At 70.8% G+C, this 229,316-nt stretch carries 192 protein-coding genes, 1 tRNA gene, 1 other RNA gene and 2 pseudogenes (2 of these 196 running past the window's edge); 93 read left to right on the top strand and 103 right to left on the bottom strand.

All coding sequences use genetic code 11. The features are described 5' to 3' along the window. Positions 1–85, top strand: the 3' end of a protein-coding gene (locus JOF43_RS01905; protein ID WP_209898320.1) for a dihydroxyacetone kinase family protein. It extends 1,619 nt beyond the left edge of the window; only the last 85 of its 1,704 coding nucleotides appear in the window; its start codon lies off the left edge, out of view; its stop codon occupies positions 83–85. 270 nt (positions 86–355) lie between these two features. Further along, positions 356–826 (top strand): ribose-5-phosphate isomerase, encoded by a 471-nt coding sequence (locus tag JOF43_RS01900; RefSeq protein WP_209898317.1) that lies wholly within the window; start codon positions 356–358, stop codon positions 824–826. A gap of 100 nt (positions 827–926) precedes the next feature. Here JOF43_RS01900 and JOF43_RS01895 read toward each other — a convergent pair whose 3' ends face one another. The 4 genes from JOF43_RS01895 to JOF43_RS01880 are packed head-to-tail and all read right to left on the bottom strand — an operon-like array spanning position 927 to position 5,524. Next, positions 927–2,375, bottom strand: coding sequence for an MFS transporter (locus JOF43_RS01895; protein WP_209898314.1), 1,449 nt, complete (start codon positions 2,373–2,375; stop codon positions 927–929). Positions 2,376–2,425: 50 nt separating this feature from the next. Next, positions 2,426–2,917, bottom strand: a complete 492-nt coding sequence (locus JOF43_RS01890) for an NUDIX domain-containing protein (RefSeq protein WP_209898311.1) — start codon at positions 2,915–2,917, stop codon at positions 2,426–2,428. Between the two features lie 37 nt (positions 2,918–2,954). Continuing rightward, entirely contained in the window at positions 2,955–4,757 is a 1,803-nt protein-coding gene (locus JOF43_RS01885) for a 5-oxoprolinase subunit B/C family protein (protein WP_209898309.1), read from the bottom strand. After that, the gene (locus JOF43_RS01880) at positions 4,754–5,524 is read right to left on the bottom strand and encodes a LamB/YcsF family protein (protein ID WP_209898307.1); all 771 of its coding nucleotides are present in this window, start codon (positions 5,522–5,524) and stop codon (positions 4,754–4,756) included. Before JOF43_RS01880 ends, JOF43_RS01885 begins: the two co-directional genes overlap by 4 nt. A gap of 237 nt (positions 5,525–5,761) precedes the next feature. Here JOF43_RS01880 and JOF43_RS01875 point away from each other — a divergent pair, with 237 nt between their 5' ends. Both JOF43_RS01875 and JOF43_RS01870 read left to right on the top strand, forming a co-directional pair. Beyond that, positions 5,762–5,980, top strand: a complete 219-nt coding sequence (locus JOF43_RS01875) for a hypothetical protein (protein WP_209898304.1) — start codon at positions 5,762–5,764, stop codon at positions 5,978–5,980. Next, on the top strand, positions 5,977–7,128 hold the full coding sequence (locus JOF43_RS01870) for a ThiF family adenylyltransferase (protein ID WP_209898301.1): 1,152 nt from the start codon (positions 5,977–5,979) through the stop codon (positions 7,126–7,128). The genes JOF43_RS01875 and JOF43_RS01870 overlap by 4 nt, the downstream gene beginning before the upstream one ends. 120 nt (positions 7,129–7,248) lie before the next feature. Here the strand turns inward: JOF43_RS01870 and JOF43_RS01865 are convergent, their stop codons facing one another. The 4 genes from JOF43_RS01865 to JOF43_RS01850 form a co-directional block, all read right to left on the bottom strand. After that, a complete protein-coding gene (locus JOF43_RS01865) occupies positions 7,249–8,256 on the bottom strand; it encodes an NAD-dependent protein deacetylase (RefSeq protein ID WP_209898297.1) in 1,008 nt (335 codons plus the stop codon). 203 nt (positions 8,257–8,459) lie between these two features. Continuing rightward, complete coding sequence (locus tag JOF43_RS01860) at positions 8,460–9,086, bottom strand: DedA family protein (protein WP_209898294.1); 627 nt, start codon at positions 9,084–9,086, stop codon at positions 8,460–8,462. A gap of 99 nt (positions 9,087–9,185) precedes the next feature. Next, positions 9,186–11,309, bottom strand: coding sequence for a hypothetical protein (locus JOF43_RS01855; RefSeq protein ID WP_209898291.1), 2,124 nt, complete (start codon positions 11,307–11,309; stop codon positions 9,186–9,188). After that, the gene (locus tag JOF43_RS01850) at positions 11,306–12,598 is read right to left on the bottom strand and encodes an ABC transporter substrate-binding protein (protein ID WP_209898288.1); all 1,293 of its coding nucleotides are present in this window, start codon (positions 12,596–12,598) and stop codon (positions 11,306–11,308) included. Before JOF43_RS01850 ends, JOF43_RS01855 begins: the two co-directional genes overlap by 4 nt. Positions 12,599–13,106: 508 nt before the next feature. On the opposite strand from JOF43_RS01850, the gene JOF43_RS01845 reads away from it, so the two are divergent. From JOF43_RS01845 to JOF43_RS01790, 12 genes are all read left to right on the top strand, one after another. Next, a complete protein-coding gene (locus JOF43_RS01845) occupies positions 13,107–14,408 on the top strand; it encodes an ABC transporter substrate-binding protein (RefSeq protein WP_209898285.1) in 1,302 nt (433 codons plus the stop codon). Positions 14,409–14,497: 89 nt separating this feature from the next. Then, positions 14,498–15,436 carry a carbohydrate ABC transporter permease gene (locus JOF43_RS01840; protein WP_209898282.1) on the top strand — a complete coding sequence of 313 codons (939 nt, stop codon included), beginning with the start codon at positions 14,498–14,500 and terminating at the stop codon, positions 15,434–15,436. Next, positions 15,429–16,343 carry a carbohydrate ABC transporter permease gene (locus JOF43_RS01835; protein ID WP_209898279.1) on the top strand — a complete coding sequence of 305 codons (915 nt, stop codon included), beginning with the start codon at positions 15,429–15,431 and terminating at the stop codon, positions 16,341–16,343. The genes JOF43_RS01840 and JOF43_RS01835 overlap by 8 nt, the downstream gene beginning before the upstream one ends. A 154-nt stretch (positions 16,344–16,497) precedes the next feature. After that, the gene (locus JOF43_RS01830; RefSeq protein WP_209898276.1) at positions 16,498–17,961 is read left to right on the top strand and encodes a Gfo/Idh/MocA family protein; all 1,464 of its coding nucleotides are present in this window, start codon (positions 16,498–16,500) and stop codon (positions 17,959–17,961) included. Continuing rightward, the gene (locus JOF43_RS01825; protein WP_209898273.1) at positions 17,958–19,133 is read left to right on the top strand and encodes a Gfo/Idh/MocA family protein; all 1,176 of its coding nucleotides are present in this window, start codon (positions 17,958–17,960) and stop codon (positions 19,131–19,133) included. The genes JOF43_RS01830 and JOF43_RS01825 overlap by 4 nt, the downstream gene beginning before the upstream one ends. Positions 19,134–19,137: 4 nt before the next feature. After that, the gene (locus JOF43_RS01820; RefSeq protein ID WP_209898270.1) at positions 19,138–21,705 is read left to right on the top strand and encodes a glycosyl hydrolase; all 2,568 of its coding nucleotides are present in this window, start codon (positions 19,138–19,140) and stop codon (positions 21,703–21,705) included. 219 nt (positions 21,706–21,924) lie between these two features. After that, positions 21,925–23,043, top strand: a complete 1,119-nt coding sequence (locus tag JOF43_RS01815; RefSeq protein WP_209898267.1) for an ABC transporter permease — start codon at positions 21,925–21,927, stop codon at positions 23,041–23,043. After that, on the top strand, positions 23,040–23,969 hold the full coding sequence (locus JOF43_RS01810; protein WP_209898264.1) for an ABC transporter permease: 930 nt from the start codon (positions 23,040–23,042) through the stop codon (positions 23,967–23,969). The genes JOF43_RS01815 and JOF43_RS01810 overlap by 4 nt, the downstream gene beginning before the upstream one ends. Then, entirely contained in the window at positions 23,969–25,117 is a 1,149-nt protein-coding gene (locus JOF43_RS01805; protein ID WP_209898261.1) for an ABC transporter ATP-binding protein, read from the top strand. Before JOF43_RS01810 ends, JOF43_RS01805 begins: the two co-directional genes overlap by 1 nt. After that, positions 25,110–26,207: an ABC transporter ATP-binding protein gene (locus JOF43_RS01800; RefSeq protein WP_209898258.1), complete on the top strand. Its 1,098-nt coding sequence runs from the start codon at positions 25,110–25,112 to the stop codon at positions 26,205–26,207. Before JOF43_RS01805 ends, JOF43_RS01800 begins: the two co-directional genes overlap by 8 nt. Next, positions 26,204–26,455 carry a hypothetical protein gene (locus tag JOF43_RS01795; protein ID WP_209898255.1) on the top strand — a complete coding sequence of 84 codons (252 nt, stop codon included), beginning with the start codon at positions 26,204–26,206 and terminating at the stop codon, positions 26,453–26,455. The genes JOF43_RS01800 and JOF43_RS01795 overlap by 4 nt, the downstream gene beginning before the upstream one ends. Further along, positions 26,452–28,263, top strand: coding sequence for an ABC transporter substrate-binding protein (locus JOF43_RS01790; RefSeq protein ID WP_209898252.1), 1,812 nt, complete (start codon positions 26,452–26,454; stop codon positions 28,261–28,263). Before JOF43_RS01795 ends, JOF43_RS01790 begins: the two co-directional genes overlap by 4 nt. A gap of 178 nt (positions 28,264–28,441) precedes the next feature. Here the strand turns inward: JOF43_RS01790 and JOF43_RS01785 are convergent, their stop codons facing one another. The 3 genes from JOF43_RS01785 to JOF43_RS01775 form a co-directional block, all read right to left on the bottom strand. Then, the gene (locus tag JOF43_RS01785; protein WP_209898248.1) at positions 28,442–29,743 is read right to left on the bottom strand and encodes an ABC transporter substrate-binding protein; all 1,302 of its coding nucleotides are present in this window, start codon (positions 29,741–29,743) and stop codon (positions 28,442–28,444) included. 437 nt (positions 29,744–30,180) lie between these two features. Continuing rightward, positions 30,181–32,457 (bottom strand): family 78 glycoside hydrolase catalytic domain, encoded by a 2,277-nt coding sequence (locus JOF43_RS01780; protein ID WP_209898245.1) that lies wholly within the window; start codon positions 32,455–32,457, stop codon positions 30,181–30,183. 3 nt (positions 32,458–32,460) lie between these two features. After that, a complete protein-coding gene (locus JOF43_RS01775; protein WP_342592060.1) occupies positions 32,461–33,846 on the bottom strand; it encodes an MFS transporter in 1,386 nt (461 codons plus the stop codon). 374 nt (positions 33,847–34,220) lie between these two features. Between JOF43_RS01775 and JOF43_RS01770 the strand changes: the two genes are divergently transcribed. Both JOF43_RS01770 and JOF43_RS01765 read left to right on the top strand, forming a co-directional pair. After that, positions 34,221–35,513, top strand: a complete 1,293-nt coding sequence (locus JOF43_RS01770) for an ABC transporter substrate-binding protein (RefSeq protein ID WP_209898242.1) — start codon at positions 34,221–34,223, stop codon at positions 35,511–35,513. A gap of 105 nt (positions 35,514–35,618) precedes the next feature. Further along, on the top strand, positions 35,619–36,608 hold the full coding sequence (locus JOF43_RS01765) for a LacI family DNA-binding transcriptional regulator (RefSeq protein ID WP_245354168.1): 990 nt from the start codon (positions 35,619–35,621) through the stop codon (positions 36,606–36,608). 156 nt (positions 36,609–36,764) lie between these two features. On the opposite strand, the gene JOF43_RS01760 is transcribed toward JOF43_RS01765, so the two are convergent. From JOF43_RS01760 to rhaI, 9 genes are all read right to left on the bottom strand, one after another. Next, positions 36,765–37,922: a hydroxymethylglutaryl-CoA synthase gene (locus tag JOF43_RS01760; protein ID WP_209898236.1), complete on the bottom strand. Its 1,158-nt coding sequence runs from the start codon at positions 37,920–37,922 to the stop codon at positions 36,765–36,767. Then, entirely contained in the window at positions 37,919–38,980 is a 1,062-nt protein-coding gene (locus tag JOF43_RS01755; protein ID WP_209898233.1) for a hydroxymethylglutaryl-CoA reductase, read from the bottom strand. Before JOF43_RS01755 ends, JOF43_RS01760 begins: the two co-directional genes overlap by 4 nt. Beyond that, positions 38,977–40,116, bottom strand: a complete 1,140-nt coding sequence (fni, locus tag JOF43_RS01750) for a type 2 isopentenyl-diphosphate Delta-isomerase (protein ID WP_209898231.1) — start codon at positions 40,114–40,116, stop codon at positions 38,977–38,979. The genes JOF43_RS01755 and fni overlap by 4 nt, the downstream gene beginning before the upstream one ends. Next, entirely contained in the window at positions 40,109–41,206 is a 1,098-nt protein-coding gene (locus JOF43_RS01745) for a phosphomevalonate kinase (protein WP_209898228.1), read from the bottom strand. The genes fni and JOF43_RS01745 overlap by 8 nt, the downstream gene beginning before the upstream one ends. Then, positions 41,203–42,174: a diphosphomevalonate decarboxylase gene (gene mvaD / locus JOF43_RS01740; protein WP_209898224.1), complete on the bottom strand. Its 972-nt coding sequence runs from the start codon at positions 42,172–42,174 to the stop codon at positions 41,203–41,205. The genes JOF43_RS01745 and mvaD overlap by 4 nt, the downstream gene beginning before the upstream one ends. Continuing rightward, the gene (mvk, locus tag JOF43_RS01735; protein ID WP_209898221.1) at positions 42,171–43,136 is read right to left on the bottom strand and encodes a mevalonate kinase; all 966 of its coding nucleotides are present in this window, start codon (positions 43,134–43,136) and stop codon (positions 42,171–42,173) included. Before mvk ends, mvaD begins: the two co-directional genes overlap by 4 nt. Before the next feature lie 263 nt (positions 43,137–43,399). Further along, entirely contained in the window at positions 43,400–44,974 is a 1,575-nt protein-coding gene (locus tag JOF43_RS01730) for a rhamnulokinase (protein ID WP_209898219.1), read from the bottom strand. Further along, positions 44,971–47,022, bottom strand: coding sequence for a bifunctional aldolase/short-chain dehydrogenase (locus JOF43_RS01725; protein ID WP_245353987.1), 2,052 nt, complete (start codon positions 47,020–47,022; stop codon positions 44,971–44,973). Before JOF43_RS01725 ends, JOF43_RS01730 begins: the two co-directional genes overlap by 4 nt. Before the next feature lie 2 nt (positions 47,023–47,024). Next, entirely contained in the window at positions 47,025–48,203 is a 1,179-nt protein-coding gene (gene rhaI, locus JOF43_RS01720; RefSeq protein WP_209898212.1) for an L-rhamnose isomerase, read from the bottom strand. 469 nt (positions 48,204–48,672) lie between these two features. On the opposite strand from rhaI, the gene JOF43_RS01715 reads away from it, so the two are divergent. The 4 genes from JOF43_RS01715 (at position 48,673) to JOF43_RS01700 (ending at position 53,162) form a co-directional block, all read left to right on the top strand. Next, complete coding sequence (locus tag JOF43_RS01715; RefSeq protein ID WP_342592059.1) at positions 48,673–49,086, top strand: L-rhamnose mutarotase; 414 nt, start codon at positions 48,673–48,675, stop codon at positions 49,084–49,086. Between the two features lie 140 nt (positions 49,087–49,226). Next, positions 49,227–50,552: an MFS transporter gene (locus JOF43_RS01710; protein WP_209898207.1), complete on the top strand. Its 1,326-nt coding sequence runs from the start codon at positions 49,227–49,229 to the stop codon at positions 50,550–50,552. Positions 50,553–50,709: 157 nt separating this feature from the next. Next, positions 50,710–51,708, top strand: coding sequence for an alpha/beta hydrolase (locus JOF43_RS01705; protein WP_209898205.1), 999 nt, complete (start codon positions 50,710–50,712; stop codon positions 51,706–51,708). A gap of 5 nt (positions 51,709–51,713) precedes the next feature. Beyond that, complete coding sequence (locus JOF43_RS01700) at positions 51,714–53,162, top strand: BNR-4 repeat-containing protein (protein WP_209898203.1); 1,449 nt, start codon at positions 51,714–51,716, stop codon at positions 53,160–53,162. Positions 53,163–53,296: 134 nt separating this feature from the next. On the opposite strand, the gene JOF43_RS01695 is transcribed toward JOF43_RS01700, so the two are convergent. The 4 genes from JOF43_RS01695 to JOF43_RS01680 are packed head-to-tail and all read right to left on the bottom strand — an operon-like array spanning position 53,297 to position 57,134. Continuing rightward, positions 53,297–53,959, bottom strand: coding sequence for a hypothetical protein (locus tag JOF43_RS01695; protein ID WP_209898201.1), 663 nt, complete (start codon positions 53,957–53,959; stop codon positions 53,297–53,299). Continuing rightward, complete coding sequence (locus JOF43_RS01690; RefSeq protein WP_209898199.1) at positions 53,956–54,885, bottom strand: carbohydrate ABC transporter permease; 930 nt, start codon at positions 54,883–54,885, stop codon at positions 53,956–53,958. The genes JOF43_RS01695 and JOF43_RS01690 overlap by 4 nt, the downstream gene beginning before the upstream one ends. Beyond that, complete coding sequence (locus JOF43_RS01685; protein ID WP_209898197.1) at positions 54,875–55,825, bottom strand: carbohydrate ABC transporter permease; 951 nt, start codon at positions 55,823–55,825, stop codon at positions 54,875–54,877. Before JOF43_RS01685 ends, JOF43_RS01690 begins: the two co-directional genes overlap by 11 nt. A gap of 4 nt (positions 55,826–55,829) precedes the next feature. Continuing rightward, a complete protein-coding gene (locus tag JOF43_RS01680) occupies positions 55,830–57,134 on the bottom strand; it encodes an extracellular solute-binding protein (RefSeq protein WP_209898195.1) in 1,305 nt (434 codons plus the stop codon). Between the two features lie 319 nt (positions 57,135–57,453). Between JOF43_RS01680 and JOF43_RS01675 the strand changes: the two genes are divergently transcribed. Further along, a complete protein-coding gene (locus JOF43_RS01675) occupies positions 57,454–58,227 on the top strand; it encodes a sugar phosphate isomerase/epimerase family protein (protein ID WP_209898193.1) in 774 nt (257 codons plus the stop codon). A 76-nt stretch (positions 58,228–58,303) separates the two neighbouring features. Here JOF43_RS01675 and araA read toward each other — a convergent pair whose 3' ends face one another. The 5 genes from araA to JOF43_RS01650 form a co-directional block, all read right to left on the bottom strand. Continuing rightward, positions 58,304–59,812 (bottom strand): L-arabinose isomerase, encoded by a 1,509-nt coding sequence (araA, locus tag JOF43_RS01670; RefSeq protein ID WP_209898191.1) that lies wholly within the window; start codon positions 59,810–59,812, stop codon positions 58,304–58,306. A gap of 30 nt (positions 59,813–59,842) precedes the next feature. Next, a complete protein-coding gene (locus JOF43_RS01665; RefSeq protein ID WP_209898189.1) occupies positions 59,843–60,607 on the bottom strand; it encodes an L-ribulose-5-phosphate 4-epimerase in 765 nt (254 codons plus the stop codon). 60 nt (positions 60,608–60,667) lie between these two features. Next, positions 60,668–62,098, bottom strand: coding sequence for a sugar porter family MFS transporter (locus JOF43_RS01660; protein ID WP_209898187.1), 1,431 nt, complete (start codon positions 62,096–62,098; stop codon positions 60,668–60,670). A gap of 634 nt (positions 62,099–62,732) precedes the next feature. Continuing rightward, a complete protein-coding gene (locus tag JOF43_RS01655; protein WP_209898185.1) occupies positions 62,733–64,373 on the bottom strand; it encodes a xylulokinase in 1,641 nt (546 codons plus the stop codon). Between the two features lie 295 nt (positions 64,374–64,668). Further along, complete coding sequence (locus JOF43_RS01650; RefSeq protein ID WP_245353985.1) at positions 64,669–65,694, bottom strand: LacI family DNA-binding transcriptional regulator; 1,026 nt, start codon at positions 65,692–65,694, stop codon at positions 64,669–64,671. A gap of 338 nt (positions 65,695–66,032) precedes the next feature. Between JOF43_RS01650 and chvE the strand changes: the two genes are divergently transcribed. The 8 genes and pseudogenes from chvE to JOF43_RS01610 all read left to right on the top strand — a co-directional run bounded on the left by chvE (position 66,033) and on the right by JOF43_RS01610 (position 75,279). Continuing rightward, on the top strand, positions 66,033–67,184 hold the full coding sequence (gene chvE / locus JOF43_RS01645) for a multiple monosaccharide ABC transporter substrate-binding protein (protein WP_209898183.1): 1,152 nt from the start codon (positions 66,033–66,035) through the stop codon (positions 67,182–67,184). Between the two features lie 73 nt (positions 67,185–67,257). Continuing rightward, on the top strand, positions 67,258–68,799 hold the full coding sequence (gene mmsA / locus JOF43_RS01640) for a multiple monosaccharide ABC transporter ATP-binding protein (protein WP_209898181.1): 1,542 nt from the start codon (positions 67,258–67,260) through the stop codon (positions 68,797–68,799). A gap of 9 nt (positions 68,800–68,808) precedes the next feature. Next, complete coding sequence (mmsB, locus tag JOF43_RS01635) at positions 68,809–69,990, top strand: multiple monosaccharide ABC transporter permease (protein ID WP_209898179.1); 1,182 nt, start codon at positions 68,809–68,811, stop codon at positions 69,988–69,990. A 190-nt stretch (positions 69,991–70,180) separates the two neighbouring features. Next, a pseudogene (locus tag JOF43_RS01630) lies at positions 70,181–70,894 on the top strand (carbohydrate ABC transporter permease); the annotation flags it as partial. 254 nt (positions 70,895–71,148) lie between these two features. Next, entirely contained in the window at positions 71,149–72,402 is a 1,254-nt protein-coding gene (locus JOF43_RS01625) for an extracellular solute-binding protein (protein WP_209898177.1), read from the top strand. Continuing rightward, complete coding sequence (locus JOF43_RS01620; protein ID WP_342592058.1) at positions 72,399–73,433, top strand: carbohydrate ABC transporter permease; 1,035 nt, start codon at positions 72,399–72,401, stop codon at positions 73,431–73,433. The genes JOF43_RS01625 and JOF43_RS01620 overlap by 4 nt, the downstream gene beginning before the upstream one ends. Continuing rightward, positions 73,430–74,284 (top strand): carbohydrate ABC transporter permease, encoded by an 855-nt coding sequence (locus JOF43_RS01615; RefSeq protein WP_209898175.1) that lies wholly within the window; start codon positions 73,430–73,432, stop codon positions 74,282–74,284. Before JOF43_RS01620 ends, JOF43_RS01615 begins: the two co-directional genes overlap by 4 nt. A gap of 38 nt (positions 74,285–74,322) precedes the next feature. Next, entirely contained in the window at positions 74,323–75,279 is a 957-nt protein-coding gene (locus JOF43_RS01610) for a glycoside hydrolase family 43 protein (protein ID WP_209898173.1), read from the top strand. A gap of 81 nt (positions 75,280–75,360) precedes the next feature. Here JOF43_RS01610 and JOF43_RS01605 read toward each other — a convergent pair whose 3' ends face one another. From JOF43_RS01605 to JOF43_RS01595, 3 genes are all read right to left on the bottom strand, one after another. Continuing rightward, a complete protein-coding gene (locus JOF43_RS01605; protein ID WP_209898171.1) occupies positions 75,361–75,924 on the bottom strand; it encodes a dihydrofolate reductase in 564 nt (187 codons plus the stop codon). A 155-nt stretch (positions 75,925–76,079) separates the two neighbouring features. Beyond that, positions 76,080–76,883, bottom strand: coding sequence for a thymidylate synthase (locus JOF43_RS01600; RefSeq protein WP_209898169.1), 804 nt, complete (start codon positions 76,881–76,883; stop codon positions 76,080–76,082). Continuing rightward, positions 76,880–77,998 carry a LacI family DNA-binding transcriptional regulator gene (locus JOF43_RS01595; protein ID WP_209898167.1) on the bottom strand — a complete coding sequence of 373 codons (1,119 nt, stop codon included), beginning with the start codon at positions 77,996–77,998 and terminating at the stop codon, positions 76,880–76,882. The genes JOF43_RS01600 and JOF43_RS01595 overlap by 4 nt, the downstream gene beginning before the upstream one ends. A gap of 331 nt (positions 77,999–78,329) precedes the next feature. Here JOF43_RS01595 and arfA point away from each other — a divergent pair, with 331 nt between their 5' ends. Both arfA and JOF43_RS01585 read left to right on the top strand, forming a co-directional pair. Then, positions 78,330–79,847 carry an arabinosylfuranosidase ArfA gene (gene arfA, locus JOF43_RS01590; protein ID WP_209898166.1) on the top strand — a complete coding sequence of 506 codons (1,518 nt, stop codon included), beginning with the start codon at positions 78,330–78,332 and terminating at the stop codon, positions 79,845–79,847. Positions 79,848–79,960: 113 nt separating this feature from the next. Then, a pseudogene (locus JOF43_RS01585) lies at positions 79,961–81,554 on the top strand (alpha-N-arabinofuranosidase). Positions 81,555–81,662: 108 nt separating this feature from the next. On the opposite strand, the gene JOF43_RS01580 reads toward JOF43_RS01585, so the two are convergent. Beyond that, complete coding sequence (locus JOF43_RS01580) at positions 81,663–82,040, bottom strand: MerR family transcriptional regulator (RefSeq protein WP_209898163.1); 378 nt, start codon at positions 82,038–82,040, stop codon at positions 81,663–81,665. Between the two features lie 53 nt (positions 82,041–82,093). Between JOF43_RS01580 and JOF43_RS01575 the strand changes: the two genes are divergently transcribed. From JOF43_RS01575 to JOF43_RS01560, 4 genes are all read left to right on the top strand, one after another. Next, positions 82,094–82,999, top strand: a complete 906-nt coding sequence (locus JOF43_RS01575; RefSeq protein WP_209898161.1) for an alpha/beta fold hydrolase — start codon at positions 82,094–82,096, stop codon at positions 82,997–82,999. Between the two features lie 94 nt (positions 83,000–83,093). After that, on the top strand, positions 83,094–83,438 hold the full coding sequence (locus JOF43_RS01570; protein WP_209898159.1) for an ArsR/SmtB family transcription factor: 345 nt from the start codon (positions 83,094–83,096) through the stop codon (positions 83,436–83,438). Further along, positions 83,435–83,962 carry an SRPBCC domain-containing protein gene (locus JOF43_RS01565; protein WP_209898157.1) on the top strand — a complete coding sequence of 176 codons (528 nt, stop codon included), beginning with the start codon at positions 83,435–83,437 and terminating at the stop codon, positions 83,960–83,962. Before JOF43_RS01570 ends, JOF43_RS01565 begins: the two co-directional genes overlap by 4 nt. Continuing rightward, a complete protein-coding gene (locus JOF43_RS01560) occupies positions 83,962–84,555 on the top strand; it encodes a maleylpyruvate isomerase family mycothiol-dependent enzyme (RefSeq protein WP_209898155.1) in 594 nt (197 codons plus the stop codon). Before JOF43_RS01565 ends, JOF43_RS01560 begins: the two co-directional genes overlap by 1 nt. Positions 84,556–84,704: 149 nt before the next feature. On the opposite strand, the gene JOF43_RS01555 is transcribed toward JOF43_RS01560, so the two are convergent. Further along, positions 84,705–86,177: an MFS transporter gene (locus JOF43_RS01555; protein WP_209898153.1), complete on the bottom strand. Its 1,473-nt coding sequence runs from the start codon at positions 86,175–86,177 to the stop codon at positions 84,705–84,707. 117 nt (positions 86,178–86,294) lie between these two features. Between JOF43_RS01555 and JOF43_RS01550 the strand changes: the two genes are divergently transcribed. Then, positions 86,295–86,774, top strand: a complete 480-nt coding sequence (locus JOF43_RS01550) for a MarR family winged helix-turn-helix transcriptional regulator (RefSeq protein WP_209898151.1) — start codon at positions 86,295–86,297, stop codon at positions 86,772–86,774. Between the two features lie 51 nt (positions 86,775–86,825). Continuing rightward, the gene (locus JOF43_RS01545) at positions 86,826–88,097 is read left to right on the top strand and encodes a cytochrome P450 (protein WP_209898149.1); all 1,272 of its coding nucleotides are present in this window, start codon (positions 86,826–86,828) and stop codon (positions 88,095–88,097) included. An 87-nt stretch (positions 88,098–88,184) separates the two neighbouring features. Here JOF43_RS01545 and JOF43_RS01540 read toward each other — a convergent pair whose 3' ends face one another. Then, entirely contained in the window at positions 88,185–89,096 is a 912-nt protein-coding gene (locus JOF43_RS01540) for an SMP-30/gluconolactonase/LRE family protein (protein ID WP_209898147.1), read from the bottom strand. Continuing rightward, positions 89,093–90,970, bottom strand: coding sequence for a flavin-containing monooxygenase (locus tag JOF43_RS01535; RefSeq protein ID WP_245353982.1), 1,878 nt, complete (start codon positions 90,968–90,970; stop codon positions 89,093–89,095). Before JOF43_RS01535 ends, JOF43_RS01540 begins: the two co-directional genes overlap by 4 nt. Positions 90,971–91,043: 73 nt before the next feature. Between JOF43_RS01535 and JOF43_RS01530 the strand changes: the two genes are divergently transcribed. From JOF43_RS01530 to JOF43_RS01520, 3 genes are all read left to right on the top strand, one after another. Next, positions 91,044–91,619 (top strand): TetR/AcrR family transcriptional regulator, encoded by a 576-nt coding sequence (locus JOF43_RS01530; protein WP_209898145.1) that lies wholly within the window; start codon positions 91,044–91,046, stop codon positions 91,617–91,619. A gap of 170 nt (positions 91,620–91,789) precedes the next feature. Beyond that, a complete protein-coding gene (locus tag JOF43_RS01525; protein WP_209898143.1) occupies positions 91,790–92,638 on the top strand; it encodes a sugar phosphate isomerase/epimerase family protein in 849 nt (282 codons plus the stop codon). A 239-nt stretch (positions 92,639–92,877) separates the two neighbouring features. Further along, positions 92,878–93,813, top strand: a complete 936-nt coding sequence (locus JOF43_RS01520; protein ID WP_209898142.1) for a dienelactone hydrolase family protein — start codon at positions 92,878–92,880, stop codon at positions 93,811–93,813. 57 nt (positions 93,814–93,870) lie between these two features. Here JOF43_RS01520 and JOF43_RS01515 read toward each other — a convergent pair whose 3' ends face one another. Then, on the bottom strand, positions 93,871–94,695 hold the full coding sequence (locus JOF43_RS01515; RefSeq protein ID WP_209898139.1) for an ABC transporter ATP-binding protein: 825 nt from the start codon (positions 94,693–94,695) through the stop codon (positions 93,871–93,873). Between the two features lie 105 nt (positions 94,696–94,800). Then, positions 94,801–96,150 (bottom strand): IS256 family transposase, encoded by a 1,350-nt coding sequence (locus tag JOF43_RS01510; protein WP_209898137.1) that lies wholly within the window; start codon positions 96,148–96,150, stop codon positions 94,801–94,803. A 331-nt stretch (positions 96,151–96,481) separates the two neighbouring features. Here JOF43_RS01510 and JOF43_RS01505 point away from each other — a divergent pair, with 331 nt between their 5' ends. Then, positions 96,482–98,167 (top strand): ribonuclease J, encoded by a 1,686-nt coding sequence (locus JOF43_RS01505; RefSeq protein ID WP_209898136.1) that lies wholly within the window; start codon positions 96,482–96,484, stop codon positions 98,165–98,167. Between the two features lie 144 nt (positions 98,168–98,311). On the opposite strand, the gene JOF43_RS01500 is transcribed toward JOF43_RS01505, so the two are convergent. The 4 genes from JOF43_RS01500 to JOF43_RS01485 form a co-directional block, all read right to left on the bottom strand. Then, complete coding sequence (locus JOF43_RS01500; RefSeq protein WP_209898134.1) at positions 98,312–99,283, bottom strand: glycoside hydrolase family 113 protein; 972 nt, start codon at positions 99,281–99,283, stop codon at positions 98,312–98,314. 73 nt (positions 99,284–99,356) lie between these two features. Then, entirely contained in the window at positions 99,357–99,932 is a 576-nt protein-coding gene (locus tag JOF43_RS01495; RefSeq protein ID WP_245353981.1) for a hypothetical protein, read from the bottom strand. Between the two features lie 181 nt (positions 99,933–100,113). Continuing rightward, on the bottom strand, positions 100,114–100,731 hold the full coding sequence (locus JOF43_RS01490) for a hypothetical protein (protein ID WP_209898130.1): 618 nt from the start codon (positions 100,729–100,731) through the stop codon (positions 100,114–100,116). 123 nt (positions 100,732–100,854) lie between these two features. After that, positions 100,855–101,931 carry an aldo/keto reductase gene (locus JOF43_RS01485; protein WP_209898128.1) on the bottom strand — a complete coding sequence of 359 codons (1,077 nt, stop codon included), beginning with the start codon at positions 101,929–101,931 and terminating at the stop codon, positions 100,855–100,857. Between the two features lie 736 nt (positions 101,932–102,667). On the opposite strand from JOF43_RS01485, the gene JOF43_RS01480 reads away from it, so the two are divergent. Beyond that, complete coding sequence (locus JOF43_RS01480) at positions 102,668–104,233, top strand: ICP22 family protein (RefSeq protein ID WP_209898126.1); 1,566 nt, start codon at positions 102,668–102,670, stop codon at positions 104,231–104,233. Between the two features lie 140 nt (positions 104,234–104,373). On the opposite strand, the gene JOF43_RS01475 is transcribed toward JOF43_RS01480, so the two are convergent. Beyond that, positions 104,374–105,066, bottom strand: coding sequence for a CPBP family intramembrane glutamic endopeptidase (locus JOF43_RS01475; protein WP_209898124.1), 693 nt, complete (start codon positions 105,064–105,066; stop codon positions 104,374–104,376). Positions 105,067–105,346: 280 nt separating this feature from the next. On the opposite strand from JOF43_RS01475, the gene JOF43_RS01470 reads away from it, so the two are divergent. Beyond that, on the top strand, positions 105,347–106,243 hold the full coding sequence (locus JOF43_RS01470) for an arginase family protein (protein ID WP_209898122.1): 897 nt from the start codon (positions 105,347–105,349) through the stop codon (positions 106,241–106,243). 41 nt (positions 106,244–106,284) lie between these two features. Beyond that, positions 106,285–106,623, top strand: a complete 339-nt coding sequence (locus JOF43_RS01465) for a cupin domain-containing protein (protein ID WP_209898121.1) — start codon at positions 106,285–106,287, stop codon at positions 106,621–106,623. 66 nt (positions 106,624–106,689) lie between these two features. On the opposite strand, the gene JOF43_RS01460 is transcribed toward JOF43_RS01465, so the two are convergent. From JOF43_RS01460 to JOF43_RS01435, 6 genes are all read right to left on the bottom strand, one after another. Beyond that, a complete protein-coding gene (locus JOF43_RS01460) occupies positions 106,690–107,055 on the bottom strand; it encodes a cupin domain-containing protein (RefSeq protein WP_209898119.1) in 366 nt (121 codons plus the stop codon). Positions 107,056–107,119: 64 nt separating this feature from the next. Next, positions 107,120–107,974, bottom strand: coding sequence for an EamA family transporter (locus JOF43_RS01455; protein ID WP_209898117.1), 855 nt, complete (start codon positions 107,972–107,974; stop codon positions 107,120–107,122). A gap of 3 nt (positions 107,975–107,977) precedes the next feature. Continuing rightward, the gene (locus tag JOF43_RS01450; protein ID WP_209898115.1) at positions 107,978–108,520 is read right to left on the bottom strand and encodes a MarR family winged helix-turn-helix transcriptional regulator; all 543 of its coding nucleotides are present in this window, start codon (positions 108,518–108,520) and stop codon (positions 107,978–107,980) included. Between the two features lie 99 nt (positions 108,521–108,619). Continuing rightward, a complete protein-coding gene (locus JOF43_RS01445) occupies positions 108,620–109,444 on the bottom strand; it encodes an endonuclease/exonuclease/phosphatase family protein (protein ID WP_209898113.1) in 825 nt (274 codons plus the stop codon). Beyond that, complete coding sequence (gene rraA / locus JOF43_RS01440) at positions 109,441–109,914, bottom strand: ribonuclease E activity regulator RraA (protein WP_209898111.1); 474 nt, start codon at positions 109,912–109,914, stop codon at positions 109,441–109,443. The genes JOF43_RS01445 and rraA overlap by 4 nt, the downstream gene beginning before the upstream one ends. 119 nt (positions 109,915–110,033) lie before the next feature. Further along, on the bottom strand, positions 110,034–111,500 hold the full coding sequence (locus JOF43_RS01435) for a hypothetical protein (RefSeq protein ID WP_209898109.1): 1,467 nt from the start codon (positions 111,498–111,500) through the stop codon (positions 110,034–110,036). Between the two features lie 322 nt (positions 111,501–111,822). On the opposite strand from JOF43_RS01435, the gene JOF43_RS01430 reads away from it, so the two are divergent. Continuing rightward, on the top strand, positions 111,823–112,398 hold the full coding sequence (locus JOF43_RS01430) for a DinB family protein (RefSeq protein WP_209898107.1): 576 nt from the start codon (positions 111,823–111,825) through the stop codon (positions 112,396–112,398). A gap of 77 nt (positions 112,399–112,475) precedes the next feature. Here the strand turns inward: JOF43_RS01430 and JOF43_RS01425 are convergent, their stop codons facing one another. The 3 genes from JOF43_RS01425 to JOF43_RS01415 all read right to left on the bottom strand — a co-directional run bounded on the left by JOF43_RS01425 (position 112,476) and on the right by JOF43_RS01415 (position 115,762). After that, on the bottom strand, positions 112,476–113,351 hold the full coding sequence (locus JOF43_RS01425; RefSeq protein ID WP_209898105.1) for a phosphotransferase family protein: 876 nt from the start codon (positions 113,349–113,351) through the stop codon (positions 112,476–112,478). Between the two features lie 130 nt (positions 113,352–113,481). Continuing rightward, positions 113,482–114,837 carry a PepSY-associated TM helix domain-containing protein gene (locus tag JOF43_RS01420; RefSeq protein ID WP_281065039.1) on the bottom strand — a complete coding sequence of 452 codons (1,356 nt, stop codon included), beginning with the start codon at positions 114,835–114,837 and terminating at the stop codon, positions 113,482–113,484. 340 nt (positions 114,838–115,177) lie between these two features. Continuing rightward, complete coding sequence (locus tag JOF43_RS01415; protein ID WP_209898103.1) at positions 115,178–115,762, bottom strand: hypothetical protein; 585 nt, start codon at positions 115,760–115,762, stop codon at positions 115,178–115,180. Between the two features lie 254 nt (positions 115,763–116,016). Between JOF43_RS01415 and JOF43_RS01410 the strand changes: the two genes are divergently transcribed. Both JOF43_RS01410 and JOF43_RS01405 read left to right on the top strand, forming a co-directional pair. Beyond that, entirely contained in the window at positions 116,017–116,532 is a 516-nt protein-coding gene (locus tag JOF43_RS01410; protein WP_209898102.1) for a GNAT family N-acetyltransferase, read from the top strand. Positions 116,533–116,643: 111 nt separating this feature from the next. Continuing rightward, positions 116,644–117,081, top strand: a complete 438-nt coding sequence (locus JOF43_RS01405) for a glutaredoxin family protein (protein ID WP_209898100.1) — start codon at positions 116,644–116,646, stop codon at positions 117,079–117,081. A gap of 51 nt (positions 117,082–117,132) precedes the next feature. On the opposite strand, the gene JOF43_RS01400 is transcribed toward JOF43_RS01405, so the two are convergent. Both JOF43_RS01400 and JOF43_RS01395 read right to left on the bottom strand, forming a co-directional pair. Then, entirely contained in the window at positions 117,133–117,300 is a 168-nt protein-coding gene (locus JOF43_RS01400; RefSeq protein ID WP_209898098.1) for a hypothetical protein, read from the bottom strand. A gap of 135 nt (positions 117,301–117,435) precedes the next feature. Then, on the bottom strand, positions 117,436–119,661 hold the full coding sequence (locus JOF43_RS01395) for a glycosyl hydrolase family 95 catalytic domain-containing protein (RefSeq protein ID WP_209898096.1): 2,226 nt from the start codon (positions 119,659–119,661) through the stop codon (positions 117,436–117,438). Between the two features lie 436 nt (positions 119,662–120,097). Here JOF43_RS01395 and JOF43_RS01390 point away from each other — a divergent pair, with 436 nt between their 5' ends. The 3 genes from JOF43_RS01390 to JOF43_RS01380 are packed head-to-tail and all read left to right on the top strand — an operon-like array spanning position 120,098 to position 123,413. Further along, positions 120,098–121,270: a Gfo/Idh/MocA family protein gene (locus JOF43_RS01390; RefSeq protein WP_209898095.1), complete on the top strand. Its 1,173-nt coding sequence runs from the start codon at positions 120,098–120,100 to the stop codon at positions 121,268–121,270. 5 nt (positions 121,271–121,275) lie between these two features. Continuing rightward, positions 121,276–122,550, top strand: coding sequence for a DUF993 family protein (locus JOF43_RS01385; RefSeq protein WP_209903002.1), 1,275 nt, complete (start codon positions 121,276–121,278; stop codon positions 122,548–122,550). Further along, positions 122,547–123,413, top strand: coding sequence for a sugar phosphate isomerase/epimerase family protein (locus tag JOF43_RS01380; protein ID WP_209898092.1), 867 nt, complete (start codon positions 122,547–122,549; stop codon positions 123,411–123,413). Before JOF43_RS01385 ends, JOF43_RS01380 begins: the two co-directional genes overlap by 4 nt. 159 nt (positions 123,414–123,572) lie before the next feature. Here the strand turns inward: JOF43_RS01380 and JOF43_RS01375 are convergent, their stop codons facing one another. From JOF43_RS01375 to JOF43_RS01355, 5 genes are all read right to left on the bottom strand, one after another. Continuing rightward, entirely contained in the window at positions 123,573–124,706 is a 1,134-nt protein-coding gene (locus tag JOF43_RS01375; RefSeq protein ID WP_209898090.1) for a LacI family DNA-binding transcriptional regulator, read from the bottom strand. Positions 124,707–124,857: 151 nt separating this feature from the next. Then, the gene (locus tag JOF43_RS01370; RefSeq protein ID WP_209898089.1) at positions 124,858–125,850 is read right to left on the bottom strand and encodes a hydroxyacid dehydrogenase; all 993 of its coding nucleotides are present in this window, start codon (positions 125,848–125,850) and stop codon (positions 124,858–124,860) included. Beyond that, a complete protein-coding gene (locus tag JOF43_RS01365) occupies positions 125,847–126,629 on the bottom strand; it encodes a sugar phosphate isomerase/epimerase family protein (protein WP_209898087.1) in 783 nt (260 codons plus the stop codon). Before JOF43_RS01365 ends, JOF43_RS01370 begins: the two co-directional genes overlap by 4 nt. A gap of 173 nt (positions 126,630–126,802) precedes the next feature. Then, the gene (locus JOF43_RS01360; protein ID WP_209898085.1) at positions 126,803–127,498 is read right to left on the bottom strand and encodes a CE1759 family FMN reductase; all 696 of its coding nucleotides are present in this window, start codon (positions 127,496–127,498) and stop codon (positions 126,803–126,805) included. 153 nt (positions 127,499–127,651) lie between these two features. Next, entirely contained in the window at positions 127,652–128,809 is a 1,158-nt protein-coding gene (locus JOF43_RS01355) for an LLM class flavin-dependent oxidoreductase (RefSeq protein ID WP_209898083.1), read from the bottom strand. 369 nt (positions 128,810–129,178) lie between these two features. Between JOF43_RS01355 and JOF43_RS01350 the strand changes: the two genes are divergently transcribed. After that, positions 129,179–131,260, top strand: a complete 2,082-nt coding sequence (locus JOF43_RS01350) for a S9 family peptidase (protein WP_209898081.1) — start codon at positions 129,179–129,181, stop codon at positions 131,258–131,260. Between the two features lie 21 nt (positions 131,261–131,281). On the opposite strand, the gene JOF43_RS01345 is transcribed toward JOF43_RS01350, so the two are convergent. The 3 genes from JOF43_RS01345 to JOF43_RS01335 form a co-directional block, all read right to left on the bottom strand. Further along, the gene (locus JOF43_RS01345) at positions 131,282–132,346 is read right to left on the bottom strand and encodes a hypothetical protein (RefSeq protein WP_209898079.1); all 1,065 of its coding nucleotides are present in this window, start codon (positions 132,344–132,346) and stop codon (positions 131,282–131,284) included. Positions 132,347–132,445: 99 nt separating this feature from the next. Further along, complete coding sequence (locus tag JOF43_RS01340; protein WP_209898077.1) at positions 132,446–132,967, bottom strand: OsmC family protein; 522 nt, start codon at positions 132,965–132,967, stop codon at positions 132,446–132,448. A 144-nt stretch (positions 132,968–133,111) separates the two neighbouring features. Continuing rightward, on the bottom strand, positions 133,112–134,233 hold the full coding sequence (locus tag JOF43_RS01335) for a hypothetical protein (RefSeq protein WP_209898073.1): 1,122 nt from the start codon (positions 134,231–134,233) through the stop codon (positions 133,112–133,114). A 120-nt stretch (positions 134,234–134,353) separates the two neighbouring features. Between JOF43_RS01335 and JOF43_RS01330 the strand changes: the two genes are divergently transcribed. Next, positions 134,354–135,406 (top strand): Rv2578c family radical SAM protein, encoded by a 1,053-nt coding sequence (locus JOF43_RS01330; RefSeq protein WP_209898071.1) that lies wholly within the window; start codon positions 134,354–134,356, stop codon positions 135,404–135,406. Between the two features lie 174 nt (positions 135,407–135,580). On the opposite strand, the gene JOF43_RS01325 is transcribed toward JOF43_RS01330, so the two are convergent. From JOF43_RS01325 to JOF43_RS01295, 7 genes are all read right to left on the bottom strand, one after another. After that, positions 135,581–135,665: transfer RNA gene (locus JOF43_RS01325), tRNA-Ser, on the bottom strand. Between the two features lie 207 nt (positions 135,666–135,872). Then, positions 135,873–136,403, bottom strand: a complete 531-nt coding sequence (locus tag JOF43_RS01320; protein WP_209898069.1) for a flavin reductase family protein — start codon at positions 136,401–136,403, stop codon at positions 135,873–135,875. Positions 136,404–136,611: 208 nt separating this feature from the next. Further along, the gene (gene tyrS / locus JOF43_RS01315) at positions 136,612–137,955 is read right to left on the bottom strand and encodes a tyrosine--tRNA ligase (RefSeq protein ID WP_209898068.1); all 1,344 of its coding nucleotides are present in this window, start codon (positions 137,953–137,955) and stop codon (positions 136,612–136,614) included. Positions 137,956–138,476: 521 nt separating this feature from the next. Beyond that, positions 138,477–138,584, bottom strand: a complete 108-nt coding sequence (locus tag JOF43_RS01310; RefSeq protein ID WP_209898066.1) for a methionine/alanine import family NSS transporter small subunit — start codon at positions 138,582–138,584, stop codon at positions 138,477–138,479. Between the two features lie 122 nt (positions 138,585–138,706). Continuing rightward, on the bottom strand, positions 138,707–140,347 hold the full coding sequence (locus tag JOF43_RS01305; protein WP_209898064.1) for a sodium-dependent transporter: 1,641 nt from the start codon (positions 140,345–140,347) through the stop codon (positions 138,707–138,709). A 382-nt stretch (positions 140,348–140,729) separates the two neighbouring features. Then, positions 140,730–142,313, bottom strand: a complete 1,584-nt coding sequence (locus JOF43_RS01300; RefSeq protein WP_209898062.1) for a PTS ascorbate transporter subunit IIC — start codon at positions 142,311–142,313, stop codon at positions 140,730–140,732. A gap of 42 nt (positions 142,314–142,355) precedes the next feature. Then, on the bottom strand, positions 142,356–143,249 hold the full coding sequence (locus JOF43_RS01295) for a PTS sugar transporter subunit IIAB (protein ID WP_209898060.1): 894 nt from the start codon (positions 143,247–143,249) through the stop codon (positions 142,356–142,358). Between the two features lie 165 nt (positions 143,250–143,414). Between JOF43_RS01295 and JOF43_RS01290 the strand changes: the two genes are divergently transcribed. The 7 genes from JOF43_RS01290 (at position 143,415) to JOF43_RS01260 (ending at position 150,807) form a co-directional block, all read left to right on the top strand. Then, on the top strand, positions 143,415–144,782 hold the full coding sequence (locus JOF43_RS01290) for a M20 family metallopeptidase (protein WP_209898058.1): 1,368 nt from the start codon (positions 143,415–143,417) through the stop codon (positions 144,780–144,782). A gap of 123 nt (positions 144,783–144,905) precedes the next feature. Beyond that, positions 144,906–146,492, top strand: coding sequence for an AbgT family transporter (locus JOF43_RS01285; protein WP_209898056.1), 1,587 nt, complete (start codon positions 144,906–144,908; stop codon positions 146,490–146,492). A gap of 69 nt (positions 146,493–146,561) precedes the next feature. Beyond that, a complete protein-coding gene (locus tag JOF43_RS01280) occupies positions 146,562–147,695 on the top strand; it encodes a hypothetical protein (RefSeq protein ID WP_209898054.1) in 1,134 nt (377 codons plus the stop codon). Beyond that, positions 147,692–149,152 (top strand): sensor histidine kinase, encoded by a 1,461-nt coding sequence (locus JOF43_RS01275; protein ID WP_209898053.1) that lies wholly within the window; start codon positions 147,692–147,694, stop codon positions 149,150–149,152. Before JOF43_RS01280 ends, JOF43_RS01275 begins: the two co-directional genes overlap by 4 nt. Further along, positions 149,149–149,817, top strand: a complete 669-nt coding sequence (locus JOF43_RS01270; protein ID WP_209898051.1) for a response regulator transcription factor — start codon at positions 149,149–149,151, stop codon at positions 149,815–149,817. Before JOF43_RS01275 ends, JOF43_RS01270 begins: the two co-directional genes overlap by 4 nt. Positions 149,818–150,021: 204 nt before the next feature. After that, positions 150,022–150,570, top strand: a complete 549-nt coding sequence (locus tag JOF43_RS01265; protein ID WP_209898049.1) for a pyridoxine/pyridoxamine 5'-phosphate oxidase — start codon at positions 150,022–150,024, stop codon at positions 150,568–150,570. Between the two features lie 9 nt (positions 150,571–150,579). Beyond that, a complete protein-coding gene (locus tag JOF43_RS01260) occupies positions 150,580–150,807 on the top strand; it encodes a hypothetical protein (protein WP_209898047.1) in 228 nt (75 codons plus the stop codon). A 66-nt stretch (positions 150,808–150,873) separates the two neighbouring features. On the opposite strand, the gene JOF43_RS01255 is transcribed toward JOF43_RS01260, so the two are convergent. Together JOF43_RS01255 and JOF43_RS01250 are read right to left on the bottom strand one after the other, a co-directional pair. After that, positions 150,874–151,509 carry a hypothetical protein gene (locus JOF43_RS01255; protein WP_209898045.1) on the bottom strand — a complete coding sequence of 212 codons (636 nt, stop codon included), beginning with the start codon at positions 151,507–151,509 and terminating at the stop codon, positions 150,874–150,876. A gap of 193 nt (positions 151,510–151,702) precedes the next feature. Continuing rightward, entirely contained in the window at positions 151,703–152,248 is a 546-nt protein-coding gene (locus JOF43_RS01250) for a GNAT family N-acetyltransferase (RefSeq protein WP_209898042.1), read from the bottom strand. 74 nt (positions 152,249–152,322) lie between these two features. Here JOF43_RS01250 and JOF43_RS01245 point away from each other — a divergent pair, with 74 nt between their 5' ends. Both JOF43_RS01245 and JOF43_RS01240 read left to right on the top strand, forming a co-directional pair. Beyond that, on the top strand, positions 152,323–152,826 hold the full coding sequence (locus tag JOF43_RS01245; RefSeq protein WP_209898041.1) for a CidA/LrgA family protein: 504 nt from the start codon (positions 152,323–152,325) through the stop codon (positions 152,824–152,826). Continuing rightward, positions 152,823–153,521 (top strand): LrgB family protein, encoded by a 699-nt coding sequence (locus JOF43_RS01240; RefSeq protein ID WP_209898039.1) that lies wholly within the window; start codon positions 152,823–152,825, stop codon positions 153,519–153,521. The genes JOF43_RS01245 and JOF43_RS01240 overlap by 4 nt, the downstream gene beginning before the upstream one ends. Before the next feature lie 189 nt (positions 153,522–153,710). Here JOF43_RS01240 and JOF43_RS01235 read toward each other — a convergent pair whose 3' ends face one another. Further along, a complete protein-coding gene (locus tag JOF43_RS01235; RefSeq protein WP_209898037.1) occupies positions 153,711–154,103 on the bottom strand; it encodes an ArsR/SmtB family transcription factor in 393 nt (130 codons plus the stop codon). Positions 154,104–154,234: 131 nt separating this feature from the next. Here JOF43_RS01235 and arsB point away from each other — a divergent pair, with 131 nt between their 5' ends. Together arsB and JOF43_RS01225 are read left to right on the top strand one after the other, a co-directional pair. Then, positions 154,235–155,299: an ACR3 family arsenite efflux transporter gene (gene arsB / locus JOF43_RS01230; protein ID WP_209903000.1), complete on the top strand. Its 1,065-nt coding sequence runs from the start codon at positions 154,235–154,237 to the stop codon at positions 155,297–155,299. After that, positions 155,296–155,748 carry an arsenate-mycothiol transferase ArsC gene (locus JOF43_RS01225; protein ID WP_281065003.1) on the top strand — a complete coding sequence of 151 codons (453 nt, stop codon included), beginning with the start codon at positions 155,296–155,298 and terminating at the stop codon, positions 155,746–155,748. The genes arsB and JOF43_RS01225 overlap by 4 nt, the downstream gene beginning before the upstream one ends. Before the next feature lie 125 nt (positions 155,749–155,873). Here the strand turns inward: JOF43_RS01225 and JOF43_RS01220 are convergent, their stop codons facing one another. The 6 genes from JOF43_RS01220 to JOF43_RS01195 form a co-directional block, all read right to left on the bottom strand. Beyond that, positions 155,874–157,091: an alcohol dehydrogenase catalytic domain-containing protein gene (locus tag JOF43_RS01220; protein ID WP_209898036.1), complete on the bottom strand. Its 1,218-nt coding sequence runs from the start codon at positions 157,089–157,091 to the stop codon at positions 155,874–155,876. After that, complete coding sequence (locus JOF43_RS01215; protein ID WP_209898034.1) at positions 157,088–157,801, bottom strand: phosphonatase-like hydrolase; 714 nt, start codon at positions 157,799–157,801, stop codon at positions 157,088–157,090. Before JOF43_RS01215 ends, JOF43_RS01220 begins: the two co-directional genes overlap by 4 nt. Positions 157,802–157,852: 51 nt before the next feature. Continuing rightward, positions 157,853–159,544 (bottom strand): PhnE/PtxC family ABC transporter permease, encoded by a 1,692-nt coding sequence (locus JOF43_RS01210; RefSeq protein WP_209898032.1) that lies wholly within the window; start codon positions 159,542–159,544, stop codon positions 157,853–157,855. Continuing rightward, complete coding sequence (gene phnC / locus JOF43_RS01205; protein ID WP_209898031.1) at positions 159,541–160,401, bottom strand: phosphonate ABC transporter ATP-binding protein; 861 nt, start codon at positions 160,399–160,401, stop codon at positions 159,541–159,543. Before phnC ends, JOF43_RS01210 begins: the two co-directional genes overlap by 4 nt. Before the next feature lie 27 nt (positions 160,402–160,428). Further along, complete coding sequence (locus tag JOF43_RS01200; RefSeq protein ID WP_209898029.1) at positions 160,429–161,394, bottom strand: phosphate/phosphite/phosphonate ABC transporter substrate-binding protein; 966 nt, start codon at positions 161,392–161,394, stop codon at positions 160,429–160,431. Between the two features lie 179 nt (positions 161,395–161,573). Then, positions 161,574–162,713 (bottom strand): TIGR03364 family FAD-dependent oxidoreductase, encoded by a 1,140-nt coding sequence (locus JOF43_RS01195; protein WP_245353980.1) that lies wholly within the window; start codon positions 162,711–162,713, stop codon positions 161,574–161,576. Between the two features lie 205 nt (positions 162,714–162,918). On the opposite strand from JOF43_RS01195, the gene JOF43_RS01190 reads away from it, so the two are divergent. The 4 genes from JOF43_RS01190 (at position 162,919) to JOF43_RS01175 (ending at position 169,292) form a co-directional block, all read left to right on the top strand. Continuing rightward, on the top strand, positions 162,919–163,677 hold the full coding sequence (locus tag JOF43_RS01190; RefSeq protein WP_209898027.1) for a GntR family transcriptional regulator: 759 nt from the start codon (positions 162,919–162,921) through the stop codon (positions 163,675–163,677). Between the two features lie 379 nt (positions 163,678–164,056). Next, a complete protein-coding gene (locus JOF43_RS01185) occupies positions 164,057–165,820 on the top strand; it encodes an ABC transporter ATP-binding protein (RefSeq protein ID WP_209898025.1) in 1,764 nt (587 codons plus the stop codon). Continuing rightward, positions 165,817–167,910 (top strand): ABC transporter ATP-binding protein, encoded by a 2,094-nt coding sequence (locus tag JOF43_RS01180; RefSeq protein ID WP_209898023.1) that lies wholly within the window; start codon positions 165,817–165,819, stop codon positions 167,908–167,910. The genes JOF43_RS01185 and JOF43_RS01180 overlap by 4 nt, the downstream gene beginning before the upstream one ends. Before the next feature lie 236 nt (positions 167,911–168,146). After that, entirely contained in the window at positions 168,147–169,292 is a 1,146-nt protein-coding gene (locus JOF43_RS01175) for an FAD-dependent monooxygenase (protein ID WP_209898021.1), read from the top strand. A 39-nt stretch (positions 169,293–169,331) separates the two neighbouring features. On the opposite strand, the gene JOF43_RS01170 is transcribed toward JOF43_RS01175, so the two are convergent. The 3 genes from JOF43_RS01170 to JOF43_RS01160 all read right to left on the bottom strand — a co-directional run bounded on the left by JOF43_RS01170 (position 169,332) and on the right by JOF43_RS01160 (position 171,769). Further along, positions 169,332–170,234 carry a helix-turn-helix domain-containing protein gene (locus JOF43_RS01170; protein ID WP_209898019.1) on the bottom strand — a complete coding sequence of 301 codons (903 nt, stop codon included), beginning with the start codon at positions 170,232–170,234 and terminating at the stop codon, positions 169,332–169,334. A 7-nt stretch (positions 170,235–170,241) separates the two neighbouring features. Continuing rightward, on the bottom strand, positions 170,242–171,018 hold the full coding sequence (locus JOF43_RS01165; protein WP_209898018.1) for a phytanoyl-CoA dioxygenase family protein: 777 nt from the start codon (positions 171,016–171,018) through the stop codon (positions 170,242–170,244). A 163-nt stretch (positions 171,019–171,181) separates the two neighbouring features. Beyond that, positions 171,182–171,769 carry a DUF4188 domain-containing protein gene (locus JOF43_RS01160; RefSeq protein ID WP_245353979.1) on the bottom strand — a complete coding sequence of 196 codons (588 nt, stop codon included), beginning with the start codon at positions 171,767–171,769 and terminating at the stop codon, positions 171,182–171,184. A 158-nt stretch (positions 171,770–171,927) separates the two neighbouring features. Here JOF43_RS01160 and JOF43_RS01155 point away from each other — a divergent pair, with 158 nt between their 5' ends. Next, a complete protein-coding gene (locus JOF43_RS01155) occupies positions 171,928–172,593 on the top strand; it encodes a MerR family transcriptional regulator (RefSeq protein ID WP_209898017.1) in 666 nt (221 codons plus the stop codon). 4 nt (positions 172,594–172,597) lie between these two features. On the opposite strand, the gene JOF43_RS23245 is transcribed toward JOF43_RS01155, so the two are convergent. Then, the gene (locus JOF43_RS23245; protein ID WP_377784657.1) at positions 172,598–173,302 is read right to left on the bottom strand and encodes a DUF779 domain-containing protein; all 705 of its coding nucleotides are present in this window, start codon (positions 173,300–173,302) and stop codon (positions 172,598–172,600) included. 142 nt (positions 173,303–173,444) lie between these two features. Here JOF43_RS23245 and JOF43_RS01145 point away from each other — a divergent pair, with 142 nt between their 5' ends. Beyond that, on the top strand, positions 173,445–174,449 hold the full coding sequence (locus JOF43_RS01145; protein ID WP_209898016.1) for an aldo/keto reductase family protein: 1,005 nt from the start codon (positions 173,445–173,447) through the stop codon (positions 174,447–174,449). Positions 174,450–174,550: 101 nt separating this feature from the next. Here JOF43_RS01145 and JOF43_RS01140 read toward each other — a convergent pair whose 3' ends face one another. Further along, positions 174,551–176,110, bottom strand: coding sequence for an alanine/glycine:cation symporter family protein (locus tag JOF43_RS01140; protein ID WP_209898015.1), 1,560 nt, complete (start codon positions 176,108–176,110; stop codon positions 174,551–174,553). A gap of 319 nt (positions 176,111–176,429) precedes the next feature. Between JOF43_RS01140 and ffs the strand changes: the two genes are divergently transcribed. The 3 genes from ffs (at position 176,430) to JOF43_RS01125 (ending at position 178,956) form a co-directional block, all read left to right on the top strand. Next, positions 176,430–176,526: signal recognition particle sRNA small type (gene ffs, locus JOF43_RS01135), an RNA gene on the top strand. Between the two features lie 129 nt (positions 176,527–176,655). Next, a complete protein-coding gene (locus JOF43_RS01130; RefSeq protein ID WP_209898014.1) occupies positions 176,656–177,540 on the top strand; it encodes a CPBP family glutamic-type intramembrane protease in 885 nt (294 codons plus the stop codon). Between the two features lie 36 nt (positions 177,541–177,576). Then, a complete protein-coding gene (locus JOF43_RS01125; RefSeq protein WP_209898013.1) occupies positions 177,577–178,956 on the top strand; it encodes a TIGR01777 family oxidoreductase in 1,380 nt (459 codons plus the stop codon). A gap of 19 nt (positions 178,957–178,975) precedes the next feature. Here JOF43_RS01125 and JOF43_RS01120 read toward each other — a convergent pair whose 3' ends face one another. From JOF43_RS01120 to JOF43_RS01110, 3 genes are all read right to left on the bottom strand, one after another. Then, on the bottom strand, positions 178,976–180,283 hold the full coding sequence (locus tag JOF43_RS01120; RefSeq protein ID WP_209898012.1) for an MFS transporter: 1,308 nt from the start codon (positions 180,281–180,283) through the stop codon (positions 178,976–178,978). Between the two features lie 393 nt (positions 180,284–180,676). Beyond that, complete coding sequence (locus tag JOF43_RS01115; RefSeq protein ID WP_342592057.1) at positions 180,677–182,164, bottom strand: dicarboxylate/amino acid:cation symporter; 1,488 nt, start codon at positions 182,162–182,164, stop codon at positions 180,677–180,679. A gap of 188 nt (positions 182,165–182,352) precedes the next feature. Beyond that, positions 182,353–182,763 carry a VOC family protein gene (locus JOF43_RS01110; protein ID WP_209898011.1) on the bottom strand — a complete coding sequence of 137 codons (411 nt, stop codon included), beginning with the start codon at positions 182,761–182,763 and terminating at the stop codon, positions 182,353–182,355. Between the two features lie 145 nt (positions 182,764–182,908). On the opposite strand from JOF43_RS01110, the gene JOF43_RS01105 reads away from it, so the two are divergent. Both JOF43_RS01105 and JOF43_RS01100 read left to right on the top strand, forming a co-directional pair. Next, the gene (locus JOF43_RS01105) at positions 182,909–184,261 is read left to right on the top strand and encodes an AI-2E family transporter (protein ID WP_209898010.1); all 1,353 of its coding nucleotides are present in this window, start codon (positions 182,909–182,911) and stop codon (positions 184,259–184,261) included. A gap of 94 nt (positions 184,262–184,355) precedes the next feature. After that, the gene (locus JOF43_RS01100; RefSeq protein WP_209898009.1) at positions 184,356–188,057 is read left to right on the top strand and encodes a DNA polymerase III subunit gamma and tau; all 3,702 of its coding nucleotides are present in this window, start codon (positions 184,356–184,358) and stop codon (positions 188,055–188,057) included. Positions 188,058–188,105: 48 nt separating this feature from the next. Here the strand turns inward: JOF43_RS01100 and JOF43_RS01095 are convergent, their stop codons facing one another. Both JOF43_RS01095 and JOF43_RS01090 read right to left on the bottom strand, forming a co-directional pair. Then, complete coding sequence (locus tag JOF43_RS01095) at positions 188,106–188,738, bottom strand: transcriptional regulator (RefSeq protein WP_209898008.1); 633 nt, start codon at positions 188,736–188,738, stop codon at positions 188,106–188,108. Further along, complete coding sequence (locus tag JOF43_RS01090; RefSeq protein ID WP_245353978.1) at positions 188,735–189,208, bottom strand: DNA-binding protein; 474 nt, start codon at positions 189,206–189,208, stop codon at positions 188,735–188,737. The genes JOF43_RS01095 and JOF43_RS01090 overlap by 4 nt, the downstream gene beginning before the upstream one ends. 55 nt (positions 189,209–189,263) lie before the next feature. Here JOF43_RS01090 and JOF43_RS01085 point away from each other — a divergent pair, with 55 nt between their 5' ends. Continuing rightward, entirely contained in the window at positions 189,264–190,535 is a 1,272-nt protein-coding gene (locus tag JOF43_RS01085; RefSeq protein WP_209898007.1) for a PEP/pyruvate-binding domain-containing protein, read from the top strand. Next, positions 190,532–191,152 (top strand): histidine phosphatase family protein, encoded by a 621-nt coding sequence (locus tag JOF43_RS01080; RefSeq protein ID WP_209898006.1) that lies wholly within the window; start codon positions 190,532–190,534, stop codon positions 191,150–191,152. Before JOF43_RS01085 ends, JOF43_RS01080 begins: the two co-directional genes overlap by 4 nt. 100 nt (positions 191,153–191,252) lie before the next feature. Here the strand turns inward: JOF43_RS01080 and JOF43_RS01075 are convergent, their stop codons facing one another. Together JOF43_RS01075 and JOF43_RS01070 are read right to left on the bottom strand one after the other, a co-directional pair. Then, entirely contained in the window at positions 191,253–191,774 is a 522-nt protein-coding gene (locus tag JOF43_RS01075; protein WP_342592056.1) for a GyrI-like domain-containing protein, read from the bottom strand. Positions 191,775–191,915: 141 nt separating this feature from the next. Then, a complete protein-coding gene (locus tag JOF43_RS01070; RefSeq protein ID WP_209898004.1) occupies positions 191,916–193,247 on the bottom strand; it encodes a glycoside hydrolase family 125 protein in 1,332 nt (443 codons plus the stop codon). A gap of 268 nt (positions 193,248–193,515) precedes the next feature. On the opposite strand from JOF43_RS01070, the gene recR reads away from it, so the two are divergent. Next, on the top strand, positions 193,516–194,109 hold the full coding sequence (recR, locus tag JOF43_RS01065; RefSeq protein WP_209898003.1) for a recombination mediator RecR: 594 nt from the start codon (positions 193,516–193,518) through the stop codon (positions 194,107–194,109). A gap of 27 nt (positions 194,110–194,136) precedes the next feature. Next, the gene (locus JOF43_RS01060) at positions 194,137–195,849 is read left to right on the top strand and encodes a hypothetical protein (RefSeq protein WP_209898002.1); all 1,713 of its coding nucleotides are present in this window, start codon (positions 194,137–194,139) and stop codon (positions 195,847–195,849) included. Between the two features lie 48 nt (positions 195,850–195,897). Here JOF43_RS01060 and JOF43_RS01055 read toward each other — a convergent pair whose 3' ends face one another. The 5 genes from JOF43_RS01055 to JOF43_RS01035 form a co-directional block, all read right to left on the bottom strand. Next, the gene (locus JOF43_RS01055) at positions 195,898–196,986 is read right to left on the bottom strand and encodes an ABC transporter permease (protein ID WP_209898001.1); all 1,089 of its coding nucleotides are present in this window, start codon (positions 196,984–196,986) and stop codon (positions 195,898–195,900) included. Continuing rightward, positions 196,986–198,161, bottom strand: a complete 1,176-nt coding sequence (locus JOF43_RS01050) for an ABC transporter ATP-binding protein (protein WP_209897999.1) — start codon at positions 198,159–198,161, stop codon at positions 196,986–196,988. Before JOF43_RS01050 ends, JOF43_RS01055 begins: the two co-directional genes overlap by 1 nt. Before the next feature lie 240 nt (positions 198,162–198,401). After that, positions 198,402–199,733, bottom strand: a complete 1,332-nt coding sequence (locus tag JOF43_RS01045) for an ABC transporter substrate-binding protein (protein WP_209897998.1) — start codon at positions 199,731–199,733, stop codon at positions 198,402–198,404. 388 nt (positions 199,734–200,121) lie between these two features. Further along, positions 200,122–201,132, bottom strand: coding sequence for a carbohydrate ABC transporter permease (locus JOF43_RS01040; protein ID WP_377783567.1), 1,011 nt, complete (start codon positions 201,130–201,132; stop codon positions 200,122–200,124). A gap of 13 nt (positions 201,133–201,145) precedes the next feature. After that, positions 201,146–202,009: a carbohydrate ABC transporter permease gene (locus JOF43_RS01035; protein WP_209897995.1), complete on the bottom strand. Its 864-nt coding sequence runs from the start codon at positions 202,007–202,009 to the stop codon at positions 201,146–201,148. 369 nt (positions 202,010–202,378) lie between these two features. Between JOF43_RS01035 and JOF43_RS01030 the strand changes: the two genes are divergently transcribed. After that, positions 202,379–204,643 carry an NAD(+) synthase gene (locus JOF43_RS01030; protein WP_209897994.1) on the top strand — a complete coding sequence of 755 codons (2,265 nt, stop codon included), beginning with the start codon at positions 202,379–202,381 and terminating at the stop codon, positions 204,641–204,643. Positions 204,644–204,826: 183 nt separating this feature from the next. Here JOF43_RS01030 and JOF43_RS01025 read toward each other — a convergent pair whose 3' ends face one another. The 3 genes from JOF43_RS01025 to JOF43_RS01015 are packed head-to-tail and all read right to left on the bottom strand — an operon-like array spanning position 204,827 to position 208,178. Next, positions 204,827–205,711 carry a carbohydrate ABC transporter permease gene (locus JOF43_RS01025; protein WP_209897992.1) on the bottom strand — a complete coding sequence of 295 codons (885 nt, stop codon included), beginning with the start codon at positions 205,709–205,711 and terminating at the stop codon, positions 204,827–204,829. A 49-nt stretch (positions 205,712–205,760) separates the two neighbouring features. Beyond that, the gene (locus JOF43_RS01020) at positions 205,761–206,744 is read right to left on the bottom strand and encodes a carbohydrate ABC transporter permease (protein WP_209897990.1); all 984 of its coding nucleotides are present in this window, start codon (positions 206,742–206,744) and stop codon (positions 205,761–205,763) included. 3 nt (positions 206,745–206,747) lie between these two features. Continuing rightward, positions 206,748–208,178: an ABC transporter substrate-binding protein gene (locus JOF43_RS01015; protein ID WP_209897988.1), complete on the bottom strand. Its 1,431-nt coding sequence runs from the start codon at positions 208,176–208,178 to the stop codon at positions 206,748–206,750. 588 nt (positions 208,179–208,766) lie between these two features. On the opposite strand from JOF43_RS01015, the gene JOF43_RS01010 reads away from it, so the two are divergent. Together JOF43_RS01010 and JOF43_RS01005 are read left to right on the top strand one after the other, a co-directional pair. Further along, complete coding sequence (locus tag JOF43_RS01010; protein ID WP_342592055.1) at positions 208,767–209,666, top strand: sugar-binding transcriptional regulator; 900 nt, start codon at positions 208,767–208,769, stop codon at positions 209,664–209,666. Between the two features lie 138 nt (positions 209,667–209,804). Beyond that, the gene (locus JOF43_RS01005) at positions 209,805–211,388 is read left to right on the top strand and encodes a mannitol dehydrogenase family protein (RefSeq protein ID WP_209897986.1); all 1,584 of its coding nucleotides are present in this window, start codon (positions 209,805–209,807) and stop codon (positions 211,386–211,388) included. Between the two features lie 218 nt (positions 211,389–211,606). Here JOF43_RS01005 and JOF43_RS01000 read toward each other — a convergent pair whose 3' ends face one another. Further along, positions 211,607–212,707, bottom strand: coding sequence for an endonuclease domain-containing protein (locus tag JOF43_RS01000; RefSeq protein WP_209897984.1), 1,101 nt, complete (start codon positions 212,705–212,707; stop codon positions 211,607–211,609). 451 nt (positions 212,708–213,158) lie between these two features. Here JOF43_RS01000 and JOF43_RS00995 point away from each other — a divergent pair, with 451 nt between their 5' ends. From JOF43_RS00995 to JOF43_RS23105, 6 genes are all read left to right on the top strand, one after another. After that, positions 213,159–214,526: an aspartate kinase gene (locus JOF43_RS00995; protein ID WP_209897982.1), complete on the top strand. Its 1,368-nt coding sequence runs from the start codon at positions 213,159–213,161 to the stop codon at positions 214,524–214,526. After that, positions 214,523–215,641 carry an aspartate-semialdehyde dehydrogenase gene (locus tag JOF43_RS00990; RefSeq protein ID WP_209897980.1) on the top strand — a complete coding sequence of 373 codons (1,119 nt, stop codon included), beginning with the start codon at positions 214,523–214,525 and terminating at the stop codon, positions 215,639–215,641. Before JOF43_RS00995 ends, JOF43_RS00990 begins: the two co-directional genes overlap by 4 nt. Then, positions 215,638–216,567 (top strand): TetR/AcrR family transcriptional regulator, encoded by a 930-nt coding sequence (locus JOF43_RS00985; RefSeq protein ID WP_209897978.1) that lies wholly within the window; start codon positions 215,638–215,640, stop codon positions 216,565–216,567. Before JOF43_RS00990 ends, JOF43_RS00985 begins: the two co-directional genes overlap by 4 nt. Before the next feature lie 15 nt (positions 216,568–216,582). Then, a complete protein-coding gene (locus JOF43_RS00980; RefSeq protein WP_209897975.1) occupies positions 216,583–217,500 on the top strand; it encodes a PRC-barrel domain-containing protein in 918 nt (305 codons plus the stop codon). Further along, positions 217,497–218,786 carry a glycosyltransferase family 4 protein gene (locus JOF43_RS00975; protein WP_209897973.1) on the top strand — a complete coding sequence of 430 codons (1,290 nt, stop codon included), beginning with the start codon at positions 217,497–217,499 and terminating at the stop codon, positions 218,784–218,786. The genes JOF43_RS00980 and JOF43_RS00975 overlap by 4 nt, the downstream gene beginning before the upstream one ends. Before the next feature lie 137 nt (positions 218,787–218,923). Further along, on the top strand, positions 218,924–220,969 hold the full coding sequence (locus JOF43_RS23105) for an acyltransferase family protein (protein ID WP_209897972.1): 2,046 nt from the start codon (positions 218,924–218,926) through the stop codon (positions 220,967–220,969). Between the two features lie 123 nt (positions 220,970–221,092). On the opposite strand, the gene JOF43_RS00965 is transcribed toward JOF43_RS23105, so the two are convergent. The 4 genes from JOF43_RS00965 to JOF43_RS00950 are packed head-to-tail and all read right to left on the bottom strand — an operon-like array spanning position 221,093 to position 226,244. After that, positions 221,093–221,968, bottom strand: a complete 876-nt coding sequence (locus JOF43_RS00965; protein WP_209897970.1) for a carbohydrate ABC transporter permease — start codon at positions 221,966–221,968, stop codon at positions 221,093–221,095. Further along, complete coding sequence (locus tag JOF43_RS00960; protein ID WP_245353976.1) at positions 221,968–222,945, bottom strand: carbohydrate ABC transporter permease; 978 nt, start codon at positions 222,943–222,945, stop codon at positions 221,968–221,970. The genes JOF43_RS00965 and JOF43_RS00960 overlap by 1 nt, the downstream gene beginning before the upstream one ends. Before the next feature lie 9 nt (positions 222,946–222,954). Further along, on the bottom strand, positions 222,955–224,301 hold the full coding sequence (locus JOF43_RS00955; protein WP_209897968.1) for an extracellular solute-binding protein: 1,347 nt from the start codon (positions 224,299–224,301) through the stop codon (positions 222,955–222,957). Further along, positions 224,277–226,244: a glycoside hydrolase family 127 protein gene (locus JOF43_RS00950; protein WP_209897966.1), complete on the bottom strand. Its 1,968-nt coding sequence runs from the start codon at positions 226,242–226,244 to the stop codon at positions 224,277–224,279. The genes JOF43_RS00955 and JOF43_RS00950 overlap by 25 nt, the downstream gene beginning before the upstream one ends. A gap of 130 nt (positions 226,245–226,374) precedes the next feature. Here JOF43_RS00950 and JOF43_RS00945 point away from each other — a divergent pair, with 130 nt between their 5' ends. The 4 genes from JOF43_RS00945 to JOF43_RS00930 all read left to right on the top strand — a co-directional run. After that, on the top strand, positions 226,375–227,370 hold the full coding sequence (locus JOF43_RS00945; RefSeq protein WP_342592054.1) for a LacI family DNA-binding transcriptional regulator: 996 nt from the start codon (positions 226,375–226,377) through the stop codon (positions 227,368–227,370). 96 nt (positions 227,371–227,466) lie between these two features. After that, entirely contained in the window at positions 227,467–228,162 is a 696-nt protein-coding gene (locus JOF43_RS00940; protein ID WP_209897964.1) for a M15 family metallopeptidase, read from the top strand. 49 nt (positions 228,163–228,211) lie between these two features. Next, positions 228,212–228,949 carry a response regulator transcription factor gene (locus JOF43_RS00935; protein ID WP_209897962.1) on the top strand — a complete coding sequence of 246 codons (738 nt, stop codon included), beginning with the start codon at positions 228,212–228,214 and terminating at the stop codon, positions 228,947–228,949. Continuing rightward, on the top strand, positions 228,942–229,316 hold the 5' portion of the coding sequence (locus JOF43_RS00930; RefSeq protein WP_209897960.1) for a sensor histidine kinase. The gene runs 714 nt beyond the window's last position; only the first 375 of its 1,089 coding nucleotides appear in the window; the start codon lies at positions 228,942–228,944; the stop codon falls past the right edge of the window. Before JOF43_RS00935 ends, JOF43_RS00930 begins: the two co-directional genes overlap by 8 nt.

Raw genomic sequence — 229,316 nt, 5'->3', positions numbered from 1 at the left:
CGACAAGTCCGTGGGCACGCCCGACCCGGGGGCGATCTCCTTCTCGAAGATCGTCACCCTGCTCGGCCGGCAGCTGTCCGCCTGAAGGACGAGGAGGTGGCCGCGGGGCCCGGTCCTCCAGGCTCGGCCTCCGAGCGCCGTCGAACGGACGGCACCGATCGGTCGGGGAGCCGCGCCGCCGGAACAGTTCGCCGTCCTGCGGCGTTGTACTGGGGGTGGGCAGGGAGCGAGACGACCGCGTCCGCGGGAGCCTCGGCCGGCCCGTTCGACGCCCCGACCTCGTACCGCGTACCACCTCGTCCCTCGACCTCACACCTCACCTCTCGACCTCATACCTCACCACGAAGGAGCAGACATGGGCTGGAAGATCGTCACCGGATCGGACAACGCCGGATTCGGACACAAGAGCGCGCTGAAGGAACTGCTGGAGTCCGACTCCCGCGTCGACGAGGTCATCGACGTCGGCGTGACCGGCCGCGAGGACGGCACCTACTACCCGAACGTGGCCGTCGAGGCCGCGGAGAAGATCGCCGCCGGCGACGCGGACCGCGCACTGCTGATCTGCGGCACCGGCCTGGGCGTCGCGATCGCGGCCAACAAGGTCTCCGGGGTCCGCGCCGTGACCGCGGACGACCTCTACTCCGTGCAGCGCTCCGTGCTCTCCAACAACGCGCAGGTGCTGTGCATGGGCGAGCGCGTGGTCGGCCTCGAGCTGGCCAAGGAGCTCGTGAAGGTGTGGCTCGACCTCGAGTTCGACCCGAACTCCTCCTCGGCCGACAAGGTCGATGCGATCTGCGCCTACGACGGGTCGCTCGACAAGTCCTGATCGACGTACTGCGAGCGGCCCCACCGGCTGCGGTGGGACGTGAACCTGCCGCCGCCTGCGTCGCCGGAGTCCGCCCGACCCGCACGCCTGGCCCGCCCGCCTACTCCGCCAGGGCGCGGCCGCGCTGCTCGGGGAGGGTGAAGGCGGCCGCTGCGGCGAGGGCGAAGGCGATCGCGAAAGCCCCGAAGGCCAGCGCCTGGCCACCTGTGGCCACCAGGATCGGCACCAGGAACGGCGCGAGCATGGAGGCGAGGCGACCGAAGGCGGCGGCCGCACCGGTGCCGGTGCCGCGCACCGCGGTCGGATACAGCTCGGGCCCGATCGCGTACAGGGCGCCCCAGGCGCCGAGGTTGAAGAAGCTCAGCAGGCAGCCGGCGGCCAGGATCATGGTCTCGCTGTCGGCCAGGCCGTACCCGGTGGCGGCGAGCGCGGACCCGCCCAGGAAGAGGGTCAGGGTCCAGCGGCGGCCCAGGATCTCGATCAGCCACGCCGCGGTGGCGTAGCCGGGGATCTGCGCGAGCGTGATGATCAGCGTGAAGGCGAAGGACTGGGTGAGAGTGAACCCGCGGTCCACCAGCAACGTCGGGATCCAGATGAAGGCCCCGTAATAGGCCAGGTTGATGCAGAACCACACGGCCCACAGCCCCAGGGTCCGCCGGCGCAACGCCCGCGACCAGATGCCGCCGTCGGTCCGCACGTCGTCCGCTGCGGGCACCGTCCCGACGGCAGCGGGGTCGACGGGAGCCGAGGCGTCGGAGGCGGGCCCCGCGGACTCGCTGCCGGTGGCCGCGGTTCCTGCGAACTCACCGCCCGGGACGGTCACGCCCGCGCTGAGCTCGAAGTCGCGCACCACCGTCTCGGCCTGCTGATGTCGGCCGGCCCGTTCGAGATACCGCACGGACTCCGGCATCCCCAGCCGGATGACCAGCGAGTACGCGGCGGGGACGAGGCCGACGGCGAGTGCCCAGCGCCAGCCCGTCGGCCCCGAGGCGGCGACGAAGGTGCCGATCACCGCGGCGAGGATCCAGCCCAGCGCCCAGAACGCCTCGAGCCAGACGATCACGCGTCCGCGGATCCGGGCGGGGGCGAACTCGCTCATGAGGGTGGAGGCCACCGGCAGCTCCGCCCCCAGGCCGAGCCCCACCACGAACCGCAGCACGATCAGCGCCCCCACGCCCATGGCCAGCGCCGAGGCGCCCGTGGCCAGGCCGTACACCAGCAGGGTGAGGGCGAAGACGCTGCGGCGACCGATCCGGTCGGCCAGCAGCCCGCCCACGCTCGCACCGATCGCCATGCCCGCGAAGCCGGCCGAGGCGATCAGCGACCCGTCACCCTTCGAGATGCCCCAGTGCACGCTGAGCGCGGCGATGACGAAGGAGATCAGTCCGACGTCCATGGCATCCAGCGCCCACCCGATGCCCGAGGCGCCCAGCAGCTTCCCGTGCTTGCGGGTGAACGGCAGGCGGTCGAGGCGCTGGGACCGGGTCAGCGTGTGCGCGGTGGTGGTCGATGAGTCGGGGGACCCAGCAGGCGAGGCGGTGGGGTTCATGGTCAGCTCCGGAGGGGTGGGGACGTCCGCGGGGGCATCCTGGCGCGTGCTCAGCGGCGGGCGTGGGCGGTGAGGTCAGGCTCCGCCTCGCCGCGCAGCACCGCGAGCGCGCGCCGAGCCCGTGCACCGCCCCACGGGGAGAGGATCTCGGCGTCGGCCTCGTCGATCAGTGCCCAGCCGTCCAGCTCCGCGGCCTGCGGGACGATCCGCGCCTCGAGCTCGGCGCGCGGGATCATCCCGGCGTCGAACACGAAGTGCACGCCCATCGGGGCGCTGCGCACCGCGCTGGAGGGCATCCAGTCGATCGCCAGCAGGCGCCCGATCTCGAGGTCGAGCCCGAGCTCCTCGGCGACCTCCCGCTGTGCGCACTGCCGGGGATCCTCCCCGGGGTCGACCCCGCCTCCGGGAAGCAGCCAGTGGTCGCGATAGTTCGGGTCCTCGACCACGAAGCGACCCTGCTCATCACGCAGGATGACCGCGCTGGAGCTGATCACCGTAGGCAGGGTCGCGAAGTAGACAGGGTCCGGCAGCAGTCGGGGCATGCACCCATCGTGGCACCTCGGCGCGGACCCGACGGGGTCAGTCCGAGGATCCGTCGACCAGGTCGAACCGGACCGTCGACCCGGGGGCGGCCTGCGCGAGCAGGTCGAGGCTCGGGTGGGCGACGACACCGATGACGGGATACCCGCCGGTGGTGGGGTGGTCGGAGCCGAACACCACGGGCAGGCCCGACGGCGGGACCTGGATCGCGCCGGGCACCATCGCCTCACTGGGCAGCGCCCCGGCACCCTCGGGCACAGGCAGGGCAGGCCCGTCCAGACGCACCCCGACCCGGTCGGAATCCGAGCGCACCGTCCAGTCCGCGCCGAGCAGGGCCTCCATCGCGGCCCGGCCCAGCAGCTGGTCGCGCGGGCCGGCGTGGACGGGGATCTCGAGCGGTGCCGGTGCAGACGCGTCGCCCTCGTCCTCCTCGGGCGGGTCGTCGTGGACCGGGGCATAGGTCGCGGGGACGGCGTCCAAGCCGTGCTCCTCGCCCACCAGCAGCACGTCCCCGGCTCGCAGCGGCGCCGGGCCCAGGCCCGACAGGGTGTCGCGGGACAGCGATCCGAGCACGGGGGCGTCGGACGATCCCTCCGCCTCCGGGGAACCGCCGGGAGTCTCCGTCCCGTCGTCCCGCGGGCTGCGTCGCACCCCGCGGATCCCGCCGCGCACCGCGAGGACCAACCGCAGACCCCGGACGGCCGGACCCAGCTCGAGCTCGTCGCCGGGGTCGAGCGCGAGCGGCACCTCGCGCCCGTGCCCGGCCGGCACGGCGATCTCGGCGGTCTCCGGGTCGGAGCGCTGCACCGTGAGCGGGGCCTCCGCCCCGGACACGGCCACGACGGTGGGGGCGAGAGCGCGCAGGCGCAGCGGCCCGACCAGCGCTTCGAGCGCCGCGGCGTGGGTGGGATTGCCGACGGCGAGATCGGCACGCACCAGGGCTCCGCGGTCGGCGGCGCCCGACGGGCTCACGCCGATCGCGCCGTGGCCGGGTCGCCCGCCGTCCTGCAGCAGGAGGAGCGGCCCGGGGGAGAGGACCTCGAGCGCAGCCGTGGTGCGGGCGGTGGAGACGGCGGCCTGCCGCCGGCGCCGGGCGAGGCGTTCGGAGACGGCGCCGGCCTCGCGTCGCGCCCGGGCCAGGGCACTGGAGCTGCTGGAGAGCCGGGCGGAGGGCCGCTGGGCCGTGAAGCGCACGCGGGTGCCTGGCCCCAGCAGCGCCGGCGGGGTGTGGGTGACGTCGAACAGCTCTGCCTCGGTGCGGCCGATCAGCTGCCAGCCGCCCGGGGAGGAGCGCGGGTAGATGCCGCAGTAGCGGGAGGCGAGGCCGACGGCGCCGGCCGGGACCGCGGTGCGCGGTTCGGCGCGGCGTGGCACGTCCCACGGAGGAGCCTCCGGAGCCGCCTCATCGCCCTCGGCGACGAGATAGGGGAAGCCCGGGGCGAAACCCCCGAAGGCCACGGTCCAGAGGGCACCGGTGTGGGCCGTGATCAGGGCGTCCGTGCTCAGTCCGAGCAGCTCGGCCGCCTCGGTGAGGTCCTCGCCGTCGTAGGTCACCGCGAGGGTCTCCTCACCTGCGCCGGCCGGTTCCGCAGCGGTCACGGGCAGGTTCCGCAGCAGGTCGGCGAGCTCGGCGAGGTCGCGGGGAGCGTTGCCGGCCAGCAGCAGGGTGCGCTCGGCAGGGACCAGGTCGACCAGGTGGGGGAGGGCCAGCGCGCGGACCGCTGTCGCGGCGGCGAGCACGGAGGAGGTGTCGGGGTACTCCGCCACCAGGGCGGACTCCCCGGCGCGATGGATCCGCAGCGGCGGCGGCAGCTGATTCTCGGGCTCGGGAGCGCCGGTCACAGCGCCGCCTCCAGCCGCACGCCTGCCGCCTGCAGGCCGGAGCGGACGGCACGGGCGAGGTCGACCGCTCCCGGAGTGTCCCCGTGCAGGCACAGCGTCCGGGCCGGCAGATCCACCCAGGTCCCGTCGGTCGCGCGCACCCGCTGCTCGGTCGCGATCGAGAGCGCCTGGGCGGTCACTGCCTCGGGGTCGGTGAGCACGGCGCCGGGACGGGTGCGCGGGGTGAGGGTGCCGTCGGGGAGGTAGGCGCGATCGGCGAATCCTTCGAGCACGACGTCGATCCCGGCCTCGCGCGCCCGGTCGACGACGACGGCGCCCGGCGCAGCGACCAGAGACAGCTGCCCGCCGAGCTCGCGCAGGGCCCGCACCACCGCGCCGGCCTGCCCCTCGTGACGGGCCAGGGCGTTGTAGAGGGCGCCGTGCGGCTTGACGCCGCGCACCGTCGTGCCCTCCGCGGCGGCCATCGCCTGCAGCCCCCCGACCTGCACGATCACCAGGTCGGTGAGGTCGGCGGGCGCGATGTCGAGGAAGCGCCGTCCGAATCCGCTCAGGTCCGGATACGCGACGTGCGCAGTGAGCGCGACGTCCCGGGCGGCGGCTTCCCGGGCCGCGGCCCGCATCGTGCCACCGTCCCCGGCGTGACCCCCGCAGGCGACGTTCGCGGTGGTCACCATCTCGAGCATCGCCGCATCGTCGCCCATCGACCAGTCGCCGAAGCCCTCCCCGAGGTCGGCATTGAGATCGAGGACGGGAGCAGCGGTGGTCATCGGGATCGACTCCTTCGCGGTCGGCGGTGCCTCCCCATTGTCCGCCATGGAGCGCGTCCCGCACTCGCCGTGCTCCGTCGCCGCTTCTCGCGGGTCCCCCGCGCCCGAAACCGTCGGACTGCATTCCGGCTCCTCGCGGGCCCTCCGCGCGCCCGATACTGTCGGATCATGACCCCGCGCCCCGCTGCAAGGACCCCGTCGCCGGCCCGCGACGGAGCTTCCGGGAGCTCGCCCCGCGTGACTGCCGTCTCGGCCGCGGGCGAGGTCCTCGATCTCCCAGCCGGCCTCGGCTCCCGGGACCTGCATGCCCCGTCAGTCGGCTCCCCGGCCGATGTCTCCGGCGCCGGCAAGGTGCTGCGCCGCGCCGAGGAGGTGCGTGCGCTCGCCGTGGAGGTCGTCGCACTCCCCGCCGCGACCTCCGCGGGCGGCCAGGGGGACGAGGGGGCAGCGTCGTGACCCTCCCCCCGCTGGTCGATCCCGGCCCCGAGCTGACGCCCGCCCAGATCGACCGCTACCGCCGCCAGATCACTCTCGCCGCGATCGGCACGCTCGGCCAGCGACGGCTCGGCGCCGCCCGCGTGCTCGTCGTCGGCGCCGGAGGATTGGGCACCCCCGCGCTGCAGTACCTCGCGGGGGCCGGCATCGGCACCCTCGGCATCGTCGACGACGACGTCGTGGACCTCTCGAACCTGCACCGCCAGGTCATCCACGGCACCGACGTGCTGGGGGCGCCGAAGGTCGACTCCGCTGCCGCCGCTGTGCGCCACCTGAACCCCGAGGTCATGGTCGAAACCCACCGCGTGCGACTGACCGCCGAGAACGTCGTCGACCTCGTGCGCGGCTACGACCTGGTGCTCGACGGGGCGGACAATTTCACGACCCGCTACCTCGTGGCCGACGCCAGCGAGATCACCGGCGTGCCCGTCGTGTGGGGCGCCATCCTGCGCCACCACGGCCAGGTCAGCGTGTTCTGGCCGGGTCGCGGCGCCCACTACCGCGACGTGTTCCCCGAGCCCCCGGCTCCGGGCGAGGCGCCGTCCTGCGCCGAGGCCGGCGTGCTGGGGACCCTGCCCGGTGTGCTCGGCACGATCATGGCCTCCCAGGTGATCCAGGTGGTCACCGGCACCGGTGAACCCCTCGTCGGCACCCTCGCGCTGTGGGACGAGGCCACCAGCTCGACCCGTTCGCTGCGGATCGAACGCGACCCCGAGCGGGCGCCGGCGACGAAGGTCGAGGTGCCGGCCGCCGCGGATCCCTCCGGTCGCGTGGGCGGACCGACGGCCGACGAGACCGTGGACGTGCCCGCCCTGCGTCACCTGCTGCCCACGGGCGTCACGCTGATCGACGTGCGCGAGCCATGGGAGACCGCGGCCGGCACCATCGACGGCGCGCTGACCATCCCGCTCGGCGAGGTCCTCGCCCGCGGCGCCGAGGTGCTGCCCGGCGGGGTCGGCGGCGGCGAGGTGGTCCTGTACTGCCAGGGCGGAGTGCGCTCTGCGCAGGCGCTGGAGCATCTGCGCCCGGCGTGGAGCGGTCGCGAGGGCCACCTGCGCCATCTCGCCGGCGGCTACGCCGCGTGGGTCACGGCCCCGCCGGAGGGGTGAGAAAGTCCGAGGGGCGCCCGGGGCGGCACCGGACCGGCCGGCTCGTCCTTTCGTCACCCGCTGAGGCGGCCCGCTGTCCCGGGGCGCCAGGTCCGTCGATCCGGTGGGGTGAGGCCGCGTTCAGTTCTCCGCGGGCACCCACGCCGCCAGCACGTCCTCGAGGCGCCCGTGCAGGCGCAGCGTGGCGTCGGGGTCGGCGCGGGTGGGCCCGTCGTTGAGGATCACCACCGGTGTGCGCCGCCGTCCCGCTGCCCGCACGAACCGCAGCCCGGACTGCACGGTCAGGCTCGAGCCGAGCACCAGCAGCACCTCCGCGCCCTCGACGGCGGCGTAGGCGCTGGCCACGACCTCGCGCCGGGCGGACTCCCCGAAGAACACCACGTCGGGCTTGAGGATCCCCCCGCACAGCGGGCACGGCGGATACCGGAAGGAGCTGGTGCGGTCCACCTCGGCGTCCCCGTCGGGTGCTTGGGCGGCGTCGGCGGCGAGATCCGGCAACCGGGCGGCGAGCTCGGGGTTCATGGCGAGCATCCGGGAATGCAGGGCGGCGCGGGAGGAGAGGGCGTCGCAGCGCTGGCAGCGCACCCGGTCGAGACGGCCGTGCAGGTCGATCACCGGTGCGGACCCGGCGGCCTGGTGCAGCCCGTCGACGTTCTGGGTGATCACCGCGGTGGTGGAGAAGGTGGACTCGCCGAGGGCCGCCAGCAGGCGGTGGGCGCGGCCGGGACGGGCCCGGTGGAACTGCTCCCAGCCGACGGTGGAGCGCGCCCAATAGCGGCGCCGGGCCAGGTCATGGCCCATGAACTCCTGGTAGGTCATGGGGGAGCGGGGCACGGCGTCGCGCCCGCGGTAGTCCGGCAGGCCCGACCCCGTGGACATGCCCGCACCGGTCAGGACCGCCACCCGGCGACCGGCCAGCAGCTCGAGGGCGTCGGCGACCTCGTCCTGCGGACTGCGGCGCCCGTACTCGGCACCGAGCATCGGGCCCCAGGCCGTCATCCGCGGGCCGCCGCGGGTCGGGCCCGGTCCGTCCAGCGGTGCCGTGGTGGCCGTGGAGAACCAGCGGCCGACGTCGGCCGCCACGTCTGCGCGTGCCGGTTCCGAGCCAGGCTGCACCTCGCTGCTCATTCCTCGAGCGTAGGCGCTGCGGGCCGCGTCCCGGTGCGCTGGCCGCTCGGCCCTTCGCGAACCGACCGTGCCATGGGGGCCGTGCCGTGCATCGTGCGTCCGGTGCAGTGTGTGTCGCGCCGTACCCCACCGATGCCGTGCGCCGGGCCCCCACTTCGACCTGCGCCGCCGGTCCCGGTTCCCGGCTCGTGGCGGCGGGGAGCTCACCGGTCGCCCGTCGCCGCGCGCGACCGTCGAGCGCGCAGGCGCCGGGTCACGAACCCGATCGCGGCGAGGACCCCCAGAGCCGCGACCAGCAGGGAGTAGATCCGCACGAAGCCCTCGAGCAGCTCCCCGCCGGAGAGCCCGAACCAGTAGCCGGCGATCACGAACACCGCATTCCAGATCCCCGAGCCCAGCCCCGTGGCCAGGGCGAACAGGCCTACGGGCATCCTCTCGATGCCGGCTGGGATCGAGATGAAGGTGCGCACCATGGGGACGAAGCGGGCGATCGCGACCGCCGGGAACCCGTAGCGCGCGAAGAATCCCAGCGCCGCGTCGACGTCCTCCTGCTCCAGCAGCGGGATCCGGCGGATGAGCGCGCGAGTGCGGTGGAGCCCGAGAGCGCGGCCGACGGTGTACACCCCGAGCCCGCCGAGCACGGACCCGGCCGTGGTCCACAGGATCGGGACCAGCACATGCTGCCCGTTCTCCGCCGCGGAGACTCCCGCGAAGGGCAGCAGGATTTCCCCGGGGACCGGCGGGAAGAGTGCTTCGGCGGCGATCACCAGCAGAGTGCCGGGACCGCCGAGGAGCTCCATCAGCGCAATGGCCCACTCGGTGACGTCCACGCCTGCCTCCGTCCGCGAGCTCCGCCGGTGCAGGGCACGCTAGCCAGGCGGGGTGGCGCGAAGGTGAACGAGACGTGGCGACCGGGCCTGCCCGACTGCTCAGTCGTCCCGGATCGGCGCCGGCAGCGGCAGGATCCCCTCGAACCGGGCATCCCACCGCGCGGGCAGCCCCGGCGTGCTCGGGCCCTCGTCCCAGCCTGCTGCCATCAGCGCGAGGGTGGTGAGAGTGCCGCCGTTCGCCGGCAGGTAGGCGGGCAGGCCAGGGCGCTGCGGGAAGTGCCCCGCGCCGTCGCAGCGGTTCTTGACCGTCGGCAGCAGCAGGGCGTCCACCGCCGTCTCGGGTCGCTGGAGGCGGGCCGCCGTCATGGCCAGCGCCGGGTAGTCCCAACCCCAGGTCGACTCCCAGTCCCAGTCGGCGAGCGCGTCCTCGAGCGCCCGTCCGGCAGCGTCGTGCGGGACCGTCCCGGTCGGGGGCACCATCCCGTATGCGAGCAGGTGCGAAGGGTGGTCCGAACGGTCCATGCCGGGCCCTGCCCGGAAGGTCGTCAGCTCCCCGTCGCCGGTCAGCGGCGGGTGGAGCCGGCGGGCGATCGCGGTGAGCTCGCCGGCGCCGCGGGCTCCGCGTCGAGCGCGCCAGCGGTCGGCCACGCGCAGGGCCCAGGCGACGTACGCGAGCTCGAAGGACGCATCCTGCAGCCGGGCACGGTCGGCGACGTGCCGCTCCTGGGCACCTATCAGCGGTGGGCCGAGGCCGAAGCCGTCTCCGTCGGGCCGCAGCAGGTCGACCAGGCACAGGGCGCTCTGCTCCACGATCTCGACCAGCGCCGGATCGGAGACCGCGGTGGGGTCCGCCCGTCGCAGCAGCTCCGCCAGATGGATCGGATGGGGCTGCTGCCACAGCAGGAACGGTCCGATGTCGCTCGGGGACTCGCACAGGTCGGGGCCGATCTGCTTGGGCCAGCGAGCGCCGCGGCAGCCCTGCCGGCGTGCCGTCTCCCGCGCCACCGGCAGCGCGGCCGCGTAGAAGCCCAGGCTGCGGCGCAGTGACGCGGCGTCACCCCACAGGGCGAAGTGCGCGGCGTGCCACCAGTGCATCTCGAGGTGGAACTTCCCGCGCCACGAGTTCGCCAGCAGTCCCGTCTCCGCCGGTGGCAGCACTCCGGCGGCGTGCACCCGCTGGATGTACCGCGAGAGCACGGCCCGGCGTTCGAGCTCCGCCGCCCGCGGGTCCGCGGCCCGGGACAGGTCGAGCACGCCGGTGCTCTCCCAGTGCTCGGACCAGAAGCGGGACGAGCGCTCTCGCAGGCCCGCCCCCGTCAGCGGGGCACCGCGCCGTGGCGGGGCGCCGGCCCCCGGCAGGCCCTCGCCCGGCGGGAGGGAGAGCGCCGGGGCCTCAACGGGCACGAGCTCCAGGACGACATCGAGAGGTCCCGGTGCGGTGCCCTCGGGCCTCCGCCCATCGGCCGCATCGGTCCTCGCGGGCCGCAGACGCACCTCGTGCTGGGCCGCCGGCTCCATGGCGGCACCGCGGACGAGGAGGTCGTAGGCCAGGTCATCGAGGTGCCGGTGGATCCGGTCTCCGTCGCAGCACGTGGAATGGGCGTCCGGCTCCCGCCAGCTCGCCGCGCGGTCCCAGGCCGTGGTGCCGTAGGGGAAGGTCAGGGCGAGATCCAGGTCGGGGGCGTCGACGGTGATCGCGATCGCGGCCCGCTCCGGATCCGCGGCCGTGGTCACCGTGCAGGGCCGCCCCCGGTAGCGGAAGGTGGAGCGGATCGTGCCGCTGCACAGCTCCAGGTGCTGCGTCGCCCCGGTGATCTCCGCGGCCGTCGGGGTGGCCCCGGTGCGCCGATCCACGAGCGCGAAGCGCAGGAGAGACACCTTGTGCGGGTTCTCCCGGAACCATGCCGCCCCCGGCCCGGGGTCCTCCGTCCCGCCGGGCAGGTCCATGTACCACGCCTCCCCGCGGGGCGAGGAGTACGGATGCAGCAGGGATTCCCACGACTGCGGCGCCTCGGTCGGCATCGTGTGCCAGCCCCACTCCGCGAGCGTGTTGATCCGGGTCTCCTCGCTGCCGGGGCCGGCGAAGGTCTGGGTGCCGGTGCGGTCCACACCGGCCGCGAAGCTCCCGTTGCCGACGGAGAGGATCGCGTCGTCCGCCGCGGTCAGGTGGGGATCATGGCGGGAGACGACAGCGAGCCGGTCCAGCGGGGTGCGGCCGTTCATCCGGTGACGGCGGCGACGGCGTCGTCGTGCCAGGCCCGGGCCGCCTCCTGGGCGGTCGCGTCCCCGAACAGCACCGCGTTCTGGTGGCGCGGGGTGATCTCCTCGACCGCGGTGGAGCCGGCCGGTCCGATCCAGGTGGGCTTGAGCTCCATCTCGCCGAGCGCCGAGATGTACTCGACCTCTCTGCGGGCCGGGTCCGTCAGCTCGGGAAGGATCGCCTGGCGCACCGCCTCGATCGCGGGGACCCCCCGATCGGTGAGGAACAGCTGGGCCGCCTCCGGGTCACTGACCAGGAAGTCCACGAAGGTCGCGGCGGTCTCGGGCGCCGACGTCCGCGCGGAGATCGTGTAGAACTGCGAGGACTGCAGCCACACGCCGCTCTCGAGCGATTCGCCGGGAACCTTCACCACCTCGAGGTCCGCCCCGGAGGCGTCCGACAGGGTCGTCAGCGAGCTGGACCAGGTGAGCATGAAGGCGGCGAGGCCGCGGCCGACGAGGGTCCGTTCGGGGCCGACGTCGGCGAGCTCGACGAGCTGGTCGGCGTCGGGGGAGGCCCCGGAGTCCACGAGCAGCTTCGAGAACTCGAAAAAGGACTGCACGGTCTCCGCATCGACCCCGATCGTCCCGTCCTGCGTATAGAGGATCTGCCCGTGCTGGCGGGCCCACAGGTCGAGCGAGTCGTGGGTGAACACCTTCCCGGACCCGAAGGTCCCCTCCGGGGAGTTGTCGCTGACCGCGGTGGCGGCCTCGGCGAAGTCCTCCCAGGTCCAGGTCTCGGGGTCCGGGAGCTCGACCCCGGCGGCCTCCAGCACCGCACGGTTGACGATCATGCCCGGGGCGTTGATCCCGGTGGTCACGGCGACCTGCATGCCGTCGACCTGCCCGTTGCTGCGCGCCACCTCGTCCATCTCCGACAGGTCCAGGACGTCCTCGACCGTGCCCAGGTCCAGCAGCACGTCGCGGGCCGCGTACTCGGCGGGATAGGCGCCGCCCATGGTGATGACGTCGGGCTCGTCCCCGGCGGCGACGGAGGTGGCCAGCTTGTCGAAGTACCCGGAGATGTCCGCCGGCTCGCCGCTGATCTCCACCTCGGCATTCTTCCGCGTGAACAGGTCGATCGCGGCACGGGTGGTCTCGGCCCGCTCCGGATTGCCCCACCAGGAGAAGCGCAGGGTGCCATCGCCCTCCTCCCCGCCGGAATCGCGCGAGGCATTGGGGCCGCACGCGGCGAGGGCAGGGAGTGTTCCAGCGGCGGCGAACAGGGTGAGAGTGCGTCGGCGGGTGATCATCGTCGATCCTTCCGGTGGCCTCACCGTCGCGGATGGGCGACGGCCGACTGGCGCACAAAGCTGAGTCGTTTCAGGATTAGTTTCCGTGGCACACTAACCCCGGCGCAGCAGTGCGCACAAGGGTGTTCAGGCACTCCGACGACGGCCCTCAGGCACGCCTGGAGCGGGCCGCACACCACGACGTTGCTCTGCAACGTTGCATAACCGGGGTGGAGCGTGACGCACGTGTGATGGCGATGGGTTGACAGGAGGCTCGCCAAGCGCTTTCCTGAGGGGCATCGTCTTGCGGTCGACGCCGGTCGCGGACGACGGGCACCACAGTTTCCGGTACCCGGAATGAAACCTTTCATCGTGTGGGCGGCGAGCGGGGCCACCCGTTCCGCACCGCTCAGGGCGGATCCGCCGTCCAGGGCTGCCCCGGCGGCCCGCACACCTCCCGGGGTGACCACCGAGGTCGCCCCCGATTATCACCTCGCTCCCGCTGCACCCCTGGATCAAAGGAGATCTGATGTTCACTCGACGCAAGGCGCTCGCTCTCGGACTCGCAGCCCCCGGGCTCGCCGGACTCGCGGCCTGCGGCCCGAACACCGCCGGCGGCTCCGGTGGCTCCGGTGAGGAAGGAGCCGGCTCGCTCCGGCTCGCGTGGTGGGGCAATCCCACCCGTGACGAGAACACCAAGAACGTGGCCGAGGCCTACAAGGAGGTCGAGCCCGAGGTCACCATCAGCCTCGAGCCGGGCGAGTGGAGCGGCTACTGGGACAAGCTCGCCACCCAGACAGCCGGCGGCGACTTCCCCGACATCGTGCAGATGGACGAGAAGTACCTCGCCGAGTACGCCGAGCGCGGCGCCCTGCTCGACCTGGCCGAGGCCGGCCTGGACACCGCGGACTTCGCGCCCGGCTCGGTCGAGGTGGGCGAGCTGCCCGACGTCGGACTCGCCGCCATCAACGCCGGGCTCAATGCCTTCGCGTTCCTCATCAACCCCGTGGTGTTCGAGGAGGCCGGGGTCGAGATCCCCGACGACTCCACCTGGACCTGGGAGGAGCTCCTCGACACCGCCGTGACCATCACGGAGGCCACCGGGAAGGGCACCTACGGCATGACTCAGATGGGCATGATCCAGGGGCTGTTCCAGGTCTACGTGCGCCAGTCCGGACAGGACCAGTACAAGGACGGCGCCGCCGGCTTCGATGCGGCGACCGCGACCGCGTGGTTCGAGCTGGCCAAGAAGATCCAGGACTCCGGGGCCGGGCCGGGCGCGAGCGTATCGGTCGAGGACTCCTCACGCTCCATGGACCAATCGCTGTTCGCCACCGGGAAGGTCGCCATGACCGTGGCCTGGTCGAACCAGGTGGTGGCCCATGACGTCCTCGTCCCCGAGGGTGTGGTGGTGCTGCGCCCGCCGTCGATGACCGGCTCCGCCGCGGACGTCCAACTCTGGTACAAGGCGTCGATGTACTGGGCGGTCTCCTCCCAGACGGCGAACCCCGACGACGCCGTGGCGTTCGTCGACTACCTCGTGAACTCGCCGGATGCCGGCAAGATCCTCTCGGTCGAGCGCGGGGTGCCGGGCAACCTCACGGTCCGCGAGGCGATCGTGCCCGATCTCGACGAGGCCGACACCAAGGCCGTCGACTACCTCGAGTCGATCGAGGAGGAGCTCGGTCATGCCCCCGAGATCACGCCGCAGGGCGGAGGCCAGTTCGAGGACATGCTGACCCGCGCCACGGAGGAGATGCTCTTCGGCGAGCTCACTCCGGCCGAGGCCGGCCAGCGCTTGCTGGACGACCTGGCCTCGGCCCTGGGCTGAGGCGTATCCGTGCCGCGTCGCGGTGCTGCGACGGGGAGCGATCCCCCTCGGGCCCGCGTCGTGCATCCATCGAAGAAGGGAGCAAGCCTATGAGTGCGGTGGGAGAACTCACCGAACTGGTGTCGAACCGCAAGAAGGGCGGTGTGAAGGAGAGACATCCTGACAACAAGGCAGGGCTGGCGTTCATGCTGCCCTGGCTGCTGGGGTTTCTCGGTATCACGCTGATCCCGATGATCGCGTCGTTCGCGCTGGCGTTCACCGATTACAGCCTGCTGGCTCCGCCGGAGTTCACGGGACTGGCGAACATCAAGGAGATGATCGGTGACTCCCGATTGCACAACTCGTTGGTGGTCACCTTCATCTACGTGTTCGTCGGGACCCCGCTGCAGCTGATCATGGCGCTGCTGCTGGCGGTGGTGCTGAACCAGGGCATCAAAGGGCTGTCGTTCTACCGTTCGGTGTTCTACCTGCCCTCGCTGCTGGGCGGTTCGGTGGCGATCGCGATCCTGTGGCGCCAGATGTTCGGTGCCAACGGTCTGATCAACCAGGTCGGGGGGATGCTCGGGTTCGAGAACCTGCCCGGGTGGGTGTCCAATCCCGATACCGCGTTGGGCACGATCATCCTGCTGCACGTGTGGACGTTCGGCTCGCCGATGATCATCTTCCTGGCGGGTCTGCGGCAGATCCCGGAGATGTACTACGAGGCCGCCAGCGTGGACGGCGCCTCGAAGGTCGCGCAGTTCTTCCGGATCACGATTCCGCTGCTCACGCCGATCATCTTCTTCAACGTGGTGCTGCAGGTCATCAACGCCTTCCAGTCGTTCACGCAGGCGTTCGTGGTCTCTGGCGGCACGGGTGGCCCGTCGGACTCGACGATGTTCTACACGCTGTACCTGTACCAGAAGGGTTTCACCCAGTTCGACATGGGATACGCCTCCGCGATGGCGTGGCTGCTGCTGATCATCGTCGGCATCTTCACCGCCATCAACTTCTTCGTCTCCAAGTTCTGGGTGTTCTACGATGACTGATCTGCAGAGCCGACCGAACCCTGCCGCGGCCACCGGTGGCGCGGGCGCCGATGCCGGCGTGCCGGTGCATCACCGCCCCAAGCGCCTCGTGCGTCGCACCGTGCGACACGTGGTGATGATCATCGCGTCGATCGTGATGATCTATCCGCTGCTGTGGATGGTGGTCTCCTCGTTGCGTCCGAACGACGAGATCTTCCGCAATCCCAGCCTGTTCCCGATCAGCTTCGACTTCTCGAACTACGCCCGGGGGTGGGAGTCGCTCGCGCAACCCTTCTCCCATTACCTGATCAACTCGACCCTGCTGGTGCTGGGCTGCGTGATCGGCAACCTGGTCGCGTGCTCGCTGACGGCGTACGCGTTCGCGCGGCTGAAGTTCTGGGGCCGCAACGTCGCGTTCGCGATCATGCTGCTGACGCTGATGCTGCCGATCCACGTGGTGATCGTGCCGCAGTACATCATCTTCAGCCAGACCGGCTGGGTGAACACGATGCTCCCGCTGATCCTGCCGAAGTTCCTGGCCACGGACGCGTTCTTCGTGTTCCTCATGGTCCAGTTCATCCGTGGCATCCCCAAGGAGCTGGATGAGGCGGCCCGTATCGACGGCTGTGGCCACTTCCGGATCTTCTTCCAGGTGATCCTGCCGCTCATGCTGCCGGCGCTGGCGACCACCACGATCTTCACCTTCATGTGGATGTGGAACGACTTCTTCGGCTCGCTGATCTACCTGACCACTCCGGAGAACTTCACGGTGCCGCTGGCGCTGAAGTCCTTCCTGGACACACAGGGGTCCTCGGACTGGGGCGCGATGTTCGCGATGTCCGTGGTCTCGCTGGTCCCGCTGTTCCTGGTGTTCCTGTTCGGCCAGCGGTTCCTCATCAAGGGCTTCGCCACCACGGGCATCAAGTAGCCCCTCGTCACGGCCCGTCGTTCTCGGCGGCAGGCGGTGCGGAGTCCGTGGTCCCCGCGCCGCCGCCGCTGAGCGTCGGGCTCCCGCTGTGCTCACCGTCCCCCCACTGTGTCCCTTCACTGCTCAGTCCGTCCCGTCCTCATCCAGGAGAGTCATGCCTACCCGCTATGCCCTGATCGGTTCCGGCCATCGTGCCCAGATGTATCTCGACGCGATCGCGGGGCCTCATGCCGATGTCGCCGAGCTGGTGGCGCTGCTGGATGTGAACCCGGCTCGCCGCGAGTTCCACCGCGACCGCATGGCGGCCTTCGCCGAGGTGGTGCTGGCAGGGCCGGAGCAGCTCGAGGACGTCATCCGTGACCAGCGCGTGGACCGGGTCATCGTCACCAGCGTGGACCGCCTCCACGCCGAGCACGTGGTGCGGTCGCTGGAGGCGGGGGCGGACGTGATCGTCGAGAAGCCGCTGACGATCGATGCGCCGTCGGCCCGTGCGATCCAGGACGCGATCGACCGCACCGGTCGGAGGGTGGTGGTGACCTTCAACTACCGTTACAGCCCCCGCAACACCGCGCTGAAGCAGGTCATCGCCTCCGGCGAGATCGGCGAGGTGGTCTCGGTGAACTTCGAGTGGGTGCTGGACACCCAGCACGGCGCGGACTACTTCCGCCGCTGGCACCGCGACAAGACCAACAGCGGCGGACTGTTCATCCACAAGGCCGCCCATCACTTCGACCTCGTGAACTGGTGGATCGCCGACACCCCCGTACGGGTCTACGCCCGGGGCGGACTGCGCTTCTACGGCCAGGACAACGCGAACGCCCGCGGCCAGGCACCCCTGCCCGAGCGCGGCACCCACGACGGCCCGCACGATCCCTTCGAGCTGGACCTCCGCTCGGACGAGCGGCTCGAGGCGCTCTACCTGCAGGCGGAGCAGCACGACGGCTACCGGCGCGACCGCTCCGTGTTCGAGGACGGCATCACCACCGAGGACAACCTCACCGCGATCGTCGACTACTCCGGCGGCCCCGTCCTGACCTATGCCCTCAACGCCCACAGCCCGTGGGAGGGATACCGGGTCGCGGTCAACGGCACTCGTGGCCGCGCCGAGCTCGAGGTGATCGAGCGGGCCGAGGTCATCGCGAAGGACGAGGACGGCGCGCCCTCCTCCTCGCATGTGGACCCCAGCGCCGTGGCCGTGGCCACGGCCGATGCCGGGATCCGGGAGCGCGGTGAGCACCTGGTGGTCCAGAAGCACTTCGAGCCCGCCCGTGAGGTGGAGATCCCCGAAGGGGTGGGAGGCCACGGCGGCGGCGACGCGCTGCTGCTGCGCGACGTGTTCGTCGGCCCCGTCCAGGACGAGCTGGGCCGCCCCTCCGACCACCGCGACGGACTGCGCGCCGTCGCCGTGGGCATCTGCGGCAACGAATCCCTCAGCACCGGAGCACCCGTCGACGTCACCACCTTCCTCGGCCTGGACCTCGCGCGCGCGGAATGCGAGGACGCGGGAGCCCCGAGCACCTCGAGCACCTCCCGCTCCGCCCCCGCCGCCGAGCACGGCGACACTGAGCACGGCGACGACGAGCCCGCCGGCGCGGAGCGGTCCGGGGCCGCCCGGTGACCGGGGAGCCCACGCGGATCGCGCTGATCGGGACCCGCGGCTTCGGCGCGGTGCACCTGCGGGGCCTCGAGCGTCTCGAGGCCGCCGGCACCGCCCGTCTGGTCGGCGTGGTCGACGTGGCCGAGCCGCCCGCGGGGCTCGCGGAGATCCACCATCGCAGCCTCGGCGACCTGCTGGCCACGGTGCCGGCCGAGGACCGCCCCGAGATCGTCGTGATCGCCACCCCGATCGACACCCACGTGCCCCTGACCGCCGAGACCCTGGCCGCCGGGCTCGACGTCCATCTCGAGAAGCCACCGGTGCCGGCACTGACCGACCACGACGCCCTGCTCGAGGCCGCCCGGACCGCCGGACGCGCGGTGCAGGTCGGCTTCCAGGCCCGCGGCGGCGCCGGCGTGGACGTGCTGCGCGAGGAGGTCGCCGCCGGGGTCTTCGGCGAGGACGTCACGGTGCGGGCCTACGGGGCCTGGCGTCGGGACCGCGCCTACTACCGGCGCTCGCCCTGGGCGGGCAGGCGCCTGTTGAACGGCCGCCGGGTGGCCGACGGGGTCGCCACCAACCCGCTCGCCCATGCCGTGCACGCCGCCCTGGTCATCGCCGGCATCCAGGAGGTCTCCGACGTCGGCGCGGTCACCACCGAGCTGCGACGTGCCCACGACATCGAGGCCGACGACACCACCTTCCTGCGGATCGACCCGGCAGGGGAGGGGCCCTCGGTGCTCTGCGCCCTGACCACCACCGCGCCCGAGCAGTCCTCGCCCTGGATCGAGGTCACCGGGTCGGCCGGGAGTCACCGCCTGCACTACACGGACGACGTCTCCGTGCGCACGGGTCCCGACGGCACCACGACCGAGCTCTCCCACCAGCGCCGTGACCTGATGGGGAACCTCATCGCCCATGTGCGCGACCGCGAGGTCGAGCTGCTGACGCCGCTGGGGAGCACCGGGGCCTTCAGCGCCGTCCTCGAGGCGATCCAGTCCGCACCCGACCCGACCCCGATCACCGGGGACGCGGTGCACTGGCACGGCGAGGGCGAGGCCGCCCATCCGGTGGTCGAGGACATCGAGCAGGTCCTCGCGGCCGCCCTGGAGCGCGGCCGGCCCTTCAGCGAGCTCGGCGTGAGCTGGGCCCACCCCGAGGCGGTCCGCACCTGGACCCCGACGGAGGCCTGACCCGATGACGGCGAACAGCACGGGCACCGCGAGCGTCGCCTCGGCCCGCGAAGCATTCCTCCGGCCCGACCCCTCGGCGCGCCCGATGATGCGCTGGTGGTGGTTCGGGCCCGACGTCGAGTCCGCCGAGATCGACCGCGAGCTGCGCGCCATGGCAGATGCGGGCCTCGGCGGCGCCGAGGTCGCCTTCGTGTACCCGTTGGCCGAGGGAGCCGACGAGTTCCTCTCCGCGCGCATGCTCAGCCCTCTGCGCCATGCCGCCGAGACCGCGCGCGACCTGGGCCTCCGATTCGACGTCACGCTGGGCAGCGGCTGGTCCTACGGCGGCTCCCACATCGGCCCCGAGCACGCCTCGAGGTCCCTGCACTGGGAGCGTCGTGACATTTCGCCTGCGGCTCTCGAGGTGCCCGTGACCACGCCCTGGCCGGGGGACGAGCTGGTCGCCGCCTACCTCGGTGACGGATCCCCGCCCTCCGGATGGGCCCACCTCCCGACGGAGGGCGGGACGCTGCGCATACCCGCCGGCCGCGGTCCCCGCACCGTGCTGCTGGCCTGGTCCCGCGTGACCGGACAGCAGGTCAAGCGGGCCTCGGCGGGCGCCGAGGGTCCGGTGCTGGACCACCTCTCGGCCGAAGCCACCCGTCACCACCTCGAGGTCGTCGGCGAGAGCCTGCTCGAAGCGGTCCCCGCGGACCTGCTGGGATCGGTCTTCTGCGACAGCCTCGAGGTGTACGGCGCGAACTGGACGCCGCGGTTCGCCGAGGAGTTCGCCTGCCGTCGCGGCTACGACGTGCTGCCGCTGCTGTACCGCCTGCGCGTCGACGAACCGGGTTCCGCGCGGCTGCGGCAGGACGTCGGCCGCACCCTCACCGAACTGGTCGAGGAGAACTTCGTGGCCGTGTGCCGGCAGTGGGCCCACGAGCACGGGGTCGCCCTGCGGATCCAGGCCTACGGTGAGCCGCCCGTCACGCTCAGCTCCCAGCGTCTCGCGGACCTCATCGAGGGGGAGGGCTGGGGCTGGAACGGCCTGCCGCAGACGCGCTGGGCCTCCTCCGCCGCCCAGCTGCACGGCCGCGAGGTGGTCTCCAGCGAGATCTGGACCTGGGTGCACTCCCCGTCGTTCCGCGCCACGCCGTTGGACCTCAAGGGGGAGGCGCACGAACACCTGCTGCTGGGCATCACGCACTTCGTGGGCCACGGCTGGCCCTACTCGCCGCCGGACGCCCCGGGCCTGGGCTGGATGTTCTACGCCGCCGGGGCGCTCGATGACCGCAACCCCTGGTGGCCCGCGATGCCGGAGCTGAGCGCCTATCTCACGCGCCTGTGCTGGCTGCTGCGGCACGGCGAACCGGTGGCCGAGGTGAAGCTCTACCTCCCCAGCGCCGACGTCCGCGCCGAGCACGGTGAAGGATTCGACCTGTGGCGCGCCTGCCGCGACCGCATCGGCCCCGAGATCCCCGCCGCGATCCGCCGCGCCGGCCACGACCTCCAGCTGGTCGACGACGATGCGCTCGCCGTCCTGGCCCCGCAGGAGGCGCCCGTCGTGGTGCTCCCCCTCGTCACCGAACTGCCGGAGCCCGCCCGGGCATGGTGCGACGCGGTGCGCGAGGCCGGGGGCACGGTGATCTCCCTGGACTCGCCGGCGTATCGAGGGACGGTCGCCGCGGACGCCGAGACGTTCCCGGCAGTGCTCGCCGATGCCCGTCGGCCCGATGCCGCCCTGGAGGGCGACGACGGGGAGGTCGGAGTGATCCATCGCCGCCTGGCCGACGGTGACCTGTACTTCATGGCCAACACCGGGGCCGAGCAGCGCACCTTCCGGCTCACGCCCCGATCAGGTGGCGGCACCGTCGAGCAGTGGGACCCGCGAAGCGGGGAGATCGCACCCGCGGCACGGGACGGCGAGGCCCTGGTCCTCACGCTGCACCCGTACGAGGCGAGCGTCCTGGTCGCCACGGATCCGGCATCCCACGAGGAACCGGCCCCGGTCCGCGAGGAGCGCCTCCTCGGCACTCGGCGGCTCGAGGGGCCCTGGCACTTCGCGGCCGGGCCCGCGTCGCCGCAGCGGGTGTCCGTCCCGGTCTCCCTCCCGCACCGGTGGGAGGCCGAGCTGAGTGAGCCCTGCGACGAGGGCACCTACGAGACCGTTGTCGACCTCGGCCCGGACCCGCTCACCCCCGGAGAGCGATTCGTCCTCGATCTCGGCCCGGGCCGGCCCCTGGCGCGCTCGCCCCACGACCCCAAGAGCTATCGCGCGCTCCTGGCCCCGCCGGTGCGGGAGATCGCGGTGGTCACGGTGGACGGCCGGGATGCGGGCGTGATCTGGGACGCCCCGCACCGGATCGATCTCACCGACGCGCTGCACCCCGGGGCGAACACGATCCGCCTGCTCGTGCGCACCACCGCCGCGGAGCAGGTGGCCGCCGACCCGCATCTCGGCGACATGGTGGCCGCGGCCCATCGGGCCTACGGCCGACGCTTCGATCTCCAGGACCTCGACCTCGCGCTGGACCAGGTCGAGTCGGGACTCCACGCCGTCCCGGTGCTCCATCGCTTCCGCCACAGCGGATGATCGCCACCTGACCAGCATGTTCTCCGTTCCCGCTGTGCCCGGTCGAGCCCTGGAGCGGTGCCGCAGGTCGCCGTGAACCTGTCCGGACAGGAGCGCGATCGTGAGTGTTCGGACCGGGTTCCGCGCAGATTTGCTCGAATTGTGACCCGCGTTTCGATGTGCAGGCGGTCACATCGTCGCTAGAGTTTCGCCGAGCACCGTCGCTTGTCGAGGAGAGCAATGACCGCTGACGTTCCGACCTCTGCGGCTCCGCCGGAGTCCGCGGCCCCACCGGGGACCGCCGCACCGCGACGCCCTGCGGCGTCCCTCGGGCACAGGATCTACCACTCCTTCATCCTGCGTCGACTCCTGCGGTCGGTGTTCGTGGTCTGGGTGGTCGCCTCCGGTGTGTTCCTCATGGTGCGGCTGCTGCCGGGGAACCCGGTCGACGTCTACATCAACCAGCAGATCGCCCTGTACGGCAAGAGCTACGAGCAGGCCGCGGCCGAGGCCAGCAACTTCTTCCGCTTCGACCCCTCCACACCGATCTGGCGGCAGTACCTCGACTACCTCGGCGGACTGCTCCGCGGCGACATGGGGAGCTCGATCGCGACGCCCGGGGTCACGGTGATGGACAAGATCGCCCAGTACCTCCCGTGGACGCTCTACAGCGTCGGGATCGCGCTGCTGATCTCCATCACCGTCGGCCTGATCCTCGGGATGATCATGGCCTACCGCCGCGGCGGGATCATCGACCACGCGGTCTCGATCATCGGCAGCGGATTCCACGCGATCCCCAACTACCTGCTGGCGATCCTCATCGTGGTGGTCGGTGCCGTGCAGCTCCAGATCATCGACTACACCCGGATGCGCGGCAACGTCTCGCCGGGTGTGGACGCCGAGTTCTCCCTGCGCTTCCTCTCCGACATCGGGTACCACGCGACGCTGCCGATCATCACCTACGTCCTGACCACCGTGGGCACCTGGGCGCTGATCATGAAGGCCTCCACCACGCAGGTGCTCGGCGAGGACTACGTGACCGTCGCGAAGGCGCGAGGCCTCAAGGAGAGCCGCATCCAGGCCCATTACGTCGGCCGCAACGCCCTGCTGCCGCTGATCGCCCAGATCGCCACCCAGGCCGGATTCATCGTCGGCGGCGCCATCTTCGTCGAGCAGACGTTCTCCTACGAGGGAATCGGCCTGCTGCTGTTCGAGTCGATCAACACCCGCGACTACCCCACGATCCAGGGGGTGCTGCTGGTGGTGACCATCACCGTCGTGCTCGCGAACCTCGCGGCCGACTTGATCAATGCCGCGCTCGATCCCCGGATCCGGCTCGGCGAGGGAGGTGCCTCATGAGCGCCGACGCGCCGCCCGTCCCCACCACCGCGGCCGCGACGGTCCCCCCGCCCGCGACCGGCAAGGCCGCCGGGACCAGCCCGCTGCGCCGCCTGCTGAACGAGCTGACTCGCAGCACGTCCGGATTCCTGGGCCTGTGCCTGGTGGTCGCGATCCTGCTGTTGTCCCTGGTCGGCCCGCTCGTGGTCGGCACCGAGGTCCCCGGCGATGCGAGCCGGGCCTGGGAGGCCCCCAGCGCCCAGCATTGGCTGGGCCTCGAGGGCACCGGCAAGGACACCCTCCACCTGCTGGTGATCGGTGGCCGGACCGTGCTGATGGTCGGATTCCTCGCGGCCGCCATCACCACGGTGATCGCAGTGGCCATCGGCTCCCTCGCCGGCTACTTCGGCGGCCGTTTCGACGCCGCGATGCTCCAGCTGACCGACATCGTCATGACGGTCCCGCAGATCGTGCTGCTGGCCGTGGTCGGTGCCTTCTACAGCCTCGACTCACCCATGCTGCTGGGCGTCATCATCGGCGTGCTGACCTGGCCGGTGCTGATGCGCTCGATCCGTGCCCAGGTGCTCTCGCTCAAGGAGCGCGAGTTCGTCGAGGCGGCGCAGTTGCTCGACGTCGGCTGGGTGCGCGTCGTCTTCGGCGAGATCGTCCCCAACATGGCCAGCTACATCCTGATCAACTTCATCATCGCCGTCACCAACGCGATCTACGCGATGGTCGGCCTGTACCTGCTGGGCCTGGCCCCGCAGAAGGGCACCAACTGGGGAATCATGATCAACGACGCGTGGACGAAGGGCGCGATGTTCAACCCCGACGCGGTGGCCTACATCGTCGCCCCGGTCACGATGATCGTGCTGCTCCAGCTGGGCCTGATCCTCCTGACCCGCACCCTCGAAGAGATCCTCAACCCCCGACTGAGGGACCGCTGATGCCCGCGATGACGCCCGACCCCGCCTCGCCCGTGACCACGACGACGGACCCCACGGCGCCCGGACCGACCACGCCCGACCCCGCGGCGCCGGATCCCACCGGGCCCGCCGCCGACTCTCCCGTGCTGTCCGCGCGCGACCTCCAGGTCGCCTACCGCACCGGCAAGAACACGTCGGTGCGCGCGCTGCGCGGGGTGAGCTTCGACCTCTACCCCGAGTCCTCCCTCGCCCTGGTCGGAGAGTCCGGCTGCGGCAAGACCACCCTCGGGCTCGCACTGCTGCGCCTGCTGCCCACCCTCGGGGAGATCACCGGCGGCTCGGTGACCTTCACCGGCGAGGACGGCCGCGCCCGGGACGTGACCGCGATGACGCAGAACCAGCTGCGGCGATGGCGCTGGTCCGAGGCGGCCATGGTGTTCCAGGGCGCCCAGAACGCCTTCAATCCCGTGCTCACGATCGGCCAGCAGATGGCCGAGACGCTGAGCGACCACGCGCAGGGCCGGCCGGGCCGGCGCGAGATCCTCGAGCGCTCCGCCGAGGCCCTGCGCTCGGTGCGGCTCGAACCCCGACGGGTGCTGGGCAGCTTCCCCCACGAGCTCTCCGGGGGGATGAAGCAGAGGGCGCTGATCGCGACCGCCCTGCTGCTGCGCCCCCGGCTGCTGGTGCTGGACGAGCCCACGACGGCGCTGGACATCCTCACCCAGCGCACCGTGATCGACCTGCTCGCGGAGCTGCGCGCCGAGTTCCACTTCGCGATGATCTTCATCTCGCACGACCTCGCGCTGGCCGCAGAGCTCGCCGACCGGGTGATCACCATGTACGCCGGGACGGTCATCGAGACCGGTTCGACGCAGGACATCTTCTCCGCCCCGAAGCACCCGTACACCTCCAAGCTCATCAACGCGGTGCCGCCGGTGAGCGGCGACCTGCCGGAGCTGGCCTCCATCCCCGGCGCCCCGCCGTCCCTGGCGACCCTGCCCCCCGGCTGCGCCTTCGCCCCTCGCTGCGAGCTCGCCACCGACGAGTGCCTGCAGGCCGAGCCCGAGCTGATCACGCTCACCGAACGGCCCGCGGACATGACCCACGCCGCGGCCTGCATCCACCACGACCAGGTCCACCACGAACGGAAGGTGATCGCGCGTGCCTGAGACCGCCCCCGATCCCGCGCCCCGAGCCGCCACGGACGCCCCTGTCGGCTCCCCGTCGGCCGCCGCCCCGCTGATCGAGCTCGACCACGCCTCCCAGGTCTTCCACGTCAAGGGCAAGGACCTCCCGGCGGTCTCGGACGTCTCGCTGAGCGTGGGAGAGGGAGAGGTGCTGTGCCTGGTCGGCGAGTCCGGCAGCGGGAAGACCACCACCGCGCGCCTGGCCGCCGGGCTCGCCTCCCCGAGCTCCGGCAGCGTCCGGTTCGAGGGAAAGGACCTGGCCGAGATGACGCGGGCGGAGCGGCACGAGTACCGGCGTTCCGTGCAGTACATCCACCAGGACCCCTACGCCTCGCTGAACCCGATCCGCTCCGTGCACAGCACCCTGTCGATCCCGCTGCGCCGCCACGGGCTCGCCCGCAGCGCCTCCGAGGTCGACGAGCGGGTCGACGAGCTGCTCACCACGGTCGACCTCACCCCGCCGGAGAGCTACCGCGCGAAGTTCCCCCACCAGCTCTCGGGCGGCCAGCGCCAGCGCATCTCCGTGGCGAGGGGCCTGACCCTCTCGCCGCGACTGCTGATCGCCGACGAGTCGACCTCGATGCTCGACGTCTCCATCCGGGTGAGCCTGCTGAACATGCTCACCCGACTGCGCACCGAGGAAGGCGTCGGCTTCATCTACATCACCCACGACCTCGCGCTGGCGAAGTACTTCGCCTGGGCGGGCCGCACCGCGGTGATGTACCTCGGCAAGATCGTCGAGGTCGGGCCCACGCCGCAGGTGATCAACACTCCCCAGCACCCCTACACCAAGGCGCTGCTGGAGGCGGTGCCCGAGCCGGACCCGGAGCGGGCCCGGCAGAAGAAGGCCGGGGGTGGGCTGCTCAGCGCCGACATCCCCAGCCTCTCCGACCTCCCCAGCGGCTGCTCCTTCCACCCGCGGTGCCCGCTGGCCGAGGACCGCTGCCGCGAACGCATCCCGGTGCTGCAGTCCTCGCCCGCCGCCCCGCCCCAGGACGTCGCCTGCATGGTCGTCACCGACCCGCAGCCCGCCGCCGCCGGGACCGGCGATCCAGGAGGTGCGCGACCGTGATCGACACCGCCACGCGCGCACTGCTGTCCCTGGGCTGCTTCGTGGGGGTCGGTGCCGCCCTCATGCTCCCTCTGACGGAGGCCGGCACCGGGGAACGGATCGTGAGCATCCTCGCGCTCCTGCTCGGACTCGGCATCGTCGTCGGCTCCGTCCTCGCACGACGACTCAGCTCCCGACGCCGGCATCGCGACGAGGCGATCGCCGATCTCACCGACGACCCGGTCGTCACAACCAAGGAGAATCCATGAGCACCACCTGGAGTCGACGCGACATCCTGAAGGCGGTCGGCCTGACCACGGCCGCAGGAGCAGGTGTCGCCGCCTGTTCGCCCGCCACCCCCGAGGGCGGCGGAGGCGGAGGGGGCAGCACCGCCTTCCACGGCGCCTGGCCCTTCATGCCGCCGCCCGAGGGGCACTTCAACTTCGCCGGCCTCCCCTATGCGGGCGTGCCGACCAGCATCATCGGTGACGGCCTCTACCGTGACCTGCTGGTCCCGCCGGCGGCCCTGTGGCTCTGGGCGGAGGAGAAGTGGGAGTACCTGCTCGCGGAGTCGCACGAGCTGGACGCCGAGGGCGGCACCCTCACCCTGACGGTCAAGCCGGGGCTGACGTGGTCCGACGGCTCGGATGTCACCTCCCAGGACTTTCTGACCACCTTCTACCTGCAGTTCATCCAGCGCTCCCCGGCCTGGGACTTCATCACCAGCCTGGAGGCGCCCGACGAGACGACCGTCGTGGTCGGTTTCGAGGACCCGCCCGCGGTGCTCGAGCGCTACGTGCTCAAGAGCAACATCATCTCCACCGCCCAGTACGGGGAGTGGGCCGATCGCGCCAAGGCCATCGTCGATGCCGGCGGCTCGATGGACGAGGGCGACGGCGAGGAGCTGGGCACCGAGTTCCAGACCTTCAAGCCCGAGAACGTCATCGTCTCGGGGCCCTACGACTTCGACTACGACACCATCACCAACACCGAGCTGACGCTGGTGCGCAACGAGTCCGGCTACGGGGCCGACAAGGTCACCTTCGACACCGTCGTGCTGTACGCCGGGGAGACGACCGAGGTCACCTCGCTCGTGCAGTCCGCCGACGTCGACTACGCGACCCACGGCTTCGCCCCGGCCTCGGAGGAGCCCTTCGAGGCCGCCGGCTACACGATCCTGCGACCGCCGGTGTACTCCGGGCCCGCGCTGTACCTGAACCAGGACCAGTTCCCGGAGTTCGCCGACGTCCGCACCCGGAAGGCCTTCGCCTACCTCATCGACCGGGAGATCAACGGGCAGATCGCCCTGGCCGACTCCGGCAAGGCCGTGGTCAACATGGTCGGTTTCTCCGACAACTTCGTCGACAAGTGGCTGACCGACGAGGTCAAGGGCAAGATCGACACCTACGAGCAGGACCTGGAGAAGGCGACGCAGCTGCTGCAGGAGGCGGGCTGGACCAAGGAGGGCGAGGTCTGGAAGACGCCGGAGGGCACGGAGGCCTCCTACGAGATCCAGTTCCCGGCGACCTTCGCGGACTGGTCGGCCTCGGGCAAGAACATCGCCGAGCAGCTCTCGGAGTTCGGCATCCCGGTGACCGCGCGCGGGCTCGACGACAAGCAGGCGCCGATCGACATCGACAAGGGCAACTTCCAGATGGCGATCGAGGCCTGGGGCTCCTCGGCACATCCCCACCCGCACTTCTCCTTCGTGCAGGACCTGTTCGTGCACAACATCCCGATCGCCAAGAACCAGGGCGGCAAGGGCTACGCCTTTCCGCTGCAGAACGTGGAGACCTCCGCCGGGACGGTCGACCTCGAGAAGCTGGTGACCCGCTCCGGGCAGGGTCTGGACGTCGAGGAGCAGACGAAGAACGTCTCCGTCGCGGCGCTGGCGTTCAACGAGCTGCTGCCGATCATCCCGATCTTCGAGCGGTACGGGAACAACCCTGCGCTCGAGGGGGAGCGGGTCCAGGGCTTCCCGGAGCCGGGGGACCCGATCCTGGAGAACGCGCCGTATGCCGACAACTTCGTGGTGCTGAAGATGTTCCGCGGGGAGATCACGCCCGTCGAGGAGTGAGGTGGGCTCCCGACATCTCCCCCGATCGGAGTGGGGTCATGGGCCGCTGGCTTCCGCACAGGGAGGTCAGCGGCTCATGACTGTCGAATGACCACATGGTCCTCGGCGAGCGTCATCTGGCCCACGGTCGGCCGCGCGCGGGGACCTGGGATGAGGGCCGCACCGGACCGCGTGCGCCTCAGCGCTCGGGCTGCATCCCGGTGAGGACCTCGAGCATCTCGTCGGCGACGTCGGAGGTCGAGCGCTTCTCGAACAGGGACTCCTCCGCGAGCCGCGTGTACTGGTCCCCGAAGCCGACGCCGCTGGCGGGGGTCACCACCGGCGGCTTGACGACCTCCTCCTGCATCTCCTGGGCGAAGTCGAGCGAGATCAGCGCGTTCTCGGTCAGCAGCGGGCGCACCGCCTCCTGGATCGCCGGGAACGCCGGGATGCCGCGCTCGATCTTGAGCACCTCGGCCGCTCCCTCGTCGTTGAGCAGGAAATTCGTCAGCTCCGCCGCGGCCGTGGGATCGGCCGCCGTCGCGCTGAGCGACCAGTACATCGACGCCTTGTTCACCATCTTCGACTCGCCGCTGGTGCGCGCCGGCATGCGCAGCAGCTGCAGCGGGTCTCCGGTGGAGTCCTGGAAGGTGAGGATCTGGGAGCTCGGGACCTGCTGGAAGACGCAGCCCCGGGTGGCGAACAGGCCCTGCTCGAGGCTGGCCGAGGAATTCTCGATCTGCGCCCCGGCCTCTAGGGCGGCACCGGAGGAGGCGAGCTCGCGGCAGAACTCCAGCAGCGACACGATGGTCTCCTTGGTGACCAGCTCCTCGTCCTCACGGGGGAAGAGCTGCTGGTCGCCGGACTGCCGTGCCCAGGCGGCGAGGTCTCCGGCACCCAGACCGAAGCCGCTGGTCCCCAGGACGCCGTTGCCCGAGGACTTCCCCCACTCGGAGAGCTCCTGGCACAGGGTGTGGAAGTCGTCCCAGGTCCAGGTGGTGTCGTCGGGCAGGTCGATCCCGGCTTCCTCGAGCAGCGCGGGGTTCATGCCGGTCGCGTAGAGGTTGAAGCCGTTCGGAGCACCCACCAGGGTGCCGTCGGACAGTCGCCCCGTCTCCAGGATCGCCTCGTCCATCTGGGAGAGGTCGAGGACATCGGAGACTGTCTCGAGATCCAGCAGCGAGCCCTCGGAGCCGTAGGAATCGATGTAGGCCTCGTCCATCTGGATGATGTCCGGGGCGCTGCCGCCGGCGGTCTGGGTCGCGAGCTTGTCCCAGTAGCCGGACCATTCGCTGTACTCGGGGGAGACCTCCTGGTCAGGGTGGTCCGTGGTGTACATGTCGAGGACCTCTTGGGTGATTCCCGCGCGGAGGTCGCCGCCCCACCAGTAGACCCGCAGCGTGCCGTCCGCCGCTCCTCCCGCGTTGGGGCCGCAGGAGGCCAGGGCGGGGGCGGCCCCGGCGGCAGCCAGGAGGGCGAAGGCGGATCGACGAGAGAGCAAGGGTTCTCCTGTGCGGGTCGGAGGGGTGGAGTCAGGACGGTGACGTCGCGGTCAGCCGGTCGGGCCGTCGAGTGGTGGTCATGGCGACGAGGCGATGATGACGATGCGGTGGAGCGGAGCGGATCCTGACAGGAACCGGCGTGGGGCACGGCAGGTGACTCCGATCGATACTCACGTGAGAATTTTTCGGTCCAGCGGGCCGCCCGTCATGGCCGGCGTCACCAGTGTCGTCGTGGCGCCCCGTCAGGTCAACCGCTTTCCAGCGCGCGTCGGCGCCGCGCCGGGGATTCGTGCATCCGCCGAGAAGGACGAGTGCGGACGTCCCACGGGACGGACGTGTATGCGCCGGGGCAGGGGCAGGCCCTCCCACCTCGCGCATGCGGGCGCCCCGGGGATCGGCCCCCGGGGCGCCCGCACGATCGCGGCGGCGAGGTTTCTCAGAAGGTGTGCGTCCCGGGGCCGACGGGGCGGGTCGTGCCATCGGGCAGCACGAGGTCGGCCTCGGCTCCGTCGGGGATCGTGGCCCGCCCGTGCAGCCCGTCGGCCGCCTGCTCCCAGGACACCTCGATGCGGCCTGCCGCGGAGTCGTAGGCGCCCTTCGCCCAGTCGATGCCGGGGCCCGGGGTGGGCTGGATGCGGATCCGGCGATAGCCGGGCTCGGCGGGACGGATCCCGAGGACGACCTGGTAGATCCAGTCGGCGACGGCCCCCAGGGCGTAGTGGTTGAAGCTCGTCATCTCGCCGGGGTTGATGGAGCCGTCCGGCAGCATCGAGTCCCAGCGCTCCCAGATGGTGGTCGCGCCCATGGAGACGGGGTAGAGCCAGGAGGGGCAGCCCTCCTCGAGCAGCAGCCGGTAGGCGTCCTCGACGTGGCCGGTCTCCGACAGCGCCCAGGTCACGAACGGAGTGCCCGCGAAACCGGTGGAGACTCGGTAGCCGGCCTCGCGCACCACCTCCGCGAGGCGCTCGGCGGACAACGGCCGGGTGGACTCCTCGAGCAGATCGAAGGAGATGGCCAGCGCGTACACGGTCGCGCAGTCGGAGAGGACGCGGCCGTCGTCGCTCACATAGGCCTCGGTGAAGGCGCTCAGCGTGCGATCGGCGAGGTCCTGCCAGCGGGACGCGTCCGCCTCCTCGCCGATCAGCCGTGCGGTCTCGGCGGCGAAACGGGCCGAGCGGATGAGGCAGGCGGTGGCGACCACGCCCTTGTCGGCCTTCGCCGCCGCGGGGTCGTGCGGGGAGGCATCCGGGTCGAGCCAGTCGGCGAACTGGAAGCCGGTGTCCCACAGGCCGCTGGGGGACAGGGCCCGTTCCACGGACTCCAGATGCAGCACCATGCCGGGGTAGTGCCGGCGGAGGCGCTCGAGATCGCCGTAGGCGTGCCACAGGGCCTCCGCGACCCACACCACGGCGTCGCCCCAGATGGCGGTGGGGACCTCCTGCTCCTCCTCGGCGAAGGGATCGTCGCCGTTCTTGCGCAGCTTGAGGATGTCCGGCACCACGAAGGGCACGAAGCTCAGCGGCGGCAGGCTCGCCTCGGCGTGCACGTCCAGCAGCCAGTTGTGCAGGAAGTCGGAGACGTCGAACTGGTAGGCGGCGGTCGCGGCGTAGGCCGCGATGTCACCGGTCCAGCCCAGGCGCTCGTCGCGCTGGGGGCAGTCGGTCGGCACCGCCAGGAAGTTGCCCCGCTGGGACCAGACCGAATTGCTCACCAGCTGGTTCACCCCGGGGTGCGAGGACTCGAACCAGCCGGTGCGGCGGACGTCGGAGTGCACCACGACAGCCTCGATGTCGTCGGCCGTGAGCGTGCCGGGCCAACCGCTGATCTCCGCGTAACGGAAGCCGTGGAAGGTGAAGGTGGGCTCGAAGGTCTCCCCGGCATCGTGACCGGCGAGGATCACGTGGTCGGTGGCCTTCGCCGAGCGCAGCGGGCGGGTGCCGAGCTCCTCGTGCTCCAGCACCTCCGCGTGGCGCAGGGTGATCTCGGCGCCGGCGGGTCCGGTGACGGTGAAGCGCAGCCAGCCCACCAGGTTCTGTCCGAAGTCCAGCAGAGTCGCCCCCGAGGGGGACGTCCAGATCTGCTCGGGGTGGCGCGTCTCGTGGCGGGTGATCAGCGGTGAGGCCTGCTCGATCAGCCTGGTGCGGTCGATCTCGGTGACCTGGACCGGGCGGGGGTCGCCGGCGCCGAGACGGCGGTCCTCGTGCTGGCCGTCGTAGATCGTCGCGAAGGTGATCGGGGAATCGGTGGCGGTCCAGGACTCATCCGTCGCGATCGACTGGGTGGAGCCGTCCTGGTAGGTGATGTCCAGTGTGGCGAGGAGGGAGTTCTCGTCCCCGTAGTTGGCTTCGGCGTCGGTGAAGCCGAAGTCGCCGTTGAACCAGCCGCGCCCCAGCACCACGGAGAGCTCGACGTCCTCGGTGCCGGAGCGCACGTGCTCGGTGACGTCGAAGCGCTGGACCTGGAGGCGGGACTCGTAGACGGTCCACCCGGGGTTCAGGACGGATTCTGTGGCGGGAGCGCCGTTGACGCTCGCGCCGTAGACGCCGTGCGCCGTGGCGACCAGCTCGGCATGGGCGACGGTGCGGGGGCCCTGCTCGAGGGTGACCCGGGTGGCGAGCACGGGGGCTCTCCCGTCGGTGCCGACGGCGGTGATCGCCTGAGCGGTGCGCAGCGCCTCGGCGGCGGTGGTGGTCGTGGTGTCGGTGGTGGTCATGGCTCACCTCTCGGTCGGGGCGTACTGGGTGCTGGGAGCGGACATGGGCGGTGTGACGGGTGGTTCCTGCGTGGTCCAGGTGCTGTCGGCGCGGAGTCCGCCGCCCGACAGCGCGGCCTGGGCGTCGGCCAGGTTCTTCTCCTCGATGTCGAAGGTGCTGAATCGGGAGTTGCGGAACCCGAGCCAGCCTGCGGTGACGCCGATGAGCACGACGGCGGTGAGGGAGCCGTAGAGCAGCTTCGGTGTGGTTGCGAGGGCCGGGGTCACCAGGGCGACGCCGGCGGCGACGACCCGGGCGACGGCGATGATGCTGCCCTGCACGGACGAGCGCAGCAGCGTCGGGAACGACTCCTGGCTCCAGACCTTCATGATGGCCTCGAAGGCGAAGGCGCCGCCCAGGCCGTTGAGCACCTGCATCGCCAGCCAGACGGGGATGGAGAAGCCGAGGAGCACGGGCAGGAGGTAGGAGACCACCAGGCAGATCGCCCCGAACACGAAGTAGTGCATGCGCAGGCGGCCATCGACGATGCGCATGAACCACAGTCCCCACAGCATGCCCAGCGGCATGCCGAAGATCCCGATGAGCGAGTTGACCTGGACCGAGAGACCGACCACGTTGACGGCGATGTAGGTCCCGAACTGTCCGCCGGTGTTCGCGCCGATATTGGTCAGGGTGTAGAAGACCAGCAGGGCGAGGAAGGGGATCAGGAAGATCTTCTTCCCGAGGACGTCCTTGATCCCGGTGCGTTGCGCGCGCACCGTGTCGACCCCGGAGGCACGCTCCGTATGCGCCTCGGACCAGGTGGTGGACTCCGGGATGGTCACTCGCAGGACGAGCACGGCCAGGGCGACGATGCCGACGTGCCCGAACAGGATCTGACCGCCGAGCTGGCCCAGGCCCCCGATGATCGCCGACAGCGCGTTGGTCGCGAGGATGCCGCCGAACCAGAAGATCTGCGAGAAGCCCAGCAGCTTGCCGCGGTTGGTGCTGCTCGCCGCCTCGGAGATCGTCGAGAGGGAGACGGGAAGGTCGGCACCGCTGCCGAGGCCGAGGAGGACGGTCCCTGCGAAGAGCCCCGCGAAGCCGGGGGCCAGCACCAGGAGCATGCAGCCGATGACGACCATCGCCATCGTGACGATGAAGACCTTCCGGCGGCCGAAGCGGTCACCGAGCCGGCCTCCGGTGAGCGCCCCGATGGCGATGCTCAGCGTCAGGGCGGCGGAGAGGATGCCGATCTGCCCGCCGGTCACTCCGAGGGTCTGCTGATAGAGGACGAGAGCCGTCCCGGAGCTGACGATCGCCGCGGCATCGATGTAGGAGGCCATGCCGCAGACGATCGCCACCCACCACGGACTGGGCGGCGCCTTGTGGGCTGTTCGTGGTCGCACACTGTTCTCCTTCGAACCGAGGTCGGCCTCCGTGGCGCGGAGCTCCTGAGATCCGCGCACTTGCTGAAACGACTCAACGGGGCCGGCGCCAGCGTAGCGACTCTTGAAACGACTCACAACCCGGGTGCCGAGATCGCCTCCGGGGCTCGACCCCCAGTTCGGCGGCCAGTTCGCACGGAAAGCGCTTGCGAACCGAATGATGTCGCTCCGTGCCCCACCATCGGTGCAATCGCTGCAGTGGGGTCTCGAGCGTGTGCTCCGTCGGACGGGAAAGCCTTTACACGTTTCAAGAACCCTGCCTACACTCTCGGCACCCCCGGGTCGAGGCTCGCCAGCCCGCGATGCGGGAACCCACGATCGAAGGAGATCGGCCGATGCCCACCCGTCGCACAGCGCTCGCCCTGCCGGCGGCCCTCGCCGCCCTGACGTCCCTGGCCGCCTGCGGGCCGAACTCCCCGGGCGGCGCCGGGGGCGGGGACCCGGACTCGATGCGGTTCGCCTGGTGGGGGAACCCCGAGCGCGACAAGCTCACGCGAGCGGCTCTGGAGGCGTACCAGGAGGTCGCCCCCGATCTCACCATCTCCGCGGAGCCCGGGGACTGGAGCGGCTACTGGGACAAGCTCGCCACCCAGGTGGCCGGCGGCGAGGCCCCCGACGTGATCCAGATGGACGAGGGGTACCTCGCCGAGTACGCCAGCCGGGAGATCCTCCTGGACCTGGCGACCTCCGAGGTCGACACCTCCGCCTTCGAGCAGGCGGCGCTGGACGCCGGTCGGGTCGAGGACGGCCTGTTCGCCCTCAACGCCGGGATCAACGCCCCCGTCCTCCTCGCCAACCCCGAGGTCTTCGAGACGGCGGGGGTCGACCTGCCCGACGACACCACCTGGACCTGGGAGGACCTGGTCGACATCGCCACCAGGCTCTCGCAGAGCACCCCGGAGGGCACCTACGGGGTCCAGCAGTTCGGCACCGGCGGGGGTCCGCCGCTGACGGTTTTCCTGCGTCAGCTCGGCGCCGAGCGGTTCGGCACCGACGGGGTCGGGTACTCCGCCGAGCAGCTCCAGCAGTGGATGGAGTTCGCGCTGCTGCTGCAGGACAGCGGCGCCGCGCCGCCCACCGCGGTCGCGGTCGAGGAGACCGGTCAGTCCCTCGACCAGTCGCTGTTCGCCGTCGGCCGGTGCGGCCTGCAGTCCCAGTGGTCCAACCAGGTCGTCACCTTGGACGCCTCGCTCGGCGGTGCGTCCGTGGTGCTGCGGATGCCCTCGATGACGGGCAGCGCTGCCGATGCGGAGCTCTGGTACAAGGCCTCGATGTACTTCTCGGTCGCCGCGACCTCTCCGCGCCAGGAGGAGGCGGTGGCCTTCGTCGACTGGCTCGTCAACAGCCCCGAGGCGGGGATGATCCTGCTCGCCGAGCGCGGCGTGCCCGCGAACCTCGACGTGCGCGAGGCCATCGTCCCCGAGCTCACCGACTCCGATCTCAAGGCCGTGGACTTCATCGAGGCGATCGCGGGCGAGCTGGGCGACCCGCCGCCGATCACCCCGCCCGGCGGCGGCGCCGTGGACGATGCCCTGGCCCGCCATGTGGAGGACGTCCTGTTCGGGCGCATGGATCCCGCAGCCGCGAGCGCGTCCGTGATCGAGAAGGCACCGGGTCTGCTCGGCTGAGCCCTGCGCGATATGGTCCAGTCAGCATGGTCCCGGGGCGCGTCCTCGGGGCGGAGGGTTCGATCCGAGGAGCGTGGGGGAGTGGGCGGAGCCCGGCTGGTGAGCATGAAGGACGTCGCGCGGCAGGCGAACGTCTCGGTGGGCACGGTCTCCAACGTCCTGAACCGCCCGGACATCGTCTCCGGCGACCGCCGGGTGCGGGTCGAGGCGGCGATCGCCGAGCTCGGCTACGTGCGCAACGATGCCGCCCGCCAGCTCAAGCTCGGCCATTCCCGCACCGTCGGCGCGATCGTCCTGGACTCCGGGAACCCGTTCTACGCCCAGCTCGTCGGCGGCATCGAGGCGGCGGCGGAGGCCTCCTCGCTCGCGGTCATCGCGGGCAGCACCGGCAACCGGGAGCAGCGCGAACGCCTCTACCTCTCCCTGTTCGAGGAGCAGCGGGTGCGGGGCATCCTGCTGGCCTCCGCCGGCGGCACCGACGACCTCGTCGAGGGCATCCGCCGCCGCGGCACCCCCGTCGTGCTCGCCGAGAGCGCCCGGGACGCCACCGGTGGCTCCTCCGTGAGCGTCGACGACATCGCGGGCGGCGAGATCGCGGTGCGGCACCTCGCCGCCCAGGGCCGACGCCGCCTCGGGGTGGTCGCGGCCCGTCAGGACCTGCGGCAGGTCGCCGACCGCCTGCACGGGGCCCGTCGGGCCGCGGCCGGCGTCGGCGTCGAGATCGAGGTGCTCGAGGCCGAGGACCTCACCGTGCTGGCCGGGCGCACCGCCGGTGAGGCCGTGGTGGCGCGAACGCGCGCCGAGCGGCCCGACGCCGTGTTCTGCGTGAACGACCTGCTCGCCGTCGGGGTGCTGCAGGCCTTCGCCTTCCGCCACCAGATCGCGGTGCCCGAGGAGATCGCGCTCGTGGGCTACGACGACATCGCCTTCGCCCGTTCCACCGTGGTGCCGTTGACCTCGGTGGCGCAGCCCGCCGACCTGATGGGCCGCACCGCGCTCGCCCTGCTCGAGGAGGAGATCGCCCGCCGTGATGCCGCGCCTCGACACGTGAGCTTCACGCCGACCCTCATCGAGCGGGAGTCGACGACGGGCTGAGCGCGCTCGTGCGGGATCGCCGCCGGCATCGGGGGCGCCCGGCTCCTCCGGGGCCACCGCGGAGTCCTGCACCGCTCGCTCCCACTGGTGGACGTGGACCACTCAGGAGCCGACAGCAACTCTCCGCGGCGAGGGGCGTGCTGCGGGAGCAGAGGCTCAGGCCTGCCTGACCTCGTACTGCCGGGCCTGCCGGCGGATGCCGGTGAACCGGAACGGGCCCTGCGTCACGCGGGGCGTCTCCCAGTCGGTGTCGCTGGGATGTTCGGCCGAATGCAGCTCGCGGTACTCCGCCAGGGTCAGTGGGACGCGGCCGTCCAGCTCCGCCTCGACCGCGTCACGCCGCCGCAGCGACTGATAGCCCGGCTGGACGATGCCGGTGAAGAACTCCCCGACCGCCCCGGAGCCGTAGCTGAACAGGCCGATGCGCTTGCCCGCCAGGGTGTCGTCGTGGTCCAGCAGCGAGGCGAGCCCCGAGTACAGGGAAGCGGTGTAGGTGTTGCCGAGCTCGCGGTTGTAGGGGAAGGTCTCCTCCTGCAGGCTGTCCTTGAGGTCCGCCCCGGTGTGCTGGGCCAGTCCCTTGAGCGCCTTGCGGGCCATCTTCGTGAACGGCTGATGGAAGCAGAAGCGGTCGATCTCCGCGACCTCCACACCGCCGCGGGCGGCGAAGTCGTCCCACGCCGTGGTCAGCGCACCGAGGTAGGCGGTCAGCGACAGCCGCCCGTCGACGACGGCGGTGGTGGAGTCGTTGGGGCGCCAGAAGTCGTCGACGTCCCGCGCGGCCACGCCGGAGACCGGCTCGATCGCCAGCAGCGCAGGATCTGCGGTGACCAGCATCGCCACCGCGCCGGCGCCCTGGGTGGGTTCCCCGGGGGAGTCGAGCTCGTAGCGGGCCACGTCGCTGGCGATGACCAGCACGCGCTCTCCGGGGTTCCGCGCGACGATGCCGAGGGCGGACTGCAGCGCCGCGGTGGCCGCATAGCAGGCCTGCTTGAACTCGACCACGCGCATGGTGCGGGGCAGGCCCAGCAGCTCGTGGACGAACAGCCCCGCCGACTTCGACTGGTCCACACCCGACTCGGTGGCGAACAGGACCGTGCGGATCCCCTCGGTGCCGTGGCGCTCGAGCAGGGGCAGCGCGGCGGCAGCCCCCATGGTCACGATGTCCTCGTCGGCGGCCGGGACGCTCATGCGGTCCTGCCCCAGTCCGACGCGGAACTTCGCGGGGTCGACGCCGCCTGCCTCGGCGAGCTCGGCGAGGTCGATGACGTGGTGCGCCGTCGAGACCGTGAGGTCATGGATACCGATCGACGTCATGCGTCACCCTTTGCGGTTCGTCGTTCCATGGCGACGTGCGCCGCCATCAGCTCTCCTGGATTGGTCTGCGCCGCCAGCAGCGACAGCTCGCCGCACAGCACGGTCGCTGCGATGATCGCCGCCAGCCGGTTCGCGTTCTCCCCGTCGGCGCGCTCCTCGCGGCACCCCAGTCGCCGCAGCGCCTCCTCGACGGCCGGGAGGTTCTTGCCGTTGCCCACGGTGCCGACGATCAGGTGCGGCAGCGAGCAGGAGAAGTACAACCCCTCCTCACGCTCCTCGGCGAAGGTGATGCCCTGGGAGCCCTCGACGATGTTCGCCGCGTCCTGGCCGGTGGCGAGGTACATCGCCAGCAGCATGTTCGCGTAGTGCGCATTGGCCGAGCGCAGCGACCCGGCGACGGTTCCGCCGACGAGGTTCTTGCGCACCACCAGGTCGACGACCTGCTTCGCGGTGGTGCGCAGGGTCTTTGCGACCACCTCGTGCGGGATCAGGATGTCGGCGACGACGCGGCGGCCCCGTCCCAGGTCGCCATTGACGGCGCTGGGCTTCTTGTCGGTGCAGTAATTGCCGGAGATCGACCCGTACTCGAGCCCCAGGTCCCAGGACAGGATGGTCTCCATGAGGGCCTCGGCGGCCTTGGTGACCATGTTGTGCCCGGAGGCATCCCCAGTGGACAGCGCGAAGCGCACGAACAGCAGGTTGCCGACGATCTCGGTGTGCAGGTCCAGCAGGCGGGCGAAGCGGCTGGTGGCCTCGACGGTCGCGCTCAGCTGCTCCTGGCGCTCGTGCAGGACCTGGTCGGCGGAGTGCGCGACGGCGGCGTCGGGGGCGACGAACAGGCTGGAGCGCGCCATGCGGGCATCGATCAGGGTGGCGCTGATGCCACCCTCGACGAGACGGGAGACCTTGGCGCCGCGCCCCACGGAGGGCCACAGCGGGCTCTCGTAGGTCGCCAGCGGTACGTCGATCTCGCCGCTGGCGGCGTTGCCGCTGAGGCGTATCGGGCCGACCCAGCGGGTGGGCACCGGGGTGTCGTAGGAAGCGGTGCGTTCGCTCATGTCCTGGTCCTGGGTCGCGACGGCGGGGCCGCCTGGGTGGTCGGGTCGGTGACCGGCTCGGTGTCCGGGCGATCACGGCGGGCGTAGCCGGCGGCGTCGAGGCCGGTGAGCTCACAGAACTCCCGCACCCGTCCGCGCAGCAGCAGGTCGGTGCGGGTGAGGGCGGCGGGATCGTCGGCACCGAACAGGGCCAGCAGCTCCGTCAGCTGCGACAGCCATCCGCGGATCACGGCGGTGGCCTCCTCGGCGTCGCCCGAGTAGGCAGGCTTCAGGAAGGCCCCGGCGACGCCGGCGGCCCGCGCGCCGAGGGCGAGCGCCTTGACCACGTCGAGCGGGGTGCGCACACCGCCGGAGGCCAGCAGCGTCGGGGAGGGGTCCGGGGCGTCCAGCAGGCTGCACACGGCCGACTGGCCGTGCCCCGCCAGGAAGGAGTAGTCCTCTCCGGGACGGCGCGCGTCCTCGATGCGCGCGAAGTCGGTGCCGCCGACTCCGCTGACGTCGGCGAGCTGCACGCCCATGTCGTGCAGTCGGGTCAGGGTGCGGCGGCTGAGTCCGAAGCCGACCTCCTTGACCAGCACCGGGACGGGGGCAGCGGCGACCACGGCCTCCAGTGCCCGGGGCCAGCTGGAGAAGTCGCGCGTGCCCTCGGGCATCACGGTCTCCTGGACGGCGTTGAGGTGGACCTGGAGGGCGTCGGCCTCGAGCAGGCCCACGGCGCGGCGGGCCTCCTCGGCGCTGCGCCCGATGCCGAGGTTGGCCATCACGAAGCCGTCGGGGTTCTCCTCGCGGATCACCCGGAAGCCGGGTGCGGTGGACGGGTCGTCGAGCGCGATCCCCACCGAGCCCGAGGCCATCGGGATGCCGGTCTCGCGGGCGGCGATCGCCAGGGCGCGGTTGACGCGCGCGGTGCGGTCGGTGCCGCCGGTCATGCCGTTGATGTAGACCGGTGCGCGCCAGGTCCACTCCAGGACCTCCACGTCCAGGCGCACCCGATCGGCGTCGAGGCCGTCCAGCGCGTGGTGGAGGATCTGGACGTCATCGAAGTCGGTGCGGGCCACGGGGGCGGTCTGCTGATCGTGGGCCAGGCGCAGATGATCGTCCTTGCGGCGCCCGCTGGGGCTCGCGGACTCAGTCATCGCCGTTCTCCTCCGGCCGCTGCACCGACATGTCCAGGCGCCGGATGTCGTGGGTCTCCCACGCCGACAGCAGCGTCTCCAGCGGGGCGTCGGTGGGGGCCAGGACGATGCCGCAGTCCCCGCCGCCGGCGCCGGAGGGCTTGGCGGCGGTGCCGTGCTGCTCGGCCAGATCGCACAGCAGACGCAGTTCGTCGGTCTCGATGTGGATCCCGCTGGTCTCGCCGAGGCGCTGGAGCAGGCGGCGGGCCCGTCCGATGACCTCGAGGGCGCGGGGGCCGTCGTCGGCCAGAAGGCTCTCGACCAGGGCGTCGACGCACTCGCGGCTCTCGTCGACGAAGCTCTCGTAGGGGCTGGCCGTGCGCCCGCTGGGCGGTCGCACGCCGCCGACCAGGCGCTCGGTGGAGGCGGGCGATCCGGTCCAACCGACCAGCAGCTCCAGCGAGGTCGGATCGGGCAGCCGGTCCACGCGGTGCGGGGACCAGCCGGGGGAGGTGAGGGCCTTCGTCACGCCGTGACGCTCGAGGCTCTCGCGCAGGGTGACGCGGTCGGGTGCGGTGTACCGGATCCAGCCGCCGTAGGTGGAGGCGGCCACGTCCCCGCCGGAGGCGTTGGGGGCGACCGTGATGGTCGAGAGCAGGGCGAGGCGGAACCGCTCGGTGCGGGTCAGCCCCATCCCGTAGAACTGGTCGAGGGCCTGCACCACGGCGACGGTGACGGCGGCGGAGGAGCCGAGGCCGAACTTGCGTCCCGAGGAGTCGTCGAGATCGGACTCGATGTGCAGGTCGAAGTAGTGGGCGGGCAGTCCCCGCTCGTCGCGCAGCCGCTCCATCAGCGTGATCGCGCTGACCACGTAGTCGTAGGGCTGATGCTCCAGGACGATGCTCACGGGGTGCTCGGGGCCCTCCGCGCGGGTCCACACCACCGGCGCCTGTCCGTACTCGCGCGAATGGACGCGTCCGACGTCGTCGCTGGGGGTGAGGCGGACCGTCAGGAAGCGGTCGACCGTGATGAGCACGGCAGGCTCCCCTGGCTCGACGACGGCGTACTCCCCGGCGATGAAGAGCTTGCCCGGCGCGCGGGTGACGATCATGCGCAGTCCTCCTCGGTGATGAGCTGGGCGCCGGGGCCGGCGCCGACGATGCTGATCTCGCCGTGGCCGGCGAGGTGTCGGGACACGGCCCGGGCGTCCTCGGGGCGGCTGATCACGACGACGTTGGGGCCGGCGTCGGCCGTCGCGTAGGCCTCCACCCCGTCGGCGCGTAGCTGCTCGACCGCGTCGAACACGGCGAGGGACGCGGAGCGCAGGTAGCGGATCGGCGGATCGCTGGCCTGGATCGCGGCGTGCATGCGCAGCGCGTTGGACTCGGTGATCTCCCCGACGCGGGTGAAGTCGCCCGCTCGGCAGGCCGCGGCCATCTCCTCGAGGCTGCGGGCGGTCGAATCGACCCAGGCGGTGTAGTACGGCGAGGTGCGCGCGGTGCGCCGCATCGCCTCACGGCTCGAGATCTTCTTCTGGCCGGGGTCGACGGTCACGATGATCATGCTCATCGCCGGTCCCTCGAGCGGTTCGGCGAAGGAGGAGGCGTCGTCGTCCCCGGCGTGCCAGATCGCCAGGCCGTCCACCAGGGAGCGGGTCGCCGAGCCGGAGCCGCGCCGGGCGAGCCGGCTCAGCTCCTCGCGGTCGAGGTCCAGGTCGTAGGCTGCGGCGGAGGCGACCGCGAGCGCGGCGAAACCCGAGGCGGAGGAGGCCAGCCCCGCTCCGGTGGGGGCCTCGTTGTGGGAGCGGACGACGGCGCGGGCGGTGGAGCCGGCGCGGGAGCGGACCAGGTCGAGGAAACGGGTGACGCGCTCGGCCTGTCCCGCGTCGGCCTCGGCACCGTTCAGCGCGAAGCGGTCCCCGGCGGCGGACGGCTCGAGGGAGACCGTGGTGGTGGTCGCGTAGGCGTCCAGCGTGAGCGAGAGGCTGCCGGCGGCGGGCAGCATGAGCTCCTCGTCCCGCTTCCCCCAGTACTTCACGAGCGCGATGTTGGGGTGGGCGCGTGCCGTCGCCGTGGTCATGCCGTCTCTCCGATCACCGTGGTCCACACCTGTGCTGCTCCGGCCTCCTCGAGCGCGCGGGAGAGCGGCCCGGCCTCGGCCACGGACGGGGCGAGCGCGATGACGCACCCACCCTGACCGCCGCCGGTGAGCTTGGCGCCGGGGGAGCCGGCGGCATGCGCCGCCTGTACGAGGGTATCCAGCTCGGGGCTGCTCACGCCGAGCCGGACCAGCAGCTCCTGGGCGCTGCGCAGGCGAAGGCCCAGCTCCGCGTGGTCCCCGGCGGCCAGGTCAGTGACGGATCCCTCGGCGAGCTCGCCGAGCCGGGCGATCGCGGTGTCGACCATGGCCGGGTCGCGATCGCGCAGGGCCCGGACCGAGGCGACGGCCCTCGAGGTCGCTCCCGGCTGTCCGGTGTCGGCGATGACGAGGGTGACGGCGGAGCCGACGGGGAGCGGCTGGAAGGCGCCCCTCTCGAAGCGGATCGGGGTCTCGGCGACGACCGTGCGGGCATCGATGCCGCTCGGGGTGCCGTGGGCGGCGCGCTCGGCCTCCTGGATGAGCTCGTGCTCCTCGGCCACCTCGAGCGTGATGCCGGCGGCGTCCGCGACCGCACGCACGATCGCGGCGGCGATGGCGGCGCTGGAGCCGAGACCGCGCGCGATCGGCAGGGCGGACTCGGTGACCAGCTCGAATCCTTCGGTGCGGGCGCCGACCCGAGCCGCCGCGGCCCGCCAGGCGGCCTGGACGGGGGCGAGGCGCGAGGGGGCGTCGGAGGAGGGGCCCTGGTAGAGGGAGCTGCTGATCAGGGAGCCGGCCGTCGGGCGCAGGGTCGCCGTCGAGGTGAGGTTGCTGACCGGAACGGCGATGGCGGGGGCGCCGTAGACGACGGAGTGCTCCCCCAGCAGGATCGCCTTCGCGTGAGCGCGCCCGGTGCCGAGGACGGCAGGGGCGTGCACCGGGGCGGGGGGTTGTGAGGTCAATCGAGCTCGTGAACCTGTCTCGTGAGTACGTCACCTGCAAAACGTCGCGGCCCAAAGTATCTGCGCCATGACCAGCATGGGACATGAATGTGCTTGGAGCGATACCTCTCGGGTGATCCTCACGGGACTCTCACGATTTGTGCACCTGGGCGTGGTGGGCGCCTCCGGGGATCTCGTGGGGGGATGCTGTAGCGATCGGGACCACGGCGCCTTCCGGGCCCCTTTCTGCGGGGCCCCGCCTTCGGGTTCCGGCGTCCCGGCCCCTAGGCCGGAGACGGCTGGAAGGTCTCCAGCTCCACGCTGGCGCGCACCAGCTCGCGGATCGAGCTGCGGCCGGCGGGGACGGCACCGAGCGCCGCGGCCTGCAGCGCGAGGTTGCCCAGCGCCGTCGCCTCCATGGGCCCGGCCACGACCTCGAGTCCCAGCGCATCCGCCGTGAGCTGGTTGAGCAGGGCGTTCTGGCTGCCGCCGCCGACGACGTACAGGCGCTCGGGTCGCGCCACGCCCGCGAGGCGGCAGGCGGTGGCCAGCTCCTCCCGATAGGTCTGGGCCAGGGACTCGAGGAGGCAGCGCACCACTTCGGCGGGGGTGGTGAGGACGGGATCCGGCGTGCTCGGTCGCGCGCCCGTCGGTCGCGCCGCGGCGATCACGCGGTCCGCCATCCGCCCCGGGGCCAGGAACTGCGGATCGGTGGGGTCGATGAGCGCGCGCGCCGGGGGCCCGGTGGCGGCCTCGGCCAGCAGTCCCTCGAGGTCCACGTCGAGCCCTTCGTCCTGCCACTGCCGGATCGACTCGCTGACCAGCCACATCCCCGCGACGTTCTTGAGGAACCGCACGGTCCCGTCGATGCCGCCCTCATGGGTGAACCCGGCCTCGAGGGCCTCGGTGGTGGGGGCCGACGGGGGCAGCTCGAGGCCGATCAGCGACCAGGTTCCCGAGGAGATGTAGGCCACCGGGCCGTCGCCGTGAGCGGGCACGGCGAGCACGGCGGAGGCGGTGTCGTGGGAGCCGACGGCGATCACGGGCACGTCCCCGATCCCGAGCTTCCCGGCCAGTGCCGGCCGCACGGTGCCCAGCACCTCGCCGGGGGCGATGAAGGGTGCCAGCAGGTCCCGGTCCACGCCCGCGGCCGCCAGCAGCTCCTCCGCCCAGCCGTCGCCGCCCACGCGCAGCATCCCGGTGCTGGAGGCGTTGGTCAGCTCCGTGCGGCGCTGTCCGGTCAGCAGATGACCGATCGCATCGGGGAGCATCAACAGCGTCGACCCCGCGGGCAGACCGGCCACGCGGTCGTCGGTGAGCAGCTGGTAGAGCGTGTTGAAGGGCTGCTGGGCGATGCCGGTCAGGGCGTACTGCCGCTGCCGGGAGACCTGCTGGGCGAACGTCTCGGCGACCCCGTCGGTGCGGTGGTCACGATAAGCGATCACCTCGCCGCGACGAGTGCCGCTGCCCGGGTCAGGGAAGCCGTCGGCGTCGCGCTCGTCGGGACCGACGAGGGCGTAGTCCACCGCCCAGGAATCCACCCCGATCGCGGAGAGTCCTCCGAGTCCCCGCCCCACGGCCAGGTCGTGGGCCGCGCGGAGTCCTCGGCGGATCTCGGTCCAGAGGGCGTCGAGATCCCAGCACAGGTGTCCGTCGACCCGTACCAGGTGGTTGTCGAAACGGTGCGCAGGGACCAGCTCGATCCGTCCCTCGACGACGACACCGAGCATGACGCGGCCCGAGGTCGCCCCGAGGTCGACGGCCGCGAGCGCACAGGGCCCGGCGCGCCCCGACGCGGCCGGGCCGACCTCAGCAGGGCCGCGACCAGATGGGCCGTGGGGGTGCTGCGGGCCGCTCATCGCAGGAACGCGGCCGCGACCCCGGCATCGACGGGGATGTGCAGACCGGTGGTGTGCGAGAGGTCCCCGGCGGTCAGGGCGAACACGGCGTTCGCGACGTTCGCCGGCAGCACCTCGCGCCGCAGCAAGGTGCGCTGGGCGTAGAACTCGCCGAGCTTGTCCTCCTCGACCCCGTACACCTTCGCGCGCGAGGCGCCCCAGCCGCCGGCGAAGATGCCGGAGCCGCGCACCACGCCGTCGGGATTGATGCCGTTGACGCGGATCTGGTGGCTGCCGAGCTCTGCGGCGAGCAATCGCACCTGGTGCGCCTGATCGGCCTTGGTCGCGGAGTAGGCGATGTTGTTGGGGCCGGCGAACACCGAGTTCTTCGAGGAGATGTAGATGATGTCCCCGCCCATGGCCTGGTCGATCATCACCCGCGAGGTCTCTCGGGAGATGAGGAAGGAGCCTCGGGCCATGACGTCGTGCTGGAGGTCCCAGTCCTTCGCGGTGGTCTCCAGCAGCGGCTTGGACAGCGAGAGCCCCGCGTTGTTCACGATCAGGTCGAGACCGCCGAAGGCGAGCACCGCGTCGGCCACGGCCGCCACGACGGCGTCCTCGTCGGAGACGTCGGCGTGCAGTGCGACCGCCATGTCCGGGCCGCCGAGCTCCTCGGCGACCGTCTCGGCGCCGGCCAGGTTCAGATCCGCGATGACGACGCAGGCGCCCTCGGCGACGAGGCGCTCGGCGGTCGCCTTGCCGATCCCGGAGCCGCCGCCGGTCACCAGCGCCACGCGGGTCGCGAGCGGCTTGGGCTTCGGCTTGCGCTGCAGCTTCGCCTCCTCGAGAGCCCAGTACTCGATGCGGAACTTCTCGGACTCCTCGATGGGGGCATAGGTCGAGATCGCCTCGGCGCCCCGCATCACGTTGATGGCGTTGAGATAGAACTCGCCGGCCACCCGGGCGGTCTGCTTGTCCGCCCCGAAGGAGAACATGCCGACCCCGGGGACCAGCACGATCGCCGGATCCGCGCCGCGCATCGCGGGGGAGTCCGCGTCGGCGTGACGCTCGTAGTAGGCGGTGTAGTCGGAGCGATAGGTCTCGTGCAGCTCCTTGAGCCGGGCCACCGAGTCCTCGACCGACGCATCGGAGGGCAGATCCAGCACGAGGGGCTTCACCTTCGTGCGCAGGAAGTGGTCGGGGCAGGAGGTGCCGAGCTCGGCGAGCTGCGCGAGCTTCCGGCCGGCGAGGAACTCATGGACGGCCTCGGTGTCCGTCCAGTGGCCGACCATCGAGGAGTCGGTCGAGGCGAGCCCGCGGATCACCGGGAACAGGGCGGACGCCTTCGCCCGTCGCTCGGCCTCCGCCAGCGCCTCGCGGGAGGTGTCGTGCGCGCCGAAGGGTTCGTCCGTTCCGGTGCGCTCGATGAAGGCGGTCGCCTCGGCGATGATCCGCAGCGAGTTCTCCTGCGCCTCCTGGGAGCTCTCGCCCCAGGCGGTGATCCCGTGACCACCGAGGACGCAGCCGATGGCCTGCGGGTTCTCCCGCTTGATGGCCGCTATGTCGAGCCCCAGCTGGAAGCCGGGCCGACGCCACGGCACCCACACCACGGCCTCGCCGAAGCACTCGCGGGTCAGACGCTCGCCCTCGGCCGCCGTGGCCAGCGCGATCCCGGCATCGGGGTGCAGGTGATCCACGTGCGCGGAGTCCACCAGGGCGTGCATGGCGGTGTCGATCGAGGGGGCGGCGCCGCCCGTGCCGTGCAGGCAGTAGTCGAAGGCCGCGACCATCTCGTCCTCGCGCTCCACGCCCGGATACACGGACTCCAGGGCGCGCACGCGGTCCAGACGGAGCACCGCGAGGCCCTTCTCGGTGAGGGTGCCGAGGTCGCCGCCGGATCCCTTGACCCACAGCAGCTCGGTCACCTCGCCCGTGACCGGGTCCGTGTCGGTCCCCTTGGCGGACGTGTTCCCGCCGGCGTAGTTGGTGTTTCGCGGGTCCGCGCCGAAGGTGTTGGAGCGGGCCAGCAGGTCGGCGATCGTGCCGGTCGCGGTGGTCTTCTCGGTCATGCTCAGGCTCCCCATCCCATCTGGTTGCCGCCCACGCGGTCTGCGGCGACCTTCTGCTCGTAGCCTGAGGCGCGAAACGCGGCGAACGGATCGGCCGGCAGCCCCTGCTCCTCGCGGAAGGCGGCCAGGGCTGGGCGCACATCGGTCCAGAAGGCGTCCATCAGGATCGTGTTGGCCTCGAGCACGTCGTGGCGCTCCTGCGCATCGGCTAGGGCGGCACGGTCCACCAGCAGTGCCTTCGCGAGGGTCTCCTGCACGTTCAGCACCGAGCGGATCTGGCCCTGGATCTTCGACTCCAGGTTGTGGCACTGGTCGAGCATGAAGTTCACGCCCGAGGCCGGGCGGTGCGCCTCCTGCTGGGTGATCTCGAACAGGATCCGGAACAGCTGGAAGGGGTCGGCCGCCCCGACGATCAGGTCATCGTCGGCGTAGTTGCGGGAGTTGAAGTCGAAGGCGCCGAGCCGGTCCTGGCGCAGCAGCTGGGCGACGATGAACTCGATGTTCGTGCCAGGGGCGTGGTGGCCGGTGTCCAGCACCACCTGGGCCTGCTCGCCGAGAGCCAGGCAGTGCAGCAGGCTCGTACCCCAGTCCGGGACGTCCGTGTGGTAGAACGCCGGCTCGAAGAACTTGTACTCGAGCACCAGGCGCTCGCCCTCGCCCAGGCCGCCGTAGATCTCCCGCAGCGACTCCGCCAGGCGGTCCTGGCGGGCACGGATCGAGTCCTGGCCCGCGTAGTTGGTGCCGTCGGCCAGCCAGATCTTCATCTCCGTCGAGCCGGTCGCGCGCATGACGTCGAGGCATTCGAGGTGGTGGTCGATCGCCCGGCGACGCACCGCGTGGTCGCCGTGGGTGAGGGAGCCGAACTTGTACTCGTCGTCCTGGAAGGTGTTCGAGTTGATCATGCCGAGCGTCATGCCCTGCTCGGTGGCGAACTCGCGCAGCGCCCCGAAGTCCTCGACCCTGTCCCAGGGGTAGTGCAGCGAGACGCGAGGGGCCGAGCCGGTGAAGGCGTGGGTCTGCGCGGCGTCGGCGATCTTCTCGTACGGATCGCGCGGGGTGCCCGGGGTGCCGAACACCTTGAAGCGGGTGCCGGAGTTGCCGTAGCCCCAGCTGGGGACCTCGATCGTGAAGTCGGCGAGGTCGCGGGCGACCTCGGCGGGGAGAGCGGAGGGGGTGGGCATGGTGGGGCTCCTTCGGGACCGGGTCTCGCCGCCCGTCGTGTCCTCGCCACTGACGGTGCGATCGCCGCAGCGGGCTGCAGGGCGAGACTCCTGCTTGAAACGACTCAACAGCAACCGTAGCACGAGGTCGGCACCCGGTCGACGGTCGCGGAGTCGGTCGGCGGCTCGTCGGGAGCGCCTGTCGATCCGTGACCATCGGGCGGGCCCGTCGGGGGCGCCCTCGAAGCGCGTCGCTCTCGATACGTGTCACCTCCGGAGTGTTTCGGGGGAATGGGCGTGGCGATTCCGACGTGTCATGCGGGCGGGGCCCTGGCGCAGGCACACCGCCCGCATGATCTGCCTGCGCGAAGGCCGGACTGCCGCCCCCCGCGGTTGAAACGACTCATGCTCGCGCGTACCATTCCGGCGACCCCGACACACGATGTCGCGCGACCCACGGCCGCGCGTCCAGCCCCGATCAGGAGTCCCAGTGAGTGCACCGCAGCACGCAGGTGGGGACGAGGAACCCGTCGGGCCCGTCCCCGGACCCGAGGGCGATCTCGACCGTCTGCTCGCCACCTCGTCCGCCCGCAGCCCGCACCGCTGCTGCTTCCTCCTCCACGTGCGCCCCGAGAAGCTCGACGACTACGTGCGGGCCCACCAGGACGTGTGGGAGGAGATGCGCGAGGCGCTCAGCGCGTCAGGCTGGCGCAACTACTCGCTGTTCCTGCGCCCCGAGGACGGGATGGTGGTGGGCTACTTCGAAGCGGACGACGTCGACGCCGCCCAGGAGGCGATCGGCCGCGCCGCGATCAGTCCCCGCTGGGAAGCGGCCATGGCGGAGTACTTCGCGCCCGACGGCGAGGAGAAGCAGGTGCTGCCGCAGTACTTCCACCTGGCCTGACTCGGGCCCCCACTGCGCGTGACCACCACCGGCCGCCACCCACCGGGCCCGATCCCCGCCAGGTGCCAGGCCTGGCACCTGCCACCCGCCCGGCCCACTCCGCCCCTCGTCCACCACTCCGCCCGCTCGAAGGAGAGCCCATGACCTACCGGTCCCGCGAGACGACGCTGCCCACCGGACCCCGCCCCGGGTCCGTGCGCGGCTGGAAGGCCACCATCGCGGTGGCGATGTCGAACTACATCGAGGCCGGCTCGATCATCGCGCTGGCCACCAGCCTGACCCTGTGGCAGGAGTATTTCGGCTTCTCGAACTGGATGGTGGGGCTGGTCGCCGCCGTCTCCGCGAACGCCTTCGGTGCCGCCGTCGGCGCGATGATCGGCGGCCCGCTCGGGGATCGCTACGGTCGCAAGTTCATCTACACCTACGACCTCATCCTCTACATGGTCGGCACCCTCCTGGTGGTCTTCGCCGCGCAGGCCTGGATGCTCCTGCTCGGGGTCGTCCTCACCGGTATCGCCGTCGGCGCCGGAGTGCCCGTGGCCTGGACGTACATCGCCGAACAGGCCCCGCACGGCAAACGCGCCCGCCACGTGGGCACCGCCCAGCTGGCCTGGTCGCTGGGCCCTGCCGTCGTCTTCGCCATCGCCACCGCCCTGGTGCCGCTGGGCCTGCTCGGCACCCGGATCGTCTTCGCCCACCTGTTCGTCATCGCCTTCATCACCTGGTGGGTGCGCCGCGGACTGGCCGAATCGAGCATCTGGACCGAGCAGAAGAAGGCCCGCGAGGCTGCCGCCGCACAGGGCACCCCGGTCCGGCACCGAGGGCTGCGCGAGCTGCTGTCCCACCCGCGCAACGTCAAGGCGCTGCTGTTCCTCATCGGCGTCTACGCACTGTGGAACACCGTCGCGGGCCAGATGGGCATCTTCATGCCCCGCGTCTACCAGACCGCCGGGGTGGAGAGCGCAGCCGGCCAGAACCTGCTGCAGGTGCTGCTGTGGACCATGACCGTGATCGCCACCTACTTCGGTTTCATGCTGCTGGGGGACAAGCTCGACCGCCGACTGCTCTACGGCATCGGCGCCGTGCTCGGGATCCTGGCCTGGGTGCTGCTGGTGTTCGCCCACGTCACCACGCCGCTGCTGATCCTCTTCGCGGTGACCTGGGGCGTCGCGGCCGGCATCGGCGCGCAGGCCTTCTACGCCCTGTGGACCGCGGAGATGTTCGCGACCCCGTATCGGGCCAGCGCCCAGGGCGTGGTGTTCTTCGTGGCCCGCATCGCCGTGGGCGTGCTGAGCTACTTCTTCCCCACCCTGCTCGCGGCCGAGGGCGTGCCCGTCGTCGGTGGGCTCATGATCGCCCTGTTGGTGGGTGCGGCGCTGATCGGCGTGCTCGGCGCGCCCGACACCCGCGGGAAGAGCCTCGAGCAGATCGAGGTCGAGCGCTACGGGGAGCGGGTCGGCTCATGACATCGTGGCACCGGGCGCCCGACGGGCCCCTGCCCGCGCCTCCCCCGGTCGCGGCCGCCGTCGATCCTCCGCCGGCGATCTGCCGTCGTTCCCGGTCGGCCCGCGCTCCCGCCTCGCCCGTCCCCGGCCCCGACACCTGCACCGAACGGAGCCCCGCATGACCACGGATCCCTGCGAGATGGAGCAGCGCCTGCGCGAGCTCGGCCGGGCCACCACCTGGCAGGAGGCCGGCCCCGCGGCCGAGGAGGCCTGGAACGCCCCCTACGGCCCGGCCGAGGATTGGGACCTGCGGATCGATGAGGCCGAGGCGCCCGGTCCGCACGGCCCGATCCCCCTGCGCGTGTACACCCCGACGACACCGACGGTGCCCGTCGAATCCCCCCGCCCTGCGCTGGTGTGGTGCCACGGCGGGTCCTTCCAGCACGGGGATCTCGACATGCCCGAGGGTGACCGCACCGCGCGCGGCGTCGCGGGTCGGTCCGGGGCCGTCGTGGTCTCGGTCGACTACCGCCTGTGCGACGAGCCGTCCGGCGGCGCCCCGGCGCGACGTTTTCCCGGCCCGGTGCTCGACGTGCGCGCCCCGATCCCGCGCCTGGACGTCCACGCTGCCGTGCGATGGGTCCGTGAGCAGGCCGCGACGTGGGGGATCGACTCCGCGCGGATCGCCCTCGGCGGTGCGAGCGCCGGCGGGAACCTCGCCGCGTCGGCCTCCCTCCAGCTCGCCCAGGAGGGCGCCGCCCCCGCCGCCTCGCTGCTGCTGTACCCGGTGTGCCATCCGCTGAACCCGCAGGCCACCGCCGAGGAGGCCGTGGCGCTCGCCGAGCTTCCCGCCATGCTGCGCTTCTCGCCGCAGAAGATGCGGGTGATGGCGGAGAACTACCTCGGACGGCCCCTCGAGGAGGCGACCGCCCACGACTTCCCCGGCGTGGGCAGCGCCGAGCAGCTGGCCTCACTGCCGCGCACCTACCTCGAGGCCGACGAGTACGACGACCTGCGCTGCAGCGCCCGCGGCTACGCCGAGCAGCTGCGCGAGGCAGGCGTCGACGTCGAGTACGAGGTGCGTCGGGGCGTCACCCACGGTCACCTCAACAAGGTCGGCCTGAGCCAGGCGGCCGCGACCATGGACCGCATGGCCTCGATCCTCGAGGAGCTCTGAAGGTCGTGGTCGATCCTCGAACAGCCGTCGTGAACAGCAACGGCGGATGGTGCTGGTTCCAGGACGAGCGCGCGCTCGTGGACCCCGGCTCCCGGCGTCTGCTGCTGGGCTCGGTCGCCTCCGTGGCCGGAGCGGAGGGCGACCGCCGCGGCGGCGACGTCGACCTCACCATCGTGGACCTCGACCACCTCGGCGAGGACCCCACGGGGCAGGGCGTGGACCCCACGCGGCCCGGCGCCGCCCCCGCTGCCACGTCCGGCGCTGCCACCGGGCCCGGCGTCGACCCCGCGGCCCGCACGGTCACCCTGCACCCCGGGCTCGAATCCGATGACCACGACAATCCCGCCCTGTGGCATCGCGACGACGGCCGCTGGCTCGCCGTCTACAGCCGCCACAAGAGCGATGACCGCACGCGCTGGCGCGTCAGCGAGGTCGGGGACCCGACCCGCTGGGGGCCCGAGTCCACCGTCGACTGGCGCGGACTGTTCGACTCCCCCGAGCAGGCACGGGAGCTGGGCGGCGGCCGCGGCGTCACCTACCAGAACCTGCACCGTCTCGACGGGGTGCTGCACTGCTTCGTGCGCGCGATCAACGACGACCCCTGCTACCTGGTCTCGCACGACGACGGCGACACCTGGACCTTCGGGGGGCGGCTGCTCACCCGCGAGAAGATCGGGTACGTCAACGGGTACGCCCGCTACGCCTCCGGCAACCGGTTCGGGACCGATGACCGCCTCGACCTGATCATCACCGAGCACCACCCGCGGGACTACGGCACCTCGATCTGGCACGGCTACCTCGCAGACGGCCACCTGCATCGCAGCGACGGGACGACGGTGGGGGAGCTGGGGCGCTCCCTCGTCGAACAGGCGCCCCGCGCCGAGGATCTCACCTGCGTGTTCGGCCACGGGTCCACCTGGGACGGGGCGGTGATGACCCACGCCTGGACCACGGACCTGCGGCGATTCCCGGACGGCACCGTGGTGGCGCTGCTGACCGCGAGAGCCGACGACACCCTGGGCACGAAGACGGACCGGTCCGTCCTGGACCCGATCGACCACCGCTTCTTCCGCGCCGTGCTGCCCGCGGGCGCGGAGCAGTGGGACGTGCATCAGCTCGCCGTCGCCGGCCCGCAGCTGCTTCCGCACGAGGAGGACTACACGGGGCTGGGCACACTCGACCCGGAGGACCCCGACGCGCTCTGGCTCTCCACGGTGCTCGACCCGCGCGACGGCACGGCCCTGCCCCGCCACGAGATCTTCCATGCGCGCACCGAGGACGACGGTCTCAGCTGGACCTGGGCCCCCGTGACCGAGGACTCCGAGGTGGGCAACTACCGACCGATCGCGGTCCCCGGGGCGCATGACCTCTCGGTCCTGACCTGGTACCGCGGGGCGATGAGCTCCTCGCAGGACTACGACGCCGAAGTCGTGGTGCGCGTCGCGCGACGCTGACCAGGGGAGATCTCAGGCATCGTCTCCGGCCACGTCGCCGTCCTCGGCGTCGCCGGTGACTTCGGGGCACTCGCCGTCCTCGCCGTCCTCGTCGACCCGGCCGTCCGCGCCGTGGTCGGGCCCGCCGCCACCTCTCAGGTGGTGGCGGGATCGTCGGCCGTCAGTTCGCCCCACAGCCGACCGAGAATCCACGGCGGCACGCTGAACCCGACGGCGATGGTCAGCGGGGCGAGCAGCCACAGCGGTGACAGCACCACGATCAGTGCGGGCGCCGCGAGGGCGGAGAGGGGGCGCTGCACGACCAGGGCCAGGGCGCGCAGCATGATGGTGGTGCGTTCGGCGTGCTGATCCCGCGCGGCGGCCAGGACATACGCGCTGAGCAGCGCGACCATCGCCCAGACCACAGGGAGCATCACCCCCACCAGGAACACCCGCGTCGGAGCCTCCATCCGGGGCAGCACCAGAGCGTTGGCCCCGATCCCGCCGAGCACCAGCAGCAGCATCACGGACACCGGGGCGTCGCGCAGGAGGGTGCGGCGCACGTGCCGGAGCGTGCTGGTGAAGGCCTCGTCCTCGTACTGTGCGAGGTCCCCGGTGGTGCGGGTGGCCCCGGCCAGGGCCGGGACGATGCCGATCACGGTGAGCATCGCGACCATCGCCGCCCAGTTCGCGGCGAGGAACGCCGCCGGCTTCGCCAGCAGCCGGACCATGCCGCGGGCTTTCAGGGGGTCGCCCCGGCCGACCCCCCGCTCGGCGCGGGAGACCGCGTCGGCGGCCACAGGAGTTCGCGAGGTCATTTGATCCCCGAGGCCGCGAAGCCCTGCACGAAATACCGCTGGAAGATCAGGAACAGCACGATCATCGGGACGGCCGCCATGGTGGTGCCGGCCATCAGCAGGTGCCACTCCGTGGAGGCCTCCTGCCGGAACGAGGAGATCCCGACCTGGATCACGCGCAGGTTGTCCGAGGTGGTCACCAGCAGCGGCCACAGGAAGTTGTTCCACCCGGCCTCGAAGCTGAGCAGCGCCACCGTCAGCAGGCCCGGCTTGATGAGCGGAGTGATGATGCGGGTGTAGATCCCGAACTCGCTGACCCCGTCCAGGCGCGCCGCCTCGATCAGCTCCGAGGGCGTGGACACGTAGAACTGGCGGAACAGGAACACCATGAACGGGGAGATCGCACCGGGGACGATCAGCGCCCACCAGGTGTCGATCCACCCGGTGCCACCGGCGCCGAGGAGCGAGTTTCCTCCGAACAGCGGCATGTGGCGCACCATGAGGAACACCGGGATGACGGTCGCGTAGAACGGGATCATGATGCAGGCGACCATCCATCCGAAGATCGCCGGTGCCAGGCGGAACCGCAGCTTCGCGAGGGCATAGCCGCAGGCCGATCCGAAGGCCACGTTCAGCAGCGCCGCCGCCGTGGCGAGGATCAGCGAGTTGCGTGCATAGATCGCGAAGGGAGCCCGGGTCAGCGCGTCCGTGTAGTTCTCCAGCCGAAGATCCTGCGGCAGCAGGGGCATCGGCACCTTCGCGAGCTCGGTGGGATCACGGATCGAGGACAGAGCCATCCACAGGAACGGCGTGGCCATGATCAGCGAGGAGACGACCAGGAAGACCATGATCGCGGTCGACGCCGTACGCTTCTGCGAGCGCAGGCTCTTCTCCCGGGAGCCGCCCCGGGCGGGGGGAGCGGTCGTGGGGCGGGTCTCAGTCGCCATCGGTGCCTCCGACGATCCGGCGGGACAGGAATGCGAAGACGATCAGGATGAGCAGCAGGATGACGGACTGCGCATTGGCGAGGCCGACGCGGAACTCCTGGAACGCCGTCTGGTAGATGCGGTAGGTGACCACGGAGGTCGAGTTCGCGGGACCGCCCTCGGTGAGGATGTAGATGAGGTCGAAGGTCTGGAAGTTCGCGATCAGCGAGGTGATCAGGATGAAGAAGGTGGCGGGCCGCAGCATCGGGACGGTGATGCGGAAGAACTTCTGGACGAAGTTCGCGCCGTCCAGGTCCGCCGCCTCGTAGAGCTGGCCGTCCAGGCCTTGGAGGGCGGCCAGGTAGATCAGCATCTTCAATCCGATGCCCTGCCAGATCGTCACCAGGATGACCGCGCCGAGCGCGAGGTCCGGATCGGTCAGGAAGGGGAGGGGGCCGATTCCGAGCGTCCCGAGCACGATGTTCATCAGCCCGTTCTGGGACGGGTTGTAGATCCACAGCCAGATCATGGCGACGGCGACGGTCGCCGTGATGTGGGGCAGGAACACCATCACCCGGAAGATGCCCTGGCCGGGCACGGAGCGGTTGAGCAGCACGGCGAACACGAGGGCGAGGAACATCGAGATCGGGATCCCGATGGCCGCGATGATCACGTTGTGCAGGACGGAGCGCCAGAAGAGCTCGTCGGTGAAGATCGTCGCGTAGTTCTGGAGCCCGATGAACTGAGCGGGATGGATGATGTCGTAGGCCGTGAAGCTCAGGATGATGGCCACGAGGATCGGTGCCCCGATCCAGAGCAGCGTGTGCAGCGTGGCGGGGGCGGCGAGAAGGAGACCCCAGCGACGCTCGGCGGTCCGGACGGAGCGCCGGCGGGAGGTGGGACGACGGCGGGTCGGGCCTTCGTCCGCGGGGGTCTCGGTGCGAGCGGTGGCGGTGGTCATGGGCTCAGAGCCTGCTGATGGCGTCGTCGCACAGGGACTTCATGTCCTCGAGCGTCTCGGTGACCGTGGAGCGCTTGGTCAGACAGCTCTCGACGATGCCGTCGAGGTTGGTGCGGACCTCCATGTACGCGGCTGATCCGCCCTCGGCGGCCCCCGCGTAGGGGAGGTTCTCCAGCGCGAAGCTCGTGAGCAGATTGCGGGCGAGCATCGGGTTCTCGGGGATCTCCGGAGTGGGCGGGACCTTGCCGGTCGCGGCGTTCGCGATACCGAGGATCTCCGGCTCGAGCATGTGTTTCATGAAGGCACCCGCTGCATCCTTGTTCTCGGAGAGGCTGGATATGGACAGGAAGGTCCCGCCCTGGAACATCACCGGATCCCCGCCGGCGCCGCTGGGCATGAGGAACATCCCGACGGCGCCCTCCTCGCAGAGCTCGGGGGTCATGGTCTTCCAGGTCGGCCAGTTGCCCGTGGCGACCAGGGACATCGCCGCCTTGTCCCGCTGGAACGGGGAGGGCTGGCCCTCCGCGGCGCGGAGGTTGTAATTGATCCCGCCCGAGGACATGAGGTCGAGCATCCACTGCAGGGCGAGGCGGCCGGGCTCTTCGTGCAGCCGCGGCGCCAGGCCGTCCTCGCTGAACATCCGGCCTCCGAAGGCATAGAGCAGGAAGACGAAGGCCTGGCGAGCGCTGCCGGCGCTGCCGGAAAGGTAGTCCAACCCGACGACGTCGTCGCCCGTGAGCTCCTCGGCGACCTGGGCGAGCTCGTCGAGGGTCGTCGGCGGCTCGGTGATGCCGCGCTCGGCGAAGCGATCGGGGTGGTACCCGATGAATCGCAGGTCCAGCGCCTGGGGCAGCGAGTAGTACTTCCCTTCGAACTGCGTGGAGCTGAGCACGCTCTCGTCGAAGCCGAGGCTCTCGATGAAGTCGGCGGGGATCTCGGCGAAGATGCCCTTCTCCGCGAAGGGCTGCGTCCAGCCGACGCCGGTCATGATCAGGTCGGCGATGATGCCGCCGGCGATCCCGGTCGAGATCTTCTCGTTGAGCTTGTTCCAGTCGACCTGGTCCACGGAGACGGAGATGTCGGTCCGCTCGACGAACGGAGCGATGACCTCCTCGTCCAGCACCAGGCGGTCGTCGCCGATGAAGTCCGGAGTGAGCAGGCCGATCTCGCCGGACAGCGTGGCGGGATCGGCGTCGAGATCGACCGACTCGGAGGGGTCGACGGCGCCGCCGGAGCCGCAGGCGGAGGCCCCGATGCCGACGGCCCCGGCGCCGGAGGCGGTGAGCAGGGTGCGACGGGAGAGGGTCATGTCGGGGACTCCTGAACTGATCGCGGGTGATCGGGCGCGGTGGCGCAGGCGTCGCGGCCGTGGAACGAGCGGTGCGTCCCCGAGGCCGGGCGTCGTGCTCCACTGCACGACTCCTCCGGTCGGGAGGGATGATTCAGTGCGTCGAGCCTGGGGCGGCCTCGACGCGATGGATAGCGGTTGCCCGATGTTGCCACGGCGGGTGCAAGATGTCGAGGCGCGACACGGAAACTTCTGGGCACGAGCTCTTGAAACGACCCAATGTAGGGTGGGTCACGGACGTACCGCAGTCGCGGACCCGCCCCCGAGGAGAAGAGCCGTCGTGCCCTACGGAGTCATCGCCCCCATCGATCAGCAGGAGACGGCCCTCGCCGCCGGAGCCGACTATCTGGAGTCCACGATCGTCGGCGTGCTCGTCGACGCGGAGGACGACGGCCGCTGGCGGCCCGTCCACGCCGCCCCCGCCCATCGGGTCCCGTCCTTCGCGATCCTGGTGCCCGGGACCCTCAGGGTCTCCGACCCCTCGGTGCCGATCCGCGAGGTCAGCTCGTATCTCGAGGTCGCGCTCGACGCGATCGCCGCCGTCGCGGAGCCGGGGGCGAAGATCGTCTTCGGCAGCGGCGCGGCGCGGACGATCGGCCCGGAGATCCCGGTGGCCGAGGGCTCGGCGCGATTCGCCGAGGTGCTCGTGATCGCGCGGGACGCGGCGTGGGCCCGGGACCTCGAGATCGTGCTCGAACCGCTGAACGCGGGCGAGAGCGACCTCATCCACTCCGTGCAGGAAGCGGCCGGGTTCCTCGATGCTCACGACATCCAGGGCGTGCGGATCGTCGCGGATCTCTACCACGTCCAGCTCGAGGGAGAATCCTTCGACGTCCTCGAGCGCCTCGCCGGCCGGATCGGCCACGTGCACGTGGCCGATTCGGGTCGCATCCCGCCCGGCCAGGGGGACTGGCCCCTCTCCGACTTCCTCGCGGCGCTGCGCCGCGGCGGCTACCGCGAGGGCGTGACCATCGAATGCAGCTGGAAGGATCTGGCGGCAGAACTCCCGGCCGCGCTCGCCGCCGTGCGGGAGGCGGACCCCGGCGCGGCCTGATCCGGGGTCCGCGCCGAGCCGACCACAGCCGCCCGCCCGGCAGCGCTGGCCAGGACGGGCGGTATCCCGCGGAGGCTCAGAAGCCCTGGCCGAGGCGGTAGAACACCTGATTCGTGCGCAGCTCCTGGGCGAAGGCGCGCACCGTCGTCTCCTCGTCGATCACCGCGAGCTCGAGGTCGCCGATCTGGGCCAGGTCCTGCCAGGTCTCCAGGTCCACGGCATTGCTCATCACCGTGTGGTGGGCGGCGCCGGCCGTCAGCCAGCACTCGGCGGAGGTCGCGAAATCGGGAGCGGGCTCCCAGACGGCGCAGGCCACCGGCAGCTTCGGCAGGTCCTGGTCGGGCTCGACGACCTCGACCACGTTGGCGATGAGCCGGAATCGCTCGCGCATGTCGCTCATGGCCACCACGACGGCGGGGCCCGCGTCGGCCGAGAACTTCAGGCGCACCGGGTCCTCGCGGTCGCCGATCCCCAACGGATGGATCTCCAGCGTCGGCTTCGCGGTGGTCAGCGAGGGGGAGACCTCGAGCATGTGGGCGCCCAGGATCTTCTCCTGGCCGGGGGTGAGCTCGTAGGTGTAGTCCTCCATCAGAGAGGCCCCGCCGGGCAGGCCGTAACCCATCACCGCGGCGACCCGCACCAGGATCGCCGTCTTCCAGTCACCCTCGGCGCCGAAGCCGTAGCCGTCGGCCATGAGTCGCTGGACCGCCAGACCCGGCAGCTGGCGCAGCCCGCCGAGGTCCTCGAAGTTCGTGGTGAACGCGCCGAAGCCGCCCTCGTCGAGGAAGCTGCGCAGGCCGAGCTCCTGGCGGGCGCCGTAACGCAGCGACTCGTGGCGCTCACCGCCGGTGCGGAGCTCCTCGGCGACCTCGTAGGTCCCCTCGTACTCCGCGACCAGCGCGTCGATCGCGCTCTCCTCGACGGCGTCGACGACCTCGACCAGGTCGTTCACGCCCCAGGTGTTCACGGACACGCCCAGGCGCAGCTCGGCCTCGGTCTTGTCGCCCTCGGTGACGGCCACGCCCCGCATGTTGTCGCCGAAGCGGGCGAGCTTCAGCGAGTGCATCTCGGCCCAGCCGGTGGCGGCCCGCGCCCAGCGCCCCACCTTGGCCTGCACGCCCGGATCGCTCGCGTGGCCGACCACGGTCTTGCGGTTCACGCCGAGGCGGGTAGCGATGTATCCGAACTCGCGGTCGCCGTGCGCGGCCTGGTTGAGGTTCATGAAGTCCATGTCGATCGTGGACCAGGGCAGCTCGACGTTGGCCTGCGTGTGCAGGTGCAGCAGCGGCGTGGCGAGGGCGTCCAGGCCCTGGATCCACATCTTCGCGGGGGAGAAGGTGTGCATCCAGGCGATGACGCCCACGCAGGCGGGATTCGCATTGGCGGCCAGGGCGGTCTCGCGGATCGCGTCGCGGTCGGTGAGCACCGGCTTCCAGAGGATCCTCACGGGGATGTCGGAGGCGGCGTCGAGGGCGTCGGCGATGGTGCGGGACTGCTCGGCGACCTGGTCGAGCGTCTCGGGGCCGTACAGTCCCTGGCTGCCGGTCAGGAACCAGATCTCGCGGGTCTCGAAGGGGTTGCGCATGGTGGGGTCCTCGTCTCTCGAATCGGTGGGTCAGCGGGCGTCGGTGCCCGGTTCGGGGGTGTCGGCGGCCTTCTCGTGCTGGCCGTAGACGTTCTGGTAGCGGTCGTACAGGGAATCGACGAGCTCCTGCGGGATCGGCAGGGGTTCGCCGAGCTGGCGGGAGACGTGCACCGTGCGGGCGACCTCCTCGCACATCACCGCCGCCTTCACGGCGTCGCGGGCGTCCTTGCCGATGGTGAAGGGGCCGTGGTTCTGCATCAGCACCGCGCGGGAGCGGGACCCGCGCAGGGTCTCGACGATGCCGCGGCCGATGGAGTCGTCACCGATGACCGCGAAGGGGCCGACGGGGATCGGCCCGCCGAACTCATCGCCCATCATCGTCAGCACGCAGGGGATCTCCTCACCGCGGGCCGCCCACGCGGTCGCGTAGGTCGAGTGCGTGTGCACCACCCCGCCCACCTCCTCCAGATGCGCGTACACATAGGCGTGGGCGGCGGTGTCCGAGGAGGGGACCAGGGAGGCGGGGGTGCCGTCGGCGATCTTCTGCCCGTCCAGGGTGCACACCACCATGTTCTGGGCCGACAGCTCGTCGTAGGAGACCCCGGAGGGCTTGATGACCAGCAGGCCCGGCACCTCCGAGCCCTCCGGCAGGCGCACTCGCTCGGAGACGTTCCCGGCGGTCCACACCACCAGCTGGTTGCGGGGCAGCTCGGCGTGCAGGGCGGCGACGCGTTCGCGGGCGGCGGCGACGGCCGCCTGCACCTCGGCGGGCAGTTCGGCAAGGACGAGGGTCATGATTCTCCTGGGGTCGACGGGACGGTCAGCGGATCACGGGCGGTGGCGGGTCGGGGGTGCTCAGCGGGACAGGGAGTGCTGCGAGGGATCGGACGGAGCGGCATCGGTGCCGAGCTCGAGGCCCGCGCGTCGGGCGCCCTCGGACTCGATGTCCTCGAGGGAGCGTCCCCGCGTCTCCGGGACGCAGGTGCGCACGAAGAGCACGCCCAGCAGGCAGATGATGCCGAAGGTCGCGAACACGACCGGCTGCGGCATCGAGGCCGTCATGATCGGGAACAGCAGGCCGACGAGGAACGAGCCGATCCAGTTGAAGGAGGACGCCGTTCCGGCGGCCCGGCCGCGGATCACCAGCGGGAACACCTCGCCGACGATCACCCAGGTCAGCGGCGCCCAGGTGAAGGAGTAGAACGCCACGTACATGCTCAGGAACAGCACGATGAGCATGGGGCTGGCCGAGGGCATCAGCGAGTTGATCAGCGCCGGCATGAGGAAGGACAGCCCCATCACCACTCCGCCGACGGTCAGCAGCGTGCGTCGGCGGAAGCGGTCGGCGATCACCAGGAAGACCAGCGAGCCGAGCACGAGGATGACGCCCTGGACGATCGGCCACAGCAATGCGGAGTCGGCGGTGGAGCCGCTGGCGTCGGCGACGATCAGGGGGATGTAGTAGAAGATCGCATTCGCGCCCTGGAACTGCTGGAAGGCGGCGACGCCGACGCCGGCGATCACGAGGTATCGGTAGCGGGAGTGCAGCAGCGAGGCCCAGGTGGTCCGGCCGGCGGCGCGCTCCTCGATCTCCGCGGCCGCGCTGATCTGGGCGATCTCGCCCTCGACGTCGCCGGCGGGGCGGATGATGTCGAGCACCCGTCGGGCCTCGTCGAGACGACCGCCGCGGATCAGGAAGCGAGGGGACTCCGGCAGGCGCAGCACCCCGAGGAACAGGATGATGGCGGGCACGGCGGCCAGCGCCAGCATGGAGCGCCAGGCCCAGGTGGTGGGCAGGTGCTGCAGGAACCACGCCATGACGTAGGACAGCAGCATTCCGGAGACGATCATGGTCTGGTTCAGGCCCGAGAGCCGGCCGCGCAGCCGCGCCGGGGCCATCTCCGCCATGTAGGCGGGCACGAGCGCGGAGGCGGCACCGACGGCGAGGCCGAGGAACACGCGCATCGCGATCATGTAGGCGAGGCCGCTGTGCGGGGTGATGCCGAGCGCGATGGAGCCGAGCGCGAAGATCGCCGCGGCCAGAAGGATCGCGCGACGTCGACCCACCCGGTCGGAGAGCTGACCGGACAGGGCTCCGCCGAAGATCGCACCCAGCATGAGCGAGGAGGTGATCCAGCCGACCGCGGCGGCGTCGTCACCGATGTTCCAGTCGAGCATCAGGAACGGAAGGGCACCGGTCATCACGCCGATGTCATATCCGAAGAGAATTCCTCCGAAGGCGCCGAAGAAATAGATGAAACCCGGTGAGAGCTTCTTGTCAGGCACTGCCACTCCTTTGGGACTGGAGAGGGATTGTTCTCTCCGGCCGTGGTGATCTCCGCGCGCCGGGGCGCCGGCAGATCGTGATTCCGCGCCAGGGGGATCGTGCGACCTCCGTCGCGACCTCCAGGTCCGCGTCGACGAGTCCTGCCTCGATGGCAACGTTCACATTACTGGTGGCAGCAGCGGTACGCAAGGCCAGACGAGGCCCCTGACCTGCGGGGGAAGAAGTTTTGCTCGAACGGTTCCAGCCACGGTCGCCCGAGGGTAGGATGTGCGGGTGGAGGGCCCTGGTGGAGCGGTCCCCGAGGCGCCGGCGCGCAAGGTTCTCGAGCCGCAGACTCGAGGATGCCGTCGCCGACGAAGGGCGGAAAATGAAGGTGCGAGAAATGAAGTTCGGATCTGCGCATATGTGGGAGGTGAGCGACACGCTGCGACGCATTTCGGCAGTGCGTGACGCTCGCGTTTCTCATGTGCGGGTGGAGCGGAGGGATTCCGTGCTCCGCAGGTACAGTCGCGGCCGGGCCGGGTCCCAGGAGCGCAGCTCCGAAGGCTCAGCTCCCGACGGACCCGGTCCCGCTGGCCGAGCCCGTGCCGCCGAGTCCGGGCCGCCTGGCCCGTCGGCCTGGCGCAGAACGGCTCAGCCCAGCACTTCCCCGGCGAGGCGCTCGACCTGCAGGCCGGCCCGGTAGCCCTCCAGCCACGTCGCATGCCCTGACATCCCGGCCTCCTCGGGCTGCAGCGTGGTCAGCTTCTGGGAGGCGAAGACCTGCCGGGCGAGGTACTCGCTGAGCGAGACCGTGCTCTCGTCGCCGCTCGCACCGGAGGCGTACGCGGCCAGCAGCGCCATGCCCCAGGCGCCGCCCTCGCCGGCGGACTCGCCGACGGCGACGGGGGTGGCGAGAGCGTCGGCCAGCACCTGCTGGGCCACGCCCTTCGTGCGGAAGATGCCGCCATGGGCGTACATCACGTCGAGCTGGACGCCCTCGTCCTTCAGCAGGGCTTCCATGCCCACAGCGAGCGCCCCGAAGGCGCCGTAGAGCTGGGAGCGCATGAAGTTCTCGAGCGTGAAGCGGGCCTCCTGCTCGCGCACCAGCAGTGGACGGCCCGAGGGCACGCCCGTCTGATGCTCTCCGGAGACGTAGTTGTAGCTCAGCACACCGCCGGCGTCGGACTCGCCCTCCGCGCCCGCGCCGAACAGGGCGCCGTAGAGCTCCTCCGCGTCGACGGGCCGTCCGATGAGCTCGGCGAAGCGGGAGAAGAGGCCCAGCCAGGCGTCCAGGTCGGTGGTGCAGTTGTTGGTGTGGATCATCGCCACCGGGTCCCCGGACGGCGTGGTGACCAGATCGATCTCCTCGCGCGGCCCGGACAGCGGCCCCTCCAGGACCACCATCGCGAAGGCACTGGTGCCTGCCGAGACGTTGCCGGTGCGCGGGTCCACCGCCTGGGTGGCGACCATGCCGGTGCCGGCGTCGCCCTCCGGGGGCGCGGCCACGGCGCCGGGTCGCAGGGCGCCGGTGGGGTCGAGCAGCGCGGCCCCCTCGGCCGTCAGGGAGCCGGCGTCCTGGCCGGCGACCAGCACCTCGGGCAGGATCTCCGCCAGGGACCACGGGAGGTCGGCGGCCTCGTCGAGCGCGGCGAAGCGTGCCAGGAGCGTGGGGTCGTAGGCGTCGCCCTCGGGAGCGATCGGGAACATGCCGCTGGCATCGCCCACTCCGAGCACCCGGCGCCCCGTCAGGCGCCGGTGGACGTAGCCGGACAGGGTGGTCAGGAAGTCGATCCGGCCCACGTGCTCCTCGCCGCCCAGGATCGCGTGCAGCAGGTGGGAGACGCTCCAGCGCAGCGGGATGTTGAGGCCGAAGGTGCGGCTGAGCAGGGCGGCGGCATCGGCCGTGTAGGTGTTGCGCCAGGTGCGGAAGGGCGTCAGCTGCTCGCCGTCGGCGTCGAGGGCGAGATAGCCGTGCATCATCGCGGAGATGCCGATGCTGGCCAGCTGCGTGAGCTCCACGTGGTGGCGCTCGCGCACGTCGCGCACGAGGTCGGCGTAGCAGTCGCGGATCCCGTCCCACGCCGCTTCGAGCGAGTAGGTCCAGTTGTCCTCGGCGAACTCGTTCTCCCAGGCGTGCGAGCCGGTCCCGAGCACCGCGCCGGCGTCGTCGACGAGGGCCGCCTTGATCCGGGTCGAGCCCAGCTCGAGGCCGAGGTGCGCGCGTCCGTCCCGCAGAAAGGCGGCGACATCGGGGCTGGTGTGGTCTGCTGAAGACACGGCATCGTGCGTCATGGGTCCATGAGACCAGCCCGATCAGATGATGTCAACGTTCACATTGCCGTGGCCCGACGATCGGGCCGCGCATAGCCGTGGACCCCTGGGTTGGTGCCGCGCATTGCCGCGCCAGGACCGATGTCTCGCGCAGGATCGGTCCTGAGGTGGCAATGCCCGGCGGGAGGGGGTGGCGGGCGGAGCTCCGCTGCGCCCGCCCGCACCGTCGAGGTCGGCCACCGAGGGTGCCGAGGGTGCTGAGGGAGCCGAGAGTGCCGAAGGTGCCGAGGGGCCGGCGGTCCTGGCGCGGACGCAGTCAGTGCGTCCGCTCGGGCCGGGTGGAGCGGCGCGCGACCAGGCGCGGCGGCAGGGTGTGCGGGGTGTCGGAGGGGACCTCGCGCCCCTCGAGCAGGCACAGCAGGCGCTCGAGGGCCAGGCGACCCAGCTCGGCGAAGGGCTGCGAGACCGTGGTCAGTGACGGGATCAGGAACTCCGCGCCGACGGTGTTGTCGAAGCCGGCCACGGCGACGTCCTCGGGCACCCGCAGGCCATGGGCGTCCAGGGCGTGCAGCACCCCGATCGCCATCATGTCGTTCGCCGCGAAGATCGCTTCCGGCAGCGTACCCTCGGCCACCAGGGCGTTCGTCAGCTCGTAGCCGGTCCGCGGGGTCCAGTCACCCGGGCCTGCGACGGTGGCCTCGAGGCCGAGGCCCCCGGCAGCCTGCCGGAAGCCGTCCAGGCGTGCGCGGGCATCGAACCAGTCCTGCGGCCCGCACAGGTGGACGATCGAGCGGGCTCCGGTGCGCACGAGGTGTTCGACGATCTGCCGGGCCCCGAGCTGCTGGTCCACGCCCACCACCTCGACGCCGGGCACCTTCGGAGCCTGCGCCGAGACGGCGATGACCGGGGTGGAGCGGGCGGCGGTCGCGACCGCCGGCACCATCCCCTCGTGCGCCGCGACCACGAGGATCCCGTCGGCCCCGGAGCCCAGGAGCTCCGAGCCGATCTCCCGGGCGCCGTCCTCGTGTGCGTCGACCGTGGTCAGCAGCACGGAGTAGCCGGCCTCGCGGGCGGCGGACTCGATCGCGGTGGTCGTCTCCGCCGGGCCGAACAGCGAAGAGCCGTCGGTGAGCATGCCGATCAGCGAGGAACGGGTGGTCTTCAGGGCGCGGGCCGCCCGGTTGCGGGTGTACCCGAGCGCGGCGATCGCCTCGAGCACGCGCTCGCGGGTCGCCGGACGGACGATCTGCGGTTCGTTCAGGACGCGGGAGACGGTCTGGTACGAGACGCCGGCACGCGCGGCCACATCGGCCATGGAGGGCCGGCGTATCGGGGCGTCCATGCCTGCTCCTTCCGAGGGCGTGACCGATGCAACCGTTTTACAGCAGGTCGCACGGCAGTTCCGAAGTGACCAGTGGTAAGTCGTTGCCAACTTGTGACCCTCGCGCCCAGCGATTCCGTTGACACCTGCGTGAATGTGAACGTTAGCATTCGAGGCGTTCCACGCCACAGGCGGCGTGCGGACCACCGGGCACGGGTCCATCCCCGGCCCGGCCATCCCCGCCGACGCACCGTCGGCACCCCCGGACGGCGCAGGTGCCGCCCGCGAGGCCGGTGCGGGACGCAGGACCGGACGCTCCTGTTCCGGGCGGCAGATGGCGATGTCGAGGAGGAGACACCATGCACAACCGGAGAAGCTTCTTGCTGGGGACGTCGGCCGCGGCGGCCGCCCTCGGCCTGGCGGCATGCGGCGGCGAAGGGGCCGGTTCCACCGGTCCGGACACCGAGGCGGAACCCAGCGATCAGACCGTCGGCGTCGCGATGCCGACGGAGACCTACGAGCGGTGGGTCGCCGACGGTGCCAACATCAAGAAGGGGCTGGAGGACAAGGGCTACAAGGTCGACATGCAGTACGCCCAGGACGACATCCCCACCCAGCAGCAGCAGATCGACCAGATGATCAACAGCGGCGTGTCCGCCCTGCTGATCGCCTCGATCGACGGGGCGTCCCTCTCGGCGCAGCTCGACAACGCCGCTTCCCAGGGCATTCCGGTGATCGCCTACGACCGTCTGCTCACCGACAGCGAGAACGTCGACTTCTACGTCACCTTCGACAATTACAAGGTGGGCGTCAACCAGGCCAACGCCCTGCTGTACGGGCTCGGTCTGCTGGATGCGGAGTTCGAGCCGGCCGACGACGCCCCCGAGAATCCGCTGAACGTGGAGCTGTTCGCCGGGTCACTGGACGACAACAACGCGCACCTGTTCTGGAAGGGCGCGCTCGAGACCCTTCAGCCCTACTTCGACGAGGGCACCCTCGTGGTTCCCTCGAAACAGGTGGACATCGAGCAGGCCGCCACGCAGCGCTGGGAGCAGGAGACTGCCCAGAAGCGGATGGAGAACCTGCTGACCACGCACTACAACGGCGGCGAGGAGCTCGCCGGGGTGCTGGCCCCTGCGGATCCTCTCTCCCGCGGCATCATCAACGCGATGCAGAACGCGGGCCTCGGTCCCACCCTCGAGGAGGGGCTGCCGGTGGTCACCGGCCAGGACGCCGAGATCGCCTCGATCAAGCTGATCGCCGACGGCATCCAGTCCTCGACGATCTTCAAGGACACCCGCGACCTCGCCGAGCAGGCCATCGTCTCCGCGGAGTCGATCCTCAAGGGCGAGGAGCCCGAGGCCAACGACACCGAGACCTACGACAACGGCGTGAAGGTCGTGCCGTCCTACCTCCTCGAGGTGACGATGGTCCTCGAGGGGAACTACGAGAAGATCCTCGTCGAATCCGGGTACTACACCGAGGAGCAGGTCGAGTCCGGGCAGCTCTGAGCCGTCCCGTATCCGACGAGGTCCCGGCGGCGCCACCGCGCGCGCCGGGACCTCCTGCCCGAAGGAGGGCCTCTTGACCGATCACATCCTCGAGATGCGGTCCATCACCAAACGGTTCCCCGGCGTCACGGCCCTCAAGGACGTGTCCTTGACGGTCGACGAGGGGGCGATCCACGCCATCTGCGGCGAGAACGGTGCCGGCAAGTCCACGCTCATGAAGGTGCTCTCCGGCGTCGAGCCGGCCGGCTCCTACGAGGGCGAGATCCACTTCCGCGGCCGTCCGGTCAGCTTCTCGACCATCAACGACTCCGAGGCCGAGGGCATCGTGATCATCCACCAGGAGCTCGCCCTGGTGCCCCACCTCTCCATCGCCGAGAACATCTTCCTCGGCAACGAGCAGGCCCGCGGCGGCGTGATCAGCTGGCACGAGACCAACGCCCGGGCCGCCGAGCTGCTGGAGCGCGTGGGCCTGCAGGAGAAGCCCGTGACACCCGTCGGGCAGCTGGGCGTGGGCAAGCAGCAGCTGGTCGAGATCGCCAAGGCGCTGTCGAAGAACGTGACGCTGCTGATCCTCGACGAGCCCACCGCGGCGCTGAACGACGACGACTCCGAGCATCTCCTCGGCCTCATCCGCGGTCTGCGCGACGAGGGCGTCACCAGCATCATCATTTCCCACAAGCTGGGGGAGATCGCCTCCGTCGCCGACGCCACCACCGTCATCCGCGACGGTTCGACCATCGAGACCCTCGACATGGACGTGCCCCCGGACCAGCGTCCCGGTCTCGTCCCACGCGTCATCAAGGGGATGGTCGGCCGCGACATCGACAACCTCTACCCGGAGCGTCACGCCGAGATCGGCGAGGAGATCCTCCGGATCGAGGACTGGCACGTCGGCCACCCCACCCAGGCCGGTCGCACCGTGGTCGACGGGGCGGCGCTGAACGTCCGTGCCGGCGAGGTGGTCGGCATCGCGGGGCTGATGGGCGCCGGACGCACCGAGCTGGCCATGAGTGTCTTCGGGGAGTCCTACGGCCAGGACATCTCCGGCTCCGCCTACATCCACGGCCGGCCGGTCCGGCTGCGCACGGTCGCCGACGCCATCGACGCCGGCATCGCCTACGTCTCCGAGGACCGCAAGCGGTTCGGGCTCAACCTGATCCAGGACATCCGCACCAACGTCACCGCCGCCGCGTTGAAGAAGGTCACCACCGGAGCCTGGATCAACGGCAACGAGGAGATCGCGGTCGCCGAGCGCTACCGCTCCTCGCTGAACATCAAGACCCCCACGGTCATGGCGCAGGTCGGCAAGCTCTCCGGCGGCAACCAGCAGAAGGTGGTGCTCAGCAAGTGGCTGTTCACCGAACCGGAACTGCTGATCCTGGACGAGCCCACCCGCGGCGTCGACGTCGGTGCCAAGTTCGAGATCTACTCGATCATCAACGAGCTCGCCGAGGCGGGCAAGGCCATCATCGTCATCTCCTCGGAGCTGCCCGAGGTGATGGGGCTGGCCGATCGCATCTACACACTGTCCGCGGGGCGGATCACCGGTGAGGTGACCTCGCAGGACGCCACGCAGGAGCGCCTCATGGAGCTCATGACCATGGAGAGGGAGTGAGCGCGCCTCATGGCCGGAACTTCTGACATCAAGGAACTGCTGACGCGCAATCTGCGTCAGAGCGGCATCTACATCGCCTTCGTGTTCATCGTCGTACTGTTCACGATCCTCACGGGCGGCGCCCTGCTGAGTCCGGGCAACCTGACCAACCTGGTGCTGCAGTACTCCTACATCCTGATCCTCGCGATCGGCATGGTGCTGATCATCGTGGCCGGGCACATCGACCTGTCGGTGGGTTCGGTGGTCGCCCTGACCGGCGGCGTCGCTGCGGTCGTGGTCATCGGCCACGGCCTGCCCTGGTGGGTGGGCGTGCTGGCCGCGCTCGGCACCGGTGTGCTGGTGGGGCTGTGGCAGGGCTTCTGGGTCGCCTATGTCGGCATCCCCGCCTTCATCGTGACCCTCGCGGGCATGCTCATCTTCCGCGGCATGACCCTGCAGGTCCTGGGCAGCGTCTCCCTCTCGCCGTTCCCGCCGGAGTACCAGTACATCTCCGGCGGCTTCCTCAACGGGCTGATGGGCGGATACGGCTTCGACGCCTTCACCCTGTTCCTGGCGGCGGCACTGGTGGTCGTCTTCGCGATCCAGCAGTACCGCAGCCGCCTCGCGAAGCTGAGGTACAAGCAACCGGTCGAGTCGTACTTCCTGTTCTGGCTGAAGAACGCCCTCGTGGCCGTGGTGGTCATGGCCTTCGCCTGGCAGCTCGCGCACTCCCGCGGGCTGCCGGTGGTGCTGATCCTGCTGGCCGCTCTGATCCTCATCTACGGCTTCATCAGCCAGCGCACCATCTTCGGCCGGCACATCTACGCCATGGGCGGGAATCTCCAGGCCGCGGAGCTGTCAGGCGTGAAGACACGACGCGTGAACATGTGGCTGTTCGTGAACATGGGCCTGCTCTCCGCGGTCGCGGGCATCGTCTACTCGGCGCGGTCCAACAGCGCCCAGCCGGGGGCGGGCAACATGTTCGAGCTCGACGCGATCGCGGCCGCCTTCATCGGCGGCGCAGCGGTGACCGGCGGCATCGGCAAGGTGCAAGGCGCGATCATCGGCGGCCTGATCATGGCGGTCATGTCCAACGGCATGCAGATCATGGGCATCGACCAGTCCACGCAGTCGGTGGTGCGCGGCGTCGTGCTGCTGGTGGCCGTCGCCTTCGACGTCTGGAACAAGAAGCGCTCGACGAGCGGCTCCTGAGCGAGCTGCGGCCGGGTGGGCGCCTCGCCATGGCGCCCCGCGCACCCCGGGAAGGGTGCACGGGGCGCCAATGGTGTTCGTGCAGGTCACGCCCGCTCCGCGACCCTCGCGACGTGCCGTGCGCGGTCGTTGTGCCACAACCTACAACGATGTAAAGTGGGCCCTGTGATGCAGGGCACGCGCCGCATCGGCCGCCGGGCCGCCGATCACGCTCGTGCCCGAGGACGGCTTCACGATCCAGGCGTACGTCAACGTGCTCACAGAAGGCCTCGTGCCGCGCTGGGCGTGGAACAGCTTCCTCACCTCGGCGGCGGTCACCCTGATCACGGTGACGATCTCGGCGTTGGCAGGGTACGCGCTCTCGCGGCTCAGGTTCGTGGGCCGCCAGATGGTCATCGTCCTGATCATCGCCTCGATCATGATCCCCGCCCAGATCCTCATCGTGCCGCTGTTCCAGCTGATGCTGTCGCTGAACCTGGTGGACACGTACTGGGGCATCATCCTGCCGCAGGTGGTCGCGGCCCCGATGGTGTTCATCCTCAAGAAGTTCTTCGACCAGATCCCCTTCGAGCTCGAGGAGGCCGCGCTGATGGACGGCGCGAGCCGGTTCCGCATCTTCCGGAGCATCGTGCTGCCGTTGTCCCGGCCGATCCTCGGGGCGGTCGCGATCTTCGTGTTCATCGGCGCCTGGAACAACTTCCTGTGGCCCTTCATCGTCATCAACGACTCGAGCCTCATGACGCTGCCGACGGGTCTGCAGACGGTGATGAGCGCCTACGGCATCCAGTACGCCCAGCAGATGGCCCAGGCCGTACTGGCGGCCCTGCCCCTGATCGTGGTGTTCATGTTCTTCCAGCGCCAGATCATCAAGAGCGTCGCCACCACCGGCATCACCGGGACCTGATCAGTTCCTCGCGCCAGGAGGCGCCCCGCTGTCGGCGGCCACGCCGGTGCCTGTCGTTGCCGACGTGCATTCCGCGGCGTCCGTCGCCGCCGACGCGCACTGCGTGGAGTCCGTCGGCCCGGCCGTTCAGTGGCAGAGCCTCCGAGCCCTCCGGCCAAACGATGCACAGCCGTGACGGTCGCCACGAATTCCCACGTTAGACTCGCGGGTGCAGCGCAATGCCGCGCTGCAGCGGCGCATCGAAGGAGATCACCATGTCCGCACGGAAGCAGTTCTCACGACGCACGGCTCTCGGTCTCGGCGGGATGACCCTCGCCGGTGCCGGGCTCACCGCCTGCGGTGGCAACACCGGCGGCCTCACCGACTCCGGAGGCGGGGGAGAGACCCTCTCGCAGTGGTACCACCAGTACGGGGAGGACGGCACCAAGGAGGCGGCCACCGAGTACGCCGCGGCCTACGAGGACGCCACGGTGAAGGTCAACTGGGTCACCGGCGACTACGCGGCGCGTCTGTCCACGGCACTGCTGTCCGGCGGGGGAGTGGACGTCTTCGAGAACAACACGATCAACGTGGACCAGGCCGAGCAGGGCCGTTACGTCGAGCTCACCGACATCGTCGATCCGGTCAAGGACCAGTTCAACGAGGCTGCCCTGGGGCCGGTGACCATCGGCGAGAAGATCTGGGGCATTCCGATGATCCTGGATCCGCAGCACTTCTACTACCGCAAGAGCCTGTTCGAGAAGGCCGGCATCGAGCCCCCGGAGACCTTCGACGACCTCGTCGCCGCGGCCACCGAGCTGACCACGCCCGACCAGAAGGGGTTGTTCCTCGGCAACAACTTCGACGCCAGCTGCTGGGCGATGGTCTGGGCCGCCGGCGGCACCCCGTTGAACGACGCCCGCGACGCCGTCGCCTACAACACCCCCGGGTACGTCGAGGGGCTCGGCGCGATCCAGCAGATGATCGCCGACGAGGTGCTGCTGACCGGCGCCCCGTCGGACTGGGCGGATCCCGCGGCCTTCGGGGCCGGGCTCTCCGCCATCACCTGGGGCGGCTGCTGGGCGCTGCCCGTCCTCGAGAGCTCCCTCGACGACATCGGCGTCTTCTCGCACCCCGCCGTCGGCGCCGACGGCCGCCAGGTCGCCTTCATGGGCACCTGGAACCAGCAGGTCGGCGGCAACAGTCAGAAGACCGACGCGGCCAAGGCGTTCGCGAAGTGGCTCTGGGTCGACCAGACCGAGCACCAGACCGACTGGGCGCTGAACTACGGCTTCCACATCCCGCCGCTGACCGCCGTGGCGGACGAGGCCGAGGCGCTCAAGGACGGCAACGGACTCGAGATCGCCACCATGGCCAAGGAGATGGGCGTGACCGGTCCGCCGGAGTGGACCGGTGAGATCAGCACCCCGCACGCGGACGCGATCAGCAACGTGCTCAAGAACGGCGCCGATCCGGCGGAGGAGCTCGCGGCGGCCGAGAAGGCCAGCAACCGGGCGATCGGGTCGTGAGCGCGCCGACCCGCGCGCGCACCGGCGCCGACGCGGACACGGCGACGGAGCGCAGCGGCCCCACCAGGATCAAGGGCAACGCCCTGGCGTTCTGGCTGTTCTTCACCCCGTTCCTGGTGGGACTGTGCATCTTCACGATCCTGCCGCTGCTGTGGGGCGGGACGCTCAGCCTGTTCGAGGCACGCGGCACGGTGCTGCCCACGAAGTTCGTCGGCCTGGACAACTTCACCAACTTCCTCGTCGATACCGCGTTCCTGCAGTCCCTGCGCACCTTCATCATCTTCGCGCTGTTCATCGTCCCGGTGACGATGGCCTCGTCGCTAGGGCTCGCGGTGCTGGTCAACGGCCTGCCCCGCTTCCAGACCTTCTACCGCTCCGTCTTCTTCCTGCCCACGGCGTGCAGTTACGTCGTCGCCTGCGTCGTCTGGAGGTTGTCGCTGTTCAACGGCCTCGAGTCGGGAGTCGTCAACACCCTGCTCGGGATGGTCGGGGTCGACTCCATCGCGAGCTGGCTGTCGTCCTCTCCGTACTGGTGGATCGTGCTGGTGTCGGTGCGGCTGTGGCTGCAGGTCGGGTTCTACATGCTGCTGTTCCTGGCGGGCCTGCAGGCGATCCCGACCCAGATGTACGAGGCGGCCGCGGTCGACGGGCTGAATCCCGGCGGCTTCCGCATGTTCCGCATGATCACCCTGCCGCAGCTGCGCACCACCTCCGCGGCCGTGCTGCTGCTCCAGCTCATCGCCGCTTTCCAGGCCTTCGACGAGTTCTACAACCTCACCGGGAACAATCCCGAGACCAGACCCCCGCTGGTCTACCTCTACAACATCGCCCTCGGCCCCCAGCAGGACTTCGGCACCGGCTCGGCCGGCGCCCTGGTGCTGACCGCCATCATGGTCATCGCCGGGCTCCTGCAGACCTACCTGATGGGCTTCGGGTCCAACGACGACAACCCGCGCCGAGGGCCCTTCCGGTTCCTGCGCGCGAAGACGCGTCGGCCCGCATCGGCCGGCGGACAGGAGACGCAGCGATGACCGCCCAGCTCAACATCGTCGGCCAGAACCGCGGCAGCGTCTCCCTGGTGGTGCGCTACGTGGTCGCCTCGGCCCTGGCACTGGTGTTCCTGGTGCCGTTCTACGCGATGATCAAGACGGCCCTGTCCACCAATGACGAGATCTACTCGCAGGAGTTCGTCTTCTGGCCCAGCGACCCGCAGTGGGCGCGGATCCCGCAGCTGCTGACGGATCCGAAGTTCCTCGAGGCGCTGCAGAACTCCGCGATCATGGCGGTCGTGTCGACCTCGCTGTCGATCCTCATCGCCTCATTGGCCGGCTACGCGCTGGTGAGGATCCCGAGCCGGGCCGCGAAGCCGATGTTCATCCTGGTGATCGTGGTGCTGCTGGTGCCGGCCCCGACGGCGTTCGTGCCGAACTTCATCATCGTCGCCTCGCTCGGCTGGATCGGCACCCTGCAGGGCCTGATCGTCCCCGGGCTGTTCAGCGCCTTCAACGTGTTCCTGTTCCGGCAGTTCTACGTGAACTTCCCGCGGGAGATCGAGGAGGCCGCCTACCTCGACGGGGCAGGGTTCTTCCGCACCTTCTTCCGGATCGTCTTCCCCAACACCCTGCCTTTCGCCTCGGCGCTGACGGTGCTGGGACTGATCGGCTCCTGGAACGCGTTCCTGTGGCCGCTGGTGGTCGCGGGCGACGGGCAGAACGCGATGACGGTGCAGATCTACCTTTCCTCCTTCCTGACCGCCCAGACCTTCGACTACGGCGGCTTGTTCATGGCGGCCACCATCAGCCTGATCCCGGTGCTGCTGGTGTTCTTCGTGCTGCAGCGCTACCTGGTGGCCGGCATCTCGGCGACGGGCCTGAAGGGATGAGCGGGGCCGGGGGAGCGGCTGACGGGCAGGCGGTGGGCGTGGCAGACGGAGGGGCCGGGCGCCTCGCCGAGAGCGGGGATGCGGGGCGGCCGGAGCCCTCCTGGTCGGTCCCGCTCGCGGATCCGGACGTGGTCCGCACGCCCGACGGGTGGATCGCCTACGGGACCGGGCCGGTCCGGGAGGGTCTCGCCGTGCCCGCAGCGGTCTCCGAGGATCTCGTGACCTGGCACGGGATCGGGAACGTGCTGGAGGCGCTGGCGCCGGAGGCCGGGGACTCCTACTGGGCCCCGGAGGTGTGCGAACGCGAGGGCGCATGGTGGATGTACTACTCCGTCGGCCATGGGGACCGCGGCCACCTGGTCCGGGTGGCCCGGGCCGCGACGCCCGAGGGACCCTTCCGTGACCAGTCGGTGGTGCTGACGCCCGAGGAGCTGTTCGCGATCGATGCCTCCCCGTGCCGTCTCGGCGACGGGAGCTGGTGGTTGTTTTTTGCCCGCGACGTGCTCGAGCACGAGCGACCGGGCACGCATCTGGCGGCGGCGCCGCTGCTGACGCCGACGACACTGGGTCCGACGGTGCCGGTGCTCGCGCCCTACGACGACTGGCAGATCTTCCAGCGGGAGCGCGAGATGTACGGGCGGAGGTTCACCTGGCACACCCTCGAGGGGCCTCACGTGGTGGTGCGCGACGGGCTCCTGCTGCTGACCTTCTCCGGCGGGTCGTGGCAGGGCACCGGCTACCGCACGGCTTGGATGCACGCCGCCTCGCCGACGGGTCCGTGGACCGTGCCGGAGGCGGGGGAGGACGTGCTGCTGCGCAGCGATGCGGAGTTCATCGGGCCGGGCCACGACTCCTGCACCACCGGGCCCGACGGGCAGGACGTGATCGCCTTCCACGCCTGGGACGAGGCGCGCACGGGCCGGTACATGCACCTGCGTGAGCTCGAGGTGGATACCGCGGTCCCGCGTCTGCGCGTGGGCGGCACCCTGTCGTGACCGGCGCTGCCGGCGCTGCTGAGGCCAGGTGAGTCCGCCGGTGCGGCGGGGCAGATGGCGACGTGGGGGCCGCCGGCGCGCTCAGCGTGAGTAGGTGAGGATCCGGTAGCGCAGGCCCGTGCGGGAGGTGTGCCACGGGGAGTCGGCGGTCGACGGGTCGGGGTCCGTGGACGCCGCCGGGAAGTCCGCCGGGATCGGGGGCGCAGTGGTGTCCCCGTCGATCTCGAGGTCGATCTCCGTGACCACGAGGAGATCGGCACGGTCCATCGCCTCGCGGTACACGCGGCCACCGCCGATGACCCAGATCGTGGAGGTGCTTGCGGGCTCGGCCTGATCCCCGAGCTCGGCGCGGTCCGCGGATCCGGCTCGAGCGGCGAGGTCACTGCCGGCCAGGTCGAGAGCCTCCTCGATGGTGCGGGCGCGCACGGCCCCCTCGTCGGCGAAGGCGTCGTCCCGGGTGATGACGATGTTCGTGCGGCCCGGCAGGGGTCGGTACTTCGGCGGGAAGGACTCCCAGGTGCGTCGGCCCATCACCACCGGCGAGCCCTTCGTGGTGCGGGAGAAGTGCTTGAGGTCCTCGGGCAGATGCCAGGGCATCGCGCCGCTCGCCCCGATCACGCCGTCGCGGGCCTGCGCCCAGATCATGCCGAGCCGCGGTGCGCGTGCCCCGATGCGCTGCCGGTGCCGGCCCGGGGAGACGGGACCTGGCGAGCTGGGACCTGGTGAGCCGGGGCTTGGCGCCTCGGGGCCCGGCGCGCCCGGTTCGGTCCGGGCCGGCTCGGTGGGGTGCTCGGCCGCCATCAGACGGCGACCGGGGCCTTGATGCCCTTGTGGTGCTGGTAGTCGAGGATCTCGAAGTCCTCGAGCTCGTAACCCAGGATCGAGTCGGGACGACGGGCGATGCGCAGCCTCGGGTACTCGTACGGCTCGCGGGAGAGCTGCCGTGTCACCTGCTCGTGGTGGTTGTCGTAGATGTGGCAGTCGCCGCCGGTCCACACGAAGTCCCCGACTTCGAGGTCGGTCTGCTGGGCGACCATGTGGGTGAGCAGCGCGTAGCTGGCGATGTTGAACGGCACCCCCAGGAACAGGTCGGCGCTGCGCTGGTACAGCTGGCAGGAGAGCTTCCCGTCGTGCACCTCGAACTGGAACAGCGCGTGGCAGGGTGCCAACGCCATCTTCGGGATGTCGGCCGGGTTCCAGGCCGTGACGATCAGGCGCCGTGAGTCCGGATTGGCGCGGATCTGCTCGACGACGTCGGTGATCTGGTCGATGACCCCGCCGTCGGGCGTGGGCCACGAGCGCCACTGCGCGCCGTAGACCGGGCCGAGGTCGCCGTCGGCGTCGGCCCATTCGTCCCAGATCGTCACGTCCCGCTCCTGCAGCCAGCGCACGTTGGTGTCCCCGCGCAGGAACCACAGCAGCTCGAGGATGATCGAGCGGGTGTGCACCCGCTTGGTGGTGATCAGCGGGAATCCCGCGCCGAGGTCGTAGCGGATCTGCTTGCCGAACAGGCTGCGGGTGCCGGTGCCGGTGCGGTCGCCCTTGGCGTGCCCGGTCTCCATGACCTCGCGCAGCAGGTCCTCGTACGGGGTCGGGACGGTCATCGGGGCAGCTCCTCGAGGTCAGTGGATGTCGTAGTGGCAGGGGACGAGGTGGCGCCGGCGGGGGCCGTGGACTCGCGGACCACCAGCGCGTACGGGGTGTCCAGGACCCGGGGCGGCCCGTCGTGCCCCTGGATGCGTTCGGTCAGCAGGTCCAGGGCGGTCGCGGCGAGCGTGTGCTTGTCCGGCGAGATGGTCGACAGCGGCGGGGAGGCGAAAGGGGCGTCGGGGGTGTCGTCGTAGCCGATCACGGCGACGTCCTCGGGAACCCGCCGGCCCAGCCGGCGCAGCTGCGCGAGCACGCCGATGGCGAGGTCGTCGTTGCCGCAGACGATCCCGTCCACCTCGGGGTGCCGTGCCATCAGCGCCTGGGCGCCGGTGAACCCGTCATGGCGGTGCCAGTCGTCGACCGCCTGCACGACGGCGACGTCGGGGTCGAGGCCGTGCTCGGTCAGCGCGGCGGCGTAGCCGTCCCGGCGCAGGGAGCCGGAGCTGTGGGGCTGCAGGCCGTGCCGGGTGGCGATGGCGCCGAGGAAGGCGATGCGGCGCCGACCGCACTCGAGCAGGTGGGCGGTCGCATCGAAGGCGGCGGCCACATTGTCGATGCGTACGTAGTCGCTGCCCTGGGGGAGCTCCTCGGGCAGGTGCTCACCGATGAAGACCGTGGGCTGGGTGGTGCGCTCCATCCGCGCGAACACCTCCTCCTCGATCAGCAGCGGATTGAAGATCACGCCGTCGCCGACCAGACGATTGAAGCCCTCGAGCACGGTGCGCTCGGCCTCGCGACCGCCGGAGGTCGAGTGCAGCACGACGGTCTGGCCGCGCAGTTGCGCCTCGTCGATGAACTCCTGGGCCAGGTCCGAGAAGTAGGAGAAGGTCAGCGCCGGCACCGCCAGAGTGATCATCTTGCTCGCGCCCGTGCGCAGCTGCTGTGCTGCGACCTGCGGACGGTAGCCGACCTGCAGGATCGCCTCCCGCACCTTCTCCCGGGTGGCGTCGCGCACGTGCGGGTAGTCGTTGACCACGTTGGAGACCGTCTTGATCGAGACCCCTGCGAGCTCGGCGACGTCGCGCAGCGACGGAGGGCGCTGGCGACCGGTCGCGGAGTTCAGGGACATGGGGACGATTCTTGCACTCGTGGGCGCGCTCGGGTGCGGCGGGTGGGCGATGTCGTGGCGGAGCCGGGCGCGGTCGCGGGGCCGGCTCCCGTGTACCAGCAGAGGCGGGACGGGAGCGGCGCGCTGAGGCGACGCGTCGCGTGCGCCGCCGGCGTCCCGGTTCTGTCGTCCGCCCCGCCGTCGTCGCCGGCTGCTCCCGCCGACTTCGTCGGACGTCGCCCGTTGACGCGGTGGCGAGGCTGTGGAAAGCTGGTTTGCAACGTTGTAGAGCTGGTCCTCGCATGGCCGCGACCGGGCCGGTGCCCCACCTTCGAGAAGGATGCCGACACCGATGTCTTCGCACGTCACTCTTGCCCTGAACCCCGCCTTCCGCGTCGCCCCGGTGCGCCGCCGCACCTTCGGCGCCTTCGTCGAGCACCTCGGCCGCTGCGTCTACACCGGAATCCACGAGCCCGGCCATCCCTCGGCCGACGAGGACGGCTTCCGCACCGACGTGCTCGCGCTGACCCGCGAGCTCGGTGTGAGCTCCGTGCGCTACCCCGGAGGCAACTTCGTCTCCGGCTACCGGTGGGAGGACGGCATCGGCCCCGCCGAGGAGCGCCCGGCACGCCATGACCTCGCCTGGCACTCCACCGACCCCAACACCGTGGGCCTGGACGAGTTCATGGCCTGGGTCTCCAAGGCGGGCGTCGAGCCGATGTACGCCGTCAACCTCGGCACCCGCGGCATCGAGGAGGCGCTCGACGTCCTCCAGTACGCCAACGCCCCGGAGGGCATCGCGCTGTCCGACGAACGCGCCGCCAATGGTCACGCCGCGCCCTACGGCATCTCGATGTGGTGCCTGGGCAACGAGATGGACGGCCCGTGGCAGACCGGCCACAAGACGCCCGAGGAGTACGCGCGCCTGGCCACCGAGACCGCCCGCGCGATGCGCCAGGAGGATCCCGACCTCGAGCTCATCGCCTGCGGCTCCTCGAACTCCTCGATGGAGACCTTCGGTGAGTGGGAGAGCACGGTGCTGACCGAGGCCTACGACCACGTCGACATGATCTCCGCCCACGCCTACTACTCCGAGAAGGACGGCGACCAGGCCTCCTTCCTCGCCTCGGCCGACGACATGGACTACTTCATCGACTCCGTGGTCGCCACCGCGGACCACGTGCGCGCGAAGCTGGGTCGCGACAAGCGCATCATGGTCAGCTTCGACGAGTGGAACATCTGGTACCAGCACCGCGCCGAGTCCCGCCCACCGAGCGGCGACGACTGGCCCGTCGCGCCCGTGCTGCTCGAGGACACCTACAGCGCCATGGACGCCGTGGTGTTCGGCAATCTGCTGATCTCCCTGCTGCGCCACAGCGACCGGGTCGCCTCCGCCTCCCTCGCCCAGCTGGTCAACGTCATCGCCCCGATCATGACTGCGCCCGGCGGAGCCGCGTGGAAGCAGACCACCTTCCACCCCTTCGCGCTGACCTCCCGTCATGCCGCGGGCGAGGTGCTCGACGTGCGTCTCCAGGCGCCGCGCTTCGAGAACGCCCGCTTCGGGACCAGCGCCGCGGCCGATGCCGTGGCCACCTGGGACGAGGAGGCCGGGGACCTCACCGTCTTCGTCGTCAACCGCGGGGCCGATGCGCCGCTCGCCCTGGATGCGGACCTGGCGGCCTTCGGCGACCTCGAGCTGGTCGAGGCGCTCACTCTGCATCACGAGGATCCCTACGCCGCGAACACCCAGGACGCACCCGAGACCGTGACTCCCGCGATCAACGACTCGGTCGCGCTCACCGACGGCCATCTGGCGGGCGACCTGCCCGCGATCTCCTGGACCATGGTCCGACTCGCGCGCCGCGCCTGACCCCCGACGCGGTCCGGCCGGGTGAGCGCGCCCCGGCCGGGCCGACCCTCACCACTCGCCCCGCTCGCTCGTAGGAGAGCCCCGTGACCTCGTCCTCGCTCACCCGCTCGCTCGTGACCTCCCTCGCCACCGCGTCGACCGGCTCCACCCGCCGCACGGCGGGCGGGCCTGCCAGCGTGGTCGTCGACCTCGACCTGCCCGGCCCCACCATCAGCCGCCACCTCTACGGCCACTTCGCCGAGCACCTGGGCCGCTGCATCTACGGCGGCTTCTTCGTGGGCGAGGACTCCGAGATCCCGAACACCCGGGGCATCCGCCACGACGTGGTCGAGGCGCTGCGCGCCCTGCGCATCCCGAACCTGCGCTGGCCCGGAGGCTGCTTCGCCGACGAGTACCACTGGAAGGACGGCATCGGCCCCCGCGAGGACCGCCCGCGGATGGTCAACTCCCATTGGGGCGACGTCGTGGAGGACAATTCCTTCGGCACCCACGAGTTCATGGATCTGGTCGAGCTGCTGGGGACCGACGCCTACGTCAACGGCAACGTCGGCTCCGGCACGGTCGCCGAGATGAGCGAGTGGATCGAGTACCTCACCCGCGCCGACGACTCCCCGATGGCATCCCTGCGCCGCGGCAACGGCCGCGACGAGCCGTGGAAGGTGCCGTTCTTCGGCATCGGGAACGAGTCCTGGGGCTGTGGCGGGAACATGCGCGCCGAGGACTACGCGGCGCTGGCCCGCCAGCCAGTACTCCACCTTCGTGCGCGACCAGGGCGGAGACCCGGGGAACACCGTCACCCGCATCGCCGCCGGCGCCAACGTCGACGACTACGCCTGGACCGAGTCGCTCATGCGCGCCGCCACCCATCTCGATGCGCGCGAGGGGAAGCCCGGCCCCTACCAGGCGATCTCCCTGCACAACTACACGATGACCGGCCCCTGGGCGAACAAGGGCAGCGCCACCGAGTTCTCCGCCGAGGAGTGGTACCTGACCCTCGCCCGCGCCGCCCGCACCGAGGAGCTGGTGGCTCGGCACTCCACGGTCATGGACCATTACGACCCGTACAAGAAGGTCGGCCTGGTGCTGGATGAATGGGGCAGCTGGTGGGACGTCGAGCCCGGCACGAACCCCGGGTTCCTGTACCAGCAGAACACGGTGCGCGACGCCCTGGTGGCCGGCATCCACTTCGACGGATTCCACCGCCATGCCGACCGATTGATCATGGCCAACATCGCCCAGACCGTGAACGTCCTGCAGGCGATGATCCTCACCGATCCCGACTCCGGCGCTCTCGTGCTCACCCCGACCTATCACGTGTTCGCCATGAACGCCGGACACCAGGACGCCGCGGCGCTCGCCACCCACGTGATGCTCCCCGAGGAGCCGGCCGAGGTCGACGGTCGGGCGCTGCCGCTGGTCTCGGCCTCCGCCTCGGTGCGCAGCGAGGAGGGCACCGCGCTGATCTCGCTGTCGAACCTCGATGCCGACGCCCCGCGCACCCTCGTGCTGGACCTGCGGGGGCGTGCGGTCACCGGGCACCGGGCCACCGTGCTGACCGGAGCCTCCACCGCCGCGCACAACACCCCGGAGGATCCTCGGGCCGTCGCGCCGGCCGCGCTCGAGGACGTCCGCTCGCACGATCGGGGTCTCGAGATCACGCTGCCGCCGCACGCCGTGGCGACCGTGGAGCTGCAGCTGGGGGAGTGAAGCGGTCGCCCCCTCGGGCACTGCGACGCCGAGCGCCGAAGGGCGCGTGTCTCCGGAGTGGTCGCCACGGCTGGTCGTCACAGGGGCCGGGCACCCGGGGGATCGATGTCAGGCAGGCGGTCCCGGATCGCCGTAGAGACTGCACTCCGGGCAGCGGGTCAGCAGGTCGTGCCGACAGTCGATGACGTGAGCGAGGAACCGCTCGGCGTCCTCGAGGCGCTCCCGCTGCGCTCGCAGATGTTCACGCTGCCGGGTGATGACCTCGGTGCGGCCCGATTCGTCGCGGTGGAGGACGAGCCGGATCTCCGCGAGACTCATCCCGACCTCCTGGCACGCACGCAGCACCCGCAGACGGTGGAGATGCTCGTCCGAGTAGTCGCGATGGCCTGCCGCCGTGCGCTCGGGCGAGACCGCGCCGATGTCGTCCCAGTGGCGCAGCACGTGCTCGGCCACCCCGATCTCACGGGCAGCGTCGGCGATCCTCATGGCCCCATCCTGCCATTGCCCTCAGGTCGACCTGAAGGCCTAGCGTGCCGGGCATGTCGAGACCTGAGCCCGCCTCCACGACGTGTCTGCCCGACCCTGTGCCCGTCGCGCTCGACGGCGTCGAGATCGCGACCTACACACTGGCTCCGGCACGTGCCGAACCGCGCGGTGACGTGGTGCTCTGTCACGGCACTCCATGGTCCGCTCAGGTGTGGGACCCGGTCGCGACGGCATTGAGCGAGGGATATCGGGTGCATTTGTGGGACATGCCCGGCTACGGGCTCTCCGCGAAGGGCGCCGACGTCCCGGTCGATCTCGCGTCGCAGAGCGGGCGGCTGGCTCGTCTGCTCGAACACTGGGATCTGGAGCGGCCGCACGTCCTGGCCCACGACATCGGGGGCGCCGTCGCCCTCGGTGCCCATCTGCTCCACGGGCGCGAGTTCGCCTCGCTGATGCTGTGGGACGTGGTGACCCTCGATCCCTGGGGCTCACCCTTCTTCCGTCTCGTCGCCGAGCACGCCGACGTCTTCTCCGCCCTGCCACCTGCGCTCCATGCCGCGCTGGCCAGGGAGTACATCACCGGGGCCGCCCACCGCGAGCTCAGCACGGACCAGCTCGAGGTGCTGGTCGCGCCCTGGATCGCGGGGGAGGGGCAGTCCGCCTTCTACGCCCAGATCGCGGCGCTGACCCCCGAGCACACCCGTCCCCTCGTGAGCATGCTGGGCACGGTGCGCTGCGCGACCGCGATCGGATGGGGCGAGCAGGACCCGTGGATCCCCGTCGAACAGGCGGCTCAGCTGCGGGAACGTCTTCCAGGCGATCCGCCGGTCACGGTCTTGGCTGCGACCGGCCACCTCGCGCCGCTCGAGTCCCCGACGGAGGTGTCCGAGGCGGTCGAGGACTGGCTCGAGGCATCCCGGGGTGCATGGGCAGGCGAAGGGCGGGACCCTCGAGGGTAGGGGTGCTCGACACGTGTATTCAACCCAGGGGTTGACGACGCTGTGGAGGCGGCGTAGCGTCCTGATATCAACCAATCAGTTGAGAAAGGGAGGGATGAACGACGACACCCTGTCGAGAGCCTTCGCGGCCCTCGCCGACCCGACGCGGCGGGACCTCGTCTCCCGTCTCACCCTCGGTGACGCCACCGTCGGCGAGCTCGCCGCTCCGTACGACATGTCGCTGCAGGCCGTGAGCAAGCACCTCACGGTCCTCGAGTCCGCCGGCCTGGTCACCCGCCGGCGCGACGCCCAACGCCGCCCCGTCCACCTCGACGCCGAGGTGCTGGGGGAGCTGACCCACTGGATCGACCGACATCGCCGCGCCGCCGAGCAGCGCCTGAGCCGCCTCGACGCTCTGCTGCAGGGCAGCGCCCCCACCGCTTCGGAGGAGAAGCCATGAGCACCGCCGACCACCAGAGAACCGCCGCCATCGACGCCGACCCCGAACTCCCGCAGATCCGCGTCACGCGCGACTTCCGCGCCGCTCCCGCGCAGATCCTGCGGGCTCACACCGATCCCCAGCTCTACCTTCAGTGGGTCGGGCCGAAGAGCCTGGACACGCGCATCGGCCATTGGGATGCCCGCACCGGCGGCTCCTGGGCCTTCACCAACATCGACCGCGAGACGGGGGAGGAGTACTCCTTCCACGGCAGCTTCCACGACGTCACCGAGGAGCGGGTCGTCCAGACCTTCACCTTCGACGGCTGGCCCGAGGGAGTCTCCTTGGAGACCATGCGCCTCGAGGACCTCGGCGACGGCTGGACGCGCATGCACAGCACCTCGATGTTCGACTCCTTCGAAAGTCGCGGCCAGATGCTCGAGAGCGGCATGGAGATCGGGATCCAGGAGGGTTACGAGAAGCTCGACGCCCTGCTCGAGGCCGGAGCGGTCCCGGAGACGTCGGCCGGCAGCGAGGGCTCCTGATGTCGACGCCCTTGCCCGAACTCCCACCGGCGCAGAAGCATCGGGTGATCGCTCGCGGCTTCACGCGCACGGTGCACGGCGTGACCGACTGGGACGCCCCCACCCCGGTGGTGGAGTGGCGAGCACGCGACGTGGTCGGCCACCTGGCCACCTGGCTGCCCGCGCTCATCCACGGCGGCTCGACGTTCCGCTTCGCGGAGGGCCCGAGTATCGAGGAGGATCCGGTCGGTGCCTGGACCCAGCTGAGCACCCAGGTCCAGGACCTGCTCGAGGACCCGGCCGCCGCCGAGTACCTCCATTCCAACCCCCACACCGGGCAGGATCGGCCCGTCCCCGAGGTCGTCGACTCCGTGTACACCGCGGACGTCTTCTTCCATACCTGGGACCTCGCCCGCTCCTCCGGCCAGGACGACACCCTCGATCCGGACCTCGTCCACGACGCCTTCACCGGCATGAGCGCCGCGGAGGAGCAGCTGCGGCCCAGCGGCCAGTTCGGGCAGCAGCAGCCCGTCCCCGACGTCGCGACCGAGCAGGAGGAGCTGTTCGCCTTCCTCGGCCGCGACCCGCGCTGGACGCCGACGCGGCCTGCATGAGGGCTTGCCGATTACTGGCGCTTTGGCGAGCGCTGTGGCGATATGGACAGTGCGCTCGCTGACGCGCCAGTAACCGGCGTCCGCGTCGAGGATGCCCGGCACCTGGCCCGGGCGTCGACGATGCCCGGCACCCGGCCCGGACAGGTATCTCAGGGCAGCGCCGGCTCCTCGGCGGCCTCGAGCTCTACGGCGGCCTCTCCCGGGCTCTCCTCGGCGGATCGGCGGCGAATGCACAACGTGACCGCCGCGGCTCCGAGGCCCGCGACCGCGCCGAGGGCGAAGCACACCTTGAACGCGGCCACCGTCGGCAGAGAGGTGTCGCCCATCGTGGTCGTGATCGAGGTGAGCACGATCGCCATCACGGCGCCCGCGACGGTGGTGCCCATGGAGCGCATCAGCGCGTTCACGCCCACCCCTGCTCCGGCTTCCGAGGCGGGGGAGTTCTCCATGATCAGCGTGGGCATGGCCGCGTAGGCGATGCCCACGCCCGCGGAGGAGACGCAGGCGGCGAGCATCAGCTGCCACGGGGCGTCGGTGAGGAAGAAGGCGACCAGGTAGCCGCAGGCCATCACGACCATGCCGGTGGCCAGCGTGGTGCGGCCACCCAGGCGGGTCAGCATGCGGCTCGAGATCGGGGTGAAGACCATCATCATCAGCCCGGCCGGAGCCATCCACAGGCCGGCCTGCAGCACGGTCTGCCCGAGCCCGTACCCGGTCGCGCCCGGGGCCTGCAGGAGCTGGGGCACGACGATCGACTGCGCCATCATGCCGAAGCCGGCCAGGGGGGCGGCGATGTTCGTCAGCAGCACCGGCCGGCGGGCGGTGGTGCGCAGATCGACCAGCGGGTTCTCGTGCCCGATCTCGAAACGTCCCCACAGCAGCAGCACCACGAGGCCGCCGAGGATCGTCCCGAGCGTCGCGGGGCTGGCCCAGCCCCAGTCGGAGCCCTTCGAGATGCCGACCAACAGAGCGACGATGCCGACGGACATGCCGATCGCGCCGATCACGTCGAGCTTCCCCGAGCCGGTGGCCGGGCGATGCGGCAGGACGGCGAGCGTGGCGACCACCATGATCACCGCGAGCACGGTGGCCAGCCAGAACAGGGCGTGCCAGTCGTAGGACTGCGCGACCCAGGCGGCGATCGGCAGGCCGAGGGCGCCGCCCACGCCGAGCGTGGCACTGATGCCGGCGACCGCCGTGTTGCGCAGATGCGGCGGCATCACCTCGCGCACGAAGCTGATGGCCACCGGGATGTACCCCATGGCCAGGCCCTGCAGTACGCGGCCGAGGAGGACCGGCGCCAGGGAGTCGCCCAGCGCGCAGATCAGGGAGCCGAGCAGCAGCAGGAGCGCCGAGGCGACCAGCACGGGCTTGCGGCCCTTGAGGTCGGCGAGCTTGCCGGTGAGCGGCATCGCGACGCCGCCGGCCAGAAGGGTCGCGGTGACCACCCAGGCGGCGTTGGAGGCCGAGGTTCCGAGCATCTCGGGCAGCTGAGGCTGGATCGGGATCACGAGCGACTGCATGAGCGCTGCGCACAAGCTGGAGAAGCCGGCGACGATCAGGATGAGGGCAGGGTGGCGGGCGCTGCCGCGGGCCGTCGCGGCGTCGGAATCTCTGGTCATCAGCACTCTCTGGAGCGAGCGGAACGAGCGTTAGGATGTGTAAGGTACACACCGCTTCGATATGCAGATTACATAGCCCCGGCCGAGGCCACAACCCGGTGAGACGGAGAGAACGAGATGGACGAACGCACCACCCTCGAGGGCACGCTCCCGAATACTCGGGGCAGGCGCTTGGCCGGGATGTTCTGGATGCTGGACAGGCACCGGCGCGACCACGAGCAGGCCATGTCGCTCGGGACCGCGGATCTTCGCATCCTCTGGCTGTTCTCCGACAACACGCCGCGCACCCTCAAGGAGGTCGCGCACGAGCTCGGCCTCGAGCAGTCCACCGTCAACCGCCAGGTCAACGCCGCGGTCGCCGAAGGGCTGCTGGGAAGGACCCGGGAGCCCGGCGACTCCGCGTACCGCTTCGCACGCACCGCTGCCGGGCGCGACGCCTTCGAGGCGGATCTCGCGATCTCCCTGGGCGGTTACGAAGTCGCTCTGGAGGCGATGGGCGAGGAGGACGCGTCGACGTTCCTCCGGCTGATGGACCGCTACCTGGGCGCTTACGGCGCTGCCGTCCCGGAGACCAGGGGGAAGGTTCCTCACGGGTGAGAAGACCCCTCACCGCACGATGACCGCTCACTGCACGATGAAGGAGACACGATGACCCAGATCGCCACGGCTCGCACCGACGAGCACTCGCCGCAGGACTTCCCCATGCCCCGTGACGGGCGCTGCCCGTTCGACCCGCCCCCGACCGGCCGTGCCCTCCAGGAGGAGGGGCCCCTGACCCGGGTGCGCCTCGCCGACGGCAGCACACCCTGGTTCGTCACCCGGTACGCCGAAGGTCGCAAGCTCCTCCTGGACCCGCGGCTGAGCTCGAACGCCGCCCGTCCCGGATATCCCCACCCCTCGGCGAGCGCCGCGCGCGCCGTCGCCGCGGACGCCGAGGCCGAGGAGGACGGCAGCACGCAGAACGCCGGGATCGGCTTCATCCTGATGGACGACCCGGAGCACGCACGGCTGCGCCGCATGGTCACCGCCCCGTTCGCGGTCAAGCGCATGCAGGCCATGCGGCCGACGGTCCAGCAGATCGCCGATGACCTCCTGGACAAGATGCTCGCGAAGGAGGGGCCCGTCGACCTCGTCGAGGAGTTCGCCCTCCCGCTGCCGTCGCTCGTGATCTGCCTGCTGCTCGGCGTGCCCTACACGAAGCACGACTTCTTCCAGATGAACTCCAAGCTGATCGTGCACCGTGATTCGACCCCCGAGCAGCGTCACGCCGCGATGACGGCGCTGGGCCAGTACATGGGGGAGCTGCTCGCCGAGAAGATGCAGCACCCGGAGGAGGACATCTTCTCCGACCTCGGCCGGCGCGTGCACGAGGGGGAGATCGGGATCCCCGATGCGGTGCAGATGGGCATCCTGCTGCTGGTCGCCGGTCACGAGACCACCGCGAACATGATCGCGCTGGGGATCACGGCGCTGCTCGAGAACCCCGAGGAGGTGGACCGGCTGCGCGAGGAGCCCGACCCGGCCCTGGTGGCCTCGGCGGTCGAGGAGCTCATGCGCTACCTGACCATCACGCACGACGGCCGCAAGCGCGTGGCCACCGAGGACATCGAGATCGCCGGGGTCACCATCCGGGCGGGCGAGGGAGTCATCGTGGCCACGGATCTGGGCAACCGCGATGCCGAGGTCTTCGAGGACCCTGACACCCTCGACCTGGGCCGGAACCCCCGCAACCATGTCGGCTTCGGCTTCGGGATCCACCAGTGCCTGGGGCAGAACCTCGCGCGCATGGAGCTCCAGGTCGTCTACCCGACCGTGCTGGCGCGGGTCCCCACTCTGCGTCTCGCGGCGGACGTGGCGGACCTTCCGTTCAAACATGACGCCACGATCTACGGCCTCCACCGCCTCCCCGTCACCTGGTGACGCGGAGATCGATCGACCTCGCGGAGTGACCCCGGCCCGGCGCGGACCGTCGAGGAGTGAGTGACGGGCTGCCGGGACGCGGGCCCCTCAGCCCCCGTTGGACTGACGCGTCCCCTCGGCCAGCGCGTCGAACCGGTAGATGAATCCGCCGGCGGGCCCGCTGACCGTCACGAAGGCCTTCTGGGTTCCGGGTCGGATGGCAAGGTTCGTCGCGGACTCGAGGCCCTCGTGCTCGGCGGGGATGTCGATGGTCGCCCTGTGCGTGCCGTCCGGGCCGTAGACCAGGATCCGTGGGATCCCGTGCGAGGCCTGGTAGATGTTCCCGTCGGCATCGATCGCGTTGGAGTCGGCCTGGGAGGGCCCGCCGTCGACGTGGATCGCGGTGTGCCCCGTGGTGACCGCGATGCGGTCCTGATTCAGGAGGAGGCGGTCGATGCGGTTCGCGTCGAGCTGGCTGATCCAGAGTGCGCCATCACGATCGAGGGAGATCCCGTTGGGGTTCGGCTGGTTGTCGGCCAGGACGGTCGCCGCCGAGGTCTCCGCGTCGATCCGCACCACGCGCCCGGTCGGGGCGGCGTCGGGATAGACGGTCGGCGAGGAATCGGAGACGAACATGTTTCCCGCCTCGTCGAACGCGAGGTCATCCGGGTGCATGGCACGGCCCTCGACCTCTCCGGAGAAGACGGTCCGGGCGTCCTCGCCCTCCGCGGTGACGCTGATGATCTGCCCCGACGCGTAATCGGTCAGGTAGAGGCGGCCATCCTGGGGGCCCCACTGCGCGGAGGTGAAGGCACCGTTCCCCTCGGTGACCAGAGGAGTGATCTCCTCGGTGTCGAGGTCGATCCGCATCACTTTCGGCGCGCCGGCAGGTGCGGTGACGTCGACGAGATGCAGCCGTCCCTGACCGTCGAACGTCGGCCCCTCGAGCAGAGTCATGCCGGTGGCCTCGTGCGGCGAGGTGACCTGCAGGACCCGCTGCGCCGTCTGGTGCTGCCTCATGCGGCACCCTGCCCGACGAAGTCTGATCGCGCGACCTCGTGGTCCGAGGGGCTCCCGCCCGTGCCTATCACGAGCACCTCGTCCATGCTGTCCTCGCGCCAGTCGGCGAGCAGCTGGTGGAAGGCCACCGGGCCGGGGGCGTAGGACGTCGAGGCCCCTGTGCGGGTGCCCTCCCCGTTGTAGTAGCCGGGCGTGCATTCGGCGAGGAACTCGCTGTTGTCGACGGCGACGTCCTGGAGCGTGTCGCACCATCGCTGCTCGGCCTCCCGGGTGGGCTCGACGTACCGGGCACCCCTCTCGCGGGCCGCGGAGACCATGGCGGAGATGTGCTGGGCCTGTTCGGTGAGGATGTGCACGAAGTTCACGGAGTTGGCGTTCTGCAGCGATCCCAGGTGGAACAGGTTCGGGAAGCCGTGGGAGGTGAAGCCGTGCAGGGTGCGGGGGCCGCGGGACCAGGCCTCCAGCAGCGCGATGCCGTCACGGCCGTGCGCAGGGAGCGTGCCGGAGACGACTCCGGAGACTCCGGTCTCGAACCCTGTCGCGAAGATGACGCAGTCCACCTCGTACTCGTCGGACCCGACGACCACCGCGTTCTGCGTCATCCGGGTGACGCCGCCATGATCGGCGGTGTCGACGAGGGTGACGTTGTCGCGGTTGAAGGCCTGGAGGTACAGGTCGCTGAACCCGGGGCGCTTGCACATGTAGCGGTACCAGGGCATGAGCGCCTCGGCCGTGGCCGGGTCCTCGACGACGTCTCCGACCCGGGAGCGGATGCGGTTCATGACGGCGAAGTCCGCGATCTCGTCGCGGCGCTCGCGCTCGGCGGGATCGAGCGAGGTGTCGAGCCTGCCGGTGATCATCTTGCGCTGCAGTGCGGGGGTGGCGGTCCAGCCGTCCTGGACCAGATCCTCCTCGACCTCCTCGCCGGACAGGATCGCCAGGAAGTTCTCCATCAGCTCACGCTGCCAGCCCGGCTGCAGCGAGGCGGCCCATTCCGGGTCGGTGGGTCGGTTGTCGCGCACGTCGACGGAGGAGGGAGTGCGCTGGAAGACGTACAGCTGCGCCGCGTCGGCCGCGATCTCGGGGATCGCCTGCAGCCCGGTCGCGCCGGTGCCGACGACGGCCACCCGTTTGTCGGCCAGACCCGTCATGCCTCCCTCGGCGTCCCCGCCCGTGTAGCCGTAGTCCCAGCGGCTGGTGTGGAAGGTGTGGCCCTGGAACTCCTCGATGCCGGGGATGCCCGGCAGCTTCGGCTGCGAGAGCGTGCCGGAGGAGACGACGACGTAGCGTGCGTGCATCTCGTCCCCGCGATCGGTGCGCACCAGCCAGTGCGCCTGCTCCTCGTCCCAGCGCAGCTCGGTGGCGCGGGTGTGGAACGCGGTGTCGCGGTAGAGGTCGTACTGCTCGGCGATCCGCACGGCGTGGCGACGGATCTCCTCTCCCGGTGCATACCGCCACTGGGGCATGTATCCGGTCTCCTCCAGCAGGGGCATGTAGAGGTAGGACTCGATGTCGCAGTGGATGCCGGGGTAGCGGTTCCAGTACCAGGTGCCGCCGACGTCTCCGGCTTCGTCCATCAGTCGCACGGAGGCCACCCCCGCGTCCCGCAGCTTCGCGGCGGTGAGCAGGCCGCCGAAGCCCGCACCGATCACGAGCACCTCGACGGTGTCCGTCCGAGGGGCGCGCTCGCCCCACGGCGTGTAGGGGTCTTTCGCGCAGTAGCCGAACTCGCCGTGTGTCCGGCGGTACTGGGCGGTGCCGTCGGGGCGGATCCGGCGATCTCGCTCCTGTCGGTACTTCTCGCGCAGCGCGTCGGGATCGAATCCGAGATCGAGGTCGTCCGTCGTCGTGTTCGTCAAGATCGGGCCTTTCATGGGGTCGAGGCAAAAACGTACATCTATGTACGTTTCGGTGGCAAGCCGCCCTCGGCTTGGTACGGTCCCTCCCATGGAGCAGACACCTGTTCGCCGCGACGTGGCGCGCAATCGCGAGCGACTGCTCGCCGCCGCCCGCACCGTCGTGGCGAAGCGCGGGCCGGATGTGCCGCTGGACGAGATCGCCCGTGCCGCGGGCGTCAGCCGCACCACGCTGCACCGCCACTTCGTCGACCGCGAGGCGCTGGCCGCCGAGGTCCTGCGGGAGAACGTGGAGGAGATCGAATCCCGCGCGCAGCACCTCGCGGAGCAGCCCGACGGGGCCGAGCAGCTGTTCCACCGCGTCCTGGACGTCCAGATCGACTCACCCTGGCTGGCGCACATGGTGGCCAGAAATCAGGGCCGTGAGCTCGGGCAGCTCGCCGAGCGCACGCGATCCGCCTTCGAACCGCTGGTCGCCCGGGCGTGCGAGGCCGGAGTCGCCCGCGCGGGGACGACGGCCGAGGACGTCCTGCTCGCGATGCCGATGATGCTGGCCTCGCTCGCGGTGGACCGCCACTCCGGCGGCGCGAACGACGTCGCGCGTGCCCGGGTCATCCTCCACCGCGGACTGTTCACGACCGAGCCGCCGGACCGCGCCCCCTCCTGACCGACGGATCAGCGGCTCGTCGGGGTCGCCGGGGCGCAGGAGACGCCCCGGGCCGCCAGGGGCCGCAGGCGTCGCGGCCGGGGAGCACCGTTCGGGGCGCGGTCATCCCAGCACGTGGACATCGTGCCCGAGGTCACCACGTGGGAACAGATCGCGCCTAGGCTGAGCGGATGTTCTCGAACCTGTCGGCCGGCGCTCTCGGCCTCCCCCTGGTCCACACCACCGCCATCGACCTCGCCGCGGCGCACGGCTTCGGCGGTGTCGACCCCGACCCGGAGTACTTCCGCTCCTTGGGCAGCACCGGCGCGGTTGCCGAGCACGCCGCCGAAGTGCGCGAGCGCGGTCTCGAATGGGGCATGGCCGGCCTGCCCGTGCCGCTGGACGCCCCCGCCGCACGGTTCCGCGAGGCCCTCGTGGACCTGCCGGCGGCGCTCGAGCTGCTGCAGGCCGCCGGCGTCACCCGGGTGGGCACCTGGATCCGGCCCATGCACGACTCGCTCGACCACCGCCAGAACTGGCGGCTGCACGCCGGCCGGCTCTCCCTGGTCGCCGAGCTGCTGGCCGATGCCGGCCTGCGCCTGGGCCTGGAGTACATCGGACCCAAGACCTTCTGGTCCACCGAACGCTTCCCTTTCATCCACGGCCTGCGCGAGGCGCGCGAGCTGATCGCCGATTCCGGGGCCACCAACGTCGGCCTCATCCTGGACAGCTACCACTGGTACACCGCCGGGGAGAGCGCCGAGGATCTCGCAGGCCTGACCGACGCAGACATCGTCTCCGTCGACATCAACGACGCCCGTGACGACCGCGAGCGTGACGAGCAGCAGGACCTCGACCGCCGCCTGCCCTACGCCACCGGGGTCATCGACCTCGCCGGCTTCATGGCTGCCGTACACACCGCCGGGTACACCGGCCCCGTGAAGGTCGAGCCGTTCATGAAGGAACTCGCCGAGCAGCCCGTCGACGAGGTCCTCGCCGACATCTCCGCGCGCCTGGACCGCGCCGTCGCGGGGGAGTGACGGCCAGCCGGTTCCGTGACGTGCGTGTGCCGTCACGCGCTGATCGGGCCGAGAGCTGATCGACGTAGTGCGAGCTGGTGGGCCATAGGTGATCAGGGTGGCGGGGGCTGACGGGATACGCCTCCGTGGGAGTACGACGTCGAGTACTGGCGCGTGAGCGTGCGCTGTGGCTATATGGGCAGAGCTCATGCCAGAGCGCCAGTACGCGACCATTTCCAGGTTCGTCGTCGAGGAGACCCATGGCAACCGTGTCGCACGATCCCGCCCGTCGCCGGCAGCACCTGCGCGCCCTGCTGGGACTCGAGTCGCGGTTCGCCGGGGACACGGGCCTCGCCAGGCTCGAAAACCTGCTGCCCGCGGCCGGGGGCGACCCCGTGGAGGTCGAGGTCCTCACGTCTGACGGGGAGGGGATCCCCGCGTTCCTGCTGCGCCCGGCCCCGGAGCGTTCGACAGGCGCGGCAGCGGTGCTGATCGCGGGGCACGGCCGGGGCATCGACGACCTGGTGGCCGCCGATCCCGTCGATGAGTACCACGACGGTCTCGCCCACAAGCTGGCGCGCGCCGGGTTCACCGTGCTGTGCCCGGAGATGATCAGCTTCGGCAGGCGCCGCTTCCCGCAGCCCGAGGGCACGTCGCCGGAGGAGCCGGCGGAGAACACCTGCGGCATCGACGCTGCCCGCCATCTTCTGCACGGGCAGCCCGTCATGGGTCACCGGGTGGCCGACGCCCTCGACGCGGCCCAGGCCCTGCGCGGTGTTCCCGGCGTCGATCCGCATCGGGTCGCTGTCGCGGGAGGCTCTGGCGGCGGTGCCGTCTCGCTGCTGGCCGCCGCAGTGGATCCCTCGATCACGGCCGCTCTGGTCGCCACCTACTTCTGCAGCTTCGAGGCGAGCCTCTGCTCGATCCGGCACTGCCCCTGCAACATCATCCCCGGGCTGCTGCCGGATCTCGAGATGGCTGACATCGCGGCGCTCATCGCCCCGCGTCCGCTCATCCTCGAGGCGGGGGAGCGGGACCATATCTTCCCGATCGAGGCGACCCGGGCCGCGTTCGCCCGGCTCGCCCCCGCCTGGGAGAGCCGCGATGCGCTCCCTCCCGAGCTCGTCGTCACCGACGGCGGCCATGCCTTCCGCGCCGAACGCTCGCTCGAGGCGCTGCGGGAGCGGATGGCCTGATCCGCACCGTCGGCCGCCGCGGTCACGGGCCGGTGTGGGCACGGTGGACCTACCCGTTCACAGCACCGCGGCGAGCGACCCCCGGCGTGCCCGTGTCCGGGCGTACCAGCGTCCGTCGTCGTGGCCGACGGCGATCGGATGCTCGAACGCCTCGGATACGGCGTCGGAGGTCAGCACGTCGTCGATCGGCCCGGAGGCCCGGACGGTGCCGTCGCGCAGCAGCAGCGCGTGCGTCGTCGTCGGCGGGATCTCCTCGAGGTGGTGCGTCACCAGCAGCGTGGTCAGTGCGGGGTCGTGACCCGGCAGGGTCTCCAGGGTCTCCAGCAGCTGCTCGCGGGCGGCGACGTCCAGGCCGGTGGACGGCTCATCCAGCAGGAGCAGAGGCGGCGAGGTGATCAGCGCGCGGGCGACGAGGGTGCGGCCGCGCTCGCCCTGCGAGAGGGTCGGCCACAGCGCGTCGGCCTTCCCCGAGAGTCCGAAGGTCTCCAGGAGCTCGTGTGCCCGGGCGATCTCGCCGGCGGGGGGTTCCCAGCGCATCATCCGCTCGACGCTGCCGGTCAGGCCCGTGAGTATGACGTCCTCGATGCTCAGCGCCGAGTGCAGGGGATGACGCGGGTCCACGTGCCCGATGCGCTCTCGCAGTGCGCGCAGCTCGACCCGTCCCAGACGCTGCCCCAGCACGTCGACGGTGCCGCTGGTGGGGTGCGTGGTGCCGCCCGCCAGGTTGAGGATGGTGCTCTTCCCCGCACCGTTGGCGCCGAGCATGACCCAGTGCTCGCCTCGGCCGATGCTGAAGGAGACCCCCGGGAGGATGGTCTTCCCGCTGCGTCGGTAGGTGACGTCGGTGAAGTCCAGGACGGAGGGGGCTGGGGTGAGAGGCATGGGGTTCCTTCGCGGGCTGAGAGCGGACTCCACGATCTGCCCGGGGAGCGCTGAACGGCGACGCGGTCCCGCGGGCCTGTCAATTTGTTTGTGTAAGCGGGGTGGTCACAGGTAGGGGTTGATTCGGTCGGGGTAGGCCGCGGCGAGTTGGGCGAGGGCTTGATTCCAGTTCGTGACGATCTGGCCCTCGACGAGTCGGCCCTGGGCTTTGCGCTGGCCGGCGGGCTTGCCGTGGTCCCGAGCGCGTTCGGCAGCGCGTTTGTCTTCGATGTTGCAGATCGCTAGCCAGAGCAGCTTCACCGCCGCGTCCGTGGAGGGGAAGTGGCCGCGGTTCTTGGTCACCTTCCGTAGTTGGAAGTTCAGCGACTCGATGCTGTTGGTCGTGTAGATGACCTTGCGGAGCATCGGCGGGAACTGCAGGAACGGAATGAACCGCTCCCACGAGTTTGCCCAGGTCGCAGCGGTTGAGGGGTACTTCTGTCCGAGGTCGGAGGCTTCGAACTCGGCCAGCGCCTGCCGGGCGACGTCCTCGCTGGGCGCGGTGTAGATCGGCTTGAGCGCAGCGGCGACTTTCTTGCGGTCCTGGTAGGCGACGAACCGCATCGAGGCTCGGATCAGGTGGACCACGCAGGTTTGGACCATCGAGTCCGGCCAGGTCGCCTCGATCGCCTCGGGGAGGCCTTTCAGCCCGTCGCAGCACACGATCAGCACGTCCCTCACGCCCCGGTTGGCGAGGTCCGCGCAGACGTGGGCCCAGAACGCCGATCCCTCGGTGTCCTGGACCCAGATCCCCAGCACGTGCTTGATCCCCTCGAGATCCACTCCGACGGCGATGTAGGCGGCGCGGTTGATCACCTGGTTGTTCTCCCGGATCTTGATCCGGATCGCGTCGAGGTAGATCACCGGATAGAACTCCTCCAACGGCCGTGACTGCCAGGCCAGGACCTCCTCGCTGACGGCATCGGTGATGTTGCTGATCGTCTCGTGAGACAGGTCCGTGCCGATCGTGGAGGCAAGGTGGTGCTGGATATCGCGGATCGTCATCCCACCCGCGTAGAGGCTGATGATCATGTCATCGAGCCCACCGAGGCGCCGCTGGCCCGTGGGGACCAGGCGCGGGATGAACGACCCGCCCCGGTCGCGGGGGATGTCCAACTCGATCGGCCCGACCTCGGAGGCGACCGTCTTCGGTGTCTTCCCATTGCGCGAGTTGGCGTGCTCCGACGCCCGCGCGGAGCCCTTCTCATAACCCAGATGGCTGGTCAGCTCTGCCTGGAGGCCCCGCTCGAGCGCGGCCTTGACCAGTGCTGGCACGAATCCACCGTCACCAGTGAGTTCGACATTTCCGTCATCGATCTGCTCGAACAGGGCATCGAGCTGTCCCGAGGCCTTCAGCTGCTCGACCAGGTCCTGGCCCGAGGGCTCGTCACTCGGCTGCTGCTTCTCATCGGTCATGGTCATGATTCTTACCGTTCCTCTCGGTACGGCTTACACAGACCATCTGACACGCCCGGTCCCGCCGATCGAGACGGCCCGGCCGGCGGCGGGAGCGCTGTCTCGACCACGGCCTCCGGCGCATACGCCGGTCACCCCCGGTGGCCGACGGGGTGGGATCCGTCATGCCGATGGGCGGATCCGAGGTGGTGAGTGTGTCCTATGCGGCATGCCGACGGTTCTGCGCGCGTCACTGCCGTAACGTCACAGTAGTGATTGCGCCTGCGTCCAGGACGACGCGCGCGATTCTCCGAGCCTTGATCCCTGTCCCTACTGCGAATGCGAGAGATCTATGCCCACGGGCACACGCAAGCTCACTGCGCCCCCGCGCCTGCCCAAGCGCGCGATGCGAATCACCCCGCTGGGAGGCCTCGGCGAGGTCGGCCGCAACATGACTGTCTTCGAGTTCGGCGGCAAGCTGCTCATCGTCGACTGCGGCGTCCTCTTCCCCGAGGAGCACCAGCCCGGCATCGACGTGATCCTGCCGGACTTCACCTCGATCCGGGACCGCCTCGACGACATCGAGGCCATCGTCCTGACCCACGGTCACGAGGACCACATCGGCGGCGTGCCGTACCTGCTCAAGGAGCGGGCGGACATCCCCCTCATCGGCTCCGAGCTGACTCTGGCCTTCATCACGGCCAAGCTCAAGGAGCACCGCATCACCCCGAAGACCATCCAGGTCGAGGCCGGGGACCACCGGACCGTCAGCACCTTCGACCTCGAGTTCGTCGCGGTGAACCACTCCATCCCCGACAGCCTCGCCGTGGCGATCCGGACGAAGGCCGGCACCGTGCTGCACACCGGCGACTTCAAGATGGACCAGTTCCCCCTGGACGGACGAATCACCGACCTGCGTGCCTTCGCCCGTCTCGGTGAGGCGGGCGTGGACCTGTTCCTCACCGACTCCACGAATGCCGAGGTGCCGGGGTTCACGATCTCTGAACGGGATCTCACCCCCGCCATCGACCAGGTGTTCACCACCTCGCCACGCCGGATCATTGTCTCGAGCTTCGCCAGCCATGTGCACCGCATCCAGCAGGTGCTCGACGCCGCTCACGCCAACGGGCGCAAGGTCGCCTTCGTCGGTCGCTCGATGGTGCGCAACATGGCGATCGCCCGGGACCTGGGATACCTGAACATCCCCAAGGGACTCGTGGTCGATTTCCGCAAGATCCAGTCGATGCCGGACCACAAGATCACGCTGGTCTGCACCGGATCCCAGGGCGAGCCCATGGCGGCGCTCGCGCGCATGGCCAACGGTGACCACCAGATCCAGGTGGGCGAGGGTGACACCGTGCTGATGGCGAGCTCCCTCATCCCGGGCAACGAGAACGCCATCTACGGGATCATCAACAAGCTCACCGATCTCGGCGCGAACATCGTCCACAAGGGCAACGCCAAGGTGCACGTCTCCGGTCACGCCAGCGCCGGTGAGCTCGTCTACTGCTACAACATCGTGCGCCCCCGCAACGTGATGCCGGTGCACGGCGAGTCCAAGCATCTCCACGCCAACGCCGAGCTCGCCCGCCGCACCGGGGTGCCCGAGGACCGCGTGGTCGTGACGCAGGACGGCGCCACCGTCGACCTCCTCGACGGCCGCGCCCGCGTCTCGGGGAAGGTTCCGGCGGGTCTGGTCTATGTCGATGGGCAGACCATCGGCACCGCCACCGAGGACACCCTCGCCGAGCGTCGGCTCCTCAGTGGTGGCGGCGTCGTCACCGTGGTGGCACTGATCGACCCGGACACCAATCAGCCGACGGAGCCGCTGGAGTTCCTCACCAAGGGCTTCGTCCACGACGACCGCACTTTCGAGGGTGCCTCGACGGAGGTGACCAAGGCGCTCAAGCGGGCGAAGCAGGAGAAGATCGACGACATCGCCGTGCTCGAGGAGATCATCGTCGAGGCCGTGGGCAGCTACCTGCGACGCACTTACCGTCGCGAGCCCGCCGTGATGGCCGTCGTCGTCGATTCCTGAGCGCCGGGCCCCTTAGCGCCCATCGCGTGCCGAACGGCCGTCTGATCGACCAGATACCTGGTCGATCAGGCGGTCGTTCCGCTGTCTGCAGGTCCCCGTCGCCTCGCGGCGAGGAACGCGGACCGCGCCTCAGTCAGCGGCATCTCATTCAGCGGCACCGAGGGCGCGGCGGTACCGATCTGCCACGACGTGGAACGCCTGCTTCCGGTGGAGCATGTCGCCCTCGGTGACGACCAGGGCGAACCCCGCCTTGTCGAGATCCTGTGCGGGATCGTCGTGGCGAGGGAAATCAGGCATGGCGTAGGTGAAGACGAAGCCTCCGTGCACCCCTGCGCCGTCGTACAGATCGAGCAGCTCGGACAGATAACGGGCCTGGACGGCTTCGTCGCGCGGGTGATCACCGCGGATGCGAGGCGGCTCCGAGAACCAGTTGACGATCTGGAACGAGCCCGCGCCGCGATCCTGCGCCCCGGTGAAGGCGCCGCAGCCGAACTCGGTGACGACGAACGGCCGGCCGTGGTCCCTGACCAGCGCGGCCACGCGCGCCGGATAGTCGGCATGGTTCCCGGCCGCCCGGTACAGACTGACGCCGACCAGGTCGAACAGCGACCAGTCCACGTTCTCCCACGACGCGGCGGAATACGTCACAGGCCCCGCGAAGTGCGCTCGAGCGGTCGCTGCGGCGCGCTCGAGCATCCGCGGCAGGCGGGCGTCGATACGGCGTCGCAGGAGACGGTGCGCCTTAAGGATGAGTGCGAGGCGGAGGAAGGACCGGGGCGCGGGGACGATCCCGGAGACGGAATGGGAGAACTCGCTGCCCACCACCAGCACCACCTGGTCCGGGTGCTCGGCTCTCATCCGCTGCGCATCCTGCGCGACCGCGGCGAGCTGGTCCAGCATTCCGGTGAGGTCCAGGTCGGTGGCATCCGGGCGGAGATGGACGCTCAGCCCGCGGCGCAGGGTATGACCTGCCGCCTCGAGGAGTTGATCCCGGTCGCGACCGATGATCATCACGGCATTGCAGAACAGCTCGTCGGCGATCACGTCCACGTCGCGGCGCAGCAGCGCGCTGTCCACGTCATCGACGAGATAGGAGACGCCACGTACGGCCAGCACGGCAACTTTCCTGACGGTGGAAGGGACAGGACCGAGAGGGACGACGGAATGACCCGGTGGCTGACGGCGAGAGCTACTGGGCCATGGAATCCAGCCAGCTGTACCGCAGCCGGGTGGCGCGTTCGACGCTCGCGGTCGCGGCGGCCAGGCCGATCAGGACGTTCCCCCACCACGGAAAGTTGATCGGGGAGGTGAACCTGCCGAACCGTTCCGCGATCGGCGGGATCTCGGTGAGGTACTCGAGGATCTGAGGGACTCCCAGCAGTACCGCGAGCAGGATCACGAGCAGGGACAGCAGCCCGAGCAACCGACCGCGGGCGGGATGCTCCTGATCCAGCCGTGCCCGTCGGCCCTCCGCCGAGTGAGAATCCGGCAGGAGCTGGCGCTCGGGCCCGTTCTCCGGCACGTAGTGGCACCGTCTCAGGCCGAATGCCGAGGGCTTCACCTCGATGACGCCGCCCTCGACCGGGAAGGCGGCAGGGAAGGTCGAGACGGAGTGATGACGGCCGTCGACGTAGAGATGAGCCTTGCCGTTGCCGTCCTCGGTGGCGATCCGCTGCCAGTAGGGGACGTCGATCGCGTAGACCCGCCGATCGCCTTCACTCTCGGTGGCGTCCAGGGGGAGGTAGAACAACGCTCGCGACAGCATCTGCCACCACCGGAAAGGCTTCAGGGGGCGACCGTTCCCGGGTTTGATCCGCTGGGCAGCGCGCTGTCGACGGCGTTTCTCGAACACGGGAGGGGCCTCCGGGGCGTGGTGAGCGGGGTTCGCTGACAGTATCCACGTCTCCGTGCGCACGACGGGGGATCGGTGGCAACCGTCTCCGGGTTCATCCCACGACCAGGAGGGGCGTGAGATACCTGAGGGAGAAGGCCTCGTAGACCGCGCCGACGACGAACAGCGCCAGGGCGGGCAGAGCGAGCCGGCCGATGAGCTGCAGTCCGCGCACGTATCCCCGCCGGTGGGTGGGGGCCTCGACCGTCGCCGGCCGGAGCCACGACCTGCCGAGGAGGAAGGCGCCGAGCAGCAGCAGCACATAGGCCTGGTACTCGATCACGATGGTGAGCGAGTGCGGGATCAGCGTCATCGCGGCGGCGTGGTTCACCGGCGCGAGCGTGATGCCGGTCTCTACGGCGAAGTACGCGAAGACCGCGATGCCGAGGAAGGGCACGATCAGCGAGGGCAGCAGGATCGAGGCCAGGGCGATCCTGGCGATGTTGACCGCGAAGATGGTCGCCGCGAACAGCCACGGCTGGGCGAGCAGGGAGACGACCAGGTCGGTCTCCCCGCTGGCGCCCATCGACCCCGTCAGCGCCGCGTTGAGATCAGGGAACAGCAGGCCCAGCGCCATGCCGAGCAGGAGGAGCCCGTAGGCCATGGCGGTGAGGGCGAGATAGGCGCGCAGGTCGGCGCGGATGATCTGGAGGGGGGTGCGAAGTACTCGCATGAGATGTGCTCCGAGGTCCGGGGTGCGCCGTCCGTCCACGGCGAGTACTCCGCATACAAAACTATGTGCTGGGCACAGGGTCAAGGCTCGGGTGGTCGAGAGCGCGCCTCCTGCCCGCGCCGGTCAGCCTCCTCGCTGTGCATCCAGGGCGTGCTGGTGCTCCGCGTAGAACTCGGTCTCGGCCGGTTCGGGACGGTCCTGGCCGTTGAGCAGACGGTGCCACAGGGGGTAGTAGGCCGGCTGCTGCGAGGCCAGGGTGATCCGGTCGCGGGCCTCCTGGGGCAGGGTGAGATCAGCGGCGGCGAGATCCTGCTGGAGGTGCTCGAAGGAGCGGGCAGCGATCACCGTGCCGTCCACCCCCGGGCGGTCGAGGATCCAGGAGATGACCACCTGAGGGATCGTCCATCCCAGGTCCCCCGCGATCTCGTCGAACAGCTCGATGAGATCGTAGGCGCGCTCCCAGTCCGTCACGTGGGGCTCCGGCCAGTCGGTGCCCTGCCTCGTGTCCGACGGGGTCTGCGTGCCGCGGCGCACCTTGCCGTTCAGCAGCCCTTCGCCCAGTGGGCTCCACCCGAACGTGGCCACGCCGAGATCACGAGCGGCAGGGATGATCTCGTACTCGATCTCCCGCGCCTCGGGCGTGTAGTAGACCTGCTGCGCGACCGGGGCCTCGAGGCCTGCCTGCCGTGCCTCGTAGACGGTCTTGGTCAGCTGCCAGGCGCTGTAGTTCGACACTCCCCAGTAGCGCACCTTGCCGGCGCGGATCAGGTCGGTGACGGTCGCGATGGTCTCGAGGATCGGGGTCTGGCCGTCCCACTGGTGCAGGTACAGCAGGTCGAGGTGGTCAGTGCCGAGCCGCTGCAGGCTGTCCTCGACCGCGCGGGTCAGGTGGTACCGGCTGGCGCCGGAATCGTTGGGGCCGTCCCCGACCGATGTGCGGGCCTTCGACGTGAGAATGACGTCGTCGCGCCGCTTTCCCAGCGCTTTTCCCAGCACCCGCTCGGAATCACCGGCCGAGTAGATGTTCGCGGTGTCGAGGAAGTTCACTCCGTGGGAGATGGCTTCATCGAGCTGGCGTCGGGCGTCGTCCACGGAAAGTCCGGCAATCTTCTCGAAACCTCCTCCGGCACCGAAGGGAATCGTTCCCAGCGCCAGACGGGAGACGTAGAGGCCGGAGTGGCCAAGGCGGATGTAATCCATGAGAAGCGCTCCTCTCGCGGCGGAAGATCGTCGTCCCGAGCGGAACGCGCCGCGTTTCCCTGACGGTACGTCAGCCTCTCGATCACGAGAAGAGGCGCCCGGTCATCGCGTCGCTGCCTGAACACGAGCTGTTCGCTGCGTCGCACCCGCGGAGCGCGGCCCGTGGTCGGAACTGCTCGTCCGGGCGTTCGAGCGGGGCGAGGGGTGACTCGCATCGTCCGCGGCCGCCCGGGAGCCCGTCGGTGCCGACATCTCGTGGCTCGACCGCGCGAGGCGGTCACAGCGCGCCGATATCTATGCAGGAGACGGGTGCTTTCGGTGGAGGCTGCCCCGCTCGGTCACCCTCCGCAACGCCCCGACGTCCACCCCGGGCGCTCGCGAGAATCGATCCGGGGCGCGGGCGGCAGATCCCGTCTCGAACGGCACTTGACCTGTGTGCTTCGCGTCACGTAGGTTCAGAGAATCGTCAGGTTACCTGCAGGTTTTGTTCAGTTGTCCAGGACGGGCGCTGGCACACCTGGATCACTCTCCTGGCGTTATCCGAACTCTACGGAAGGTTGGAGAGATGTCAATCAAACTCGGGCGAAAGTGGTGGGCGAAGATAGCGGTCGCCGGGGCTGCTGCGGCCGTCGCTCTGGGGAGCGCGCCGCTCGCGTATGCCGAAGGCGAGGACTCCGGCGGTCACGGAGGTCACGGGGAAGGGGGCGGTGACGCATGTACGTTCTTCCTGGATCACATGTGGGCCAACGAAGACGGCATTCCGCTGATCGGGACCCCCTCTCATTTCAATGAGTTCCACACCGATCCCGCCTACGAGAATCTGGTCCTCTCGCTGGCCAGCGGTGCCATCGGCAACTCCGAGATGCCGGTCATCGACATCTACGGCGGCCCTCTGGGATGGATCCCGGTCTTCAACCCCTCTCACGTGAAGGGCCACGGGACCGACTACGTCACCCTGCTGACCTCCTGCGGCGGCGTCGGCATCCCCCTGAACACCAACGACCTGACCAATCTGGACGTCGAGTCCGTCCAGGAACTCGCGAATCTCTCCGATCTCATCGTCCCGGGCCTGCCCTCGCCGGAGACGCTGACGGACCCCACGTACCTCTGGAAGACGACGGATGCGACCGAGATCCTGGAGCGGGTCGATCCTGAGACCCTGCTCAACGTCGGGGACTACACCGCCTTCGCAGGCGATCACCTCGACACCTGGCGCTTGCTGTGGGAGACCGCGCTGAGCGACGTGACCAGCGGTAATCCCACGGGTGTCCTGGACGTCGTGAAGGTCACGGACAACATCAACACCCTCGAGTCGCTCTCCGGGCCTCTCGGTGGCGACATCGGGTCCGATCTCCTCAGCCCGGACGCCGTCAGCGGTCTCCTCAGCGAGGAGGGCACCTCCGGCCTCCTTGGCGAGGAAGGCGTCGGCGGTCTCCTCGGCGGCGTCACCTCAGGTGGTGCCGGCGGCGACGAAGGCACGCCGGGTGATGACAGCACTGGTGGTGACGAGGGCACGCCGGGTGACGACAGCACTGGTGGCGACGACAGCACTGGTGGCGACGACAGCACCGGTGGTGACGAGGGCACGCCGGGCGACGACAGCACTGGTGGCGACGACAGCACTGGTGGTGACGAGGGCACGCCGGGCGACGACAGCACTGGTGGCGACGACAGCACTGGTGGTGACGAGGGCACGCCGGGTGATGACAGCACTGGTGGTGACGAGGGCACGCCGGGCGACGACAGCACTGGTGGCGACGACAGCACTGGTGGTGACGAGGGCACGCCGGGTGATGACAGCACCGGTGGCGACGACAGCACCGGTGGCGACGACAGCACTGGTGACGAAGGCACTTCCGGCGACGCCGGCCTTGGTGGTCTTCTCGGCGGTGACGCCGTCGGCGGCCTTCTCGGTGGTGACGCCATCGGCGGTCTCCTCGGTGGCGGTGCTTCCGGCGGTTCCGGCGAAGGCAGCTCCTCGGAGTCGATGCAGTACTCCGCGATCACGCCGGAGACTGAGGACTCGACGGGCGCGGCACAGTGCCAGGGCTCGCTCAACGGCAACGTGTTCTCGGTGACCTGCGTCTACGCGGACATGGCTGCTGAGGTCACGTCGGTGACGCTGAACACCGGCGACGACGAGATCGCGCTGGAGGCCAACGGCGGGACGAGCGGCGGCGCCGCCGGCTCCGTCGAACTGACGGAGGAGCAGATCGAGGCGCTCAACAACGGTGAGTTCACGCTGGACGTGACCACCGCTGAGTCCGACTCGACCATCAGCACGGCCGTCGAGCCCTGCTGATCAGCGCAGTACCCCCGTCGATGTCATCGTGACATCACGGATGAGGGGTGGGGCCGCAACTCGCGGCCTCACCCCTCATCGCTGTCCCAGGGCGCTGGCCAGTAGCGGCGCATTCTCCCGTCCCGGCGCCGAGGGACCGGCTACTCGAGAAAGGTCGCGATGACCAACGGAGCGAGAAGCGCCAACGTGTTGTTGACGCCATGGAGGATCACGCCGGGCCATACCGAGCCCGACCAATGGAACAGGAGTGCGGCGAGCACGCCGACGACGAACGCGACGGGCAGCACCGGGTTGATCCCGTGGGCGAGGGCGAAGACGGCCGCACTGGCGGGAACGGCGAGCCAGGGTGTGAGGCGGGACAGCAGGGTGTTGGCCACGACGCCGCGGAAGAAGATCTCCTCGCCCAGCGGCGTGATGAGCGAACCCGCGATGAGGCTCAGCACCAGGAAGACGAACCCGCCTTGCGCGGCAGCCTGGTAGGACGTCTGGATGTTCTGCGTGTCGTGCGTCGTGACCATGTAGAGCAGCGCGGCGACCATCCCGAGCAGATAGGCGGCCACACCGAAACCGGCGCCCAGCCAGAGATGGCGGGCCTTCGCGCGTCGGACCCCGAATGCTGCGAGGTCGCGGACCCGGATCAGGTAGGCGACCGCGAAGGCGACGAGGCCCATCGCTCCGGAGACGAAGAGCCCGACGACTCCGCTGACGGCTTCGTCCTGGACCAGGGGCAGCAGGAGGAAGACCAGACCGAATGCTGCGAGGTAGGTGGCGGCGCCGGCCAAGACCTCTGGCCAGCCGGGACGTGCCGGTCGGTGGGTGCTCTGCGTGGCCATGAGAGGCCTCCTTCTGCTGATGACGGGAGACGTGGCGATCGCCGGGTGTGGACGGCGAGACCACGAGCCGAGGAGTCGGAACCTGGCAGGCTCGGTGTTCACTGCGTCCAGGGGGCCGATGCTCCCGAGTCCGTGTCCAGCCGTTCCCGGGGTGTCTGGTCGGTATCCAGACTCTCGGACCGGGAAGGATGCCGGTAGTGGACGCAGTCACCGGGCCGCATGACTTCTGTCAGATGCGCCCTCGTGGCCGGTGCGGGGCCCGATGCGTACGATCGCCGTCATGACGGTGCTTCACGTGCTCGGCGTCCCCAGCAGCGCCGCCAGTTACGCGCCCGGTCAGGAGCAGGCGCCGCGAGCGCTGCGCGAGGCCGGGTTGCTCGACGCTCTGACGGCTTCGGGATGGCAGGTCGAGGACGCCGGGGATCTCACGATGCAGGTGTGGAGCCCCGACCGCGCCCGCCCCTTCGCGCAGAACCTCACCGCGGTGGCCTCCTCGGTGCGCGAGCTCGCGGCCCGAGTCGCCTCGCTGACCTCGAGCGGCGAGCGTCTGCTGGTGCTCGGTGGGAACTGCACCGTCGCACTCGGCATGTGCGCCGGACTTCGCGACAGCGGTCTCGAGCCCCACCTCGTGTACATCGACCGACACTTCGATCTGAACACCCCTGAAAGCACGCGCGAGGGCGCACTGGACTGGATGGGCGTCGCGCACGGGCTGGCCGTGGAAGGCTCCGCCGACGAACTCCTCGACGCTCTGGGGCCCCGGCCGCTGCTGGTCCCTGGCCAGGTCTCGTTCCTCGGTGTCGAAGTGGACGGTGCCACGGGCTTCGAACGAGAGCAGGCCGACCGCCTGCACCTGCCGGTCGTGCCTCTCCATGACCTCGTCGCCGCACCGCGTGACAGTGCGCGCACCGCGCGGAGCGCCCTGCCCGACGAGCCGTTCGCGGTGCACCTGGACGTCGACGTGCTCGACTTCATCGACGCTCCTCTCGCCGAGAACGTCAACGGACGCAACAGCGGTCCCACCGTCGACCAGCTCGGCGAGGCACTGGGGACCCTCTGGCAGGACCCGGGATGCCGCGCGCTGTCGATCGGAGAACTCAACCCGGTCCACGCGCGAGCCGACCCGGCCGCGCTGCCACGTTTCATCGACACGCTGGCCGACGCGCTGGCGACGTGACCGGACCGGCTGCATGATCACGATGACCTAGCCTCGTGGTCATGTCCTACCGGATCGTGCACTCAGACGACGTGGAAGAAGGGCGTGGTCCTCACCCCGCCGGGAGCCCGTTCGACAAGCGGATCAGTGAACGTCTCGGCCTGGCGGCTTTCGAGATGTACAAGGTCCAGCTCCCACCGGGCGCCGCGACCGAGCCCCACGATCACGTCTGCGACGGGGTCGAAGATGCCTATGCGATAGTCCGCGGCAGCGGCTGGCTGGTCGTCGACGGGACAGAGGTCCCTCTGCGGGAGGGCCATTTCGTCGCCGTCTCCACGCAGAGCGTCCGGTTCGTCCGGGCGGGGGACGACGGCTGCGATCTCCTCGCCGTGTGTGCCTGACCGCGATCGAGGGTGCCTCTGAGCGGTGCGGAGCCGGTGCGGTGCTGCGTCGGCGCCGCGGCGCGATCAGGTCAGTTCGCGCAGCGTCGAGGTCATGTCGCCACCCGCGTCACCCGTGTTGACCGTTCCCTGCGGCTCGAGCAGAAGGGCATGGACCTCGCCGTCCGCCTTCGGGCAGTGCTCGACACCGCGGGGCACGACGAAGACGTCGTCTGGCTCGAGGACGACGTCACGATCTCGAAGCTGAATGGTCAGCTCGCCGTCCAGCACCATGAAGAGCTCATCGGTGTCCGGGTGCGTGTGCCAGACGAACTCGCCGCGGAGTTTCACCACCTTGACGTCGTAGTCGTTGATGCTCGCGAGCCGGTGCGGCTGCCAGTGCTCGGTGATGGCCGACAGCGCAGTGCGCACGTTCCGGATGTCATCGCTCATGTCCGCACTGTACGACCCGAACATGCCTGATACGGCGGGAATCCGTCCCTCGCGCGGGCACACCTCATGCCACGGCGATGAGCACCGTCGCGGTCAGCGCTGCAAGCAGACCGAGAGCCTGAGACCGTCGGAGATGCTCGTGGAGGAACGCGAGCCCGACCACCACGGGGACGACCGGATAGAGGGACGAGAGCACGACGGCGACCGTGACGAACTCCGTGCGAAGCGCGTAGAGGTAAGCGGCCAGCGCCGCCGCGGCCAGCACGCCGGCGCCGATGCTGAGCGCGATGACGGACGGCGTGGCGGCCGCGGCGTCACGCGACGGGGCGCGGCGCAGGAGCAGCACGGCCACCCCCAAGATCACCGCGATCGCCGCGGCGCGACCGCTGAGGATCGGCCATAGACCCGAGGAGGCCTCCGCCTGCGCGAGACAGAGGTATTGGAGGGCGATGCCGCAGCTCGCGGCGAGGCCGTCGAAGACCGCTGAGCGGGAGGCAGCGTCCGACCCGTCGGTCGCCCTGCTGATGAACCACAGCGCCGGGGCGGCGATGAGGATGCCCACCCAGGTCAGCCAGGGCGGCCGTTCGCCGAGGAGGGCCACGCTGACGAGGACCGGCAGTGCGACGCCGCCCACGGCGCTGAGAGGCACCACGACGGTCATCGCGCCTCGGCTGAGCCCGTGGAAGAGGAACGCCATGGCGAGCCCGGTCCCGATGCCGGAGCCCGCTCCCCAGGCCAGATCCGCACCTCGCGCCGGCGGGGTCGGGCTAACGACCATGATCAGCGCGGTGGCGCACAGCGCGCCCACCTGCCCGAGCAGGGCGACGTGCACGAAGGAGATGCGCCGTGACGCGAGGCCACCGATCACATCGGAGACTCCGTAGCTCAGCGCGGAGGCCAGTGCCAGGGCGATGCCCATGTGCTACCCGCCCTCACCGCGTTCTGCCTGCCCCACCGGGCAGGGAGCTGAGCGCAGGCAACGGTCCCGGTCGCACAGGCGGCAGATGCGCTGGCCCTGTCCCACCTCGGCGTGGACCTGCCTCAGGATCTTCTCCAGCAGCCCGGCCAGCACCTGCTGGTCGCTCTCCTCGAGATGCGAGAGGGCGTGGACCAGCGGATCGTTGCGGTCATCGAGCACCCGATGTGCGAGCTGATGCCCCTGCGTGGTGGGATGCACCCTCCTGCGCCGCTGAGTGGCCGTGCCGTGCCGCCGCTCCACGAGGCCATGGGCTTCCAGGGCGTCGACCATCCGCGCGGCAGCGGGTTGGCTCAGCCCTACCCGTCGGCCGAGCTCGCTCACGCTCAGCCCCGGATCTGCATGCAGGGTGACCAGCGCTGCGGCGCTGCTCGTGCTCAGCCCGCGCTCCCGAGTCGCCTCACGCAGAAAGCGATCGGTGAGAGCCAAGGAGGTCGCGCCGAGAAGGTTGGCCGTGCGCTCCACGTCGTGCATACCGCAGTATTTCATGCAGAGTGCATGATGCAAGGGGTGTGAGGGGCCTTCGGCAGGCGGCTGCGTACCGAACGCCGCGAGGCCGGACGCCGAGCGGGCGTCGTCGCACGACGCTCAGTGCTCGATGCTCCCGGTGTCCGCGGCCGGCTCGTAGTCCACCACGAGACCGTAGTGGTCGCTGACGGTCGTGGGGCCCGTGTCGAAGGCTCGCCGGCACGAAAGGGCGATCAAGGACGGGCCGCTGGGTGTGCAGCGGACGAGGACGTGATCGATGCTGCGGAACGGCCAGTCCGGATCCACCTGGTACGGATTCGCGGGGGTGTACGTCTCCCTCGCTGTGCCGCCGTGGACGGCTTCGGCCGCGCAGCGATAGCAGACGCTGGTGTCCTCGATGACGTGCCGCCCGGTCCAGAAGCGCATGCTGTCGGAGGTGCGCTCCGCGTCCATGTCCCCGGCCACGACCACATGGCCGGGCCGATCGAGACGGAGACGCTCGAGAGCGCGGGCGACGGTCACGGCCTGGAGCCGGCGTTCGCGCTCATGGTCCAGCTGGTAGTCGGGGAAGTGGTTGGCGACCCAGATCCTGCCGAGCGGTGCGGGGGCGAGGATCTCCGTGATCAGGCAGATGCAGGCGAAGTCGGACGTGCGATCGGTGACGTCGAGATCGACCTCCACCACCTCCCCGATCGGCCATCTGCTGGCCGTGGTGATGCCCTGCCCGTCCGGGGCGCCGTGCCGGCCCGTCTCGCGCTGCGTCTGCTGGGCCAGGTGATAGCCGCTCCCGAGGATCTGCGCCGCTTGATCGACCTGCGCGGTCAGCACGGTCTCCTGCAGCGTGATGACGTCGGCTTCGAGCCGCGCGAACTCGGCACGCATCGTCTTCTGCCGATCGGCCGACGGGCCTCGGGTGCCCCAGGTGTTCAGGGTCGCGATCCTCATCGTGCTCGGCGCCCGAGGAGGATCCCGTCCTCATCAGCGAACAGACGTCGCCCGGGATGGAAGGTGGCACTACCGAACTCGACGGGTTCGTCCACGATCCCCTGGCCCGTCTTCGTCGACTTCCGAGGAGTGGAGCCGAGTGCTTTGATCCCGAGCGGAAGAGAGCGGAGCACTGCGACGTCGCGCACGGCCCCGTGGATGACCACCCCGGCCCAGCCGTTGTCCGCGGCGATCTTCGCGATCATGTCGCCCATGAGCGCCCGCCGCAGGGACCCGGCCCCGTCCACCACGAGCACCGCGCCGTCTCCCGGCTCGGAGACCGTCGCCTTGAGCAGCGAGTTGTCCTCGAAGCACTTCACGGTGCGGATCATGCCGGAGAAGGCGAGGGTGCCGCCGAGATCGCGGAACTGGAGGGCGACGGACTGCAGGTCCTCGCCGTGCTCGTCGTACAGGTCGGCCGTGGCGGTCATGGATTCTCCTTCGTCGGGGGTCGTGGCCATCATGGCGGCTCGCGGTGGTTTCCGGGACCTGGGATCAGGTCGTCCGGAACTCTGCGACCTGCGCGTCGGTCAGCAGCACGGAGCAGCCCTCACTGGTAGGAGACGAACCAGGGGCGCGGCTCGACTTCGTAGGTCTGCTCCGGGGCGAAGGTCGGGGTGTCCTCGTCGTAGAAGTTCTTCCACGCCATGAAGATCCCCTCCGGCAGGTCCTTCTGCAGGGCGTTCCAGGTCTCCAGCTTCGAGTCCGGGGTGCCGTGGCCGTCGGCGTGCACCGTGAGCGCGAGCTCCGGACGGGAGGTGTCGAGGTTCTGGCGGTCGGTGATCATCGAGCTGCTGAACTGGTGGAGGATCAGGGCCTTCTGGGGGAGGCCGTGGTCCGAGGTGAGATCGGCCAGCCACCGGGAGGTCTCGTTGACCTCCTCGGCCGAGACCGAGCCGATCTGCTCGAGATGTTTCTGGCCGGGCTCCAGCCGCCATTCCGCATCGAGCGCCAGCCCGACGTGGGGTTCGGCGAGCAGGTCCTCGTACCGCTTCGCCTGGGTGAGGAAGTCCGTGCTGCCGGGCTGCAGGTCGAGCACGACGTAGACGCCGGCGTCCCCGGCCGCGTCGACCCATTCGCGCAGCATCTCGGGATCGAGCTCGCTGGAGTAGTCGCCGTCGGCACCCGGCTGCGAGGAGGCGAGGGTCGTGATGATCTCGAAGGCGGGCACGACCGGCTCGTCGGTGAGCCCGGAGTAGTCCTCGGCCAGTTGCGTGACGCGATCGATCGACTCCTGGACCCCTTGCTCCCCGAGGATCCCGAGGGACGGGATGCCGGGGGAGCCGTAGGCGGCGATCATGCGCCGACCGGGGAAGACGCTCGTGCCGCCGCCCGGGAGCTCGGGGGCGGTGAGGGTGATCTGCAGGGTGGACGCCCACTTCTCGGCCGGGCCGAAGGACTCGCCGACGGCGAGGACGCCTGATGACGGGTCCCCCCCGATCGCGTCCTTCGCCTCTGCCACGGCGTCGCTGCTGCGGCCGGGGTCGCCGCCGGGCATCTCGGTGACGGCGCCGCCGGCCGCCTCGACCTCGGCACGAGCGACGGCCTGTGCGGGATCGTCCAGCTCCGGGTCGACGAACAGCGAGACGGGGGCGGGCTCCCGGTCCCCACCCGCCTCGGGCAGGTCGGCCTCCGAGTCCGCGGGGTCGATCTCCTCGACGTCGAGACCGTCCGCGAGTGAGGAGACGTCCGTGCCCTCTGCCGTCACGACGGTTTTGGTGCCCAGTCGCTCGAGCTCGGCGGCGACCTCCTGATCGGTGCCGATCAGCAGGGGGAGCCCGGAGCGGGAGCTGACCTCGGCGAGCGCATCGACGGAGTCCTCGGTGGCGACCACCGCCCCGTCGGCCGATTCGAAGAGCGCGGCACTCAAAGCGATCGCGGTCCGTGAGGGGTCCTTGCCGGCCAGCACGGTCGAGGCAGGGGCCTCGTCGGCGACCTGCACGTCGAACCGGTCCGGCCCGAAGATGCAGGCGCCGGTGGTCGCCACCAGCGCCACCGCCGCCGCTGCCGAGGCCACCTTCCGGAACCCTGTGGATCCTCCCCGTCGCCCTGCGTTCACTGCGCCACCCCACCTTTCCTCCGCTGCCGTCTCCACCGCCCCGGCCCCCGGAAGGTCGCTGTCGCACCCGCAGGAAGCGAGGACACGACCCTTGCCTGCCCACGAAACCGATGGCGTGACGCCTTCAACGTAACTGTTCCCCGCCGCTGCCGGAGGGACCGGCGCCACTACGATGGTGTCGTGGCTCGCCGGCAGAGTCGTTCCTCGCGGGTCCGGTGGTGGGACGTACGTCTGAGAGGTTCGGACTTCCGCGGTCGGAGCGGGTCACTACGATCGCTGTATGGGCCACGATCTCCAGGACGAGCTGCACCGGAAACTCATCCATGCGCGCGCGAATGTTCTCGACAATCTGGAGGGGCTCGACGAGTACGACCTCCGACGACCACTCACCCCGACCGGTACCAACCTGCTCGGCCTCGTGAAGCACCTGGCCGGCCTCGAGTACGGCTACCTCGGGGACTGCCTCGGGCGGCCTGCGGGAGTGAGCATCAGCTGGCAGGAGGACAGGTCGATCTGGGACGGGGCAGACATGTGGGCCATCCCCGGGGAGTCCCGCGAGTACATCGTGGCCCTGTACCGGCGTGCGTGCGCCCACGCCAATGCGACTCTCGCGGAACTCGACCTCGACAGTCCCGGCCACGTGCCCTGGTGGAAAGAGCCCGACACCACGCTCGGGGCGCTCCTGATCAGGATGGTCGCCGAGACGTCGCAGCACGCCGGCCACGCCGACATCGTGCGCGAGCTGATCGACGGGCGCGCGGGCAACCTCCAGAACGAGCTCGGCGATGATCCCGAGTTCTGGGACCGCTTCACCGGGAGGATCCGGGACGCGGCGGAGGAGTTCCGCCGCTCCTAAACGTCCTCGCCTCGCGGCCCGACCTCGCGGAGCGCTTCCGGCCCGACGTCGGGATCGGGCCGGGATCACCCTCAGGCTCAGGTCGGATCGTGCGTCCGCTCGAGCAGACGGTGCGCGAGGTCCAGCACCTGCGACTCCATGGACGTGCCGACCGACCAGCTGAGGTACCTCACGGCGTACACCCCGACGTAGGCGGCCAGCGCCTCGGGGGGCATGCGCTCCGAGGCGGCGGTCCACAGACGGCGTCTCGGACCGGCGGCGGCCTTCTCCCAGATCTCGAGGTCGAAGATCGCGCCGACCAGGTCGATGCCTGCATCGCCGATCCTGGCTCGTTCCCAGTCGACCACGCCCACGACGCGCCCTTCGTGCAGGAGCACGTTCTCGGGCGCGAAGTCGCCATGCACGATGTCGGCGGTCCGCAGGCTGCCTGCCGCGCAGGCGTCGAGTCGACGTCGCGCCTCCTCGAGGACTCGCGCGGCGGCCGGTGCGGCGAGCAGCGCCTGGGGATCGATGTCGAAGGACGCATCGCCACGGGCCAGCATGCGGCGCAGCTCGTCGTGCCATCCCGGATTCGGGTGCGGCGCCGCATCACGCTCCGCATCGACGATCTGGACCAGGCCGTCCATCGCCTCGGGCCCCAGCTGATCGGACCAGGCCCCGGGGAGGTGCTCGTACAGGGCGTATCCGACTCCACCGACCTCCCCGCGCTCGAGAACCCTCGGCACGGCGACGCCCCGTGTCCGCATCGTGTCCGCGAGCTCCAGGGAGGTATCGAGCCGGGCCCTGTCCTCCTCGGATGCCGGCCACGCCTTCAGGACCTGGCGCGATCCGTCGAGCGCGATCAAGGACGTCCCTCCGACTCCGTGGTCGAACCGATGGACGAGTTCGGCGCCTCGGTGAGCGCTCAACGACTCGAGCACGTGACGAACAGGGTCGGCGCTCTCGGTGTCCATGCCGCGACCCTATGCGCCGGGGCAGTCGTCCGTCTGTCGGACGGGACCTCGGGGACCATGGCGAGGAACCGTGGTCGTGCTCGCAGCCCCGATCACCGGTGCGCCGGGTGATCGACGGCTGCCGGAGGAGTCAGTGCGGTGAGCGGTCCGTTCTTCGGGCCTGCACCATCAAGTCCACGACGAGGAATCCGATGAGGCCGAAGCCGACCATCGGCAGGAACAGGCCGATGGCGAGCGCGACGAGGGCCACCAGCCCGATGCCCCACCAGGGGGCGGCCTGGAGCGCACCGCGGGCCGGTGGCTTCCCTACGCGGGCCGTCCCGCCCCGAGTGGGGCGTCGCTGCCACCACATGCGGTAGCCCAGCACGACCATCGCCGCGATCGCGAGGGCCACGAGAGCCACCGCGATCTGGTTGACCAGGCCGAACATGGTGCCCATGTGGATGTCGACCCCCCAGCGGGCGAGCTTCGCCATCAGCCCGAAGTCCTCGAAGTCCACGCGGTCCACGATCTCCATGTCGCCCATGTCGATCGCGACCGAATCCACCATGGTGGGATAGCTGCGCTGGATCTCCTGGACCACCCAGGCAGTGTCCTCGGAGGTCGGCGGGAGGATCTCCACGTTGGTGCTGTCGATGTTCTCCGCCTGGCCCATCTCGAGCGCATGGTCGAACATCGCCGGGTCGGCAGTGCCTGGCTCTGCTGAGGGGTGGCCGCTCTCACCGCCTCCGTGGCCGGCGTGGCCCGCATGCTCGTCCGGGACGGCCGTCTCCTCGCCGAGCTGGGTCGTCACCGCGGGCGTGGTCCAGCCGAGGGCGGCACGGAGGTCGGTGACGTGGGTCCCGGCATGCTGGGACCAGGTGATGCCGGTGGCGGAGAGGAAGAGCATGCCCAGGGCCAGCACGATCCCGCCGGAGGCGTGCCAGGACAGGGTGCCGCGCCTGGTGCTGACGTCACGGCGGGGCAGGAGAGCCTCGCGCCGGCTGCGCGAGGTCACGGCGCGCGCGACCCAGAGCCCGATGCCGGCGAGCGCGACCACCGCCATCCAGGAGGCGGCGAACTCGCTGTAGTTGCGCCCGAAGTCTCCGAGATGCAAGCCGCGATGGAGCTGGTCGATCCAGGTGCGCACGGGCAGCGCACCGCTGGTGCCGTAGGTCGTGAGGTCGCCACGCACCTCGGCGGTCGCCGGGTCGACGAAGATCGCCCGGGTCTCGCTCTCGCCGAGATCGGTCCCGGAGTACATGACGCGGGTGGTCTCACCGGGTTCGGGGGCGGGACGTACCGCCACCAGGGTTTCCTCCTGGCCGACGTAGTCGGTCGCCGCAGAGACCTGGTCGGCCAGCGGCAGGGCCTCGCCGCTGATCGGAGCGGTGAGCTCGTCGGAGTAGATCATGCGTTCCACCGGGGTGGACAGCGCGTACAGCGCGCCGCTGAGTGCGACGACCAGGAGGAATGGGCCCACAGCGATACCGGCGTAGAAGTGCAGGCGTCTCAGGAGCGGGACCAGCCAGCGGCGGGACGCGACGGGAGGTTGCGATCGGGGCGGTGAGGACGTGTCGGTGCGTGTGATGAGGAGTCCTTGGCGAGAGTGAGGTCGAACCGCCTCGCGGAACCCCTGTCAGGGCAATCGGTCGGGCGTCGCCTCGGGGAGAGGGATGGGGTGCACTGGGCGCTGCCGGGTCATCGTGCTGTCGAGGTCGAGACGTAGTGGGCAGGCGCCGCAGGCGGAGTGCCTCTGGCCCATTCGGCGCAGGCCGACGACGAGCTGCCCGCCTGCGAGGGCGGGTGCGCTCCGTGCGGTCGAGCCGTGCGTTCGAAGAAGGGGGTCACGTGGCGGGAGCGACGGGCGGGGGTGGGCCCCGGCGCAGCTGAGGTGTGAGCACCGCCCGCTGCGCATGCAGCAGGTGCGTCAGGCTTGGGATCGCGGGGCGACCGGTCGACGCGGGCCGCCTCAGCGGGATCCGCACGTCGACGGGCCGGCGGAGTGCGCTCAGCAGACGTCGGGCGGCACCGAAGCACCGGAACAAGGTCGACTCCCCGTGGTGAAGGAGGACTGCCGTGAGGAGCGCTGCGAGCACGTGCCAGAGGGTCATCCAGGCATCGCCGTGGCCCGCGTGCGGGCCCGGAGGATCTGCCATCAGGAAGGGTGAGCCGCTCGAGGAGCCTGCCCGGAACATGCCATGGAAGATCGCCTGGCTGGCCAGCACGGCCAGAGCCATGCGCGACAGCGTGAAACAACCCCCCGCCAGCAGGGTGCAGACGATGATCGACAACCACCAGGGGAGCGCGACCGCGATCCACGAGGGCACCGCCTCGCCGCCGACCAGGTGACCACCCAGGGCTACGGTCGTGGTCAGCGTCGCGGCGACCGCGCCCCGCACCAGGCGGAGCGGGGTAAGGCGGGAGGACATGGCGCCCATTGTGCCGGAGGTCACGGCGTGGCGACAGGGTCTCGGGGGAGTTACCTGGGAAACACCTGACCAGAATATGCATGCCCTGGAGGCGGTGCCGGAGGCCGTGTGCCGCCCACGCCGTCACGGCTCGACGCCTCGTCGCGAGCTTGCTCGTCACACGCGCCGGCAGCCGTGGTCCTGGCGGCCACGCCCACATACTATTGCCCGGCTCCGCTGACGTCCGGGGCGCCGTACGAGAACAGGAAGCACGCATGAACATCGAAGAAGCGACCGACGCGTCGCTCCCCGCCATCACCGCGATCTACAACGATGCGGTGCTGCACACGACGGCGGTGTGGAACGCGAGTCGCGTGGACGAGGCGGATCGTGCGGTGTGGTTGGCCGAGCATCGAACGGCAGGCCACCCGGTGCTAGTCGCGCTCGACGACGACCGTGAGGTGGTCGGATACGCGACATTCGGCACCTGGCGCGCGTGGGAAGGATTTCGATTCACCGCGGAGGTCTCCGTCTACGTGCGAGGAAACCAGCGCGGGCAGGGGGTCGGGGAGAACCTCCTGCGCGAGCTGGTCTCCCGGGCTCGCGAGGCCGGCATGCACGTGCTGGTCGCGGGGGTCGAAGCGGGCAACGCTGCCTCCATCAGGCTGCACGAGAAGCTCGGCTTCCGGGAGGTGGGGAGATTCCCGCAGGTCGGGTGGAAGTTCGGCAGGTGGCTCGACCTGTCGTTCCTCCAGCTCACCCTCGAGGGTGGGACTCCGCCCTCCTCGTAGCGTCACGCGGCGGAGTCTCCCCTCCGTCTGTCGCCCGGCGCTGATACCCACGCACGGGGCAGTAGCGACGGGCCCACGTGAACCCATCTCTGCGCGCCCTACCCTGAGTGCATGCACCGCGGAACCCTGCCGACCCTCGTCGTGGGCACGCTCGCGGTCGCCGCGCTGGCGCTCGTGCTCGGAGCGGACGACCACCGCGACGGCGTGATAGTCGGGGTGGTCGGTGAGCTCGGGGTCATCGCGGTCGCTCTCTGGTCCGGCCGGCGCGGCCGCCACACGCCCTGGCCGCGCGCGATGGCGGCACTCGCTCCCGGTCGAGCCCTGGTGCTGTGGAAGCCGGGTTGTCTCTATTGCGAGCGGCTGATGCTGCAGCTCCGCAAGGACCCGCGCGTGATCTGGGTGAACGTCTGGCGGGATGAGGAGGCGAAGGCACGGGTTCGCGAGGTCAACGGTGGTGACGAGCTCACGCCAACGGCTCTAATCGGTGAGGACGTGCTGCGCAACCCCACGGCGCAGGAGCTTCGGGAACGGCTCTCGAGGGTGCGCTGAGCAGCTTGTCCTCGCGCCAGTCAGCCGTGGCGATCTCTTCTGACCTCGGCCCTACTCCCAGGGCTCCAGCTCGTCGGCGCGGAAGTACAGCTGCTGCGAACCGCCGAACCGCACCAGGTACGTGCCATCGTCCTCGCGGAGGTAGACCACCGTTCCGTACTGGTGCTTCATCGGGCCGTCCTTCGTGCGGACACCGTCACCGATCTTGTAGGTCGTCATGTTGCTCTCCTCGGTCTTCGCCCCAGCTGCTCGACACCAGGATCTCGCACGCGTGACCGGTTCGGGTAGGGGTGGGCGACGCCGGCTCGTATGGCTTCTCTCGGACGGGACTCCGTCGCGCGCACGGTGCAGGTGCTACCTGCGCAGCCCGTCCACGTCGACCTGCGCTGGGTTCTCGTCGGCAAGTTCGATGGTCACCTCGTGCTCGCCGCACCGCACGCGGTGGGTTCCCAGCGCTCCCGGTCCCACGGCGCGCAGGGTCAGCGAGGTCAGCGTGGCGTCCACCCAGCTCATGTCCACGGCGACCCCCGGCCGGGCCCGCAGCCCTCGCACGGACCCGTCGGCCATCAGCGCCGGCAGCGCAGGCAGCAGCTCGATCTCGCCGCGGTGGCTCTGGATCAGGCATTCCGCGAGCGCCGCGACCAGGCCCAGGTTCCCGTCGATCTGGAACGGGGGATGGGCGGAGAACAGGTTCGGGTACAGGCCGCTGCGCTCGCTGCCGTCCGGGTTCTCCGCCGGGCGGAGGAACATCTCCAACAGGGCCTGGACGCGGTCCGGACGATGCAGGCGCGCCCACAGGCAGGTCTTCCACACCAGCGACCAGCCGGTGGCCTCGTCACCGCGGCCTTCGAGCGAGGCGGCCACCGCCTGCTCCACACTCTCCTCGACCTCCTCGCTGCCGGGATAGAGGAAGCCCAGGTGGGAGACGTGGCGGTGGGTCGGTTCGATCTCGGCCAGCGCGTCGGCGTGCCACTCGAGCACTCGTCCGTCCGCGCCGACGCGGGGGGCGAGGATCAGGGGGAGGGCCGCCACGGCGCGGGCCACCACCGGGTCCTCGAGCCGGCCCAGCAGCTCGGCATCGGCCACCAGCGCCTCGAGCACTTCGCGCAGGAGCCAGCGGTCCATCCCGGTGCCCTCGCTGAGGGCGACGGCTCTGCCCGCGGCGGTGACCCATTCGTTCTCCGGGGAGGTCGAGGGGAAGGTGACCAGATGCCCGTCCGCGCTCTCGTGCAGCAGATCCAGGGCGAAGGCGGCCGCGCCGCGCCGCCTGGGGAAGCGGCGCTCGGCGATGTCCTGCGGGTCCTCGCCGGTGAAGGCGCTCAGCGAGTCGAGCTCACGCTCGAGCCACAGCCCGCCCATCGGCCAGGTCGCCCACTTGGGGTCGCCGCGTACGGGGTCGGAGTACCCCCAGGGGTCGGAGTTGTGGTGCACGGTCCAGCCGTCGGCCCCGTAGAGCCGACGGGCGGTCTCGGCCCCGACCTCCCGCAGCATCGCGGTGTACCCCTCCAGCGCTGCGGCGGCGTCGGGGACGTGGGCGACCCCGGCCGCCCAGTGGTTCATCTCCAGATTGATGTTGACCGTGTAGTTCGAGGACCACGGAGCCAGTACCTGGGCATTCCAGATGCCCTGCAGCGTCGCAGGCGGCAGGCCCGGCCGCGAGGAGGAGGCGAGCAGGTGGCGGCCATAGGCGAAGCACGTCGCCAGCAGCGCGGAGTCCTCCGCGCCGCTCAAGGTCAGGGCGACCTCGTGCGCGCCCGGCAGCGGATGGGCGAGGTGGCGGCGGTGAAGCTCGTCCTCGCCGCGCTCCAGCGCCGCCTCGGCCTGCGCCGTCGCCGCGGCCAGGACGTCGGCCGGTGACTTGTCCGGCTGCTCGCCGAGACCTTGCCAGGTGGTGGCCAGGGCGCAGACCACCAGCGCGCGGTCGCCGTCGCGGCGACTGCGCACCACGACGGCGACGCGGCCGGCTCCCTCCTCGTCCCAGGCCATCGGGGCGAGGTGACGTTCCGGCGGAGCGTCCGAGGGGGCGCGGAGCACCACGGCGAGTTGGCCGGCGGCGGTCGCTCGATGCTCCTCCACCTGGGGCGAGTCCAGCTCGACCTCGACCTCGGAACCCGGCGCCAGAGGAAAGGCGTGGACGAGGACGTCGTCGGCGACGCTGATGAAGGTGCGGTGCTCGCCGGCGGGGGTGCGCACCACGTGCTCGGCGCGCTCCAGATCGAGCAGGCGCTCGAGCTCACCATGAGCGCCCGCGCCACCGGTGAGGACCAGGTCACCGACGGGCTGATACGCCTGCGACCAGGCCGCCCCGAGCCCTTCCAGCAGCTCCTGTGCCTCGGCCACATGATCGGCCGTGAACAGTTCCCGGCCACGGGCGAGGAGCCGCGAGGCCTCTGGGTGCGCGGTGCGGTGGCCAGCGGTGGAGGTGGGGGAGCCGGACCAGTACGTGGATTCGTTCAGTCCGAACCGGGCGACGCCGGGATCGCCCCAGGCCATTGCGCCGATCCGTCCGTTGCCCAGGGGCAGCGCCTCGAGCCAGCGGCTGGCGGCGCCGGTGCGGCGCAGCAGGGTCGGGTCCGTCATGCGGGAAGACCTTTCGACGGCGCCCAGGAGCGGGCGAGGGCGCGAGGAGGGTGGTGGCGGCCGGCGTTCGCGAGCGTCGAGCACCGCGGCGGCACCGGCGTCAGGTCATCGCCGGCTCGAGCCCCGCTGACCCGAGACGTCCCAGGGCGGGTTCCGAGACGCCGGGAGATGGGCACCCCCATGGTAAGGGCATTCCTGCACGATGTGCGACGTGGGTCACCATCGGGCGTCCACTGCGGCAGGCGGCCCCTGGTCGCGCCCTGTCGGGGCGTGCATGGCTTGAATCCCGCGTCGCCTCGTGATCTACTGGTCCGACGGAAAGCGGTTACCACCGACTCGGTCGCGCGACGGCAGTCTGTGGGAGGTGCCGCCGACCTCATCGTCAGCCCCGCCGGATCGACGCCGATCGCGGCCGGACACCGAGGAGCACACGCACATGGCCACACGCAGGATCGGGATCATCGTCAACGGCGCCACCGGGCGTATGGGCTATCGCCAGCACCTGGTGCGCTCGCTGCTGGCGATCCAGGAGCAGGGCGGCGTCACATTGTCCGACGGCGACAGGCTCCTGCCCGACCTGCTGCTGGTGGGCCGCAATCAGGAGAAGCTGGCCACCGTCGCCGAGCGCCACGGCCTGACGAACTGGACGACCGACATCGACGCCGCGCTGGCCGACCCCGAGTACGAGGTCTACTTCGACGCGCTGGTGACGAACCTGCGGGTGGAGAACCTCAAGAAGGCGATCGCGGCCGGCAAGGCGATCTACACCGAGAAGCCCACCGCCGAGACCTTCGAGGACGCCCTCGAGCTCGCGCGCCTCGCCAAGGAGCACGGCACCGTGGGCGGCGTCGTCCACGACAAGCTGTACCTGCCCGGCCTGCTCAAGCTGCGTCGCCTGATCGACGCCGACTTCTTCGGCCGCATCCTCTCCGTGCGCGGCGAGTTCGGCTACTGGGTCTACGAGGGTGACTGGCAGAGCGCCCAGCGCCCCTCCTGGAACTACCGCGCGGAGGACGGCGGCGGCATCGTCGCCGACATGTTCCCGCACTGGAACTACGTCATCGAGGAGCTCTTCGGTCGCATCGAGGACGTCTACGCCCAGACCGCCACGCACATCGGGGAGCGCTGGGACGAGACGGGCGAGAAATTCACCGCCACGGCCGACGACGCCGCCTACGGCGTCTTCCGCCTCGAGGGCGGGGCCGTGGTGCAGATGAACTCCAGCTGGGACGTGCGCGTCCATCGCGACGAGCTGGTGGAGTTCCAGGTCGACGGCACGAACGGCTCCGCCGTCGTCGGCCTGCACAGCGCGCACATCCAGCCCCGCGAGGCGACTCCCAAGCCGGTATGGAACCCCGACGTGAAGGACGGCCACGACTACCGCGCCGACTGGATCGAGGTGCCCGACAACGCCGGGCCCGACGGCTTCGACAACGGCTTCAAGGTGCAGTGGGAGGGCTTCCTCCGCCACGTGGCCGAGGAGCCGAAGGATTCCGCGTACCCGTACGACTTCCTCTCCGGCGCCCGCGGCGTGCGCCTGGCAGAAGCGGGCCTCGCCAGCTCGGCCGAGGGCCGCCGCATCGACCTCGACCCGCTGACGGAGGTGTGAGCACCGTGGAGACCCTGCAGCTGACCCTGCTGGATGACGACGGCTCGCTGCGCCGCATCGCACTGGATGAGGCGCCGGCCTTCGCGCGGCCGAGCGGTCCGCTGCGCTCCCGCGTCGTCTTCGCCGCCGTGCACGTCGTCCCCCGGGCGGACGGGGACAACACCCCCGGTGCCCCCGCCGACATCGACTGGGACGCCACGTCGGCCTTCCGTCGCACCATGTGGTCCCGTGGCCTCGGAGTGGCCGACGCGATGGACACCGCCCAGCGCAACATGGGCCTGGACCCCTCCGCCACCCGCGAGCTGATCGCCCGCACCGCGCGGGGCGCCCGCGAGGCGCTCACGGATCCCGAGATCGCCGCGGTGTTCCCCGAGGGTGCGCAGGTGCGCGACCTCGTGGTGGCCGGGGTCTCCACCGATCAGCGCAGCGAGCACCAGCTGAGCCTGGACGAGATCGTCGAAGCCTACATCGAGCAGCTGCAGGCCACCGAGGCCACCGGCGCGGGAGCGGTGCTCATGGCCAGCCGCCATCTGGCGCGCGTGGCGACCTCGGCCGCCGAGTACGAGGACGTCTACCGCCGCGTGCTCGAGGCGGCCACCGAGCCCGTCGTCCTGCACTGGCTGGGCACCGCCTTCGACCCCCAGCTGGAGGGTTACTTCGGCTCGACCGACACGGCAGCCGGTGCGGAGACGCTGCTGCGCATCATCGCCGAGGACCCGACCCGGATCCGCGGCGTGAAGATGAGCCTGCTGGACGACGCCGCCGAGATCGCCGTGCGCGAGAAGCTGCCCGCCGGGGTGCGGATGCTCACCGGCGACGACTTCCACTTCTCCCACCTCATCGTCGGCGACGGCACCGGCACCACCGAGCCGGGAGCCGAGCAGGCACCCGGCGAGTACTCCGACGCCCTTCTCGGGGCATTCGCCGCCACCGCCCCCGCGGCCTCCGCCGCCGTGCAAGCGCTGGACGCGGGCGATCCCGACGAGGCCCGCCGCATCCTCGACGCCTCCGAGGAGCTGGGACGCCACGTGTTCTCCGCCCCCACCTTCCACTACAAGACCGGGGTCGCCTTCCTGGCCTGGCTCAACGGCCACCAGCAGGCGTTCACGATGGTGGGCGGCATGCACTCCGCGCGCAGCCTGCCCCACCTCTCGCGCACCGTCGAGCTCGCCGCCACCACCGGTAATCTCGAGGACCCCGCCCTCGCCGCCGAGCGCTGGCACGCGATGCTGCGCCTGGCCGGCTACGACCTCGAGGACGCGACAGGAGCGAGCGCATGAACACCCCACCCTCTGAGCGTCTGGGCACCGGCACCCCGCGGCTGTCCCTGAACCGCTGGACGTTCCGCACCACGGCGATCCAGGAGTTCCTCGAGGTCGCCGCCTCCCACGGGATCGACGCCGTGGGACTGTGGCGCCAGGACGTCGCCGAGGTGGGCCTCGATGCCCTGCGCCGCCGGGTCGACGACGCCGGGCTGCGGGTGAGCAGCCTGTGCCGCGGCGGCTTCCTCACCGCAGCCGCCGACGCCGATCGCGCCGAGGCGCTCGAGGACAACCGGCGGGCGATCGACGAGACCGCAGCCCTCGGCGCCCCCACGCTGGTGCTCGTCGTCGGCGGCATCAGCCGCGAGGACAAGGACATCGCCGGGGCTCGGTCCCGGGTCACCGAGGCCATCGCGACCCTCGCCCCCTACGCCGAGGAGCGCGGGGTGACGCTCTCCCTCGAACCCCTGCACCCGATGTTCGCCGCCGACCGTGCCGTGGTCTCCACCCTCGACCAGGCACTCGACATCGCCGAGGCCTCCGGCAGCCCCGCCGCCGGCGTCGTCGTGGACACCTACCACGTGTGGTGGGATCCGTATCTCGAGCGCGCCATCAAGCGGGCCGCCGCCGCGGAGCGCCTCTGGAGCTACCAGGTGTGCGACTGGAACCTGCCGCTGGCCGCCGAACCGCTGCACTCACGCGGCTACATGGGCGACGGCTACATCGACTTCCCCGCCATCACCACGATGATCAGAGAGGCCGGCTACACCGGTGACATCGAGGTCGAGATCTTCAACGAGGACGTCTGGGCCACCCCGGCCGACGACGCCGCCTCGATCATCGCCGAGCGCTTCGGGCAGCTGGTGCTGCCGCACGCGTGAGGGTGCCCGGGTGCACCTGACATGCCCGATGCCTGACGTCCCTGGCACTCTGTGCACCGAGCGCGACCACTGCGTCGAGAAAGGTGCCGCGGAAGCGGTCCCCTTCTCGACGTGGCTCGTGGCGGAGACGCCGTCCCGCTCGAGCACCCGCAGGAGCTCTCAGTCGGAGGCGGCCAATGCTGTCGACTCGCGCAGCAGCACGTCACCGCGCACATGCACCTCCGACGGCGTCTCCTCGGCAGAGCCCTCCGGTGACGTGTCCGCCGCCTCGTGCGCGGCGCCGCCCTCGGAGCCCTCCGGGCCGATGGCCGAGCCCTCGTCGGGCTGCTCGAGCACCCAGTCCACGGCCTGACGCGCCATCTCGTGCAGGGGCAGGGCGATCGTGGTCAGCGTCGGGTTGGCGTCGTCGGCGTCGGGAACTCCGCCGAAGCCCGCGACCGCGACCTGGCCGGGCACGTCGATCCCCAGGCGGCGCAGCTCGCCGAGCGCCCCGAGGGCCATCACGTCGGCCGGAGCGAACACGCACAGCGGCAGCGACTCCCCGACCGGATCGTCGGGGGCGGCCGCGAGGTGCTCCTGGATCTGCTGGGCCAGCACATGGCCGCCGTCGCGGGTCAGCCCCACCTCGATGCTCAGCTCCGGCTCGATGCCGGCCTCCGTGAGCGCGGCGATGAAACCACCGGTGCGGTCCCCGGCCGAAGGGATCCCGGCGATGCCCTGGACCACGGCGAAGCGCCGGTGGCCCCCGACGATCAGCGCCGTGGCCAACTCATGTGCGGCCGCGGCGTTGTCGGGGACGATCGTGCGCCCCACGCCCAGGGACTGCCCCATGCCCACCACGCGGCCGCCGTTGCGGGCGAAGCCCTCGAGCAGGGCGGTGAGGGCGGCGTCGGAGTCGTTGCCGTAGCGGTGGGAGCCCACCAGCACCAGGGCGTCTACCTGCTGGGCGATCAGCGAGCGCAGCGCCCGGATCTCGGTGTCGATCTCACGATCGGTCTGCGTGAACAGCACCTGGGACTGCGAGGCGAACACCTGCTGCTGGACCTCGCGGGCGATGGTCGCGAAGTAGGGGTCGACGATGTCGTGGACCACGAGTCCGATCAGGCCCGAGCGCGACCGAGCCAGGGCCTGGGCCTGGGCATTGGGCACGTAGCCGAGCTTGAGCGCGGAGGCCTCCACCTTCTCGGCGACGGCCTTGCCGGGCACTCGGGTGGACCCGTTGAGCACGCGGGAGGCGGTCGCCAGGGAGACCCCGGCGTCCTGGGCGACGTCACTGAGACGAACGGCGGGCATCGGGGCTCCTACTGCTCGGGGACTGCGGTCGTGACGGGGGCGGGGAAACGCTGTCCCGACCTCAGCCAGCATAACCAGAGCACCCCGCCGCGAGCGGGGATTCGGTCCCGCCGGCGGCGTGAGCTTGCTCCTGCGGAGGTGCCCGGGCGTCTCAGGCGGTGACCTCCCGCCGGGAGGGGTCGACGGGGAAGCGGGGCGGTTCGCCCTGCGCGAGTCGCCGCATCTCCTCGAGGGCGTGCTCGCCCAGGCGATGCAGCTCGTTGCCCTGGGAGCCGGCGATGTGGGGTGTCAGCGCCACGTTCGCGAGGTCCCAGAGCGGGTCGTCGTCGGCCAGGTCGTCGTGCACGTCGAGCACCGCGGAGAGCCGGCCGGAGACCAGTTCCTCGCGCAGGGCATCGAGGTCGACGAGGGCCGGGCGGGCGGTGTTGAGGAAGGTCGTCCCGTCCCGCATCAGCGCCAGCAGCTCCCGGCTGACCATGCCCCGGGTCGAGGGGGCGTCGGGCGCGTGCAGGCTCACCACGTCGCTGCGCGCGTACAGCTCCTCCGGCTCGACCTTGGTCGCGCCCAGGTCCGCGATCCGCTCCGCGCCCGCGAAGGGGTCGGTGACCAGCACCTCCAGGGCGAAGGGGCGCAGGTGCTCGGCCACCAGGGTGCCGATCCGTGAAGCCCCGATGAGGCCGACGACGCCCCCGTGGTTCCCGATCCCCGGGTCCACGGAGGCGCCCGGGCGGACCCGGTGATCGATGCGGTAGCGCGCCTCCCGGGCGAGACTGCGCTTGCCGGCCAGCAGAATGTGGGCGAGCGTGAACTCCGCGACCGGCACGGCGTTGGCCTCGGTCGCCGAGGTCACGAGGACATCGCCCCGCTCCCACACGGCCTCGGTGACCACGAAGCGCACGGTGCCGGCGGTGTGGACGATCGCCCGCAGCCGGGGCATGCGCGCGAGGGCCGCGGCATCGATGCGGGGCGATCCCCAGCCGGTGACCAGCACCTCCACCGCGGCCAGCTCCTCATCGCCGGCGACGGTGAGATCGGCGACGGCGCAGTCGGTGTCGACCTCGGCCAGCTCGCCCAGGCGCGCGAGCTGGGCGTCGTCGAACATCCGGGCGGGCAGCCCTGCGGGCATCGCCAGCAGCGTCTTCACCGGGCACGCTCCACTCCGGCGGCGATCAGGCCACGCAGGCTCTCGGCCTCGCGCGTCAGCACCGCGGGGTCGTCGTCGGGGACGAACTCGAGCAGGGCGTCACGGCCCGACCCCTCGGCCGCAAACAGGCCGAAGGCCTCGCGCCACAGCCCTCCGCGCTCGGACAGCGGATGTCGCCGATGGTCCGGCCACCAGGAGAAGACGTGGATCGTCGAGGTGCTCTCCAGCGCCCGGCGCAGGGTGTCGAGGGCCTCGGCGGCGGGCATGTCCTGGTGGGGCTGCCAATAGCTGCGCACATTGTCGCGGCCGATCTCCTCGAGCAGGTCCAGGGTCGAGGTGATCTCGTCGGTGAGCGTGCCGCCGTGGAACTCGAGGCCGACGTCGAGGCCCTGCTCGCCGGCGCGATCGGCGAACTGCTGGATCCTGCCGACGATCCGGGCACGCTGCGCGGAGCTGACCTCGGCGGAGCCGGTGCGGCCGGCCCACACCCGGATACGCGGGGCACCGAGGGCCCGGGCGGCCAGGAGTACCGCCTCGCTCTGACCGGAGAACTCCTCGTCGGAGCCCTCGAACCGCAGGTAGGAGCCGTAAGAGGCGACGGCGAGGCCCGCCTGCTCGGTCAGGGTGCGGGCGCGCTCGGCGGCGACCGTGTCACCGGGCGGGACGTGGGCGTCGCCGGCCCATTCGATGCACTCGAGCCCGGCCCCGGCCGCGAGTTCGACGACGCGATCGACCGCGAGCTCGCGGAAGGTGACGGAGCAGAGTCCGGGGCGGATCATGGCGCCTCCTCGGCGAGCGGGGCGGGGACGGAGCTCCCGGTGAGCGGGGTGTGGCTCGCCCCGCGAACGGAAAGCGGTTGCTCGTCAGGGTATCCCATTGCTCGGAGGTCGCGGATGCCGTCGCCGCTCGTGCGGAGTCTTCCCCTGCGCAGCGCAGGCCCGCAGGTCGGGGCTCAGCGCTTGCCGAGCAGCGTCCCCATCGGCACGAAGTCGGCGAACTCCGCGTCCCGGGTCGGGGCGGTCGCCGCCGACTCGGCATCGGAGCCTTCGTCGGCCGGATCCTCGGCGCCCCCCGCCGCGGAGCCGGTGCCCGCCCGCAGCATCGTGGCCAGCTCCGCGGCTGCCCGCCGCACCCGTGCCGCGAGGGGCTGCTCGTCCGCCTGGCCCTCGGTGTCCGCGCCGAAGTCGGAGGAGGCGGCGAAGACGACCGTCGGCACGACCTCGGCCTTCAGGTAGCCGAACATCGGGCGGATCGCGTAGTCGATCGCGAGGGAGTGGCGGGCGGTGCCCGCGGTCGCGCCCAGCAACACCGGCTTACTCGCCCACACGTCGATGTCGACGGCGTCGAAGAACGTCTTGAACAGCCCCGAGGGGCCGACGTTGAACACCGGCGTGACCGCGATGACCGCGTCGGCGGCGCGCACCGACTCGATCACCATGGACAGCTTCTCGCTCGGGAAGCGCGTGAGCAGTGCGTCGGTGATGTCATGGGCGTACTCGCGCAGCTCCACCGTGGTCACGTCCACCTCGGCGTCGTCCCGGCCGAGGGCCTTCGCGGCCGCCCGGGAGAGCTGGTCGGTGAGCATGCGGGTGGAGCTGGGGGTCGAGAGGCCTGCGGACAAGGCGATGAGGCGGAAGGTATCGGTCATGAGAGGTGACCTCTTTCAGGAGCGGATGAGGGGCGGGAGTGCTGGGGTGGAGTGCCGGGGTGGGGCGCCGGATTGCCTCCTCAGGACCGATGTGGTGGTCGGCATCGGTCCTGACGCGGCAATCCTGGTCGGTGGGCCACCCTGGGCCGGGCCTCAGCGACGGGAGTCCTCGGCGCGCAGGCCGGTCCAGTTGTCGCCGGTCTCGAACCTGTAGGCGTCGTCGAAGGAGCCGCGCTCGGCCTCGGCGGCGGCCACGCGGGCGGCGTGGGTGGGCGCCTCGGGCACGTCGGTCGGCTTGCGGGCCTCCAGCTCGCGGCGCAGCACCGGGACCACCTCGGTGCCCAGCAGCTCGATCTGCTCCATGACCGTCTTCTCGGGCAGGCCCGCGTGGTCCATGAGGAACATCTGGCGCTGGTAGTCGCCGACGTGATCGGCCATGGTCAGATAGCGCTCGACCACCTGCTCGGGGGAGCCGACGGTCAGCGGCGTGGCCGCGGTGAAGTCCTCCATCGAGGGACCGCCGCCGTAGACCGGGGCGTTGTCGAAGTAGGGCCGGAACTCGTCGATCGCGTCCTGCGAGTTCTTGCGCATGAACGCCTGTCCGCCCAGGCCCACGTACGCCTGGCTTGCCGTGCCATGGCCGTAGTGCTCGAAGCGCTCGCGGTACAGCTGCACCATCTGCTTCGTGTGGCTCATCGGCCAGAAGATGTTGTTGTGCAGGAATCCGTCGCCGTAGTACGCGGCCTGCTCGGCGATCTGCGGGGAGCGGATCGAGCCGTGCCACACGAAGGGGGCGACGCCGTTCAGCGGGCGCGGGGTGGAGGTGAACTGCTGCAGCGGGGTGCGGAAGCTCCCCTCCCAGTCCACGACGTCCTCGGTCCACAGCCGACGCAGCAGGTCGTAGTTCTCGATCGCGATCTCGACGCCCTTGCGGATGTCCTGCCCGAACCAGGGGTAGACCGGGCCGGTGTTGCCGCGGCCCATCACCAGATCCACGCGACCACCGGTGAGGTGCTGCAGCATCGCGTAGTCCTCGGCGATCTTCACCGGGTCGTTGGTCGTGATCAGCGTGGTCGCGGTCGAGAGGATGAGGTCCTTCGTCTGCGCGCCGACGTAGGCCAGCGTGGTGGTGGGGGAGGGGGTCACGAAGGGCGGGTTGTGGTGCTCGCCGATCGCGAACACGTCCAGGCCGACCTCTTCGGCGAGCTTCGCCTGGGCCACCATGGAGCGCAGGCGCTCGTTCTCGGTGGGGATCCTGCCGGTGGTGGGGTCCGGCGTGATGTCGGCGATGGTGAAGATTCCGAACTGCATGATCGCTCCTAGCGGTGGGTCTCGGCGACCGGGAGGGAGGCGGTGGAGCCGGTGCCCCTGCCTGGCAGGAGCGGTGCTCGCGCCGCCGTCCCGGAAGATAGTTCAAAACTAAACTAGATGGTGGGCGAGTGCAAGTCCGCGGTGATCCCCGTCGCCCCGTGGGTCACCGGCTGGTCGGGTCCACCGCGCCGGGCTGGGGTCGTGCGTGACCCAAGCTCGCACTGGGGGACGCGCCGGGTTTCGTGCGGGGCTGCTCATGCCTGGTCCCGGGTCGGCCCGGAACTCGCGTCGGGTCCTTCGGCCGACGCGATCCCCTCCGCCCGGAGAAACCCCTGCGCCTCCAGGGCGATGGTGACAGGATGGTGCGCCATGACACGCGAGAGCATCGAAGCCCTGTTGGACGCGTCCCGGCTCGCCGGGCTCGAGACCACCGACGGGGGCAGGATCCTCGCGAAGGTGGCATCGCCGAACGCGAAGGGCACCGCGTACCGCACCGCACTGGTGGAGATCGACGGCGACCGTCTGCTGCCGCTGACCCGCGGCGACGCCTCGATCGGTGCGGTCGCCGCCGCCGAGGACGGCATCACATACTTCACCGCGCAGCGCGTGGGCGAGGACGGGACCGAGGCCGATGACGCCCAGCTGTGGGCCCTGCCCCCGCGCGGCGAGGCCCGCGAGCTCGCCGCCCGCCCCGGCGGCTTCGGCGCCCTGCACCTGGCGGGCGGGCACCTCGTCGCCGAACTCGAGGTGCACTCCCAAGCCCGGGACGAGCCCGAGCATGCACGCCTGACGAAGCAGCGGGAGGAGGCGAAGGTGACCGCCGCCCTCCATGACGGCTTCCCCACCCGCCGCTGGGACCACGATCTCGGCCCCTCCCGCCCGGTGCTCGCCCTGGCCGCTTTGCCCGCAGATCTCTCCTGGGCCGAGGCGACCGCCGACGCCGGCTCCAAGGGTCCCGCCGACACCGGCTCCACGGGCTCGGCCGATAGCGATGGCGACACCTCTGAGGACTCCCCGCACACGCAGGTGCTGCACTTCCGCCACGTGACCATGCCGCCCGGGCGCCTCGAGGACTGGACGGTCGATCGCGACGGCGCCCGCGCCCTGGTGGCCATGGCCGACTCCCGCGGCGAGCTCCTCGGCCCGCCGGACCTCTACCTGATCGATCTGCTCGGGGCGCAGCCCCCGCGACTGCTGCGCGAGGCCACGGCAGAGCTCGAGTTCGGGCCCGGGGAGTTCAGCCCCGACGGCACCCGAGCTCTGATCGGACGTCACCGCACCTGGACCCAGGAGGCGAGCCTCTCCGCGACCTCTGAGATCCTCGATCTGGCCAGTGGACATTCCACGCCCGTGTGGCCGGAGCTCGACCACTGGGTCGCCCCCGTCTGGCTCGACGACACCACGCTGATCGCGACCAGCGACGACCATGGGCGCGGCGCGGTGTGGATCGGCGGGGTCGAGGATCGGGCGCCGCGGCGACTCGCCGGCGGCCCCGAGCAGGAGCTCGACTTCTCCGCCGCCTCGGTGGCCAGGGCAGCGGTGATCGCCACGGCTTCCGGGATCAGCGTGGCACCGTATCCGGTGCGGATCGACCCGGCCACCGGGGAGGTCCACGAGCTGCCGAACCCGGCCGACGCCGTCGCCCAGGTGGGCACTCTCACCGAGGTCACCGCGACGGCGGAAGACGGCACCGCACTGCGGGCCTGGCTGCGGCTGCCCGAGGGTGAGGGGCCGCACCCACTGGTCGTCTTCGCCCACGGCGGCCCCTGGGGATCGTGGAACGCCTGGACCTACCGCTGGAACCCGGGTCCCTTCGCCGCCGCCGGCTACGCGGTGCTGCTGCCCGACCCGGCCATCTCCACCGGCTACGGCCAGGCGATGATCGATCGCGGCCAGCACGAGCTGGGCGGCGCCCCGTTCACCGACATCATGGCGCTGACCGATGCCACCGTGGGACGCGAGGACATCGATGCCGAGCGCACCGCCTTCGCCGGCGGGTCCTACGGCGGCTACATGGCCAACTGGGTGGCCGGGCACACCGGCGACCGCTTCCGCTGCATCGTCACCCACGCCTCGCTCTGGGACACCGAGACGATGGGGCACACCACCGACAACGCCGGCTGGGACCGGCCGATGCGGAAGCAGAACTCGCGCTACGACCCCAAGGGCTCCGTGGCCGACATCGTCGTGCCGATGCTGGTCATCCACGGTGACAAGGACTATCGCGTGCCGATCGCGCAGGGCCACGCCCTCTGGTACGACCTGCACGAGTTCTCCGCGACCCCGCGCGACGCCGACGGCCGCACCCGGCACCGCTTCCTGTACTTCCCCGACGAGGGGCACTGGATCCAGGGCCGGGGGAACGCGCAGGTGTGGTACGAGACCTTCCTCGCCTTCCTCGATGAGCACGTGCGCGGCGGGAGCTGGGAGCGTCCCGCGACGCTGGGCTGAGCCGGCTCCGGGTCGGTCCGCTCAGGCCACCAGGTCGGCGGGGGCCTCCCAGGTGTTGCAGGCACCCAAGTCACCCGCGGACTCGAAACCGGCCCGGATCCAGTGCACGCGGGAGGCCGGGGCGATCCCGTCGGCCTCCCAGGTCGACTCGTCCATGAGCACGGCGCGCAGGGCCTTGGTGGGCTCGACCGCTGTCGGCACCTGCATCGAGGCGGCGGACCCCAGGCACAGGTTCTGCAGCGAGTAGCGGCGCGTGGCCTCCTTGTACGCCTCGGACTCCTGCCCGTCGGCCTCCTGTTCCTCGATCCCGTTGAGCATGGACACGTAGTAGACGCCCACCGAACTGTTCCACTCGACCGCCGGCATCTCGGAGGTGGCCAGATCCCAGAGATAGGCGCCAGGAATGTTCTGGGCGTCGCTGATCTCGGCACCGACCCCGCTACCGGCGGGCCAGTAGAGCGCACCGTCGATATTGCACATCAGCGGGGAGTGCGGGGAGAAGCTCCCGCGGTCACAGCTCGCTTCGGCCGGGACCTCCGGGGGCGTGTAGACCTGGATGGACGGGTTGCTCCACGGCAGTCCGCGATCCGAGCTCGCGATGGACCAGATCGAGTGCAGACAGTCGCCGCCGGCATCGAGGACGGCCTGGATCTCCTCCGGACTCTGCGTTCCCGCCGGGGTCTCGGGCAGCTCGCAGCTGCCGACCGTGGGCAGGGTCCCGCGGGTCAGCGGGTTGTCGGCGAGAACTCCCTGGAGATCCTCGACGGTCCCGGGCAGCTCGTCGTAGGGAAGCACGACCTCGAAGCTGGGGGTCTCCTCGGCGGGACCGGGCTGTTCATCGGTCGGCACCTCGTTCCCGCTCCTCTCGGCGTCGGTCGGAGTCCGGCTGGTGGCCACCGTGGGCTCGTCGTCCTCGCCGTTGCGGGTGAGGATCAAGGCGGTGAGCCCGCCGCCGACCGTGATCACGAGCACCGCGACGCAGCCGAGCGCCACCATGATCAGCGTCCAGGGCTGCTTCCAGGAAGGGCCGGGACGCCTCTGGTTGCCCTGCCCGGGCCCGTTCCCCAACGCCCCTGCACCCGACATGTGCTCCCCTTCACAGTTCGCCCTCTTCCCCGCAGGATATCCGGGCGGGTCCCCACCGCGAAGGGTTCCGGCGAGGTGGCGCGGACCGGCCGGCTCCGTTCAGCCTCGGTCCTGCGGCATCACCAGCTCGACCTGCATCGCACCCTGGCCGCTCAGCAGCTTCGAGACGGGGCAGCGGGCGTGCGCGGCCTCGGCGAGCTGGCGGGCCTCCCCGGGAGCCATCTGCTCGATCGTGACCAGTGCCCGTGGGGTGAAACGGAAGCCGCCGGCCGGATCGCGGTGCAGCTCGACCTCGACGCTCACCTGGCTCTCGTGCGGCAGGCCGCGCTCGGTCAGGACCACTCGCAGCGTCTCGCCGAGGCAGGTGCTCCAGGCCATGGCCAGGAACTGCTCGGGGTTGAAGCCGTGCGCCGGCGCGGAAGGGGCTCCGGTGGGGAGTACGACCTCGGGCGAGGACGCGGCGTCCTCGCGTCGCTCTGTGGTCCCGGCGGGCGAGATCTCGAGCGTCGCGGGTCCGTCGTGGATGCGCACGTGGCCGGACGTGCCGTCGGCGTTGTCGACGTGGGCGGTGTAGAGCGCACGGGAGGCGGTCGGTGTCGAGGAATCGGAAGTGCTCGCCATCGCCCCAGGCTAGATCTTGTGCGTGCGCCCTGCGGGACCGTGCATCCGTCGGCCCACGAGGGGCCCGACTGCCGGGCGCCGTCGACAGGTCACCTCATCGGCGGGGCCCCGAGGTCCCCGATCCCGACGGGAGCTGCCGCAGGATCACGCGACCTGGTCCGCCGGCGCGTTCCAGGTGTTGCAGGCGCTGAGGTCGCCGCCGGATTCCATCCCGGCTCGCAACCACAGCACGAGGGAGGCGGGGTCGAATTCCTCCGTCTCGCTCCAGGTCGACTCCGTCAGCAGTCCTTCACGCATCGCCGGCGCCGGCTGTGCGGCGCTGGGCTGCTGCATCGCCGACGCTGCCGCGATGCAGCGGAACTGCAGGCGGTAGCGGCGTAGCGCCTCCGCGTTGCGTTCGTCGCCGGTGAGCTGATCGTTCAGGGCCTCGTAATAGGCGCCCAGGGAACTGTTCCAGCTCACGGTGGTCATGTAGAGGAAGGACAGGTCCCAGAGGTACGCGCCGGGCACAGCCGCGTCGTCGGAGCGGGAGGCGCCGGAACCGTAGCCGACGGGCCAATAGATCGTGCCGTCGAGGTTGCACACCCGCGGGTAGTCCTTCTCGAAGGTGTCCTTCTCGCAGCCCGCCGACTCCGGGATGTCGGGCCAGGAGTAGACCTGGACCGAGGGTTTGTCCCAGGGCAGTGCGCGATCAGAGCTGGCCCCGGCCCACACCTGGTTCAGGCAGTCGCCCGCCGAGGTGAGCACTGCCTGGACCTCCTCCGGCGTCTGCTTCGTCGCGGGAGTCGCGGGCAGCTCGCAGGAGGTGACGTCGGGCAGCGTGCCTTCGGTCAGCGGGTTGTCGGCCATGATCGCCCACAGGTCCTCGGCATCCCCGGGCGGGGTGTCGATCGGCGAGATGACCTCGAAGTCCGTGCCCTCGGAACCGCTCGCCGTCGGACTCTCGGCATCGCTCGGTCCGGTCGACGGGCTCCCCGAGGCGGTGGGGTCCTCGTCGCCCCCTCGCGTGAGTGCGAGGTAGGTCAGGCCGCCGCCCACGACCAGCACGAGCAGACCGACGCAGCCGAGCGCGACGGCGATCAGGGCCCAGGGACGCTTCGGAGTGGGAGGTCGGGCGGGGGAGCCGGTTGGCGGCGGGCCGTACTGGCCTGATGGCGTCGGGCCTCCTCGGCCGTTCGGGCCGACGGGGCCCTGCGGTCCGCCGTGCCGCGGATCCCGCTGGCCGGGTTGGCCGTGGTGCGGTCCACCTGTTCCCGAGCTCGACATCTGGATCCCCTCGCGTCGGCGCCTCCTGTGGCCACGGCAGGATACCGGCGCACGCCGCCGCAGGGGAGGGGGTGGGGTGCCTCGCTTGACACGACCTCGAACGTGCGTTCGAATGGCGGTATGCGATGGAGCGGGCAGATGGTCGGATCCGAACAGCGCACGCAGGCGCTGCTGGGCATGTCGGGGCTCGTGCGCAGCGTACGCACGCCGGAGTTCCAGGGCGTCACCTTCCACGAGGTCACGGCCAAGTCGGCGCTCAACCACGTCCCGGCCTCGAGCTCCATGCCCTTCGAGTGGACGGTCAACCCCTATCGCGGTTGCTCGCACGCCTGCGTCTACTGCTTCGCGCGCAGCACCCACCGCTACCTCGACCTGGACGCCGGGGCGGACTTCGACCAGCAGGTCGTCGTCAAGGTCAATGTCGCCGACGTGCTGCGGGCAGAGCTCGCCAAGCGCTCCTGGCAAGGTGATCTCGTCGCACTGGGCACCAACACCGATCCCTACCAGCGGGCCGAGGGTCGCTACCGGCTGATGCCGGGGATCATCTCCGCCCTCGCCGACAGCGGCACCCCGCTGTCGATCCTCACCAAGGGCACCCTGCTGCGCCGCGATCTGCCCCAGCTGCAGGAGGCGGCCGAGCGCGTCCCCGTCGACCTCTCGATGTCCATCGCCGTCTTCGACGACCAGCTGCAGAAGACCGTCGAACCCGGAACCCCGACCACCGCCGCACGCCTCGCCACCGTGCGTGCCGCGGCCGACGCCGGATTCCGCGTGACGGTGTTCCTGATGCCGATCATGCCGTGGCTGACGGACTCCGACGCCCAACTCGACGAGGCGCTCGCCCGGATCGCCGAGGCCGGCGCCGCCCACGTCGTCTACGGGGCCCTGCACCTGCGCCCGGGCGCCAAGGAATGGTTCCTGGAGTGGATCGAACGGGAGCACCCCGAGCTCGTCACCGGATACCGCCGCTTCTACGAACACGCCTCCTACGCGCCGGCCGGATACCGCAAGAACCTCGCCCGGCGTATGCGCCCGCTGCTGCGCCGGCACGGCCTGGACTCCCGCGAGGACGAGGACCAGCCGGAGCAGCGGCGTCAGGCGAGCGAGACCGCTCGTCGGGCCCGCGCGGCACCGGACGCGCTCGACCTCACGCCGCAGCCTGCGCTGTTCTGACCCGGGGAAGTGCCTCGGTGCGTGGGTGAGCGGATCCGCAACGGAGTCGGCGCCGTGCGCAGTGGGAGCCGTCGGCGGCGTACGTGAGCCTCCGGCACCCTCGACGGCGCACCCACGCAGAAAAGCCGGAGCCGCGCCATCGTTCGTGAACGATGACGCGGCTCCGGTCTTCGGCGGAGGATAGGGGATTTGAACCCCTGAGGGCGTGAACCCAACACGCGTTCCAGGCGTGCGCCATAGGCCGCTAGGCGAATCCTCCAGCGCTCGTAAGAGCAGGCATCAGCGTACCCGACGCCCTGGAGTGGTGCGAACCGAGCGGATGCAGGTCACACTCGGCCGGTCACGTCTCCAACTCGGCGAGATCGACGAGTCGCAGGTCGTAGCGGTCGGACCCGAATGCTGCGCGGAGCGGCATCTCGTGGGAGGAGCCGACGACGAACAGCACCCGGCCCCCGGGGCCGGCCGCTCAGATCTCGTACTCGAGGAGCTGGTGGTAGGTGCGGTTGCGGTACACCAGTGGCTCCTCGTTCGAGAGCTCCGCACGGTCCGCGGCGACGATCACGACGTAGCTCCCGCCGGCGGGGACACGCTCCAGGATCCTGCCGCTGATCCAACCGGCCGTCCCGTACAGCACCGGCTCCCCGGTGGGGAGCTGATGCCAGTCGACCTGTGCGAAGCGATCGATGCCGGAGGTCGCGAAGACGGTGGAGACCTGGCGCTGATCCGCGGCCAGCAGGTTGATCGTCACCGTCTCGGCGCGGCTCAGCGCAGGCCACGCTGAGGAGGTGCCGTTGATGGAGAACGCAAGCACGGCAGGCTGCGCCGACACCGAGATCACGGAGGTCGCGGTGAATCCGAGGGGCCGTGCCCCGTCGGTGAGCGAGACGACGGCGACACCTGCGGGGTGGCGGCGGAAAAGGGCGGCGAAGGTCTCCCGGTCCAGGACGCCGTCGGCGCTCGCGGGTCCACCGGCGCTGATCGTGGGGTCAGAAGACATGGAGCTCCCTCCTCGAAGGGGTTCGACCCGGGACTCCTGGGCCCTACGGGTGCTTTCGAGTGACAGGAGCGAACCTAAGGGCTTCGCTCGCTCGGCGCCATGAATGTGACGGCGGAAAGCCTGCGAGGGTGCTCACGTGGCCGCGTGCCTCGGCGTATCGCGTCACATCGCGCTCTGAGCTCCCCGCAAAGACGTGGTGGCACGCTCGTCAGCCCTCGGTTCGGAACCATCGGCGCCGCCCGGCCCGCAGTATGTGCCCGTCGCCGAGCTCGAGACGACGTTCCGGATCCTCGAGGCGCATCCCGTCGAGGTGGACTCCGCCACCGGTCAGCAGTCGCCGTGCCGCGCTGCGCGAGAGCTCCGGGCGGGCCGTGGCGACCAGGTCCAGTGCCGTGATCGGCCCGGTCCCGAGTGGCAACGGGGCCATGTCACTGGGCTGCTCGCGGGCGGAGAACACCCGCAGGAACTCCTCGCGACCATGCCGGGCGGCCGCCGCGCCGTCGTGCCGACGCACCACCGCCTCGGCCAGGTCCAGCTTGGCGTCTCGCGCCGCGGATCCGCCGGCCAGCGCGAGTTCGCCGAGTCGGCTGACCTGGTCCATCGGCAGGTCCGTGTACACCTGGGCCCACGTCCCCACGAGCTCGTCGCGCAGCGTCATCAGCCGTCCGAACTTCTCGCCCGGGCTCGCGCAGAGACCCACGTAATTGCCTCTCGACTTCGACTGCTTGGGCCCGCCGTCGAGCCCCGGGGTGACGGTGGAGGAGATGACCGTCTGCGGGATCTGGCCGTGCTTGACCTGCAACTCACGGCCCATCGACTCGTTGAACAGCTGGTCCGTGCCCACGATCGTGAGATCGGAGCCGAGGGCGACGGAGTCGAAGCCCTGCAGCACCGGGTAGATCAGCTCGTGCATCGCGATCTCGGTGCCCGCCCCGATGCGGGCGCGGAACATGTCTCGGGAGATCAGGTGGGCATGGGTGACCAGGCTCAGTTCCTGGAGCAGGCCAGGCACGCCCATCTCGTCGAACCACTCAGAGTTGCGGCGGATCTCGAGCAGCCCAGCGTCGCTGCGCAGCACCCGCGTGACCTGCTCGAGGAACGATTCGGCGTTGTCATGGATCTGCTGCGGAGTCAGGACGGGTCGGGTCGTGCTGCGTCCGGTCGGGTCGCCGATGCGGCTGGTGGTGTCGCCGAGCAGGAAGATCACGACGTGCCCGAGATCCTGCAGGGTACGCATCATCCACAGGTTCACGGCGTGGCCGAGGTGGAGGTCCGGGGCGGTGAGGTCGACGCCGAACTTGATACGCAGCGGACGCCCCTCGCGCAGGCGGTTCACGAGATCCTCCCGTCCGATGATCTGGTCCGTGGTCCGCTCGAGCCGGGCGAGGATCGCCTCGGGGGAGTCGGGGGAGTCGGGGGAGTCGGGGGAGCCTGGGCTGCCCGGTGATTTCGCCGATTCCGAGGATTCCACGGCGATGCGCGGTGGCGACCGGTGGCCGGCGGGGTCCGAGAGCGCGGGCCGCGGTGCGCGGTGGGTATCGGGGGTGGTCATGGAGAGTTCCTCTCGGGAGGGCGAGGAGCTCCGTGCATACCCCGCGCCGTGGATACGGAAAAGGCGAGGACCATGTGGTCCTCGCCCGGGGCTCTGAGAGAGCGGTGCTATGTCATGGCGACTGTCCTACGGCAGCTGCGCGCGCACGACGACACGGCTCGTCCCAGAGCCGTGCGGATAGTCGATGCGCCTGTCCATGCCGGAAGAGTAGCGCATGGGTATCGGGGCGCGGCGGCGGTGGGTCTCCGCTCACGCCACCGATTTCGGGGCCGGTCACCTATTTCGGGGGCCGGCCGCCGATCTTGCGAAGTAGGCCGGTGTCCGTGTCGCAGGCGCGTGCACTACCACTGGCCACTGGTCGAGTACTGGCGCGTGAGCATGTGCACTGGCCATATCGCCACTGCGCATGCTCAACCGCCAGTTCTCGACGATGCACTGCTCGCGTGCGCAGCGGCCAGTTCTCGACGATGCACTGCGCGCGAGCTCAGCGGCCAGTTCTCGACGAGGTGCTGCGAGAGAGTTCAGTCGTCCTTCTCGGGGTGGCGGGCGAGGTTGATGACGGCGGCGACGAGGCCGCCCCAGACGGTCACGATCGCGATGACCATCATGACGATGGAGGCGACAGACATGATCACTCCTGAGATGCGGTGGTCGAGAGGTGAGGTGACGGGTGAAACGTGAGGTGGCGGGCGAGAGGTGAGGTGACGGGGAAGGACGGTGGCATGAGCTGTGCGGGCTGCTGTCCCCCCGACTACCGGTCGGAGCGCAGTTCGTGCGGGGTGGCGGCCTGGGACGTCGTGACCAGACCCTTGCCGGCCGCAGCTTCGGGGGCGATCGGATCACCGTCGGAATCGTCCTTGTACAGGTTCGATCCGGCCGGCCACGGGATCAGCGAGAGCACCACGGCGACGACGACAAGACCGATGGCCATCAGCCAGCCGAACACCAGCACGAACCAGCCCGGGTACCCCATATAGGTAGTCCCCGACGTGAGCAGATCCGTCGTGCTGAAGAACAGCGAGACGCCCAGCACCAACGGGGCGATGACGGCGACGCAGAGCATCCAGAGCCAGCCGATACGGAAAGTGCCCTTGTAGTTGAGGTGGTCGCGCAGCGTGGGCAGGCCCCACACCAGGTAGGTGACCACGATCGTGGAGACCAGGGCGACGGCGACGATGCCGTACTCGTTGGCCCACTTGTCCAGCACGTCCAGCAGCGGCAGGCCCATCGTGGTCGAGAACAGCACGGTGGAGACCACGGCCAGCGGGATGCACACGCCGAGCGTCGCGGGGATCCGGGCCAGGCCGAACTTGTCCTGGAACGCGGCGATGACCACCTCGACGATCGAGATCAGCGAGGTGAAGCCGGCCAGTACCAGCGAGCCGAAGAACAGCACACCGATCAGCGCCCCGGCCGGAGCCTCGCTGATGATCGTCGGGAAAGCGATGAACGCCAGCCCCACCCCGTCGGTGACGACCTCGTCGATCGCGAGGCCCTGCGCCTGGGCCATGAAGCCCAGCGCGGAGAACACCCCGATGCCGCAGAGGATCTCGAAGCTCGAGTTGGCGAAGCCGACCACCAGGCCGGAACCGGTGAGGTCGGTCTTCTTCTTGAGGTAGGAGGCGTAGGTGAGCATGATGCCGAAGGCGACCGACAGCGAGAAGAAGATCTGGCCGTAGGCCGCGATCCACACCGACGGATTCAGCAACGCCGCCCAGTTGGGCTGGAAGAGGGCCTCGAGACCGTCGATCGCGCCGGGCAGGAACAGCGAGCGCACCACCAGGATCACGAACATGACCACCAGCAGCGGGATGAAGACGACGGAGCTGGCGGCGATGCCCTTCTGCACGCCGAGAGCCATCACCACGATGACCGCGAGCCACACCAGGATCATGGAGATCAGCACGGCCGGGACCACGTCGAAGGAGATGGTCACGTCCGCGCCGCCGAGGGCCTGGGTGTACTCGTTGAAGAAGCCCTCGGCGTCATCGCCCCAGCGCTGGTCGAGCGAGAAGATCGTGTAGTTCGTGGCCCAGGCCAGGATCAGCGCGTAGTACAGGGCGATGATCAGGGCGACCAGCACCTGCCACCAGCCGATGAACTCGGTCCAGCGCTTGAAGCGGCGCCAGGCGGCAGGGGCGGAGCCGCGCCAACGGTGACCGACCGCGTAGTCCAGGAACAGCAGGGGAATGCCTGCGGTGAGCAGCGCGATCAGGTACGGCAGGATGAACGCGCCCCCGCCGTTCTCGTAGGCCACGGACGGGAAGCGCCAGATGTTGCCGAGGCCGACGGCCGAGCCGATCGCCGCGAAGATGAAAGCGGTCCGGCCCGAGAAGGCTCCGCGATCGGCGCTCGTACCCGCGGTGGTCGGGGAGGGGGTGGATGCGGTCACTGTTCGCCTCCGGTGAGGGCGCCGCGGGGCGGCGCAGGTGGGTCAGGACAGGGTCGAGCCCGCTGGGGGCCGGGGTGGCGCACGGTTCGCGGATCTCGCCGACGTGCGGGTGGCCGGGGCATGCGACGACGGCGGGGTGTGCCACCGTGCACTGTGCGGGATGATACGCGCCCGACGAGCGCGGCGATATCCGCGGGGTGCCCACGGACAGCCGGCTCCCGCCTCGAACCTCGCCCTCTTCCACCTGGAAGCCCTCCGATTGCCGCGTCAGGACCGAAGTTCCTCTCGACATCGGTCCTGTCGTGGCAATCGGCGGCTCGCCGTGCGGGGCGAGCTCGGGTGTCGGGGCACGCTCGCCGCTGAGCTCCGGTCGCCGCCGGGATCACTCGCGCGGCGGGGGCGGCGGCGTGGGGGCGCCGACCGGCGGGGCCACCCGCGGGTGGGCCGACGGATCGGCCGTGCCTCCCGCCTCCCCGTCGGACCCGGTTCCGGCTCCTGCGTCGGCGTCCGAGGCGGCCCCGCCGCCTGCTGCCGCACGGGCGGGGGCGGGATCCCAGCCGGCGTCGACGACGCGTCGCTGCACGAGCACGGCCGCGGTGAGGATCAGTCCGCCGATCACCGCCAGCAGCACGATCCCGGGCACCACGCCGGTGCGGGCGCCGTAGCCGATGAGGATGCCGAACCAGCCGAAGTCGGTGTCGCCGAAGGTGGTGTTGGCCGAGCCGAAGGTGCCCAGCACCTTCAGCAGCAGCGCCGGGAGGAACGTGACGAGCAGGCCGTTGACGAAGCCGCCGGCGACCGCGCCGCGTCGGCCGCCGGTCGCGTTGCCGTAGACCCCGGCCGCGCCGCCGGTGAAGAAGTGCGGGACCAGGCCCGGCAGGATCAGGGCCAGGCCCAGCACCGGGCCGAGCCACACGCCCAGCACCAGCAGTCCCACCAGACCTCCGACGAAGCTGGAGAGGAACCCGATCAGCACCGCGTTCTGGGCGTAGGGGAAGACGATCGGCGCATCCAGAGCGGGGATCGCCCCCGGGACCACCTTGGCGGCGATGCCCTGGAAGGCGGGGACCAGTTCGCCGAGGATGGTGCGCACGCCGAAGAGGATCACGGCCACGGCGATGCCGAACTGGAGGCCCTGGGTCACCGACTGCATGAGGTAGTTGCCGACGTCGCTGGCGCCGCCGTCGAAGGCCTCGAAAGCGGTGGCTCGCCCGGCACGGGCCAGGTACACCACGGCGACCACCAGGTACATCAGCACCATCGACAGGGCGGTGGCGACCATCGAGTCGCGCAGGAAGCGCAGCGACTCGGGCACCTTGATGTCCTCGGTGGAGCGGCTGGTGCCCTTGCGATCCACGAGGCGACCGACCGCGCCGGAGGCGATGTACCCGGCGGTGCCGAAGTGCCCGATGGCGATCGAGTCGTCGCCGGAGACGCGTCGGGTCCAGGGCTGGGCGAAGGCAGGCAGCGACACCATCAGGATGCCGAGCAGGAGTGCTCCGAGCACCACCACCACGACGGTGGGCATCCCGGCCGAGGCCATCACCACGGTGATCAGGGTGGCCATGAACAGCAGGTGGTGGCCGGTGAGGAAGACGTAGCGCAGTGGCGTGAAGCGGGCCAGCAGGATCGCGACGGCGAAGCCGAGGATCATCAGCCATGCCACCTGGGCGCCGAACTTCTCCTGCGCGATGCCGGCGATGGCCTCATTGGTGGGCACGACGCCCTGGGCGCCGAGGGCGCCCTGGATCATCACGCCGAGCGGGGCGAGAGAGGCGGTCACCAGCGTGGCGCCGGCACCGATGAGCAGGAAGCCGAGAACGGCCTTCAGGGCGCCGCCGGTCACCTGGCCGACGGACTTGCGCATGGCGATCAGGCCGATGGCCGTGATCATGCCGATGAGATAGGCGGGGACGCTGAGGAACTCGTTGACGAGGAACTCGGCGATCGAGACGAGCACATTCATGGTCTGGCTCCGGGGTGGGGGTGCTGGACGGGGAGGAGGGGATCAGACCGCGTAGCGGCGCCGCAGCGCTGCGTCGATCTCGACCTGGGAGGAGAAGTTCTGGATGACCTCGACGGGCACACCGACCTCGCCGAGGGTCTGCGCGATCGCGCCCGAGGTGAGGATGACGTCGGCGTCCTTTGCCTTGCCCTTGGCGGAGATGGTGTCGGTCGCCTCGATGCTCAGGTACGGGGCCCAGCCCCAGCGGTCGAGCACCTGCTCCGCGGTGTTCTTCAGGAACAAGCTGGTGCCCAGTCCGTTCCCGCAGACGGTGAGGATGAGGTTCTTCGACGGGATCGCCTCGGGGTCCGTCGCCGTTGCCGCCGGGGTGGTCCGCGCGGCACCGGCGGTCGAGGCGCTCCAGGCGTCGGCCGCGCCTGCGGCCCTGTCCGCACCTGCCGCACCGTCAGCATCCGTGGCGGGAGCCGCTCCGTCGGCCGCTGCCTCCCCCTGGTCGCCCAGGACCGCGAGCACCTCTTGCGCGCTCGCGGCGGTGTCCAGGGCCTGGCGACGCTCGGGATCTGCCAGCACCCCGGCCAGGGCGGCCAGCGCCTCGCGATGGGCGGACTCGTCCGCGGCGGCCAGGGTCATGACCAGCTGCACCGGGTCGTTGGCCTCGTGCCCGAAGACGACCGGCTCGGAAAGGCGCAGGAACGACAGGGCGGTGCGATGAACAGACTCGTCCGGGCGGGCATGGGCGAGGGCGAAACCCGGGGTGATGACGATGTAGGGGCCGTGCTCCTCGACGGTGCGGAGCATCGCGTCGATGTAGGCGGCGTCGATCGCGCCGGTGGCGACGAGCAGGTCGCCGGAGCGGCGGATCGCCTCGGTGCGGTCGGCGGCCGGGGCGTCGAGCTGGATGGCGGCGGGATCGAGGAGGTCGGTGAGCTGAGACATGGCGGGTGTTCTCCGAAGGGGGAGCGAGAGGCGCAGGGGTGGCTCCCGAGCGTACGTTCTCGTCGGTCGCCGATCACTTCTCGGGCGCAGGGCGAATGTCACGGCGCGGGATCGGCTCGGCGACGTCCTGCCAGGTGGGCCGCCTGGTGGCTTACGGTGATCCGCATGACGTCAGAGCAGCAGGCGCCGGAGGCGCAGCACACAGAGTTGTCCACCGCCTATCTCTCCCAGCTCGAGTCCGAGCGGGAGTCCGCGATGCGCACCGCCTCCCATCCCGGCTCCGCTTTCGCCGGCGCTGATCCCGCCCTCCACGACCGCCTGGAGGCCCTGGTCGAACGGGACGCCGTGGAGATGACGGCGCTCATGCTCGACCTCGGCGAACATCCCGAGGTCGCCTTCGAGGAGCATCGTTCCGCCCGCGCCATCGTCGACGTCCTCGCTGCCCACGGCATCGACGCCCAGCTCGGGGTCCACGGGCTCGATACCGCGATCCGGGCCGAGATCCACGGGGCGGGCGCCGAGCAGGAGGGGGCGCCGACGCTCGCGATCCTGTCCGAGTACGACGCGCTGCCGGGCGTCGGCCACGGCTGCGGACACAACGTCATCGCCGTCATGGGCCTGGGCGCCTTCCTCGCTCTGGCCTCGCTCGCGGCGGTCGATCCGGCGGCCGTCCCGGGACGGGTCGTGTTCCTCGGCACTCCCGCCGAGGAGGGCCACACCGGGAAGGAGTACATGGCCCGCGAGGGCGCGTTCGACGGTCTGGACGCTGCCGTGATGGCCCACCCCTACGGCTACGACCTGGCCGATCAGACCTGGCTGGGCCGTCGGACCCTGACCGTCGAGTTCCACGGCCACACCGCCCACGCCTCCGCGCAGCCGTTCATGGGCCGCAATGCCCTGGACGCCGCGAACCTGATGTACCAGGGGATCGGGCTGATGCGGCAGCAGACCCCGCCGTCGGATCGCATCCACGCGGTGATCCGCGAGGGCGGTGAGCGGGCGAGCGTCATCCCGGACCACGCGAAGCTCGACCTGTACGTGCGCTCCCAGCGGCCCGAGACCCTCAAGGACCTCTCTCGGCGGGTCGAGGACGTGGCCCGCGGCGCCGCTCTGATGGCAGGGGTGGGCGTCACCGTCGGCTGGGACCATCACCCGCCGTCGCTGCCGGTGCGCACGAACGAGGCGCTGACCGGTCGCTGGGTCCTGGCCCAGCGTCGCCGCGGCCGCGACCCCCTGCCCTTCGGTGTGGTCTCGCCAATCCTGGCGGCCTCCACGGACTTCGGCAACGTCAGCTACCGGGTGCCCGGCATCCACCCCGTCATCCGGATCTCCCCGCCCGAGGTTGCCCTGCACACCCGCGAGTTCGCGGCCTGGGCCGTCTCCGACGACGCCCGCGCCGCCACGGGCGACGGGGCCTACGGGCTGGCCGCGACCGTGCTCGACGCCCTTCACGACCCACAGCTGGCCACCGCCATGACCACCGAGTTCGACGTCGCCGGCGGCGCGATCGACGTGCCGTCGTACTTCCACTGACCGAGGTACGTCCATCGACCGTCGCCCGCGCGCTGACCGACGACCACCGCTCCGTCGGCCACAGCCGGTCGGCGTCCACAGATCCCGGCCCCCGCTCCCCGCCCCGACCCGACTGGAGTCCCCATGAGCGCAGCACCGACCGAGCCGGCGAAGACCGGTCTCACCGACAAGCTCCTGAACGGGGTGGAGAAGGCGGGCAACAAGCTGCCCGAGCCCTTCATGCTGTTCCTGATCCTGTTCGCGATCACGGGCGTCGTCTCCACGGCGATGGCCTGGGGCAACGTGTCCGTCACGGTGCCCGGCTCGGACGAGGCCACCGCCATCAAGGGCCTGTTCACCGGGGAGGGCCTGACCTGGCTGACCACCAACCTCGGTGAGAACTACATCGGCTTCCCGCCGCTGGTGACGGTGATGCCGATCCTGCTGGCGATCGGCATCGCCCAGCACTCCGGACTGCTCGGCGCCGCGATCCGCAAGCTGTTCGGCACCTCCCCGGCCTGGGCGCTGCCCTACGTGGTCGGGTTCGTCGGCGTGATCTCCTCGATCATGGCCGACTCCGCCTTCGTGGTGGTGCCGCCGCTGGCGGCGCTGGTATTCAAGGCCGCCGGCCGACACCCCATGGCGGGCCTGCTGGGCGGCTTCGCCGCCGCCGGCGCCGGCTACTCCACGAACATCTTCCCCACCTCGTTGGATGCGCTGTTCGCGGGCATCACCACCTCGGTGATGGGGGCGCTGCCCGAGTTCGACTTCACCCCGGTCAACCCGGTCTCGAACTGGTTCTTCAACATCGCCTCCTCGCTCATCCTGGGCTTCATCGCCGGGTTCGTGATCGACAAGCTGGTCGAGCCGCGCCTGGTCCGCATGGGGATCAATCGCGACGAGGTCTCCGTGGACGGCGAGCAGTCCGACACCACCGACTCCGAGCACATGCGCGCCAAGCTCAGCCCCGCCGAGAACAAGGGCCTGCTGATCGCCGTGATCAGCGCGGCCGTGCTCACCGCCCTGTTCCTGGTCGCGTTCCTGATGCCGGCCTCACCGTGGCGGAACGAGGAGGGCACCTTCCTGCCCGAGTCCCCGCTGCTGAGCTCGATCGTGTTCATCGTGGTCGCGTACTTCATGGTCGTCGGCGTCGCCTACGGCGCCGTGGTGGGCACCCTGCGCACCAGCCGCGACGCGGTGCGGATGATGTCCGACGCGATCAAGGAGATGCTGCCGTTCGTCGTGCTGGCCTTCATCCTCGGCAACTTCATCGCTCTGTTCAACTGGTCCGGCATCGGCACCTGGATCGCGGTCACCGGCGCGGCCGGGCTCGAGGCCTCCGGGCTCGACGGCTTCGCCGCCGTCCTCGGCTTCATCCTGCTGGCCAGCTGCCTGAACCTGTTCATCATCTCCGGCTCCGGCATGTGGGCGATCATGGGCGCGGTGTTCGTGCCGATGTTCGCGCTGATCGGGTACGAACCGGCGTTCACCCAGGCCGCCTTCCGCGTGGGCGATTCCGCCACCCAGGTCATCACCCCGATGAATCCGTACATGATCGTGCTGCTGGGCATGGTGCGGAAGTACGAGCCCGACGCCGGATTCGGCACCTTGATGGCGCGGATGCTGCCCTTCGTGGTCCCGTTCTGGCTGGTGTGGACGATCATCCTCGCGATCTTCTTCGTCGCGGACCTGCCGCTCGGCCCGGGCAACGGCATCTTCCTGGGGCAGTGACGGCCTCGGGGGAGACGGATCCCCCGCGCGGGGGAGGCGGCACGGCAGCCGTGGGCCGAGGCTCGAGGCATGGATACGACACACCGCCCACTCCGCCTCCTTCTGCTCCTGGCCACCCTCTCCAGCCTGATCTCCGCCGGGCTCGGCATCCGGTGGCTGCTCGCGCCGGGCGCCTCCGTCATCGCCCGGATGTCCACCCCGCCGCCACTGGTCGATCTGGTGGGCCCCGGGCCGATGTACACGGCACAGATCGTCGTGGCCCTGCTCGGCGCCGCCACCGCTGCCGTCCTGCTCGCCGTGCGGGAGGTGCCCGAGCGTACCGCCCGGCTCGTCGCCGCCGTCGGGGTCGCCCAGGTGGTCCTGTTCGGGCTGGGGTTCGCGAGCTTCACCACCCTGGCCGGGACCGGGTACCTCCTCGCCCTGGCCATGCCCTTCATCGTGGTGGCCTGCGGCATCGCACTGCTGTGCGGGGACGGCCCCGCGCGTCGGGGAATCGGCGCGGGGATCCTGCTGCTCCTCGTGCTCGGCCTCATCCTGGGCCGCGACGTCGTCGGCCAGCTGGCGGGGTGGATCGTTCCCGTCGTGCTGGCCGACGCCGGGGAACTGCTGATCACGGCGCACGTGCTCCTCGAGGGAGCGATCTGGGCGGCGCTCGTGGTCCTCGCACTGCACAGCTCCCGGACCCTCGGCCGGGTGGGGGACTGGGCCAGACGGCATCGTCGCGCGCTCACTCTCCTCGCAGCCTGCGGCCCGCTGCCCTACGCGCTGATCCGCCTCAGCTGGCTCACGCCGTGGGCGTATCTGGGCGGTGCCGCCGCCGAGGCTGACCTCGCGACACGGGTCTGGGGCCTGGCACTGTCCACCGGGGCCTGGCTCGGCGTGCTCCTGACGATCGGGCTCATCCGGCCCTGGGGCGAGAGGTTCCCGCGCTGGTTCCCCGTCGTCGGCGGAGGTCCCGTGCCCGTCGCCACGGCCGCGATCCCCGGCTTCACCGTCGCGGCGCTGCTGTGCTTCGCCGCCGTGCCGATGGTCCTCAGCGCCTCGACGCTCGGCGTCGCCGAGATGCTCTCCTTCGCGCTGGTCTTCCCCTGCTGGTTCTGGGGACCGGCACTCGCCCTCGCCGTCTGGGGGTACATCGGCCACCGTCGCTCGACCATCGGCCCTCGTGCTGAGCGCCGTCCCCGGTCCAGGATGGGGGCGTGAACATCCGACGGCACGGCGCGCGGTTCGCGTGGCTGATGACGGGCGCGGCGATCGGCACGACCGTCGTCCTCGTCCTCTCGCTCGTGGGCCTCGTCCGTCTCGAGGTGCCCCTGTCGCTGCGCACGCTGGCGGCAGGGGTGCTGCTCGGCGTGCTCCTCGGCGGGCTGCTCGGCCTCGTCCCGGGGGTGCGGGAGCTCGAGGTCACCGCGGCGCGCTCGATGCTCGGGGTGCGCCGGGAGCTCGTGGTGCCGCAGCGCCCGGGGCTGGTCCATCGACTGCAGGACGTGGTGTGGGTCCAGGTGCACCTGCTGGCCGGGCTGCTCGTCGCCGCGAGCCTGACCATGCTGATGCCGTTCGCGGTGCTGACCCTCGTCGAGGCCGTCCGGGGCGTGCAGAGCGCCCTGGTCCCGACGGCACCTTCTGTGATCGGGAGGGCGGGTATCGCAGCGGCGGCGTTAATCACGTCGCTGCTCGCGCTCACCGCTGCCGGCCCGATCGGCTCGCTCGCGGCGCGTCTGGCCCCGCGCCTGCTGGGCCCCACCTCGCGCGACCGGCTCGACGTGGCCCTGGCCCGCATCGCTCAGGAGACCGAGCACCGGCGCATCGCCCGCGAGCTGCACGACGGCATCGGCCATGCCCTGACCATCGTGAGCATCCAGGCTGCTGCCGGAGGACGCGTGATCGATCGGGACTCCGCGGCGGCCGCGCAGGCCCTCGCGCGAATCGAATCCACCGCCCGTGAGGCGCTCGTCGAGCTCGACCAGGTGCTCGCGGATCTGCGTGCCGAGGGGATCGACCGGACGGGGACGATAGGGCGTGCTGACGGGGCTGGGCCGACGGAGGGGCCAGACGAGGCGGAGCCGACGGAGGGGCCCGACGGGGCGGGGCCGACGAAGGAGAAACCGACGGAGAAGCCCGCCGGGGCGGGGCCGACGGAGGTGCCCGACGGGGCTCGGCCGGCGCCTGCTCCCGCAGAGCAGGGGCCGACTCGAGCGCCCGAGGCTCTGTCCATCGCCGATATCTCGCTCGAGGCTCGTCTCGATCATGTCCTCGCAGGCCACCGCCGCGTCGGGATGGACCTGCGCGGCAACCTCGACGTGCCCGGGAACCTGCCTCCCGCGCAGCACGAGCACCTGCTGCGGATCGTCACCGAGATGCTCACCAACGCGCTCCGCCACGGCGGCCCTGGCCCTGTGCACCTGCATCTCGAGCAGCGACGGGAGTCGACGGGGGAGCGCGCCACCGTGATCGCGTGCGAGAACCCCTGCCCGACTGCCACCGCGCACACGTCCGTCGGCGGTCGCGGACTGGTCGGGCTGCGCGAGCGCCTCGACCTGTGGGGCGGCACGCTGGAGGCAGGGCCCGTCGGCTCCGCGACGGACCCGGCGGGGAGCGGAGCCGAGACCTGGCGCACCCGTGCCGTCCTCCCCCTGCTGCCGGAAAGGCTCGACCGATGACTCCCCCTTCCACCCCGGACGACGACCGCGCCCCGGTGCGGGTGCTGCTCGTCGACGACGAGCCGCTGGTCCGCCAGGGGATGGGCATGATCCTCGCGGCCGAACCGGATCTCGAGGTGGTCGGCGATGCCGGTGACGGGGCGGAAGCCGTCGCCCTGGTGCGCCGCGAGGCTCCCGACGTCGTCTGCATGGACGTGCGGATGCCCGACCTCGACGGGATCCGCGCCACGGAGCTGGTGCTGCGCCTGCCCCACCCGCCGAAGGTCCTGGTCGTCACCACCTTCGAGCACGACGGCTACGTGCTCGACGCGCTCCTGGCCGGTGCCTCGGGTTTCCTGCTCAAGCGCGCCGGCGCCGCCGAGATGGTGCAGGCTGTGCGCACGATCGCCCAGGGCGACAGCCTGCTCTTCCCCGCGGCGGTGCGCTCTCTGCTGCGACCCCGCGCCCGCACGGCCTCCTACATGGGGCCGGACCTCACGCCGCGTGAGCAGGAGGTGCTCGAGGCCGTGGCCCGCGGGGCGAGCAATGCGGAGATCGCCGCGCAGTTCGTGGTCGGCGTGGAGACCGTGCGCACCCATGTCGCCTCCGTGCTGCGCAAGCTCGGGGCCCGCGACCGCACCCAGGCCACCGTCATCGCCTATCGCACGGGGCTCGTCGAGCCCTGAGCAGGCGCCACGGGGTCCGTGACGTGCCGGACCGGACGGGGCGCGCCGCCCAGGCCCCACGGACGCGCCCCCAGGCCCCACGGGCGCATCGCCGCGCCCGCTCGGGGGAGCCGTCGGAGCAGTTGTGCACCCCCACGACCGGTCCGCGGTGGCGCACCGGTCGTGGGGGTGCACAACTGCACGATGCGGGTGCAGGATGAGCGCATGAGCGACCTCGCCGCGCGGCTGCGCGCCCTGCCCGCCTTCCCAGAGGACCTGCCCGTCCTGGACCTCGAGACGCTGCCCGAGGATCCGACCGAACTGTTCGCGGCCTGGCTCGAGGAGGCGATCGCGAGCGGCGCCCGCCAACCCCACGCGATGACTTTCCAGACCGCGCTGCCCGACGGCACCCCCGTCGGCCGCACCCTGATCCTCAAGGACCTCGACGAGCACGGCTTCCAGGTCTCCACTCGCAGCACCTCGCGCAAAGGCAGGCAGCTCGCCGAGAATCCGCGGGCGGCGATGCTCTTCTTTTGGCGCGAGTCCGGCAGGCAGGTGCACGTCACCGGGGAGGTCGTCGCCCTCGGGGAGGACGTCTCGCAGCGCGACTGGCTCGCCCGCCCCACCTCCGACGGACAGCCGAACCCGGAATGGCAGGTCTACGCCCTGCAGCCCACCGAGATCGAGTTCACGCAGGCCCGGCACGACCGTCTGCACACTCGTGTCGCCTACCGGCGGGAGGACGGTCGGTGGATACGCTGTTCGGATCGCTGAGAGGAGCGCATGATGGCCAGAGGTGCCGTTCCGTACCCGCGACAGCTGCAGCGCAATGGTCTGACGATTCTCCTGGTCGGGGTGTTCGCAACGGTCGTGCTGGCCGTACTGCACGGTGGACTGGACTGGATCAACATCGGCCCGTTCCTCATGGTCGCCGGGGCCATCATGGCCCTCATCGGGCGCATACTCCAGGCGCGAGCACGCAACGCCGAGGCCGACGCCCGTCGACGCTGACCTCCCCTCTCGCGTCGCCGCTCAGCGCCCGCCCGGAGGCGCCGGGGGAGGGCGTGGCCGGGGTGATCAGCTGACGATCGTGGCGTCGCCCTGTCGGGCGTTCAGCAGATGACTGCGTGTGTACCCGGTGATGCCGATGCTCTGAGCCCGCCCAGGATCGGAGACCAGGATGTTCCCGTCGGAGTCCTTGCCCTGGGCGACGACGAAGTGGCCGTAGTCCGCGTCCTCGCCGATCAGGGCCCCGTGATGGACGTGCAGGATCACGACCGACCCGCTCGCGGCGGCATCCACGCCCTCCTCGTACTCGGCGTGCGTCGCGGTGCCGTCGTACTCCTGGATGCCCTTCTCGAGGTCCTCGAGGTAGGCGCCCCAGTAGTCGACGCTCTTGGCCGAAGGGTCGCCCCACGGAGACAGGCCGCAGTGGGCGCGCATGTCCATGACCACGGTCGCGTTGCCGCCCACGGCTGCGCCCTCCGCCCCAGAGACGTACTCATCGGGCGACCTGTCGGCGGCGACCAGAGCGATCACGGCTGACGCCGGGCCGCAGTTCTCCTGGTCCCAGGGGCCGGTGCCGATCTGGTCGAGGACCACGAGATCGCTCGCGGCGTGCGCGTTCGAGGTGGCGAACAGACCGGCGGCCGCGGCCAGGCCGGCGACGGCGACGCTCCTGAACGCGGTGCGTCGACTGACGGTGGTGTTCATGGGGCTCGTCATCCCGGATACCTCCGATGAGTTCCTGTCGGGCGGTGCAGAGATCGCCTGGAGCGCGGATCGCCGACTGTCACGCTCCACGCTCCGAGACGCGCGGCCCAGCGGCAAGAGGCGAGTGATCCTCCGCTCGGGCGGCCCTCGGGGCAGGCGACGGTTTCGCGTCGACGCACTGCTCCTGCGCAGGTCATCGTGACCACACGGGGGAGGAGCCCATGGTGACCGGTCGGTCGGTGCAGAGCTGGAAGCGGTGGTGCGCGCGACCGTAGGCGCTCACGATCCCGTCCCCCATGAACCCGAGCTTCTCCAGCACTCGAGCCGAAGCGGGGTTGTCGACATCGACCAGGGCCACCAGATGCGGCAGTCCCAGCGGCCCGCAGGCGGCCCGAACGCACAGCCGCGCCGCCTCGGTGGCCAGCCCCCGCCCCCACCAGCGACGGCCCAGGGTGAACCCGAGCTCGACGCCCTGGTCGGTGACCTCCAGGCCCGCGTCACCGATCAGCTCCCTGCTCGCCCGGTCCACGACGGCCCAGAACGCGAAGCCGCGCTCGTCCTGGTGGCGGCGGTAGTCCTCGAGCATCCGCGCCGTCGTCGAGGGCGCAACCGCGCCGCCCTCGCCGACGTACCGCATCACGTCCGCGTCCCCGTAGACGACGTGGGCGTCGTGGGCATCGGAGAGTTCGAACGGTCGCAGCATCACGCGGGGGCCGAGCAGCGGGAACACGAGGGACATGACGGCAGTCTGAACGGAGCGTCGATGGTGGTCAACGCGATTCGACGGGCGCCGCTCGGGCTACCCTGGCGACGATGTCCCGCGCCGCCCTCCTGCCTCCCGTCCTGCTCGGTCTCGTGGTCCTGCTGCTCGCGCAGATGGTGGGCCTCGCCGCGTCGGAGCTGCTCGCCCTGCCCGTGCCGGGGGTCGTGATCGGGATCGTGCTGCTGGTCGTGCTGGGCCTGCTGCGGCCCACCCGCGCGGTGCTGCGCATCGCCGAGCCCGCCGCGACCCCGCTGCTGCAGCACCTTCAGCTGCTGTTCGTGCCGCCCGGGGTCGGGATCGTCCTGGAGCTGCAGTCCCTGGCGCAGAACGCGCTGTCGATCGCGCTGGCCGTCGGCGGCTCCTTCGTGGTGACGCTGCTGGTCGCGGGGTGGCTGCTCCAGGCTCTGCTGCAGCGGATGGACCGTCGCCGCGGGGGCCGCCCCACCGCGACCGACGGCCCCGGGGCGAGCGAGGGGCACGGAGCGGCCGACGGGCCCGGCGGGGGTGCGCCTCCTGCGGGGACGGGACCGGTCCCGGGGAGCGCCGGCGCATGAGCACGCTCATCCACCTGCCGGTCTTCGGCCTCGCCCTCACCCTCGGCGCGTACCTCCTGGCGCTGTGGCTGTACCAGCGCTGCGGTCGGCCGGGACTGCTCTCCCCAGTGCTGGTCACCGTCATCCTGGTCGCCGTGGTCCTGCAGGCCACCGGGCTGCCGTACGACGAGTACCTCGAGCAGGTCACGGTGCTGACCCTGCTGCTGGGACCCGCGACCGTGGCCCTCGCCCTGCCCCTGCTGCGGAATGGGCGGGCACTGGCGTCCTCGGCACCTGCGGTGGCGACGACCCTCACGGTCGGCGGGGCGCTCAGCGTCACCCTCACCGTCGGCGCGATGACGCTCCTCGGAGCGGGTGACGACATGCTGCGCGCCGCCCTGCCACGCTCGGTGACCTCACCGGTGGGGCTGTCGATCGCGGAGACCCTGGGGGCGTCGGTGCCACTCGCCGTGGTGCTGACCCTGATCTCGGGCGTGCTGGGCGCCGTCGTCGGTCCGGCTCTGCTGTCCCTCGCCCGGGTGCGGGACGAGCGCGCCCGGGGCTTCGCCATCGGCCTGACCTCACACGGCATCGGCACCTCGCGCGTGCTCGCCGAGTCGTCGGTGGCGGGAGGCTGGTCCAGCGCGGCGATGGTGATGAATGCTCTGGTCATGACCGTGGTGCTGCCGATCGTCTCCGCGCTGGTGACGGGCTGAGCCAAGCGCTCACAGCGGCCGGAGCAGGCCCCGGGTCGCCGGTCGCCCACGCGGTGCCCGCCTGATGTGCCCTCACGCGACGGCGGTCACGGGCTGCTCGCTGCCTGAGGGCCGTTTGCCGCCTGAGGACCGATCGTCGCCACGACATCGGTCCCTACGCGGCAATCCGAGGCCGTGTCGGGGAGGGGGTCAGGACAGGTCGAGGAAGGCGCGCAGCTCGGCGAAGGCCGACGGGACGACGGAGTAGTGCGCCCAGCGTCCCTTCTGCTCCCGGGTGAGCAGACCCGCCTCGACGAGCTTTTTCATGTGATGGCTGACCGTGGGCTGCGAGATCCTGAGCGGCTCCGCCAGGTCGCAGGCGCACACGTCCCCGCATCCGGACGTGGCGATGTGCGAGAGCAGTTGGAGACGGGTCGGGTCGGACAGCGCCTTGAGGCGCACGGACAAGGACTCGGCCTCATCGGTGCTGAGCGGTCCGCCGCCCAGGGAGCAGCAGTCGCCGGCATCTGCGCCGGGCGCGCAGGCGGCCTCAGCCCGCCCGCCCGGTGTGGTCAGGTCCAGGTGCTGGGGAGTGACGGTCATGGATGCACCTTACATTGACGGGCATCTATGAGAAGGCTACTGTTCGCATCGATGTTCGTCTATAGGAAGAGGTCGCAGTGACCACGGCCCCCTCCGCCGCCTCCGCCGCTCCCACCGGTGTGCGCGGCGAGATGTCGTTCCTGGACCGATGGCTGCCGGCGTGGATCCTCGCCGCCATGGCCCTCGGCCTGCTGCTCGGGAGCTTCGTGCCGGGTATCGGCCCGGCGCTCGAGGCGGTGAGCATCGCCGGGGTCTCGCTGCCGATCGCGGTCGGCCTGCTGGTGATGATGTACCCGGTGCTCGCCAAGGTCCGCTACGACGAGACGCGCCGCATCGGCGCTGACCGTCGTCTCATGGTCACCTCACTGGTGCTGAACTGGCTTGTCGGGCCCGCGCTGATGTTCGCGCTGGCCTGGATCTTCCTGGCGGACCTGCCCGAGTATCGCACTGGGCTGATCATCGTCGGGCTGGCCCGCTGCATCGCCATGGTGCTGATCTGGAACGACCTCGCCTGCGGGGACCGCGAGGCCGCGGCCGTGCTGGTCGCGATCAACTCCGTGTTCCAGGTGCTCGCCTTCGGAGCGCTCGGCTGGTTCTACCTGCAGGTGGTCCCGTACTGGCTCGGCCTGCCTGTCACCTCGGCGGAGTTCTCGATCGGCGCGATCGTGCTCAGCGTGCTCGTGTTCCTCGGGATCCCGCTGCTGGCCGGCTTCCTCACCCGCGTGATCGGGGAGCGCCGTCGCGGCCGGGCCTGGTACGAGGAGACCTTCCTGCCGCGCATCGGCCCCTTCGCCCTGTATGGGCTGTTGTTCACGATCGTGCTCCTGTTCGCCCTGCAGGGCGATGCGATCCTCTCCGCCCCGGGGGATGTGGCCCGGATCGCGCTACCGCTGCTGGCCTACTTCGTGCTCATGTTCGTGGGGTCTCTGCTGCTCAGCCGGGCCGTCGGGATGGACTACGCCCGCTCCACCACGGTCGCCTTCACCGCCTCCGGCAACAACTTCGAGCTCGCCATCGCCGTCGCGATCGGCACCTTCGGGGTCAGCTCCGGCCAGGCGCTCGCCGGCGTCGTCGGGCCGCTCATTGAGGTGCCCGTGCTCATCGCCCTGGTCTACGTCTCGCTGTGGCTGGGTAGACGCTTGTTCCCCGGGGATCCCACCGTCCCCGTCCGCACTCCCGAGAAGGTCTCCGCTTGAACATCGACAACCCGTCGGCGACCTCGGCCCGGACACCGTCGGTCTTGTTCGTCTGCGTCAAGAACGGCGGCAAGTCCCAGATGGCCGCTGCCCTGCTCGAAGCCCGCGCCCGTGGCGCCGTCGAGGTGCACTCGGCCGGCACGAAGCCCGGCAGCGCTGTCAATGAGCTGTCGGCCGAGGTGGTCGCCGAAGTCGGTGCGGACATGTCGGCCTCGAGCCCTACGCCGGTCGATCCGGAGCTGCTGGTCCGGGTCGACCGGGTCGTGGTGCTGGGGGAGGAGGCGGTGGTCGAGCCGGTCCCCGGCATGGTCGGCACGATCGCCACCTGGCGCACCGACGAGCCCTCCGAGCGCGGTATTGACGGCATAGAGCGCATGCGCCTGGTGCGCGACGACATCGATGCGCGAGTCGCAGTGCTGTATGAGGAGCTGACGGCCCACGGGGAATGAGCTCGGGGCGCTGCGAGGGTGTCGGCCGGTGAGGCGAATTCCGCACAGCGAGCCCGCCAGGCAACGCGGATCGGCGTGAGCTGCCCGGTGGTCGCCCACGACCGGTGAACCACCGCCGAACGTCTTCAGGGCCTCACGAGTGTTCGAAGATGCTGCGTCGGCGCGGCGAAGGCGTCGGGCACGGCGTCCAGACCGACCGGGGTGCTGAGCACGACCGGGTCCTCGAGAACGGCGGCGTGCTCCGTGCTCAGCAGCGCGACGGCCTGCGCGAGATGCTGGGGCTCGTAGTTGTGCACGCCGGTGATCGTGTGCCGGCCACGCACTACCTGCTCCGGATCCAGGCCGACGGCCGGGCCGGGGAAGACGCTGCCGGCGAGCACGGCGGTGCTGCCCACGTCGAGGGCCTCGAGCACGCTCGTGACGCTCGTCGGAACGCCGGAGAACTCGAGTGCGAGGTCCACGGGGCCGACGCTGCTCTGCTCGGGGGCGAGGGTGAAACTCGCCCCGGCCCGCTCGGCGAGGGCGCGGCGCGTGGGGGAGGGGTCGATCGCGCGAATGTCGGTGGCGCCGGCGGCGCGAGCGGCGAGGACCGCGAGCAGTCCGAGCATCCCGACCCCGCTGACCAGCACCCGGGCCCCGGCCAGGTTGCGGGACGGACCGGCATCGAGTGCGGCCATGACGGTCGCGCCGGCGCAGGCGCTGATCGCAGCGGCCCCGTCGCTCACCTCGGCCCCCGCCCGCACCACCGCATGACCCGCGGGCAGCAGCACGTGCGTGGCGAAGGAGCCGGAGAGCGGCCACGACGAATCGAGGGCCTCGTGCCCGGCCTTGAGAAGGCGTCGGCACTTGGCCGAGTGCCCCGCCCGGCAACGGTCGCAGCCCCCGCACGCCGAGACGACCGACCACACGATCCGATCCCCGACGGCGAGCGGGCGGCCGTCGACGTCGGCCGCGACGGCGGACCCGGTCGCGATCGGCCCGGTGGCTGCCCCGGGGCCCGCGCCGGGCCGGGGCACGCTGTCGAAGGTGCCGAGCGCGACGATCACGCCGACGCCCTCGTGCCCGAGGATTCCGGGGCACGGGGACTCGCGCAGACCGGTCACGGTGTGCCGGTCCGAGCCGCAGATCGCGGCCGCGGTGACGCGCACCAGAATCTCGCCGGGACCAGGCACCGGCAGCGGCAGCTCCCGCAGCGCGAAGTCGGATCCGCCCGTCCACACGAGTGCGCGCACGGAGGCTGCGGCGTCGGGCGCGGTCCCTACCGCGGCGCCGGCCGCGGGAATATCGACAAGAGCGGCCCCGGGCGCGGCCCCGACCTCACTCTGCTGGACCCGGGCGCTCACCGCGACTCCGGCGCCTCGGCGAGGCTCAGCAGCTGGGGCAGGTCGCGGACCCCGTCCAGGACCTCGTCCGCCCCGGCGGCCTCGAGCTCGGCGCGGGTGAGCTTGCCGGTGAGCACGCCGACCGCGAGCACCCCGGCGCGCCGCGCCGACTCGACGTCCACCGCGGTGTCCCCGACGGAGACGACCAGGGCGGAATCGGTGACTGAGGTCTGCGTCATGACCTGCTGGATCATGAACGGTGCCGGCCGTCCCTCGGGGACCTCGTCCCCGCACACCACGGCGTCGACCATGGCCCCGTCGGCCGCGGATCCGACTCCCCAGCCCATCCGCTCCAGGATGAGATCCGCGATGTCCCGGGAGAACCCGGTGGTCAGACCGACCGAGAGCCCTTGCGCGCGCAGCGTGGCCAGGGCGTCCTCCACGCCCGGCAGCGGTACCGGCGGGTTCTCGGTGTAGGTGCGGGTGAGCTCGGCGAGGAACCAGGCGAAGGCGTCGTCGACGCGCTCCTCGGATGCCTCGATGCCGCCGAGGGTCAGCAGATTCTCGATGGCGGAGCGCTTCTCGGTGCCCATCCACTGCTGGAAGGTGGCGTCGTCGACGCGAGCGCCCTCGCGCTCGACGGCATCGCGCAGCACGCGGTAGACCTCGTAGCGGTCATCGATGGTGGTGCCGGCCATGTCGAACACGGCGAGCTGCAGGGCGCGGGTCATGGTGGGGTCTCCTTGTCGTCGTGCGGGATGGAAGAAGGCGAGGCGCAGAGGTCAGCGCACCGCGCGCCGCAGCCAGATCGAGAGTGCCTCGACGGCCAGCACCACGGCGATCATGAGCAGCACGATCGCGGTGACCACGTCGAACTGGTTGACCCGGGCGGCGTTGAGCAGCAGGAAGCCGACGCCGCCCGCGCCCACCACGCCCAGCAGGGTCGCCGAGCGGATGTTCGTGTCCAGCAGGTACAGCACGTGCGCCACGAAGGCCGGGGCGGCTTGACGCACGGTCGCGGCCACGAAGACCTGCGGCCCGGTCGCGCCGAGGGTGCGCACGGCGTCCTGGACGCGGAGGTCGGTCTCCTCGAGGGAGTCGGCGATCAGCTTGGACAGCAGGCCGACGGCACCGAGCGCGAGCGCGAGCGTGCCGGCCACCGCGCCCAGGCCCGAGATGACCACGAAGATGATCGCGAGGATCAGCTCGGGGATTCCCCGGATGATCACGATGAGCAGCCGGAAACCGGTGTGCACGGCCCGGTGCGCGACCACATTGCGGGCGGCCAGGATCCCGATCGGCAGGGCCACGATCGCGCCGAGCAGCGTCGCGGCCAGGGCGACCTGGAGCGTGACCAGCAGATCCGCGAGCACGGTCGACGCGGCGCCGCCGAAGCCGGGCGGGACGAACAGCGCCATCGTCTCCGGGAGCGCGAACAGGCCGTCCAGCAGTATGGTGGGGCTGATCTTCACCTGCTGCAGGGCGGCGAGCGTCACCACCACGACGGCGAGGCCGCCGAGCAGACGACGGATCCGCTCCACCGACCAGGGTGCCTCGGCCCGCACCGGGCTCGGGCTCGTACGCCCTCCCGAGGAACGGTCGAGGAGCCGGTCGGCCCAGGTGGAGCGGAGGGAGCGCCCACCACCGGGCAGGAGCGCGGCCCGCACCGCGCCGGAGAGCAGCTCGACCGCGATGCACAGCGCGAGCACCACCAGCGCCAGGGACATGCCGCGCTGATAGTCCAGGGATCGCAGGGCGTCGGCGATCGCCAGGCCGATGCCGCCCACGCCCACATACCCCAGCAGCACCGAGATGCGCAGGTTGATGTCGAAGCGGTGCAGAGCGGTCGCGACCACCTGCGGCAGCAGCGCCTGCGGGATCGCGGACCAGATCTGCTGCCGGCGGGAACTGCCGACTGCCTCCACGGCCTCACGGGGCGCGTCGTCGAGCTCCTCGATCGCATCGGCGTAGAGCTTGCCGATCATCCCCACCGAGTGCAGACCCATGGCGAGGATGCCGGCCACCGGGCCCAGGCCGAACAGGCGCAGGAACACGATCGCCAGCACAAGGTCGGGGACCGCACGCGCCAGCACGATGAGGGTGCGGGCGGTGCCGCGGGTGATCCTGCCGGCGGTCGTGGCCCGGCCCGCCGCGAGGGCGACCGGCACCGACAGCACCACGGCGAGCACGGTCGACAGCACCACGATCGCGAGGGTCTCGAGGATCATCCCGGCCAGCTCGGCGGCGGGCGGGAAGTCGAGCGGCAGCATGCGCCCGGCGAAGTTCACGGCATTGCCGAGGGAGCCGACGATCGTCGGCACGTCGATGCCGAGGTCGAGCACGGACCAGATGCCGAGGCCGGCCAGGACGGCCATCACGATCCCCGCCCCGAGGGAGCCGAGGGAGGGGCGGCCGACGGGGCGGGCGAGCCGTGTGTCCGGTGCCGGGGCGGCGACCGGCGTCGTGGTGCTCATGCGCGGGCCGCCGCAGGTGCTCCGGCGGCCGCCGGGCGCGCCGGTGCGCGCAGATCGGTGAGCGATTCGAGCTCGGCCGTGGTGGGTGCCGCGACGGTGTCGTAGATCCGTGCGGCGTCCCGCGGGGACAGGCCCGTGGTCGCACGGTCGAAGACCACGTGCCCGCTGCGCAGCCCCACCACCCGGTCGGCGATGTCGAGGGCGAGCTCGACCTGGTGCAGCGCGGTGACGATCGTGAGGCCGTCCTGGTCGCGCAGGGCCCGCAGCAGCTCAAGGATCTGTCCGGACGAGACCGGGTCGAGGGAGGCGACCGGCTCGTCGGCCAGCAGCACCCGCGGATGCTGCATCAGTGAGCGCGCGATCGCGACCCGTTGCTGCTGGCCGCCGGAGAGGGTGTCGGCTCGCTGGTGGGCGCGGTCGGCCAGCCCCACGCGCTCCAGGTGCCGCAGGGCCTCGTGACGCACCCTTTTCGGGTACATCAGCAGGCTCAACCGCGGCCCGCGCAGCGTCCCGAGCGCTCCGGTGCACACGTTCTCCAGCATCGACATCGGGCCCACCAGGCCGAAGCTCTGGAAGATCATGCCGAGGTCACGGCGCTTGGCCCGCAGCTGCGCGGCGGAGAGGTCCCCGAGGGTGTCGCCGAGCACCCGGACGGTCCCGGAGGTCGGGGCGTGCAGCCCGTTGAGGTGGCGCAGCAGCGTCGACTTGCCGGAGCCGGACAGCCCCAGCAGGGCCGTGATCGAGCCGGCCTCGAGGTCGAGTGTGAGGTCGTCGAGCCCCTTGACGCCCTGCCCGAAGTCCTTGGTGACGTGGCGCAGGCTGATGACGGGGTCGTCGTCGCGGGAGGTGGAGGTCATGAGCGGGTCCTTCGTCGGGAGCGGGCGTCAGGAGACGGAGGTGCAGGCGTCGGCCTCGGTGACCGTGCACAGGCGGCGGATGGGCTCGTAGTCCTCGTCGGAGACCGCGACATAGCCCCACTCGATCTCCTCAGGCAGCTCGCAGTCGTCCTCGGAGGTGCAGATTCCCTCCTCGACCAGGGCCGGCTTGTTGGCCTTGGTCTGGATGGCGGTGCGGATCGCGTCGATGGTCCCGGCGTCGAGGGTGGAGGTGTTCACCGCGATCGGGTCCTCCGGGATCGGCTCGGACTCCCAGATCGGGGTGAGGGCGTCGGCCTCGATCTGGCCGGACTCGGTGAGGGTCGTGAGCATGGTGTCGTGGGCGAACGCCGCGTCGACCTCGCCGCCGGCGAGGGCCAGCAAGGAGGCGTCGTGCCCGCCGGCGAGCACCGTCTCGAGATCCGCGTCGACGTCGAGCTCCTCGCGCATCAGGCCCTCGAGGGGGACCAGGTATCCGGAGGTGGAGGCCTTGTCGACGAAGGCGACCTTCTTGCCGGCGAGGTCGGCCAGCGAGGTGATGCCGCTGCCGGGCGTGGTGTAGCACAGCGAGGTGTAGGAGGGCTCCGACCCCTCCTCGTGCACGGGCGCGGCGATGGCCTCGAGCGCGATGCCGCTGTCGCGGGCGATCACGTAGGAGAACGGGCCGTAGGAGGCGATGTCGACCTTGCCGGCGCGCTGGCCCTCGATCACGGCGGCGTAGTCGGAGGCGTTCTGGAAGGTGACGGTCCGCCCGGTGGCCTGCTCGAGGAGGGTGACAATGTGGCCGAAGGTCTGCTCGAGGGACTGGGAGCTTTCGGCCGGGACTGCGGCGAAGACCAGCTCCTCGGAGGCGCTGCTGGAGCTGCAGGAGGACAGTGCTCCGGTGCCGAGGACGCCGGCGGTGAGGCCGGCGAGGGCGGTGAAACCCTGGCGGCGGGTGAGGTGGGGCGAGGGGCGCGACGAGGGGTGCGACATGGCGGGATCCTTGTCTGAAACGGGATGGTCGGGAGCTGGTACCGGGGGCTTGGTGTGTATTGGCCGACGAGTACGAAGGTGGGCCTCGGAGTGCCGCCTCAGGACCGAGGTCAGGCCGAGCACCGGTCCTGTGGCGGCATTCGGCGCCCTGGACGGCCTGTGGGTGTGGGTGGGGGCGGTCAGGCGGCGAGGGCGGGAGCGCCCTCGAGCACGCGCTCGGCGAGGCCGAAGCCGAGGGTCATGCCGACCCCGCTGGTGACGACGGCGACGGTGGTGGCGGCATCGGGCTGCTCGAGCACGAAGGTGGTGCCGGGTGCGTCGCTGTAGCGGCCCAGCCAGCGCTGGATCACGCGGGGCGAGTCGATGCCGAGCAGGGCCGCGGCGCGGTGCACCAGCAGGTCGGAGAGCCCGGCATCGAGGAACGGCTCATAGGAGTCGTCGTAGGCGTGGGAGTCACCGACCAGCAGCCCGCCGTCGATCCCGGTGACCATGAGGTTCGCGACGCAGGCGGTCAGCTCCGGTTCCCGGACGGCGAGCTCTGCCCGCAGTGCCGCGGTGCCGGGCATGGCGGCGAAGCCGTCGTAGCGCGCCAGCGAGGTGCCGGTGAGCACCGCGAGGTGGGCGGGAAGTCGCTCCGGCCGCTCGATGAGGGCCATGGCGAGGGTGCACTGGGTGATGCCGTGGCGGTCGGCGATCTCGGGGAACAGGCCGCCGACGCCGGTGCCCGGGCACACCACGACGCGGTCGGCGCGGTACGTGCCGCGGGTGGTCCTGACCACTCCGTCGGCCGTGTGCAGCACCCGCTCCCCCCAGCGGAACCGCACCCCCTGCGTCGAGAGCCACGCGGCCAGTCGCGGCACGGCGGTGCGCGGGTCCACGCGCATGTCCAGCGGCAGCAGAGCCCCGCCGACGACGTCCAGCTCCTCGTGCGCGAGGGCAGCGCGGGTCTCGGCGACGCTCAGCATCCGCACCTGCTCCGGCCCGCGGTGGGCGGCGAACTCCTCGAGCACGCGCAGTTCCGCGGCGGTCGTCGCGGGAACGACGGTGCCGGTGGTGGCGGTCCACAGCCCGGTGTCGGCCGCGGCGCGCAGCCAGCCGGCGCGGGAGGCGAGGGCGAGGTCCTGGAGCTCGTCGGCCTGACCGGTGAAGCAGGCGTGCCCGAAGTTCTGGATGCTGGAGCCGACGGGTCGGGTGGTCTCCTCGAGCACGGTGACCTCGAGGCCCTGGCGGCGGGCACGGTGGGCGATGGCGAGTCCGAGGACCCCGCTGCCGACGACCAGGAGGTCGCCTGCGGTTCCCATGTCTCGAGCGGTTCTCATGCCTCGAGACTGGACCCTCGTCCGGCCCCGTGTCGACAAATGTATATACAAGTCGAGAACCTGTCGACCATGCTTCATCGGGGCGTCACCAAGATGTCACCTCGCCGCCGATCAGCCCGCTGACATGGGGCATCGATGCATAGGATCGGGATCGGACCACCGCGCGACAGGGCGCGGACGGCGACGAGGGGAGCGAGGGACGCCGATGACGAGCAGCGTGAGGGGCACCCAGACCTACGCCGGGATCGTCACCTTCCTCCGCCGGGAGATCGCCTCCGGACGACTCGGGCCGGGCCAGACCGTCCCCTCGGAGTCCGAGCTGTGCACCCGCTTCGAGACCTCTCGCGGTCCGGTGCGCCAGGCGCTCGGGATCCTCCGGGACGAAGGGCTGATCTCCTCGGGCCGTGGTCGCCGCTCGGTGGTGCTCGAGACCGTGCCCGTCCAGCCCTTCGACGTGGCACTGTCCTTCACCCAGTGGTGCCGCGAGGTCGGGATGGAGCCCGGCCAGCGCACCGAGACCATGACCCGGGCCTGGGCCACGCAGGCGCAGGCCGACTCGCTCGAGATCGATCCCGGTGATCCCGTCGTCGAGCTGCTGCGACTTCGCTTTGCCGATGACCTGCCGATCATGCTCGAGCGGCTGTGCTACCCCTTCGAAGTGGGTCGGCACGTGCTCTCCTTTGACCCCGATTCCGGATCGGTCTACGAACGGCTCGTGGCCAGCGGCGTCGACATCCACCACGCCACCCGCATCCTCGACGCGGTCGCCGCGGACGAGGACGACGCCCGCCTGCTCGGCATCGAGCCCGGCGCGCCCCTGATGCGCCTGCGACGCCGGGCCTTCACCATCGACGGCCGCCCGATCGAGTGGTCCGACGACCGCTACCTGCCGCGTCACGCGCAGTTCGCCTCGACCACCGTGCGCGGCGCAGCCAACGGGCTGTCGATGCTGAAGGGCCTCTGACCGCCGGCCGGTCGGCCTACGAAGTCGAGTTTCGAGGAACCGCGCCGGTCGAGTCCTGTACGCCCACGACCGGTGTCGCGGCCGCCATCGGTCGTGGGCGTACATCACTGCCGGCGCTTCGGCGCTTCGGCGATCCGGAGCTCGGCGGCGGGGGCGGGCGTCGTCTCGGCCGGGCGCGGGAGATCTCGCCTCTCCTCCAAAAGTCGGGTGCGCCGAGACGCCGATTCAGGGATGATTGGACGTTGCGGTCGTGACCGGACCGCGCCCGGCCTCGCGGACATGATCTGTCCGCACTAGCTCCTACTCTCGAATTCGTCGCCCACCACGGCGGCGACGTCGAACCGTGCCCAACGCATCCTGCCCTTCACCGAGGAACTCCATGCTCTGGACCGTCATCCGGCGCCATGCGCGCCCCTACCTGCCTCACGTGGGCGCTGTCATCGTCCTGCAGCTCGCCACCGTGCTGGCGACCCTGTACCTGCCCAGCCTCAACGCCGACATCATCGACCAGGGCGTCGCCACCGGTGACACCGCCTACATCTGGCGCGTCGGCGGCCTCATGCTGGTCGTCGCGATGGTGCAGGTCGTCACCGCGATCGCCGCCGTCTGGTTCGGGGCCCGCGTCTCCATGGGCATGGGCCGGGACGTGCGCCGCTCCATCTACACCCGGGTGGACCGCTTCTCCACCGAGGAGCTGGGACGCTTCGGTGCCCCGACCCTGATCACGCGCGCCACCAACGACGTCCAGCAGGTGCAGATGCTCGTGCTGATGACGCTGAACTTCATGGTGATGGTGCCGATCATGTCGATCGGCGGGATCGTCATGGCGGTCCAGGAGGACCCGGGCCTGTCGTGGCTGGTGTGGGTCGCGGTCCCGGTCCTGATGGTCATCGTCGGCCTGCTGGTCACGAAGCTCATGCCGCTGTTCCAGCGGATGCAGGACAACATCGACTCCATCAACTCCGTGATGCGCGAGCAGATCATGGGCATCCGCGTGGTGCGGGCCTTCGTGCGCGAGAAGCACGAGACCGCCCGCTTCACCGATGCCAACGCGACCCTCACCGACACCTCGGTGCGGATCGGCCGGCTCTTCGTGATCATGGGCCCGGCCATCACGATCGTGCTGCACCTCGCGACCGCCGCCGTGCTCTGGTTCGGCGGGCACCGGGTGGACGACGGCCTGGTGCAGGTGGGCGCCCTGACGGCGTTCATGCAGTACCTGCTGCAGATCCTCATGGCCGTCATGATGGGCACCTTCATGTTCATGATGTTCCCGCGCGCGATCATCAGCGCCCGGCGCATCGGCGAGGTGCTCGAGACCACGCCCACCCTCGCCGAGCCCGAGCAGCCCGTCGCGCTCGAGGGCGCCGGCGGCGGCGCGAGCGTGGAGTTCCGCGACGTCACCTTCTCCTACCCCGGTGCCGACGCCCCGGTGCTGGACGGCATCTCCTTCACCGCCGAGGCGGGCCGCACGACGGCGATCATCGGCTCGACCGGCTCCGGCAAGACGTCCCTGGTCAGTCTGATCCCCCGCCTGCACGACGCCACCAGCGGCCAGGTGCTGCTGGACGGGGTCGCGGTCACCGACCTCTCCCGCGCCACCGTCTCCGCGACGGTCGGCCTCGTGCCGCAGCGGCCCTACCTGTTCTCCGGGACCGTCGGCCACAACCTGCGCTTCGGGGATCCGATGGCCGACGAGACGCAGCTGTGGCGGGCCCTCGACGTCGCCCAGGCCACCGAGTTCGTCGAGGGCCGCACCACCGGCGAGGGGGAGGGCCTGCGGACGGGCCTCGAGTCCTCGATCTCCCAGGGCGGCACCAACGTCTCCGGCGGCCAGCGCCAGCGCCTGTGCATCGCCCGCACCCTGGTCGCCCGGCCGCGGGTGTTCGTCTTCGACGACTCCTTCTCCGCGCTCGACGTGGCCACCGATGCCGCCGTGCGCGCGGGCCTGGACGCACATACGCAGGGCGCGACCATGATCATCGTCGCGCAGCGCATCGCCAGCATCACCGGCGCCGACCAGATCCTCGTGCTCGAACAGGGCAGGATCGTCGGCCGCGGAACCCATGAGGACCTGCTCGAGACCAATCAGACCTACCGGGAGATCGTCGACTCCCAGATCACCGTGGAGGAGCCGGCATGAGCCGCGTGAAGAAGGACCGGGACGCGCAGGACGCGCCCACGCCGCAGTCGTCGGCCACGGCCGGGAACGCTACCGCGGACCTGACCGAGGCGGAGATCCTCGAGATGCAGGACTCCATGAGCGGCGAATGGGGCGAGTCCGCGCCCCGCAAGGCGAAGGCCTTTTGGCCCTCCGCGATCCGTCTGGCCGGCACCTTCGGCGACCACAAGCTGGGCCTGACCGTCGTGCTGGCCTTCGGGATCGTCTCCACAGCACTGACCGTGTGGGCGCCGTCGATCCTCGGCGACGCGATGGACGTCATCTACAACGGGGTCCGCTCCGGGGACGGCGTCGACTTCTCGGCGCTCGGTCGCCTGCTGCTGGTCGTGCTGGGGATGTACGTCATCGCGTCCCTGTTCGACTGGCTGCAGGGCCGACTGCTGAACGACGTGGTCATGAACATCGTCTACCGACTGCGCGAGAAGATCGAGGCCAAGGTCAACCGCCTGCCGCTGAGCTACTTCGACACCCGCCAGCGCGGTGACCTGCTCTCGCGCACCACCAACGACGTCGACAACGTCCAGACCGCGCTCCAGCAGGCCTTCGCCTCGCTCGTGTACGCAGTGCTGACCATCGTGGGAATCACCGTGATGATGTTCTGGCTCTCCTGGCAGCTCGCCGTGATCGCCCTGGTCGCGCTGCCGATCTCCGGCGTCGTCATCGGGATCGTCGGCTCGAAGTCCCAGAAGCTGTTCACCGCTCAGTGGCGCAACACCGGACGGCTGAACGGCCATGTCGAGGAGTCCTTCACCGGACACGACCTGGTCACCGTCTTCAACCGCCAGGACGCGATGCGTGAGACCTTCGACGAGCGCAACGGGGAGCTGTTCGACGCCTCGTTCAAGGCGCAGTTCTACTCGGGCATGATCATGCCGATCATGCAGTGGGTGACCTACCTCGGTTATGTCGGCATCGCAGTGGTCGGCGGCCTGCGGATCGCCGGCGGCCAGATGTCGCTGGGCCAGGTCACCGCTTTCATCCAGTACTCGCGCGAGTTCAACGCGCCGCTGGGCGAGGTGGCCGGGATGGCGAACATGCTGATCTCCGGCGTGGCCTCGGCGGAGCGCATCTTCGAGCTGCTGGACGCCGAGGAGCAGGAGGCCGACGGGGAGATCACGGTGGCCGATGCCGGATCCGACGGGGAGACCGCGGGGGCCGCGTCCGGGCCCGACGGGACGGTGCGGCGGCGCCGCATCGAGCGCGCCGAGCTGACCACTCTCACCCGCGGTCGCATCGAGTTCGACCACGTCGCCTTCTCCTACACCAAGGACAAGCCGCTGATCACCGATCTCTCGCTCATCGCGGAGCCCGGGCAGACCATCGCGATCGTCGGGCCCACCGGCGCCGGCAAGACCACCCTGGTCAACCTGATCATGCGGTTCTACGAGATCGACGCCGGGCAGATCCGTCTGGACGGCGTGGACATCCGCGCGCTGGACCGCGGCGCGGTGCGCAGCCAGGTGGGCATGGTGCTGCAGGACGCCGTGCTGTTCGGCGGCACCATCATGGAGAACATCCGCTACGGTCGCCTCGAGGCGACCGACGACGAGGTGATCGCGGCGGCGACCGCCACCTTCGTGGACCGCTTCGTGCGCACCCTGCCCGAGGGGTACGACACCGTGATTGAGGACGAGGGCGCGAACATCTCCGCCGGTGAGCGGCAGCTGATCACCATCGCCCGGGCCTTCCTCGCCGACCCGGCGCTGCTGATCCTCGACGAGGCCACCTCGTCGGTGGACACCCGCACCGAGGTGCTGGTCCAGGAGGCGATGGCGGCGCTGCGCACCGACCGCACCTCCTTCGTCATCGCCCACCGCCTGTCCACCATCCGCGACGCCGACGTGATCCTGGTGATGGAGCACGGCGACATCGTCGAGCAGGGTGATCACGACGCGCTGCTGGACGCCGAGGGCGCCTACCACCGCCTGTACTGGTCGCAGTTCGCCTCCGGCGTCGACCCCGACGAGGAGGAGGCGGTGCTCGAGGGCTCCGTCGCCGTCACCGGCGAGTTCGCTGCCGTGGACCCGGGAGCCGGCCCGGCCGAGGACTGACCGTCCCGCTCGGCGGCGGCCGACCCTGCGACCAGGCTCGGCCGCCTCCGGCACCGACGAATTCCGCGCACGCACGACCGATGTGGGGCTCCGGACCGGTCGCGCGGGTGCATCGGCGTCACCCGGCGCCGAGGAGCTCTGCGCAGGCATGACCGGTGCTGTCCGCGGCACCTGGCCGTGCGGGGACATGACCCCCTCGGGGTGCGCCGCCGCGCGGACCCGCGTAGCGTCGGCGCATGGATGTCACGATCATCGGCGGCGGGGTCTGCGGCCTCGCGCTGGCTCATGAGCTCGCTCCCGACCACCACGTGACCGTGCTCGAGGCCTCCCCGGGCCCGCGCGGCGGCGGCTACATGATCGACTTCTTCGGGCCCGGCTTCGTCGCCGCCGAGCGCATGGGCGTCATCGAGGAGCTGCGCTCGCGCGGCCACGCGTTCGAAGGGGTGCGCTACGGCCTGCCCGACGGCACGCAGAGCGGAACCCTCGACGTCGCCCCGTTGGTCAAGGCCGCCGGGGGACGCTACTTCTCGATCCTCCGCCCCGAGGTGGAACTGGGTCTGCTCGCCCAGCTGCCCGACTCCGTGGACCTCCGCTACGGCAAGCGTGTGCTCGACGTGCGCGACGCCGGCCCGCAGCATGCCGCGGTGGACATGGGCGGCGGCGAGGTCCTCGAGTCCGACCTCGTCGTGGCCTGCGACGGTGTGCGCTCGCCGGCGCGGGAGCACGTCGCACCCGGTCACGGCGCCATCATCCCGATGGGATACCGCGTGGCCAGCTACCTCTTCGAGGACGCACCGTTCGCCCGGGAACTGGGCGAGCGCATGCTCATGACCGACACCGCCCAGCGCATCGGCTGGCTGTACGCGGCCGACGCGCAGCGCGTCGGCGTCATGCTCGCCGAGCGTCTCGACCCCTCCGACGCACGACGTCCCACCGCGGACCCGGAGCGTCTGCAGGCGGTGTACGCGGGGCTGCACCCGCAGATCGACGAGGCGCTCACCCGAGCGCCGGACTCCTTCTACGACGACCTCGGCGCCCAGAGCTGGGCGCCGCGCTGGAGCCGCGGACGCATCGCGCTCGCGGGCGACGCCGCCCACGCCCCGTCGTTGCTGGCCGGACAGGGGACCTCGCTGGCGATCGCCGGCGCCGAGGCCCTGGCCCGCAGCCTGCGCGCCGCGGGCCCCCATGTCGAGGTGGGTCTGGCCGAGTACGAGCGGCGGTGGCGGACCACGGCCGAGAGGACCCGACGGTCCGGCCGCCTCAGCGCCTCGGCCTTCATCCCCGAGAACCGGATGCAGGTGCGCCTGCAGCAGATCGGGCGCCGGGCCATCGGCCTGCCTGGCGTGAGCCGCCTGCTCACCCGCCGGTTCCTCGCGGCCTGAGGGACGGCGGCCGCCGGCCGGAACCGGACCGACGACATCTCACAGGTGCAGGGTCCCGCCGTTGCGGCGGAAGGCACCCGGCGGCTGCCCGTAGCGGCGACGGAACGCGGTGATGAACGGGCGCGCCTCGGGATAGCCGCAGGCGAGGGCGACCTGCGCGATCGGGTCGTCGGTCTCCAGCAGCAGATGCGCGCCGCGCTCGAGCCGCAGCCGTCGCAGCGTCGTCATCAGGGAGGTGCCGGTCTCGCGGACGAACACTCGCGCCGCCTGCCGGGAGGAGAGATGGACGGCCGCGGCGACGTCGCGCACGTGGAGGGTGCGCTCGAGGTTGTCGGCGAGATAGCGCTCCATGGCCGCGACCCGAGACGTGGTGCGCGCGGCCGGGTCGAGGTCGATGGCCAGGTCGCTCTCGCGGGCGAAGGCCCGCGCTGTCTCGACCACGAGAGCCGCCCCGAGCGCCCTGACCTGCTCGGTGACCCCGGAGCGCGGAGCAGCGGCCTCCGCGGCCAGCGCGGCGATCAGGGTGGGCAGGGAGCCGAGCGAGGAGGAGACCAGCGGGCGGTCGGCGCGGACCAGGCCGCTCCACCATCCGGGCTGGGAGGTGGGTGCCGTGCCGGACTGCTGCAGGGTGAACCCCCAGAACGCGATCCCGAGCCCGTCGCCGGGATGGGCGATGATCTCGTGCACCTCGCCGGGCCGCGCGATGAACACCGTGCCCGCCTCGACGGCATGCTCCTCGCCGTCGACCGTGAAGGTGCCAGACCCCGCGAAAGCCAGGCACACCTCGTAGAACGAATGCGTGTGGGCGAAGTTGCGCCAGGCGGACTGCTCGTAGAAGCCCCAGCTGAGGTAGTCCACGGCGAACCCGTCGACCTCGCCGGCATCGAGCAGCCCGGCGAGGTCGACGAAGGTCGTCGCCTCGGCGACGAGATCAAGGCTCACACGTGCATCATGCCTGGCCCGCACGTCCGGTGGGGTCGCTGCCGGCGAGGATGAGACCCTGACCGAGGGAGTGGTTGTGCTGGTCGGTCAGCGGCGGATCGGCGGGGTCGCGGAACTGGACCAGCCAGGTGGTGCGGGCCTCGTCGCTGACGTTCACACCTGAGCTGTGCACCGTCAGGTAGGTGAAGAACAGGACGTCCCCGGCCTCGGCCTCCATGGGCTCGAGCTGGTCGACAGGAAAATCGGGCAGATGGAAGCTGCCCTGGGGGTCGTGCTCGCGGGGCCCCGCCGTGTGGCTGCCGGGAGCGATCCGCACGCAGCCTTTCACCTCGGGTGCGTCGTCGAAGTGGAAGATCGCGGCGGCGACACGGTGATGGGTGTGCGGGAAGAACGGATGGTCCTGATGCGGCGGGAACGGGGAGCCGTTCTCCGGCGGCTTGATGAACATCTTGGAGTGATGCAGCTGGACGTTCGGGGTGCGCAGGACGGCCGCAGCGACCGACGTGAAGCGCGGGTCGGTGAGCAGACGGGTGAAGGCCGCGTCGTAGAACTGGGCGTCGTGCAGGTGCTGCAGGCTGGTCGCCTGCCCCATCGCGACGTCGGCGGCGGCGTCCCAGGTGGGGTCGTCGCCACGGTCCAGGGAGGCGATCAGCTCATGGCTGCGGCCCCGGTACTCGGCGGCCTCCTCCTTGCTGAGCAGGCCTTTGACCAGGACGTAGCCCTGCTGGTCGTAGGTGTCGGCCAGCGCATCGAGATCGGGCCGGGTGGTGGAGAGGGTGGTCATCATCGACCCTTCCGCGAGTCAGGAGAGATTGTCGGAACGTGCTCCTCGAGCCTAGGGACCCCGGTCCGAGCCGGACCAGGCAACGGGCGGACGTGGATGTTCGCAGGACGGACATCGGGGCGGAAGAACCGGGGGGCTCGAGCGCTCAGCGCCGGGCCGCAGCTCAGCTCGTGCCGAGCCGGTCGCGGGCGGTGCGGCCGCGGGAGGCCAGCGGCGCGGAGCCGACGGCCTTCGCGAGCCCCAGCTGCGCTCCGTTGCCGTAGAACGTCTCGATCCCGGTGGCGGGGACCGCGTAGGTCTCGTGCCAGATCCCCACGGCCCCGGGGTGCTTGCGGGCCGCGGTGTTGAACGTCTTCCAGGCCGGTAGGTGCGCGCGCGAGCTCATGCGTGAGTAGGCGTAGAGGTGCTCGATGCTCTTCCAGTACTGCACCACCCAGGGGCCCTTCCCGCCCATCAGGGTCTCGGCGCCGAGGAAGCCGAGGTCCTCCGCCTCCCCTCGCTCATGGGCTGCTCGGTTGCGAGCCAGTTCGGCGAGCATCCGCGGCATCGAGGCGGCGACGGGCAGCCACAGATCAGGACGCCACGGCTGGTGGATGGTCATGCCGATGTGGAAGACGACGAGGTCATCGGTGGACGAATGCGTGAGATTCGGCGGGCGGGTCCGGGTTGTGCCGCCGGGGCGGCGGCGATCGGGGCGCCGACGGGCGCGGGTGCGGGGATCGGGGGAGTGGCGGGCGGCGGGCTGCGCCATGACGGGCCTCTGCTCAATTAGAAAGTGGTACTTTCTACTGTGCGTCATCCGGGGTCGACGGTCAAGATCCCGGAGGCCACGCAGGATCAGGCAGGATCAGACTGGGTCAGGCGGTGCATGCCGACCCTGGAAGCGGCAGGCCTGCGAAAGGAGGCGGGATGAGGATCTCCGCACTGGCGGCACGCTCTGACGTCCCCGTCGGGACCATCAAGTACTACGTGCGCGAAGGGCTGGTGCCGCCGGGCCGCCAGACCTCCCGCACCACGGCCGAGTACGACGAGTCCCACGTCGAACGGCTTCGCCTCGTGCGGGCGCTTACCGACACCGGAGGGCTCGGCATCACCGCCGTGCGCCGCGTCGTCGCAGTGATCGACGCTCCCGCTCCCGCACGGCTGGATGTGCTGGCTACCGCGCACGATGCCCTGACCGGCGGGGAAGTTCCCGAGCCGGACGAGGCGGACGGAGAAGCGCGCGAGAGCGACGAGGGTGACGGGTCGGACAGCGAGGGCCGCGCCCGTCGCTGGGCGGCGCAGCGCGGTTGGTTTATGTCCGAGGGTGACGCCGTCATCGGCCGCCTCGAGCGCGCCTGGGCCGCCTGCGAGCAGGCCGACGTCATCGTCGACGAGGCGATGCTCGATCAGTACGCCGACGCCGTCGAGCAGGTCGCACGCGTCGACGTGACCAGTGTGCCTGTGGGAGCCGAGGGCGCCGTGCGACGGGTCGTCGTCGGCACCGTCCTGACCGAGCCGGTGCTCTCGGCGCTGCGCCTGCTGGCCCAGCGTCAGGTGTCACTGCAGCGGTACCGCCACGACGAGCGGCCTTGAGGCCTCAGTCCGAGAGCATCCGCGAACGGGTCAGGAATCTCTTCCCATCGGGTGATTCGAGGCTGAAGCCTCCGCCGCGCCCGTCGACCAGGTCGATGGTCAGGTGCGTGTGACGCCAGTAGGCGAACTGCTCTCGGCTCATCCAGAAGTCCAGCGGTGAGCCGCTGCCGTCCGGCAGCGGCACCTCGACGTGGCCCATCCTCACGTCGGCATCCCCGGTGATGAAATCGCCCTCGGAGTAGCACATGGGGGAGGAGCCGTCGCAGCAGCCGCCGGACTGGTGGAACATCAGCGGACCGTTGCGGTCGATGAGTCGCTGCAGCTGGCTGACGGCGGCCTGCGTGAACGCGACCCGCGAGAAGTCCTCACCCTCGACCGTGGGATCTGCCTCGAGGACGTCGTCGGCCGCGGTCGGATCCGGTAGCTGAGCGGCAGGGCGGCCGCCGGTGGTCCGCGGCGGCGCGCCGGGAGGTGGCTGGTCAGGCGGTGGCTGCTCGGGCTCCGGCTCGGTCTCCGGCGGCTCGAGCGGCCCGGGCTCCGGTTCGGGCGGCCGGCCGGGAATCGGTGGCTGCGGTCCCGTGGGCGGGGGGCCGGGAGGATCGGTCGGCGGCTCGGTGGGCGGTGTACCGGGCGGTCGGCCCGGCGGTGTCATGGGGGGCTCGCTGGGCGGCGGAGTCGTCGCCTCCCGAGCGGTCGAGCTATCGGACATCGTCCTTCCTTCCCCAGGTCGACGGGCCGGACCGCGATGCCCGCGGACCACCCGGCGGCGCTGTCGAGCAGAAGCAACCCAGCGTGGTCTATGACGTGGATCACCAGGGTAGTCCCTCCGGGGTCACCGTAGGCTGAGTTACATGAAACACCGTCACCTCGGCCGCAGCGGCCTCAAGATCAGCGAGATCATCTACGGCAACTGGCTCACCCACGCCTCGCAGGTCGAGGACGACCGCGCTCGCGCCTGCGTGCGTGCCGCCCTCGACGCCGGCATCTCCACCTTCGACACCGCCGATACGTACGCCAACACCGCCGCCGAGGTCGTGCTCGGCGAGGCGCTGAAGGGCGAGCGACGCGAATCGCTGGAGATCTTCACCAAGGTCTACTTCCCGACCGGCCCGATGGGGCATAACGACACCGGGCTGTCCCGCAAGCACATCCGCGAGTCCATCGACGCCTCGCTGACCCGGCTCCAGACCGACTACGTCGACCTCTACCAGGCCCATCGCTACGACGACGCGACCCCGCTCGAGGAGACGATGCAGGCCTTCGCCGACGTCGTCCACTCCGGCAAGGCCCTGTACATCGGCGTCTCCGAGTGGAACGCCGACCAGCTCCGCGCCGGCCACCAGCTGGCCCGCGAGCTCGGCATCCAGCTGGTCTCCAATCAGCCGCAGTACTCGATGCTGTGGCGGGTGATCGAGGAGCGTGTGGTGCCCACCTCCCGGGAGCTCGGCGTGTCCCAGGTGGTCTGGTCGCCGATCGCCCAGGGCATCCTGACCGGCAAGTACAAGCCCGGTGCCGAGGCGCCCGAGGGTTCGCGCGCCCGCGACGAGAAGGGCGGCGCCGACATGATCAAGCGCTTCCTGGACGATCGCACCCTTGAGGCCGTGCAGGGACTGGAGCCGATCGCCGAGGAGCTGGGGCTGAGCATGGCCCAGCTCGCCGTGGCCTGGGTGCTCTCGAACGACAACGTCGCCGGCGCCATCATCGGCGCCTCGCGGCCCGAGCAGGTCACCGAGAACGTGAAGGCCGCCGGCGTGAGGCTCGACGCCGACGTGCGGACCCGCATCGACGAGGTGCTCGGCGACCTTCCCGAGACAGATCCGGCCAAGACCGTCTCCCCGGCGCAGCGCCTGGCCTGACGCAGCGAAACGCCGACGCACGACGACGCCCGGCGTCCTGAGGATTCTCCTCGGGGCGCCGGGCGTCGCGCCGCGGTCGGGCACCGACCGTGCTCAGGGAGTCACGTCGAGACGCCTTCGTCCTCCAGCTCCCCGCCCGAGCGGCCCTGGAGCGTGTGGCCGTCCGCCCGCAGCTCCCAGAACTCGGCGTTCTCGATCCCCAGCTCCCGAGGATCGAACTGCGGATCCAGGCCCCGCTTCTTCTGTGCGCGGTAGTCCTTCAGCGCCTTCAGGGCGGGGACCTGGACGACGAGGATCCCGACGATGTTCAGCCAGGCCATCGAGCCCACGCCGATGTCGCCGAGGCCCCAGGCGGAGCCGGCGGTGGTCACTGCGCCGTAGGCGACAGAGACCAGCACCAGCGCCTGCAGCACGCGCTGCAGTGCCCGCGCGAGGGTGCGGTTCTTCATCTTGCGGGTGATGTAGGTGAGGTTGACCTCGGCCATGTAGTAGTACGCCACGACCGTGGTGAAGGCGAAGAACGACAGCGCGAACGCGATGAACGAGGGCCCGGCGCCAGGGAACACGGCGTCGAGGCCTTGCTGAATGTATCCCGGGCCGGGCTCGACGTCGACACTCAGGTCGCCCTGGCCCGAACCGATCACCGGTGAGGCGCCCTCGTCCCAGACTTCGTTCTGGAAGGTGTTGAACATGCCGGTCGAGATGATGATGAACGCGGTTGCCGAGCAGACGAACAGGGTGTCGATGTAGACGGAGAACGACTGGGCGAAGCCCTGCTTGGCCGGATGCGAGACCTCGGCCGCGGCCGCGGCATGCGGACCGGTGCCCTGGCCGGCCTCGTTGGAGTAGATGCCGCGCTGGACGCCCCACTTGATGGCCAGGCCGATGATCGCTCCGAACACCGGCTGGACGCCGAAGGCGCTGCCGAAGATCAGGCCGAACACCCGCGGGATGTCCTCGAAGTTCATGAAGAACACGACGAGGGCGATGAGGATGTACAGGATCGCCATGACAGGGACCACGATCACCGCGAAGTGGGCGATGCGCTTGACGCCGCCGATGACGATGAAGCCCAGCAGGATCACGAGGCCGATGGCGGTGACCCAGGTGGGGATGCCCCAGGCGTTGTCGATGGCGGAGGCCATGCCGTTCGCCTGCACGCCGGGCAGGAAGAAGCTCATGGCCACGATTGTGACCACGGCGAAGAGACCACCGTAGAACAGCGACAGGCCCGGAGCCTTGTGCTTGTATGCCTTCTCGAAGTAATAGGCAGGGCCGCCGCGGTACTCGCCGGTGTCCGGGTCCTTTTCCTTGTAGATCTGACCGAGCGTGCACTCGATGAACGAGGTGGAGGCGCCGAGGAAGGCGGAGGCCCACATCCAGAACACGGCGCCGGGCCCGCCGAAGGCGATGGCCGTGGCGACGCCGCCGATGTTTCCCATTCCGACGCGTCCGGCCAGGGACATCATCAGCGACTGGAAGGAGGAGGTGCCGTCCGGCGAGGTCTCGCCCTTCTTGAGCTGGTCGAGCATGTCCGGGATATTGCGGACCTGGAGCAGCCCGGTGCGGATCGTGAAGTACAGGCCGGCGAGAAGACACAGGGCGATCAGCGGGACCGACCAGATCAACCCGTTCGTGTCCTCGATGAGTTGAGCGATCATCAGTGACTCCTGGGGTGGGAAACATGGACGCGCATCCCGGGGAGGACCGGGGTGCCAGTGACCGCAGACCGCACAGATGGCATCCTCGGCACTGGCGGATGTGAGTGCGGTCACGGGCACGCGCTGGAGGCACCCTAGCGGGTCGGAGAGGGGCGCTGCACGATCCGAGCCCCTCGTTATGGGCTCGTGACGTGATCACGGTCCCTGGTCGGCGCACGGAACGGCCGGATCCCGCCGGGTCGTCGGCGCGGCGTGCCGTGGCAGTCGTGATGTGCGTCCTCCCGGTTGGAACCGCGGTCCTCGCGCCTCTACACTGGGGAGCGACCCCTCGTGCGGTGTCATCTTGCTGAACTCCCCCAGGGCTTGACGGCAGCAAGGGCAGGTGAGCTCTGGCAGGTGCACGAGGGGTCGCTTCACGCCCTGGGGGATTGCCCTCACCCCTCGTCGGCGGGGATCCCCCTTCTGGATGTCGGCCACGCTTCCTACGGTGGACAGCGACGCGGCGCCGCCTCCTGTGCCCCGCGCACGGCCACCAGGAGCACACGATGTCCCTGTTCCCCGCAGCTGCCCCGGCTGCCTCGTCAGGCTCGCTCACCACGGCGGATCTGCGACGCGTCGCGCTGTTCCTGGTCCTCGCGACCGCCGTGAGCACCGGGCTGTCCGTGCCGCTGGCGACCGGACGACTCCCGCTGACCGCCGTCGGCCTCGTGGTGCCGCTCGCCCAGCTCTCCCCGCTGCTCGCGGCCCTCCTCGTGCGTCGGCGCGACGAGCCCTGGAGGCGTTCGCTGGCCCTGACCGTCCCGTCCTGGGCGGCTCTGGGGGTCGCGGGCCTCGGCGCGATCGCCGCCTTCGTGCTGGTTCCCCTGGCTCGCATACTCATCGGCCTCGGCGCCGGCGCCCCACCGGCTGCCGACGCCGCTCCCGTGCTCGCCCTGGTGCTCGCGGTGCCCATGGTGTTCGCGATGCAGGCCGCCTTCGCGATCGGCGAGGAAACGGGATGGCGAGGCTGGCTGCACCGCGAGCTCGCACCCCTCGGATTCTGGTCGATGTCCCTGGTGATCGGCATGATGTGGGCGCTGTGGCATCTGCCGATCGTGTTCGCCCTGGGGCTCGCGCCGCGCGAGGCGGTCACCTACCTGGGCACCATCGTCGCCGTGGCCCCGCTGCTGTCGGCGCTGCGCGAGATCTCCGGCACCGCCTGGGCCGCCGTCATCGGCCACGGCCTGTTCTCCAGCGCCCGCGTGGCCATCGAGCAGAACGTGCTGGGCACCGTCGACCCCGCCCTGGCGTGGCTGCTGGACCTGTCCTCCTGGGCGCTGTGGATCGCGGTGGGGTGGATGGTGCTGCGCGTCGCCGGCGGGATCGGGCCCGTTCCCGACCCGCAGCCGAGGGCGCGGCGAGGGCTGTCCGTACGCCGCCTCGGTGCGTAGCGTGGCGGAACACCATCGTCGAAGCTGGGAGCTCCCGTGAGGATCGAGACCACCCACCGCGTGCCCTTCCCACTGGCCGACGTGCTGGCCTGGCACGAGCGGCCCGGCGCGATCGTGCGCCTGACCCCGCCCGGACTCGCCGGCGCCGATGATCCCGCCGCAGACGGTCTGCAGGTCGGGCGCGTGGTCGCGGCGCACCTGGGCCCGTCCCGGCTGCCGGACCTCCTGCGCCCGCACTGGGTGCTGCGTCACCGCGAGCACGAGACCGGGGACGAGAACGGACGCTTCGTCGACCAACAGGTCCACGGCCCCTGGCGCGACTGGCGCCACGAGCACCGCTTCACCGCCGACGACCACGGCACCCTCGTCCACGACCTCATCGATGTCGAACTGCCGCGTCCTCTCGAGCGGCTCGCGGGCTCCGTCGAGTCGCAGGTGCGCCGCCTGCTCGCCTTCCGCGACCGCCAGCTGCACGATGACCTGCGCTTCCATGCCGGCTTCGCCGGCACACCGCGGCGCACCATCGCCCTCACCGGCTCCTCCGGGTTGATCGGCACCCAGCTCGCCGCCCTGCTCGAGACCGGCGGGCACTCCGTGCGACGGGTGATCCGTGAGGGGAGCGTCGGCCCCGGCGAGATCTCCTGGGATCCGCAGGCCGGAGCCCTGGACGCGGCCGACCTCGAGGGGGTTGACGTCGTCGTCAACCTCGCGGGGCGCTCCATCGCTACCCGATGGACCGACGGCACCCGACGCGAGATCCGCTCCTCCCGGATCCACGGTTCGGCACTCATCGCCCGCACCCTGGCCGGCATGAGGGACGGCCCGTCGGCCCTCGTGCAGGCCAGCGCCATCGGCTTCTACGGGCCGCGGCGTCCAGGCGAGCTGCTCACCGAGGCCGACCCGGGCGGGGAGGGCATCCTCGCCGACCTGGTGCGGGACTGGGAGCGTGCCGCCCGCGCGGCCGGCGAGGCGGGGATCCGCACCACCTTCCTGCGCACGGGTCTCTCGCTGTCCGACGGGGGAGGGCCTCTCCTGCCGCAGCTGCCGATGTTCCTCGCCGGAGTCGGCGGCCGACTGACCGAGCCCGAGGCCATGACCTCGTGGATCACGCTGGACGACGTGGTGCGTGCCTTCGCCCACGCCGCGCTCTCGGCCGAGGTGGAGGGGCCGCTCAACACCGTCGGACCGCAGCCGGTCACCGCCCGCGAGTTCGCCCGCACCTTGGGCTCGGTGCTGCACCGGCCCGCCCTGGTGCCGGTGCCCGCGCTCGGGCCGCGGCTGCTGCTCGGGGCCGACGCGACCGACGAGCTGGTCCGGACCGACCAGAACGTCTCCGACGCCCGGCTGGAGGCCAGCGGCTATGAGGCGACCCACCGCACGGTGGAGGCCGCGCTGCGCCACGTGCTGCGCCGCTGAACGTCTCGTGCGGTGCGGCTCAGAGATGTTCGGCGGGGTGCTCCGCGAGCGCGACCGTCTCGTCGTGAAGCTCGTCCCCGGTGACGGAGGCGGGCGCTGCCTCGCGGCATGCCAGGGCATTGACCAGGGCCGCGAGTACCACCAGTCCGGCCGCTCCGAGGGGCATCCACATGGACGCCTGCGACCCGATGTTCTCGGCGACCGCGCCGGTCAGCGCCGAAGCGGCCGACTGGCCGACGATCGTGGCCGATCCCAGCATGGTCATCACCGTCGCCGAGCGTCCGCGCGGGCTGCGCTCGGCGGCGAGGCTGTACAGCGTCACCACCGTCGGGCCGATCCCGATGCCGGCCACGGCCATCGCCGCGACGATCCCGGTCAGGGAGCCCGCGACGCCGAAGGCGAGCATCGCCGCCAGCATCAGCGCGGAGAACACGAGCCAGCGCGCATGCAGGGCGAACCCCTCGGGGAACAGGGTGATGCTGAGGGCGAGGATCGTCGACCCGATGCCCATCACGCCGTAGACGAGCCCCGCGGAGTCGCCGTGACCGGTCTCGGAGAGGAAGGCGGTGAGCGAGGTGAGCACCGTGCCGAAGAAGAGCCCGACGCCCAATGCCCCTGCCACGACCACCAGGACCCGCAGGGTGCGCAGCTCGCGGGCCGGCGCCTGCACCACCGGTTCCTCGGAGGTGGGGATGCTGACCCGGGCGGTGGGGTGCAGGGCGAAAGCGGTGACGAACAGCAGCGTCAGCGCTGCCGCGCCGATCATGGGGGCGGCCGGGCTCATCGTGGTCGCGAGCAGGCCGACGACGACGGGGCCGAACACGAAGGCGGTCTCGTCGGCCGCTGATTCGTAGCCCATGGTCGCGTTCAGGCTGCGAGCGCGGCGGGCGGAGGGGAGGCGGGTGAGGATCAGCTGGACCAGACGGCTGCGGGAGAACGGCCCGATCTGCGGGGAGGAGGCGCCGACGAGGAAGCCGACGGCGAGCACTGCCGCGTCGGGCAGGGAGCTGAAGGCGACCGCCGCCATCGCGAGCAGGGCCAGGGAGTTCACGATCCCGGAGACGAGGATGACGCTGCGCTGACCGACCCTGTCGGCGGCGGCGCCGAGCAGCGGCCCGACGAGCGCCGAACCGAGCCCCACGACCGCCGAGTTCAGCCCGCCGAGCGCGATCGAGTCACGCGCGGAGACGACGAGGGTGAGGGTGCCGACGACCATCATCGCGAAGGGGAAACGGGCGACGAAGGCGATCGGGAAGTAGGCGGTGCCGGCGACGCCGCGCAGGGTCGTGGGCTTCTGCTGCGCGGGGGCGGTTCGCTGAGTGCTCATCGGTGCTCCGGACGGTGGGTGCCGCCTTGGACGATCCACACCGTGGACCCGAGGTAGATGCACTGCGGAGGCCCGGGGAGCCGGGCCGATCTGACACCAGGATCCTACGGGCGGCGGGCGAGCTCCGGCCAGGGGAGGAGGGGCGCCTCGTGCGCGGGCTCACGCTTCCCGGCAGGCGGCGATGGCCGAGTCCGTCGTCGCGGCGACCTGGGCCCGGCCAGGCGTCCGTCGTCTCCGGCGAAGACACGTGATTGCCGGTTCAGGACCGATGTCGACGCGCAGATCGGTCCTGAGCAGGCAATCATGTGCCGGGTGCCGGGTGCCGGGTGCCGGGTGCCGGGTGCCGGGTGCCGGGTGCCGGGTGCCGGGTGCCGGGTGCCGGGCGGGCGCGGGTCAGACGCCGGCCGTCTCCTTCTCCCGGGGCGCTTCGGGGCCCGGCTCGTCGGTCCGCGCCCCCGTGGTGGCGGCGCCGTCGGTCGTCTCCTGGGCCTGCTCGGCCTGGATCGCCTGGAAGGAGGAGCGGCGGGCGGCATCGTAGACCGGTCGGTCGAGGATCTTCTCGCGCGTGGAGACGATCACGGGCACCAGGGCCTGGCCGGTGACGTTCAGGGCGGTGCGGCCCATGTCCAGGATGGGGTCGATCGCCAGCAGCAGGCCGACGCCCTCGAGGGGGAGGCCCAGGGTGGACAGCGTCAGCGTGAGCATGACGGTCGCACCGGTCATGCCGGCGGTCGCCGCCGAGCCCAGCACGGAGACCAGCACGATGAGCAGGTAGTCGGTGATCCCGAGCGGCACGCCGTAGAAGTTCGCCACGAAGATCGCGGCCAGCGCCGGGTAGATCGCGGCGCAGCCGTCCATCTTGGTGGTCGAGCCGAGCGGCACGGCGAAGGAGGCGTAGTGGCGCGGGACGCCCATGCGCTCGGTGACCGCCTGGGTCATCGGCATCGTGCCCAGCGAGGAGCGGGAGACGAACCCGAGGGAGGTCGCCGGCCACACGCCGCGGAAGAAGGAGCCGATGGAGAGCCCGTTGGTCTTCAGCAGCACGGGGTAGACCACCAGCAGCACGATGAACATGCCGATGTAGACGTCGGCGACGAAGACGCCGAGCTGGCCGATGGCGTCCCAGCCGTAGCTCGCCACCGCGTTGCCGAGCAGGCCGACGGTGCCGATCGGGGCGAGGCGGATGACCCACCACAGCAGCTTCTGGACGATCTCCAGGGCGGAGCCGGTGAAGCGCAGGAAGGGATCGGCCTTCTCGCCGACGGAGAGCACGGCGATGCCGACGGCGATCGAGATGACCAGGATCTGCAGGGCGTTGAAGCCGAGCGAGACGGAGCCGTCGTCGCCGACGCTGCCCTCGACGCCCAGGAAGTTCGAAGGCACCAGGCCGGTGAGGAAGTCCAGCCAGCCGCCCTGGGTCTCGGAGGCCTCGGCGGCCCCCTCCGAGACGCCGGAGCCGACGCCGGGATTGGTGAGCGCGCCCAGACCGATGCCGATCATCACGGCGATGAAGGAGGTGATCGCGAACCACAGCAGGGTCTTCCACGCCAGGCGGGCGGCGTTGGTGACGTTGCGGAGGTTCGCGATCGAGGTGACGATCGCGAGGAAGATCAGCGGCGGGACCAGGGCCTTCAGCAGCGTCACGAAGATCGTGCCGATGGTCTCGAGGGTGGTGGTCAGCCAGTTGGGGCCGTCCGCGCCGTCCTCGCCGGCGCCGGGGACCGGGCCGATCTGGGCGGCGACCAGGCCGAGGACCACGCCGAGGATGAGGCCGATCAGGACCTGCCAGCCGAAGGGGATGCGGGCGATCGCGCGCAGCGGATTGCGCGTGCGCGGCGGAGTCGTCCCGTGCTGGGCGGTGGGGGTGGTAGGTGTGCTCACGCCGTGAGACGCTACGCCGTTGTCTCAGCGACATCAATGCTGTGGATACAGGGTCACATAAGAAAAACTTGGGGGTAGCTGGTCATGCTCGCAGGTGGGGTTGGGTGGCAGGTGTCCGCGTGCGGCGTGACCTCGCTCCTCGTGGGTCCTGGCGGAGGTCTGCTGCGCGTCGTCCGCGAGGGGCGGGCTCAGTCGTCCGAGCTCGGGGCCGTCGCGCGCTCCCCTTCCGAGCGCAGGATGCAGAACTGGTTGCCCTCCGGATCGGCCAGGATCACCCAGCCGGTGCCGGGGCCGTACTGGCCGCGGTGATCGGCCACTTGGGTCGCGCCCTGGGACAGCGCCCACGCCACCTCGTCGTCCTGCGTGCGCTCGCGCGGGCGCACGTCGAAATGGATCCGCTTCGCCGGGAGCTCCTCGTCATGCACCTCCAGGAACAGCAGCGTGTGCCCGGTGGCGGGGTCCTGGATCGCGCACTCCTCGTGCCCGGGAAGGTTCGGGTCCTCCGGGTCCATCTCGTACTCGAGGATGTCGCGCCACCACTCGCTGAGGGCGTAGGCGTCGTGGCAGTCGATGCTGGTGTGGGAGACGAAGACGCTCATCACCTCAGTCTTCGTGGGGTCCCATCGCGGGTCAACCGGTTATGCGTGCGAGCCGTGCGGCGTCGGCCGGTCGGAGGATGGTTCGACCCCGGATCTCCGACGCGCGCACGATGCGGCGGCTCTGCGCGGGTGGCACCGTGGTGCCATGCCCGACAGCCCTGCCCCGCCCGACGCCCGCTCCGAGGACGCCGCCGACCCGAAGGATGCCACGTCGCCCTTCGGTGACCGGCGGTCCACGCGCTTCGCGGCCGACGTCGAGTACCGCGGTCGCGCTCGTGGGCACGACTACCTGGTCCGCGTGCGTCATCGCTTCCTGGACAGCTCGTTCACCGTGCTCCTCGACGGGGTGGAGCACGACCCCAAGGCCGAGGAGAAGGCGCACCGTGCGCGCGAGGAGCAGGAGCCCGATGCCGAGCGGACGGAGGAGGGCGAGCGCGACGGGTCAGCGACGGAGGGGGCAGGTGCATCCGATGACCGCACGTGCGAGGACGGCAGGCCCGACGACGTGCGCGAGGGTGACGCCGGCGACGCGCCCGATGCGGTCGCTCCCGTCGCCGGCGTGCCTGATGCCCCCGCTCCCGCCGACGACCTGCAGTTCCGGCTGGAGGAGAACTTCACCGTCGTGCATTGCACGGTGCGCCGCCCCGACGAGGACGGGGGCCTCGCGGACGCGGAGGTCATCTCCGTGCGCACCGCCGGGCTGGGCGGCGCCGGGGAGGTCGACGTGCGCCACGGCCTCGAACGCACCCTGCTGGTGCCGGCCGATGGCAGCCCGTCGGCCGCCCGCGACCAGAAGCGCTCGGCGCACCCGACCCGGTATGCGCTGGTCGCGGCACTGACCAAGGCGGCGGGCTTCCTGCTGCCGCTGCTGGGATTCGGGGCGCTGTTCAGCGGCCTGCTGGATCCCGTCAAGGAGTGGATCGAGGAGCGGGTCCGACCAGTCCTCGACGCTCTGGCCACTGCGCTGGAGCCGGTCCGGGAGTGGGTCGCGGGGGTGCTGCGCCCGATCGGGGAGTTCCTCGATGCCCTCTTCGCTCCGGTGCATGAGTTCCTCGCCGCCCTGCTGCGTCCGGTTGCGGAGGCGTGGGAGTGGCTGAGGGAAGTGCTGTTCGGCTGGATCCCGGACCTCTCGCTGCCGTTCAGCATCCCGGACTGGGTCTTCGACGTCGCGGTGCCGGTGCTCGTGGTGCTGATGGTGTTCACCGCGACGTTCAGCGGCCTGCGCCGACGCTCCGAGAAGCTCGAGGCGACGCGCACGGCCACCGACACGGCGCAGGGGACGGCCGGCGAGGCGTCGGAGGCCGATGACCCGGCAGGGGAGATGGCCCAGGAGACGCACCGATCGAGCAGGTCGCACGAGTCCGGTGACGGGGCGGGGGAATCTCGTGACGCGACTCGGGAGGCGGCCGACGACGACCGTGAGGGGCCTCCGGCGACCTCGGCCGAGTGCGAGGGGGACGCGGACGGCACTGCCTCCCCGCGCGCCGCACGTCCCTGAGGGCCCTGGTCCGCCACCACCGCTGCCCTTCCTCCACAAGGCCAGTTCGTCCCCCACGGCAGGGATCGTCGGGCGCCTCTACTAGCCTGTACGGGTGGCCACCGCTCTGTACCGTCGTTATCGTCCCGAGTCCTTCGCCGAGGTGATCGGCCAGGACCACGTCACCACGCCGCTGCGGCGTGCGCTGCGCGCGGGACGGGTCGGCCACGCCTACCTGTTCTCGGGCCCGCGAGGCTGTGGCAAGACCACCTCTGCGCGGATCCTGGCGCGCTGCCTGAATTGCGAGCAGGGGCCGACGGACACCCCGTGCGGCCACTGCGATTCCTGCCGTGACCTGGCGCGCGGCGGAGCCGGCAGCCTCGACGTGGTGGAAATCGACGCCGCCAGCCACGGTGGTGTGGACGATGCCCGCGAGCTGCGAGAGCGCGCCTCGTTCGCCCCGGTGCGGGACCGCTTCAAGGTGTTCATCATCGACGAGGCCCACATGGTCACCTCGGCAGGCTTCAACGCTCTGCTCAAGCTCGTCGAGGAGCCGCCGGAGCACGTGAAGTTCGTCTTCGCGACCACCGAGCCGGACAAGGTCATCGGCACCATCCGCTCGCGCACCCACCACTACCCCTTCCGGCTGATCCCGCCGCAGGTGCTCGCGCCCTACCTCGAGGAGGTGTGCGCGGCCGAGGGTGTGCAGGTCGGCGAGGGCGTCATGCCGCTCGTGGTGCGTGCCGGCGGCGGTTCGGCCCGCGACTCCATGTCGGTGCTGGACCAGCTCATGGCCGGGGCGGGGGAGGACGGCCTGGACTTCCCCACCGCCATCGCTCTGCTCGGCTTCACCGATACCGCACTGCTGGACAGCGCCATCATCGCGGTCGCCGAGCGGGATGCCGCCTCCCTGTACGCGGCGGTCGAGCACGTGCTGGCCACCGGGCACGAGCCGCGCCGCTTCGTCGAGGACCTGCTGGAACGGATGCGGGACCTGATCGTGCTGGCCGCGGTGCCGGATCGCGGCGCTGATCTGCTGCCGCAGGTCCCCGCCGACGAGCTCGAGCGCATGCGCGGCCAGGCCACGATGTTCGCCCCCGCGGACCTCTCGCAGTGCGGCGACCTCGTCCACGAGACGCTGTCCACCATGAGCGGGGCGACCTCGCCGAGACTCCACCTCGAGCTGCTGGCCGCGCGGCTGGTGCTGCGAGATGAGCGAGCCGCGCTCGCCGCTCCGGCCGACGGGACCGGGGGACGCCCGGCTCCGGCGCAGGGCGGCCGCGGTGGTGAGGGGCAGGGCGGCCGCGGCGGCCCTGTTCACGGTGCTCCGCAGGGGGCGCCCGGGAGTGTTGGTGGGCGCGAGGAGGCCCGCCGCATCGCCCAGGAGAAGGCGGAGGCCTCGCGTCAGGCGCGCTCCGGCGGGGCGCCCTCCGCGGCGCCGACCTCGCCGGAGCCGCCGGACACAGCGGCCCCCGCGGGAGCGGCTGGAGCAGTCGGTGCGGGTGCCACCGCCGATGCGGGCCAGCATCCCGGGCCGGCGGCGCAGGAGCCGTCACCGCAGACCAACGCCTCACGGCCCCAGGCCCCCCAGAATCAGCAGGCCCAGCCGCCGACGGGTCAGCCGCAGGCACCCGAGGCGCAGGGCGAGAGGCAGTCGTCCCGGCAGGGCCAGCCGATCGATCCGCAGGCGGCGCAGTCGCCGTCGAACCACTCGCAGCAGTCCCAGCCACCGACCCGGCAGGACCAGCCGGCCGAGCAGCAGGTGCAGCCGCAGCCGCAACAGGGCCGGCCTCCGCAGGATGCTTCCGGTGCCTCGGCCCCCAGCGGCGGGACCGACGGGCTGGATCCTGACGAGGTGCGCTCGCACTGGTCCGCGATCCTCGACGAGCTCGCGCAGATCCGCCGCCCCAGCTGGGCGCTGATCTCCCAGAACGGACACGTCCACGGTGCCCAGGGGACGACCCTGGTGATCGGGTTCCGCACCGACGGCCTGGTCTCCGCCTTCCACCGCGGCACTGCTGCAGAGAACCTGGCCGATGCGGTGCGCCGCATCATGCACACCGACATCACGGTCGAGGCCGTCGTCGGCGAGGACCCCGGCCCCGGCGGCGGCGGTCGCCCCGGTCCGGGCGGCCCCGGGGGACAGCGCCACGACGGCCCGCAGCGGGGTGGCGGACCGCACGGTGGGGGTGGTCATCCCGGCGGCGGCACCCAGGGCGCACAGGGGTCACAGGGTGCCGGTTGGCCGGAGGGTGGTGCTCGGCACGATGGTGGAACCCAGGACGGCGGACCGCAGGGCCGCGACGGAGCGCCCGCCCAGGACGGCCCCGGAAACGCCCGGACTCCGGCGCCCCAAGCCACTGCGGGTCAGGGGATCGCCGGGCACGGCGCAGGCGAGCAGGCAACGAGCCCGACGGACGCGCCGTCGGCCGATTCCGCATCGACCGACGCGCGGTCCGTCGACCCTGCCGGCCCGTCCGGCAGCTCCTCCCCCGACGCCGGGCCTGTCCCGTGGGGCGATGCCGTCTCCCCGAAGGCGCCGCCGGCTCCGGCGACCTCGGCCCCGCAGGAGGAGGAGCAGCCTCTGTCCGCAGGCCAGCGCGCCTCCGAGCGCGCGCTGCGCGCCGCTGCCCGCGCCTCCGAGCAGAATCGCGGCCCCGCAGCATCTGGTCCGGACCGGTCCGAGGACTTCGCCCCGGAACCGGACGATCCCTTCCCGCCGGACCCCCGGGACTCCTACCCCTCAGAGAGCGCCCCGCGGCCGGGCGGCGCCGACGAGATGCCGCAAGGTGCGCCGGCGCCGGCGGTGCACCAAGGCCCAGACACGGGGCGCTGGTCCGACGCGCTCGCGCCGGCTCCCGCCACGGCGCCGGCTCGATCTGACGAGGTGGCATCAGCCGTCGCCCCGCCGGTCGCGGCCCCGCCCGCCGGAGGAGCGGACGACGGGGAGATCCCCGTCGTCGACGACGAGGGGCGTGACTCCCTGCCCCCGGAGGAACCGCGCACCTATGGACAGGCGGCGCTGAAGCGGGCGATCGCCGAGGGCCGAGTGATCCGCTCCCGTCCCGCGCAGACCGTCCCGACGACGTCGGCGACCAGCGGCGCCGATGGCGGTTCCGGTGCCGACCACGGTGCCGGTGCCGACCACGGTGCTGCTCGTGCCGCTGGCGCTGGTTCGGATGCCGCCCCCGAACCGTCCGGGTGGGGACCGGCCTCCTCCGCCGCGACGCCGGGATCGGCCGCGTCGCCGTCTCCCGCGGGACGGACTTCCACCACCGTCGGCTCGTCCTCGTCGGCAGCCGTCGACGCGGCCTCCCCGCCCCCGATGTCGCCGTCGGCCACCTCCGCGCCGACCGAGGACCGGAGTGCCACTGCGCCGACCGAGAGCCCCGGCGCCACGGCGTGGGCCGAGAGCCCAGGTGCCTGGGGTGCCGCGGCCACCGCCGCTCAACCCGCACCGGCCGACAGCGCTCCACCTTCACCCACGGACACCGGAGGACCGGCGGAGTCCGCCAGCTCTCGAGCTGCGGCATCCTGGGGGACGGCCTCGATCGCCCCGGCCCCGGGGGACGAATCGGCCTCTGTCCCCGCGCGCAGCGGCGCGGCCCTGGTGCGTGAGGCGGCCCAGGCCTCGCGCACTGCCGGTCAGCGAGCGCGCAGCGCCACTCCCGAGGATGCGCCGGAGGTGGACCCCACCGGTGGGGCGACCCGGGATGACGAGGACGCCGTAGTCGCTCAGCGCAACGGACGCGAGATCATCGAGTCCGTGCTCGGCGGCAAGGTCCTCGAGGTCATCGACGAGACCGAGAGGTACTGACCGCGGCGAGGGCCCTCTCCCGGCGCAGCCGGAATCATGAGCGTGCGCTCACGCGGTGGAACGGTCGATGCCGAGCGTCGCGACGAGGTCCTCGTGCAGCTCGAACCAGACCCGGTGGCACGAATCGACGTCGCTCCGATCGACCCAGGCGGTCTGTCCCGCGTGCGCACGCTCCAGCGCTACTGCGTACCGGGAGTCGTACCCGTCGAAGCGTTCGAGGACGGCGGTCAGGCGGTCCGTGATCGGTGCCAGGGCGTTCCCGACCCGGGTCAGCTCCTCCAGGATCCGTGCGTCCCGCGCCGGCTCGGAATGGTCGTTGACCGCGAGAGGGTCCCCGTCGACCGGACGCAGCTGCCAGTCCGTGCAGGCCTGGACCAGACGTGCATTCCAGGGCAGGAACTCGCGGTGGACCTCGTGCAGCTCCCGCGTTCCGCCGACGGCGTCGAGCTCACCGGCGAGCATCCGCTCGTTGTGTACGCGTCCCGTCGTGGTGAGGGACCATCCCCCGAGATCGGCGAAGCTGGCGAAGGCGACCGCCCCCTGCTTCTCGTAGTCGTGCAGGACCTCGGCAGTGACCAGGGGATCCAGACCGAAACGATCGGCGATCCCGCGAGTCCCGGCGAAGCCGCGCAGCCGCACGCCGTGCAGCACCAGCAGGTCGAGGGACGAGGTCGAGTTCACGAGTCGACGTCCCGCCGGGCGTTCAACCGCGTGAAGTGCTGCTGGCAGGCCTGAGGCGAGTTGAAGCCCATGGCCTCGGCGATCTGGGCCCAGGTGAGGCCGGCGGCGCGGGCGATGAACAACAGGCCGGACTCGAGTCCCTCCACCTCCGCGCGCGCCGAAGGCATCAGGGTCAGAGCGCTGAGCAGCTCCTCCGGTGCAGCATCGCGTGATCTCCACAGGGCGAGCTGGGCGAGATCCACGGCCGAGGTCGCCTCTCGGAGGGGACGCCACGGGGGAGAGGGCAGCGCCTCACCGCCGAGGTGCAGGAGGTGCTCGCGCGCGTCCTGCTCACGGCGCGCCTGGTGCTGCTCACCGCGCACCTCGGGCTGGTCATTGCGTATCCGGTCGGGGGCGCTGCCCGCCTCGGCGCGCCCGTCGCGGGGCCGGGTCGGATCGCCGTGCGGACCGTCCGTGTTCTTGTGGGGCATGCCCTGATCCTGCATACTCAACACATTATTGTCAATAAAAAGTTGAGGTGGCGGGATGCTCGTTCGTCTGCGCGACGCCACGAGGAGTACCTGCGGGGCGAAGGCCGCGACCCTCGGCACCCTGTTGCGCGCAGGATTGCCGGTGCCCGACGGCCTCGTCGTGCCGTTCGCGATGCACCGGGGCGCGGGGGAGGAGCCGCTCGGCGGATCACCGGAGGGCATCGCGCCGCGGACGGCCGATCTGCCGACGGTGGCCCGTACGGCAACACTCCATTCGACCGCCGAGCCGCCCACGATGGACCTCCGCGTGGCGCTCGATGAGGCCCTGGGTGCGCTCGCGGACGTGCCTGTCGCCGTGCGCTCCTCCGCGACCGGGGAGGACTCGGCGGACTCCTCCGCCGCCGGGCAGTACGAGACCGTCCTCGCAGTGCGCGGGGCCGACGGCATCGCCGCCGCGGTGCACCGCTGCTGGGCCTCGCTGGCGCCCACTCGCGCCCTCGACCCGTCGGCCGGCGCCGGTCCTGACGGTGATCTCGGAAGCTCGGCGATGGCCGTGATCATCCAGCCGCTGGTGGACGCCGAGGTCGCCGGGGTCCTGTTCACACCCACGCAGCCGGGCGGTGCCACGCGCCTCGAAGCGTCCTGGGGGCTGGGAGCGGCCGTCGTCGGAGGCGAGGTCTCGCCCGACGCCTACGAAGTCACTGCCAACGGGCTCGTGACCAGCGAGGTCGCCGACAAGCATCGACGCGTCGACCGTGAGGGGAACGGGGTCGTCGCTCGCGAGGTCGCTGCTGAGCAGCGGCGGGCGCCGTGTCTAGACGAGGACGCGGCCGTCGAGCTCGCGCGTCTCGGGCACAGGATCTCCGAGCTCCTCGGGGGTCCGCAGGACATCGAATGGGCCCGGTCCGGCGGCGACCTCCGGATCCTCCAGTCCCGTCCGATCACCGCAGAGCCGCCTTCCGTGGGCAGAGATGCGCCGGCGGTCCCTCCGAACCTCCTGCGGGGCACCCCGGGCAGTCGCGGGCAGGTCGCGGGCCCGGTGCGTATCGCCCGAGGCCCGGAGGACTTCTCCCGGGTACGTGCCGGCGACGTTCTCGTGTGCCCGTGGACGGATCCGGCCTGGACGCCGCTGCTGCGCGTCGTCGACGGCATCATCACCGAGGTCGGTGGGGCGCTGTCGCACGCCGCCATCGTCGCCCGCGAGCAGCACGTCCCCGCCGTCCTCGGAGTCGCCGGAGCCACCTCTTCCCTCCGCGACGGAGAATGGGTAGAGCTCGACGGGAGCGCCGGAACCATCGCTCGTACCGCGGGAGGAACGCCTCGATGACCCGATATCTCTACCTCGCCCGTCACGGCGAGGCCGATCCCCTCGGGGAGCTCACGGACACCGGCAGGTCCCAGGCCGCCCTGCTGGGCGAGCGGCTCGCACGGATGCCCCTCGACGTCGTGTGGCATTCGCCCCTGCCCCGCGCCGTCGAGAGTGCGCAGGTGATCGCCCGGGAACTGCCCCCGACCGTTCTGGTCGACGACGTGGAGGAGCTCATCGACCACGTCCCCTACGTCCCGCCCGCCGAGGAGCTCTCAGCGGCCTGGGCCCCGTTCTTCGATGGCTACGACGCCGAGGAGGCGGCGGTCGGGCACGACCTCGCCCACCGGTTGAGCAGGCGCTTCGGGGCGTCGTCCGTATCGGGGCGCGCTGCGGGAGCAGGCGATCGGGACACGCACGAGGTGCTCATCACCCATGCCTTCCAGATCGCCTGGTTGATCCGTGACGCCCTCGAGGCGCCGCCGGCACGCTGGCTCGGCCTCAACTGCGCCAACGCCGCCCTGACCATGATCGAGCACCGGGCAGCGCGGCCTCCGTCGGTCGTCCTCGTCAACGACATGTCCCACCTGCCGCGGGAGCTGCACTGGACGGGGTTTCCCGACATCCTGCGACCCTGAGCTGTCGGCGAGATCTCATGGCTGTCGGTGCGCGGACCTCGCCGCGCAGAGCGTGCCTTCCTCGCCGCGCAGAGCGCTCGGGCCCTGCCGCGAAGGGCGCTCAGTCCGAGCGCGGCTCGAGCAGGCTGAACAGGTCGGTGCGCAGTGACGCGGGATTCACGTCGGGCGATGGTGGAGTCACGTAGAACTCCCAGAACGGGTAGGTCATCTGCTCCTCGGACTCCCCGACGTCCTCGGTGAACGCGCCCCAGCTCTCCGCCAGGCCGCCGTAGCCGCCGATGTGGCTGACCCAGCCCACCCGACCTCCGGGCAGCACCGAGGCGGTCACCTCGTATCCGCTGGGCAGGGTGATCGGCTCGCGCAGCGGGGCATCCACGGGGAAGCCGACCTCGACGTCCGCGGTCGAGACCGGCGCGCGGTGGTGGAGGGCGAACGCCGGGCCGATCGGGTGGATGCCCGCCTCCTCCAGGGCGGAGACGAGGTGCGAGAACGTGCCGTCCATCAGGGTCGACATCTCGTACATCGGGAAGTCGCGCTGCGTCACCACCGCGGTGGGGACCTCGGGGGCCTCGGTCACCGTGCAGGCGGAGGCCGGCTCAGTGGCGCCATAGGGAGGGGGCATCGACGACATCGTGCTGGATCCTGTTCGGAGTCGCGAAAGGGCCGTGCATGGTGCGACGGCCCAGCCCGACGGTACCCGTCCGACCTGGGTGGGACCAGCTGGGCCACCTAAGTGCTCGACGGGCGGACAGCCGCCCCGGGATCAGACCCGAGCGGCCATCTCGCGGTGCACCCCGGCCAGATCCAGGGCCAGCTCGCAGAACATCGAGTTCGACCAGGAGAACCACGCGCGGGTGAAGACCGACGGGTCGTCGACATGGACGCCCTCGTGCATCATCCCGGTGCCGCCGTCGGTGCGGATCAGCTGCTCGAGAACCGCCCGCTTCTCGTCCTCGTCACCGCAGGTCAGTCCCTCGACGTTCTTCGCGATGGGCCAGACGTGCCCGGCAGGGGTGTGCGGCGAGCCGATCCCCGCCAGGTGCTCGCCCGAGTAGAAGTACGGGTTGTGAGGTGACAGCACTGCGGCACGGGTGGCGAGGTAGACCGGGTCGTCGGCGTCCACGCACTCCAGGTACGGCAGCCCCAGCAGGCTCGGCACGTTCGCATCGTCGAGGACGACGTGGTTGCCGCGCCCGTCGATCTCGTACGCCCAGATCGGCGAGCCGTCGGGCCCGTCGACCAGCCCGTGCCGTTGCAGCGCCTCCCGGATCTCGCCAGCGAGCCGACGCGCCTCGGCGGCCTCCGGAGCCTGTCCCGCGACGTGCTCGAGCAGGTCGCCGAGACGTTCCAGCGCCAGGGCCAGGAAATGGTTGCCAGGGATGTTGTAACCCAGCTCGCAGGCGTCGTCGCTGGGACGGAAACCGGCCCAGACCAGGCCGTTCGGTGCGGTCAGGGACCCCTTGCCGTCGCGGGCCAGGGTGTCCTGGGCGGGGCAGTCCGCGCGGCGGAAGTAGTAGGCGGAGCGTTCCTCATGATGCTGTTCGGTGCGCACCGTCTCGAGGATCGCACGGGCCGCGGGGACGAACTTCTCGTCCGCCCAGGAGGTGTCCCCGGTCGCCGTCCAGAGACGCCAGGCCAGGTCCGGCCCGTAGGAGAGGGAATCCAGCTCGAACTTGCGCTCCCACGCCCAGGGGGTGTCGAGGTTCGTGTCGTCGCTGTCCCAGTGAGAGGCATCCGGGGCCCGGTTGAAAGCATTGGCGTACGGGTCGATGACGAGATACTGCCACTGCCGGCGCAGGAGACCGCTGAGCAGGCCGACCAGGACCGCGCGGTCCTCCGCGGCCCCGACTTCGGCGACGACCAGCCGCAGCAGCGGGGTCAGCTGGGCGGCGGAGTCCCGCAGCCACATCGCGGGGATGTCGCCGGTGATCACGAAGGTGGTGCCGTCCTCCTCGACGCTGACCGTGGTCTCCGAGGTGTTGCGCAGGTAGGCGACCACGCGGCGGGCGATCTCCTCGCGCGGGGCGGCGGCATCGAGGCCGTCGAGCACGCGCTCGTGCACGGCGTCGAGCAGGGTAGGAGGCAGCTGGACCATGGGACTCCATCGAGGAGGGTCGGGCTGTGCATAGTCCAGGGTATCCGGATATGTCACGGCGATGGACATATTTTCTGCCGACAGGACGTGGCGGTGTCCGTGGCCATCCGGTGCCGGAAGTGGTCACGGCGGCCACCCGTTGCCGAGGTGCTGGTGGATGGGCAGCGCGCCGCGCCGAGGAGGCGGAGGGCAGGCGCGGGCTGTGACGTGCGCGGAGGTATGTCATGCGGGGCGTCCCGCGTCCGGCGGGGGAACTACAGTTGTGCCCGTGTACGAAGGCATCGTCCAGGACCTCATCGACGAGCTCGGCAAGCTGCCGGGCATCGGCCCCAAGTCGGCGCAGCGGATCGCATTCCATCTGCTGGACGCCGACGAGTCCTCCGTGCGCCGTCTCGCCGATGTGCTGGTCACCGTCAAGGACACGGTGCGCTTCTGCGAGATCTGCGGCAACGTCTCCGCCGAGGACACGTGCCGCATCTGCACCGACACCCGCCGCAGCGACGAGGTCATCTGCGTGGTCGAGGAGTCCAAGGACATCGTCGCCATCGAGAAGATCCGCGAGTTCAAGGGTCGCTACCACGTGCTCGGCGGGGCGATCGATCCCATCGGCGGCGTCGGCCCGGACGACCTGCGCATCACCCAGCTCATGAGCCGGCTCGGCTCGGGCGAGACCACCGAGGTCATCCTCGCGCTGGACCCGAACATCGAGGGGGAGGCCACCGCCGCCTACCTCTCGCGTCTGCTGGGCCCGCTCGAGCTGACCGTGACCCGCCTCGCCTCCGGCCTGCCCGTCGGCGGCGACCTCGACTACGCCGACGAGATGACCCTCGGACGAGCCTTCCTGGGCCGTCGCACGGTGTGAGAGCCCCGTGACTTTGTGAGTGCCCCGATGACCTCCCCGTACTCGCGTCCGCTGCCGCCGCTGTCGGACCTGCCACCGCCGCGCGAGCTGCCCCGGGAGGAGTCCAGCCTGGTCCCGCCCCACGAGATCATCGTCGAGTCCCGGCGCGCCCTGGCCGGCCGGCTGCTGCGGATCTCCTGGGCCCCGGGCCTGGTGATCCTCGCCCTGTGGTACCTGCTGCTGATCCTGTACGTCACCGGTGCCTCACCGACGTTCTGGTGGCTCTCGGCCCTGGTCGCGCTCGATGATCCGATGTACCTGCGCGCCGCCATGTCCTCGCTGGGCTTCAGCACCAGTGGCCTGTGGACCGCGTTCCTGCTGCTGCCGACGCTCGCGACCGCACTGAGTCTCTCCCTGCTCCTGCTGGCTCCGAGTGCGATCGCCGGTATGGACCCTCGTCGATACCTCAGCGAAGCCGGGTTCCAGCGCGAGGTGGCCACGCGTCTCACCGCCGTGCTGATGATCCCCCCGGCCCTGGTGGTGGCAGCGCTCCCGCTGAGCATCGCCGTCGGGGTGCCGCAGCCCTGGTCCGGACTGGGGGCGGGACCGCTGATGGCGCTGTCCCTCGGTCTCGGGGCGCTCCTGATCGCCTGGGTGCTCGTGCGCCGCACGGTCGGGGCCCCGAAGGTGCTCGGCCTCGAGGCGGCCGCGGCCCTGGAGACCGTCGGTCGTCTCGACCGGGACCTCGATGCGCGCCGCGCCGCCGCGAAGCGGGTGCTCGCCCAGGATCGCCGGCACCTGCCGCCGAACCGCGCCACCCCCGCGGCGTCCGCCGCCCTGACGCCGCGCGGGGCGCTGACCTCCTTGGCCCTCATCGCCCGCGCGTGCCTGACCTGGGTGGCCCCGGCCGCCGCGGGGCTCGGCTGGATCGTCTTCGGCATCACCGACCTGGTCACGACCGTCGGGGGCATGACCCAGGCGGACCTCGCCCAGGTGAGCTCGCCGCTGCGCTGGCAGATGGTCGCCGTCGGCGTCCCCGCGGCAGGGCTGGTCGCGCTCGGCGTCTCCCTCGCTCCCGGCCTCGCGGTCCTGGCCGCGCAGAACCAGCGCGACCTGGTCGTCGACCAGCGCACCTACTCCTCGTGGGCGCACCGTGCCCGGGTGAATCCGTGGGAGGCGCGCGTCGCCTCGCTGACCGGCTGGATCAGCGCCGGCCTGGCCCTGCTCGGGCTCGTGCTGACCGCTGTGCTGCTGGCGCTGCTGGGGTCCGCGACCCCCGTCGCCTGGGTGGGGATCATCCTCGGTGCGCTGGTGCTGGTCCCGCTGCTGGGCGCCGGGGCGTCCGCCGCGATGAGGGGCGGGCTGCGGGACGTGCTGTACGGATCGGCCGGGAAGTACATGCGCCGCGAGGCCCCGCATGCGCTGGTCGCGCCCGACATCGGCACCCGTGCCCAACGGGCGAAGGATCCCGCCGTGCGTGCCGCGCTGCGCCGGCGCCTACAGGCCGAGGGCGGCGATCACACCCTGGAGATCTTCGATCTCGATGCTGCCGGGGAGCGGCTCTGGGTCGACGACGGCGAGCCCGGTGCGACGGACACCGCGGTGCGCGAGGCAGACCTGGCGCGCGGGCGGCTGCCCGACTTCGGCGGCGAGGGCTCCGCGCTCACCGGCGGCGACGAGACGGGAGGGAGTCACCCTGCCGAGGACCCTCCGGGCCGCCACCAGATCCCCGATTCGGTCACGGAGCTGCGCAAGCCCTGAGGTGGCCCGCACCGTTCCTGGTGGCACGTCGACCTGGTCGGCCGTCCCTCAGGCGATCCGCGTGCCTTTGCCCAGGCGCCTGATCGGCACGGCCAGGCGGAGCACCGCAAGGGCCAGCGCTCCGAGCGCCACGACGGCCCAGGCGGCCACGCCCATCGGCCACAGCGGGATCTGCATCGGCTCGCCGAGATCCTGCGGGGACCCCGCGGCGTCCGGCGAGCAGTAGTTGTAGTCCGAGGGGTGCGGCGGGCTCGAGACCTCGCGCATCCCGAACTTGAGCACGGACAGCGCGTCGACCTCGTCGTTCGCCTCCTCCCAGTACTCCATGAGTTCCGGGGTGGGCGCGGCCTCGGCCAGCATGACCACCGGGTTCGGCCACAGCACAGGCTGGGCGAGATCCATCCGGTAGACCTTCACGGTGGCGGTCTCGGCGACGCAGATGCCCCCTGCGCTGGTGCCGTCCTCTCCGGTCTCGACGACGTACTCGGTGACCTCGCGCTCCTCATGGAGGAACACCATGGAGGTGCCCCACAGGATCGGTCCCACCACGGTCACGCCGAACACCAGCACGTACGCGAGAACCACCGAGCCCAGCTGGCGCTGCGTGATCGCCGAGAGCCCCAGCCCGATCGCCGTCACGCAGAAGGTCAGGAAGCAGATCATCGCCACGACGCGCAGCAGGTAGAAGACGCTGACGTTCCCCAGCACCGCCAGCGGCAGGGCCGACGGCATCGCCAGCACCAGGAAGGCGAGACCGGTGGCCAGCCCGGCCAGCAGCTTGCCGAGCACGATCTCGAGCGGGCTGAGCAGGCTCGCCTGCAGCGTGGCGAGGGTGCCGGCGCTGCGGTCGCCGTTGATCGACCCGGCCGACAGAGCGGGCGTGACCAGCAGCATCGCGAACAGCACGAGCAGCATCTGCAGGCTGAACATGACGCGGGCGACGGGGGCGATCGACCCCCACCCCGAGGTGTACAGGACCGGGGCGAGCGCCATCACCCCGATGCCGAGCAGGATCAGCGTCCAGGCACCGAGGGCGATGTACCAGCGAGCGGAGCGGACCCGCTGGCGCAGCTCGAGGGAGGTCACCAGCCACAGCCCGCGCGGACGCAGGGAGAATGTGCCGTTCCGCAGGGCCATCACAGCGCTCCCTCCCGGTCGGCGGCCTCGGAGGCGAGGTAGGCGGCCTCGAGCCGACCGGTGGCCGGTCCGAAGGCGACCACGGCCGCGTCCTTGCCCGCGAGGTCCCGCAGCAGGCGGGAGGCGGTGGCCTCGTCGGGCAGATCCACCAACGCCTCGGCGTGACCGCCGGACGTCTGGGCAGGATCGACGACCCCGTGATGGCGCACCCCGAGATCGCCGAGCGCCCGAGAGAGCGCGGAGACGTCCAGCGACTCGATCCGCCAGGGCCGGGGACGCTCGGCGAGATCGCGCACGCTGGAGGAGTCGACGACGTGCCCGGCGTCGAGGAACACGACGTGATCGGCCATCTCCTCCAGCTCGGAGAGGATGTGACTGGAGACCAGCACCGTCACGCCCTGCTCGGCGACCTGCCGCAGCACTCGCAGCAGCCGGCGCCGCGAGGCGGGGTCGAGGCCGGAGGCGGGCTCGTCGAGGACCAGCACCTCCGGGCGGTGCACGAGGGCGCGGGCCAGACCCAGGCGCTGCTTCTGCCCACGCGAGAGCACGTGGGCAGGCTGGGCGGCGAGCGGCACCAGGTCCATCAGCATCAGCAGCTCGTCGACCCGCGAGCGGATCTGCTCACCGGGCAGGAAGTACGCCCGCGCCATCACCTCGAGTACCTCGGAGACGCGCAGCGAGTCCCAGGCGCCGAACTGGTCGGGCATCCACCCCACCGTCGCGCGCACCGCCGCGGAGTCCTGCGAGGGGTCGACGCCGTGGACCAGCACCCGGCCGCTGTCCGGCGCCAGCAGCGAGGCGAGCATGAGCATGAGCGTGGACTTGCCGGAGCCGTTGGGGCCCACCAGGGCGGTCACCTTCCCGCGTGGCGCGGCGAAGGACAGGTCCTGCACCGCGTGCACGGCGCCGAAGGAGCGGCTGACGTGCTCGCACAGGATGCCGGGGCCGTTCACGGCGCCGTTCGGCGGGCCGGCGGCTTTCCCATTCTGCAGGTCGAATGCGTGCCCGTTCTGCGGGTCGACGGCGCCCAGTCCGGTCGGCGGGCCGATGGTGTCCCCTCCCATCGCCTCGCCCCCCGGCGACGCATGCTGCGGCGGGTCATAGGCGTACCCCGTGCCCGATTCCCCCTGCGGATCCGGGCCCGCTCCCTCGACCGGGGTTGTGCTCTCAGTCATATGCCCAGCGTGCCACGGGGTGACCAGCGCTGCGAAGGACGCGGTGAGCACGTCCCGGAGATGAATCGTGGGGACGAGGTGAAGGTGGTCGGGTGGTCGACAGTGGACTTCGGACTGAACGGTCGAGTACTGGCGCTATGTCGAGCGCACTGGCGATATCGCCACAGCACATGCCATGACGCCAGTACTCGACCACGGCCCAGCGCGACAGACGCCAGAGCGGGCCCCCGCCACGCGGCGTCATTCCGCCATTGCGGCGTTGCCCTCCTCCTGCGCCTGCGGGATCCCGTCCTCGGCGGTCAGGCGGCCGATGAAGACCTCCTGGAACGTCGGCATCACGGCTTCCAGGCCGGCATTGGCGCGGGCACCGGTGTCGGCCTCCGCGGGATTCTTGGCCGCCTCGACGAACACGCTGACATCGACTCCCTTCTCCTTCCAGAAGTCGAGGAAGGCCTGCTGCGCATCGACGTGTGCGGGGAAGGAGACGCCCTTCTCGGCCAGCGGCGTCTGGCCGTCGACGCTGCCCAGCCAGGTCAGCAGGGCGGCGATACCCTCCTGCTTGTCCTCGTCGGCCTTCGCATTGCCGACCGCGACCACGCCGTGCACCAGTGACTTCGCGCCGGAGGGCCCGGCGACCGGCGGCGCCAGCGCCCATTCGAAGGAGTCCGCCACGCCCTCGGAGATCGCGGTGAGGCTGTAGGGCCCGGACTGGAACAGACCGAGCTTTCCCTGGGTGAACAGGTCCCGCGTGAAATCGCCGTTCTCGTTGGTGTCGGCGGCGCTGGGAGCGACGTTCTCGACGTTGACCAGGTCGGCCATGTACTGGAACGCCTCAATCCCCTCGGCGGAGGCGAAGGTGTACTTGTCGTCCTTCTGCCAGGTCGCGCCGTTGGAGGCCAGCATCGGGCCGATGATCGCCTGCCGGTCCGCCTGCGAGTTGAAGCCGTACTGCTCGCGCGAGTCGACGGCGAAGTCCTTCTCGCCCGGATGCCGGCCCTCGCCGTCCACCGTCAGAGCCTTCGCAGCGTCGCGCAAGCCGTCGGTGTCGGCCGTGGGATCGAATTCCAGGGCCGAAGGATCCACTCCCGCCTTCTCGACCAGCGCCTTGTTGTAGAACAGGGCGATCGAGTCCCAGATCTGGGGAACCCCCCAGAGACCGCCGTCACGGGTGTAGAGGTCCACGACGCTCTGCTCCCACTGCGAGGCGCCATCGGGGACGACCTCGTTGATGTCGAGCAGGTCCTCGGAATCCTTGTACAGCACGTAGTTCGCCGAGTTCATCCAGTACACGTCGGCCGCATCGCCGCTGGCCACGTCCAGCGGCAGGCGGGTCCAGTAGTCGTTCCACGGGACCACGTCGATCTCGACCTGCCAGCCGCTGTCGGCGGTGAAGGCCTTGAACGATTCCTCGTACGCGGCCACGGCGTTCTCGTCCCAGAGCCGGAAGGTCAGCGAGCCCTTGCCGTCCTCGCCGGAGCCTGCGCCGTCGTCGCTCGAGGGGGAACAGGCGGCGGCGGTCCCGAGCAGTCCGGCGGCGGCGACGGAGGAGAGGAGGGTGCGACGCTTCAGCATGAGGTGTCCTTCCGAGCAGGTGGTGTCCTCATTATGGTCCCCGGGCCGTGCACGCGGTGGGGATTGTCTGCCGGTGGCGCCGGGCCGTCGTCAGCCACCGCAGCGCGAACCGTCTGCCTATGCGCGACCGGCCTGCGCACGCTTTGCCGACGCCCGGCTCGTCGAGGCGTGCCCCGTCGCTCGGCCCGCCGACGTGCGCCCCCGTCGCTCGGCTCGCCGACGCGCGAGAATTGTCCCTGCGCGACCGGTGTCGCGGCGCGTACCGGTCCTCCCCGGCGCAAAACTCCGTCGCCGGACGCCGGACGCCGGACGCCGGACGCCGGACGCCGGACGCCGGACGCCGGACGCCGGTCGCCGGTCGCCGGTCGCCGGTCGCCGGTCGCGCGGCTCAGCGCAGCGTGGTGTCGCCGACCGAGCGGGTGATCTGTTTCTGGAACACGATCATCAGTAGCACCAGCGGCAGCATGGCCAGGGTCGTCCCGGCCATCACCAGCGTCCAGTTGTTGTCGAACTGCGACTGCAGCGCCGAGGTCGCCACGGTGATGGTGCGCCACTCGGGACCCGAGGTGATCACCATCGGCCACATGAAGTTGTTCCAGTGCGTGACCACGGTGATCAGGATCAGCGTCACGATGATCGCGCGGTTCAGCGGCACCACGAGATGCCACAGCAGCCGCAGCGTCCCCGCGCCGTCGATCCGCATCGCGTCCATCAGCTCGGTCGGGACTCCGCGGAAGTTCTCACGCAGCAGGAAGATCGCGTAGGGGGAGCCGAGCACGAAGGGCAGCACCAGCGCCCAGAAGGTGTTGCGCAGCCCTGCCTCGCTCATCATCAGGTACAGCGGCACCACCACGACCACCTGCGGCACCATCAGTGTCGCCACATACACCCAGAACAGCAGGTCACGGCCGGGGAAGCGGAGCTGAGCGAAGGCGTAGGCGGCCAGTACCGAGAACACCATCTGTCCCACCAGGATCGTCGCCACCATCTGCACCGTGACCACCACTGGTGTCACGAAGCCGTCCGGTCCAGCGGACGGACCGAACAGGGCCATGATGTTCTCGAGCACCGGCGGGGCGGGGACCGACAGCGGACCCTCCTGGGCGAACTGCCGGGAAGAGGTGAAGGCCGTCATCACCGAGAACAGGAACGGGCCCAGCGTGAGCACCGCGGCGACGGCGAGCACCAGGTAGGTCCCCGCATAACCGGCGAGCGCGCGCAGCTGCATCGATCCGAGGCCGGGACGGCGGCCCCGAGATCCGGTGGAACGACCGAAGGAGTCCTGGCCGGAGGGGGTGTGGTCGCCGGAGGGAGCCCGGTCCGTCGCGGCGTGCGACACGTCGGCGGGCGCGGAACCGCTCGACGGTGGCGGCTTCGCGGAGTCAGGGGTGGTCTGCATCGTCGGTCTCCTCTCAGCTCATGTCGTAGGTGATGCGGCGGGCGAAATAGCGCTGCTGGATCAGCGTGATGATCACCAGCAGCACGAACAGGATCACGGCGACCGCGCTCGCCCGCCCCAGGCTGGAGGAGGTGAACGCCTCGTGGTAGATCAGCGAGGCGATGACCTCTGTGCGGTGCTGGGGGCCTCCGCCAGTGAGCGCGAAGACCATGTCGAACACCTGGAAGCTCGCGACCACCTGGGTGACAGCGAGGAAGAAGGTCGTCGGGCGCAGCAGCGGGATCGTCATGTGCCACATCGAACGCCAGGGGCCGGCGCCGTCCAGCCGAGCCGCCTCGTAGATCGAGCCGGGGATCCGGGAGAGCCCCGCCTGGAAGAACAGCGAGATGTAGCCGACGTTCTGCCAGATCGCCACGAAGGCCACGGCAGGCAGGGCGAGGCTCGGGTCGGTCAGCCACTCGATCCGCACGCCGAGGATCTGGTTCAGCGCGCCCACCGATGGTTGGAAGATCCACTTCCACACCACGCCGAGCGCGAGCGGGGCGCACACCCAGGGGATCACCACGATCACCCGCACCACCGCCGAGCCGGGCACGGCGCGGACCAACTGGGAGGCCAGCGCCAGGCCCAGCGCCAGGGAGACCGGCACCGAGATCACGGTGAACAGTGCCGTGACCAGCAATGAGTTCAGCAGGGCACCGTCTGCCAGCAAGGAGGCATAGTTGTCCAGCCCGATGAAGTCGCGGGTGCCCAGCAGATCCCAGCGGAACAGGGAGACGACGAAGGCGAGGATCACGGGCAGGATCAGGAAGGCGGCCACCCCGATCAGGCTGGGGGCGACCAGCAACCACCCCAGCAGGGGCCGACGAGAGTTCATACGGGTCCCCTCGCGTGCGGAGCCATCCGGTCAGTCACGGCCCAAAGGTATAGCAGGCGGCCCATGCCCGACGGATCGGTGCGATTGTCGCGGGTAGATGGTCGACAACTGGCGGCATAGCGTGTGCTCTGGTCATATCGCCAGAGCGCATGCTCACGCGCCAGTACTCGACGACGATGCCGTCCGGGGCGCGGGCCCGGGCGTCCCGGCGGCTGGTCGGAGGGGGCGCCCCGGCCAGTCGCTCGATGGGGGCGGTCGGCCGGTCGCTCGGAGCGGGCCTCTCGATCAGGCGCTCGATGGGGGCGCCCCGGCCGACCGCTCGAAGGTCCGTCCCTGCTCGGACCGAAGCGTCTCGATTACGCTTCCGACATGAGCTCATCGACGGAATCCGCAGGCCCCAGCGCGCAGGCCGCCGACCCCCACGCCAGCATCTACGACCACGGGTTCGTGCGCGTGGCCGCGGTGACCGTCCCGGTCGCGCTCGCCGATCCCGCCACCAATGCCGAGCGTCATCTCGAACAGCTGCGCGCGCTGCACGATGAGCAGGTCGGACTCGCGGTGTTCCCGGAGCTGTCGCTGACCGGGTACTCCCTGGACGACCTGGTCCTGCAGGAACCCCTGCTGGACGCTGCCGAGGCCGCGCTCGGCACGCTGATCGATGCCAGCCGTGAGCTGCTGCCGATCATCGTCGTCGGCGCGCCGCTGCGTTCCCGCGACCGTGCCCGGCTGTTCAACTGCGCCGTGGTCATCCACCGCGGTGAGGTGCTCGCCGTCGCCCCGAAGCAGAACCTGCCCACCTACCGGGAGTTCTACGAGCGCCGCTGGTACGCGCCGGGCGACGACGCCGACGGGGAGCTGGTGCGCATCGGCGGCGAGGAGCATCTGCTGACCCCGCACAGCATCATCACCGTCCCCGACGTGCCGGGGCTGCGTCTGTTCGTCGAGATCTGCGAGGACATGTGGGTGCCGGTCCCGCCGTCGGCCCAGGCCGCCCTCGCCGGAGCCACCGTGGTCGCCAACCTCTCGGGCTCACCGATCACGGTCGGCCGCGCGGAGGACCGCAAATTGCTCGCGCGTTCTGCTTCGGCCCGCTGCCAGAGCGCCTATGTCTATGCAGCCGCCGGCGAGGGGGAGTCGACCACCGACCTCGCCTGGGACGGACAGACCTTCGTGTACGAGTGCGGTGACCTGCTGGGGGAGTCCGAGCGTTTTCCGCAGGGGCCGCGCGCGACGATCGTCGACGTCGACCTGGACCGGATCGTCGCCGAGCGTCGCCGCCAGAACACCTTCGACGACAACCGCCGCACGCACGCCGCGGCGCTCGAGGACTTCGAGACCTGGACCGAGACCTCGCTGTTCACTCCCGACGCGCTCATCGGCGACCTCCCCCACGGAGAGGACGACGACACCCTCGCGCACGACGCGGCGCAGGAGGCCCCCCTGGCCGGTCTCGGTGCGGTGACCGGCTCGGACATGACATGGATCGAGTCCGACGCGGCGGACGAGGAGGCGCCCCGTCCGGCGACCGGCCCCCTGCGTCGGCCGTTGCACCGTTTTCCCTTCGTGCCCGACGACCCGGCTCGTCTGGCGCAGGACTGCTACGAGGCGTACAACATCCAGGTCGAAGGGCTGGTGCGTCGGCTCAGCGCGATCGGCGGCGACCGGCCCGGCGGCACCAGGCCCGTCCTCGGCGTCTCCGGCGGTTTGGATTCCACGCACGCCCTGATCGTGTGCGCGCAGGCGATGGACCGGCTGGGTCGCGACCGCTCCGAGATCCTCGCCTACACGATGCCGGGCTTCGCCACCACCGAGCACACCCGCTCCAACGCCGAGCTGCTCTCCACGGCGATCGGCGCGAGTTTCGAGACGATCGACATCCGTCCCGCCTCCACCCAGATGCTCAAGGACATGGGACATCCGGCCGGCAGCGGCGAGGAGGTCTATGACGTGACCTTCGAGAACGTCCAGGCCGGGCTGCGGTACGACTACCTGTTCCGCCTCGCCAACCACCACGGTGGCATCGTCGTCGGCACCGGTGATCTCTCCGAGCTGGCGCTGGGCTGGTCCACCTACGGGGTGGGCGACCAGATGTCGCACTACGGCGTGAACGCGGGCGTGCCCAAGACGCTGATCCAGCACCTGATCCGCTGGGTGATCGCCGAGGGGCTGTTCGACGAGGCCACCTCCGGCATCCTGCGCGCAGTGCTGGACACCGAGATCTCTCCGGAGTTGGTGCCCACCAGGCCGGGGGAGAAGGCGCAGTCCACCGAGGACTCCATCGGCCCTTACGCGCTGCACGACTTCTCGCTCTACCACCTGCTTCGCCGCGGTTACGGCCCGGCGAAGATCGCCTACCTCGCCCATCAGGCCTGGGGTGAGCTGGAGGCGGGGGAGTGGCCCGCCGGATATGCCGACGAGGACCGGCGTGCCTACACCCGCGGCGAGATCCGCGACTGGCTGACCGTGTTCACCCGGCGGTTCTTCTCCAACCAGTTCAAGCGCTCCGCTGTGCCGAACTCTCCGAAAGTCCTCTCCGGCGGTTCGCTCTCCCCTCGGGGAGACTGGCGGATGCCCTCGGACGTCACCTCGCGGGCATGGATGACCGAGATCGAGGCCGAGGTGCCCGGGGACTGAATCGCGGAGCGTCCGTGAGTCGGGGACGACCCGTTCCAGCCGCTACCCTGCGCCGAGCTCTGCGCAGCTGTTGCCACCGGCGATCTTGGCAACGGCAACGCCGAGCTCGGCGGCATGGAGCCGTCATGGCCGCCTACCCCTCCTGGCCGCCCTGGCCAGGCCGGCCCGGTTGGTCGTTCCGGCCTATTTCACCGCGCCCATGGACAGGCCGCGCACCAGCTGCTTCTGGGCGATCCAGCCGGCCAGCACCACCGGCAGTGAAGCCAGCACCGAGGCGGCCGACAACCGCGCCAGGAACAGGCCCTCCGAGGTCATGGTCGACATCAGGAAGATCGGCACGGTCGCGGCGTTGGCGGCGGTGAGGTTCAGGGCGAAGAAGAACTCGTTCCACGCGAAGATCACGCAGATCAGCGCGGTGGCCGCCACGCCCGGGGCGACCATCGGCAGCAGCACCGTGCGCATGGTGCGCAGCAGCGAGGCTCCGTCGATCGACGCCGCCTCGAGCACCTCACCGGGCACCTCGAGGAAGAATGAGCGCATCATCCACACCGCGATCGGGAGGTTCATCGCGGTGTACAGGATGATCAGCGTCGCGATGTTGTCGAGCATCCGGATCTGTCCGGCGATCACGTAGATCGGCATGATCACCGCGACCACCGGCAGCATCTTGGTGGAGATGAAGAAGAACAGCACGTCCTGCGTGCGCTTGACCGGTCGGATGCTCACGGCGTAGGCGGCGGGCACCGCGAGGACCAGCACCAGCAGCGTCGAGGCCGCGGTGGCGATCACCGAGTTGAGCAGGTAGGAGCCCGCACCGGAGGAGGTGATGACCGAGGCGTACTGCTCCAGCGTCGGGGTGAAGAAGAAGGTGGGCGGGTTCGAGGCCGCCTGGCTCTCCTGCTTGAAGCTGGTCAGCACCATCCACGCCACCGGGGCGAAGAACAGCAGGCCGGCCGCCCAGGCCAGCACGGTCAGCAGGTGCCCGGTGGTCCGTCCCCGCGGCCTCCGGCGGACGGCGGGCGGGGCAGGTGGGGAGGTCCGGGCGGCATCGGCGGTGACTGCACTCATGACTCCGTCTCCTTCCGTTCATCCCTCACAGTTCGTCGACGAAGGATGCTCATGACTGCTCCTTGCTGTTGATGCTGGTGAAGATCAGGCGCAATGCGAAGGTGGCGACGATGATCGTGGCGATCACCGTGATCACACCCATCGCCGAGGACTGCCCGATGTCGAAGCCGAGGAAGGCACGCTGATAGATGTAGAAGGGCAGGTTGGCGCTCGCGGTGCCGGGGCCGCCGGCCGTCATCAGGTAGATCTGGTCGAAGGTGTTCACCACGTAGATGGCGCCCAGCAGCACGGACAGCTCGAGGTAGAACCGCAGGTGCGGCAGCGTGATGTGCACGAAGGTGGTCCAGGGCCCGGCACCGTCCATCGACGATGCCTCCAGCACGTCACCGGTCTGAGACTGCAGGCCCGCCAGGAGCAGCAGCATCATGAACGGCGTCCACTGCCACACCAGCGCGATGATGATCGACAGCATCGGGAACTGGCTGGTCCAGTCCACCGGGGAGACCCCGACGATGCCGATCAGCCAGTTCACCAAGCCGTAGGTGGGATTGAACATCGAGATCGACCAGAGCATCGCCCCCGCCACCGGCATGATGAGGAACGGCGTGATCAGCAACGTGCGCACCACCCCGCGGCCGACGAACTTCCGGTCCAGCAGCAGTGCGAGCCCGAGCCCCAGCAGCATCGCCGTGACCACACAGCCCAGCGTGATGAGGATCGAGTTCAGTGCCGCGGTGCGGAACGTGGAGTCGACGAAGATGTCGAGGTAGTTGCGCAGCCCCACGAACTGCTCGCCTTCGGGACGCAGCAGGTTGCGTGAGCGCAGGGAGTACCAGATCGTCAGCAGGAAGGGGATCTGGGTGCAGATGACCACGAAGAGAAATGCGGGCATCAGGGGGAGCCGACGGCGCCAGCCTTCGGCGCGCGAGGTCTCGACCCCGCGCGGCCGCCGGTCGCGGGGTCTGTCGGCCGACGGGGTGGACGCCCCGGGGGACCCGGCGTCGGCCGGTGTATCAGTGGCGGTGCTGCTCATCGCTCAGCCCTCCCATCCGTAGGTGCGGGCGACCGATTCGGCGAAGCCCTGCGACTGCTTCAGCGCGTCGTCGACGCTCTTCTGCCCGGCGATCGCGGCGGAGAACTGCTGGCCCACGCGGGTGCCGAGGTCCTGGAACTCCGGGATCACGACGTTCTGCAGGCCGTCGTAGGGGACCTCGACGGTCATCGAGTTCTCCTGGGTGGAGTTCTCCATCGAGTCCAGGGTCGGCTCGGCGTAGTTCTCGGAGAGCTCGGCGTACTCGGGGATCTCGTAGGTCGACAACCGCGAGCCCGGCGGCAGCGCCTCCCAGCCGATCTCCTCGCCGACCAGCTGGAAGTAGTCGGGATGGGTCATCCAGGCGATGAACTCCCAGGCCGCATCCTTCTGCTGGCTGGTCTGAGGGATCGCCAGCGCCCAGGAGTACAGCCAGCCCGCGTACTCGGTCAGCTTCGTCGGCCCCAGCGCGTATCCCGTCGTGCCGACCACGGTGGAGGAGTCGGGGTTCTCGACCCCGGAGACCATCGAGGAGGCGTCGAACCACATCGCGGCGTTGCCCTGGCTGAAGTGGGTCAGGCACTCGCCGAAGCCGGAGGTCGCGGCGCCGGGCTGCCCGTAGGAGCGCAGCGTGTCCACGTACATCGAGACCGCCTCGTGCACCTCGGGGGAGTTCAGCTGCGGCGCCCAGTCCATGTCGAACCAGCAGCCGCCGTAGGTGTTCAGGACGGTGCTCATCGGGGCGAGGTTCTCGCCCCAGCCGGCCAGGCCGCGCAGGGCGATGCCCGACAGGCCGCCCTCCGGGTCGTGCAGCGTGGAGGCGAAGGAGCGCAGATCCTCCCAGCTGGGGTGTGCGGGCATCTCGAGGCCGGCCTCGTCGAACAGGTCCTGGCGGTAGACGAGGAACGCGCTCTCGCCGTAGAACGGCACCGAGTACATGGAGCCGTCGACGGTGAGGGAGTCGCGGATGGTGGGCACGAAGTCCTCGGGCGCGTAGCCCTCGGTCTTCGCGATGTAGGGCTCGAGGTCGGTGAGCCAGTCGTTGGGCGCCCACAGCGGGGTCTCGTAGTTGGAGATCATGACGACGTCGAACTCGCCGCCGCCGGAGGCGACCGACGCGGTGATCTTCGCGCGCGCCTCGTTCTCCGGCAGGGAGACGAACTGGACGTCGATGTCGGGATGCTCGGCTCTGAAGTGGTCGATGAGGCTGATCGCGTCCTGCATCTGCGGGTTCGAGACGATGGCGACGACGATCGAGGCGCGGTCGCCGCTGCTGGAGCCGCAGCCCGCCAGGGTGGACGCGCCGAGCCCGGCTGCCAGGCCCCCCGCACCCAGGATGCTGCGACGTCGCGGACGCAGCGGGCCGGAGGGACGGGAGGCCGCACGTGCGGTGGCCGAGCGTGGCGACTGCCTCGGCTGTGGTCGGGAATGTCCCATGCGCTGTTCTCCTCTGAACGGTTCGAGGCCCGACGGTCCGGGAGGAGGCCCGCGAGTTCCTGCCGCGGGCCGTGGTGCCGCGAGGGCCGTCGCCGGGATCCGGCGGGGCTCGGGGGTGGGCCGGGGGTCGTGGTCGCTGGTGACGCGGTCCCGGCGGATCCGCCGTGGTGGGCCGACGGCGGTCCCGCTGGGTGAGGTGCTGACGGCGACGTCGCCGACGCGCTCATCTGTGACGGGCTAGTGCTCAGCTGTGGCTGAGCGTAGTCATATACTCTCACCTGAGCAACAGGAAGATCGCAGATGATCACGACCTGCTCGGCATCGGAAGGGGCGGAGATGACGCACGACGGTGCGATGCCGCGCGGCGAGGCGCCCGCCGACGGGGCGGGCGGAGCCGCGGGGACGAGCGGTCCCGGGGGATCGAGTCCGGCAGGCGATGCCGCCTCGATCGGCGGGTCCGGGGGATCGAGCCCGACGGGTGGTCCACGTCCGGCGGGTGGTGCTGGCCAGACGGGTGGTGCTGGCCCGACGGGTGGTGCAGCCGGATCGTCCGGTGCCCCGGCGCCCGGCGAGGGCTCGCTGAAAGCGGTGCTCGCGAGCGAGTACTTCCTCGACGGGCTGTCCAAGGTCGAGATCGGTCGCCGCCACGGCCTCTCCCGCTTCCAGGTCGCGCGCCTGCTCGACGAGGCACGCGACGAGGGCATCGTGCGCATCCAGATCGTCGACCCCAGCGCCGCCGGCCGCGACCGCGCCGGCCTCGCCCAGCAGCTCGGCATCTCCTCCGTCACGGTCGCGGCCGCGCGGCCGGGTGAATCGATGCGCGCCGCCATCGCCCGCCAGGTGGCCTACCTGCTCTCGACCCGGCTGCGCGACGGCGGGCGGCTCGGTGTCGCCTGGTCCCGCACCCTCATGCACCTGCCCGAATCCCTCGGGGCCCTGCCCTCGGCCGACATCGTCCAGCTCGTCGGCCCCCTCAGCGCCCCCGGCTACTCGACGACAGAGTCCACGGCTCTGGTCCACACCCTCGGCGCCCGCACCGGCGGCCGGGTCTGGGCGCTGCCCACCCCGCTGGTGGTCGACTCCCCGCAGGTCGCCGCCTCGCTGCGGTCGATGGAGGAGGTGCGCACCGCGCTCGATGCCGCCGATGCCCTCGACGTCGCCGTCGTCTCCCTCGGGGCCTGGTCCGCCGGCGCCTCGACCCTGTGGGCCCGGCTCGGGACCGCGGAGCAGCGCCGCGCACAGGAGGCAGGGATCGTCGCCGAGATCTGCGGCATCATGCTGAGCGGCACCGGTGCCGTCTGGCACTCCGCGCTCGAGGACCGGGTGGTCGGAGTGCGTCCCGACCAGCTACGACGAGCCCGGGTGATCGCCGCGGCCCCGGCCGTCGGGCGGCCCGAGGCGGTGATCGCCGCGGCCCGCTCCGGGCTGGTCGACGACATCGTCCTCGCGCCCGAGCTCGCCGATCAGGTCGCCGCCCTGGTGGAGTGAGGCCTGCCGGCGTGGGGGTGCGGTGCCTCGCGCATCGGACGCTCACACGTGCGCGATCACGTGAGCGCAGCCCTCTGCTCATCTGGCGAGAGGTGTGTATCGTCGGGCCCACGAGAACTCGCCGACGAAGGATGAGCCATGACCGCCCTGAACGCTTCCGCCCTCCCTGACATCGCTGCGCGTGGCGAGGTGGCAGTACCCCAGTACCCGCTCGAGGAGCGGAAGATCGGCATCGTCCACTTCGGGGTCGGCGGCTTCCACCGCGCTCATCAGGCGATGTTCCTGGACCGCCTGATGAATGCCGGCCGCGAGCGTGACTGGGCGATCTGCGGCGTCGGCCTGCTGCCGGGCGATGCCCGCATGCGAGATGCCCTCACCGCGCAGGACGGTATGTACACCCTGGTCACCAAGGCCCCCGACGGTGCTCGCGACCCGCGCGTGATCGGCTCGATCGCCGAGTACCTCTTCGCCCCCGACGACCCCGAGGCTGTTCTGGCCCGGATGGCCGACCCAGCGGTGCGCATCGTGTCGCTGACCGTCACCGAGGGTGGCTACAACTACAACCCCTCCACCGGCGAATTCCAGTACGAGACCGAGGCGGTCGCTGCGGACCTCTCCACCCGCTTCGACGCCGCGGGCGCGGCGGCGGTGGGTCGCGCGGGCGAGAACGGGGCCGGTGCGAACACCGCCCACGACGTCGGCCACCCCCGCACCATGTTCGGCTACGTCGTCGAGGCGCTGCGCCGTCGCCGCGAGGCCGGTACCGAGCCCTTCACGGTCATGTCCTGCGACAACGTGCGCGGCAACGGTGATCTGGCCAAGCGCATGATCCTCGCCTATGCCCGTCGGCGCGACGAGAACGGCCTGCACGGCGGGGACCTGCTGGCGGACTGGATCGAGCAGCACGTGGCCTTCCCCAACTCCATGGTCGACCGCATCACCCCGGTCACCTCGCCCGAGGACATCGAGATGATCGCCGCCGACTACGGCATCGACGATGCCTGGCCCGTGGTCGCCGAGGACTTCGTGCAGTGGGTGCTGGAGGACGAGTTCCCCGCCGGCCGCCCCGCCTACGAGGAGGCCGGGGTGCAGATGGTCGAGGACGTCGAGCCCTACGAGCTGATGAAGCTGCGCCTGCTGAACTGCTCCCACCAGGCCATCGCCTACTTCGGACTGCTGCTGGGCCAGACCTATGCCGACGAAGCGGCGGTCGACGAGCACCTCGCACCGTTCACGCGCACCCTGTACATGGACGTCGAGGGCACACCGACCGTCCCCGAGGTGCCGGGCATCGACCTGACCGCCTACAAGGACGAGCTCATGGCGCGATTCGCCAACGAAGCCATCAAGGACACGCTGGCCCGGCTCGCCGCCGAATCCTCCGATCGCATCCCCACCTGGATGATGCCCGTGATCCGCGAGAACCTCGAGGCCGGCCGCTCGGTCACCGTGACCGCCGCGATCGTGGCCTCATGGGCCCGGTATGCCGAGGGCACCGGCGAGAACGGCGAGGAGTGGCCGGTCGTCGACCGCCTCCACGACCGGGTCATGGCGGCCGCCGCGAAGCACGACGAGGACATGCTCGCCTTCCTCCGCGATGAGGAGCTGTTCGGCGACCTCGTCGAGCACGAGGCGTTCACGACGCCCTACCTCCACGCCCTCGAGACGCTCCGCACCTCCGGGGCCCGCGCCCTCCTGAAGGAGCTGGTCGAGGCCGCCTGAGCTCAACTGGGCGCAGTTCTCCTCAGCTCGCACCTCTCCAGTTCCCTGTCCCTCCCCGGTCTCGTCCCCTCCCGGCGCGTCGGCCCTGCCCCCTTCTCCGGAATGCCGCCTGTGGACCGGTGCGCTGCGTTCTATCGGTCCTGAGGCGGCAATCGGCGGGCGGGCACGCCGTCCGACCTGTGGTGGCGTGAGACATGCCTGAGTCGGGTCCTCGTCATTCACGGTCTCCGCAGTGGACGTGCCAGCTTCTCCGCTGCAATGCCTGTCCAGTTCCTCGCGGACGGTGCCAACGCTCCGACCGCGAGGAACGATCGGCGCAGCGCGGACAGGAACCTTTCGGGTTTCGCGATGTCCCACGAGGTGAGCCGACGGATCATCCATCCCGCCGACTCCAGCGTGTCCTGGCGCCCCTGGTCCTGCCGCCATTGATCCTTGGTGACGCGGTGGCCATCGCCGTCGTATTCCACCCCGATCCGAAGCTCGGGGTAGGCGAGGTCGATGTAGCGGGGTCGACCTGTGTCCGGGTCCATGACCCGGAGGTTCAGTGCCGGCTCCGGGAAGCCCGCTCGACGCAGCAGCAGTCGCGTTCGGGTCTCCCCGGGGGAATCGGTGTTCGGTCTCGCATCGAGCAGGGCCCGACGCAGAGCGGGAATCCCCGGCATTCCGTCACAGCGAGCCAGTTCCCGCGCGAGGCGTTCGAGCGTGACGCCCCGAAAGGGGAACCGGGGCCGACGCTTCTCGAAGGCGTCGAGCGCGATGACGATCTCGTCGTGCTCCAGCGATGTCGCGAGTTCGAGCAAGACCACGTTGGGGTGCGACAGCTTGAGGCCCCCGAGCGTGAAGGTGGGCGACGGTGCCTTCCGGTGGACGACGACGTGAGGGCCGGCCCTGTGTGGCGAGGCGGCCTCGACCCGGCACTGCAACAGCGGTGGTGTCGTGAGCCTCTCGAATCGACGAGGCTCAGAGGGGGCCGCGCCAGGTTTCTCGGGTACCGGCAGCGTGCTCGGGATGACGAGATGGCGGGCCCCGCTGCGGGCCGCCCCGTCGGCCAGCAGCCCGATCTCGCGGTCCTCCCACCAAGGAATCGGGATTCCGTACAGCAGCGCCGCCGTGGTGTGGCTGATGACGGCTCCGGGCAGCACATGCTGCTGGAGCACTCGGCACATCTCGTTGAGGGTGGCCGGTTCCGCTGCCGGGGTCAGAAAACGGGGGAACACGGTCACCAGGTCGTCGCCGGCCATGCGGGAGGTCGACACGCCGAGAGTGCGCCACTCGCCTCGCGACAGCAGCGCCCGGGACGGAAGAGGGGATGCACGCATGAGATGACCGTAGAGAGCAGCTCGCCGGTAGGAGCCACGAGCTTCGTCCTGGGGACGGACACCCTCTGGGGAGGAAGGGCGGTGCCTTGGATTGCCGCCTCAGGACCGATGCTGGGCGGAAAACCGGTCCTGAGGCGGCAAAGCCGGGCGGCGTGGTGGGCGGCTCGGTCACTTGTCCGCCGTGCCCGGGGAATGTTGTGTCGGACACGTGGACAAACTGCCATGACCAGTGCTCCTGTCTCGAATGCCGAGGTCATGAGCGTTGTGGGAGCAGGCCTCGTAGACTGGCGGGCGGGTCCGTGAGCCCGGTCGCCGGACCATCCGGCACCGCGGTGCGTCGCGCCGGCGAGATCGTCGTCCACCGCCATCCGGCACCGCCTGCGGCATCCGCCCACGGCCCCTCGCAGGAACGTTCCAGTCCCCAGCCCGCAACCGTGAAGGAACTCGTCTCATGAGCCTGGTCGTCCAGAAGTTCGGAGGATCCTCCGTCGCCGACGCCGACTCGATCAAGCGTGTCGCCCAGAGGATCTCCCTGTACTCCAAGGCAGGCCACCAAGTGGTCGTCGTCGTCTCCGCGATGGGCGACACCACCGATGAGCTCATCGATCTCGCCGAGCAGGTGACGGACACCCCGCCCGCCCGTGAACTGGACATGCTGGTGACCGCCGGCGAACGGATCTCGATGGCCGTGCTGTCGATGGCCCTGAACGACGCCGGCGTCGACGCCCGTGCCTACACCGGATCCCAGGCCGGCCTGATCACCGACGAGGTGCACGGCAAGGCGCACATCCTGCGCGTCACCCCGGGCCGCATCCAGGAGGCGCTCGAGGAGGGGTCGGTGGCGATCGTCGCCGGCTTCCAGGGCGTCTCGCAGTCCACGAAGGACATCACCACGCTGGGTCGTGGTGGCTCGGACACCACCGCCGTGGCGCTCGCCGCCGCTCTCGAGGCCGACGTCTGCGAGATCTACTCCGATGTCGACGGCGTGTTCAGCGCGGATCCCCGCGTCGCCCCCGCCGCCCGCCGCGTCCCCTACATCTCCTGCGAGGAGATGCTCGACCTGGCCGCCAACGGCGCCAAGATCCTCATGGTGCGCAGCGTGGAGTACGCCCGCCGGTACGCGGTGCCGCTGCACGTGCGCTCCTCGTACTCCGGCCGCCTCGGGACGATCGTCTCCGACGACCCCGAGCGCGTGATCCCGATCGACCCCGACGTCACCATCCGCACCGCGGACGTCGCCCGTCGCGACGCCGCCGACCCGACCAAGGAGCTCCCCATGGACGACCACTCGGACCCCGGCCTCGAGGCGCCGATCATCTCGGGTGTCGCGCACGACCGCAGCGAAGGCAAGATCACCGTCGTCGAGGTCCCGGACATCCCGGGCCGGGCGGCCCTGCTGTTCGACGTCGTCGCCGGCTCCGGCGCGAACATCGACATGATCGTGCAGAACTCCTCGACCGTCGACGACACCGTCGCGATCTCCCTGACCCTGCCCGAGGACGACGCCCCGGCGGCGCTGAAGGCGATCGAGCAGTCGCACGAGGCGATCGGCTACGCCGAGGTGCGTTACAACGACCAGATCGGCAAGGTCAGCATCGTCGGCGCGGGAATGCGCTCGCATCCCGGCGTCTCGGCGACGCTGTTCCGCTCGCTCGGCGAGGCGGGCATCAACATCGACATGATATCCACCTCGGAGATCCGCATCTCCGTGGTCACCGAGCAGTCCGCGCTCGATGACGCGGTGCGAGTGATCCACAGCGCCTTCGGTCTGGACGCCGAGCAGACCGAGGCCGTCGTGTACGGAGGGACCGGACGATGACCAGCCAGAATCTTGCGAGCAGCACCACTTTCGACATCACCACCACGCCCGGGTACACGCCCGACGGACCCGTCATCGCCCTGGTGGGCGCGACCGGTCAGGTGGGGCAGGTCATGCTGACCCTGCTCGCCGATCGTGCCGTGCCCCACCGCGAGGTGCGAGCATTCGCGTCGGCCCGCAGCGCCGGCAAGAGCGTCGACTACGCCGGGCAGTCCCTGCTCGTCGAGGACGCCGAGACCGCCGACATCACCTCCGAGGGCATGACGGTCGACATCGCGATCTTCTCCGCGGGCGGCTCCACCTCGAAGGCGCTGGCCCCGCGGTTCGCCGAGGCCGGCGCGACGGTCGTGGACAACTCCTCGGCCTGGCGCCGCGACGAGCAGGTGCCGCTGGTGGTCTCCGAGGTGAACCCCCAGTCCGTCACCGCCACCCCGCGCGGGATCATCGCCAACCCCAACTGCACCACCATGGCCGCGATGCCGACGTTGAAGGCGCTGCACGACGAGGCGGGTCTGGCCCGGCTGAAGATCGCCACCTACCAGGCCGTCTCCGGCTCCGGCGTCGCCGGGGTAGCAGAGCTCGCCGGTCAGGTGCGCGCGGGAGCGGCGGAGGTGGAGAAGCTCGCCCTCGACGGGTCCGCCCTCGACCTCGGTGAGCCCTCCACCTACGTGAAGCCGATCGCGTTCAACGTCCTGGCGATGGCAGGGAGCGTGGTCGAGGACGGCTCCGGCGAGACCGACGAGGAGCAGAAGCTCCGCAACGAGTCCCGCAAGATCCTCGACCTGCCGGATCTGCCGGTCGCGGGCACCTGCGTGCGGGTGCCGGTGATGAGCGGCCATGCGGTCGCGATCCACGCCGAGTTCGATGAGCCGATCACGCCCGACAGGGCCCGTGAACTGCTGGAATCGGCCGACGGCGTCACCGTCGTCGACCTGCCGACCCCGCTCGAGGCGGCCGGCAGGGACGGCACCTTCGTCGGCCGGATCCGACAGGATCAGTCGGTTCCGGACGGAAAGGGTCTTGTGCTGTTCGCGGTAGCGGATAATCTTCGCAAGGGCGCTGCCCTGAATGCCATCCAGATCGCCGAACTGATCGCGAAGGAGAACCGTCCATGACGCTGGCCGCCACGGGTGGTCCCCCCGGAGCGGGGACGGGGCCCGCCCCGCTCTCCGCCAGGTTCTCCGATCGGGCGGGCGAGGAATCCTTCGACGGGAGCTCGGTGAACATGAGCGTGGACCCCCTGTCCCGCGTGCTGCGCACGCTTGATTCGATCGCAGCGGCGGAACTGGAGGTCGGCGACGATCTCCGGACCGTCATCGACACCCCGGGAGAGGTCGCCGCCTCCTCCTCGCCCGCCGCGGCGGCGGATCCGGAGGCTCCCGGGGTCCCGACGGCCGCCACGGACCCGGAGGATTCCCACGCGGTCGCCACCACCGGTGTCGGGGCTCCGGAGTCGACCGGGCCGGGCCAGGCGCGGCGCGAGGCCATCCTCGACGGCGCCTCGGCCCTGTTCGCCGAGCGCGGTTACCACGGGGCGAGCCTGCGAGACATCTCGCGCCGGGTGGGCATCTCGCATCCGGGGATGCTGCACCACTTCGCCTCGAAGGATGCTCTGCTGGGCGCGGTCGTCGACCGGCTCGAGGCGCATGCGCAGGGGCTGCTGGACTCGGTCGAGTCGCTGCAGGGCTCCTCGAAGACATTGCTGGCGGCGCTGTCGGGGCCCTGGGACCCCACGCAGCACTCGATGGCGCTGCTGGCGACGCTGTCGGCCGAGATCGTGAACCCCTCCCATCCCGGTCGCTACCGCATCGCGCGGCTGCGCCTCGTGCACGAGCACGTGCTCGAGCAGGTCCTCACCGGACTCGCCGAGAAGGGCTTGCTGGTCGAGGGTGCGGATCCGGCGTTCGCCGCCCGCGCGCTGTTCTCCCTGCTGCTGAGCCTGACGGTGCGCGAACACTCGGTGCGGGAGCTGCAGCAGAACGGTTCCGGGGAACCCCTCCAGGATGTGCGAAACTTCGTGCACCTGTGCGTGGTCGACTGAGAGGGCCGGGTCTGCGTGGCCGAGACGCCCGGGGGCGGTACCCCCGCTGAGCTCCCTGCGAGGGAGGGCTGTGCCGCATCGGCGGGTCCGACGGCTCCCGCCGGGTCGGGTCACCCCGGCGCCGACGGCCCTGGGGCCACTGGTCCGGCCGACGGCGACACCGCTGAGCACGGCAATTCCCACAGCCCTGGACAGGCCGGGACCGCTGGTCCGGCCGACGGCGCCACCGCTGGATCGGCCGACGGCGGCACCTCCGAGCAGGACGAAGCCCGGGCCCGACGGCTGGCCCGACGGGCACGCCTGCAGGCCCTGGCCGGAGTGACCGTGCTGGGCAGCGACGGCGGACAGATCGGCCGTGTGCGCGACATCTACCTGCACGACGCCACCGGTGAGCTCGCCGGGATCACCGTCGTGCGCCGCCAGCTCAGCTCCCGCAGCGTGCTCATCCCCACCGCCGCGATCGACGTGCTGCCGGCTCCCCACACGGAGCCGGAGCAGCCCGATGAGCAGCGCCGGATCGGCCAGGCTGACCGGCGCGAACGGGACGACCAGGCTGACCGTCACGACCGGGCGGACCAGGCTGACCGGCGCGAACGGGCGGACCGTGCCGATACGGCCGAGCGTTCCGAACCGGCCGAGCACACCGGCCGCCAGGGCCGGGCCGAGCAGTCCGACAACGCAGACCGCCCCGTGGACCCCCACCGTCGCGCCACCCACCCTCGCGCCACAACCCGTCGTGCAGCGGACCGGGAGCGCCGCCGGAGCGCGGCGGATCGCGACTCCGACCCCTCGCATCCGCAGGCGATGTGGCTCCGGGTGGATGCCGACTCCGCGCGGGCGGGCCTCCACGCGCCGGACACCCTCCATGCGACTGCGCAGATGCTGCGCGAGGCCGCACGGGCCATCGGCCTCGAGGAGGCCGCCGCCGGATGAGGATCCTGCTGCTGACCCATTACTATGCTCCCGAGTTCGGGGCGCCCCAGCGGCGCTGGTCTGCGCTGATCGAGCGCTTCCTCGCGGCCGGGCACCGCGTGACCGTCGCCGCCCCCGTGCCCCACTACCCCGGCGGACGCCCCACCCGCGAACAGCGTCGCGCCCACCCCATCGGCGCCGTCGAACGCGGACGTCACGGTGAGACCGTGCTGCGCACCGCCTACCTCCCGCACCGGGCCGACATCACCTCCCGCACCGCCGACCACCTGGTCTCGGCGCTCGATGCCCTGCGTCGGCTGCGTCGTCGCTTCTCCCGTCCCGGCACCCGGCCCGATGTCGTCGTCGCCACCGCCCCCGCCATCCCCACCCTGCTGGTGGGTCGCACCCTCGCCGCCCTGTGGGGCGTGCCCCTGGTGGTGGAGATGCGCGACGCCTGGCCGGACCTGGTCACGCACGTCGGCCCCGTCGGCGCCCTGCCCGCCGAGACGGTCCATGCCCCGCAGCCCGGAGCGCTGCGACGGAGCCTGCGCTGGGCGGTGGCCCTGGCCAAGGGGCAGGTGCACGAGCGGGTCACCAGCTGGCAGAGCGGCGCGCAGGCCGTGATCACCACCACCGATCGCTTCGCCGACGTGCTCGAGGAGCGCGGGGTGTTCCCGGTCGAGATCGTCCGCAACGGCACCGACCTTTCGAGGGTCACCCCGCAGCGCGACCACCTCGAGAGCGATCACACCGCCCTGCGCTGCCTCTACCTCGGCAACATGGGGCGCTCGCAGGGCCTGGAGACCGTCGTGCGGGCGGCAGCCCGGCTCCGCGAGCTCGGTGTGCACGTGCAGGTCAAGATGATCGGCCACGGCGTCGAGGCAGGGACGTTGGCGGCGCTCGCGGAGGAGCTCGAGGCGCCCGTCGAGGTGCTGCCGCGCATCCCGCACCGCGACGTCGGCGAGCAGTACCGCTGGGCCGACACCGTCGTGGTGTCCCTGCGCGACTGGGCACCGTTCCGGTGGACCGTCCCCTCGAAGCTGTACGAGATGCTCGCCACCGGCCGCCACATCACGGCGCTGCTGGACGGGGAGGCGGCCGACGTGGTCCGCGCAGCGGGCGCCGGCGACGTGCTGCCTCCCGGCGACGTCGAGGCGCTGACCGAGCTGTGGAGTGCTCTGGCCGCCGACCGCACCCGGGCCGGCGTGCGCCCCAGCGGCCGCGACTGGGTCGCCGCCCACGCCGACGACGACGTGCTGGCCCGTCGCTACCTGGAGATCCTGGCCGGCGTCGCCGCCCTCGACTGAACACGGTCGCGCCGCCGGCGCCCGTTGCGCTTCCGCCCCGGGAATCCGGGTATGGTCGGCCCCGGACAGACCGGTCGGCCTCCGCCCTCGATCCCGCTGCACTCCGCGGGCTGAGGTGATCGACGGGAAGGAGACCCGTGACTGCCGTCGGTGAGACGACGTCCGCCGCCCCTGCGGCCAGGAAGTCCGGCTTCCGCCCGGACGTGCAAGGTCTGCGGGCTATCGCGGTGGCGTTCGTCGTGCTGTACCACTCCGGGGTGTCCTGGCTCTCCGGCGGGTTCGTCGGCGTCGACGTCTTCTTCGTCATCTCCGGGTTCCTCATCACCACCCACCTGCTCGAATCGCTCGAGTCCACGGGCCGGATCGCCTTCGGCAGCTTCTACGCCAAACGCGCGCGACGGATCCTGCCCGCCTCGCTGCTGGTGGGGATCCTGACCGTGCTGGTGGCGTGGGTGTGGATGCCCCCGCTGCTGATGAAGGAAGTCGCCCGGGGGGCCGTGGCCGCTGCGCTGTACGTGCCGAACATGCTGTTCGCCGTGGAGGGCACCGACTATCTCGCCGAGACCAGTCCCTCGGTCTTCCAGCACTACTGGTCCCTCGGCATCGAGGAGCAGTTCTACCTCTTCTGGCCCGCGGTCCTCGCCCTCGGTTTCTGGCTGTGCCGGCGCAGCGAACGCCGGCTGCTGCTCCTGGCCGCCGCGCTGGTGCTTGCCTCCTTCGTGCTGTGCGTGTCCCTGATGAACGTCTCGCAGCCATGGGTGTTCTTCTCCCTGCCCACGAGGGCCTGGGAACTCGGCGCCGGCGCGCTGGCGGCCTTCCTGATGCGCTCCGGCGCGAGGTGGCTGCGCGCCCCGCGGACCGGAGTGCTCTCCTGGGTGGGGCTGGGGCTGCTGCTGGTGGTGGGCCTGGTGTACACCGAGACCACACCGTTCCCCGGGTACACCGCTGCGCTGCCGGTGCTGGCCACGGTGCTGCTGATCATCGGCGGCGCCGCCCCCGGGAGGCTCAACGCCAACGGTCTGCTCTCGCGCCGGCCCTTCCAGTTCGTCGGCGCGATCTCCTATTCGCTGTACCTGGTGCACTGGCCGTTGCAGGTGATCCCGCAGGTCGCCGTCGGCCAGGACGATCCGCTGCCGCTGTGGCTGAGGCTGGGCCTGGGGGCTGTGTCGGTCCCGCTGGCCTGGCTGCTGTTCCGCTTCGTCGAGCGCCCCGTGATCTCCTGGCCCACGCTGCGAAGCCGCTCGCAGCTGTGGACCGGAGCGGCGGCCCTGGCCACCTCCGCGGTGCTGATCGCGACCGCCGGCGGCAGCTACTACCTGACGTCGGCGACGGGGGAGACCGCCACGGACCAGGCAGCCGGCGAGGAGACGCAGCTGGAGAAGGACCCCGCGGGCACCGGCTACGTGCCGGAGAACCTCACCCCGGCGCTGGAGGAGGCCGAGGCGGACAACCCCACCATCTACACCGACGACTGCCACCGCTCCCAGGACAGCACCGACTCCAGCGGCTGCCAGGTGGGGGAGAACGAGGACGCCCCTGTGGTGTTCCTGTTCGGCGACTCCCACGCGGCCAGCTGGTACCCGGCGCTCGCCGAGCTCGCCGAGCAGGGCAGGATCCGCCTGGACACCAACACCAAGAGCTCCTGCCCCAGCGTCGAGGTGCCGCTGCAGCTGGAGGGAGTGCCGTACACCGAGTGTGACACCTGGCGCGACGGCGTGATCGACCGGATCAACAGCGAGCAGCCCGACCTGGTGCTGCTGGCGAACTACGGCGCCGTGCGCCCGGACCTCAGGAGCGGCGGCGACTTCGCCTCGCGCTGGCAGGACGGGACGGCATCGACCATCGAGGCGATCGACGGGCCGACGGTCGACGTGCTCGCCGACGTCCCCGACCAGGGCGAGACGTCCGCGGTGTGCCTGTCTAACCACCTCGAGGACACCGCCCAATGCGCCGTGGACCGCGCCGAGGCGTTCGACCCCGCGGTGACGGAGGCGGAACGGGCCGCGGCCGAGTCCGCCGGCGCACGCTACGTGGACCTGACCCCGTACCTCTGCAACGACCGGATGTGCCCGCCGATCATCGGCAACGTCCTGGTCTACCGCGACGGCCACCACCTCACCACGCGCTTCAGCCGCTTGATGGCGGAGCCGCTGGGGGAGGAGATCGAGGCGTCGCTGGAGTAGGCGGCACCGCCGTCCCCCGTCTGGCGTGGATCGCCGCGGCAAAGCAGAGGGGGCAGAGTAGAGGCGGCAGCTTCGCCGGGGTCGGGCCGGCGCGAGGTGGGGTCACGCCCGTGTCGGCCCTGGTCAGCCTTTGACGGCGCCGGCGGCCAGGCCCCTCACGTAGAACCGCTGCAGGCTGACGTAGAGGACGACGCAGGGGATCATCGCGATCACGGAGCCTGCGACCAGCTGCCCGAAGTCGACCTCCCCGTAGGTGCCCACCTGGATGTTCAGCAGCGCCACCGGCAGGGTGAAGTACTTCTCCGAGGTCAGGAACGTCAGCGCGCCGAGGAACTCCGTCCACGAGGTGAGGAAGGCGTAGAGCGCGGAGCTCGCGATCCCCGGCAGGATCATCGGCCGCAGCACGTCGACCAGCATCCGCCCGGTCCCCGCTCCGTCGATGATCGCGGAGTCCTCGAGCGCCTGCGGCACGGTGTCGAACGTGTTCTTCATGAGGAAGATGCCGAAGGGCAGGGCGAAGTTGGTCGAGAACAGCACCAGGCCCACCAGGGAATCGGTCAGTCCGACGGAGTTCATCAGCAGGTACAGCGGCGTGAGGATCGCCTGGAACGGCACCATCATCGTCAGCAGGATCAGGCTGAAGGCCACGCGCGAGCCGCGGAAGGCGAACTTCGAGAAGCCGTAGCCGGCCAGCGTCGCCACCAGTGCGGTCAGTGCCGCGGTGGACAGCGAGACCACGATGCTGTTGAGCACCGGCCGCAGCATGGTGCCCTGCGAAGAGAGGAAGAAGGAGAAGTTCTCCCACGTCAGGTCGGACATCTCGCTCCAGCCCGGGGTGCCCAGGATGACCTCGTGCGGCTGGAAGGCTCGCAGGATCGACCACAGCAGGGGGACCGTGAAGATCAGCGCGAACAGCACCCCGAGCAGGGCGTAGGGCCCGGCGCGGCGGTCCGAGGAGCCGGCCTGGCGGTCCGACGTGGAGGCGCGGGAACGGGGCATCACTCGTCACTTCCTCTCAGCAGCACGAACTGGGCGATGGTGATCAAGGCCGTGACCACCACGAGGATCAGCGAGATCGCGGTGGCGGATCCCAGCTGGAGCTCGACGAAGGCGCGGTTGTAGATGTAGCCGACGATGGTCATGGTGTCCGTGCCCGGACCGCCCTTGGTGAGGATGTAGAACTGGTTGAAGGCGAGGAAGGAACCGATCACCGAGATGATCAGGGACATCCCGATCGCGGGCCGGATGATCGGCACGGTGAGGGACAGCTCCTGTCGGATCCAGCCGGCCCCGTCGATGTCCGCGGCCTCGTAGACCTCGGCCGGCACCCCCTGCATCGCCGAGAGCAGCAGGATCATCGTCAGGCCCGGCACCGCCCAGATCACCAGGCCCGAGAGCAGGATCGTGCCGAGCACCCCGTCGAGCAGCCAGGCCGTGCTGCCGTCGCTCAGCCCCACCGCCTTCAGGATCCGGTTCAGGACGCCCGAATCGGGCTGGGCCTCGAGCACCAGCATGTAGCTCAGAGTGGTCAGACCGACGACGTAGGGGAGGAAGAAGACCGTGCGCAGCAGGGTGGACCCACGCCGGTTGGCCCGCACCAGCACGGCCAGGCCGTAGCCGAACAGGAGGATCGGGACGGTGACGATCGCGGTGTAGATCAGCGTGTACCGCAGCGCCTTCCACATCCCGGGGTCCCGGAGGGCCTGCGTGTAGTTGTCGAGGCCGACGAACCGGTACTCACCGATCAGCGGCCAGTTGGTGAAGGAGATGTAGCCCGCCAGCACCAGCGGCACCAGGGCGAAGAAGGTCACCAGGGCGACCGCGGGTGCCACCAGCAGCGCCCCGGTCAGCGGGCGGTGGGTCAGGGAACGGGGCCGACGGGACCGTCGGGGCCCTCGGGCCGTGGTCGTCCCGCGCGAGGCGGCGGCGGCAGTCGCTCTCCCGGGCTCGCGCATCTCGGCGTCGAGTGCGGTCATGGCGCTCTCCTAGAGCTGGGTCTGCGTGAGGATGCGGTCGTACTCGGACTGGGCCTCGGCCATCGCCCCGGGCACGTCGCCGTCGAACACCGCGCGGCGGATCATGGCGAGCCAGGGGCTGGCGGACTGGTTGTACAGCAGGTTGTACGCGAGGCTGGTGGGCACATAGCCCTCGTCGAGGTGCGTGACGGGCACGACGGCCTGCTCGTAGTCCGCGGCGAAGCCGGCGTCGGCGCTGTCGGAGCGGATCGGCATGTAGCCGCTGTCGGGCAGCGAGCGCTGCACCTCGAGCTCGAGCGTGTACCGCATGAACATCCAGGCCCCGGAGGGGTTCGGGGCGCCGTTGAGCAGGCACATGTTGTCCCCGCCGGAGAAGGTGGCCCGGCCGCCGTCGGGTCCGGGCAGCAGCACGTTCTGGGAGATCGGGCGGAAGGCCTCGTCGGCCTCCGCGACCGCCGAGCCGTAGGCGCCGGGGAAGAACACCACCTCCCCGGAGCGGTAGTCGTGCCCCCACTGCGCGCCGTCCTCGACGAAGGCGCGGCGGGGGACCAGCTCGTCGACCCAGAGCTGGCGATGGAACTCGAGGACCGCCTCGAGAGCGTCGTTGCCGGTGATGTTGCCGGACTGCTCGCCCAGCTCCCCGGTGAGCAGGTCGGTCCCGGCCGCCCAGATCATGGGCTGGATGGTGAAGCCCATCGCGCCGGAGGCGTTGCCGGGGAACATCCACGGACTGACGTCCGGCAGGGAGGTCTGCAGCGCGTGGCAGGTCGTCATCAGCGACTCGAGGCTGCCGGCCACGTCCGCGAGCTGGTAGCCGGCCTCGCCCAGGAGATCGGTGTTGGCGAACAGGGTGGAGTAGTCGCCGATGAACGGGATCCCGTAGATCCGCTCCTGGTGCGTGACCAGCCCCATGTGACCGGCGGAGAGGACGTCGCGGAACTCCAGGCCCGAGACCAGCTCGGTGAGGTCGGCGAAGGCGTCGCGCACATAGAACAGCGGGCAGTTGATGAGGTCGAAGTCGACGACGTCCGGCACGGAGGCGCCACGGATCGAGGTGGCGAGCTTGGTGACGTACTGGGCGTCCGGGATGGGCAGCACCACTACCTCGAGGTCCTCGTGCTGCGTGTTGAACGAGGTCGCGGCCGCCTGGATCGCGGTCTGCGTCGCCGCGCGGCACCAGACGGTGACGGTCCCGGTCGCCTCCTGCCCGAACCCCTCGGCGGTGGTGTCCACCGGGGGAAGGGTGCCGGCGCAGGCGGCGAGCGCACTCACCCCCGCGCCGGCCGCCCCGAGGGCGAGACCGCCGCGCAGGAGGCTGCGCCGCGAGAGCATCAGTCGGCCTCGAGGGGGAGCCACACTCGCATGGGGCCGACGGAGCGATTGGCCCAGGCGTAGTACGGGATCGCCGACCAGGTGGCGGGGGTGCGGGTCACCTCGGCGTCGGCGCTGCCGTGGATGGGATAGGGCCACGCCGCCGCGGCGGGTGAGACGGTGACCGCGCTGCCGGAGACGGCCAGCGGCACCGCGCCGTCGAGGGCGGGGATCGCCGCGCCGGGCACCAGAGCCGCGCCCGGGTCCACGGCCGCGTCGTCGACGTGCCCGAAGCCGTCCTGGTCCTCGTCCTCCAGTGCGTAGACCAGCGGGCCCCGCTCCAGGGCGACGGCGCCACGCGAGGCGTCGAGGCGATGATGGGCGCCGACGAAGCGCGCGGCGACGTCCAGGCGCAGCTCGATCACGTCGCCGGCCTGGAAGGTCGTACGGATCTCGGCGCTGGTGGGACCCGGGGCATCGGCCTCGGCCGACGGGAGCGGCACCTCGGCGCCGCGGTGGGTGAGCTGCGCGCCCCCGCGCGACCAGGCGGGGATCCGCAGCGTGAGCGCACGCACCTCCGCGGGGGCCTCCTCGATGGTGATCCGCACCAGGCCGTCGGTGGGGTATTCGGTCGCCACCGACACGCGCAGACGGTCGGGCCCCTCGCCGGTGGACCAGGTGCCGGTGGCGTACTGGTGGAGCTGCAGGCCGTCGGGGGTGGTGGTGGCGGCGAGGTGGTCGAGGCTCGCGAAGGTGCGCATGATGTTCGGCGGGCAGCAGGCGCAGTCGAACCAGGCACGTCGGCCGTGCGCGATCGAACGGCCCTGGTCGGCCTTGGCCCCCTCGCGCAGCTGCAGGGAGTTGACGTAGAAGAACTCGGTGCCGGCCAGGGAGACGCCGGGCAGGAAGGCGTTGAACAGCAGGCGCTCGATCGCCTCGGCGTACTGCGCCTTGCCGGTGGCCAGCAGCAGACGCCAGGCCCACTGGATCGCGCCGATGGCGGCGCAGGTCTCGGCGTAGCCGCGGTCGGTGGTCATCTCGAAGGGGTCACCGAAGGCCTCCCAGTCCCAGCGGGCGCCCATGCCGCCGGTGACGTAGGTCTTGGTGGCCATCAGGTCCGCGAACACCGACTCGGCTCGGGCCAGCAGCTCGGCGTCACCGTCCTCGATCGCCTGGTCGGTGGCGCCCGCGAAGAGGTACAGGGCGCGGACCGCGTGGCCCTCGACGGAGCGGGCCTCGCGCACCGGCACGCCGGCGGAGAAGTACTCCGGCCCCGGCGCGACGCCGGGGAAGCGCTCCTCGCCGCCGCGGACGTCGAGGAGGAACCGGGCCAGTTCGAGGATCTCGTCGCGGCCGGTGAGGCGGTACAGCTCGATCAGCGCCATCTCGATCACGGGATGGCCGCAGGTGGAGTGGCGGGCTGTGGGCCCGAAGACGGTGCGCAGATGGTCGACGATCCGCAGCGCGACGGCGAGCAGCTCGTCGTCACCGGCGCTGCGGGACAGTGCGACCGCCGCCTGGATGAGATGGCCGTAGCAGTACAGCTCGTGGTTCCAGGCCATGGAGGAGTAGCGGTCCTCGGGGGAGTGGCGCAGGGTGTGCACGCTGTTGAGGTAGCCGTCGCTCTGCTGCGCCGCCGCGATCATCGCCGTGGCCTCGCGGGCCATGGCGCGGAGGTCGGGATCCTCCTGGCGGCCCAGCTCGAAGGCGACGGCCTCGAGCCACTTGTAGGCGTCGGAGTCCTGGAAGATCATGCCGGAGGCCTCGCCCTGCTCCGCCCCGCCGACGATGCGGAAATTGCGGAACGTGCCGGAGTCCTCGAGCTGCTCGTAGCCCGCACGCAGGGCCTCGGCCCGGTTGCGCTGCTGGCGGGTGTGCCAGAAGCCGCCGGTGATCCGGGCGTCGCCGGGAGCCAGTGGGCGGCGGGCGACGCTCGCGTGAGCGGTGGGGATCGCGGGGGCGGCGAGCGCGGTCGGAGCCGTGGTCATGGAGGTCCTCACTGGGGTGCTTCATTGCGGAAAGTGCGGAAACTATGTTTCTGTGTCGATAATGGCACGGTCGCCGTCGTGCGACAACCCCCGCCCCGGGCACCGCGCCCGGACGACGCCAGGAGGACATGTGCCCCACACGCCGACGCCGATGCCGCGCATCGCGGATGTCGCCGAGCTCGCCGGGGTGTCCGTGAGCACCGCCTCGAAGGCGCTCAACGACACCGGTCAGCTGCGCGAGGACACCAGGACCCGGGTGAAGGAGGCCGCCTCGAGCCTCGGGTTCGTCCCCGGACGCTCCGGGCGCGGTCAGGCCGATACCCGCACCTACACCGTGGGACTGCTGACCACCGACAGCTTCGGGCGCTTCACCATCCCGCTCCTGCGCGGCGTCGAGGATGCGCTCGCCGCGGGGAGGATGGCGATCATCCTGTGCGACACCCGCGACGACGTCCTGCGCGAACGTCACTACCTGCAGTCACTCCAGGACAGACGGGTCGACGGTCTCATCATCACCGGGCGCACCACCGATCCCCGCCCGTCGATCGGCCTGGCGATCCCCACCGTCTACGCGCTCTCGCCCTCGGTCGATCCGACGGACCACTCCGTGGTGGTCGACGAGAGCGCAGGGGCGGCGATGGCGGCCGAGCACCTGCAGGCCATGGGGTCGCGGCGGATCGTCCACGTCACCGGCCCGGAGCGCCACCACTCGGCCTCCGCGCGGGCGCTCGCCGTCCAGGACGTGCTCGGGCAGTCCCTGATCACCCCGCCCCTGTTCGGCCACTGGTCCGAGGAATGGGGGCGCCACGCCGTGGACATGCTGCTGGCCTCGCATCCCGACGCCGACGCCTTCGTGTGTGGATCCGACCAGATCGCCCGTGGTGTCACCGACCGACTCCGCGAGCAGGGCGTCGACGTACCCGGGCAGGTGCGGGTGACCGGTTTCGACAACTGGGACGTGATGGCCATGGCCTCGCGCCCGCCGTTGACCACCGTGGACATGGGGCTCACCGAGCTCGGCCGCCTCGCCGGGAGCACCCTGCTCGACCTCGTCGAGGGAGAGGCCGACCCTCCGCGTCGCCAGGAGCTCCCTCCCCGGCTGGAGGTGCGCGGCTCGAGCCTATGAGGCGACGGCCGACCCACCGTGCCCGCGGGCCACATATCGCGAGCGTATGCGTTTTCGGATACGCCCTCGCAACGCCCCGCTGTCTTGAGTGGAGGCATGAGATCACACAGCGCTGTCGCCCCCACGCACCACGCGTCCCATCCCGTCGGTCCCGGCCGCTCCCGTCGCCGCTCCCGTGGCCGCTCGCGTCCCGCCCGCACCCTGGGCACCCTCGTGGTGCTCGGTCTCCTGGTCGTGTCCCTGCTCGCCGTCGGCCTCACCGTCCGGGCGGCCGTGATGCCAGGCGCCCCGGTGGTCCCGTCGGTCATCGAGCTGCTCCCGGGCACCGGCCTCGATGAGGACGACGGCCTGCTGCCCTCCGACGAGATCGTCACGGTCTTCGACGACGAGCTGCCCGCGGTCGGGAACCTCGAGCCGGATCTCCTCGGCGCCCTGCGTGACGCGGCCGCCGACGCCCGGGGCGACGGGGTGACGTTCCAGGTCAACAGCGGGTGGCGCTCTGCCGACTACCAGCAGAGCCTGCTCGAGGACGCGATCGACGAGCACGGCTCGCGCGAGGAGGCGGCGCGGTGGGTCGCCACGGCGGAGACCTCCTCGCACGTCTCGGGCGACGCGATCGATCTCGGTCCGGCCGACGCCACCTCCTGGCTCGCCCAGCACGGCCAGGAGTACGGGCTCTGCCGGACCTATGCGAACGAGCCCTGGCACTACGAGCTGCGCTCCGACGCCGCTGATGAGGGGTGCCCGGCGCCGTACGCCGATCCCACCGAGGATCCCAGGCTGTCCTCGTGAGCCGGCGTCGCAACCGGCGCCCGACCGCCCCGGATCATAGGCTCGGCCCATGCGGGTGCTGATCGTGGAGGACGAGACCTACCTGGCGGACGCCGTGCGCGACGGGCTGCGCCTGGAGGCGATCGCCGCCGACGTGGCCGAGGACGGGGACACCGCCCTCGAGCTCCTCACCGTCAATGAGTACGACGTCGCCGTGCTGGACCGGGACATCCCCGGGCCCTCGGGCGATGAGGTGGCGCGGCGCATCATCGCCGATGGCTCCGGCACCGCGATCCTCATGCTCACCGCCGCCGATCGGCTCGACGACAAGGAGTCGGGCTTCCAGCTCGGGGCCGACGACTACCTCACCAAGCCCTTCGAGCTGCGCGAGCTGGTGCTGCGTCTGCGGGCGCTCGACCGGCGCCGGTCCCGGTCCCGACCCCCGGTGCGGGAGTTCGCCGGGCTGCGGGTGGATCCGTTCCGCCGCGAAGTCTTCCGCGACGACCACTACGTGGCGCTGACCCGGAAGCAGTTCGCGGTGCTCGAGGTGCTGGTGGCGGCCGAGGGTGGAGTGGTCAGCGCGGAGGACCTGCTGGCCAGGGCATGGGATGAGAACGCCGACCCCTTCACCAACGCCGTGCGCATCACGGTCTCGGCGCTGCGCCGGCGGCTCGGGGAGCCGTGGCTGATCCTCACCGTGCCCGGCGTCGGATACCGGATCGATGCGGGTGCGCCGGAAGCAGGGGAGGAGCCGGATTCGTCGGCCGATCCCGGGCCGAGGTCCACGGGCGAGGACGCACATGACTAGGCCCCCCGGCCCGAGCGTCCGTACTCGTCTGGCCCTGAGCTATGCGCTCTTCCTGATGCTGGCAGGCGCCCTGCTGCTGGCGGTGGTGTGGGTGTTCCTGCTGCGGTACGTGCCGGATTCGGCGATCACCACCCGGGGCGGCTTCGTCCCCAACCGCTCGGACCTGGTGCGTGCCTTCGCCCCGGCCGCGGCGGCCGCCATGGTCTTCCTGCTCGTGTTCGGACTGGTGGGCGGCTGGTTCCTGGCCGGGCGGATGCTGGTCCCGCTCGAGCGGATCGGGGAGGCGGCTCGGGCAGCGGCCGACGGGTCTCTCTCGCACCGGGTGCGGATGCCGGGCTGGCAGGACGAGTTCCGGGAGGTCGCCGAC

The sequence above is a fragment of the Brachybacterium sacelli genome (genome assembly GCF_017876545.1).
Taxonomy (GTDB): Bacteria; Actinomycetota; Actinomycetes; order Actinomycetales; family Dermabacteraceae; genus Brachybacterium; species Brachybacterium sacelli.
Note: the sequence above shows the minus strand (reverse complement) of the source record. Positions and strands in the feature narration are given on the sequence as shown.

Bases quoted from the DNA above. Each gene is read 5' to 3' on its own strand.
- JOF43_RS01175 (WP_209898021.1), top strand. From the start codon at position 168,147: ATGGATGTCACGATCATCGGCGGCGGGGTCTGCGGCCTCGCGCTGGCT.
- JOF43_RS01415 (WP_209898103.1), bottom strand. From the start codon at position 115,762: ATGTCCTCCCGCCTTACCCCGCTCCGCCTGGTGCGGGGCGCGGTCGCC.
- JOF43_RS01195 (WP_245353980.1), bottom strand. From the start codon at position 162,713: ATGAGAACCGCTCGAGACATGGGAACCGCAGGCGACCTCCTGGTCGTC.
- JOF43_RS01855 (WP_209898291.1), bottom strand. From the start codon at position 11,309: ATGAACGGCCGCACCCCGCTGGACCGGCTCGCTGTCGTCTCCCGCCAT.
- JOF43_RS01335 (WP_209898073.1), bottom strand. From the start codon at position 134,233: ATGTCGAGCTCGGGAACAGGTGGACCGCACCACGGCCAACCCGGCCAG.
- JOF43_RS01505 (WP_209898136.1), top strand. From the start codon at position 96,482: ATGCCCACGGGCACACGCAAGCTCACTGCGCCCCCGCGCCTGCCCAAG.
- JOF43_RS01000 (WP_209897984.1), bottom strand. From the start codon at position 212,707: ATGCGTGCATCCCCTCTTCCGTCCCGGGCGCTGCTGTCGCGAGGCGAG.
- JOF43_RS01455 (WP_209898117.1), bottom strand. From the start codon at position 107,974: ATGGGCATCGCCCTGGCACTGGCCTCCGCGCTGAGCTACGGAGTCTCC.
- JOF43_RS01570 (WP_209898159.1), top strand. From the start codon at position 83,094: ATGAACGACGACACCCTGTCGAGAGCCTTCGCGGCCCTCGCCGACCCG.
- rraA (WP_209898111.1), bottom strand. From the start codon at position 109,914: ATGACCGCCACGGCCGACCTGTACGACGAGCACGGCGAGGACCTGCAG.
- JOF43_RS01180 (WP_209898023.1), top strand. From the start codon at position 165,817: ATGAGCCGCGTGAAGAAGGACCGGGACGCGCAGGACGCGCCCACGCCG.
- JOF43_RS00990 (WP_209897980.1), top strand. From the start codon at position 214,523: ATGACCAGCCAGAATCTTGCGAGCAGCACCACTTTCGACATCACCACC.
- JOF43_RS01530 (WP_209898145.1), top strand. From the start codon at position 91,044: ATGGAGCAGACACCTGTTCGCCGCGACGTGGCGCGCAATCGCGAGCGA.
- JOF43_RS01655 (WP_209898185.1), bottom strand. From the start codon at position 64,373: ATGACGCACGATGCCGTGTCTTCAGCAGACCACACCAGCCCCGATGTC.
- JOF43_RS01290 (WP_209898058.1), top strand. From the start codon at position 143,415: ATGACGTCAGAGCAGCAGGCGCCGGAGGCGCAGCACACAGAGTTGTCC.
- JOF43_RS01365 (WP_209898087.1), bottom strand. From the start codon at position 126,629: ATGATCCGCCCCGGACTCTGCTCCGTCACCTTCCGCGAGCTCGCGGTC.
- JOF43_RS01725 (WP_245353987.1), bottom strand. From the start codon at position 47,022: ATGACCGAGAAGACCACCGCGACCGGCACGATCGCCGACCTGCTGGCC.
- JOF43_RS01515 (WP_209898139.1), bottom strand. From the start codon at position 94,695: ATGCCTCTCACCCCAGCCCCCTCCGTCCTGGACTTCACCGACGTCACC.
- mmsB (WP_209898179.1), top strand. From the start codon at position 68,809: ATGGCCGGAACTTCTGACATCAAGGAACTGCTGACGCGCAATCTGCGT.
- JOF43_RS01085 (WP_209898007.1), top strand. From the start codon at position 189,264: ATGCTCGTTCGTCTGCGCGACGCCACGAGGAGTACCTGCGGGGCGAAG.
- JOF43_RS01470 (WP_209898122.1), top strand. From the start codon at position 105,347: ATGACGGTGCTTCACGTGCTCGGCGTCCCCAGCAGCGCCGCCAGTTAC.
- JOF43_RS01380 (WP_209898092.1), top strand. From the start codon at position 122,547: ATGAACACCCCACCCTCTGAGCGTCTGGGCACCGGCACCCCGCGGCTG.
- JOF43_RS01450 (WP_209898115.1), bottom strand. From the start codon at position 108,520: ATGAAATACTGCGGTATGCACGACGTGGAGCGCACGGCCAACCTTCTC.
- JOF43_RS01165 (WP_209898018.1), bottom strand. From the start codon at position 171,018: ATGACCACCCTCTCCACCACCCGGCCCGATCTCGATGCGCTGGCCGAC.
- JOF43_RS23245 (WP_377784657.1), bottom strand. From the start codon at position 173,302: ATGTCCGATAGCTCGACCGCTCGGGAGGCGACGACTCCGCCGCCCAGC.
- JOF43_RS01765 (WP_245354168.1), top strand. From the start codon at position 35,619: ATGAAGGACGTCGCGCGGCAGGCGAACGTCTCGGTGGGCACGGTCTCC.
- tyrS (WP_209898068.1), bottom strand. From the start codon at position 137,955: ATGACCACCCCCGATACCCACCGCGCACCGCGGCCCGCGCTCTCGGAC.
- JOF43_RS01815 (WP_209898267.1), top strand. From the start codon at position 21,925: ATGACCGCTGACGTTCCGACCTCTGCGGCTCCGCCGGAGTCCGCGGCC.
- JOF43_RS01395 (WP_209898096.1), bottom strand. From the start codon at position 119,661: ATGACGGACCCGACCCTGCTGCGCCGCACCGGCGCCGCCAGCCGCTGG.
- JOF43_RS01895 (WP_209898314.1), bottom strand. From the start codon at position 2,375: ATGAACCCCACCGCCTCGCCTGCTGGGTCCCCCGACTCATCGACCACC.
- JOF43_RS01475 (WP_209898124.1), bottom strand. From the start codon at position 105,066: ATGGCCACGCAGAGCACCCACCGACCGGCACGTCCCGGCTGGCCAGAG.
- rhaI (WP_209898212.1), bottom strand. From the start codon at position 48,203: ATGCCCACCCCCTCCGCTCTCCCCGCCGAGGTCGCCCGCGACCTCGCC.
- JOF43_RS01280 (WP_209898054.1), top strand. From the start codon at position 146,562: ATGGATACGACACACCGCCCACTCCGCCTCCTTCTGCTCCTGGCCACC.
- JOF43_RS01375 (WP_209898090.1), bottom strand. From the start codon at position 124,706: ATGCCCGCCGTTCGTCTCAGTGACGTCGCCCAGGACGCCGGGGTCTCC.
- JOF43_RS01820 (WP_209898270.1), top strand. From the start codon at position 19,138: ATGACGGCGAACAGCACGGGCACCGCGAGCGTCGCCTCGGCCCGCGAA.
- JOF43_RS01565 (WP_209898157.1), top strand. From the start codon at position 83,435: ATGAGCACCGCCGACCACCAGAGAACCGCCGCCATCGACGCCGACCCC.
- JOF43_RS01690 (WP_209898199.1), bottom strand. From the start codon at position 54,885: ATGGCGACTGAGACCCGCCCCACGACCGCTCCCCCCGCCCGGGGCGGC.
- JOF43_RS01245 (WP_209898041.1), top strand. From the start codon at position 152,323: ATGTCCCGCGCCGCCCTCCTGCCTCCCGTCCTGCTCGGTCTCGTGGTC.
- JOF43_RS01300 (WP_209898062.1), bottom strand. From the start codon at position 142,313: ATGAATGTGCTCGTCTCGATCGCCGAGTTCCTCGTCAACGAGTTCCTC.
- JOF43_RS01060 (WP_209898002.1), top strand. From the start codon at position 194,137: ATGACCTCCCCGTACTCGCGTCCGCTGCCGCCGCTGTCGGACCTGCCA.
- phnC (WP_209898031.1), bottom strand. From the start codon at position 160,401: ATGACCTCCACCTCCCGCGACGACGACCCCGTCATCAGCCTGCGCCAC.
- JOF43_RS01465 (WP_209898121.1), top strand. From the start codon at position 106,285: ATGTCCTACCGGATCGTGCACTCAGACGACGTGGAAGAAGGGCGTGGT.
- JOF43_RS01880 (WP_209898307.1), bottom strand. From the start codon at position 5,524: ATGACCACCGCTGCTCCCGTCCTCGATCTCAATGCCGACCTCGGGGAG.
- JOF43_RS01390 (WP_209898095.1), top strand. From the start codon at position 120,098: ATGGCCACACGCAGGATCGGGATCATCGTCAACGGCGCCACCGGGCGT.
- JOF43_RS01215 (WP_209898034.1), bottom strand. From the start codon at position 157,801: ATGACCCGCGCCCTGCAGCTCGCCGTGTTCGACATGGCCGGCACCACC.
- JOF43_RS01050 (WP_209897999.1), bottom strand. From the start codon at position 198,161: ATGACTGAGAGCACAACCCCGGTCGAGGGAGCGGGCCCGGATCCGCAG.
- JOF43_RS01745 (WP_209898228.1), bottom strand. From the start codon at position 41,206: ATGATCGTCACCCGCGCGCCGGGCAAGCTCTTCATCGCCGGGGAGTAC.
- JOF43_RS01695 (WP_209898201.1), bottom strand. From the start codon at position 53,959: ATGACCTCGCGAACTCCTGTGGCCGCCGACGCGGTCTCCCGCGCCGAG.
- JOF43_RS01190 (WP_209898027.1), top strand. From the start codon at position 162,919: ATGACGAGCAGCGTGAGGGGCACCCAGACCTACGCCGGGATCGTCACC.
- JOF43_RS01255 (WP_209898045.1), bottom strand. From the start codon at position 151,509: ATGAACACCACCGTCAGTCGACGCACCGCGTTCAGGAGCGTCGCCGTC.
- JOF43_RS01240 (WP_209898039.1), top strand. From the start codon at position 152,823: ATGAGCACGCTCATCCACCTGCCGGTCTTCGGCCTCGCCCTCACCCTC.
- JOF43_RS01605 (WP_209898171.1), bottom strand. From the start codon at position 75,924: ATGATCTGGGCGCAGGCCCGCGACGGCGTGATCGGGGCGAGCGGCGCG.
- JOF43_RS01430 (WP_209898107.1), top strand. From the start codon at position 111,823: ATGGGCCACGATCTCCAGGACGAGCTGCACCGGAAACTCATCCATGCG.
- JOF43_RS01760 (WP_209898236.1), bottom strand. From the start codon at position 37,922: ATGACGTCGATCGGTATCCATGACCTCACGGTCTCGACGGCGCACCAC.
- JOF43_RS01110 (WP_209898011.1), bottom strand. From the start codon at position 182,763: ATGAGCGTCTTCGTCTCCCACACCAGCATCGACTGCCACGACGCCTAC.
- JOF43_RS01210 (WP_209898032.1), bottom strand. From the start codon at position 159,544: ATGAGCACCACGACGCCGGTCGCCGCCCCGGCACCGGACACACGGCTC.
- JOF43_RS01550 (WP_209898151.1), top strand. From the start codon at position 86,295: ATGGACGAACGCACCACCCTCGAGGGCACGCTCCCGAATACTCGGGGC.
- JOF43_RS01580 (WP_209898163.1), bottom strand. From the start codon at position 82,040: ATGAGGATCGCCGACGCTGCCCGTGAGATCGGGGTGGCCGAGCACGTG.
- JOF43_RS01510 (WP_209898137.1), bottom strand. From the start codon at position 96,150: ATGACCGATGAGAAGCAGCAGCCGAGTGACGAGCCCTCGGGCCAGGAC.
- JOF43_RS01155 (WP_209898017.1), top strand. From the start codon at position 171,928: ATGAGGATCTCCGCACTGGCGGCACGCTCTGACGTCCCCGTCGGGACC.
- JOF43_RS01545 (WP_209898149.1), top strand. From the start codon at position 86,826: ATGACCCAGATCGCCACGGCTCGCACCGACGAGCACTCGCCGCAGGAC.
- fni (WP_209898231.1), bottom strand. From the start codon at position 40,116: ATGACTGAGTCCGCGAGCCCCAGCGGGCGCCGCAAGGACGATCATCTG.
- JOF43_RS01235 (WP_209898037.1), bottom strand. From the start codon at position 154,103: ATGACCGTCACTCCCCAGCACCTGGACCTGACCACACCGGGCGGGCGG.
- JOF43_RS01025 (WP_209897992.1), bottom strand. From the start codon at position 205,711: ATGAGTGCAGTCACCGCCGATGCCGCCCGGACCTCCCCACCTGCCCCG.
- JOF43_RS01160 (WP_245353979.1), bottom strand. From the start codon at position 171,769: ATGGCGCAGCCCGCCGCCCGCCACTCCCCCGATCCCCGCACCCGCGCC.
- JOF43_RS01805 (WP_209898261.1), top strand. From the start codon at position 23,969: ATGCCCGCGATGACGCCCGACCCCGCCTCGCCCGTGACCACGACGACG.
- JOF43_RS01425 (WP_209898105.1), bottom strand. From the start codon at position 113,351: ATGGACACCGAGAGCGCCGACCCTGTTCGTCACGTGCTCGAGTCGTTG.
- JOF43_RS01685 (WP_209898197.1), bottom strand. From the start codon at position 55,825: ATGACCACCGCCACCGCTCGCACCGAGACCCCCGCGGACGAAGGCCCG.
- JOF43_RS01625 (WP_209898177.1), top strand. From the start codon at position 71,149: ATGTCCGCACGGAAGCAGTTCTCACGACGCACGGCTCTCGGTCTCGGC.
- JOF43_RS00935 (WP_209897962.1), top strand. From the start codon at position 228,212: ATGCGGGTGCTGATCGTGGAGGACGAGACCTACCTGGCGGACGCCGTG.
- JOF43_RS00995 (WP_209897982.1), top strand. From the start codon at position 213,159: ATGAGCCTGGTCGTCCAGAAGTTCGGAGGATCCTCCGTCGCCGACGCC.
- JOF43_RS01665 (WP_209898189.1), bottom strand. From the start codon at position 60,607: ATGACCCTCGTCCTTGCCGAACTGCCCGCCGAGGTGCAGGCGGCCGTC.
- JOF43_RS01185 (WP_209898025.1), top strand. From the start codon at position 164,057: ATGCTCTGGACCGTCATCCGGCGCCATGCGCGCCCCTACCTGCCTCAC.
- JOF43_RS01310 (WP_209898066.1), bottom strand. From the start codon at position 138,584: ATGTCTGTCGCCTCCATCGTCATGATGGTCATCGCGATCGTGACCGTC.
- JOF43_RS01405 (WP_209898100.1), top strand. From the start codon at position 116,644: ATGCACCGCGGAACCCTGCCGACCCTCGTCGTGGGCACGCTCGCGGTC.
- JOF43_RS01755 (WP_209898233.1), bottom strand. From the start codon at position 38,980: ATGAGCGAACGCACCGCTTCCTACGACACCCCGGTGCCCACCCGCTGG.
- mvaD (WP_209898224.1), bottom strand. From the start codon at position 42,174: ATGACCACGGCGACGGCACGCGCCCACCCCAACATCGCGCTCGTGAAG.
- JOF43_RS01790 (WP_209898252.1), top strand. From the start codon at position 26,452: ATGAGCACCACCTGGAGTCGACGCGACATCCTGAAGGCGGTCGGCCTG.
- JOF43_RS01055 (WP_209898001.1), bottom strand. From the start codon at position 196,986: ATGGCCCTGCGGAACGGCACATTCTCCCTGCGTCCGCGCGGGCTGTGG.
- JOF43_RS01835 (WP_209898279.1), top strand. From the start codon at position 15,429: ATGACTGATCTGCAGAGCCGACCGAACCCTGCCGCGGCCACCGGTGGC.
- JOF43_RS01345 (WP_209898079.1), bottom strand. From the start codon at position 132,346: ATGTCGGGTGCAGGGGCGTTGGGGAACGGGCCCGGGCAGGGCAACCAG.
- JOF43_RS00950 (WP_209897966.1), bottom strand. From the start codon at position 226,244: ATGACCACGGCTCCGACCGCGCTCGCCGCCCCCGCGATCCCCACCGCT.
- JOF43_RS01680 (WP_209898195.1), bottom strand. From the start codon at position 57,134: ATGACCCTCTCCCGTCGCACCCTGCTCACCGCCTCCGGCGCCGGGGCC.
- JOF43_RS00960 (WP_245353976.1), bottom strand. From the start codon at position 222,945: ATGACCGCACTCGACGCCGAGATGCGCGAGCCCGGGAGAGCGACTGCC.
- JOF43_RS01600 (WP_209898169.1), bottom strand. From the start codon at position 76,883: ATGACCGTCCCGACCCCGTACGAGGACCTGCTGCGCGAGGTCATGGAG.
- JOF43_RS01035 (WP_209897995.1), bottom strand. From the start codon at position 202,009: ATGAACTCTCGTCGGCCCCTGCTGGGGTGGTTGCTGGTCGCCCCCAGC.
- JOF43_RS01040 (WP_377783567.1), bottom strand. From the start codon at position 201,132: ATGCAGACCACCCCTGACTCCGCGAAGCCGCCACCGTCGAGCGGTTCC.
- JOF43_RS01250 (WP_209898042.1), bottom strand. From the start codon at position 152,248: ATGTCCCTCGTGTTCCCGCTGCTCGGCCCCCGCGTGATGCTGCGACCG.
- JOF43_RS01295 (WP_209898060.1), bottom strand. From the start codon at position 143,249: ATGTCTCAGCTCACCGACCTCCTCGATCCCGCCGCCATCCAGCTCGAC.
- JOF43_RS01410 (WP_209898102.1), top strand. From the start codon at position 116,017: ATGAACATCGAAGAAGCGACCGACGCGTCGCTCCCCGCCATCACCGCG.
- JOF43_RS01770 (WP_209898242.1), top strand. From the start codon at position 34,221: ATGCCCACCCGTCGCACAGCGCTCGCCCTGCCGGCGGCCCTCGCCGCC.
- JOF43_RS01130 (WP_209898014.1), top strand. From the start codon at position 176,656: ATGTCCCTGTTCCCCGCAGCTGCCCCGGCTGCCTCGTCAGGCTCGCTC.
- JOF43_RS01810 (WP_209898264.1), top strand. From the start codon at position 23,040: ATGAGCGCCGACGCGCCGCCCGTCCCCACCACCGCGGCCGCGACGGTC.
- JOF43_RS01780 (WP_209898245.1), bottom strand. From the start codon at position 32,457: ATGACCACCACCGACACCACGACCACCACCGCCGCCGAGGCGCTGCGC.
- JOF43_RS01540 (WP_209898147.1), bottom strand. From the start codon at position 89,096: ATGAGGCAGCACCAGACGGCGCAGCGGGTCCTGCAGGTCACCTCGCCG.
- JOF43_RS01730 (WP_209898219.1), bottom strand. From the start codon at position 44,974: ATGAGCGGCCCGCAGCACCCCCACGGCCCATCTGGTCGCGGCCCTGCT.
- JOF43_RS01260 (WP_209898047.1), top strand. From the start codon at position 150,580: ATGATGGCCAGAGGTGCCGTTCCGTACCCGCGACAGCTGCAGCGCAAT.
- JOF43_RS01120 (WP_209898012.1), bottom strand. From the start codon at position 180,283: ATGAGCACTCAGCGAACCGCCCCCGCGCAGCAGAAGCCCACGACCCTG.
- JOF43_RS01890 (WP_209898311.1), bottom strand. From the start codon at position 2,917: ATGCCCCGACTGCTGCCGGACCCTGTCTACTTCGCGACCCTGCCTACG.
- JOF43_RS01005 (WP_209897986.1), top strand. From the start codon at position 209,805: ATGACCGCCCTGAACGCTTCCGCCCTCCCTGACATCGCTGCGCGTGGC.
- JOF43_RS01710 (WP_209898207.1), top strand. From the start codon at position 49,227: ATGACCTACCGGTCCCGCGAGACGACGCTGCCCACCGGACCCCGCCCC.
- JOF43_RS01340 (WP_209898077.1), bottom strand. From the start codon at position 132,967: ATGGCGAGCACTTCCGATTCCTCGACACCGACCGCCTCCCGTGCGCTC.
- JOF43_RS01400 (WP_209898098.1), bottom strand. From the start codon at position 117,300: ATGACGACCTACAAGATCGGTGACGGTGTCCGCACGAAGGACGGCCCG.
- chvE (WP_209898183.1), top strand. From the start codon at position 66,033: ATGCACAACCGGAGAAGCTTCTTGCTGGGGACGTCGGCCGCGGCGGCC.
- JOF43_RS01575 (WP_209898161.1), top strand. From the start codon at position 82,094: ATGTCGAGACCTGAGCCCGCCTCCACGACGTGTCTGCCCGACCCTGTG.
- arsB (WP_209903000.1), top strand. From the start codon at position 154,235: ATGTCGTTCCTGGACCGATGGCTGCCGGCGTGGATCCTCGCCGCCATG.
- JOF43_RS01200 (WP_209898029.1), bottom strand. From the start codon at position 161,394: ATGTCGCACCCCTCGTCGCGCCCCTCGCCCCACCTCACCCGCCGCCAG.
- JOF43_RS01105 (WP_209898010.1), top strand. From the start codon at position 182,909: ATGCCCGACAGCCCTGCCCCGCCCGACGCCCGCTCCGAGGACGCCGCC.
- JOF43_RS01265 (WP_209898049.1), top strand. From the start codon at position 150,022: ATGAGCGACCTCGCCGCGCGGCTGCGCGCCCTGCCCGCCTTCCCAGAG.
- JOF43_RS01020 (WP_209897990.1), bottom strand. From the start codon at position 206,744: ATGAGCAGCACCGCCACTGATACACCGGCCGACGCCGGGTCCCCCGGG.
- JOF43_RS01330 (WP_209898071.1), top strand. From the start codon at position 134,354: ATGCGATGGAGCGGGCAGATGGTCGGATCCGAACAGCGCACGCAGGCG.
- JOF43_RS01445 (WP_209898113.1), bottom strand. From the start codon at position 109,444: ATGAGGATCGCGACCCTGAACACCTGGGGCACCCGAGGCCCGTCGGCC.
- JOF43_RS01650 (WP_245353985.1), bottom strand. From the start codon at position 65,694: ATGGACGCCCCGATACGCCGGCCCTCCATGGCCGATGTGGCCGCGCGT.
- JOF43_RS01355 (WP_209898083.1), bottom strand. From the start codon at position 128,809: ATGCAGTTCGGAATCTTCACCATCGCCGACATCACGCCGGACCCCACC.
- JOF43_RS01350 (WP_209898081.1), top strand. From the start codon at position 129,179: ATGACACGCGAGAGCATCGAAGCCCTGTTGGACGCGTCCCGGCTCGCC.
- JOF43_RS01070 (WP_209898004.1), bottom strand. From the start codon at position 193,247: ATGGTCCAGCTGCCTCCTACCCTGCTCGACGCCGTGCACGAGCGCGTG.
- JOF43_RS00985 (WP_209897978.1), top strand. From the start codon at position 215,638: ATGACGCTGGCCGCCACGGGTGGTCCCCCCGGAGCGGGGACGGGGCCC.
- JOF43_RS00975 (WP_209897973.1), top strand. From the start codon at position 217,497: ATGAGGATCCTGCTGCTGACCCATTACTATGCTCCCGAGTTCGGGGCG.
- JOF43_RS01140 (WP_209898015.1), bottom strand. From the start codon at position 176,110: ATGATCGCTCAACTCATCGAGGACACGAACGGGTTGATCTGGTCGGTC.
- JOF43_RS01840 (WP_209898282.1), top strand. From the start codon at position 14,498: ATGAGTGCGGTGGGAGAACTCACCGAACTGGTGTCGAACCGCAAGAAG.
- JOF43_RS01015 (WP_209897988.1), bottom strand. From the start codon at position 208,178: ATGGGACATTCCCGACCACAGCCGAGGCAGTCGCCACGCTCGGCCACC.
- JOF43_RS01495 (WP_245353981.1), bottom strand. From the start codon at position 99,932: ATGCTGTCGCGAGCGTTGTTCTACCTCCCCCTGGACGCCACCGAGAGT.
- JOF43_RS01900 (WP_209898317.1), top strand. From the start codon at position 356: ATGGGCTGGAAGATCGTCACCGGATCGGACAACGCCGGATTCGGACAC.
- JOF43_RS01560 (WP_209898155.1), top strand. From the start codon at position 83,962: ATGTCGACGCCCTTGCCCGAACTCCCACCGGCGCAGAAGCATCGGGTG.
- JOF43_RS01045 (WP_209897998.1), bottom strand. From the start codon at position 199,733: ATGCTGAAGCGTCGCACCCTCCTCTCCTCCGTCGCCGCCGCCGGACTG.
- JOF43_RS01705 (WP_209898205.1), top strand. From the start codon at position 50,710: ATGACCACGGATCCCTGCGAGATGGAGCAGCGCCTGCGCGAGCTCGGC.
- JOF43_RS01830 (WP_209898276.1), top strand. From the start codon at position 16,498: ATGCCTACCCGCTATGCCCTGATCGGTTCCGGCCATCGTGCCCAGATG.
- JOF43_RS01525 (WP_209898143.1), top strand. From the start codon at position 91,790: ATGTTCTCGAACCTGTCGGCCGGCGCTCTCGGCCTCCCCCTGGTCCAC.
- JOF43_RS01555 (WP_209898153.1), bottom strand. From the start codon at position 86,177: ATGACCAGAGATTCCGACGCCGCGACGGCCCGCGGCAGCGCCCGCCAC.
- JOF43_RS01865 (WP_209898297.1), bottom strand. From the start codon at position 8,256: ATGAGCAGCGAGGTGCAGCCTGGCTCGGAACCGGCACGCGCAGACGTG.
- JOF43_RS01615 (WP_209898175.1), top strand. From the start codon at position 73,430: ATGACCGCCCAGCTCAACATCGTCGGCCAGAACCGCGGCAGCGTCTCC.
- JOF43_RS01490 (WP_209898130.1), bottom strand. From the start codon at position 100,731: ATGCGAGTACTTCGCACCCCCCTCCAGATCATCCGCGCCGACCTGCGC.
- JOF43_RS01285 (WP_209898056.1), top strand. From the start codon at position 144,906: ATGAGCGCAGCACCGACCGAGCCGGCGAAGACCGGTCTCACCGACAAG.
- JOF43_RS01480 (WP_209898126.1), top strand. From the start codon at position 102,668: ATGTGGGCCAACGAAGACGGCATTCCGCTGATCGGGACCCCCTCTCAT.
- JOF43_RS01850 (WP_209898288.1), bottom strand. From the start codon at position 12,598: ATGATCACCCGCCGACGCACTCTCACCCTGTTCGCCGCCGCTGGAACA.
- JOF43_RS01030 (WP_209897994.1), top strand. From the start codon at position 202,379: ATGAGCTCATCGACGGAATCCGCAGGCCCCAGCGCGCAGGCCGCCGAC.
- JOF43_RS01520 (WP_209898142.1), top strand. From the start codon at position 92,878: ATGGCAACCGTGTCGCACGATCCCGCCCGTCGCCGGCAGCACCTGCGC.
- JOF43_RS01320 (WP_209898069.1), bottom strand. From the start codon at position 136,403: ATGTCTTCTGACCCCACGATCAGCGCCGGTGGACCCGCGAGCGCCGAC.
- JOF43_RS01270 (WP_209898051.1), top strand. From the start codon at position 149,149: ATGACTCCCCCTTCCACCCCGGACGACGACCGCGCCCCGGTGCGGGTG.
- JOF43_RS01460 (WP_209898119.1), bottom strand. From the start codon at position 107,055: ATGAGCGATGACATCCGGAACGTGCGCACTGCGCTGTCGGCCATCACC.
- JOF43_RS01535 (WP_245353982.1), bottom strand. From the start codon at position 90,970: ATGAAAGGCCCGATCTTGACGAACACGACGACGGACGACCTCGATCTC.
- JOF43_RS01075 (WP_342592056.1), bottom strand. From the start codon at position 191,774: ATGCCCCCTCCCTATGGCGCCACTGAGCCGGCCTCCGCCTGCACGGTG.
- JOF43_RS01845 (WP_209898285.1), top strand. From the start codon at position 13,107: ATGTTCACTCGACGCAAGGCGCTCGCTCTCGGACTCGCAGCCCCCGGG.
- JOF43_RS01485 (WP_209898128.1), bottom strand. From the start codon at position 101,931: ATGGATTACATCCGCCTTGGCCACTCCGGCCTCTACGTCTCCCGTCTG.
- JOF43_RS01080 (WP_209898006.1), top strand. From the start codon at position 190,532: ATGACCCGATATCTCTACCTCGCCCGTCACGGCGAGGCCGATCCCCTC.
- araA (WP_209898191.1), bottom strand. From the start codon at position 59,812: ATGCGCAACCCCTTCGAGACCCGCGAGATCTGGTTCCTGACCGGCAGC.
- JOF43_RS01595 (WP_209898167.1), bottom strand. From the start codon at position 77,998: ATGTCCCTGAACTCCGCGACCGGTCGCCAGCGCCCTCCGTCGCTGCGC.
- JOF43_RS01090 (WP_245353978.1), bottom strand. From the start codon at position 189,208: ATGCCCCACAAGAACACGGACGGTCCGCACGGCGATCCGACCCGGCCC.
- JOF43_RS00940 (WP_209897964.1), top strand. From the start codon at position 227,467: ATGAGATCACACAGCGCTGTCGCCCCCACGCACCACGCGTCCCATCCC.
- arfA (WP_209898166.1), top strand. From the start codon at position 78,330: ATGTCTTCGCACGTCACTCTTGCCCTGAACCCCGCCTTCCGCGTCGCC.
- JOF43_RS01145 (WP_209898016.1), top strand. From the start codon at position 173,445: ATGAAACACCGTCACCTCGGCCGCAGCGGCCTCAAGATCAGCGAGATC.
- JOF43_RS00965 (WP_209897970.1), bottom strand. From the start codon at position 221,968: ATGCCCCGTTCCCGCGCCTCCACGTCGGACCGCCAGGCCGGCTCCTCG.
- JOF43_RS01360 (WP_209898085.1), bottom strand. From the start codon at position 127,498: ATGACCGATACCTTCCGCCTCATCGCCTTGTCCGCAGGCCTCTCGACC.